The sequence below is a fragment of the Streptomyces sp. NPDC006365 genome (assembly GCF_042870755.1).
In the GTDB taxonomy this organism is placed as follows: Bacteria; Actinomycetota; Actinomycetes; order Streptomycetales; family Streptomycetaceae; genus Streptomyces; species Streptomyces xiangluensis.
Genome location: NZ_JBIAHS010000009.1, coordinates 111,274 through 333,817 on the forward strand (window position 1 = coordinate 111,274; position 222,544 = coordinate 333,817).

The 222,544-nt window shown below is 69.7% G+C and carries 213 protein-coding genes, 1 tRNA gene, 5 pseudogenes and 1 riboswitch (1 of these 220 cut by a window edge); of the genes and pseudogenes, 99 read left to right on the plus strand and 120 right to left on the minus strand.

Annotation, left to right across the window (positions count from 1 at the left end):
• The first annotated feature begins 56 nt into the window (after positions 1-56).
• Positions 57-704: a TetR family transcriptional regulator gene (locus ACFYO0_RS24715; protein WP_344394320.1), complete on the plus strand. Its 648-nt coding sequence runs from the start codon at positions 57-59 to the stop codon at positions 702-704.
• Positions 705-860: 156 nt separating this feature from the next.
• On the opposite strand, the gene ACFYO0_RS24720 is transcribed toward ACFYO0_RS24715, so the two are convergent.
• A complete protein-coding gene (locus ACFYO0_RS24720; protein WP_388679766.1) occupies positions 861-1,376 on the minus strand; it encodes a nitroreductase family deazaflavin-dependent oxidoreductase in 516 nt (171 codons plus the stop codon).
• Positions 1,376-2,566 carry an acyl-CoA dehydrogenase family protein gene (locus ACFYO0_RS24725; protein ID WP_388679769.1) on the minus strand — a complete coding sequence of 397 codons (1,191 nt, stop codon included), beginning with the start codon at positions 2,564-2,566 and terminating at the stop codon, positions 1,376-1,378. Before ACFYO0_RS24725 ends, ACFYO0_RS24720 begins: the two co-directional genes overlap by 1 nt.
• 153 nt (positions 2,567-2,719) lie before the next feature.
• Between ACFYO0_RS24725 and ACFYO0_RS24730 the strand changes: the two genes are divergently transcribed.
• Genes ACFYO0_RS24730 through ACFYO0_RS24740 form a run of 3 tightly spaced genes read left to right on the plus strand, consistent with a single transcriptional unit; the run spans position 2,720 to position 4,648 of the window.
• Positions 2,720-3,898, plus strand: a complete 1,179-nt coding sequence (locus tag ACFYO0_RS24730; RefSeq protein WP_388679771.1) for an acetyl-CoA acetyltransferase — start codon at positions 2,720-2,722, stop codon at positions 3,896-3,898.
• 2 nt (positions 3,899-3,900) lie between these two features.
• Positions 3,901-4,248 (plus strand): helix-turn-helix domain-containing protein, encoded by a 348-nt coding sequence (locus ACFYO0_RS24735; protein ID WP_388679773.1) that lies wholly within the window; start codon positions 3,901-3,903, stop codon positions 4,246-4,248.
• Positions 4,223-4,648, plus strand: a complete 426-nt coding sequence (locus tag ACFYO0_RS24740) for a pyridoxamine 5'-phosphate oxidase family protein (RefSeq protein ID WP_388679776.1) — start codon at positions 4,223-4,225, stop codon at positions 4,646-4,648. The genes ACFYO0_RS24735 and ACFYO0_RS24740 overlap by 26 nt, the downstream gene beginning before the upstream one ends.
• A 15-nt stretch (positions 4,649-4,663) precedes the next feature.
• Here ACFYO0_RS24740 and ACFYO0_RS24745 read toward each other — a convergent pair whose 3' ends face one another.
• Entirely contained in the window at positions 4,664-5,533 is an 870-nt protein-coding gene (locus ACFYO0_RS24745) for a GNAT family N-acetyltransferase (RefSeq protein WP_388679778.1), read from the minus strand.
• A 121-nt stretch (positions 5,534-5,654) separates the two neighbouring features.
• Between ACFYO0_RS24745 and ACFYO0_RS24750 the strand changes: the two genes are divergently transcribed.
• Positions 5,655-6,311: a pyridoxal 5'-phosphate synthase gene (locus ACFYO0_RS24750; protein WP_388679781.1), complete on the plus strand. Its 657-nt coding sequence runs from the start codon at positions 5,655-5,657 to the stop codon at positions 6,309-6,311.
• A gap of 7 nt (positions 6,312-6,318) precedes the next feature.
• Here ACFYO0_RS24750 and ACFYO0_RS24755 read toward each other — a convergent pair whose 3' ends face one another.
• The 8 genes from ACFYO0_RS24755 to ACFYO0_RS24790 form a co-directional block, all read right to left on the minus strand.
• Positions 6,319-6,924 carry a GNAT family N-acetyltransferase gene (locus ACFYO0_RS24755; protein ID WP_388679783.1) on the minus strand — a complete coding sequence of 202 codons (606 nt, stop codon included), beginning with the start codon at positions 6,922-6,924 and terminating at the stop codon, positions 6,319-6,321.
• A 31-nt stretch (positions 6,925-6,955) separates the two neighbouring features.
• A complete protein-coding gene (locus ACFYO0_RS24760) occupies positions 6,956-7,375 on the minus strand; it encodes a Zn-ribbon domain-containing OB-fold protein (protein WP_388679786.1) in 420 nt (139 codons plus the stop codon).
• The gene (locus ACFYO0_RS24765) at positions 7,375-7,824 is read right to left on the minus strand and encodes a DoxX family protein (RefSeq protein WP_344394331.1); all 450 of its coding nucleotides are present in this window, start codon (positions 7,822-7,824) and stop codon (positions 7,375-7,377) included. Before ACFYO0_RS24765 ends, ACFYO0_RS24760 begins: the two co-directional genes overlap by 1 nt.
• Positions 7,825-7,943: 119 nt before the next feature.
• Positions 7,944-9,344 carry an ATP-binding protein gene (locus tag ACFYO0_RS24770; RefSeq protein WP_388680354.1) on the minus strand — a complete coding sequence of 467 codons (1,401 nt, stop codon included), beginning with the start codon at positions 9,342-9,344 and terminating at the stop codon, positions 7,944-7,946.
• 303 nt (positions 9,345-9,647) lie between these two features.
• On the minus strand, positions 9,648-9,989 hold the full coding sequence (locus tag ACFYO0_RS24775) for a hypothetical protein (protein ID WP_388679788.1): 342 nt from the start codon (positions 9,987-9,989) through the stop codon (positions 9,648-9,650).
• Positions 9,990-10,180: 191 nt separating this feature from the next.
• Positions 10,181-10,555, minus strand: coding sequence for a CPCC family cysteine-rich protein (locus ACFYO0_RS24780; protein ID WP_388679791.1), 375 nt, complete (start codon positions 10,553-10,555; stop codon positions 10,181-10,183).
• 70 nt (positions 10,556-10,625) lie between these two features.
• A complete protein-coding gene (locus ACFYO0_RS24785) occupies positions 10,626-10,934 on the minus strand; it encodes a helix-turn-helix domain-containing protein (protein WP_352378408.1) in 309 nt (102 codons plus the stop codon).
• Complete coding sequence (locus tag ACFYO0_RS24790) at positions 10,934-11,260, minus strand: type II toxin-antitoxin system RelE/ParE family toxin (RefSeq protein WP_388680357.1); 327 nt, start codon at positions 11,258-11,260, stop codon at positions 10,934-10,936. Before ACFYO0_RS24790 ends, ACFYO0_RS24785 begins: the two co-directional genes overlap by 1 nt.
• 42 nt (positions 11,261-11,302) lie before the next feature.
• Here ACFYO0_RS24790 and ACFYO0_RS24795 point away from each other — a divergent pair.
• Positions 11,303-11,711: pseudogene (locus tag ACFYO0_RS24795) on the plus strand (tyrosine-type recombinase/integrase); the annotation flags it as partial.
• Positions 11,712-11,805: 94 nt separating this feature from the next.
• On the opposite strand, the gene ACFYO0_RS24800 reads toward ACFYO0_RS24795, so the two are convergent.
• From ACFYO0_RS24800 to ACFYO0_RS24815, 4 genes are all read right to left on the minus strand, one after another.
• A complete protein-coding gene (locus ACFYO0_RS24800) occupies positions 11,806-12,120 on the minus strand; it encodes a hypothetical protein (RefSeq protein WP_388679795.1) in 315 nt (104 codons plus the stop codon).
• A 51-nt stretch (positions 12,121-12,171) separates the two neighbouring features.
• Entirely contained in the window at positions 12,172-16,080 is a 3,909-nt protein-coding gene (locus tag ACFYO0_RS24805) for a polymorphic toxin-type HINT domain-containing protein (RefSeq protein ID WP_388679798.1), read from the minus strand.
• 40 nt (positions 16,081-16,120) lie between these two features.
• Positions 16,121-18,184: a glycerophosphodiester phosphodiesterase family protein gene (locus ACFYO0_RS24810; RefSeq protein ID WP_388679801.1), complete on the minus strand. Its 2,064-nt coding sequence runs from the start codon at positions 18,182-18,184 to the stop codon at positions 16,121-16,123.
• Positions 18,185-18,378: 194 nt separating this feature from the next.
• Positions 18,379-20,790 carry a LamG-like jellyroll fold domain-containing protein gene (locus tag ACFYO0_RS24815; RefSeq protein ID WP_388679805.1) on the minus strand — a complete coding sequence of 804 codons (2,412 nt, stop codon included), beginning with the start codon at positions 20,788-20,790 and terminating at the stop codon, positions 18,379-18,381.
• A gap of 672 nt (positions 20,791-21,462) precedes the next feature.
• Between ACFYO0_RS24815 and ACFYO0_RS24820 the strand changes: the two genes are divergently transcribed.
• The 5 genes from ACFYO0_RS24820 to ACFYO0_RS24840 all read left to right on the plus strand — a co-directional run bounded on the left by ACFYO0_RS24820 (position 21,463) and on the right by ACFYO0_RS24840 (position 27,576).
• Entirely contained in the window at positions 21,463-22,650 is a 1,188-nt protein-coding gene (locus ACFYO0_RS24820) for a flavin-containing monooxygenase (protein ID WP_388679808.1), read from the plus strand.
• Positions 22,651-23,299: 649 nt separating this feature from the next.
• Positions 23,300-25,525, plus strand: a complete 2,226-nt coding sequence (locus ACFYO0_RS24825; protein ID WP_388679811.1) for an acetate--CoA ligase family protein — start codon at positions 23,300-23,302, stop codon at positions 25,523-25,525.
• A 139-nt stretch (positions 25,526-25,664) separates the two neighbouring features.
• On the plus strand, positions 25,665-26,558 hold the full coding sequence (locus ACFYO0_RS24830) for an enoyl-CoA hydratase/isomerase family protein (RefSeq protein WP_388679814.1): 894 nt from the start codon (positions 25,665-25,667) through the stop codon (positions 26,556-26,558).
• Positions 26,559-26,629: 71 nt separating this feature from the next.
• Positions 26,630-27,247: a flavin reductase family protein gene (locus tag ACFYO0_RS24835; RefSeq protein WP_388679817.1), complete on the plus strand. Its 618-nt coding sequence runs from the start codon at positions 26,630-26,632 to the stop codon at positions 27,245-27,247.
• A gap of 128 nt (positions 27,248-27,375) precedes the next feature.
• On the plus strand, positions 27,376-27,576 hold the full coding sequence (locus tag ACFYO0_RS24840) for a type II toxin-antitoxin system RelE/ParE family toxin (RefSeq protein ID WP_388680360.1): 201 nt from the start codon (positions 27,376-27,378) through the stop codon (positions 27,574-27,576).
• A 109-nt stretch (positions 27,577-27,685) separates the two neighbouring features.
• Here ACFYO0_RS24840 and ACFYO0_RS24845 read toward each other — a convergent pair whose 3' ends face one another.
• Positions 27,686-29,002 (minus strand): MFS transporter, encoded by a 1,317-nt coding sequence (locus ACFYO0_RS24845; RefSeq protein WP_388679820.1) that lies wholly within the window; start codon positions 29,000-29,002, stop codon positions 27,686-27,688.
• Between the two features lie 71 nt (positions 29,003-29,073).
• On the opposite strand from ACFYO0_RS24845, the gene ACFYO0_RS24850 reads away from it, so the two are divergent.
• On the plus strand, positions 29,074-30,108 hold the full coding sequence (locus tag ACFYO0_RS24850) for a GlxA family transcriptional regulator (RefSeq protein WP_388679823.1): 1,035 nt from the start codon (positions 29,074-29,076) through the stop codon (positions 30,106-30,108).
• A gap of 127 nt (positions 30,109-30,235) precedes the next feature.
• On the opposite strand, the gene ACFYO0_RS24855 is transcribed toward ACFYO0_RS24850, so the two are convergent.
• From ACFYO0_RS24855 to ACFYO0_RS24865, 3 genes are read right to left on the minus strand one after another with little or no spacing between them, the layout of a single operon-like run.
• Positions 30,236-31,285 carry a Zn-dependent alcohol dehydrogenase gene (locus ACFYO0_RS24855; protein ID WP_388679826.1) on the minus strand — a complete coding sequence of 350 codons (1,050 nt, stop codon included), beginning with the start codon at positions 31,283-31,285 and terminating at the stop codon, positions 30,236-30,238.
• Between the two features lie 9 nt (positions 31,286-31,294).
• Positions 31,295-32,461, minus strand: a complete 1,167-nt coding sequence (locus ACFYO0_RS24860) for an acyl-CoA dehydrogenase family protein (protein ID WP_388679829.1) — start codon at positions 32,459-32,461, stop codon at positions 31,295-31,297.
• 25 nt (positions 32,462-32,486) lie between these two features.
• Positions 32,487-33,401: an SDR family oxidoreductase gene (locus ACFYO0_RS24865; RefSeq protein ID WP_388679832.1), complete on the minus strand. Its 915-nt coding sequence runs from the start codon at positions 33,399-33,401 to the stop codon at positions 32,487-32,489.
• Positions 33,402-33,499: 98 nt separating this feature from the next.
• On the opposite strand from ACFYO0_RS24865, the gene ACFYO0_RS24870 reads away from it, so the two are divergent.
• Complete coding sequence (locus ACFYO0_RS24870) at positions 33,500-34,426, plus strand: cyclase family protein (protein ID WP_388679835.1); 927 nt, start codon at positions 33,500-33,502, stop codon at positions 34,424-34,426.
• A gap of 514 nt (positions 34,427-34,940) precedes the next feature.
• Here ACFYO0_RS24870 and ACFYO0_RS24875 read toward each other — a convergent pair.
• The 4 genes from ACFYO0_RS24875 to ACFYO0_RS24890 all read right to left on the minus strand — a co-directional run bounded on the left by ACFYO0_RS24875 (position 34,941) and on the right by ACFYO0_RS24890 (position 39,272).
• On the minus strand, positions 34,941-35,498 hold the full coding sequence (locus tag ACFYO0_RS24875) for an ATP-binding protein (RefSeq protein ID WP_388679837.1): 558 nt from the start codon (positions 35,496-35,498) through the stop codon (positions 34,941-34,943).
• A gap of 486 nt (positions 35,499-35,984) precedes the next feature.
• Positions 35,985-36,860: an acyl-CoA dehydrogenase family protein gene (locus tag ACFYO0_RS24880; protein ID WP_388679840.1), complete on the minus strand. Its 876-nt coding sequence runs from the start codon at positions 36,858-36,860 to the stop codon at positions 35,985-35,987.
• A gap of 9 nt (positions 36,861-36,869) precedes the next feature.
• Entirely contained in the window at positions 36,870-38,063 is a 1,194-nt protein-coding gene (locus ACFYO0_RS24885) for an acyl-CoA dehydrogenase (RefSeq protein WP_388679842.1), read from the minus strand.
• Between the two features lie 15 nt (positions 38,064-38,078).
• Positions 38,079-39,272, minus strand: a complete 1,194-nt coding sequence (locus ACFYO0_RS24890; protein WP_388679844.1) for an amidohydrolase family protein — start codon at positions 39,270-39,272, stop codon at positions 38,079-38,081.
• A 159-nt stretch (positions 39,273-39,431) separates the two neighbouring features.
• On the opposite strand from ACFYO0_RS24890, the gene ACFYO0_RS24895 reads away from it, so the two are divergent.
• Positions 39,432-40,958: a class I adenylate-forming enzyme family protein gene (locus tag ACFYO0_RS24895; RefSeq protein WP_388679848.1), complete on the plus strand. Its 1,527-nt coding sequence runs from the start codon at positions 39,432-39,434 to the stop codon at positions 40,956-40,958.
• Here ACFYO0_RS24895 and ACFYO0_RS24900 read toward each other — a convergent pair.
• Together ACFYO0_RS24900 and ACFYO0_RS24905 are read right to left on the minus strand one after the other, a co-directional pair.
• Positions 40,942-41,454, minus strand: coding sequence for an EF-hand domain-containing protein (locus tag ACFYO0_RS24900; RefSeq protein WP_388679850.1), 513 nt, complete (start codon positions 41,452-41,454; stop codon positions 40,942-40,944). The two genes, ACFYO0_RS24895 and ACFYO0_RS24900, sit on opposite strands and share 17 nt — an antisense overlap.
• A gap of 241 nt (positions 41,455-41,695) precedes the next feature.
• Positions 41,696-42,070: an STAS domain-containing protein gene (locus ACFYO0_RS24905; RefSeq protein ID WP_344394351.1), complete on the minus strand. Its 375-nt coding sequence runs from the start codon at positions 42,068-42,070 to the stop codon at positions 41,696-41,698.
• Positions 42,071-42,509: 439 nt separating this feature from the next.
• Here ACFYO0_RS24905 and ACFYO0_RS24910 point away from each other — a divergent pair, with 439 nt between their 5' ends.
• The gene (locus ACFYO0_RS24910; protein ID WP_388679852.1) at positions 42,510-43,091 is read left to right on the plus strand and encodes an RNA polymerase sigma factor; all 582 of its coding nucleotides are present in this window, start codon (positions 42,510-42,512) and stop codon (positions 43,089-43,091) included.
• A gap of 122 nt (positions 43,092-43,213) precedes the next feature.
• Positions 43,214-44,503, plus strand: a complete 1,290-nt coding sequence (locus tag ACFYO0_RS24915) for an MDMPI N domain containing protein (protein WP_388680363.1) — start codon at positions 43,214-43,216, stop codon at positions 44,501-44,503.
• Positions 44,504-44,524: 21 nt separating this feature from the next.
• Here the strand turns inward: ACFYO0_RS24915 and purU are convergent, their stop codons facing one another.
• Both purU and ACFYO0_RS24925 read right to left on the minus strand, forming a co-directional pair.
• Positions 44,525-45,409, minus strand: coding sequence for a formyltetrahydrofolate deformylase (gene purU, locus ACFYO0_RS24920; protein WP_388679855.1), 885 nt, complete (start codon positions 45,407-45,409; stop codon positions 44,525-44,527).
• A gap of 105 nt (positions 45,410-45,514) precedes the next feature.
• Entirely contained in the window at positions 45,515-46,015 is a 501-nt protein-coding gene (locus tag ACFYO0_RS24925; protein WP_344394355.1) for a hypothetical protein, read from the minus strand.
• A gap of 118 nt (positions 46,016-46,133) precedes the next feature.
• Between ACFYO0_RS24925 and ACFYO0_RS24930 the strand changes: the two genes are divergently transcribed.
• Complete coding sequence (locus ACFYO0_RS24930; protein WP_388679859.1) at positions 46,134-47,420, plus strand: ABC transporter substrate-binding protein; 1,287 nt, start codon at positions 46,134-46,136, stop codon at positions 47,418-47,420.
• Between the two features lie 205 nt (positions 47,421-47,625).
• Here ACFYO0_RS24930 and ACFYO0_RS24935 read toward each other — a convergent pair whose 3' ends face one another.
• Together ACFYO0_RS24935 and ACFYO0_RS24940 are read right to left on the minus strand one after the other, a co-directional pair.
• Positions 47,626-49,320: a hypothetical protein gene (locus tag ACFYO0_RS24935; protein WP_388680366.1), complete on the minus strand. Its 1,695-nt coding sequence runs from the start codon at positions 49,318-49,320 to the stop codon at positions 47,626-47,628.
• Between the two features lie 677 nt (positions 49,321-49,997).
• Entirely contained in the window at positions 49,998-51,383 is a 1,386-nt protein-coding gene (locus ACFYO0_RS24940) for a transcriptional regulator (RefSeq protein ID WP_388679862.1), read from the minus strand.
• Positions 51,384-51,707: 324 nt separating this feature from the next.
• Here ACFYO0_RS24940 and ACFYO0_RS24945 point away from each other — a divergent pair, with 324 nt between their 5' ends.
• The 3 genes from ACFYO0_RS24945 to ACFYO0_RS24955 all read left to right on the plus strand — a co-directional run bounded on the left by ACFYO0_RS24945 (position 51,708) and on the right by ACFYO0_RS24955 (position 54,887).
• Positions 51,708-52,379, plus strand: a complete 672-nt coding sequence (locus ACFYO0_RS24945) for a bifunctional DNA primase/polymerase (RefSeq protein ID WP_388679865.1) — start codon at positions 51,708-51,710, stop codon at positions 52,377-52,379.
• Positions 52,380-52,491: 112 nt separating this feature from the next.
• On the plus strand, positions 52,492-53,283 hold the full coding sequence (locus ACFYO0_RS24950; protein ID WP_388679868.1) for an ABC transporter ATP-binding protein: 792 nt from the start codon (positions 52,492-52,494) through the stop codon (positions 53,281-53,283).
• Positions 53,280-54,887 (plus strand): transporter, encoded by a 1,608-nt coding sequence (locus ACFYO0_RS24955; protein WP_388679871.1) that lies wholly within the window; start codon positions 53,280-53,282, stop codon positions 54,885-54,887. The genes ACFYO0_RS24950 and ACFYO0_RS24955 overlap by 4 nt, the downstream gene beginning before the upstream one ends.
• A gap of 67 nt (positions 54,888-54,954) precedes the next feature.
• On the opposite strand, the gene ACFYO0_RS24960 is transcribed toward ACFYO0_RS24955, so the two are convergent.
• Together ACFYO0_RS24960 and ACFYO0_RS24965 are read right to left on the minus strand one after the other, a co-directional pair.
• Complete coding sequence (locus ACFYO0_RS24960) at positions 54,955-55,815, minus strand: alpha/beta fold hydrolase (RefSeq protein ID WP_388679874.1); 861 nt, start codon at positions 55,813-55,815, stop codon at positions 54,955-54,957.
• 696 nt (positions 55,816-56,511) lie between these two features.
• Positions 56,512-57,204, minus strand: coding sequence for a metal-dependent transcriptional regulator (locus tag ACFYO0_RS24965; RefSeq protein ID WP_388679876.1), 693 nt, complete (start codon positions 57,202-57,204; stop codon positions 56,512-56,514).
• A gap of 308 nt (positions 57,205-57,512) precedes the next feature.
• Between ACFYO0_RS24965 and ACFYO0_RS24970 the strand changes: the two genes are divergently transcribed.
• On the plus strand, positions 57,513-58,268 hold the full coding sequence (locus ACFYO0_RS24970; protein WP_388680369.1) for an SIS domain-containing protein: 756 nt from the start codon (positions 57,513-57,515) through the stop codon (positions 58,266-58,268).
• 10 nt (positions 58,269-58,278) lie between these two features.
• On the opposite strand, the gene ACFYO0_RS24975 is transcribed toward ACFYO0_RS24970, so the two are convergent.
• The 3 genes from ACFYO0_RS24975 to ACFYO0_RS24985 form a co-directional block, all read right to left on the minus strand.
• Positions 58,279-59,679 (minus strand): PAS domain-containing protein, encoded by a 1,401-nt coding sequence (locus ACFYO0_RS24975; protein WP_388679879.1) that lies wholly within the window; start codon positions 59,677-59,679, stop codon positions 58,279-58,281.
• A 164-nt stretch (positions 59,680-59,843) separates the two neighbouring features.
• The gene (locus ACFYO0_RS24980) at positions 59,844-60,695 is read right to left on the minus strand and encodes an endonuclease/exonuclease/phosphatase family protein (RefSeq protein ID WP_388679881.1); all 852 of its coding nucleotides are present in this window, start codon (positions 60,693-60,695) and stop codon (positions 59,844-59,846) included.
• Positions 60,696-61,025: 330 nt separating this feature from the next.
• Positions 61,026-62,126, minus strand: a complete 1,101-nt coding sequence (locus ACFYO0_RS24985; protein WP_388679884.1) for a citrate synthase 2 — start codon at positions 62,124-62,126, stop codon at positions 61,026-61,028.
• Positions 62,127-62,470: 344 nt separating this feature from the next.
• On the opposite strand from ACFYO0_RS24985, the gene pdxH reads away from it, so the two are divergent.
• Complete coding sequence (gene pdxH / locus ACFYO0_RS24990; protein ID WP_388680372.1) at positions 62,471-63,109, plus strand: pyridoxamine 5'-phosphate oxidase; 639 nt, start codon at positions 62,471-62,473, stop codon at positions 63,107-63,109.
• Here the strand turns inward: pdxH and ACFYO0_RS24995 are convergent.
• From ACFYO0_RS24995 to ACFYO0_RS25040, 10 genes are all read right to left on the minus strand, one after another.
• A complete protein-coding gene (locus tag ACFYO0_RS24995) occupies positions 63,099-63,755 on the minus strand; it encodes a TetR/AcrR family transcriptional regulator (RefSeq protein WP_388679887.1) in 657 nt (218 codons plus the stop codon). The genes pdxH and ACFYO0_RS24995 overlap by 11 nt on opposite strands.
• On the minus strand, positions 63,743-64,513 hold the full coding sequence (locus ACFYO0_RS25000) for an enoyl-CoA hydratase family protein (RefSeq protein WP_388679889.1): 771 nt from the start codon (positions 64,511-64,513) through the stop codon (positions 63,743-63,745). The genes ACFYO0_RS24995 and ACFYO0_RS25000 overlap by 13 nt, the downstream gene beginning before the upstream one ends.
• Positions 64,510-66,093, minus strand: coding sequence for a 4-coumarate--CoA ligase family protein (locus ACFYO0_RS25005; RefSeq protein WP_388679891.1), 1,584 nt, complete (start codon positions 66,091-66,093; stop codon positions 64,510-64,512). Before ACFYO0_RS25005 ends, ACFYO0_RS25000 begins: the two co-directional genes overlap by 4 nt.
• A gap of 37 nt (positions 66,094-66,130) precedes the next feature.
• Positions 66,131-67,264, minus strand: coding sequence for an acyl-CoA dehydrogenase family protein (locus ACFYO0_RS25010; RefSeq protein WP_388679894.1), 1,134 nt, complete (start codon positions 67,262-67,264; stop codon positions 66,131-66,133).
• A gap of 8 nt (positions 67,265-67,272) precedes the next feature.
• Entirely contained in the window at positions 67,273-69,180 is a 1,908-nt protein-coding gene (locus tag ACFYO0_RS25015) for an acetyl/propionyl/methylcrotonyl-CoA carboxylase subunit alpha (protein WP_388679897.1), read from the minus strand.
• An 11-nt stretch (positions 69,181-69,191) separates the two neighbouring features.
• Positions 69,192-70,790 carry an acyl-CoA carboxylase subunit beta gene (locus ACFYO0_RS25020; RefSeq protein ID WP_388679899.1) on the minus strand — a complete coding sequence of 533 codons (1,599 nt, stop codon included), beginning with the start codon at positions 70,788-70,790 and terminating at the stop codon, positions 69,192-69,194.
• Positions 70,787-72,556: an acyclic terpene utilization AtuA family protein gene (locus ACFYO0_RS25025; protein ID WP_388679901.1), complete on the minus strand. Its 1,770-nt coding sequence runs from the start codon at positions 72,554-72,556 to the stop codon at positions 70,787-70,789. Before ACFYO0_RS25025 ends, ACFYO0_RS25020 begins: the two co-directional genes overlap by 4 nt.
• A complete protein-coding gene (locus ACFYO0_RS25030) occupies positions 72,553-73,350 on the minus strand; it encodes a TIGR03084 family metal-binding protein (RefSeq protein ID WP_388679904.1) in 798 nt (265 codons plus the stop codon). The genes ACFYO0_RS25025 and ACFYO0_RS25030 overlap by 4 nt, the downstream gene beginning before the upstream one ends.
• A 294-nt stretch (positions 73,351-73,644) precedes the next feature.
• Positions 73,645-74,619, minus strand: a complete 975-nt coding sequence (locus ACFYO0_RS25035) for a DMT family transporter (RefSeq protein WP_388679907.1) — start codon at positions 74,617-74,619, stop codon at positions 73,645-73,647.
• A gap of 235 nt (positions 74,620-74,854) precedes the next feature.
• On the minus strand, positions 74,855-75,115 hold the full coding sequence (locus ACFYO0_RS25040) for a GntR family transcriptional regulator (RefSeq protein WP_388679910.1): 261 nt from the start codon (positions 75,113-75,115) through the stop codon (positions 74,855-74,857).
• 161 nt (positions 75,116-75,276) lie between these two features.
• Here ACFYO0_RS25040 and ACFYO0_RS25045 point away from each other — a divergent pair, with 161 nt between their 5' ends.
• Positions 75,277-75,582, plus strand: a complete 306-nt coding sequence (locus ACFYO0_RS25045; protein ID WP_388679912.1) for a hypothetical protein — start codon at positions 75,277-75,279, stop codon at positions 75,580-75,582.
• Entirely contained in the window at positions 75,582-75,887 is a 306-nt protein-coding gene (locus ACFYO0_RS25050) for a hypothetical protein (RefSeq protein ID WP_388679914.1), read from the plus strand. Before ACFYO0_RS25045 ends, ACFYO0_RS25050 begins: the two co-directional genes overlap by 1 nt.
• Positions 75,888-75,924: 37 nt before the next feature.
• Here ACFYO0_RS25050 and ACFYO0_RS25055 read toward each other — a convergent pair whose 3' ends face one another.
• The 5 genes from ACFYO0_RS25055 to ACFYO0_RS25075 form a co-directional block, all read right to left on the minus strand.
• Positions 75,925-77,160, minus strand: a complete 1,236-nt coding sequence (locus ACFYO0_RS25055) for a cytochrome P450 (protein ID WP_388679917.1) — start codon at positions 77,158-77,160, stop codon at positions 75,925-75,927.
• 67 nt (positions 77,161-77,227) lie between these two features.
• Complete coding sequence (locus ACFYO0_RS25060) at positions 77,228-78,502, minus strand: cytochrome P450 (RefSeq protein WP_388680375.1); 1,275 nt, start codon at positions 78,500-78,502, stop codon at positions 77,228-77,230.
• Positions 78,503-78,512: 10 nt separating this feature from the next.
• Positions 78,513-78,869, minus strand: a complete 357-nt coding sequence (locus ACFYO0_RS25065; RefSeq protein WP_388679920.1) for a DUF742 domain-containing protein — start codon at positions 78,867-78,869, stop codon at positions 78,513-78,515.
• Positions 78,866-79,282: a roadblock/LC7 domain-containing protein gene (locus tag ACFYO0_RS25070; protein WP_388679923.1), complete on the minus strand. Its 417-nt coding sequence runs from the start codon at positions 79,280-79,282 to the stop codon at positions 78,866-78,868. The genes ACFYO0_RS25065 and ACFYO0_RS25070 overlap by 4 nt, the downstream gene beginning before the upstream one ends.
• Entirely contained in the window at positions 79,279-81,099 is a 1,821-nt protein-coding gene (locus tag ACFYO0_RS25075) for an ATP-binding protein (RefSeq protein WP_388679925.1), read from the minus strand. Before ACFYO0_RS25075 ends, ACFYO0_RS25070 begins: the two co-directional genes overlap by 4 nt.
• A gap of 324 nt (positions 81,100-81,423) precedes the next feature.
• On the opposite strand from ACFYO0_RS25075, the gene serC reads away from it, so the two are divergent.
• Positions 81,424-82,542, plus strand: coding sequence for a phosphoserine transaminase (gene serC, locus ACFYO0_RS25080; RefSeq protein WP_388679928.1), 1,119 nt, complete (start codon positions 81,424-81,426; stop codon positions 82,540-82,542).
• A 113-nt stretch (positions 82,543-82,655) separates the two neighbouring features.
• On the opposite strand, the gene ACFYO0_RS25085 is transcribed toward serC, so the two are convergent.
• The gene (locus ACFYO0_RS25085; RefSeq protein WP_388679930.1) at positions 82,656-83,480 is read right to left on the minus strand and encodes an ABC transporter permease; all 825 of its coding nucleotides are present in this window, start codon (positions 83,478-83,480) and stop codon (positions 82,656-82,658) included.
• Positions 83,477-84,481: an ATP-binding cassette domain-containing protein gene (locus ACFYO0_RS25090; RefSeq protein WP_388679933.1), complete on the minus strand. Its 1,005-nt coding sequence runs from the start codon at positions 84,479-84,481 to the stop codon at positions 83,477-83,479. Before ACFYO0_RS25090 ends, ACFYO0_RS25085 begins: the two co-directional genes overlap by 4 nt.
• Positions 84,482-84,609: 128 nt before the next feature.
• On the opposite strand from ACFYO0_RS25090, the gene ACFYO0_RS25095 reads away from it, so the two are divergent.
• Together ACFYO0_RS25095 and ACFYO0_RS25100 are read left to right on the plus strand one after the other, a co-directional pair.
• Positions 84,610-85,386, plus strand: coding sequence for a TetR/AcrR family transcriptional regulator (locus ACFYO0_RS25095; protein ID WP_388679936.1), 777 nt, complete (start codon positions 84,610-84,612; stop codon positions 85,384-85,386).
• Positions 85,387-85,417: 31 nt separating this feature from the next.
• Complete coding sequence (locus tag ACFYO0_RS25100) at positions 85,418-85,822, plus strand: PPOX class F420-dependent oxidoreductase (protein WP_388679938.1); 405 nt, start codon at positions 85,418-85,420, stop codon at positions 85,820-85,822.
• Positions 85,823-85,860: 38 nt separating this feature from the next.
• On the opposite strand, the gene ACFYO0_RS25105 is transcribed toward ACFYO0_RS25100, so the two are convergent.
• Entirely contained in the window at positions 85,861-86,871 is a 1,011-nt protein-coding gene (locus ACFYO0_RS25105) for a WD40 repeat domain-containing protein (protein ID WP_388679942.1), read from the minus strand.
• Between the two features lie 120 nt (positions 86,872-86,991).
• Between ACFYO0_RS25105 and ACFYO0_RS25110 the strand changes: the two genes are divergently transcribed.
• Positions 86,992-87,675, plus strand: coding sequence for a GDSL-type esterase/lipase family protein (locus tag ACFYO0_RS25110; RefSeq protein ID WP_388680378.1), 684 nt, complete (start codon positions 86,992-86,994; stop codon positions 87,673-87,675).
• A gap of 274 nt (positions 87,676-87,949) precedes the next feature.
• Here ACFYO0_RS25110 and ACFYO0_RS25115 read toward each other — a convergent pair whose 3' ends face one another.
• Positions 87,950-88,945 (minus strand): aldo/keto reductase, encoded by a 996-nt coding sequence (locus tag ACFYO0_RS25115; protein WP_388679945.1) that lies wholly within the window; start codon positions 88,943-88,945, stop codon positions 87,950-87,952.
• A 377-nt stretch (positions 88,946-89,322) separates the two neighbouring features.
• Positions 89,323-89,892: an RNA 2',3'-cyclic phosphodiesterase gene (gene thpR / locus ACFYO0_RS25120; protein ID WP_388679948.1), complete on the minus strand. Its 570-nt coding sequence runs from the start codon at positions 89,890-89,892 to the stop codon at positions 89,323-89,325.
• A 114-nt stretch (positions 89,893-90,006) separates the two neighbouring features.
• Between thpR and ACFYO0_RS25125 the strand changes: the two genes are divergently transcribed.
• Positions 90,007-90,594 carry a Uma2 family endonuclease gene (locus ACFYO0_RS25125; RefSeq protein WP_388679951.1) on the plus strand — a complete coding sequence of 196 codons (588 nt, stop codon included), beginning with the start codon at positions 90,007-90,009 and terminating at the stop codon, positions 90,592-90,594.
• A gap of 36 nt (positions 90,595-90,630) precedes the next feature.
• On the opposite strand, the gene ACFYO0_RS25130 is transcribed toward ACFYO0_RS25125, so the two are convergent.
• Positions 90,631-92,001, minus strand: coding sequence for an MFS transporter (locus tag ACFYO0_RS25130; RefSeq protein WP_388679953.1), 1,371 nt, complete (start codon positions 91,999-92,001; stop codon positions 90,631-90,633).
• 123 nt (positions 92,002-92,124) lie between these two features.
• Complete coding sequence (locus ACFYO0_RS25135) at positions 92,125-92,562, minus strand: MarR family winged helix-turn-helix transcriptional regulator (RefSeq protein WP_388679955.1); 438 nt, start codon at positions 92,560-92,562, stop codon at positions 92,125-92,127.
• 157 nt (positions 92,563-92,719) lie between these two features.
• On the opposite strand from ACFYO0_RS25135, the gene ACFYO0_RS25140 reads away from it, so the two are divergent.
• Entirely contained in the window at positions 92,720-92,902 is a 183-nt protein-coding gene (locus ACFYO0_RS25140; RefSeq protein WP_388679957.1) for a ribbon-helix-helix protein, CopG family, read from the plus strand.
• A gap of 47 nt (positions 92,903-92,949) precedes the next feature.
• Here ACFYO0_RS25140 and ACFYO0_RS25145 read toward each other — a convergent pair whose 3' ends face one another.
• Entirely contained in the window at positions 92,950-93,327 is a 378-nt protein-coding gene (locus tag ACFYO0_RS25145; RefSeq protein WP_388679960.1) for a DUF2530 domain-containing protein, read from the minus strand.
• A 152-nt stretch (positions 93,328-93,479) separates the two neighbouring features.
• Here ACFYO0_RS25145 and ACFYO0_RS25150 point away from each other — a divergent pair, with 152 nt between their 5' ends.
• On the plus strand, positions 93,480-95,876 hold the full coding sequence (locus ACFYO0_RS25150; RefSeq protein WP_388679963.1) for an HAD-IC family P-type ATPase: 2,397 nt from the start codon (positions 93,480-93,482) through the stop codon (positions 95,874-95,876).
• A 177-nt stretch (positions 95,877-96,053) separates the two neighbouring features.
• Here the strand turns inward: ACFYO0_RS25150 and ACFYO0_RS25155 are convergent, their stop codons facing one another.
• Together ACFYO0_RS25155 and ACFYO0_RS25160 are read right to left on the minus strand one after the other, a co-directional pair.
• Positions 96,054-99,197 (minus strand): sacsin N-terminal ATP-binding-like domain-containing protein, encoded by a 3,144-nt coding sequence (locus ACFYO0_RS25155; RefSeq protein ID WP_388679965.1) that lies wholly within the window; start codon positions 99,195-99,197, stop codon positions 96,054-96,056.
• Positions 99,198-99,495: 298 nt separating this feature from the next.
• The gene (locus ACFYO0_RS25160; RefSeq protein WP_388679967.1) at positions 99,496-100,419 is read right to left on the minus strand and encodes a DUF3027 domain-containing protein; all 924 of its coding nucleotides are present in this window, start codon (positions 100,417-100,419) and stop codon (positions 99,496-99,498) included.
• Positions 100,420-100,887: 468 nt separating this feature from the next.
• Between ACFYO0_RS25160 and ACFYO0_RS25165 the strand changes: the two genes are divergently transcribed.
• From ACFYO0_RS25165 to ACFYO0_RS25180, 4 genes are read left to right on the plus strand one after another with little or no spacing between them, the layout of a single operon-like run.
• On the plus strand, positions 100,888-102,252 hold the full coding sequence (locus tag ACFYO0_RS25165; RefSeq protein ID WP_388679970.1) for an MFS transporter: 1,365 nt from the start codon (positions 100,888-100,890) through the stop codon (positions 102,250-102,252).
• Positions 102,253-102,295: 43 nt separating this feature from the next.
• Entirely contained in the window at positions 102,296-102,802 is a 507-nt protein-coding gene (locus ACFYO0_RS25170) for a hypothetical protein (protein ID WP_388679973.1), read from the plus strand.
• 19 nt (positions 102,803-102,821) lie between these two features.
• Complete coding sequence (locus tag ACFYO0_RS25175; RefSeq protein WP_388679975.1) at positions 102,822-103,484, plus strand: futalosine hydrolase; 663 nt, start codon at positions 102,822-102,824, stop codon at positions 103,482-103,484.
• Positions 103,474-104,325: a 1,4-dihydroxy-6-naphthoate synthase gene (locus ACFYO0_RS25180; protein ID WP_388679978.1), complete on the plus strand. Its 852-nt coding sequence runs from the start codon at positions 103,474-103,476 to the stop codon at positions 104,323-104,325. The genes ACFYO0_RS25175 and ACFYO0_RS25180 overlap by 11 nt, the downstream gene beginning before the upstream one ends.
• A gap of 17 nt (positions 104,326-104,342) precedes the next feature.
• Here the strand turns inward: ACFYO0_RS25180 and ACFYO0_RS25185 are convergent, their stop codons facing one another.
• A complete protein-coding gene (locus tag ACFYO0_RS25185) occupies positions 104,343-104,726 on the minus strand; it encodes a cold-shock protein (RefSeq protein WP_099503518.1) in 384 nt (127 codons plus the stop codon).
• A gap of 185 nt (positions 104,727-104,911) precedes the next feature.
• Here ACFYO0_RS25185 and ACFYO0_RS25190 point away from each other — a divergent pair, with 185 nt between their 5' ends.
• Positions 104,912-105,160, plus strand: coding sequence for a hypothetical protein (locus ACFYO0_RS25190; RefSeq protein WP_388679982.1), 249 nt, complete (start codon positions 104,912-104,914; stop codon positions 105,158-105,160).
• Between the two features lie 5 nt (positions 105,161-105,165).
• Here the strand turns inward: ACFYO0_RS25190 and ACFYO0_RS25195 are convergent, their stop codons facing one another.
• The gene (locus ACFYO0_RS25195) at positions 105,166-105,789 is read right to left on the minus strand and encodes an HAD family hydrolase (RefSeq protein WP_388679984.1); all 624 of its coding nucleotides are present in this window, start codon (positions 105,787-105,789) and stop codon (positions 105,166-105,168) included.
• 120 nt (positions 105,790-105,909) lie between these two features.
• Here ACFYO0_RS25195 and ACFYO0_RS25200 point away from each other — a divergent pair, with 120 nt between their 5' ends.
• Positions 105,910-106,902: a FecCD family ABC transporter permease gene (locus ACFYO0_RS25200; RefSeq protein ID WP_388679986.1), complete on the plus strand. Its 993-nt coding sequence runs from the start codon at positions 105,910-105,912 to the stop codon at positions 106,900-106,902.
• A gap of 17 nt (positions 106,903-106,919) precedes the next feature.
• On the plus strand, positions 106,920-107,981 hold the full coding sequence (locus tag ACFYO0_RS25205) for a FecCD family ABC transporter permease (protein WP_388680381.1): 1,062 nt from the start codon (positions 106,920-106,922) through the stop codon (positions 107,979-107,981).
• 21 nt (positions 107,982-108,002) lie between these two features.
• Here the strand turns inward: ACFYO0_RS25205 and ACFYO0_RS25210 are convergent, their stop codons facing one another.
• Positions 108,003-109,043 (minus strand): HAAS signaling domain-containing protein, encoded by a 1,041-nt coding sequence (locus tag ACFYO0_RS25210; RefSeq protein WP_388679989.1) that lies wholly within the window; start codon positions 109,041-109,043, stop codon positions 108,003-108,005.
• 321 nt (positions 109,044-109,364) lie between these two features.
• Here ACFYO0_RS25210 and ACFYO0_RS25215 point away from each other — a divergent pair, with 321 nt between their 5' ends.
• The 3 genes from ACFYO0_RS25215 to ACFYO0_RS25225 all read left to right on the plus strand — a co-directional run bounded on the left by ACFYO0_RS25215 (position 109,365) and on the right by ACFYO0_RS25225 (position 112,528).
• Positions 109,365-111,866 (plus strand): helicase C-terminal domain-containing protein, encoded by a 2,502-nt coding sequence (locus tag ACFYO0_RS25215; protein WP_388679991.1) that lies wholly within the window; start codon positions 109,365-109,367, stop codon positions 111,864-111,866.
• Between the two features lie 226 nt (positions 111,867-112,092).
• Positions 112,093-112,221 carry a hypothetical protein gene (locus ACFYO0_RS25220; protein ID WP_388679993.1) on the plus strand — a complete coding sequence of 43 codons (129 nt, stop codon included), beginning with the start codon at positions 112,093-112,095 and terminating at the stop codon, positions 112,219-112,221.
• Between the two features lie 112 nt (positions 112,222-112,333).
• Positions 112,334-112,528: a hypothetical protein gene (locus ACFYO0_RS25225; RefSeq protein WP_388679995.1), complete on the plus strand. Its 195-nt coding sequence runs from the start codon at positions 112,334-112,336 to the stop codon at positions 112,526-112,528.
• On the opposite strand, the gene istB is transcribed toward ACFYO0_RS25225, so the two are convergent.
• Positions 112,506-113,885, minus strand: a complete 1,380-nt coding sequence (istB, locus tag ACFYO0_RS25230) for an IS21-like element helper ATPase IstB (protein WP_388679997.1) — start codon at positions 113,883-113,885, stop codon at positions 112,506-112,508. The genes ACFYO0_RS25225 and istB overlap by 23 nt on opposite strands.
• Positions 113,886-114,114: 229 nt before the next feature.
• On the opposite strand from istB, the gene ACFYO0_RS25235 reads away from it, so the two are divergent.
• Entirely contained in the window at positions 114,115-115,758 is a 1,644-nt protein-coding gene (locus tag ACFYO0_RS25235) for a DNA repair helicase XPB (RefSeq protein WP_388679999.1), read from the plus strand.
• Between the two features lie 33 nt (positions 115,759-115,791).
• Here the strand turns inward: ACFYO0_RS25235 and ACFYO0_RS25240 are convergent, their stop codons facing one another.
• Entirely contained in the window at positions 115,792-115,992 is a 201-nt protein-coding gene (locus ACFYO0_RS25240) for a hypothetical protein (RefSeq protein WP_344394423.1), read from the minus strand.
• Between the two features lie 375 nt (positions 115,993-116,367).
• Between ACFYO0_RS25240 and ACFYO0_RS25245 the strand changes: the two genes are divergently transcribed.
• A complete protein-coding gene (locus ACFYO0_RS25245; RefSeq protein ID WP_388680004.1) occupies positions 116,368-118,509 on the plus strand; it encodes a HelD family protein in 2,142 nt (713 codons plus the stop codon).
• A 20-nt stretch (positions 118,510-118,529) separates the two neighbouring features.
• Here the strand turns inward: ACFYO0_RS25245 and ACFYO0_RS25250 are convergent, their stop codons facing one another.
• Both ACFYO0_RS25250 and ACFYO0_RS25255 read right to left on the minus strand, forming a co-directional pair.
• Positions 118,530-119,294 (minus strand): hypothetical protein, encoded by a 765-nt coding sequence (locus ACFYO0_RS25250; RefSeq protein ID WP_388680007.1) that lies wholly within the window; start codon positions 119,292-119,294, stop codon positions 118,530-118,532.
• 138 nt (positions 119,295-119,432) lie between these two features.
• Positions 119,433-120,122 (minus strand): copper homeostasis protein CutC, encoded by a 690-nt coding sequence (locus tag ACFYO0_RS25255; protein ID WP_388680009.1) that lies wholly within the window; start codon positions 120,120-120,122, stop codon positions 119,433-119,435.
• Between the two features lie 91 nt (positions 120,123-120,213).
• On the opposite strand from ACFYO0_RS25255, the gene ACFYO0_RS25260 reads away from it, so the two are divergent.
• Positions 120,214-120,855: a hypothetical protein gene (locus tag ACFYO0_RS25260; protein ID WP_388680011.1), complete on the plus strand. Its 642-nt coding sequence runs from the start codon at positions 120,214-120,216 to the stop codon at positions 120,853-120,855.
• A 70-nt stretch (positions 120,856-120,925) separates the two neighbouring features.
• Positions 120,926-122,005 carry a GNAT family N-acetyltransferase gene (locus ACFYO0_RS25265; protein WP_388680013.1) on the plus strand — a complete coding sequence of 360 codons (1,080 nt, stop codon included), beginning with the start codon at positions 120,926-120,928 and terminating at the stop codon, positions 122,003-122,005.
• Here ACFYO0_RS25265 and ACFYO0_RS25270 read toward each other — a convergent pair.
• Both ACFYO0_RS25270 and ACFYO0_RS25275 read right to left on the minus strand, forming a co-directional pair.
• Positions 122,002-122,277 (minus strand): DUF4031 domain-containing protein, encoded by a 276-nt coding sequence (locus tag ACFYO0_RS25270; protein WP_388680015.1) that lies wholly within the window; start codon positions 122,275-122,277, stop codon positions 122,002-122,004. The genes ACFYO0_RS25265 and ACFYO0_RS25270 overlap by 4 nt on opposite strands.
• A complete protein-coding gene (locus ACFYO0_RS25275) occupies positions 122,274-122,693 on the minus strand; it encodes a hypothetical protein (RefSeq protein WP_388680018.1) in 420 nt (139 codons plus the stop codon). Before ACFYO0_RS25275 ends, ACFYO0_RS25270 begins: the two co-directional genes overlap by 4 nt.
• A 141-nt stretch (positions 122,694-122,834) precedes the next feature.
• On the opposite strand from ACFYO0_RS25275, the gene ACFYO0_RS25280 reads away from it, so the two are divergent.
• The 6 genes from ACFYO0_RS25280 to ACFYO0_RS25305 all read left to right on the plus strand — a co-directional run bounded on the left by ACFYO0_RS25280 (position 122,835) and on the right by ACFYO0_RS25305 (position 127,962).
• A complete protein-coding gene (locus ACFYO0_RS25280; protein ID WP_165345075.1) occupies positions 122,835-123,758 on the plus strand; it encodes a MurR/RpiR family transcriptional regulator in 924 nt (307 codons plus the stop codon).
• Between the two features lie 80 nt (positions 123,759-123,838).
• Complete coding sequence (gene murQ, locus ACFYO0_RS25285) at positions 123,839-124,816, plus strand: N-acetylmuramic acid 6-phosphate etherase (protein ID WP_388680021.1); 978 nt, start codon at positions 123,839-123,841, stop codon at positions 124,814-124,816.
• A gap of 104 nt (positions 124,817-124,920) precedes the next feature.
• Entirely contained in the window at positions 124,921-125,508 is a 588-nt protein-coding gene (locus ACFYO0_RS25290; RefSeq protein WP_388680023.1) for a hypothetical protein, read from the plus strand.
• 84 nt (positions 125,509-125,592) lie between these two features.
• Positions 125,593-126,198, plus strand: a complete 606-nt coding sequence (locus tag ACFYO0_RS25295; protein WP_388680026.1) for an RNA polymerase sigma factor — start codon at positions 125,593-125,595, stop codon at positions 126,196-126,198.
• Positions 126,195-126,749 (plus strand): hypothetical protein, encoded by a 555-nt coding sequence (locus tag ACFYO0_RS25300; protein ID WP_388680028.1) that lies wholly within the window; start codon positions 126,195-126,197, stop codon positions 126,747-126,749. Before ACFYO0_RS25295 ends, ACFYO0_RS25300 begins: the two co-directional genes overlap by 4 nt.
• A gap of 16 nt (positions 126,750-126,765) precedes the next feature.
• Positions 126,766-127,962: an acyltransferase family protein gene (locus ACFYO0_RS25305; protein ID WP_388680030.1), complete on the plus strand. Its 1,197-nt coding sequence runs from the start codon at positions 126,766-126,768 to the stop codon at positions 127,960-127,962.
• On the opposite strand, the gene ACFYO0_RS25310 is transcribed toward ACFYO0_RS25305, so the two are convergent.
• Positions 127,873-128,136: a hypothetical protein gene (locus ACFYO0_RS25310; RefSeq protein ID WP_388680033.1), complete on the minus strand. Its 264-nt coding sequence runs from the start codon at positions 128,134-128,136 to the stop codon at positions 127,873-127,875. The genes ACFYO0_RS25305 and ACFYO0_RS25310 overlap by 90 nt on opposite strands.
• Before the next feature lie 88 nt (positions 128,137-128,224).
• Here ACFYO0_RS25310 and ACFYO0_RS25315 point away from each other — a divergent pair, with 88 nt between their 5' ends.
• Together ACFYO0_RS25315 and ACFYO0_RS25320 are read left to right on the plus strand one after the other, a co-directional pair.
• Positions 128,225-128,374 carry a Scr1 family TA system antitoxin-like transcriptional regulator gene (locus ACFYO0_RS25315; RefSeq protein WP_388680036.1) on the plus strand — a complete coding sequence of 50 codons (150 nt, stop codon included), beginning with the start codon at positions 128,225-128,227 and terminating at the stop codon, positions 128,372-128,374.
• Positions 128,355-128,621: a DUF397 domain-containing protein gene (locus ACFYO0_RS25320; protein WP_388680038.1), complete on the plus strand. Its 267-nt coding sequence runs from the start codon at positions 128,355-128,357 to the stop codon at positions 128,619-128,621. Before ACFYO0_RS25315 ends, ACFYO0_RS25320 begins: the two co-directional genes overlap by 20 nt.
• Here the strand turns inward: ACFYO0_RS25320 and ACFYO0_RS25325 are convergent.
• Positions 128,608-129,996 carry a PH domain-containing protein gene (locus ACFYO0_RS25325; protein WP_388680041.1) on the minus strand — a complete coding sequence of 463 codons (1,389 nt, stop codon included), beginning with the start codon at positions 129,994-129,996 and terminating at the stop codon, positions 128,608-128,610. The genes ACFYO0_RS25320 and ACFYO0_RS25325 overlap by 14 nt on opposite strands.
• A gap of 612 nt (positions 129,997-130,608) precedes the next feature.
• On the opposite strand from ACFYO0_RS25325, the gene ACFYO0_RS25330 reads away from it, so the two are divergent.
• Positions 130,609-130,812 (plus strand): hypothetical protein, encoded by a 204-nt coding sequence (locus tag ACFYO0_RS25330; protein ID WP_388680044.1) that lies wholly within the window; start codon positions 130,609-130,611, stop codon positions 130,810-130,812.
• Positions 130,813-130,873: 61 nt separating this feature from the next.
• On the opposite strand, the gene ACFYO0_RS25335 is transcribed toward ACFYO0_RS25330, so the two are convergent.
• From ACFYO0_RS25335 to thrC, 5 genes are all read right to left on the minus strand, one after another.
• Positions 130,874-131,998 (minus strand): NADH:flavin oxidoreductase, encoded by a 1,125-nt coding sequence (locus ACFYO0_RS25335; RefSeq protein WP_388680046.1) that lies wholly within the window; start codon positions 131,996-131,998, stop codon positions 130,874-130,876.
• A 306-nt stretch (positions 131,999-132,304) separates the two neighbouring features.
• The gene (groL, locus tag ACFYO0_RS25340) at positions 132,305-133,933 is read right to left on the minus strand and encodes a chaperonin GroEL (protein ID WP_388680049.1); all 1,629 of its coding nucleotides are present in this window, start codon (positions 133,931-133,933) and stop codon (positions 132,305-132,307) included.
• Positions 133,934-134,234: 301 nt separating this feature from the next.
• The gene (locus tag ACFYO0_RS25345) at positions 134,235-134,438 is read right to left on the minus strand and encodes a cold-shock protein (protein ID WP_003986833.1); all 204 of its coding nucleotides are present in this window, start codon (positions 134,436-134,438) and stop codon (positions 134,235-134,237) included.
• Positions 134,439-134,893: 455 nt separating this feature from the next.
• Positions 134,894-135,169, minus strand: coding sequence for a MoaD/ThiS family protein (locus ACFYO0_RS25350; protein WP_046258800.1), 276 nt, complete (start codon positions 135,167-135,169; stop codon positions 134,894-134,896).
• 166 nt (positions 135,170-135,335) lie between these two features.
• Positions 135,336-136,679 (minus strand): threonine synthase, encoded by a 1,344-nt coding sequence (thrC, locus tag ACFYO0_RS25355; protein WP_388680051.1) that lies wholly within the window; start codon positions 136,677-136,679, stop codon positions 135,336-135,338.
• Between the two features lie 18 nt (positions 136,680-136,697).
• Positions 136,698-136,856: riboswitch (SAM riboswitch) on the minus strand.
• Positions 136,857-137,047: 191 nt separating this feature from the next.
• Between thrC and ACFYO0_RS25360 the strand changes: the two genes are divergently transcribed.
• Complete coding sequence (locus tag ACFYO0_RS25360) at positions 137,048-138,022, plus strand: glucosyl-3-phosphoglycerate synthase (RefSeq protein WP_388680054.1); 975 nt, start codon at positions 137,048-137,050, stop codon at positions 138,020-138,022.
• 202 nt (positions 138,023-138,224) lie between these two features.
• Complete coding sequence (locus ACFYO0_RS25365) at positions 138,225-139,619, plus strand: trehalose-6-phosphate synthase (protein ID WP_388680056.1); 1,395 nt, start codon at positions 138,225-138,227, stop codon at positions 139,617-139,619.
• A gap of 130 nt (positions 139,620-139,749) precedes the next feature.
• Here ACFYO0_RS25365 and ACFYO0_RS25370 read toward each other — a convergent pair whose 3' ends face one another.
• The 3 genes from ACFYO0_RS25370 to ACFYO0_RS25380 all read right to left on the minus strand — a co-directional run bounded on the left by ACFYO0_RS25370 (position 139,750) and on the right by ACFYO0_RS25380 (position 142,890).
• A complete protein-coding gene (locus tag ACFYO0_RS25370) occupies positions 139,750-140,679 on the minus strand; it encodes a 1-phosphofructokinase family hexose kinase (RefSeq protein ID WP_388680059.1) in 930 nt (309 codons plus the stop codon).
• A 115-nt stretch (positions 140,680-140,794) separates the two neighbouring features.
• Entirely contained in the window at positions 140,795-141,940 is a 1,146-nt protein-coding gene (gene nagA / locus ACFYO0_RS25375; protein WP_388680062.1) for an N-acetylglucosamine-6-phosphate deacetylase, read from the minus strand.
• Complete coding sequence (locus ACFYO0_RS25380; RefSeq protein WP_388680065.1) at positions 141,940-142,890, minus strand: ROK family protein; 951 nt, start codon at positions 142,888-142,890, stop codon at positions 141,940-141,942. The genes nagA and ACFYO0_RS25380 overlap by 1 nt, the downstream gene beginning before the upstream one ends.
• 151 nt (positions 142,891-143,041) lie before the next feature.
• Between ACFYO0_RS25380 and ACFYO0_RS25385 the strand changes: the two genes are divergently transcribed.
• The 4 genes from ACFYO0_RS25385 to ACFYO0_RS25400 all read left to right on the plus strand — a co-directional run bounded on the left by ACFYO0_RS25385 (position 143,042) and on the right by ACFYO0_RS25400 (position 146,040).
• Positions 143,042-144,280, plus strand: a complete 1,239-nt coding sequence (locus ACFYO0_RS25385; RefSeq protein ID WP_388680068.1) for an ABC transporter substrate-binding protein — start codon at positions 143,042-143,044, stop codon at positions 144,278-144,280.
• Positions 144,281-144,471: 191 nt separating this feature from the next.
• The gene (locus ACFYO0_RS25390; RefSeq protein ID WP_386354617.1) at positions 144,472-144,702 is read left to right on the plus strand and encodes a DUF3263 domain-containing protein; all 231 of its coding nucleotides are present in this window, start codon (positions 144,472-144,474) and stop codon (positions 144,700-144,702) included.
• Positions 144,703-144,729: 27 nt separating this feature from the next.
• The gene (gene otsB, locus ACFYO0_RS25395; protein ID WP_388680072.1) at positions 144,730-145,593 is read left to right on the plus strand and encodes a trehalose-phosphatase; all 864 of its coding nucleotides are present in this window, start codon (positions 144,730-144,732) and stop codon (positions 145,591-145,593) included.
• A gap of 120 nt (positions 145,594-145,713) precedes the next feature.
• Complete coding sequence (locus tag ACFYO0_RS25400) at positions 145,714-146,040, plus strand: peptidase inhibitor family I36 protein (protein WP_388680075.1); 327 nt, start codon at positions 145,714-145,716, stop codon at positions 146,038-146,040.
• Positions 146,041-146,180: 140 nt separating this feature from the next.
• Here ACFYO0_RS25400 and ACFYO0_RS25405 read toward each other — a convergent pair whose 3' ends face one another.
• The gene (locus ACFYO0_RS25405; RefSeq protein ID WP_388680077.1) at positions 146,181-147,164 is read right to left on the minus strand and encodes a CBM35 domain-containing protein; all 984 of its coding nucleotides are present in this window, start codon (positions 147,162-147,164) and stop codon (positions 146,181-146,183) included.
• Positions 147,165-147,283: 119 nt separating this feature from the next.
• The gene (gene cdgB, locus ACFYO0_RS25410; RefSeq protein WP_388680080.1) at positions 147,284-148,972 is read right to left on the minus strand and encodes a diguanylate cyclase CdgB; all 1,689 of its coding nucleotides are present in this window, start codon (positions 148,970-148,972) and stop codon (positions 147,284-147,286) included.
• A 468-nt stretch (positions 148,973-149,440) separates the two neighbouring features.
• Between cdgB and ACFYO0_RS25415 the strand changes: the two genes are divergently transcribed.
• A complete protein-coding gene (locus tag ACFYO0_RS25415; protein WP_388680083.1) occupies positions 149,441-150,016 on the plus strand; it encodes a flavin reductase family protein in 576 nt (191 codons plus the stop codon).
• Positions 150,017-150,100: 84 nt separating this feature from the next.
• On the opposite strand, the gene arfB is transcribed toward ACFYO0_RS25415, so the two are convergent.
• On the minus strand, positions 150,101-150,532 hold the full coding sequence (gene arfB / locus ACFYO0_RS25420; protein WP_386354598.1) for an alternative ribosome rescue aminoacyl-tRNA hydrolase ArfB: 432 nt from the start codon (positions 150,530-150,532) through the stop codon (positions 150,101-150,103).
• A 204-nt stretch (positions 150,533-150,736) separates the two neighbouring features.
• Between arfB and ACFYO0_RS25425 the strand changes: the two genes are divergently transcribed.
• Entirely contained in the window at positions 150,737-151,312 is a 576-nt protein-coding gene (locus tag ACFYO0_RS25425) for a TerD family protein (protein ID WP_386354595.1), read from the plus strand.
• Positions 151,313-151,373: 61 nt separating this feature from the next.
• On the opposite strand, the gene ACFYO0_RS25430 is transcribed toward ACFYO0_RS25425, so the two are convergent.
• Together ACFYO0_RS25430 and ACFYO0_RS25435 are read right to left on the minus strand one after the other, a co-directional pair.
• Positions 151,374-151,517 carry a hypothetical protein gene (locus tag ACFYO0_RS25430; RefSeq protein WP_388680087.1) on the minus strand — a complete coding sequence of 48 codons (144 nt, stop codon included), beginning with the start codon at positions 151,515-151,517 and terminating at the stop codon, positions 151,374-151,376.
• 61 nt (positions 151,518-151,578) lie between these two features.
• Entirely contained in the window at positions 151,579-152,823 is a 1,245-nt protein-coding gene (locus tag ACFYO0_RS25435) for a PucR family transcriptional regulator (protein WP_388680090.1), read from the minus strand.
• A 356-nt stretch (positions 152,824-153,179) separates the two neighbouring features.
• Between ACFYO0_RS25435 and ACFYO0_RS25440 the strand changes: the two genes are divergently transcribed.
• Complete coding sequence (locus tag ACFYO0_RS25440; RefSeq protein ID WP_388680093.1) at positions 153,180-154,031, plus strand: DUF4394 domain-containing protein; 852 nt, start codon at positions 153,180-153,182, stop codon at positions 154,029-154,031.
• Between the two features lie 325 nt (positions 154,032-154,356).
• On the opposite strand, the gene ACFYO0_RS25445 is transcribed toward ACFYO0_RS25440, so the two are convergent.
• Together ACFYO0_RS25445 and ACFYO0_RS25450 are read right to left on the minus strand one after the other, a co-directional pair.
• Entirely contained in the window at positions 154,357-154,845 is a 489-nt protein-coding gene (locus ACFYO0_RS25445) for a hypothetical protein (RefSeq protein ID WP_388680095.1), read from the minus strand.
• Positions 154,846-155,000: 155 nt separating this feature from the next.
• A pseudogene (locus ACFYO0_RS25450) lies at positions 155,001-155,069 on the minus strand (DinB family protein); the annotation flags it as partial.
• An 80-nt stretch (positions 155,070-155,149) separates the two neighbouring features.
• Here ACFYO0_RS25450 and ACFYO0_RS25455 point away from each other — a divergent pair.
• Positions 155,150-155,608: pseudogene (locus ACFYO0_RS25455) on the plus strand (NUDIX hydrolase); the annotation flags it as partial.
• A 39-nt stretch (positions 155,609-155,647) separates the two neighbouring features.
• On the opposite strand, the gene ACFYO0_RS25460 reads toward ACFYO0_RS25455, so the two are convergent.
• Positions 155,648-157,054: a M1 family metallopeptidase gene (locus tag ACFYO0_RS25460; protein ID WP_388680098.1), complete on the minus strand. Its 1,407-nt coding sequence runs from the start codon at positions 157,052-157,054 to the stop codon at positions 155,648-155,650.
• 113 nt (positions 157,055-157,167) lie between these two features.
• On the opposite strand from ACFYO0_RS25460, the gene ACFYO0_RS25465 reads away from it, so the two are divergent.
• On the plus strand, positions 157,168-157,668 hold the full coding sequence (locus ACFYO0_RS25465; protein WP_388680101.1) for a hypothetical protein: 501 nt from the start codon (positions 157,168-157,170) through the stop codon (positions 157,666-157,668).
• 17 nt (positions 157,669-157,685) lie between these two features.
• Here the strand turns inward: ACFYO0_RS25465 and ACFYO0_RS25470 are convergent, their stop codons facing one another.
• Entirely contained in the window at positions 157,686-158,867 is a 1,182-nt protein-coding gene (locus tag ACFYO0_RS25470; protein WP_388680103.1) for an epoxide hydrolase family protein, read from the minus strand.
• Positions 158,868-159,060: 193 nt separating this feature from the next.
• Between ACFYO0_RS25470 and ACFYO0_RS25475 the strand changes: the two genes are divergently transcribed.
• Positions 159,061-159,627, plus strand: a complete 567-nt coding sequence (locus ACFYO0_RS25475) for a CGNR zinc finger domain-containing protein (protein WP_388680106.1) — start codon at positions 159,061-159,063, stop codon at positions 159,625-159,627.
• 22 nt (positions 159,628-159,649) lie between these two features.
• On the opposite strand, the gene ACFYO0_RS25480 is transcribed toward ACFYO0_RS25475, so the two are convergent.
• On the minus strand, positions 159,650-160,564 hold the full coding sequence (locus ACFYO0_RS25480; protein WP_388680384.1) for an RNA polymerase sigma-70 factor: 915 nt from the start codon (positions 160,562-160,564) through the stop codon (positions 159,650-159,652).
• 196 nt (positions 160,565-160,760) lie between these two features.
• Between ACFYO0_RS25480 and ACFYO0_RS25485 the strand changes: the two genes are divergently transcribed.
• Complete coding sequence (locus ACFYO0_RS25485; RefSeq protein WP_388680109.1) at positions 160,761-161,249, plus strand: carboxymuconolactone decarboxylase family protein; 489 nt, start codon at positions 160,761-160,763, stop codon at positions 161,247-161,249.
• A 109-nt stretch (positions 161,250-161,358) separates the two neighbouring features.
• Here the strand turns inward: ACFYO0_RS25485 and ACFYO0_RS25490 are convergent, their stop codons facing one another.
• Positions 161,359-162,045: a pentapeptide repeat-containing protein gene (locus ACFYO0_RS25490; RefSeq protein ID WP_388680110.1), complete on the minus strand. Its 687-nt coding sequence runs from the start codon at positions 162,043-162,045 to the stop codon at positions 161,359-161,361.
• A gap of 154 nt (positions 162,046-162,199) precedes the next feature.
• On the opposite strand from ACFYO0_RS25490, the gene ACFYO0_RS25495 reads away from it, so the two are divergent.
• The 4 genes from ACFYO0_RS25495 to ACFYO0_RS25510 all read left to right on the plus strand — a co-directional run bounded on the left by ACFYO0_RS25495 (position 162,200) and on the right by ACFYO0_RS25510 (position 166,725).
• Positions 162,200-163,378 carry an NAD(P)-binding protein gene (locus ACFYO0_RS25495; RefSeq protein WP_388680112.1) on the plus strand — a complete coding sequence of 393 codons (1,179 nt, stop codon included), beginning with the start codon at positions 162,200-162,202 and terminating at the stop codon, positions 163,376-163,378.
• A 54-nt stretch (positions 163,379-163,432) separates the two neighbouring features.
• On the plus strand, positions 163,433-164,443 hold the full coding sequence (locus ACFYO0_RS25500) for a zinc-binding dehydrogenase (protein ID WP_388680114.1): 1,011 nt from the start codon (positions 163,433-163,435) through the stop codon (positions 164,441-164,443).
• 66 nt (positions 164,444-164,509) lie between these two features.
• A complete protein-coding gene (locus tag ACFYO0_RS25505) occupies positions 164,510-165,961 on the plus strand; it encodes an NAD(P)/FAD-dependent oxidoreductase (RefSeq protein ID WP_388680116.1) in 1,452 nt (483 codons plus the stop codon).
• 14 nt (positions 165,962-165,975) lie between these two features.
• A complete protein-coding gene (locus ACFYO0_RS25510; protein ID WP_388680118.1) occupies positions 165,976-166,725 on the plus strand; it encodes an alpha/beta hydrolase in 750 nt (249 codons plus the stop codon).
• Positions 166,726-166,774: 49 nt separating this feature from the next.
• Here the strand turns inward: ACFYO0_RS25510 and ACFYO0_RS25515 are convergent, their stop codons facing one another.
• Positions 166,775-168,016 carry a lactonase family protein gene (locus ACFYO0_RS25515; RefSeq protein ID WP_388680120.1) on the minus strand — a complete coding sequence of 414 codons (1,242 nt, stop codon included), beginning with the start codon at positions 168,014-168,016 and terminating at the stop codon, positions 166,775-166,777.
• A 307-nt stretch (positions 168,017-168,323) separates the two neighbouring features.
• Between ACFYO0_RS25515 and ACFYO0_RS25520 the strand changes: the two are divergent.
• A pseudogene (locus ACFYO0_RS25520) lies at positions 168,324-169,524 on the plus strand (MFS transporter); the annotation flags it as partial.
• Between the two features lie 194 nt (positions 169,525-169,718).
• Here the strand turns inward: ACFYO0_RS25520 and ACFYO0_RS25525 are convergent.
• The 4 genes from ACFYO0_RS25525 to ACFYO0_RS25540 all read right to left on the minus strand — a co-directional run bounded on the left by ACFYO0_RS25525 (position 169,719) and on the right by ACFYO0_RS25540 (position 173,807).
• Positions 169,719-169,792: transfer RNA gene (locus ACFYO0_RS25525), tRNA-Thr, on the minus strand.
• A gap of 678 nt (positions 169,793-170,470) precedes the next feature.
• Positions 170,471-171,637 carry an NAD(P)/FAD-dependent oxidoreductase gene (locus tag ACFYO0_RS25530; RefSeq protein ID WP_388680124.1) on the minus strand — a complete coding sequence of 389 codons (1,167 nt, stop codon included), beginning with the start codon at positions 171,635-171,637 and terminating at the stop codon, positions 170,471-170,473.
• Between the two features lie 35 nt (positions 171,638-171,672).
• Positions 171,673-172,386, minus strand: a complete 714-nt coding sequence (locus tag ACFYO0_RS25535) for a GntR family transcriptional regulator (RefSeq protein ID WP_388680127.1) — start codon at positions 172,384-172,386, stop codon at positions 171,673-171,675.
• A 188-nt stretch (positions 172,387-172,574) separates the two neighbouring features.
• A complete protein-coding gene (locus tag ACFYO0_RS25540; protein WP_388680129.1) occupies positions 172,575-173,807 on the minus strand; it encodes a GNAT family N-acetyltransferase in 1,233 nt (410 codons plus the stop codon).
• A gap of 489 nt (positions 173,808-174,296) precedes the next feature.
• On the opposite strand from ACFYO0_RS25540, the gene ACFYO0_RS25545 reads away from it, so the two are divergent.
• From ACFYO0_RS25545 to ACFYO0_RS25555, 3 genes are all read left to right on the plus strand, one after another.
• Complete coding sequence (locus tag ACFYO0_RS25545) at positions 174,297-175,433, plus strand: ABC transporter ATP-binding protein (protein ID WP_388680132.1); 1,137 nt, start codon at positions 174,297-174,299, stop codon at positions 175,431-175,433.
• 222 nt (positions 175,434-175,655) lie between these two features.
• The gene (locus ACFYO0_RS25550) at positions 175,656-176,138 is read left to right on the plus strand and encodes a hypothetical protein (protein WP_388680134.1); all 483 of its coding nucleotides are present in this window, start codon (positions 175,656-175,658) and stop codon (positions 176,136-176,138) included.
• An 81-nt stretch (positions 176,139-176,219) separates the two neighbouring features.
• Positions 176,220-176,951, plus strand: coding sequence for an NDP-sugar synthase (locus ACFYO0_RS25555; RefSeq protein WP_388680137.1), 732 nt, complete (start codon positions 176,220-176,222; stop codon positions 176,949-176,951).
• A 92-nt stretch (positions 176,952-177,043) separates the two neighbouring features.
• Here the strand turns inward: ACFYO0_RS25555 and ACFYO0_RS25560 are convergent, their stop codons facing one another.
• From ACFYO0_RS25560 to ACFYO0_RS25585, 6 genes are all read right to left on the minus strand, one after another.
• A complete protein-coding gene (locus ACFYO0_RS25560; RefSeq protein WP_388680139.1) occupies positions 177,044-178,750 on the minus strand; it encodes a DoxX family membrane protein in 1,707 nt (568 codons plus the stop codon).
• Between the two features lie 199 nt (positions 178,751-178,949).
• The gene (rlmB, locus tag ACFYO0_RS25565; RefSeq protein ID WP_388680144.1) at positions 178,950-179,891 is read right to left on the minus strand and encodes a 23S rRNA (guanosine(2251)-2'-O)-methyltransferase RlmB; all 942 of its coding nucleotides are present in this window, start codon (positions 179,889-179,891) and stop codon (positions 178,950-178,952) included.
• A 118-nt stretch (positions 179,892-180,009) separates the two neighbouring features.
• Complete coding sequence (gene cysS, locus ACFYO0_RS25570) at positions 180,010-181,410, minus strand: cysteine--tRNA ligase (protein WP_388680147.1); 1,401 nt, start codon at positions 181,408-181,410, stop codon at positions 180,010-180,012.
• Between the two features lie 191 nt (positions 181,411-181,601).
• Positions 181,602-182,105, minus strand: coding sequence for a 2-C-methyl-D-erythritol 2,4-cyclodiphosphate synthase (ispF, locus tag ACFYO0_RS25575; protein WP_388680149.1), 504 nt, complete (start codon positions 182,103-182,105; stop codon positions 181,602-181,604).
• The gene (gene ispD / locus ACFYO0_RS25580; protein ID WP_388680150.1) at positions 182,095-182,838 is read right to left on the minus strand and encodes a 2-C-methyl-D-erythritol 4-phosphate cytidylyltransferase; all 744 of its coding nucleotides are present in this window, start codon (positions 182,836-182,838) and stop codon (positions 182,095-182,097) included. Before ispD ends, ispF begins: the two co-directional genes overlap by 11 nt.
• A gap of 439 nt (positions 182,839-183,277) precedes the next feature.
• Positions 183,278-183,760 carry a CarD family transcriptional regulator gene (locus ACFYO0_RS25585; protein ID WP_003953493.1) on the minus strand — a complete coding sequence of 161 codons (483 nt, stop codon included), beginning with the start codon at positions 183,758-183,760 and terminating at the stop codon, positions 183,278-183,280.
• Between the two features lie 608 nt (positions 183,761-184,368).
• Here ACFYO0_RS25585 and ACFYO0_RS25590 point away from each other — a divergent pair.
• Entirely contained in the window at positions 184,369-185,091 is a 723-nt protein-coding gene (locus ACFYO0_RS25590; protein ID WP_388680153.1) for a DUF461 domain-containing protein, read from the plus strand.
• A gap of 92 nt (positions 185,092-185,183) precedes the next feature.
• Here the strand turns inward: ACFYO0_RS25590 and ACFYO0_RS25595 are convergent, their stop codons facing one another.
• Both ACFYO0_RS25595 and ACFYO0_RS25600 read right to left on the minus strand, forming a co-directional pair.
• Complete coding sequence (locus ACFYO0_RS25595) at positions 185,184-185,864, minus strand: response regulator transcription factor (protein ID WP_033322296.1); 681 nt, start codon at positions 185,862-185,864, stop codon at positions 185,184-185,186.
• Entirely contained in the window at positions 185,861-187,201 is a 1,341-nt protein-coding gene (locus ACFYO0_RS25600) for a sensor histidine kinase (protein ID WP_388680155.1), read from the minus strand. Before ACFYO0_RS25600 ends, ACFYO0_RS25595 begins: the two co-directional genes overlap by 4 nt.
• 341 nt (positions 187,202-187,542) lie before the next feature.
• On the opposite strand from ACFYO0_RS25600, the gene phoU reads away from it, so the two are divergent.
• The 5 genes and pseudogenes from phoU to ACFYO0_RS25625 all read left to right on the plus strand — a co-directional run.
• Positions 187,543-188,220 (plus strand): phosphate signaling complex protein PhoU, encoded by a 678-nt coding sequence (phoU, locus tag ACFYO0_RS25605; RefSeq protein WP_388680158.1) that lies wholly within the window; start codon positions 187,543-187,545, stop codon positions 188,218-188,220.
• A gap of 185 nt (positions 188,221-188,405) precedes the next feature.
• Complete coding sequence (locus ACFYO0_RS25610; protein WP_388680161.1) at positions 188,406-188,558, plus strand: hypothetical protein; 153 nt, start codon at positions 188,406-188,408, stop codon at positions 188,556-188,558.
• 179 nt (positions 188,559-188,737) lie between these two features.
• Complete coding sequence (locus ACFYO0_RS25615) at positions 188,738-188,986, plus strand: SCO4226 family nickel-binding protein (RefSeq protein ID WP_388680164.1); 249 nt, start codon at positions 188,738-188,740, stop codon at positions 188,984-188,986.
• Between the two features lie 143 nt (positions 188,987-189,129).
• Positions 189,130-189,336: a hypothetical protein gene (locus tag ACFYO0_RS25620; protein ID WP_388680167.1), complete on the plus strand. Its 207-nt coding sequence runs from the start codon at positions 189,130-189,132 to the stop codon at positions 189,334-189,336.
• Positions 189,337-189,650: 314 nt separating this feature from the next.
• Positions 189,651-190,175: pseudogene (locus tag ACFYO0_RS25625) on the plus strand (non-reducing end alpha-L-arabinofuranosidase family hydrolase); the annotation flags it as partial.
• A gap of 153 nt (positions 190,176-190,328) precedes the next feature.
• Here the strand turns inward: ACFYO0_RS25625 and ACFYO0_RS25630 are convergent.
• The gene (locus ACFYO0_RS25630; protein WP_388680170.1) at positions 190,329-191,090 is read right to left on the minus strand and encodes a phosphoglyceromutase; all 762 of its coding nucleotides are present in this window, start codon (positions 191,088-191,090) and stop codon (positions 190,329-190,331) included.
• 148 nt (positions 191,091-191,238) lie between these two features.
• Here ACFYO0_RS25630 and ACFYO0_RS25635 point away from each other — a divergent pair, with 148 nt between their 5' ends.
• Positions 191,239-192,495 (plus strand): MDR family MFS transporter, encoded by a 1,257-nt coding sequence (locus ACFYO0_RS25635; protein WP_388680173.1) that lies wholly within the window; start codon positions 191,239-191,241, stop codon positions 192,493-192,495.
• 57 nt (positions 192,496-192,552) lie between these two features.
• Here ACFYO0_RS25635 and ACFYO0_RS25640 read toward each other — a convergent pair whose 3' ends face one another.
• From ACFYO0_RS25640 to ACFYO0_RS25650, 3 genes are all read right to left on the minus strand, one after another.
• Complete coding sequence (locus tag ACFYO0_RS25640) at positions 192,553-193,383, minus strand: MBL fold metallo-hydrolase (protein WP_388680176.1); 831 nt, start codon at positions 193,381-193,383, stop codon at positions 192,553-192,555.
• Positions 193,384-193,486: 103 nt separating this feature from the next.
• Positions 193,487-194,278, minus strand: a complete 792-nt coding sequence (locus tag ACFYO0_RS25645; RefSeq protein WP_388680178.1) for an alpha/beta hydrolase — start codon at positions 194,276-194,278, stop codon at positions 193,487-193,489.
• Between the two features lie 198 nt (positions 194,279-194,476).
• The gene (locus ACFYO0_RS25650) at positions 194,477-195,298 is read right to left on the minus strand and encodes an alpha/beta fold hydrolase (RefSeq protein WP_388680181.1); all 822 of its coding nucleotides are present in this window, start codon (positions 195,296-195,298) and stop codon (positions 194,477-194,479) included.
• A 241-nt stretch (positions 195,299-195,539) separates the two neighbouring features.
• On the opposite strand from ACFYO0_RS25650, the gene ACFYO0_RS25655 reads away from it, so the two are divergent.
• Together ACFYO0_RS25655 and ACFYO0_RS25660 are read left to right on the plus strand one after the other, a co-directional pair.
• Complete coding sequence (locus tag ACFYO0_RS25655) at positions 195,540-196,520, plus strand: helix-turn-helix domain-containing protein (RefSeq protein ID WP_388680183.1); 981 nt, start codon at positions 195,540-195,542, stop codon at positions 196,518-196,520.
• Between the two features lie 123 nt (positions 196,521-196,643).
• Positions 196,644-197,042, plus strand: a complete 399-nt coding sequence (locus ACFYO0_RS25660; RefSeq protein ID WP_388680186.1) for a hypothetical protein — start codon at positions 196,644-196,646, stop codon at positions 197,040-197,042.
• 23 nt (positions 197,043-197,065) lie between these two features.
• Here the strand turns inward: ACFYO0_RS25660 and ACFYO0_RS25665 are convergent, their stop codons facing one another.
• A complete protein-coding gene (locus ACFYO0_RS25665) occupies positions 197,066-197,533 on the minus strand; it encodes a DUF2000 family protein (RefSeq protein ID WP_388680189.1) in 468 nt (155 codons plus the stop codon).
• Between ACFYO0_RS25665 and ACFYO0_RS25670 the strand changes: the two genes are divergently transcribed.
• Entirely contained in the window at positions 197,532-198,326 is a 795-nt protein-coding gene (locus tag ACFYO0_RS25670; protein ID WP_388680192.1) for an AraC family transcriptional regulator, read from the plus strand. The genes ACFYO0_RS25665 and ACFYO0_RS25670 overlap by 2 nt on opposite strands.
• A gap of 13 nt (positions 198,327-198,339) precedes the next feature.
• On the opposite strand, the gene ACFYO0_RS25675 is transcribed toward ACFYO0_RS25670, so the two are convergent.
• Positions 198,340-198,840, minus strand: coding sequence for a YbjN domain-containing protein (locus ACFYO0_RS25675; protein ID WP_388680195.1), 501 nt, complete (start codon positions 198,838-198,840; stop codon positions 198,340-198,342).
• The gene (mshA, locus tag ACFYO0_RS25680; RefSeq protein WP_388680198.1) at positions 198,833-200,170 is read right to left on the minus strand and encodes a D-inositol-3-phosphate glycosyltransferase; all 1,338 of its coding nucleotides are present in this window, start codon (positions 200,168-200,170) and stop codon (positions 198,833-198,835) included. Before mshA ends, ACFYO0_RS25675 begins: the two co-directional genes overlap by 8 nt.
• Positions 200,171-200,436: 266 nt before the next feature.
• Here mshA and ACFYO0_RS25685 point away from each other — a divergent pair, with 266 nt between their 5' ends.
• The 3 genes from ACFYO0_RS25685 (at position 200,437) to ACFYO0_RS25695 (ending at position 204,232) form a co-directional block, all read left to right on the plus strand.
• Positions 200,437-201,222: a class I SAM-dependent methyltransferase gene (locus ACFYO0_RS25685; RefSeq protein WP_388680387.1), complete on the plus strand. Its 786-nt coding sequence runs from the start codon at positions 200,437-200,439 to the stop codon at positions 201,220-201,222.
• Positions 201,223-201,487: 265 nt separating this feature from the next.
• The gene (locus ACFYO0_RS25690) at positions 201,488-202,567 is read left to right on the plus strand and encodes a C40 family peptidase (RefSeq protein WP_388680201.1); all 1,080 of its coding nucleotides are present in this window, start codon (positions 201,488-201,490) and stop codon (positions 202,565-202,567) included.
• Between the two features lie 324 nt (positions 202,568-202,891).
• Positions 202,892-204,232 carry a PP2C family protein-serine/threonine phosphatase gene (locus tag ACFYO0_RS25695; RefSeq protein WP_388680204.1) on the plus strand — a complete coding sequence of 447 codons (1,341 nt, stop codon included), beginning with the start codon at positions 202,892-202,894 and terminating at the stop codon, positions 204,230-204,232.
• Positions 204,233-204,248: 16 nt separating this feature from the next.
• On the opposite strand, the gene ACFYO0_RS25700 is transcribed toward ACFYO0_RS25695, so the two are convergent.
• The 3 genes from ACFYO0_RS25700 to ACFYO0_RS25710 all read right to left on the minus strand — a co-directional run bounded on the left by ACFYO0_RS25700 (position 204,249) and on the right by ACFYO0_RS25710 (position 205,873).
• On the minus strand, positions 204,249-204,578 hold the full coding sequence (locus ACFYO0_RS25700) for a DUF2516 family protein (protein WP_388680390.1): 330 nt from the start codon (positions 204,576-204,578) through the stop codon (positions 204,249-204,251).
• Positions 204,579-204,718: 140 nt separating this feature from the next.
• A complete protein-coding gene (locus ACFYO0_RS25705) occupies positions 204,719-205,327 on the minus strand; it encodes a hypothetical protein (protein ID WP_388680207.1) in 609 nt (202 codons plus the stop codon).
• 63 nt (positions 205,328-205,390) lie between these two features.
• Positions 205,391-205,873, minus strand: a complete 483-nt coding sequence (locus tag ACFYO0_RS25710) for a helix-turn-helix domain-containing protein (RefSeq protein WP_388680209.1) — start codon at positions 205,871-205,873, stop codon at positions 205,391-205,393.
• Between the two features lie 315 nt (positions 205,874-206,188).
• Between ACFYO0_RS25710 and ACFYO0_RS25715 the strand changes: the two genes are divergently transcribed.
• The 4 genes from ACFYO0_RS25715 to ACFYO0_RS25730 are packed head-to-tail and all read left to right on the plus strand — an operon-like array spanning position 206,189 to position 207,937.
• Positions 206,189-206,608, plus strand: a complete 420-nt coding sequence (locus ACFYO0_RS25715) for a hypothetical protein (protein ID WP_388680211.1) — start codon at positions 206,189-206,191, stop codon at positions 206,606-206,608.
• Between the two features lie 5 nt (positions 206,609-206,613).
• The gene (locus tag ACFYO0_RS25720; protein WP_388680214.1) at positions 206,614-207,063 is read left to right on the plus strand and encodes a DUF6228 family protein; all 450 of its coding nucleotides are present in this window, start codon (positions 206,614-206,616) and stop codon (positions 207,061-207,063) included.
• Positions 207,060-207,569, plus strand: coding sequence for a hypothetical protein (locus ACFYO0_RS25725; RefSeq protein ID WP_388680218.1), 510 nt, complete (start codon positions 207,060-207,062; stop codon positions 207,567-207,569). The genes ACFYO0_RS25720 and ACFYO0_RS25725 overlap by 4 nt, the downstream gene beginning before the upstream one ends.
• Entirely contained in the window at positions 207,566-207,937 is a 372-nt protein-coding gene (locus tag ACFYO0_RS25730) for a hypothetical protein (RefSeq protein ID WP_388680221.1), read from the plus strand. Before ACFYO0_RS25725 ends, ACFYO0_RS25730 begins: the two co-directional genes overlap by 4 nt.
• Positions 207,938-208,602: 665 nt before the next feature.
• Here the strand turns inward: ACFYO0_RS25730 and ACFYO0_RS25735 are convergent.
• A complete protein-coding gene (locus ACFYO0_RS25735) occupies positions 208,603-209,364 on the minus strand; it encodes a transposase family protein (RefSeq protein WP_388680223.1) in 762 nt (253 codons plus the stop codon).
• A 193-nt stretch (positions 209,365-209,557) separates the two neighbouring features.
• Here ACFYO0_RS25735 and ACFYO0_RS25740 point away from each other — a divergent pair, with 193 nt between their 5' ends.
• Entirely contained in the window at positions 209,558-210,097 is a 540-nt protein-coding gene (locus ACFYO0_RS25740; protein WP_388680226.1) for a hypothetical protein, read from the plus strand.
• 182 nt (positions 210,098-210,279) lie between these two features.
• Here the strand turns inward: ACFYO0_RS25740 and ACFYO0_RS25745 are convergent, their stop codons facing one another.
• From ACFYO0_RS25745 to ACFYO0_RS25765, 5 genes are read right to left on the minus strand one after another with little or no spacing between them, the layout of a single operon-like run.
• Positions 210,280-211,077: an ABC transporter permease gene (locus ACFYO0_RS25745; protein ID WP_388680228.1), complete on the minus strand. Its 798-nt coding sequence runs from the start codon at positions 211,075-211,077 to the stop codon at positions 210,280-210,282.
• Between the two features lie 39 nt (positions 211,078-211,116).
• Positions 211,117-211,926: an ABC transporter permease gene (locus tag ACFYO0_RS25750; RefSeq protein WP_388680231.1), complete on the minus strand. Its 810-nt coding sequence runs from the start codon at positions 211,924-211,926 to the stop codon at positions 211,117-211,119.
• Complete coding sequence (locus tag ACFYO0_RS25755) at positions 211,923-212,906, minus strand: ABC transporter ATP-binding protein (protein ID WP_388680234.1); 984 nt, start codon at positions 212,904-212,906, stop codon at positions 211,923-211,925. The genes ACFYO0_RS25750 and ACFYO0_RS25755 overlap by 4 nt, the downstream gene beginning before the upstream one ends.
• Positions 212,903-213,481: a GNAT family N-acetyltransferase gene (locus ACFYO0_RS25760; RefSeq protein ID WP_388680237.1), complete on the minus strand. Its 579-nt coding sequence runs from the start codon at positions 213,479-213,481 to the stop codon at positions 212,903-212,905. Before ACFYO0_RS25760 ends, ACFYO0_RS25755 begins: the two co-directional genes overlap by 4 nt.
• Before the next feature lie 40 nt (positions 213,482-213,521).
• The gene (locus ACFYO0_RS25765) at positions 213,522-213,842 is read right to left on the minus strand and encodes a hypothetical protein (protein ID WP_388680239.1); all 321 of its coding nucleotides are present in this window, start codon (positions 213,840-213,842) and stop codon (positions 213,522-213,524) included.
• Between the two features lie 1,069 nt (positions 213,843-214,911).
• Here ACFYO0_RS25765 and ACFYO0_RS25770 point away from each other — a divergent pair.
• From ACFYO0_RS25770 to ACFYO0_RS25780, 3 genes are all read left to right on the plus strand, one after another.
• The gene (locus ACFYO0_RS25770; protein WP_388680241.1) at positions 214,912-215,919 is read left to right on the plus strand and encodes a hypothetical protein; all 1,008 of its coding nucleotides are present in this window, start codon (positions 214,912-214,914) and stop codon (positions 215,917-215,919) included.
• Positions 215,920-216,585: 666 nt separating this feature from the next.
• Positions 216,586-216,939, plus strand: a complete 354-nt coding sequence (locus ACFYO0_RS25775) for a hypothetical protein (protein ID WP_388680244.1) — start codon at positions 216,586-216,588, stop codon at positions 216,937-216,939.
• 39 nt (positions 216,940-216,978) lie between these two features.
• On the plus strand, positions 216,979-217,215 hold the full coding sequence (locus ACFYO0_RS25780; RefSeq protein WP_388680247.1) for a hypothetical protein: 237 nt from the start codon (positions 216,979-216,981) through the stop codon (positions 217,213-217,215).
• A 387-nt stretch (positions 217,216-217,602) separates the two neighbouring features.
• On the opposite strand, the gene ACFYO0_RS25785 is transcribed toward ACFYO0_RS25780, so the two are convergent.
• Positions 217,603-218,160 (minus strand): hypothetical protein, encoded by a 558-nt coding sequence (locus ACFYO0_RS25785; RefSeq protein ID WP_388680250.1) that lies wholly within the window; start codon positions 218,158-218,160, stop codon positions 217,603-217,605.
• 192 nt (positions 218,161-218,352) lie between these two features.
• Here ACFYO0_RS25785 and ACFYO0_RS25790 point away from each other — a divergent pair, with 192 nt between their 5' ends.
• A complete protein-coding gene (locus ACFYO0_RS25790) occupies positions 218,353-219,087 on the plus strand; it encodes a GNAT family N-acetyltransferase (protein WP_388680252.1) in 735 nt (244 codons plus the stop codon).
• Here ACFYO0_RS25790 and ACFYO0_RS25795 read toward each other — a convergent pair.
• The gene (locus tag ACFYO0_RS25795; protein WP_388680255.1) at positions 219,080-219,604 is read right to left on the minus strand and encodes a hypothetical protein; all 525 of its coding nucleotides are present in this window, start codon (positions 219,602-219,604) and stop codon (positions 219,080-219,082) included. The two genes, ACFYO0_RS25790 and ACFYO0_RS25795, sit on opposite strands and share 8 nt — an antisense overlap.
• Positions 219,605-219,948: 344 nt before the next feature.
• Between ACFYO0_RS25795 and tpg the strand changes: the two genes are divergently transcribed.
• Positions 219,949-220,290 (plus strand): telomere-protecting terminal protein Tpg, encoded by a 342-nt coding sequence (gene tpg / locus ACFYO0_RS25800; RefSeq protein ID WP_388680393.1) that lies wholly within the window; start codon positions 219,949-219,951, stop codon positions 220,288-220,290.
• 859 nt (positions 220,291-221,149) lie between these two features.
• Positions 221,150-222,544: the 5' portion of an MMPL family transporter gene (locus tag ACFYO0_RS25805; protein ID WP_388680258.1), read on the plus strand. The gene runs 810 nt beyond the window's last position; only the first 1,395 of its 2,205 coding nucleotides appear in the window; it begins with the start codon at positions 221,150-221,152; its stop codon lies beyond the right edge, outside the window.

The window sequence follows — 222,544 nt, forward strand, 5'->3', positions numbered from 1 at the left end:
ACCCCATTTGCAGTCGGCCGAATCGCGCCTCGATCACCCCTCGGTAAGCTGACGGCATGACAGGACAAGTGCGTACCGTCGACGGCCGAGTGGCCGGACGGCGTGGGCAGGCGACTCGGCAGAAGCTGCTCGACTGCCTCAGCGAGATGCTCAGCTCGTCGCCCTACCGGGACGTCAAAGTCATTGACGTCGCGCGGAAGGCGGGCACGTCACCGGCGACCTTCTACCAGTACTTCCCAGATGTCGAGGGTGCTGTCCTGGAGATCGCCGAGCAAATGGCCGCGGAGGGCGCGGGGTTGACCGAACTGCTCGAGGGGCGATCCTGGGTCGGCAAGGCCGGCTGGCAGACCGCTCAGGAACTCGTCGACGGGTTCCTCGACTTCTGGCGCAAAAACGATGCCATCCTGCGCGTCGTCGACCTGGGTGCCGCGGAGGGGGACAAACGGTTCTACAAGATCCGTATGAAGATCCTGAACTCCGTGAACAACTCCCTTACGAACACGGTCAAGGAGCTTCAGGCCAAGGGCAAGGTCGACAAGGACGTGAGCCCGGCGGCGATGGCCGGTTCGCTCGTCGCAATGCTCGCGGCGGTGGCCTCGCACCAGAAGGGCTTCCAGTCCTGGGGCGTCAAACAGGCTGAACTCAAGCCGAATCTCGCCCTGTTGGTGCATATGGGCGTGACCGGCAAGAAACCGACAAGATAGTTCGCCCCGGTAGTTTTCAGTACGGTTTGGTACCCCCCACACTCCCCCACGCTTTCGTAGGCCCAAATCCTGTCAGACAGACGGCAGTTCACTTCGGAGTTTCGCTCCGGTGAGCTGCCGTCTGTCGCGTTGGGGGGCCTGTCGGCATCGCACGAGTCAGCGTCGTACGAGCCGGAAGATCCGTATCTCGCGAGTGACCCGGGCCTGGTACGTCGCGTACGGCGGCCAGAAGTCCAGCAGCGCCTTCCACACCGTGTCCCGTTCCTCCCCGTGCAGAAGCTGGGCGGTGACCGGGATGTCCCTGCCCTTCCAGTTGATCTCCGCGTCGGGGTGGGCGAGGAGGTTGGCCGTCCAGGCGGGGTGGTCCGTACGCCCGAAGTTGGACCCGATGAGAATCCAGGATCCGCTGCCCTCTTCCGGCATGCAGGCGAGCGGCGTACGCCGGGGGAGCCCGCTCCTCGCCCCGCGCGCCGTGAGGATCACGCCGGGCAGCAGCTGGGCGCTGAGCAGGACTTTCCCACGGGTGAGCCGGTGTACTGCGCGGTCCATCGCGGGGACGAGGCGCGGGGCGACCCGGGCGAATGCGCGGGTCGAAGATACGCTCTGTACTGCCTTCTGTACCGCTTTCGGTACGCGCCGGGCGTTCGGCCCGTGCTGTGCTCCGGTGGGCATCAGACCGCCACCTCGCCACCGTCGAAGAGGTGCGCTTCCTCCGCAGCGTATGCCCGCAGCCGGTGCACCGGCCCGAAGAGCAGCTCGTCGCCGGCCGCCCGCTTGAAGTACAGATGCGCCTCGTGTTCCCAGGTGAACCCGATCCCGCCGTGCAACTGCACCCCCTCGGACGCAGTGGCGCGGAAGGCCTCCAAGGCCTGCGCGAGCGCCAGCCCACCCACGCGCTCGTCGCTCGCGGCCGTCGCCCAGGCCGCGTAATAGGCGGCCGAGCGGGCTGCCTGGACCTGTACATACAGGTCGGCGAGCCGGTGCTTGACCGCCTGGAACGACCCGATCGCCCGCCCGAACTGCTCCCGCTGCCTGACGTACTCGACGGTCCGCTCCAGCACGCGATCGGCGGCACCGACGGCTTCGGCGGCGAGCGTGGCGGCGGCGGTGTCTCCGATGGCGGTCAGCGCGCCGGTGACATCGGCGGTCTCCTCGCCGATCAACACCGCCTCCACATCCCGGAGCTGGATACGCGCCTGCGGGCGGGTCTCGTCGAGGGACGTCTGCCGTATGCGTACGAGCCCGTCGCTCCCTGACCGTACGAGGAACAGCAGCGTGCGGGAACGGGAGAACCCACCGGTGTGCGCGGCTACGACCAGCAGCCCCGCACTGTGCCCGTCCAGCACCTGATCGACCTGCCCGTAGAGCCGCCAGGCGCCGCCTTCCGAGCGCTTGGCCTGTACGCCTCCCGCTCGGCCACCGCCCGCCCAGTCACCGCGGTTGTCGCCGGTCAGGCCGAGGGCAGTGGCGAGACACGTGCCGGGTACGGCGAGGGCGGCGGTCAGCTCGCCGGAGGCGAGGCGCGGCAGAAGCTTGCTCCGCTGCTCCTCGGTGCCGAGGGCGACGAGCAGGGGGCCGCTCAGTACGGCGGTGGGCAGGAGGGGCGAGGGAGCCAGGGCGCGCCCCAACTCTTCGCTCGCCAGGGCGAGTTCGATGGTCGAGCAGCCGATACCGCCATACGCCTCGGGAAGCGCGAGACCCGGCAGTCCGAGCTGTCCGGCCAGGGCTTCCCAGAGAGCGGGGTCGTGGCCGTCCGCAGTTCCCACGGCGGCCCTGACCTCCTCCGGGCCGCAGCGTTTGAGGAGCAGCTCGCGCAGGGTTCGGCGGATCTCGTCCTGTTCGGCGGTGAAGCGGGCGTCCATGGGCCCCTCCTCCTCGGGATCTGACGGCGCGTCATGGTAGAGCGGGCGTCGCCAGATGCACAGGGGTGTGCCGCAGGGTGTGCACAGAGGTGCGCTTGCGCAGAGCCGCGGCACCCTGCCGGAGTCGGCATTATCTGATGTACCGTCAGATTCATGACTCAGCCTCAGCGGAAGGCGCGGAAGGTGGCGGTGGTCGGCGTCTCCCTCTCCGACTGCGGCCGGGTGGACGAGGCGACCCCGTACGCCCTGCACGCGCAGGCGGCACGCCGGGCCCTGTCCGACTCGGGCCTGACCCGCGAGGTCGTCGACGGTTTCGCGTCGGCGGGCCTCGGCACGCTCGCGCCCATCGAGGTGGCGGAGTACCTGGGACTGCGGCCGACGTGGGTCGACTCGACCTCGGTGGGCGGCTCGACCTGGGAGGTCATGGCGGCCCACGCGGCGGACGCGATCGCCGCCGGGCACGCGAACGCGGTCCTGCTGGTGTACGGGTCCACGGCCCGCGCGGACATCAAGGCGGGCCGCCGTACCGGGAACCTGTCGTTCGGCGCACGGGGTCCGCTGCAGTTCGAGGTCCCGTACGGGCACACCCTGATCGCCAAGTACGCCATGGCCGCCCGCCGCCACATGATCGAATACGGCACCACCATCGAGCAGCTGGCCTCCGTCGCCGTCCAGGCCCGGGCCAACGCGGCGCTGAACCCGGAGGCCATGTTCCGCGATCCGATCACGGTCGAGGACGTGCTGTCGGGCCCGGTGATCGCGGACCCCTTCACCAAGCTCCACTGCTGCATACGTTCCGACGGCGGCGCGGCGGTCCTGCTGGCGGCCGAGGAGTACGTACGCGACTGCCGTACGCCTCCGGTCTGGATCCTCGGCACCGGCGAGCACGCCTCCCACACCACCATGTCCGAGTGGCCCGACTTCACGGTGTCCCCGGCAGCGGTGAGCGGACGGCTCGCCTTCGAGCGGGCGGGCGTACGGCCGGACGAGATCGACTTCGCCGAGATCTACGACGCCTTCACCTACATGACCCTGGTGACGTTGGAGGACCTCGGCTTCTGCGGAAAGGGCGAGGGCGGGGCGTTCGTGGAGAAGAAGCGGCTGACGCTCACGGGGGACCTGCCGGTCAACACCGACGGAGGTGGACTGTCAGCCCAGCATCCCGGGATGCGAGGGCTGTTCCTGCTGGTGGAGGCGGTACGGCAGCTGCGCGGGGAGGCAGGAGAACGGCAGGTCCGCAGGGGCGGCGGGCGGCTGCCGGAACTGGCTGTCGCCTCGGGTACGGGCGGGTGGTTCTGCTCGTCGGGGACGGTGGTGTTGGGGCGGGAGTGAGGGTGGGGCGCCGTATACCCGAGCAGGACCTGACCCAGCGTTACATCGCTGACTCGATGGGTGTCTCCACGCCTCGGATCTCGGAGATCGAGCACGGTGAGATCGATCGTACGGAGGTCGCCACTCTGCGCGCCTACGTGCGGGCCCTGGGCGGGGAACTCCGGGTGGTGGCGGACTTCGGGAGTTCCGCGTACACGGCTGTCCGGGAGCCGGGGGGCGTTACGCAGCGTACTGATGGCGCAGCTCTGTCGGAATATCGATCGGTACGAGGCACGCTGACTCTGACGAGCACTGTCCGCATCTGGAAGGCTGGAGGACACCGATATGGCCCTGAGTCGCGAAGAGCGTGAGCAGTTCCTGGCCGAGCCCCACGTCGCCGCGTTCGCGGTGGATGCCGGGGAGGGGCGGGGTCCGGTCACTGTGCCGGTCTGGTACCAGTACGAGTCCGACGGCGCCGTATGGATCCTGATCGGGCTCGATTCCCGCAAGAACCAGCTGCTCGGCACGGCGGGCCGGTTCTCCCTGCTGGTCGACCGGGTGGAACCCACCATCCGGTACGTATCGGTCGAGGGCCCGGTCATCGACACGACCCCCGCCACCATCGAGCACCTCCGGGAACTCGCCGCCCGCTATCTCCCGGCCGACAAGGTCGACGGCTATGTCGACTACGCCTGGAAGGAACACGGCGAGCAGGTGATCGTCCGGATGCGCCCCGAGCACTGGCTGTCGTCGGACCTCGGGACGGTCTGAGGCAGGTACGAATTATCACGTACGGAACGTGTGGCGGGCGAAGTCCCGTACCGGCCGATAACCGATCCGCTGATACAGCCCGTTGCTGGTCGGATTGGCGAGGTCGGTGAAGAGCAGCACCTCGTCGGCCCTTGCGGCCCGCGCGGCGTGGCTGACCGCGGCGGTGGCGGCAGCGGCGTAACCGCGGCCCCGCAGGGCGGGAGGTGTGTAGACGGGCGCGACACGGATCTGCCCGGCGACCTTCGGCAGGGCGCCCGCCATCGAGACGGGTGTGCCCTCCGGGGTCTCCCAGAACGTGATGCCGCCGTGGGCGAGCCGGCTCTCTGCCCAGCGGTCCGGGTCGCGCATGGGCCACCCGCCGACCGCCGCGGAGAACTCGGCCTTCCACCGCGCGACCAGGACACGGTCGTCCCCCGTCGCGCCCCTTGCCCTGCCGGCCGGGGCAGGCTCGGGTGGTGTGAGCGTGCCGAGCCTGTAGAGCCGCTGGCGCATCGTGAGCTCGGCGGTGGCCCCGGTACGGCGTTCCCATGCGGCCGCGAAATCCGCGGCCGTGTCCGCCGGGCCGTTGACCCCCGGGAGCGCATGGCCGGCCTCCGCGAGCCGCACGGCGAGGGCGTCGGCGGCCTCGGGGGTGGTGGCGGTGAGATTCAGTTCGTGCGGCGGTGTCCGGAGGGCCGTGGCCCGTACAGCACCGTCCCGGCCCGCAAGCCACGCGAAGTACGGCGCCTCCTCCCCGAACGTGGCCGATCCCCACCTGCCCAGCTCGTCCGTGACCGTCAACTGCACGGTGTGCAGGGCGGGTTCCGACCGCAGGAAACTCCCGGCGCGGTCGAGGAAGACCCCGAGGTCACGGGTGATGTACCAGTCGGGCGAAACGGAATCCATACGCAATGGTCCCGTGGACCGCCCCCACCACGCTCGCGATTTACGCCGGACCCGAACCGCGGATCTCCTCCGCCGCTCCCGATCCCCGGCTCCCGGTCTCTCGTCGGGCGATACTCGCCGTATGGAAACGGATCTTCACGAGCTGCTGCGTTCCCTGCGCGTGTGGGACACCGAGTTGCCCGTCTTCGACCCGGCCGAGGCGCCCGACGAGCCGTTGCCTCTCTTCGCGCGCTGGCTCGCGGAAGCCGTGGTGGCCGGTCAGGCCGAGCCGCACACCATGTCGCTCGCGACGTCGGACGAGGACGGTCTGCCCGACGTCCGCACGGTGATGCTGCACGGCGCCGACGCGAACGGCTGGTCCTTCGCCACCCACGCCACCAGCCGCAAGGGCCGCCACCTGGCCACCCGCCCCTACGCGGCGCTCGGCTTCTACTGGCCCGTGCAGGGCCGCCAAGTACGCGTACGCGGCCCGGTGGCACTCGCCTCCCCGCAGGACTCCCAGGCAGACCTGCACGCCCGATCGACCGGGGCCCTGGCAGCGGCCCTGGTCGGCCACCAGAGCGAAGTGCTCGGCTCGGTCGGGGAGTTGGGGCGAGCATCGGAGACCGCCTGGGAACGGGCACAGCATGAGCCCGACGCCCAGGTCTCCTCCTGGACCCTGTACCGCGTCCAACCGGACGAGGTGGAGTTCTTCCAGGGGGACGCCCAGCGACGTCACGTACGCCTCGACTATCTCCGTACGGACGGGGGTTGGGTCAGACAACTGCTGTGGCCGTGAGGGGGGCTCATCGCGGAGCGCCAGGTTCGGGATCCGTGGCGAGCCGTGCGTGCAGGTGCACGTCCCGGAACGCGCCGCGGTGGCCCGCCTCGAACATCGCGTCGCGCAGGGTGCCCTCGGGAAGGAAGCCGCAGCGGTTCGCGATGTGGCAGGAGGCGTCGTGGCCGAGGGCGTGGCCCAACTCCAGGCGGTGGAGGTCGAGTTCGGTGAGCGCCCAGCGGGAGGCGAGCGCCAGCGCCCGGGTGGCGACCCGGTGCCCGCGGGCCTGGGGCAGGACCCAGTAGCCGACGCGGGCGCAGCGTGTGACGGTGTCGATCTCGTTGACGCCGATGTGGCCGAGCGTGGCCCCGGTGTCCACGTCCGTGACGCGGAAGGAGGCGGCGCTGCCGTCCGCCGCGCTCTCGGCCCGCGAGCGGAGCGCGTCCCGGGCGCCGTCAATGTCGGTGACCTTCTTGAGTGGCGAGTTCCAGCGCTGGAACTCCGGGTCGCTCACGCCGCGCAGCCACGCCTCGACATCACGGTCGGACTCCGGGTCCCAGGAGCTCAACCGCAGTCCGTGGCCGCGCAGTTCGGGGAACGGATTGACGAGGAACCGCGTGCGAAAACGGGCCATCGCTCCATTGAAACCCGTACGTCTCCACGACTCACACCCGGGGTCGGAACACGGGCACGACGACCTCCCCCGCACCCTCTCCCGCCTCCCGAAACGCCACCTCAAGACCCATCCCGGCCCGCAGCGCGCTCTCCCCGCACTCCACCACCTCGGTCATCATCCGCGGCCCTTCGGCGAGATCGACGACGGCAGCGACGTACGGCGTACGACCCCCGAAGGGCGGAAGATCGTTACGGTGGACGACGGACCAGGTGTAGAGCGTGGCGCGTCCGCTCGCCCGCTCCCAGGCCACGTCCTCGCTCCAGCAGTACGGGCAGAACTCGCGCGGGTAGTGATGGGCCCGACCGCACCCCCCGCACCGACGTAGGAGCAACTCCCCCCGGCCGGCCGCCTCCCAGTAGGCACGGGTGAAGGCATCCACCTCCGGCACATCGAACCGCGCCGCGCTCATCAGAAGAGCCCCAGCGCACTGTCCAGCGACCACGTCTGCCACGACATCCCGAACAGGGCCACCAGGGAGATCAGGGCCATCATCGAGTTCTGCCCCTGCTCGGCCCAGTCGTGGATCATGAGAACGAGGTAGAGGAGGTTGAGGAGGAGGCCCCCGACCAGGGCGATCGGGGTCAGGAATCCGGCGATCAGCCCGAGTCCCAGGGCGAGTTCCGCATACACGACGACGTACGCCATGGCCCGCGGACGCGGCGCGACGACGACGTCGAAGCCGCTGCGCACCGCGGTCCAACGATGCTTCGCCGCGACATCCGCCGCCCAGGCGATCCCCGTACCCCGCTCGAACCACCCCTTCTTGTCCTTGTGCCGCCAGCTCTCCAGCCACCACAGTCCGAGCCCGATACGCAGCACGGCGACCCATTCCGCACCGGTGAGCCAGATCGTGTCCATGGCGCCTCCCGAGCTCCGATAATCTGACGGTACGTCAGTTCAGCGCATGGGAGACGACCGCGCAAGACATACGGACGCCAGGCGTCTTCCTGATCACCGCAACGCTCAGTAGCAAATAGCTAGAGCACGAACTCAGTCGGCGCGGCCCGCCCGTAGAGCTCGTCCAGGCCAATCAGCAGGAGGCCGCCCCGTGCGGCTTCCGCCTGCAGCGCTTCGCTGAAGCCCGCGGCGCTGAAGCACGCCAAGGCGCAATGCGTCGTGTCCATTCCACGCCCGGCGAGCAGCTCCTTCGCCCGGCGGAGGCGTTCAAGGTGGCCAGCTCCCATGACCGTCCCCCATTTCGCCTCACCAAGCAGGGCGACCGAAGGCCGACTCCCGCCAGTGCCCGGTTCGACCACGGCCACATCGATCTGAATCTGGCGGCGCTCCTTCGGGTCGGTGACAACACCACTGCCTACCTCACCCAAGGACGTGCTGAGCAGTGACCGCCCGGGCCCGAGCACGTATTCACGGCACACCGACTCGAAGTGCGGACCTGCCACCTGCGCCGCGAAGCGTTCCGCCGCCTGCCCCCACACCTCGGTCGCCTGACCGCTCTCCAGCCGTGTCCAGGCGGGACGCATGACCGCCTCGTAGAAATTGATCAGCGGTTCGGTGATGCGGTACTGCGATTTTCCGGCTCGGAAGACATCGGCCTCTCGCGCCAGAAGATGGCTGTCCTCCAGCACATTGAGCGGATGCGAGATGTCGACGGACTTGCGGCCGATGTAACCCGCAATGCCGCCTCGCGTCGCATTGCCCTGCGCGACGGCTGCCAACACGGAGTGATACAGCGCCGTATCGCGAATGTCCGCCTCCTCGGCCAGGAGGTATCTCGCCTCCCGGAAGAGTGGGCTGAACGGCGAGAGGACCGTACGACAGATCCAGTCGTCGAAATCGCGCAGGCTCTCGGGGACATCGTCCGCCAGGAACTGGCGACGGTACGCAGGAGTGCCGCCGAGCACCGCGTGCAACCGGGCGGCGAGTGCGGGATCGGCGGCGACTCCCCAGAAGTCCGCCGCCGCCCGGTATCCGAAGGGCCGTACGACGAGTTCGAGTTGAGCCCGGCCGCGCAGGGGCGCACTGCTGGCGAGCAGCCCGCCCATGACGGACATCGCCGAACCGCACAGGAGCAGCCGCATACGGCTCTCCTCCACCTGAAAGCGATCGATCTCGCGTTGGATGAGCGAGGGGAGTTCCGGAGCCACCTTCACCAGATACGGAAACTCGTCGATGACCACGAGGAACGGGCCGTCTGCCATCGGCCCATGCGGTGTCCTGTTCCCGGGAGCGGCGAGCGCGAAGAGATAGGAGATCGCGTCGTCCCAGGTGGCGAAGGTGAAGGCCACTGGGGAACCCACGTATTCGGCCAGGGCCGCGCTGAACTGACGAAGGGATTCCGCCTCGGTCCCGGCCGTGGCTCCGAAGTAGAAGCCGCCGCACTGCTCGACGAGCGCCCGCAGCAGATACGTCTTGCCCATGCGCCGCCTGCCACTCACGATGCCGAGCATGGCGTGGGGCAAGGGCCGCCCCGCGAACGCCGCGAGTCCGTCCCACTCGGCGCCACGATCGAAGACATGCGACGGCTTTTCCGGCCTTGCTCGGTGCTGCACGATGGCTTCGGGCTCCTTAGGAATGCACTCCTAAGGAGTGTACTCCTAATCACTTGGGAGCGCCGTCAGGACGGGGCTGACCAGGGACGCCGAGGGTCGCCATCCCGTGCGCCTCACCGGTCCCACCCCCCACGTCCGGACTTGATCGCCCCGACTGCGAGAGACGACCCGTCACTTCTCCTGACGGCCCGAAGCCTCGCGGTCGCCCACAGGTGTGTTTGCGAGCCAGCAACCTCCCGCTGGCTCCCACCCGGCATCGTCGAGAGCTCGCATGATTCTCCGCACGGCACCGTCCGCGTCGTCGGTCCACGCCTCGAAGCCGCTTTCTCCCAGATCGCCCACCGTGACCAGGCCACTGTGCAGCAAGTGCGCGAGGACCTTCTCACTGACGTCGCGATGGTTCACACCACGTCGCTCGGAGAGTTCCCTGGCAAGGCCGACGAGCCGGTCCAACGGAACCCAGTCGTCGAGGCCTTCCTCAAGGATTTCACGGCAGATCTCTTCCTCATGCATCGGGAAGATGCACCTTCATTCCCGTGCCCTGGGGCGGAAAGATGTCGATTGCCTCCCCGCCCGACCTGGATGCGGTTCGCCACTGGATCATCGTTCCGCCCTCAGGTCTGTAGACGTCAGTGATCTTCGCCCCGCGCCCGACAGCTTCCCGGACCCGAGTCCAGAATGCCGCCAGAAGCCAGGATGCGAAGTTACCGCCTCCAGAAGTGCGGCCTCCACCAGTAGAGCCGCGTGCGGTCCTCAGGCCATTCCGCCTCCATCACCCCCATCAGACTCAAGATCATCGATCTCCGGCATGACGTGACGGAATCCAGACTCCAGCGGCCAGGATTCGCCTGGCCTACGAACCTTCGGGCGAACACCGGATCAGCAACTCCGACCTGTCGGTAAAGCTGCTGAGCCTCGATGAGGGGGTAACGGTTGGCACCCTTGGCGCCTGGCCAGCGCAGCTGAACCAGGTCGTCTTCCCAGCCACAAACGGGGCAGACCCGGAAGGAACCGGGCGGATTCTCGTGGACAAGATGCCCGCAGCAGGGGCAGGGATAGGAGTTCATTTTTGGAACCATGTCCCCGTTGCCGGCCGTGCGGAGTTCCGGGGGGCGAGAGTCTCACTCGGCACGCCTGCGAAGCGGCTGCTCAGGCAGCGTGTCCCTCGAAGCGGAACTCGGGACTGGTGCGTGGGTCGATTCGGGCACCCGACTCGAGTGCGGTTGCCAGTTGCTCGAGGAGCTCGAGAGTCGGATCGACCCCGCTCTCCTCGATGGACTCGATGTCCTCTTCGGACATCCCGGCCCGGCGCGCCAGTTCAGCCGTGCTCCAGCCCAACGCCGAGCGCCGGTCGTAGACCGCCTGGGCGAAGTCCATCCGCCGCCCCGCGGCGCGGTATGCCGGGTCTTCGCGGTGCTCGGACGGGACCTTCCACCTGGTGTGGTATCCGCTGCTCATCAGGCCTCCTCGCCCCTACTGTAGACGCCGTGTTCGCCCGCCGGAGGGTGCTCGGCCTCGCAGCGCTTTCGTGCTCTCTGCGCCCGCAGGACTTCGTCGGCCTCTCGCATCCTCGTCTTCCGGAACACAGTGAGCAGAACGGCCCGCCGGCCGGGAGCCAACCAGTACGTCACACGGAATGCGCCGACGCGTAGCTCGCGCAGCCCGTCACCGAGGTGGCTCGCCAACGGAAACGGCAGGGCCGGACCGTCGGTCGCGAGCCGGTCGGCGAAACGCTCGGCGGCCCTGTAATCCGCAGGTGCGAGCACCTCCAGCCACGCCTGCACCTCAGGCTCAAGTTCGATTGTGTACAGGTCTGGCGGTTCTGACGTTTCCAGCCCCTCACGGCGGCCGAGGCACGGCAACTGCTTCAGGCGGCCACAGCGACCGGCTCCACGCCCTGTACGAACTCGCCCTGCGCACCGGACTCCGCAAAGGCGAACTCCTCGGCCTCCACTGGGAAGACCTCGACATCGACGGCGGCACGGCCACGATCCACCGCTCCGCACGCAGGGGCTGACCGTCCTGCACACCTGGACCCTCGCCTCCGAACGCCGCATCGCCCTCCCCACCGAATGCATCAACCCCCTGAAGATCCACCCGGGACGGCAGCGGGAAGGGCGGCAGGCTGCTGCTGTGCGCCCTCACCAACGCCAAGCCATCGATACCCTCGGCAACGCCCTCAGCCCGATGGAGAACGACCCCTACGACCCACCCGCCGCAGCCGACGTCCGCTGACGTTGCCATCAGCGTTGCCATCAAACACATGGGAAGCCCCGCCGGATACTGGCGGGGCTTCCCATTCATGCCCGGAAGCAGATCGGCTTAGATTCTATTGCATGACCATTCGATCCACTTCTGGAAGCGAAGCCGGGGGCTGATCGCCATACCAGGCATATTCCAGGCCGGACAACATGCCCGATTCAGTCCACAAAAGGATTTCGCCAACAAGCTCGCCCTCCTCGTCAATAACCGTGAAAGTTACCGGCGATGCCCCGGTCGGTACAGGAGCACGAGGTGCGTCATCCATGACTCGCAGGTCAACACTCACAGAATTAGATCCCCATAGGGCCACCACCCGAACTTGACCAAGTTGATTACGGAGCTCTGCCGCTCCAGGGAAATCCACTTGCAGAATCCGCTCCACTACCGCCCGCTCCTTAGCGGTCAGCGGGCGCGGTTCGACGGGTACCCGCATTTAATTGCCTCCAGGGAACTTATCGGGATTGAACGCCGTGCCGATTCTCGGAACGCCGTTGACGACAGCTCCTCGAATAGTCACGTTCTCACCATCTATGACTCGACGCACTTCAAATCGCCCCGCTGCCGGAAGGTCGCTTACATCTCCCAGGCTGTCCACGATGCGTCGCATTGCCTGCTCACGGCCGCCAGAACGAGCGACTAGGCCGGCGAAGCCATGCTTCTCCGGGTCGATAACATGCTCCAGCTTTGCTGGCGTGCTCGCCGACTTGTAGGTCTCGTCCAGTATTTTCGGACAGAGTCCACCCGAATTGTGTACGAGGACCGGAGTCCCGCCCGCCAGCACATAGTAGGTGTGGAGATCGGCGACCGTCAGGTTGTAGACGCGCTGGCCGGGTGCCGTCCACGACTTGGTGGAGTTGACCTTTGCGTAGGTGCCCCCGTCCGTCCGCAGCCGGTCGCCGGGCTCGACTGCCGCGGCGTCGAGCCACGCGTTCTTGTCGCCTGCCACCCAGAAGGGGTGCCGGTCGGTGGCGATCAGGGTGCCGGTCGACTCTGCCCCGGGGCTGGCCACGGTGATGTCGACGAGGTTCTTCTGGCCGTCACCGGTGATGGTCGCCTGGACACTCTTCGCCGCGGTCTCGCCGGACTTCGGGTCGGTGGCCACTACCTGGTCGCCGACGCGTATGTCCTCGATTGGCTTGGTCCGCCGATCGGCCATCAGGACACGGGTGCCCGGTACGAAGCTGTTCTTCTGGCACGCCTTCAGCCCCTTGAGCGCCTTGACCTTCAGGGCGCTGAGTGCGAGGCCCTTGAGACACGAGAGGTCTTTCGACTGGAGGCACTCTTCGACCTCGAACGCACCCGTGTACCAGGCGATCAGCCGTTCGAGGTAAGTGCTCTCAGTACACCCACCGATCACCCCGGGGCCGCCGCTCGCGCAGATCAGAACTGTCTCGCCGGGCCGAAGGTCCCCGCTCGTCACGAGGTTCTTCTCGGCCTCGTACAGCCTTTTCCTGATGAGCTTCTCGCGCTCTGCCTCCGTAAGAGGCTTCGCGTCCTCACCGCGCTGCTTTTCGACCTCCGCCTTCAATTCCGCAACCAGCTTGTCGGCCGCAGTCTTCATGGCCTCGGTCGCTGCTTTGGCTGCCGCTGCGGAGTCCTTGCCCGCGGCCTGGGCGGAGAGGCTTGCCTGGTACGCGGCGGTATGGGCCTGCGAGGCATAGTTCGAGGCGAGACTCGCGGACCTCACTGCTTGTTCCGCGGAACGGGTCGCCGCAGTTGCGTCCTTGCGGGCCGCTGCCGCGGCGCTGTTCGCCTTCTTGGACGACTCGGCGGCCTTCGCGGCCGACTTGGCCGCCTGGTCGGCGGACTTGTCGGCCTGCTTCGAGTACGTATCCGCCTGCTTCGCCGAATCCTTGGCCCTGTTCGCCCACTTGACGGCCGCGGCGGCGTCCTTGGCTGCTTCCGCCGCGACACGCTGCGCCTCGGCGGCGTCCTTGTGGGCCAGCGCCGCCGACCGGTCGCCGGCCGCGAGAAGGATGTCGATCTCGGCGACGTGGGCGGCAGTGTTGGCATCCCGCTGCTGCGCCCGGAACAGACCGATCTGCAAGAAATCCCGCAGACCGGAGGACGGCCCCGACAGCACCGCCTGGGCCGCGGCCTTGACCTCGGGACCACCGTTCGCCAGCGCCTGCGCCACCGCGACGTGGTCGTCGTCCTCGCGGGCCTTGTACTGACCGACCTCCAGGAACTGGTGCAGGTCGGCCGCCGTACCGTCCAGGGCCTTGTTGGCGGCCTCTTTCACACCCGGTCCGCCCGCGGCCATGATCTGGGCGACGGTGACGCGGTCGTCGTGTTCCTTGCCCGGATAGGCCTTCGTCCGCAGGAACTCCCGTACCTGCGCGATCGGCTTGTCCAGCACATCCAGTGCGGCCTGCCGCTGCGCGGGCTTGTCCGTGGTGTTGGCGATGTGCGCCACGCTCGCGCGGTCGTCCTGCTCCAAGGCAACCGTCAGAGAGGCACGGACGAACTCCTCCACGTCGGCGTCGGTACCCATCAGCGCGGTCTCGGCGGCGCTACGGGCCCACGTCCCGCCACCGGAGAGCAGGTTGACCGCGACCTGGCGGCCCTTGGCGGCCGTGACCTTCGCATCGGACGCCGCGACGGCCTCGTCCCACAGCTTCTGCGTCTGGGCATTGAGCTGCTGAAGCCGCCCGGCTTCCCACGTGGCGGCGGCGACGCGCGCATCCTCGGCCTTCTTGGCCTCTTCGGCCGCCAGGACGTTCTCTTCCTGCTGCTGGACCAGGCGCTCCTCATCCGTCTTACGCGCCAACTCCGCCACCGTCTTGGCCTGATCGGCAGCTTTCTGCGAGCTGTTGGCCGCCTTGGTCGCGGCATCCGCCGCGGCCTTGGACTCCTTCGCCGCGTCCACCGCCTTGCCCGCCTCGTCGGCGGCCTTGTTCGCCGCCTTGGCCGCCGCCTCCGCGTGATCCGCAGCGTCGTTGGCCGCCGTACGGGACTGCCGCGCGGCCGTGGCGGCCTGCTTGGCGTTGGACTGCGCGGCGCCCGCCGCACGCGTGGCCTGAGCGGCCAGCCGCCTGGCCCTGGCCGCCGCCACCTCGGCCTCGGTGGACTTCGCACCGGCCTCTCCGGCCCAGCGACCGGCCTCGGCCGCCGCCGTCGCAGCCGCCGCGGCGTTGACCCCGGCACTGGCCGCGGCCCCGGCCGCCTTCCCCGCGTTCTCAGCGGCGATTCCGGCCTGTTCGGCAGCCTTGGCCGCTTTCCGCGCCCCCTCGGCGGCGGCGTTCGCGTTCTGCGCGGCGATACGGGCGTCCTTCGCCCGACTCGCATCAGAAGCGGTCGCCGCGGCAGCCGACCTGGCCGTGGACGCCGCACTTCCGGCCCGCCCCGCCGCATACGCCGCCTGCGCAGCCGCCGTAGCGGCAACCCGCGCCGCCTGGTTGGCCGCCGCAGCCGACGACACCGCCGTACGAGCCGCCTGAGCCGCCCGGTCGGCAGCGGAAGCCGCCCGTGACGCTGCCGCCGCCGCTCTGCCCGCCGACGACTTCGCCTCCTGCGCTTCCTTCGCTGCGACCTGCGCCGCCTCCTTGGCCCGCTGGGTCGCCTTGGCCGCCTTGGCCGCCTCTTCCTTGGCCTCCTCGGTCAGCCGGGTGGCCTGCTTCTGTGCCTTGTCGGCGAGCGCGGCCAACTGGGCGACGGTCAGCGTCTCCTGGTCCCGCGCGGCCGCGACCTGCCAGCCCTCGTCGAGGAATTCCTGTACGTCCTCGGGAGTGCCGTCCAGGACCTGGTTGGCGACCTTCTTCACATTCGGGCCGCCCGCCGCCATCAGCTGGGCGACCTGTACCCGGTTGTCCTCCTCCCGCTTCTGGTACTGGCCCTGCTCGATGAACTTGCGCCAGTCATCGGCGGTGCCGTTCAGAGCCTTGTTCGCGGCTTCCTTCACACCGGGTCCGCCGGCGGCCATGATCTGCGCGACCTGGACACGCAGATCATCGTCGTAGGGCTGGACGAAACCCTCGTCCAGGAAGGCCTGAAGTTCCTCGACTCCGCCGTCCAGCGCGGTGTTGGCGGCCTCCCGCACACCCGGACCGCCGATGGCCATGATCTGCGCCACCTGAACCCGCAGGTCCTCCTCCTGGAGGTCCGGCAGATCCTGGTTCATGAACGTGTCTACGTCCTGATCCGGACTGAGCAGGACGGCCTCAGCGGCCCGCCGTACACCCGGACCGCCGTACTCCCATTCCCAAAGAACGTCGGATCTGCCGAACGCGGGCACCTCGTCGTCCGCGGCGGCAGGACTCAGGTCCGCCCCCGCGACCAACGCCAGAGCCATCAGCGTCGCGGCGACGCCACGCCGCCCCGGCGCCCCTCTGAATTTCCTCACCAATTTCCTCTTCCTCAGATCCCTTTTCCTCAAGGGCAGGTCACTTCTCGACACAGTTGCTGTCCCGCCAGGGCACAAACCGCTCAGGCCCATTGGTGATAAGGCCGTCCACGCCCCACGAAGCCGTCGTCTTCCACTGGCTTTCGCTGTCGACCGTCCAGACGAAAACGTCGACGCCGGCCGCCTTCAACTGGTCGACCACGGCGGGGCGGGCGGAAAGGCCGGTGAATTTCACCGCGTAGGTGCTGAGCTTGAATGCCCGTGCCGTGGCCACGGGATCGGCGTCGAGGGTGGAGCGCAGCAGCGCGACTTCGGTCTTGTATGCGGAGGCTGCCGCGTCCCGCACGATGTCCTCGTCGAAGGACTGGAGCAGTGTCCGCTCGGTCATCCCGGCCTCGGCGACGAGCCGGAGGGCGGTGTCGACGGCTGCGGTCGTCTGCGGTCCCTTGATTTCCAGGAGGAGCCGAGCGGGCTTGACCTTCAGGGCGGACAACGCCTGTTCCAGGGTGGGAACGCGACCTCCGCCGTCCACGGTCAGCCCGGAGATCTCCTCGGCGGTGAGTTCGTCGACGCGTCCCGTGCCGTTGGTCGTCCGGTCCACGGTCGCGTCGTGCATGATGACCGGCCGGCCGTCCTTGGTGAACTGCACATCGGTCTCGACCCAGTCCGCACCGGCATCGGCCGCCGCCTCCAGGGAGGCGATCGTGTTCTCCGGAGCGATGTCGGGAGCGCCGCGATGTCCGACTCCGTCGGTGCCGGCGCAGCCGATCACGACGGTCTGGTCCCAGACGCGGACGTTGTCGATGGTTCCGGCGAAGTTCTCCTGGAAACCGCCCTTGTAGGCGAGCCGGCCGATCTGCAGACCGCCCGCGGCACGCCACGGCGTGGTGAAGGCGGCGGCCGTCTGCGGTGTGCGGTTCACGAACAGCTGGACCGTCTGGGCGGACGCGTCGTACACACCGGTGAGCTGCGTCCACACTCCGGCCTTCGCCGCTTTCGAGCTGAGCGATCGTACGATCGCGGTGTCGTCGGCGTCCTTCGTGTGCCGGTTGAAAGCCCACTTGTCGTAGGCCTTGGAGTAGTACAGCTGGAAGCCGCTGGCGCGGTTTCCCGCCTGCGACAGGAACGTGTAGTTCGTGTTCTTGTTGTCCAGCTTCACCCACGCCGACACCGAGAACGACTTCGTCGTGTCCACCACCGGACCGGCAGTCGCCGCGTACGCCGACGTCCCGTTCAGCATCAACCCGGTGCCGACCTTGCCCGCCACACCCAGCTGGGCACCGCCGCCGGCCACCGTCGCGACCAGACCGGCGCCCATGCCGCCGCTGACCCGCGTGCTGCCCGCGGCCTCGTCCAGCGGGAACGACGCCAGCTCCTGCAGATGCGCCGGCAGCGTGCCCCCGCTGATCGACGTGGCATCCGCCTGCGTGATGACGGACTGCACGGTCCGCACATCGTCGACCTGGCCGGCCGTGTACTCGTGGAAGCCGCCCTTGTAGTGGAGGCGGCCGATCTGGAGTCCGCCCGCGGCCCGCCACGGGGTGGTGAAGGCCGCTGCCGTCTGTGCCTTGCCGTTGACGAACAGCTGGACCGTCTTGGCGGACGCGTCGTACACACCGGTGAGATGGGTCCACACACCGGCCTGCGCGGAGTCCGTGCTCAGGGACCGTACGAGCGCGGTGTCGTCGGCGTCCTTCGTGTGCCGGTTGAACACCCACTTGTCGTACGTCTTCGAGTAGTACAGCTGGAAACCGCTCGCCCGCGCACCAGCCTGCGACAGGAACGTGTAGTTCCTGTTCTTGTTGTCCAGCTTCACCCACGCCGACACCGAGAACGACTTCGTCGTGTCCACCACCGGACCGGCAGTCGCCGCGTACGCCGACGTCCCGTTCAACTTCAGTCCGGTGCCGAGTTTGCCCTCCGAACCGAGCTGGGCACCGCCGGCCACACCGGCGGTGAACTCCTGCGCCGCGCCGCCCAGTACCCGCCGCGAACCGGCACCCTCGTCCAGGCCGAAAGCCGCGTTCTCCTCGACGGCGGTTGCTTGACGGGGTGCCGCCTGCGCTTCGACCGACGTCGCGAGTACGGCACTTGATGCCGCCACCGACAAAATCGTCGCCGCTGCCGCAAGACGTGTTAATGACCGCGGAATTCCGCGATGTGCATGCATGTGTGATCCAGGCTTGTCTGATGAGTCAGGGTGCAGGGGAATGCGCGCCCCGTACTGGTGAAAATCGGGGCCCGCTGCGGCAGTTCCTGCGGGAGCGGGCCCCGGTGGTGAAATGAACTCGGCGTCGGTCAGCCGACCTGAATACCGTCGTTGAAGATCTCGTCGACTCCGACGGCCCGGTCCCAGACGCGGATGTTGTCGATGGTTCCGGCGAGGTTCTCCTGGAAGCCGCCCTTGTAGCCGAGCCGGCCGATCTGCAAGCCGCCCGCGGCACGCCACGGCGTGGTGAAGGTGGCCGCCGTCTGCGGCTTGCCGTTCACGAACAGCTGGATCTTCTTCGTCGACGCGTTGTACACGCCGGCCAGGTGCGTCCACACCCCGGGCTGCGCGGTCTCGGAGCTCGTCGACCGCACGATCCCGGTGTCATCGGTGTCCTTGGTGTGCCGGTTGAACACCCACTTGTCCAGGGCCTTGGAGTAGTACAGCTGGAAGCCGCTCGCCCGCGTACCCGCCTGCGACAGGAATGTGTGGTTGGCGTTCTTGTTGTCCAGCTTCACCCACGCCGACACCGAGAACGACTTGGTGGTGTCCACCACCGGGCCTGCGGTCGCCGCATACGCGGTAGTCCCGTTCAGCTTCAGTCCCGTGCCGACCTTGCCCGCGGCACCGAGCTGGGCACCGCCGCCGGCCAGTGTCGCGACCGGACCGGCGCCCATGCCGCCGCTGACCCGGGCGCTGCCCGCGGCCTCGTTCAGCGGGAACGACGCCAGCTCCTGCAGATGCGCCGGCAGCGTGCCCCCGCTGATCGCCGTGGCGTCCGCCTGCGTGATGACGGACTGCACGGTGCGCACGTCGTCGATGGTTCCGGCGGTGTTCTCCTGGAAGCCGCCCTTGTAGCCGAGTCGGCCGATCTGGAGTCCGCCCGCAGCACGCCACGGCGTGGTGAAGGCTGCCGCCGTCTGTGCCTTGCCATTGACGAACAGCTGGATCTTCTGCGTCGACGCGTCGTACGTCCCGGCCAGGTGCGTCCACACCCCAGCCTGCGCGATGTCCGTGCTGAGCGACCGGGCGATCCCGGTGTCGTCGGCGTCCTCGGTGTGCCGGTTGAACACCCACTTGTCGTAGTGCTTGGAGTAGTACAGCTGGAAGCCGCTCGCCCGCGTCCCCGCCTGGGAGAGGAACGTGTGGTTGGCGTTCTTGTTGTCCAGCTTCACCCACGCCGACACCGAGAACGACTTCGTGGTGTCCACCACCGGCCCGGTCGTGGCCGCGTACGCCGACGTCCCGTTCAGCTTCAACCCGGTTCCGGCCTTGCCCTCCGAACCGAGCTGGGCACCGCCGGCCACACCGGCGGTGAACTCCTGCGCCGCGCCGCCCAGTACCCGCCGCGAACCGGCACCCTCGTCGAGACCGAAGGATGCCTTGCCGGTGAAGGCGCTGTCGTCGAGCCACTCGGTGATGTTGTCGGTGCGGGCTGCCGTCGCGCTGTTGCCCTGCCCGGGCTGCCCCAGGCATCCGGTGTGATCGGCTTGGCTCTGCACAGCGATGACGCGTCCGTTCCCGTCGAGGACCGGGCCGCCGGCGTCGCCCTTGCACATCCGGCCGCCAGTCATCTCCACGATGGTGGCGGTGGTGCCACTCTGCGTGGCCTTGCTGTTGTGGGGGCCCGCGGGCACCCACGTGGTGCCGGTACGGCCGTATCCGGCGGCCACCAGCTCGGTCCCGTCGGCGGACACGTTGCCCGCGAGCGTGGCCGGGGCGATACCGGTCACCGGGGTGGCCAGCCGTGCCAGCACCACGTCCCGGTCGCCACGCGGCTCCACATGGTTGATCCTCACCGGGGCCTTCCCCGCGAAGCTCACCGTGGACACGCGGGTCGGCGCACCCGCGGATACCGGCTTGGCCGGATCGTCGGTGAAACAGCTGGCCGCGGTCAGCACCCAGGCCCGGTCGACCAGGGTGCCACTGCAGTTGCGGCCGCCCTCGTGGCCCGGCTCGCCGACCGTGACACGGGCCAGCCACGGGCGGTCCGCGTCACCCGTCGGCAGCGACCGGGCCTTACCCTCACCGACACCCAACTCCACCACCGTGGATTGAAGGTCGGGGTCGAGCCCCTCACCCAGCGACTTCCAAGTGTCGGGCTCGAGGCCGACCTCCTCGACCTTGGTCTCGTTGGTCCTGGTGTTCTCCGTGCGCACCGTGGCCACGACGTCGTCCCTGGTGTCGGACTTCGCCAGGTAGGTGCGCTGGATCTCCAGGGCCAGATAACCCACCGGCCCGGAGACCGCGAAGCAGATGTTGCCGCTGTCACGGCTGTTGATCCGCACCAGCTCACTGCCGCCGGACGCACACTCGGCCAGCGTGATGTTGCCGTCGCCCGCTATGAGCTTCAGGCCCTTCTCGGCCAGCAGCTGGTCCCGGTCCGGGTAAGCGAAGTCCTCCACCAGGGAGTCCAGTACCTCACCGGGCGCCGCCTGCGCGAGGCCGGTCATCGGTCCGGTACTCCAGGCTGTGGCCGCCACCAGCGTTGCCAGGGCCACGATTCCCACCCGCCCGGGCATGCCGCGCCATCCCATGTACGTACTCCCCCTGCATGAACTTCAGTGTTTGGGCATGCCACGTCATCTGAGTCACCTGAGGACTCGGGCATGCAGTGATCGGTGCGGGTCATGACTGGCAACAGCCGACTCTGAGCACCTGGATGACGCGCCTCGGCCTCGTTCAAAGGACAGGCGCGACCACCCAAGGATCTTTACGTGAAGTTCACGATTTTCACAGGAGAATCAAAGCCAAAATCAATCAACGCTGGCTGATTCCGGCACTTTTGCATCACACTTTGGTCAACATGACGTCAGCACGCCCCAGGAACGGGTGCGTCTGGTCCGCACGCACCAGATGGAAGACAGCGCCGGGGAACGACGCCCGGCGGGGCGTCGGAAGGGACTGTTGAAGGCGCGTGATCCGCGCAATTCCCCCTTCCACGGGGCTGGTCCGCGCCGACCCCGACAGCGGCACCGACAGGGGCGCCGACAGGGGCGCCGACCGCCTGCCGTAGCACAACTCCCGCTGTCCACGTCGTGCATCTCCAATTGCCCACGCCTGAGGGCCTACGACACCAGCCACCCACACCTCCCCCACAGCGTGATCGATTCGCAATCAATTCCCGGCTTGACCGAGACCCATCAAGTGACGAGCTGAATACGCTCACGCACATGGCCGACTCGACTACCTCTTCGACGTCCCCCGCCGTGCCGTCACACGAGGACCGTCCCGTGTACGTCATAGGCGGCGGCCCGGGCGGGCTCTCCGCGGCGTACGCGCTGCGCGCCCAGGGCATACGAGCCGTCGTGCTCGAGAAGTCCGAGCATGTCGGCGCGTCCTGGCGGCGGCACTACGACCGGCTGCATCTGCACACGACCAGGCGGCTGTCCTCGCTGCCGGGCCTCGCGATGCCGCGCTCCTTCGGGCGCTGGGTCTCGCGGGACAACGTGGTGCGGTATCTGGAGAAGTACGCGGAGCACCATGAGCTCGAGGTCATAACCGGGGTGGAGGTTTCCCGTGTGGAGCCCGCCGCGGACGGCACCGGCTGGCTGTTGCGGGCCACCGGCGGGCGCGAGCTGACCGGCAGTGCGGTCGTGGTCGCCACCGGCTACAACCACACGCCCCACGTGCCCGACTGGCCGGGCCGCGACGCGTACAGCGGCGAGCTGCTGCATGCCGGCCAGTACCGCAACGCCGCCCCCTACGCCGGCCGCGACGTCCTCGTCGTCGGCATCGGCAACACGGGTGCCGAGATCGCCGTCGACCTCGTCGAGGGCGGGGCCTCGCGCGTACGGCTCTCGGTGCGGACCGCGCCGCACATCCTGCGCCGGTCCACGGCCGGATGGCCCGCCCAGCGCACCGGGATTCTCGTACGCCGGCTGCCGGTCGCCTGGGTGGACCGGCTGGCCGGGCCGGTGGGGAAGATCAGCGTGCCGGATCTGTCGGCCCACGGCCTGCCCCGGCCTGACACCGGGCTCTACTCCCGCGTCAACGAAGGCTCGGTCCCGGTGCAGGACGTCGGCCTGATCGACGCCGTACGCAAGGGGAAGGTCGAGATCGTGGCCGCCGTCGATGGTTTCGAGGACGGCAAGGTCGTCCTCGCGAACGGCGACCGGATCGGCCCTGACGTCGTCATCGCCGCGACCGGCTACCGCCGCGCCCTGGAGGACCTCGTCGGCCACCTCGGCGTCCTGGACGAACGCGGCCGCCCGGTCGTCCACGGCGCCCGCACCCCGGCCAACGCGCCAGGTCTCTACTTCCAGGGCTACACCAACCCGATCAGCGGCATGCTCCGCGAACTCGCCCTGGACGCCCCGAGAATCGCAAAGGCGATTGCGAAGGCGGACGGGCGGGGATAGCGGGTGCGCCGGCGCGGGCGGCAGCCCGCACCAGCGCGCGGCGCGGTGGCCGGCGCCGACACGGTGGTCGATAGCCCGGGCCGGCGGGCGGTCGCGGGCACGCCGGTGCGGCCGACGGCCCTCATGGCGCAGTGACCGGGCACATCTGTCGTGGGCGCGGCGCGGTCAGCGGTCAGCGGTCAGCGGTCAGCGGTCAGCGGTCAGCGGTCAGCGGTCAGCGGTCAGCGGTCAGCGGTCAGCGGTCAGCGGTCAGCGGTCAAGGCGTACGGCAGAAGGCGCGGAGGTGCGGGGCGCAGCCGCAACCGCGAGCTGTCGCGGGCACGGCGAGCGGGCAGCTCGCAAGGCGGCCCGTCGCTCACCGCCCCGCCCTCCGCAAGCCCGCCGACGGCATCCTCCAGTCCTGCACGGAAACCTCCGGCTTCCGGAACGGCTACGCAGACGGCGCCGTCCGCTCCGGAGTGCGTGTGGCCGCGGAGGTCGTCCGGCGCACCCAGATGCCGTCCAGCCACGTTCCCCTGACGACCGTGGCGGGTATCACCCATGTGTCCGCCACAAGTTCTTTGCATGCAGGCCGGTTCCTGACGCAGCGTCAGTTCAGTAATCTGACACTGCGTCAGTTATTGGCAGCCACACAGGAGCGGGCGGACCGATGCTTGGATCAACCCACGGCACCCTCACCACCGACTCCCGCCGGGCCCGGGTCATCGCCTGCGGTGAGCAACCGGCGCCTGCCGTGCACGGCAGGCCCGCCGACACCGACGACCTCGACGTCAGCGGCCGGCCGCTGTACGCCGGCGTACCCGACCTCGACCGCTTCTTCCGCCCCGAGTCCGTGGCCGTCGTCGGCGCCTCGGATGCCGAGGGGCGGCCGAACACCGGCATCACCAGGCAGTTGCTCTCCTGGGCCGAGCGTGTCGGTGCCCGGCTGCACCCGGTGCACCCCACCCGTCAGTCCGTCTTCGGCATATCCTGCGTCCCTTCTGTCACAGACCTGCCCGAACAGGTCGATCTGGCCGTGCTGTTGGTCTCCGACCCCCTCCCTGTGATCGAGGAACTCGGCGAGGCCAAGGTGAAGTTCGCGGTTGCCTTCGCCTCCGGGTTCGCCGAGACCGGAGCGGAGGGCGCCGCCGCGCAGGCCCGCCTCGCCGCCGCCGTGGAGCGCTCCGGGCTGCGGCTGCTCGGGCCGAACACCAATCTCAACGCCTTCGAGAAGTTCCGCGACGACCTGGACGGGCCGGCGATCGCGCTGATCACCCAGTCCGGGCACCAGGGGCGTCCCGTCTTCACGATGCAGGAACTGGGCGTACGGCTCTCACACTGGGCGCCCACCGGCAACGAGGCCGACCTGGAGACCGCCGACTTCATCTCCTACTTCGCCGAGCAGCCGGAGATCGGCGCCATCGCCTGCTACGTCGAGGGGTTGAAGGACGGCCGCGCCTTCATGCTCGCCGCCGACCGGGCCGCCCGGCGCGGTGTCCCCGTCGTCGCGGTCAAGGTCGGCCGCACCGAGACCGGGGCCCGCACGGCCGCCTCACACACCGGAAAGCTGACCGGCGCCGACGCGGTGGTGGACGCGGCGATGCGGCAGTACGGCGTGATCCGCGTCGACGGACTCGACGAACTCCAGGACACCGCGGCCCTGTTGGCCCGCGCCCGGCCCTTGAGTGCCGACGGCGTCGTCGTGTATTCGATCTCGGGCGGCACGGGCGCGCACTTCTCGGACCTGGCGACCGAGGCGGGGCTGCCTCTGCCCCGGCTGTCGGACGCCAAGCAGACCGAGCTGCACCAGTGGATACCGGAGTACCTCGACGTCGCCAATCCCGTCGACAACGGCGGCCACCCCGTGGGCGACTGGCGCGGCCGTAAAATCATCGACGCGATCCTCGACGACCCGGCGGTGGGCGTGCTCATCTGCCCGATCACCGGGCCCTTCCCGCCGATGAGCGACCAGCTGGCGCAGGACCTGGTGGAGGCGGCGGAGCAGACGGACAAGCTGGTGTGCGTGGTGTGGGGATCGCCGGTCGGCACCGAGTCCGCGTACCGCGACACCCTGTTGGGGTCCTCCCGCGTCGCCACCTTCCGCACCTTCGCCAACTGCATCACGGCTGTCCGCGCCCACCTCGACCACGCCCACTTCACCGCTTCGTACCGCTCCCCCTTCGACGAGGCGCCGCGCACGCCCTCGCCCTCCTTCCGCAAGGCCCAGGCGCTGATGCGGCCGGGACAGCAACTGAGCGAGCACGCGGCGAAGCAGCTTCTGCGGGCGTACGGAATCCGCGTACCGCGCGAGCAGTTGGTGACCAGCGCGGCGGCGGCCGTGCGGGCAGCCGGGCTCGTCGGCTACCCCGTCGTGATGAAGGCCTCCGGTGCGCAGCTCGCCCACAAGACCGAACTGGGTCTCGTGAAGATCGGGTTGACCTCCGCAAGTCAGGTCCGCGACACCTACCGGGAGCTGACCGACATCGCCCGCTACGAAGGTGTCCCGCTCGACGGTGTCCTGGTGTGCCAGATGGTCGATCCCGGAGTCGAGATGGTCGTGGGCGTCACGCAGGACGATCTCTTCGGCCCGACCGTGACGGTCGGGCTCGGCGGCGTACTCGTGGAAGTGCTGCGGGACACGGCCGTACGCGTGCCCCCGTTCGGCGAGGAGCAGGCGCGGGCCATGCTGGGCGAACTGCGTGGGCGGGCGCTGCTCGACGGGGTCCGCGGGCGTCCCTCGTCCGACCTCGACGCCCTGATCGAGGTCGTGTTCCGAGTGCAGCGCATGGCGCTCGAACTCGACGGCGAGCTGGCGGAGCTCGACATCAACCCGCTGATGGTGCTGCCCAGGGGGCAAGGGGCCGTCGCGCTGGACGCGATGGCGGTGTGCCGCTGAGGCAAGCGGCCCTCGCCACCGCCACGCCACCGCGCGAACGGCGCCGACCATCCCGCGAGCATGGCCCAAGACCCCGCGAACGGCGCCGACGATTTCGCGTACGGCTCCCTCCACGCCCCGTACGAAACGGAGTACCCGCATGTCTGACTCCCCCCGTGCTTACCGCGAATCCCCTGACTCGTCCCGCTCGTCCCGCTCATCCCGGAGCGCCGGTCCCGACCAGCGCTCCGGCCCCGAAATTTCCCTCGAGTCATTGGTACGGCACGCCACTGACAATCACGTCGCGTGGATCACCCTCAACCGGCCCGAGGCCATGAACGCCATCACCTCTGACCAGCGAGAACACCTGATCCAACTTTTTTCCGAAGCCTCCGCCGACCCGGACGTACGGGCCGTCGTACTCACCGCGACGGGCCGCGGTTTCTGTGCGGGCGCCGACCTGCGCGGCGGGCCGCTCGCCGCGGAACGGGTCGCCGGCGACGTTGCCCGAGTCATCCGTCTCGGCGCCCAGCGCCTCATCGCCGCGGTCCTCGACTGCGAGAAGCCGGTGATCGCCGCGGTGAACGGCACCGCGGCGGGAATCGGCGCGCACCTCGCGTTCGCCTGCGACCTGGTGATCGCCGCCGAGCAGGCCAGGTTCGTGGAGGTGTTCGTACGGCGCGGCCTGGTCCCCGACGGGGGTGGCGCGTATCTCCTTCCCCGGCTGATCGGACCGCAGCGGGCCAAGGAGCTGATGTTCTTCGGCGACGCGCTGAGTGCCGCGGACGCGGAACGCCTCGGGCTCGTCAATCGCGTCGTACCGGACGAGGAGTTGGAGAAGACGGCCCGTGAGTGGGCCGAGCGCCTTGCCGCCGGGCCGACCCGGGCCCTCGCTCTCACCAAGCAGCTCGTGAACGCCTCCCTGGACACCGACCGTGCCACCGCTTTCGCCGCCGAGGCCGCCGCGCAGGAGATCAATATGACGACGGCGGACGCGCAGGAAGGGGTGGCGGCGTTCGTGGAGCGGCGAGGGGCCGAGTTCAGCGGGCGTTGAGGGTTTGGAGGGCTCCCGGAGGGTTGGGAGGGTTCCTATCTGACGGTCCGTCAGGTTCAATGGAGGGCGTGATGGGACACGCAGGGATGGCCGCCGCTGCCGTCCGCTACCTCAGGTCGGCCGGGGTCTCCAACGTGGCAGGGCCCGTGGAGGCCTTGCCACGACCGGATCTGCGGGCTGTCGGAGACGACGAGCGGGCGCCGGTCGATCAGGGCGAATTCCGGCGCGTACTGGGGAACTTCGCGACCGGGGTGACCGTTGTCACCGCGCCCGCCGCCGACGGCGAGGACGGCCCCGCCGGCTTCGCCTGCCAGTCCTTCTCCTCCCTCTCCCTCGATCCGCCGCTGGTCGTGTTCATGGCCGGCCGTACGTCGACGACGTGGCCGCGGATCGCTCGCGCGGGTGTCTTCTGCGTGAACGTCCTGGGGGCACACCAGGGCGAGTTGTGCCGCGGGTTCGCGGTGAGCGGGGCGGACAAGTTCGCCGGGGTCGCCCATGACGCGGCACCGGTGTCCGGGTCGCCCCGACTGGAGGGGGCCCTCGCGTGGATCGACTGCACGATCCACGCCGTGCACACCGGCGGGGACCATCTGATCGTGGTGGGGCGGGTGCAGGCGCTGGGGGCGACCGGGGGCAATGACGCTCCGCTGCTGTTCCATCGGGGGAAGTTCGGGCAGTTCACGCTCTGACACCGAGCATCGTCCGCCACCCGATCGAGTGCACCTCTCGTGATCTTCGAGCACACAGGCCAGCTGTTCATAACGTCGCCCTACTGGCCGATCGCGGACCGCTGCTCGGCGAACCGTAGACGCGGCAGCTGGACGGCAAACTCCGGGAGCTACGTTTCCACTTGAACACGGACTCGGTCCGGATCACCTACTGGATCGCGTCAGGACGCCGGATCATCCTGCTGACCGTGTGCCGCAAGCAGCGAATGCGGGAGCTCGGCGAGGTCGATCGTGCTCGGCGGGCCCTCGCCCGGTGCGTCGACGAGCAGCACAGCACGGACGAGGAGTGAACCCATGCTCGAACGCCTCGCCATGGCGCTCGGCCTTCGCCTGCGCGTCGGTTTCGAGCCGCTCGACCGCGCGAGCTGAATCCTGTCCTCAGGCACCGCCCTCCCGGGCTCAGGCGAGAGCCACCTTGGCCTCCGGCCTCCTCCGAATCACCAACGCCATCAACGCCGCCGCCGCGCACAGCGCCCCCGAGGCGTACCAGACCACGTCGTACGAGCCGAAGGTGTCGCGGGCCGCGCCGCCGAGGAAGGCCACGAGGGCGGCGCCCACCTGGTGGGAGGCCAGGACCCAGCCGAAGACGATCGCGCTGTCGTCGCCGTACTGCTCGCGGCACAGGGCGAGGGTCGGCGGAACGGTGGCCACCCAGTCGAGGCCGTAGAAGACGATGAAGAAGAGCATCGGGAGCTGCACCGAGGGCGCCAGCAGCATCGGCAGGAACAAGAGCGATACGCCGCGCAGGGCGTAGTAGACGGCCAGCAGTCGCCGCGGCTCGAAGCGGTCCGTGAACCAGCCGGAGGCGATCGTGCCGACGACGTCGAAGACTCCGATGACCGCGAGCAGCGAAGCCGCAGCCGTGATCGGCATGCCATGGTCGTGGGCGGCGGGCACGAAGTGCGTCTGGATCAGGCCGTTCGTCGAGGCGCCGCAGATCGCGAACGTACCGGCCAGCAGCCAGAAGGGGCCGGTGCGGGCCGCCGAGAAGAGGACGTTCACCGTGCGGCGGGCGGCGCCGGGCACGGGAGGCGGCTTCTCCACGAACTTCCGTGATCCGTACGGCTTCAGGCCCACGTCCGCCGGATGGTCCCGCAGCAGCAGCCATACGAAGGGGACAACGGCGGCGGCCGCCACCGCCACCGTCACGGCCGCAGGGCGCCAGTTGTGCTCCGAGACGATCCAGGACAGCAGCGGCAGAAAGATCAACTGACCTGACGCCGAGGCCGCCGTGAGGATCCCCGTCACCAGTCCGCGCCGCTCGGTGAACCACCGGTTGGTGACCGTAGCCGCGAACGCCAGCGCCATCGAACCCGACCCCAGCCCGACCAGCAGTCCCCAGCACAGGATCAGCTGCCACGCCGCCGTCATCCACACGGTCGCGCCCGAGCCGATCGCGATCACGAGCAGCGCGAGCGCGACCACCCGGCGGATCCCGAAGCGGTCCATCAGCGCGGCGGCGAACGGCGCGGTGAGCCCGTACAGCGCGAGATTGACGGACACCGCAAGCCCGATCGTGCCGCGCGACCAGTGAAACTCCTGGTGCAGCGGATCGATGAGCAGGCCCGGCAGGGAACGGAAGGCCGCGGCGCCGAGGATCGTCACAAAGGTGACGGCGGCGACGAACCACGCACGGTGCAGGCGCGTGCGGCGCCGCCTTCTCTCGCTCTCGGGGACCTGGTCCTGGACTGCTGAAGCTTCGGGCGTCTGAGTCACGTCAAAGAGCTTCTGTGCTGCGACGACAACGATCGAGTGGCCCGAGGGACAGTGTTCGTTAGGATCGAGCCATGAGTGGTCATCGGGCTCGGCACCGCGTCGTCGTCCTCGCCCTGGACGGGCTCCTCCCCTTCGAACTGGGCATCCCGCAGCGGATCTTCGGCCGTGCCAGGACCGCCGAGGGGCGGCATTTGTACGAGGTGGTCACCTGCTCGATCCGGCCGCCCGGCCGGGTGGAGACGGACGCCGACTTCGCCGTGCTCGTCGAGAACGGTCCCGAGGCGCTGGCCACGGCCGACACAGTCGTGATCCCCGCCTCGTACGAGCTCGGCCCGGTCTTCGAGGAAGGCCGACTCACCGACGAACTGGCCGCCGCCCTCGGCCGCATCCGGCCCGGCTCCCGCCTCGTCTCCATCTGCACCGGGGGTTACGTCCTCGCCGCCGCCGGCTACCTCGACGGCCGCCCGGCGACCACGCACTGGTCCCACGCCGACCACTTCCAGCGGCTCTTCCCGAAGATCAAGGTCGACGCGGACGTGCTCTTCGTCGACGACGGGGACGTCCTCACCTCCGCGGGTGTCGCGTCCGGGATCGACCTGTGCATCCATCTCGTACGCCGCGATCACGGCACCGCCGTCGCCAACGACGTGGCCCGCCGCACCGTCGTCCCGCCCTTCCGTGACGGCGGGCAGGCACAGTACATCCAGCGGCCGGTGCCCGAGCCTCAGGTGGCGACCACGACCGCCGCCCGCGCCTGGGCGCTGGCCCGCCTCCACGAACAGATCCAGCTGCGCGACATGGCGGAGCAGGAGTCCATGTCCGTACGCACCTTCACGCGCCGTTTCCGCGAGGAGGCCGGCATCAGCCCCGGCCAGTGGCTCACCCAGCAGCGCGTCGAACGCGCCCGCCACCTCCTGGAGTCCACCGACCTCTCCATCGACCAGGTGGCCCGCGACGCCGGCTTCGGCACGGCCCAGTCGATGCGGCAGCACCTTCAGGCGGCACTAGGAGTCACTCCGACCGCGTATCGGCGGACGTTCCGCTCCTGGAGCGGCCACGGCCGGACCGTCGGCAGCGGGAACGACCCTGTCGGCAGCGGGAGTTGAGCGTGCGGGGGAGACCGACGCGAGTCTGCGCTCCCCCAGCGCGCAGCCACCCGGGCGCTCGCGGACCAGGAACGGAGTGAGAGGAGGCGCACAGGCGAAGTGCCTCCAGACCGCGCAGCTCCGGCCCTCAGAACGTCAGCACCCCCCGCGCAACCCGCCCCGCCTCCGCGTCCGCCTTCGCCTTCTCGAAGTCCTCGACCGGGTACGTCGCCGTCACCAGCTCGTCCAGCAGCAGGCGGCCTTCGCGGTACAGCTGGGCGTACAGGGCGATGTCCCGCTGCGGGCGTGAGGACCCGTAGCGGCAGCCCAGGATCGACTTGTCCAGGTACATCGAGGAGACGAGGAAGGACGCCTCCGCGGTGGCCGGTGGGACGCCCAGCAGGACGGCCTGGCCGTGGCGGTCGAGCAGGTCGATGGCCTGGCGGATGAGTTCGACTCGGCCCACGCACTCGAAGGCGTGGTCCGCGCCGGTCGGGAGGATGTCCCGCACACCCTCCGTCGACGTCAGGAAGTGCGTCGCGCCGAACTGCCTCGCCACCGCCTCCTTCGCCGGATTCGAGTCCACGGCGACGATCGCGGACGCGCCCGCGATACGGGCCCCCTGGATGACGTTCAGCCCGATCCCGCCCGTACCGATCACCACCACGCTGTCCCCGTGATCCACGCTCGCGCGGTTCAGCACCGCACCCACGCCCGTGAGCACCCCGCAGCCGATCAGTGCGGCGGAGGACAGCGGGATGTCGTCGGGGATGCGGACCGCCTGGACGGCCTTCACCAACGTGCGTTCCGCGAAGGCCGAGTTGGACGCGAACTGGTACACCGGCCGGCCGTCCCGCGAGAACGGCTGACCCGGCCGCCCGATCGCCTTGCGGCACATCGTCGGCCGCCCCCGGTCGCACTCCGCGCAGGCACCGCAGTTCGCGAGCGTGGAGAGCGACACATGGTTGCCGGGCCGAAGATGCGTGACGCCCGCGCCCACCGCCTCGACCACACCCGCGCCCTCATGCCCGAGCACCACGGGAACGGGAAACGGAATAGTCCCGTCCACCACCGAGAGGTCGCTGTGGCACAGCCCCGCCGCCGAGATCGCCACCAGCACCTCGCCCGGCCCCACGTCCCGTATCTCCAGGTCGTCCGCGACCTGGACCTGCTTCCCGTCGAAGATCACGCCCCGCATGTGGCCACCTCAGCCCTTCGGTTCCCTCGGCAGGCCGAGCACCCGCTCGGCGATGATGGTGCGCTGGATCTCGTCCGAGCCGCCGTAGATGGTGTCGGCCCGGCTGAACAGGAACAGGTTTTGCAGGGCGTCCAGTTCGTACGGTGCCGAAGGCGCCCAGTCCACCGGCCCGACCGTCGCCTGAGCGCCCCGTACCTGCGTCGCCAGCTCCCCGAGCCGCTGATGCCAGCGACCCCACAGCAGCTTGGCGACGCTGGGCGCCCCCGCCTCCCCGGCTGCCTCCGGCTCCGAACTGCTCCAACTGCCCAGTGTCCGCAGCGCGTTCCACCGCATCGTCCGCAGTTCGGCCCACTGCCGCACCAGACGATCGCGTACGACGGGATCGTCCGCCGCGCCCGTGGCGACGGCCGTCTCCAGAACCCGCCCCAGCTCCTGCGCGAAGCCCACCTGCTGGGCCAGCGTCGAGACCCCCCGCTCGAAGCCGAGCAGCCCCATCGCGACGCGCCAGCCCTGCCCCTCGCCCCCGACAACGTGCTCCACGCGCGCGTGCGCCCCGTCGAAGAAGACCTCGTTGAACTCACTGGTCCCCGTCATCTGCCGGATCGGCCGCACCTCGATCCGGCCCGGCTGATCCATCGGAACGAGCAGAAAGCTCAGCCCGTGGTGCCGCCGCGACCCCGGCTCGGTACGGGCCAGCACGAAGCACCAGTCCGCCTCATGGGCCAGGGAGGTCCAGATCTTCTGGCCGGTCACACGGTACGAAGTCCCGTCGCGTACGGCCGCGGTACGCACCCCGGCGAGATCGGACCCCGCCCCCGGCTCGCTGTACCCCTGGCACCACAGTTCCTCGCCACGGGCGATCGGCGGCAGGAAGCGGCTCTTCTGTTCCTCGGAACCATGCGCGAGGAGCGTCGGGGCCAGCAGGTTCTCACCGATGTGACCAGACCGGGCGGGGGCGCCGGAGCGGGCGTACTCCTCGGCCCAGACGACCTGTTGGACGAGACTCGCCGTGCGGTTGCCATAGCCGTCGGCACTCCATCCGAGCCCGATCCAGCCGGCCCGCCCGAGCTTCCGCTCCCACTCCCGTCGGGGCGGGCCGCCGTCAAGGTGCGTACGCAGCCAGGCTCGTACCTCACTCCGGAAGGCCTCGTCCTCAGCGCCGAACCCGAACTCCATGCTTCCCTCCCACCCCCGGGCCGTCTTACGCGTTTGGCCGTGTCTTCTCCGAAGCCGCCCGGGCCATCGCCTCCAACTGCTCCAGCATCGGCATCGGATCCACCCCCACCGTCCCCGGCAGGAAGTCCGCGATCCGCTCCGGAGTCCAGCCCGCGCCCTCCGCGTACGCCGCCCGTAGCTCCCTCGGCTGCGCCCACACCGCGATCTTGGGCCCGGCGATCGTGTAGACCTGCCCGGTGATTCCCTCGTCGCGGGCACGGGCCGACAACAGGTAGACGACCAGCGCGGCCACGTCCTCCGGTTCGCCGATCTCCTTCAGCTCCATGGGTACGTTCGCCGACATCCGCGTACGGGCGACGGGTGCCACCGCGTTGGCGGTCACCCCGTACTTGTGCAGGCCGAGCGCGGCGCTCCGTACCAGCGAGATGATCCCGCCCTTCGCGGCGCTGTAGTTGGCCTGGGACACGGACCCCTGGTGATTGCCGCTGGTGAAGCCGATCAGCGCGCCCGAGCCCTGTTTCCGCATCACCGCCGAGGCGGCCCGGAAGACCGTGAACGTGCCCTTCAGGTGGGTGGCGAGGACGGGGTCCCACTCCTCCTCGGACATGTTGAACAGCATGCGTTCGCGCAGGATCCCGGCCACGCACACGACTCCGTCGAGCCGCCCGTACGACGACAGCGCGGTGTCGACGACGCGCTGTCCACCCGCCATCGTCGAGATGTCGTCGGCGACGGCGACCGCTTCACCTCCGGCCGCCAGGATCTCCTTCACGACGGCGTCGGCGACGTCGCTCGTCGGTGAACCGCCGTCCACGGAGACTCCGTAGTCGTTGACCACGACCCGCGCTCCCTCGGCGGCTGCCGCGATCGCGACGGCGCGTCCGATGCCCCGCCCCGCTCCGGTCACGGCGACGACCTTGTCTGCCAAGAAGTTCCCCACACCGGCCCCTTCCCGTCCCGCAGTTTCTGACGGACCGTTAGATTCAGTGAGATTCTACGACCCGTCAGATACCTGGAGACAAGCCCCGGGGAGGCCCGATGTCACTGCCGGCCGAGTTCCATGAGATCGCCAAGCGCGTGAACAACTGGGGCCGTTGGGGCACCGACGACGAGATCGGCACGCTGAACCTGATCACCGACGAGGTCGTACGCGAGGCCGCCGCGACCGTCCGCACCGGCCGTCGTGTCCCGCTCGCGCTCCCGCTCCAGCAGGACGGCGTGCAGACGGGAATGATCCCGGGACGCGTCAATCCCCTGCACGCCATGGTGCAGATCAACCAGGAGATCTTCGGTCCCGGCACGGTCGCCTGCAGCGACGACGCCGTGACGATGGGGCTGCAGGCGGCGACCCACTGGGATGCGCTCACCCACGTCTCGCACTCGGGGATGATCTACAACGGCCGTCCGGCCGACACCGTCACAGCGCACGCCGGCGCGGAGTTCAGCGGCATCGACAAGCCCCGGCACATCGTCTCGCGGGGCGTCCTGCTGGACGTGGCTCGCGCGCGCGGGGCGGATCGCCTGGCAGGCGATCACGCGGTGACGCCGGAGGACCTGGAGGCGGCCGAGGAGTTCGCGGGCATCCGCGTGCGCTCCGGTGACATCGTTCTCGTACGCACCGGACAGATTCAGCTCTATCTGTCGGGCGACAAGCACGCGTACGCGTACCCCTCGCCCGGGCTCTCCGTCCGTACCCCGGAGTGGTTTCACTCGCGCGATGTCGCGGCGGTCGCCAACGACACCCTCACTTTTGAGATGTTTCCGCCGGAAATAGAGGGGTTATGGCTGCCCGTCCACGCCCTCGATCTCGTCGAGATGGGGATGCTCCAGGGCCAGAACTGGAATCTCGAAGAGTTGTCCACAGCCTGTGGACAAGAATCACGCCATACGTTCCTGCTGTCGGCGATGCCCGAACCGTTCGTCGGCGGCACGGGAACCCCCGTGGCGCCGGTCGCCATTCTCTGAGTTCGCACCGATCCGCTGTCGCACTGATCAGTTGGCGGCGCGCTCCGCTGCCCCGAGCACGGCACTGCGCGCCGCCATCCGGCTCCGGCGCACCCGCCCTGCCCCTTGGACGACCCCCGCTCGAGCGAGGAACACCCCGTGGCCCTGTAGGAGCCGACGCCGAATCGCGACCCGCACTCGTCGAGGGCTCCCCGTCACCGAAACCCTCGTCGTCCCCTCACGGCGAATCGCTGACCACAAGCGTGATCAAACGGACACGCCACGTCAACACCTGTTCGGGGATTCATCACTTATCACCGATTTGTGAGCGCACGTACGGAAGCATTGACCGGCGCACTCGGCTGGGCCGTTCCTCCGGATTCCGGATCGCGTGCCCTGCGTGCGCCGAGGCGCTGCGCTGTAGGGGCGTTTCGAAACCGCGGGTCCGTCGCGGCTTGTCGCGCCCCGCGCCAGAGCCGCATATGTCACAGCCCCGCGCCCCTCAGGTCCCGCGGCCCCTCTCGGGGCGCGGCGCTCAAACCGCCTCGTACGCCAAGTCCTCGTACGCCGTCGCGCCACCCCGGTACGCCACTGTGCCGCCCTCGTACGCCGCTGGAGTCGCGTCGGACGCCGCCGTGTTCGCGCCGCGGGCCGAACTGCGGTCCACCTCGCACCAGATGCGCTTGCCCGCACCCTCGGGGCTCCAGCCCCAGCGGTCGGCGAGGCCGTCGACGAGTGCCAGGCCGCGGCCGTTGGTCTCGTCGCCGTCCGCGCAACGGGGGCGTGGCGGGCGGGCGCTGGTGTCGGCCACCTCCAGGCGGACGGTGGCGGCTTCGGCGGCCTCCGCCGAAGTGCAGTCCCCGGCCTCCACGTCGGCAGCCGCACCCGGCAGGGACAGACGCAGTACGGCCGGACTACCGGTGTGCACCACGGCATTGGTGACCAGTTCGGAGACGAGCAGGATCAGCGTCTCGGCCAGCGGCTCATCGACTCCTATCGCCGACCCGGCGATCCGCGAACGGACCCATCTCCGGGCTCGCCCCACCTCTGCGGGGTCGGGCCGGATCTCCAGCTGCACTTGAAGCACCTGCACCGTTCACACCATCCGAACCGGCGGACACATCGCCTCGCGACCGAGGGCCACGATCATGGGCAAAACAGGGATCACGGACCGTGATTCCCTTGCGTGACAGCATGGTTGACGTACAGTCACCCCAACAAGCGCTTCGGGCATATTCCAGCGCGAAGGAGTATGCGTACGGCATACTGTGCGACGCTCGTCACGGGGAGTCGAACGGGCTGGACCGGGGCTTGATCCCGCCCTGCGAGGGCGGCGCATCGCCGGGTCCGGAGCCGCCTCAGGGGCAACACCGGGACGGCTCGGCCTCAGAACCACTCGCATCCCACACAAGGTACCGGAGCGCACCGCCGACTCCAGCCCGTGACGAGTCACACCTCGGACACAACCCCATATCGACGCACGGTAATCCTGGTATGCCACATTCCGCGGCAACAGTCCGTTTCGGGATGCCACGATCGGCGACAAAGGGTTCGTGCGGGGGCCGTTCAAGGGACTCGCCTACCGAGTCGGCGGGGACAGCAGTTCCTCCGCGAGTGCCTCCTCGGCATCCGCCGCGCTGCGGCCCCGACGAGCCCGCACCCAGGCCCGTTTCAGATGAAGGTGCACGTCGGACTCCCATGTGAAGCCCATGCCGCCGTGCACCTGAAGGCAGTCGCGGGCGCCCTGTTCGGCCGCCTCGTCGGCGAGCAGTCCGGCCGCCGCGACATCGAGTGGGTCGGCGGTGACGGCGGCCGCGTACACCGCGACGCGGGCCACCTCCACGCGTACCAGCATCTCCGCGCACAGGTGCTTGACCGCCTGGAAGGCCCCGATCGGCTGCCCGAACTGCTCACGCGTCCGGGCGTGTTGCACGGCCAGCTCACAGGTACGGGCTGCCGAGCCGAGCTGCTCGGCGGCGGTGAGCAGGGCGGCCACGGAGTCGGCGGGGGCGGCCCGCGGCACCCTGTGGAGGGGTGTCAGCGGGTCCGCCGAGCGCATCGCGACCGCTCCCGTCACGTCCCCGCGTACGACGTCGGCCTCGTCCAGCCACTCCACGAGGGCACCGTCCACGGCCGCGACGACACGCTCGCCGGTGGCTGCTCCGGGGACCTCGCCGGCCGCCAGGCACGTGGCCACCAGAGGGCCGGGCAGCAGGGCGCGGCCCGCCTCCTCGAAGGCCAGGGCCGCCTCCGGCAGCCCGAGTCCGACACCGCCGTCCGCTTCGGGGAGCCGCAGTGCGAAGAAGCCCGCCTCGCCCAGTTCGCGCCACAGTTCGCGGTCGAGTCCCGGAGTGTTCAGCGCGGACTGGAGCTGTTCGCGTCCGAAGCGGCGGGTGAGGAGTTCGCGTACGCCCGCTTGCAACGCCCGCTGGTCCTCCGTGAGCTGGAAGCGCATGTCGGGAGTTCACCGCCCCTTCGGAAGGCCCAGGATCCGCTCGGCCACGATGTTCCGCTGGATCTGTGAGGTGCCGGCCGCGATGGTGTACGAGAGGGACGACAGTCGGTCGAGGGTCCACTCGCCGGACAGGTCAAGGGACTCGGGGCCGAGGACGTCGGCGGCGGTGTCGTACAGCGCCTGCCGCGCATGCGAGTACCTCAGTTTGAAAACCGAGCCTCCGATGCCCGGGACGCCACCGGTCCTCCCCCAAGCTCTCGACTTCGCTCCACCAGGGGGGACCCCCATGGCCTCAGCGACGTTCCACTGCGTCAGCCGCCACAAGGCGCGGAACTCGGCGTTCAGCCCGCCCAGCCGGCGTCGCAGCACCGGGTCGTCCCAGCGGCCGTTCTTCCGCGCCTCGCGGGCCAGTTCGCCGAGTACGCGACGGCAGGCCACGACCTCGCCGACGAAGGCGGTGCCGCGTTCGAAGGAGAGGGTCACCATGGTCACGCGCCAGCCGTCGTTCTCGGGGCCGACCCGGTTGGCCACCGGCACCCGCACCTCGTCGAGGAAGACCTCCGCGAACTCGGTGGAGCCTGCGAGCGTACGCAAGGGGCGGACCGTGACCCCCGGGGCGTCCATCGGCATCGCGAGCCAGGAGATGCCGCGGTGTTTGGGCGCCTGGGGATCCGTACGCACCAACAGCTCGCACCAGTCGGCGACTTCCGCGTGGGAGGTCCAGATTTTGGACCCACTCACTACGTAGTCGTCGCCGTCCCGCCACGCGCGGGTGCGCAACGCCGCGAGGTCCGAGCCGGCGTCCGGCTCGCTGAACCCCTGGCACCACACCTCCTCGCCGCGCAGCACGGGCGGCAGCCAGCGCGCCCGCTGCTCCTCGGTGCCCTCGGCGGCGATCGTCGGCCCGGCGTGCAGCAGGCCGACGAAATTGGCCCCTACGTAGGGGGCGCCCGCCTTCTCCGTCTCCTCCAGGAAGATCAGATGCTGCGTGGGAGTCGCCCCGCGCCCGCCCGCGTCGACGGGCCAGTGCAGGCCCGCGTACCCGGCGTCGTAGAGCATGCGCTGCCAGCCGAGGTCGTACGCGCGCCGGGCCGGCCAGTCGTCGGGGGACGGCTTCGGGGACAGGGTGGGGAGCACCTTGCCCAGCCACTCACGCAGCCGCGCGCGGAACTCCTCCTCTTCGGGCGTGTACGCGAGGTCCATGACGCGTCCGCCCGTCTACTTGTCGAAGTCCAGGTCCAGCATGCGGATCGCGTTGCCGCGCATCAGCTTGTAGACCGTCTCGTCGTCGAGGCCCTTCACATGGTCGAGGGCGACCTCCTTGGTGTGCGGGAAGGTCGAGTCGACGTGCGGGTAGTCGGTCTCGAATGTCGCGTTGTCGCGGCCGACCACGTCCAGCGAGGCGACGCCGTGTTTGTCGCGGAAGAAGCAGCAGAAGATCTGCCGGTAGTAGTACGTCGACGGGGGTTCGGGGATCAGGTCCCGGACGCCGCCCCAGGCGCGGTGCTCTTCCCAGACGTCGTCGGCTCGCTCCAGGGCGTACGGAATCCAGCCCATCTGCCCTTCGGAGTAGGCGAGTTTGAGCTGCGGGAACTTCACCAGGACACCGCTGAACAGGAAGTCCATCATCGAAGCCATCGCGTTGTTGAAGCTGAGCGAGGCCTGGACGGCGGGGGGCGCGTCCGGGGAGGCGGCGGGCATCTGGGAGCTGGAGCCGATGTGCATGTTGACGACTGTTCCGGTCTCCTGGCAGATCGCGAAGAACGGGTCCCAGTAGCCGGAGTGGATGGACGGCAGCCCCAGGTAGGTGGGGATCTCGGAGAAGGTCACCGCCTTGACGCCGCGCGCCGCGTTCCGCTTGATCTCGGCGACGGCGAGGCCGATGTCCCACAGGGGGATGATGCACAGCGGGATGAGCCGGCCGCCGCTGTCGCCGCACCACTCCTCGACCATGAAGTCGTTGTACGCGCGCACGCAGGCCAGAGCCACTTCCTTGTCGTGCGCCTCGGCGAAGGTCTGCCCACAGAAGCGCGGGAAGGTGGGGAAGCACAGGCTGGCCTCGACGTGGTTGGCCTCCATGTCCTTGAGGCGCTCGACCGGGTCCCAGCAGCCCGGCCGCATCTCCGCGCGCGTGATGCCCTCCAGCGTCATCTCGTCGCGGTCGAAGCCGACGGCGGCGATATTGCGCTTGTACGGGAACTTGAGGTCCTCGTAGATCCACCAGTCGGTCGGCGGTCCGTCCGGGTCCATCGTGATCTGGTACTTGCCACCCACGTACGCGAGTTCCCCGATGCCCGCCGTCAGCGGCTTCGGCCCGCGGTCCTGGTACTTCTTCGGCAGCCAGGTCTCGAAGAGGTGCGCGGGCTCGATGACGTGGTCGTCGACGCTGATGATCCGAGGCAGTTCGGTCATGGGTTGAGTCCCCTCCGGCGGGCGGGTGCGAGGCCCGCATCTGATGGACCGTCAGAAAATAGGCTAGCTCCGCACCCCTGGACCGACAAGGCGGCGCGGCCTACGCTCCTGCCTACGATCTGACTAGTCGTCAGTTTTAGGCCTCTTGGGGGAGCCGTCGTGACTGATACCGCGCACGCCCTCGGTACCTCGCGCACCTTCTGGGAGCTCGTCGAACGTCGTGCCGCGCTCACGCCCGGCAGTCCCGTCCTCCTCCAGGACGACCGCACCCTCTCTTTCGAGGAGCTGCGATCGGGGGCGGAGCGGGCGGCTGCGGGCCTGTACGGCATGGGTGTGCGTCCCGGCACGGTCGTCGCCTGGCAGTTGCCCACGCGGATCGAGACGGTACTGCTGGCCATGGCCCTGGCGCGGCTCGGGGCCGTGCAGTCTCCGGTCATCCCCTTCTACCGGGACCGAGAAGTCGCCTTCGCGCTGCGGGAGTCCGGGGCCGCCTACTTCGCCGTGCCGGGCGAGTGGCGCGGTTTCGACCACACGGCGATGGCGCACCGCATCGGGGCGCGCGGCGTCTTCGAGGCGTACGACTCCCTGCCCGACGGCGATCCGGGCGTACTGCCCCCGCCGCCCTCCGCGGGCACCGAGGTGCGCTGGATCTACTGGACCTCGGGCACGACCTCCGACCCCAAGGGCGTGCTGCACACGGACCGGTCACTGATCGGGGGCGGGTCGTGTCTCGCGCACGCGCTGCATCTGTCGGCCGAGGACGTCGGCTCGATCGCGTTCCCCTTCGCGCACATCGGCGGCCCGGACTATCTGGTGATGCTGCTGCTGTACGGGTTTCCGGCGGTGCTCTTCGAGAAGTTCGCGCTGCCGGAGTCTCTGGAGGGGTATCGCAAGCACGGGGTGACCGTGGCGGGCGGGTCGACGGCGTTCTACTCGATGTTCCTCGCCGAGCAGCGAAAGCAGCCCGGCACTCCCGTCATCCCGACGCTGCGGCTGCTCGCGGGCGGCGGGGCGCCGAAGCCGCCCGAGGTGCACCACGCCGTCGTACGCGAGTTGGGGGTCCAGCTCACGCACGGGTACGGCATGACCGAGGTGCCGATGGTCACGATGGGGTCGCCGGACGACACTCCCGAGGACCTCGCGACGACCGAGGGGCGGCCTCCGGAGGGCATGGAGATACGGATCGTGGACGGCGAGGTGCGGCTGCGCGGAGAAGCCGTCTGCAAGGGCTATCTGGACGCTGCGCAGACCGCCGAGGCCTTCGACGAGGACGGTTTCCTCATCACCGGGGATCTCGGGCATCTCACGGAGAGCGGCCATCTGGTCCTCACCGGACGCCTGAAGGACGTCATCATCCGCAAGGGCGAGAACATCTCGGCCAAGGAGATCGAGGATCTGCTGCACCGGCATCCGGGCGTCGGCGACGCCGCGGTGATCGGGCTGCCGGACGCCGAGCGCGGGGAGCGGGTCTGTGCCGTGATCGAGGCGGCCGAACAGCCGCCGGGGGCTTCGGCGTTGACACTGGAGACGGTGACTTCGTATCTCCGCGCGGAAGGGCTGTCCGTGCACAAGCTGCCGGAGCAGCTGGAGGTGGTGGACGCCCTTCCGCGCAACGAGACGCTACGGAAGGTCCTCAAGTACAAGCTGAGGGAGCGTTTTTCGGGGTCGACTACTCCGGCACCGTGAAGTAGCGGGCGAAGGCGGTCACGACTTCCGGCTCGGTGATGCGGCCGTCGGCGTCCGTGTCGAGCGTGCCGGCCGCGGTGGTGGCGATGCCCTCGGGGACGCCCAGGACCTTGAGGACGCGCGCGGTCTCGTCGACCGTCACCGCGCCGTCCAGGTCGCTGTCGGCCACGGCGAGTACCGCGTCCAGGAACGGGCGGGCGATATCGGCGAATCGGTCCGGGTTGTCCCGCAGTCGCTTGACAGCGCCGTTCACGAACTCCTCGCGGGTGATCCGCTGGTCACCGTCCCGGTCCGCTATCCCGGCCATGCCCTGCCAGAAGGCCTCCGCTCCGATGTAGAGGGCCTGTCCTCTGTCGGACCGGGCCGTCGTATCGAACTCGGCGAGCAGCGCCTTGGCCGCCGCGCTGAAGTCCTCGCGGTCGATATAGCCGTTGCCGTCCTGGTCGAAGGTGGCGAACCGGGCGGCGATCCGTCGCTCGTACTCGGTGCTGACCATGTCTTTTCAGGCCGCCTTACACATCAGATGGGGTGCGTCTGGCAGGGAGCGTACGACGCCGGGGGCTCCCGAGGAGCGGAAAACGACGCTTGTGCCAAGACCGGGGGAATTCCGCGACAACGGCGTCGCGAAGTCTCAAGGGCGATATTTCGGGGGCGATCGACGTTCGCACGTGACGAAGATCACGCCGACAGAACCCGTCCGCAGGGGCTCGGCCCGGACGGGATCGGCCCGAAGGGCTTCACGCCGACAGTGGGCTCGACTCGTCGTCCACTGCCGCACCGACGTCCGGATAGACGTCGAAGAGGCGGCGAACGCCGAGGGCGCCGAGGACGCGGTTGACGTGCGAGCCGTCCACGGCTCCCTGGGCGGGGAGGATGAGGCGGAGGCGGCCCTGGCAGGAGCGGATCAGCCGGCGGGTGGCTATGAGTACGCCGACGCCGCTGGAGTCACAGAACAGCACTTCGGAGAGGTCGAGTACGAGGCTGCGGCGGCCGTCGGCCACGGCGTCGTGCACCCGCTGGCGCAGTACTGGTGACGTCACCAGATCCATCTCGCCCGTCACCTGGAGCACGGCCCAGCCGCCCTGCTCGCCGTCGGTCACCCTGAGCGTCACGCGCCTGCCTCTCCCTCGACGTGCTGACCTCTAATCGGGCCCGAACCGAGCCGCGAAAGGTCCCTGCAGATCCCGACCGGTCCTAAAAGTCCCGGGAACAGAAGCGGAAGTGATTCCTACACTTCCCTGGGTGCGCGGCTGCCCGGCCTTCGCTCCGTGAAACACCCGGATCCCGAAACGAATTGCGTCCCGGGCGCCCCGTTTCGGTCGTACGCGGTCTACTTCGATCCTGTCTGATCAGAACGAGAAAGGGTAGGCGCATGCACAGCGTAAGGAGAGCACTACCATCCGCGGCCCTCTCGGGAACGCGCATTGCCGTAAAGAGGAGTGCGCCCTCAGGGTCGCCGACTACATTCGGGAAGATGCCGGGGACGGGAAACTGACGAGAAACCGGTGAACAAGGGACAGGTGCCGGGCACGACCGGGGTGAGGGGGCCGCATGGCCGACAGGGACGCGCCGCCCCGCTGGGACCGCAAGATGCATCAGCGGCTCACACGGGGGGAGGCTGCCGCGCTCGGTGAGCTTTACGACCGCTTCTCTTCACTTGTGCACGCACTTGCCCATCGCGTACTCAAAGACGAACACGCCGCCGACAGCATCACCTGCGAGGTGTTCGCCCACGCCTGGGAGAACCCGGACGCGTACGACCCCAGGCAGGGCCCCCTCCGCTCCTGGATCGCCACGCTGACCCACCGTCTCGCCGTGCAGCGTCTGCGGGAGACGGAGACCGCCGCGCTCGCCGGGGGCGGCCCGGGCAGCACGGAGGAGCTGGAGCGCAGGGTGCGCCGCGCCTCGGTGGCCGCCCGCGCCGACTACATCGTCACGGCCATGCCCGCCCCGCTGCGCGCCGCCCTGGACCTGGCGTACGTACAGCGCCGCGACTACCGCCAGGCCGCCGCCGACCTGGACGTCACCGAGGACGAGGCCCGCCGCCGGCTGCGTCTCGGCCTCCAGCTGCTGGCCACCGCCCACGACAGCGGACCGTCCGGGGCACCGCCCGAAGAGGGGGATGGACGGTGACCGACGCGGACCACTTCGGGGCGCACGACGGGAACGAGAAGGACAACGACGCGCGGGCCGCGCACGGGGAGCACGACCCGCACGGGGAGCACCCGAAATCGGAGGAGGAGCACCACGGCCCTGTGAGTGCCCAGGGCGACGGCCCGCCGGGCCGTGACGGCGGTGACGGACCGCAGGGGCCGGGCGGTTCCAAGGGACACCGCAGCGGCCAGGAGCCGGAAGGGCCGCCGCGTATCCCCATGCCGCGTTCCTCCGTGGAGGACACCGGGCTGCCGCTGCCCGATCCGCCGCCGGCGCCGCTTCTGCTCGAACACCGGGTGCTCCAGTCGCTGCTCGGTGCCTGGGCGCTGACCGCGTGCTCGCCTCAGGAGACGGCGGCCGTGGAGGACCACCTCGGCCTCTGCGGAGCCTGCGCGGACGAGGCGCTGCGGCTGCGCGAGGCCGTCGGGCTGCTGCACAAGCCGGAGAGCCTCGACCTGGATCCGCGGCTGCGCACCCGGGTCCTCGACGCCTGCCTCGAGCGGCGCCCGCCCCGTATCCCGGTGCCCGAGTGGGCCGTCCCGTACGACGCGGAGGCCGCCCGGCTCGACGCGCTGCTCCAGGACTTCGGCGACGCCGAGTGGCACGCGCCCGTACGGCTGCACTGGTTCGAGGGCGACAAGCCCACGAGCCGGCGTACGACCGTCGCCAAGGTCATCGCCCACCTGCTGGTTGTCGACGGTCTCGTCGCCCTCGCCCTCGGCCTCGACGACCCGCTCGGCGACATCGGCGCCGACGCGCAGACCCCGGCGGACCGCACCGAGGCCTTCTGGCAGGCGGCGCACTTCCCGCACACCCGATCCGTACGCGGACCGTGGCGCGAGCAGAGCCACAACCTCGTGCGTACGGTGTCGTTCGCGGCCGGAGGCTCCGGGCAACTGTCCGTGCCGTACGGCGACTTCGAGCTGCCGTTGCAGGACGCGATGCTGGACCGGGCCTTCGAGTCCTGGGTGCACGCCGCGGACATCGCGGACGCCGTGGACTATCCGTACGAGCCGCCCGCCCCGCGGCAGCTGCACCGGATCATCGAACTCGGCGCCCGCAAGCTGCCCCACGCGCTGGCCGCCCGCCGCCGGGCGGGCCTGGCCGGGCCCGGCAGCGCGCGGCATCTCGTTCCGGCCGGTACGCCGGGCCGCAGCCTGCGCCTGGAGATCGAGGGCTCCGGCGGCGGCGAGTGGCTCATCCCGCTCGACTCCCCCGGCGCGCTGGCGTCCGCCGACCTCGAAGTGGCCCATGTGGCGCTCGACGGCGTCGAGTTCTGCCGCCTGGCGGCCGGCCATGTCTCACCCCTTGAGGCGGCGGCCGGGCAGAACGGGGACCGGGAGGCGATCAGGGACGTACTGTTCGCGGCGGCTTCGCTGAGCCGGATGTAGTCGGCTCAGGGCGCGTTCGGGTCAGGCGAAAACGACCGTCCGCCGTCCGTTCAGCAGGATCCGACGCTCCGCGTGCCATTTGACCGCCCGTGCCAGCGCCTGGCATTCGACATCGCGGCCCACGGCGACGAGCTGTTCCGGTGTGACCTCGTGGCCCACACGCTCGACCTCCTGCTCGATGATCGGGCCCTCGTCGAGGTCGGCCGTCACATAGTGCGCGGTGGCGCCGATGAGCTTCACGCCCCGCGCGTGCGCCTGATGGTACGGCTTCGCGCCCTTGAAGCTCGGCAGGAAGGAGTGGTGGATGTTGATGATCCGGCCGCTCAGCTGCTTGCACAGATCGTCGGAGAGCACCTGCATATAGCGGGCGAGGACGACCAGTTCGACCTTCTCCGCGCGCACGAGCTCCGCAAACTGCGCCTCGGCCTGCTGCTTCGTTTCCTTGGTGACCGGGATGTGGTGGAAGGGGATGTCGTACGAGGCGACGAGTTCGGCGAAGTCGGTGTGGTTGGACACCACGGCGGCGATCTCGACGGGCAGCGCACCGATCCGGGTGCGGAAGAGCAGATCGTTCAGGCAGTGGCCGAACTTGCTGACCATGAGGACGATGCGCATCTTGTCCTCGGCACGGCCCAGCTGCCAGTCCATCTGGAAGGAGTCACCGATCGCGGCGAAGCTGGCGCGCAGCTTGTCCAGGGTGACCGGCGGTTCCGCGGAGAAGTGGACCCGCATGAAGAACAGTCCCGTGTCGTGGTCGCCGAACTGCTGGCTGTCCTCGATGTTGCACCCGGTCATGAAGAGGTAGCTCGACACGGCGTGCACGATCCCCTTCTTGTCCGGGCAGGAAAGGGTCAGGACGTACTGGTCGGCGGCGGGCTCGGCCCCGCGGACGGACTGCTCGGTCATGCAGGCCAGGGTCCCATATCGGTACGACCCGGTGAGCACAGGTCCGCTTCACGGACGTCGGCTGGACATGCGGACGTACATGCGGACGTGCCGTCGTACGTACGGTCAGGCCGACCGCGTCATGATCCGGAGCACCTCGAGCGTGCGCGGCGGCGCGTCCGGGTCCTCCCCGTCGCTCGCCGCCATCCGCACATGTGCGTCCCGGGCGGCCCGTACGGCCTCCGGCCACGCCTGGTGGTCGAGGTATGCGGAGACGGGCGCGTCCGGGCCCACCTGGTGCATGATCCGCAGCACGCGCAGTACGGCGGTGTCGACGAGCGCCGCCTCCTGCGAGTCCCTGAAGATCGTGCCGACGTATTTCTCGGCGGACCAGTTGTCCAGCCAGGTGTCCTCGACGAGGCGGTACACGGCGTCGGTGACGTCGCCGTACCCGTCCACGCCCGCGAGCCAGACGTTCTGCTGGAAGCCGGGGTCGGAGAGCATGTGCAGCGCGGAGCGCACATTGCTGCGCCAGCGCCACCACGGCATGTCGTTGAGTGGCATGCCGCCCATGGTGGATGAGCGGCGGCCATGACGGGAAGACTTCTCCGAACCTTGCACGGTCACCGATCGTACGTTCCTGCCCCAATCCGTCCTCATGACCCCCCGCTATTCACCTTCGCGTTACCGAATGTTGAGCCAAGATCACGCGGGCATTTGGAATGTGGCGGAATCGTGCGTGTTCATGACCGGCAGGCGCAGCACCCCCACCTTTCTCCGCCCCCGACGCACCAGGGCCACCATGCTGTCCGCGGGCGCATTGGTGGCGAGTGCTTCCCTCGCCGCTGGCTGCGGGGTGGTCTCCGGGGTCACGGGGGGCTCCGGAGACGACACCGTGACCGTCATGACCATGGCGCCGGAGAACACCAAGGCGACGAACAAGCCTGGTATGCCCGCCATGGCGAAGGCCTATGCGCGCTGGGTCAACAAGGGCGGCGGCATCAACGGCCGCCGGCTGAACGTGATCACCTGCAACGAGCGCAACGACTCGGTGAGCGCCACCGAGTGCGCCCGGCGCGCGGTCAAGGAGGACGTCGTCGCGGTCGTGGGCTCGTACAGCCAGTACGGCCGTTCCTTCCTCTCCCCGCTGGAGGCGGCCGGCATCCCGTACATAGGTGGATACGGCCTGACCGACGACGAGTTCACCAGCCCGCTCTCCTATCCCGTCAACGGCGGCCAGCCCGCGCTGCTGGCCGGCCTCGGCCGGGAGCTCGCCAGGAACTGCGGCCCCGTCACCCTCGTACGCCCGGACACGATCGCCGGTGACGAGCTGCCGGTGCTGCTCGACTCCGGGCTCTCCGCAGGAAGGCACACGGAGGCCGGCGATCAGCGGGCCGCCGATGACGCCACGGAGTACTCGCGGCATGCCGAGCGGGCCGTCGAGCGGGCCACGTCCGACCCCACGGGCAAGAAGGGTTGCGTGGTGCCCGCGCTCGGCGACCGCACCAGCACTTTCATGGACTCCTTCCGGCGCATCGCCGACGAGTACCCGTCGGTGCGGACCGCGACCGTGCTCGGCAGCGTCGACCAGTCGGTGATCAACGCCACGGGCCGTACGTACGAGGGGTCGTACGTCACCGGCTGGTACCCCGCGTCGAGCGACGCGCGCTGGGACGCGATGCGCGATGTGATCCAGAAGGAAGCCTTCGGCGACAACCGCATCGACGCCTCGGACGCGGGCGTGCAGACCACGTGGATCGCGTACGAGGTCCTGAGGAAGACCATCGAGTCGCTGGGCGACGGTGAGGTGACCGCGCGCACCGTGCGGCGGGCACTCGACGACGGACTGAAGATCGAGACGGGCGGGCTGACGCCGACGTTGAGCTGGGCCTTCTCGGATCTGATCGCGGCGAGTGGGTTTCCGCGGGTCATCAACTCGAACGTGACCTTCCAGGTGGTGCGGAAGGGTCAGCTGGTGGCGGCTCGGAAGGGGTTCACCAACGTGTCTCGGATTCTGGAGAACGCGAGTTAGCTCCGCTGGTCGTGCGGGTGCGGGTGCGGGAGCGTTGGGGTGCGGGCCTTTGGGGGCGCGGGAAGGCGCAGGCTTTCGCTTTCAGGGGCGCCGGGCTGTGACATAGGCGGCTCCGCCGCGGGGCGCGACCAGCCACGACGGGCCTGCAGTCGCCCACGAACCCAACACCCCACCCCTGTAGGCGCCCCCGTCCAACCGCCGGAGGTCAAAGCTGGGTGGGCTGGCGTTCCGTCAGGCCGTAGGTCTGGGCGATGGAGTTCCAGAGCGGAGCGGCTTTGGCCTTCTGTGTGGTCGCGGTGCCGCTTTCGCGGTTGCCTGCCCGGGTCTGGGGTGTGGTGCGGGCCTTGCCCTTGGGGCAGCCCTTCTTGGCGGCTACCTGGTCGGCCCAGGCCGCGTAGTGGGTGTCCGCCGATGCGGAGGCCTTCCAGGCGCTGTTGAGCGCGGCGGTCAGCTCGGCGTGCTTCGGCAGCTTGTCGACGGAGAGGCCCGCGAGACGGGTGACCAGTCCGTTGCGCTGCTCGGCGGCGTTACGCAGATCGGTGGCGGCCTGGCCGAGATTGGTGCACGCCCGTACGTTGGCCACGGCCTTGATCACCGCGTCACGGCTGTCGTTGCTGTCCGCCAGGAGCTTGTCGAGTGCCACGGCCTGGGCCTTCGCCGGGTCGGCGGAGGCGGACGGGGACTCCTTCTCGGTGGGGGCCGTGGCGGCCGCGGTCTTGTTCTCGTCGCCGCCGTCGTCGCCTCCGCCGCTGAGCATGGCGCCCGCGCCGATGCCGAGCACGGCGATGCCCACGCCTACGGCGGCGATGAGGGGTATGCGGCCGCGGCCGCTGCCCGCCGAGCCGCGCTCACGCCGGGCGGCGCGTCCGCCGGGCGCCGCCTGCGGGTCGAACTGCGGCAGCTGCTGCGTGGCGTCCGGGCCGCCGGACGACTCCCGGAAGAGGTTGTCGAACTCGGCCGGCGGCTGCCGGTCGCCGGGCGCACCCGGCCGTATCCCATACGCCGCGTCTGCCCCTCCGGGCTGCGCGGGAACCGGCGGGATGTACTGCGTGGCCTGGGCGTCCGGGTCGGCGGCGGGCGGCATGGGTCCAACGCCCGCCCCTGCGGCCGTGGCTCCCGCGGCGGGCATCGGCCCGGGGCCGCCCTGTCGAACCCGGCCGAGGAACCGCGTCGCCTCGGCATCGGAGGGTGCCGGGGCCTCCGGCGGCAGAGCACCCGGGCTCACGGGAGGGATGTACTGGGTGGCACCCTCATCGCCGGGCGCCCCCGCTGCCCCGGACGCGACGGGCGGCAGGTACTGGGTGGCGCCTTCGTCCGCATCGGATGCGGGCGGCAGCGGCGCCGAGTGCCTGCCCGGCCCGACGGCCTGCGACTGCGCCGCGTGCTCGGCGGGAGGAAGGGGCGTGGAGCCGGCCCCCTGCGGGGCGGCGTGGCCGCTTCGAGTCTGCGGCCCACCCGGCATCCGCGGTGCCGCGTGCTCGGCGGGCGGCAGTGGCGCCGCCTGGCCATGGGGAGCCTGCGGCGTGCCGTACGCAGGTGGCGTCTGCGAACCCCCATAACCGCCGTCCGCCTGTTGAGCGGTGGGGCCGCCGGGCCCCTGCGGTTCCGGGTGCCGAGCCGAGGGAGGCGGCGCTGCCTGGCCCGACTGGGCCTGTGCGGAGCCGTAGCCACCAGGCGTCTGCGCGGCGGCCGGCTCGGCGGACCCCTGCGGGGCCCCATGCCTGCCGGCGCCCTGCGGTCCCGATTGGCCGGAGAAGTCCGACGAGGGGGCGTATCCGCCCGGCCCCGGTGCCCCGAATCCGTCCGTCCGCTGCGGCGCTCCGTACCCCTCCGTCCCCTGTGACGGCGGGGTCGGGCCCTCCGGAGAGAGCCCTCTCGTGTCAGCCGACGGTTGCGCCAGGTGAGTCGGTGCGTTCGCCTGAGGAGGCTGGTGCCCCCCTCCACTCGGCGCCGGCGGGGCGCCCCACTGGGGCGGGGCGTCGGCGTTCTGCGTCCCGTACTGCGGCGCCGGGGCGGAGCCCTGCGCTCCGTAATGCGACGCCTGGTCGGGGGACTGCGCTCCGTAACCCGCTGCTCCCTGGGCTCCGTATCCCGGCCCCTGGTCGCCGCCCCAGTTCGACGCGGAGTCGGACGGTGCACCCCAGGCTGGAGCCGGTGCACTCCCGTCCTGTGCCGGGCCCGGCCAACCCTGGCCCTCCCCCTCACGCCGGCCCTGGTCCTCCCCGTGGCCCTGGCCCTGGCCCTGGCCCGACGGAGCCTGCGGTGGCCGGCCGGGGCCCCAGGGCCGGTCCCAGGACTGGCCGCCCGCCGGCGTCGTGTGGTCCGGTGGGGTGCCCGGCAGCAGGGGGGCGCCGCCGTCGGACGGCAGCACGATGCCTTCGCGCGCGGGTCGCGGCGAGGGCTCGTCGCCCAGTCCGTTCTGCGTCACCGGGACTCCTACGAATGGGGGATCTACGGAATCGTCGGTTCACGCTACCGGGTCCCCACAATCCGATGCCACGCAGCTCAGGACGTGACCCTCGCCCCACCGCACGCCCTGTAACAGAATCGCCGCGCGGGACGCTGTTATTGACCCCCTCACGCCGCCGCTTGCAGGTCCAGCCGCGCTCCGAACTCCCGTACCACCGGCTCGTCCTGATACGGCTCCAGCCGCTGTTGGAAGTCCTCCAGGTACTCGGCGCCACGGTTGGAACGGAGCGTGTTGAGGAGTTCGACCGCCTTCATGCCCGTATGGCAGGCCTGTTCCACCTCACGCTGCTGCACCTGCGCGGTGGCCAGCAGGACGAACCCGATCGCGCGTCGCCGGGCGCGAGACTCCGGATGCCCGGCGAGGGACTCCTCCGCACACCGCGCGGCCGCCTGAGCCTGCCCGAGGTCCCGATGACAATGCGCCAACTCATCGGCCAGATACGCCTCGTCGAAGTGCGCGATCCACCGCGGGTCGTCCCCGGATGCGTCGTCGGCCGCCTCCATGGCGTTGACGGCCCGCCCTGATGCCACCTGGGCCGACCGTGCGTCACCCATGAGCGCGTGCCCCCGCGCCTCCGCGGCGTGGAACATCGCCTCCGCACGCGGCGTCACACGCCCGCGCGCCCCCTCCTGCGCCGCCCGCGCCAACTGCGCGATCTCCCGCGGATTCCCGAGCTGCGCGGCCAGGTGGCTCATGGACGCGGCCAGTACGTACCCGCCGTACCCGCGGTCGCCCGCCGCCTGCGCCAGCCGCAGCGCCTGGATGTAGTAGCGCTGCGCGAGCCCCGGCTGGCCGGTGTCGACGGCCATATAGCCCGCCAGCTCCGTCAATCGCGCGACCGCCGCGAACAGTTCACGCCCGACGGCTTCCCGGTACGAGCCCGCCAGCAGCCCGGAGACGACGCTGTTCAGGTAGTGCACGACCACCGGGCGCACGTGCCCGCTGCCGTGCTGGTGATCCAGATCCACCAGCGCCTGTGTCATCGCCTTCACGGCCGTCACGTCCGCCGACCCGACCCGCGGTCCCGCCGAGCGCGCCACCTGTGCGTCCGGCGAGGAGATCAGCCAGTCGCGGCTCGGCTCGACGAGCGCGGAGGCGGCGACGGACGAACCGGACAGGAAGTCCCGCCGCCCCACGTCGCTGCGCCACAGCTCGCAGACCTGCTCTATGGCGCCGAGGACGGTCGGTGAGAACTGCAGGCCCACTCCGGAGGCGAGGTTCTTGCCGTTCGCCATCCCGATCTCGTCGATCGTGACCGTGCGGCCCAGCTTGCGGCCCAGCGCCTCGGCGATGATGGCCGGCGCCCGACCGCGTGGCTGCTGTCCGCGCAGCCAGCGCGCCACGGACGTTTTGTCGTAGCGCAGATCGAGACCGTGTTCCGCGCCGCACATATTGACCCGGCGGGCCAGCCCGGCGTTCGAGCAGCCCGCTTCCTGGATGAGCGCCTGCAGTCGTTCGTTCGGCTGCCTTGCGACGAGCGGCCTTGCGGCCATGGCGTACCCCCTGTGGCTACGGTGCCTGCCCACGCACCGAGTAGACGTGTCCTCAGCGGCCGCAACCTCGGGCTTCCGTGAAAGGAGCGGAAAGTTCCGGCCTCGAAGATCAATGCCCCGCCGACATACCGAAGATGCGGGACATATGAGGATTGCCGGGGTAATGGCTGGTGCCGTCCCCCACACGTGGCTACCCAGCCCCCGCTGCCGTTGCCCGTGCGCGCCCCCACCCATGCATCCATGCGCCCCACGTGCGAAAACGGTGCTCCCCCACCGCGCACGTCGGGGCCGTAACGCCAGGTGGGTGCGGGAGTTGAGTTGAGCATGGAAGAGACGATCACGAGCACCGAAACCGCACGGATCCCCAAGCAGCGCGGAGAGACTCTGCAGGACATCGTCGTGCGCTATGCCGAGGAGCGCCACTGGGACGTGTTTCCCGGCACCTGGCTGGAAGCCGTGGACGGGGTGCAGCGCTGCTCGTGCGGCGAGCCCTCCTGCATCGCACCCGGCGCACATCCGGCGCGGGAGGACTGGCCGACGCAGGCGACGGGCAGTGCGACCGTTGCGCGGCGGCTGTGGGCCAAGCAGCCGACTGCTTCGATCCTGCTGCCCACGGGGCGTACGTTCGACGCGATTTCCGTTCCGGAGACCGCGGGGTTTCTTGCGCTGGCCCGGATGAAGCGGATGGAGCTGTCGCTGGGGCCGGTGACCTGTACTCCCGATAGGCGGGTGCAGTTCTTTGTGCTGCCGGGGGCCACGGCGAAAGTGCCTGATCTTGTACGGAAGTTGGGGTGGCCGCTTGCCTCGCTCGATCTGGACGTGCTCGGGGAGGGCACGTATGTGGCCGCGCCGCCTACGCGGTTCGGGGCGCACGGGCGGGTCCAGTGGGCCTGCCGGCCCACGCCGGCCAACCGGTGGTTGCCCGACGCGGAGGAGTTGATCTCGCCTATCGCATACGCGTGTGGGCGGGATGTGCGGCGGTCGCTCCGCGGCTAGGTGGTACGGCGGGAGCCGCAAATCGACAACAGCCCCGCGCCCCTTACGGGGGCACTGCCCCGTCCCTTGCATACCTGCCTGCGAGTCATGGTCGGCCCGTATCGTGCACCCCATGACCGAGGGAGCCAGGGTGGGCGAAGTCGCCGTGCGGGTGCAGGGGTTGTGGAAGCGGTTCGGGGAGCAGGTTGCTGTCGCGGGGGTTGATCTGGAGTTGCCCGCGGGGCGCTTCATCGGGCTGGTCGGACCCAACGGGGCCGGGAAGACCACCACATTGTCGATGGTGACCGGGCTGTTGCGGCCCGACCAGGGGTCCGTCGAGGTGGTCGGGCACGACGTGTGGCGGGATCCGGCTCAGGTCAAGGCCCGTATCGGGGTTCTGCCCGAGGGGCTGCGGCTGTTCGAGCGGCTGTCGGGGCGGGAACTCCTCGCGTACACCGGGCGGTTGCGGGGGCTGCCCGGTGCCGAGGTCGACAAGCGGGCCACTCAGCTCCTGGACGTACTCGACCTGGCCGGTGCCCAGCACAAGCTCGTCGTCGACTACTCGACCGGGATGCGGAAGAAGATAGCCCTCGCCTCCGCACTCCTCCACAACCCCGAAGTCCTCTTCCTGGACGAGCCGTTCGAGGGCGTCGACCCCGTCTCCGCGCAGACCATCCGTGGCGTCCTGGAGCGTTACACCGCCTCCGGCGCCACCGTCGTCTTCTCCTCCCACGTCATGGAGCTGGTCGAGTCGCTGTGCGACTGGGTCGCCGTGATGGCCGCGGGCCGCATCCGCGCCCATGGCACGCTCGCCGAGGTGCGCGGCACGGAGCGCTCCCTCCAGCAGGCGTTCCTCGAACTCGTCGGCGCGAACGGCCGCGACACCGGTTCCGACCTCGACTGGCTGGGCGGCGGCGCCCGATGACCGCGGCCACTTCCGTCGAATCGGTAACCCCCGTCTTCGTACGCCTGAAGCTGTCCCTGCTGCGCAACGGTCTGCGGCAGTCGACCGGACGGCGGGCCGCGTACGTCGCGTCGATCGTCTTCACCCTGCTCTTCGCCGCGCTCCAGCTCATCGGCCTGATCGCGCTGCGCGGCAACACGCACGCGGCGAGCGTCACCGTGCTGCTCACCGCCATCCTGGCGCTCGGCTGGGCCGTGATACCCCTGTTCTTCCCCGGTGGTGACGAGACGCTCGACCCCACCCGCCTGGTGATGCTGCCGCTGCGCCCGCGCCCGCTCGTGCGTGCCCTGCTGGTGGCCTCGCTGGTCGGTATCGGGCCGCTGTTCACGCTGTGCATGTTCGCCGGCTCCGTGATCGCGATGGCGCACGGCGTGGCCGCGTACGTCACCGGGGTCGTCGCGATCGTCCTCGCGCTGCTCATCTGCGTGGCCCTCGCGCGTGCCGTCGCCGCGGCCAACGTCCGGCTGCTGACCAGCCGTAAGGGCCGCGATCTCGCCGTGCTGAGCGGCCTGGTGATCGCCGTGGGGGCACAGCTCGTCAACTTCGGTGCGCAGAAGCTCGGTTCCTCGGGCCTGTCCACACTGGATCCGGCGGCCGAGGTGCTGCGCTGGGTGCCGCCCGCCTCGGCGATCGGCGCGGTGGACTCGGTGAGTGAGGGCTCGTACGCCACTGGAGTCGCCCAAATCGCCCTGAGCACCGGAGCGTTGGTGGGTCTGCTGGCACTCTGGCAGCGGAGTCTGACCCGGCTGATGACCTCGCCGGACGGTTCCACGCTCCAGGCCGCCGAGCCCACGCGGGACACGGCGGGCCGCTCGTCCGGCCTGTCCCGGCTGCTGCCCGCCGGGCGCACGGGCACGGTCATGGAGCGCAGCCTGCGGTATGTGTGGCGCGATCCGAAGACGAAGGCCGCGTGGGTGACCTCGCTCGCGATCGGGCTGATCGTGCCGGTGTTCAACGCGCTGCAGGGCACCGGCTCGATCTACTTCGCCTGCTTCGCGGCCGGGATGCTCGGGATCCTGATGTACAACCAGTTCGGGCAGGACACGTCCGCGTTCTGGATGGTCGCGCTGACCATTTCGTCGACGCGGGACGCGTATGTCGAGCTGCGGGGGCGGGCGTTGGCGCTGCTGCTGATCACGCTCCCGTACGCGACCCTCGTGACGGTCCTGACCACGGCGATGCTCGGCGACTGGCCCGCCCTGCCAGAGGTACTGGGCCTGTCCTTCGCGTTGCTCGGCGCGATGCTGGCCACCGGGGCCTGGTCCTCCGCGCGCTTCCCTTATTCGATCCCGCAGGAGGGCTACAAGAACGTGGCCCCCGGCCAGGCGGGCCTCGCCTGGATCTCCATCTTCGGCGGCATGGTCGCGGCGGCCCTGCTGTGCGCACCGGTCATCGCACTCACGATCTGGCTGAATGCGTCGGCGAGCGGCGAGGACTGGACGTGGCTGCTGCTGCCGCTGGGGACCGCGTACGGGGCGGGGATCACCCTGCTGGGGCTGCGACTGGCCGCACCACGGACGGCAGCGCGGCTGCCGGAGATCCTGGCGGCGGTCAGCAAAGGGTGAGGCGAGGGTGCGATCAGGGATGCGTCAGGAGTGAACCCGAGGGGCTCATCCCTGAGCACTCGTCGCCTCACCCCGTGAGCACCCCGTCCAAAAACGGTTCGATCGCCCCCCGCCAAGCCTCCGGCTGGTCGTAGTGCACGAGGTGGCCGGCGTCGGCGACCTCCGCGTACTGGCCGTGGGGGAGGACTCGGACCATCTCCTGGGACTCGGCGCGGCCGAGTTCGCCGTCGAGGCCGCGTACGACGAGGGCGGGGCAGCGGACCTGGGCCAGTTCCTCCCAGTGCGCGTCGTAGACCCAGGTCTCGCGGGACTTGAGCATCTGTGCGGGCTCGAAGACGGGGCGCCAGCCGTCGTCGGACTCGGCCATGACCTCTGCGTAGAACTCGCCACGGGACGGGTTCGGGCGCTCCACCCAGGGGTCGTCCTCGCCGAACCACTTGCGGACGTCGGCGAGCGTGGCGAAGGGGACGGGCCAGGACTTGAACCATTCCTCCCATTCGCGCTGTGAGGCCACGCCGAGCGCGGAGGCCCGCATATCGCAGATGATCAGGCCGCGGACGAGGTCGGGGCGCTTCGCGGCGAGCTGCCAGGCGGTCAGCGCGCCCATGGAGTGGCCGATCAGGACGGCCGGGGCGAGGCCGAGCTGTTCGAGCGCGGCCTCGGCGTCCTCGACGTACGCGTCACGTGTGTACGGGCCCTCGGGGGGCTTGTCGCTCTGGCCGTGACCGCGCTGGTCGAGTGCGACGGCGCGATGCCGCTCGGAGAGCCAGCGGGCGGTGGACGCCCAGTGCGAGGCACGGCCCATCAGGCCGTGCAGTAACAGCACGCCCGGCGATCGCTCGATCTCCCCGGTCTTGGGAGGATCGGCGAACTCCCAGGCGGCAAGGCGTACGCCGTCCGCTCCGGTCACGTCGATGCGCCGCACCATACGTTGGCACCCCCCTTGATCCACTCGGCCCGCTCGTCCCGCACGAGTGGCCGCTGGGCTCGTACTGACTCGTCGTGCCGCTGCTCCTGTTGGTTGCGCTTGCTGGTTGTGCTTTGTGCCGTGGGCTGTGCCCGTTGCTTGTTCCAGCGTCCCGTGCGGTGGTTCCGTCACCACGCTATCGAATACGCGTTCGGAAACGCGTCCTCTGCACGGTAACACCCCTCGTTCGAGTGACCTCGTTCAGTGATTGATCGCCGCCGCTGAGGGGAGATCTTCAGCGGGAGGCGGGCCGCTCGGGGAAATCGGTCCGCAGGGGATGACCCTGAGAGCTCGGGGCTCCGGGTCAGCACAGGGGAGGACAGGCCCCGGCGCCGCAGGGCGCCGGGGCCCTCGAACATTCCATGGCGCATATGCCTCCCCCTCCTCCCAGAGACAGACTTACACGCAACCCATGAATGCGCTGCGCTTCGGAACAGTCAACTGCCCGCAAAGAAAGGCGAGTTGGCAGTCGTGTCAGGTCGGGTCATCGATGGCTTCGATGCTTGTGGTGCGTCCGGCCACCCCAGTGGCATGGGTGAACCGACCGGGCCCCACCCCCCGCCGATCGGCGCCCGGGGCAACCTCCCCACGCCGGAGTCGCCCCTTCGGCCGACCCTGCGAGGAGGTTGGAACCCTAACCCGTCCGATCACTCGGCGTCAGCGCTTCGCTACGAAAACATGTGAGGCGGTGTCCGCCTCCAGCTCGGCCGCCTCGCCGCCGCTGCCCACCAGGACGCCGCCCGCCGACTCCGTCACGCTGACCACCGAGCCGGGCTGCACCCCGGCCCGCCGCAGCGTGTACATCAACTGGGCGTCCGTCTGGATGGGCTCACCGATGCGGCGTACGACGACCGTCTTGCCATCGGTCCCGGGGTCCAGGTCGGCCAGCGAGACCATGCCCTCGTCCAGGAACGGGTCGGCGCCGTCCTTCTCGCCCAGCTCCTCCAGGCCCGGGATCGGATTCCCGTACGGCGACTCGGTCGGGTGGCGCAGCAGCTCCAGTACGCGGCGCTCGACCGCCTCGCTCATCACGTGCTCCCAGCGGCAGGCCTCGGCGTGCACCTGCTCCCACTCCAGACCGATCACGTCGACGAGCAGGCACTCCGCGAGGCGGTGCTTGCGCATCACGCGCGTGGCCAGCCGACGGCCCTCGTCCGTGAGCTCCAGATGCCGGTCAGTGGCGACCGCCACCAGACCGTCGCGCTCCATCCGCGCCACCGTCTGGCTGACCGTCGGCCCGCTCTGGTCGAGCCGCTCGGCGATCCGGGCGCGCATAGGGACCACACCTTCCTCCTCCAGCTCGAGGATGGTGCGGAGATACATCTCCGTGGTGTCGATCAGTCCGGACATACGTGCCCCTTGATGAGATCTGCCGGAGGCTGAGTGGCTCACCGGCGTGTGCGCTGGCCCTGACGTCAATTCTGACGCATCGGACTGACAACCGTGCCGCGCGGGCGAAAGCAGGGGGTTACGGATTCGCCGTGGCGGGTATGGGACCGTCTCCGTGCCCGGCCTGCTCGCCCGTATTGACAGCGCACTGGTCCAGACCGCAACGTGATCCGCGGCACGATCGGGAAGAACGACTGTGGCGGGGCGGCGGTTCAGTGACTCCCCGACGGACTCAGCGACGCGACTTCGAAGGGGCTTCGCCGGTGACGATCAGTGGGAGCGAGCTGGGCGGGCGATTCTTCGATGCCGCGATCGGCCTCCTGGAGCGGGTGCGGGACGAGGAGGCCGAGGGCATCGCGGCCGCCGGGACGCTGATCGCCGACACGGTCGCCGCCGAGGGGAGGCTGTTCGCCTTCGGCGCCGGACACTCCTCGCTGGCCGCGCAGGAGATCGTCTACCGAGCGGGCGGCCTCGCGCTCATGAACCTGCTCGGCGTACCGGGCGCCGTCGGCGTGGACGTCATGCCGGCCACACTCGGCTCCGCCCTGGAACGCGTCGACGGCCTCGCGGGCGTCGTCCTCGACTCCAGCCCCGCGCGCGCGGGAGACCTCCTCGTGATCATCTCCCTCTCCGGACGCAACCCCCTCCCCGTCGAGATGGCCATGAACGCCCGGGCCAAGGGCCTCAAGGTCATCGGGGTCACGTCGGTCGCGTACGCCTCCGAGACGAAGTCCCGGCATGTTTCGGGTACGTACCTGAAGGACCACTGCGACATCGTCCTCGACTCGAAGATCGCGGTCGGCGACGCGGAACTCACCCTCGACACCGTCCCCGCCCCCTTCGCCCCCACCTCCGGCATCGTCACGTCGGCGCTCCTCCAGGCGGTCATGGCCACGGCGGCCGGCGCTCTCGCGGACCGCGGCATCGAGCCCCCGCTCCTGCGCTCGGGGAACGTGGACGGGGGCCACGAATGGAACGCCCGCGTCTTCGAGGAATACGCGGACCGGATCTTCTACCGGCAGTGAGGTACGCGGCTCAGCCGCGCTCCCGCCGCTCCGCCAAGCGCTCATCCGCCAGGTCCAGCAGCGCGGCGATCCGCACCCCGACATCCTCCGCGTACATCGCGTCGGCCCGCTCGAACTGCGTACGGCTGGCGCCCCGCAGGAACGTCACGACGCCCAGGGTCCGCCCCCGGCTGCGCAGCACCGCACACAGGGCGTGCATGGCGTCGCCCGGCCACTGGCGGGCGACGGCCCACTCGCGGATCTGCTCGGGATCGGACGCGCCGGCACTGGCCCGTACGGAACCGATCCGCTCCACGCACTGGAGGGCGGGATGCCCCTCGGCATACCGCACGGGCAGTCCGGCACGTCCGTCGGCCGGCAGGCTGGGTCCCGGAGCGCCCGAGGGTGTGGCGGCGGCCCGTACCAGGCGTACCGTCTCCTCGCCGTCCCGTACGGAGCCGCCCGCGACCCGGTCGATCAGCGCATGGTCGGCGAAGCCGGCCAGCGAGAAGTCCAGGTGGACGACCGCGGCCTCGGCCGGGTCCTCGCACTCTGCCGCCGCGCGCGCGGCACGGTGCAGCTGGTTGGCCCGGAACCGCAGCTGCGAGGCCTCCTGCTCGCTCTGCTTGCTCTCCGTGACGTCCTGGAAGAGCCAGCCGACACCGAGCGGAACGGGCTCTTCCGCGAGCGGCGAGGACAGCCGCAGGAAGCCGCTCCGCCAGCACCGCCGCTTCTCGCCCTCCGGCGTCCGCACGGTCACCCACATCTCGGCGAGCGCGGGCGGCGCCCCCTCGGCGAGCACATGCGCGAGCGCGCTCTCCAGCTCCTCGACACCCTGCGCGAGCAACTCGCCCAGGGGTCGCCCCAGTACGGCCGTACGCCCTATGCCGAGCGCGCGAGCCGCGTGCGCGTTGACGACGGCGGGCCGCAGATCGGCGTCGACGAGTACGACGCCCCAAGACGCGTCCTCGAGCAACGCCTCGCTCAGGGCGATCGACCGCTCCAGATCTATCTGCGCGTGTACCTCACTGAAGGCGCAGTAGACCCCTGCGGGCTTCCCGTTGGGCCCACGCACGGCCGCGGACTGGGTTCGTACGAGGACCCGTCCGCCCTCCTTGGTGAGCAGCGCGAACTCGTGCACCTGCCGACCGGGGGCGTGCATCGCCGACATCAGCCGGCTCTCGACCTCCTCGGCGTCCGCGGTCCGCACGGCCCACCCGGCGAACCCGTGCCGCCCGACCGCCTCGTCCGCGCTCCACCCGAGTATCCGCTCCGCCTCACGATTCCAATGGGTCACGACACTGTCGGCGTCAAAAGCGCACAACGCCGCGTCCATCCCATCCAGCAAAGCGGCAAGCAGATCGGACCCGTCCCGCTCGGGCTCCTGCGGCCCCAGCTCGTCCGTAGTCCCACTACGCCGGGAAGCACTCACCTGGCACCCCCTGCAGGCCGTGTCGGCGTGTCCTGCGCGGTACGCCCGCGCGCCCGTTCCCTCACTGCGAATCACTCACTAGTAATCATTCAACTCGAACGTGACGCAGCACACACCGGGTTCCCACAAGATTGAAGAAAATCGTTGCACGCCGGAAACGCACCTCACAGGTCCCGTCGGCTCCGTGCCGGCCAGCTGTACGCGGCCGGCGCCAGGTCCGCGACGACCGCCGCGTGGTCGGACGGCCATACGCCGTCGACGGGGCCGTCGCCCGCTCGGTGGATCGAGCGGACGTGGCCGAGGGCGTCCGGGCCCGGCGGTCCGACGTGGATGTAGTCGATGCGGAGGTCGGGATTGCCGGGCGCGACGTAGGGATTGGCCGCGGCCCAAGTGGCCGCCGGGATCCCTGGATCCGCGTACGCCCAGGCGTCGAGGAACACCTGCCCGGGGACGACCGGTGCCGTTTTGCAGCCGCCGAACAGCCGGATTTCGTCCGAGTCGGGCCAGGCGTTGAAATCGCCGGTGATGACCGGCGGAAACGCCGTCCCGCCGCGATGATCCGCGACGAACCCGGCGAGAACGCGGACCTGTTCGACCCTCACTGCCGAAGCGTGAGCGAGGGAGGTCAGGTGCGTCGTGAAGAACGGCACCGGATGGACCGGCGCGTCCAGCCGTGTATACAGCGCCAGCCGCCCGTCGTCCTCCCCGTCAGGCTTCGGCAACCGCACCACCGCCCGGTCCACGACGGGCCACCGGCTGAGCACGGCATTGCCCAGATCGACCGTCGAGTCCCCGAGCCGCCGCTGCCACCCCTCGGGCGCCTCCGAAGCGGCCCACGTCCAGTACAGCCCCAACTCGTCCGCCAGCCACTCCGCCAGGTTCTCCCCACCGCACGCCCACACCTCCTGCAGCCCGACGACATCCGGCCGCAAGTCCCGCAGAACGGCCAGAATCGCCTTCCGCCGCTGCTCCCACGGCCCGAACCGCCACCACAGGTTCCACGTCACCACGCGCATGCGCTGCCCCGCCCTCCCAGAGTCCGCAGATTCGTGGCGTACCCAAAAACCGGTTGAACGAAGTCCGAGCGGTTCCTAAGGTGACTGTTACTTCGGAAAGGAGGTGGTTCGGCAGATGTATCTAAACCGGACAGGAGAGGTGGCTGCGGGCTAGCGGCCCGTCACCACATCCAGTGCGGTGCCGGACCAGCGCGGGTTAGAGACGCGCAGCCGGCCCAATCCAAAGCAGTCACCCGACCCGCGAGCTCGCCGGTAAGTCCGGCCGGCTCCCTCCTCGGAGGGGACCAGAGCTCGCGGGTCGTCTGCGTTCTGTGCTGCCCGCCAACGGGCTCAGTGGGCGATGTCCTCGTAGCCCTCGATTTCGCGCGGGTCGCGCGTGCCAGGGCCCACATAGCGCGCGGACGGCCGTACGAGGCGGCCTGTGCCCTTCTGTTCCAGGATGTGGGCGGACCAGCCTGCCGTGCGGGCGCAGGTGAACATGGATGTGAACATGTGGGCCGGGACTTCGGCGAAGTCGAGGATGATGGCGGCCCAGAACTCGACGTTGGTGGCGAGGACGCGGTCCGGGCGGCGGGCGTGGAGTTCCGCGAGGGCCGCTTTTTCCAGGGCTTCGGCGATTTCGAAGCGGGGGGCGCCGAGTTCGCGGGCGGTGCGGCGGAGGACCCGGGCGCGGGGGTCTTCGGCGCGGTAGACGCGGTGGCCGAAGCCCATGAGGCGTTCGCCCTTGTCGAGGGCCTGGCGCACGTACGCCTCGGCGTTCCCGGTGCGTTCGATCTCCTCGATCATGCCGAGTACGCGGGAGGGGGCGCCGCCGTGGAGGGGGCCGGACATGGCGCCGACCGCGCCGGAGAGTGCTGCCGCCACGTCCGCGCCGGTGGACGCGATGACGCGGGCGGTGAAGGTCGAGGCGTTCATGCCGTGTTCCGCGGCGCTCGTCCAGTACGCGTCGACCGCCGCGACGTGCTTGGGGTCGGGTTCGCCGCGCCAGCGGATCATGAAGCGTTCGACGACGGACTGGGCCTTGTCGATCTCGCGCTGGGGCACCATGGGCAGGCCCTGGCCGCGGGCGGACTGGGCGACGTAGGAGAGGGCCATGACGGCGGCGCGGGCGAGGTCCTCGCGGGCCTGCTGTTCGTCGATGTCCAGCAGGGGTTTCAGGCCCCAGACGGGTGCCAGCATGGCGAGGGCCGACTGGACGTCCACGCGGATGTCGCCGGAGTGGACGGGGATCGGGAAGGGCTCGGCGGGCGGCAGGCCGGGGTTGAATGCGCCGTCGACGAGGAGCCCCCAGACGTTGCCGAAGGAGACGTGGCCGACCAGATCCTCGATGTCGACGCCCCGGTAGCGAAGGGCGCCGCCCTCCTTGTCCGGTTCGGCGATCTCCGTCTCGAAAGCGACGACTCCCTCTAGTCCGGGTACGAAGTCGGACATCAGGCGGCTCCTCATGATGTGGGCGACGGGTTCGTTGTGGGGTTGCGATACAGGGGTTGCATACGTCCGTGCCGGGTGGGTGGCCGACGTGCGGTTCCGCGGTCGCTGCTGGACTCGCGGTCCGTACGTACGTGCGTACTCCGGTGATGCCCGCTGCGGCGGGCGGTCACCCGTCTTTGGCCACAGGACGATATCCCTTGGTGCCACCTTTGGGGAGAGTTCGCGGCACTCAGTGCCACGTGTGACGAAGCACACGCCCGCCTGGCACCACGCGGTGTGCGGCGATCGGGATACGGCAAGATGACCGCGTGACCGACCATGACCCCGTCCTCGACCCGGCCCTGATGCGCAAGCAGTACCGGGCCGAGGGACTCGACGAGACCGAGCTGGCCGACCACCCGATGAGGCAGTTCGCGCACTGGTTCAGGCAGGCGGCGAAGGCCGCGGCGCAGGGCGCGGTGTACGAGCCGAACGCCATGGTCGTGTCCACGGTGGGCGTGGATGGCAGGCCGAGTTCGCGCACGGTGCTGCTGAAGCAGTACGACGAGCGGGGCTTCGTCTTCTACACGAACTACGAGTCCCGCAAGGCGCGCGACCTGGCGGAGAACGCGTACGTCTCGCTGCTGTTCCCCTGGCATGCGCTGGCCCGCCAGGTCGTCGTCAGCGGTGTCGCGCGGCGTACGGGTCGCGACGAGACGGCCGCGTACTTCCGGACCCGCCCGCACGGCTCGCAGCTCGGCGCCTGGGCCAGCGCGCAGTCCACCGTGGTCTCTTCGCGGGCCGAACTCGACGCAGCGTACGCGGAGTTGGCGGCGCGTTACCCGGAGGGCGAGCAGGTTCCGGTGCCGCCGAGCTGGGGTGGTTTCCGTGTCGAGCCGCAGACGGTGGAGTTCTGGCAGGGGCGGGAGAACCGGCTGCATGACCGTCTGCGGTATGTCGCGACCCCCGACGGTGGGTGGCGGGTGGAGCGGCTCAGTCCCTGAGCGGTCGGGGGTCGGTGCGCGGCAAGGGGTCCGCGCGCGGTCGGTCGAGCACCCCGTCCAGGATTCTTCCCCACTGTGCGACGACCCGTTCCCGCCTCGCCCCGTCGTCCGTGAGCAGGTTGGCGAGGCCCAGGCCTCGGGCCATGTCCAGCAGGCCCTGGACGGTTTCGCGGACGCCGGGGCGGGATTCGTCCGCGTCGAGCAGTTCCACGGCGATGTGGTGGGTCTCGCGGCCCACGCGGGCCTCGAGCTCCGTGACGCGGGGGCGTAGTTGGTCCTCGTTGGAGGCGGCGACCCAGAGGTGGAGGGCTGCGCGGAACAGGGGGCCCGTGTAGAGGTCGACGAGGGCGCTGACGACGGCGCGGCGGTCTGCGGGGCCGTCGGGGAAGAGGGCGCGCAGGGCGGTGGAGCGCTGTTCGGCGACGTACTCGACCGCTGCTGTGAAGAGGTCCTCGCGGGTCGGGAAGTGGTGCTGGGCAGCGCCGCGTGAGACCCCGGCGCGTTCGGCGACGACGGAGACCGTGGAGCCCGCCCAGCCGTGTTCGGCGAGGCAGGCCACGGCGGCTTCCAGCAGGCGTTGCCGGGTGGCGCGGCTGCGGTCCTGCTTGGGGACGCGGTCCACGAGCCCGGCGTTCAAAGCACCCATTGGGGATCCCGTCGTTCGAGGAATGCCGTCATGCCCTCGCGAGCGTCGGCGGAGGCGAACAGCCGGGCCGAGAGCCCGGCCAGTTCGTCGGCGTTCTGGTGGAAGGACTCCAGCACCTTAGCCGTGAGCAGCCGCTTCGTCTCCCGCAGTCCTTGGGGGGAGGCACGGCGCAGGCCGTCGAGGACGGGTTCGAGCACCTCGTCGACGTCGCTGCCGACCGCCGTCAGCAGGCCGATGCGCGCCGCTTCGGCCGATCCGAAGTCCTCGCCGGTGAGGTAGTAGCGGCTCAGTGCGCGCGGGTCGGTGCGGGGCAGGAGGGGCAGGGAGATGACGGCGGGCGCGACGCCGATGTGTACCTCGGTGAAGGCGAAGGTGGCTTCGGCGGAGGCGGCCGCGATGTCGCAGGCGCCGAGCAGGCCGAGGCCGCCCGCCCGTACGTGCCCGGTGACCCGGGCCACGACGGGTTTGCGCAGCTCGATGATCTGCCTCAGCAGCCAGACGAACGCCGTCGGCGGATAGGGGTCCCCCCGCTCGAGCGCAGCCGAGAGTGGGGGAGTGTGGCGCAGGTCGGCGCCCGCGCAGAACGTGGTCCCGGTGTGGGTGAGGACGACGGCGCGTACGTCGCTGTCCTTGCCGCACTGCTTCAGCGCGTCCGACAGTTCGACCATGAGGGCGACGGACAGGGCGTTGCGGTTGGCCGGTGAGTCGAGGGTGAGGGTGGTGATGCCGCGCTCGTGCGACCGGCGCACCAGGGTCATGCGCGCTCCCTCAGTTCCCGCAGTTCCCGCAGTTCCCGGCGCAGGATCTTCCCGGAGACGGCCCTGGGCACGCCTTCGATGAAGTCGACATGCCGGATCTTCTTGTACGGGGCGACGCGTTCGGCGACGTACTGCATGACCTCGCCTTCGGTGAGGTCGACCGCCGTCGGCTGGCGCACTGCATAGGCGTGTGGGACTTCGTTGTTGTCGGAGTCGTACACGCCGATGACGGCGGCGTCGGCGATGCCGGGATGCGTCAGCAGGACGGCCTCGAGTTCTGCGGGGGCCACCTGGAAGCCCTTGTACTTGATCAGCTCCTTGACGCGGTCGACGACGAACAGCCAGCCCTCGGCGTCGACGTGACCGACGTCTCCGGTGTGCAGCCAGCCGTCTTCGTCGATCATCGCGGTGGTGACTTCGGGGCGTCCCAGGTAGCCCTTCATGATCTGCGGTCCGCGGATGGCGATCTCGCCGCGCTCCCCCACGCCGACGTCGCTGGAAGGGTCGTCCAGGGAGAGAATGCGCATCTCCGTGCCGGCGATGAGTTTTCCGACGCTTCCAGGGGGCGGGTCAGCAGAGTCCCGGGGGACGACGTGGGTGCCGGGCGAGAGTTCCGTCATGCCGTACGCCTGGCCGACGGGTGGCAGTCCCAGCCTGCGCGAACAGGCCGCCGCCAGCTCGGCGTCCAGGGGTGCCGCGGCGCTGACGATGTACTCCAGGGACGACAGGTCGTAGCCGTCGACGGCGGGGTGCTTGGCAAGGGCGAGCACGATCGGCGGGGCCACGTACAGCCCCGTGATGCGGTGTTTCTCGATGGCGGAGAGGAACGTGTCGAGGTCGAATCGGGGCAGCACGACGACCGTGGCCCCCTGCCTCAGGGGCGCGTTCATGAGAGCCGTCAGCCCGTAGATGTGGAAGAACGGCAGTACGGCGAGGATGCGGTCGCCCGGGCCCATCGGCATGCTGGGCGCGAGCTGCGCGAGGTTGGTGGCGATGGACCGGTGGGTGAGCATCACGCCCTTGGGGACGCCGGTTGTCCCGGAGGAGTACGGGAGGGCCGCGACGTCCTCTGAGGGGTCGATGTCCACCTCGGGCTCGGGGGCCGTGGAGCCGAGCATGTCGAGCAGCGAGCGGTGCCCTTCGGCCTGGTCGCAGACGAAGATCTCCTGTACGCCGCCGGCGAGTTCGGCCGCCCTGCGCGCCGTCTCCAGGAGGGGCGACACGGTGACGATCCAGCGGGTGGCGCTGTCCCGCAGTTGCTTGCCGAACTCCTCGTCCGTGGCGAGGGGATGCACGGTGGTGACCGACGCCCCCGCGCGCGTGGCGGCGTAGAACGCGGCGGGGTAGGCGATGGTGTTCGGGCTGTGCAGGGCCAGTACGTCCCCCTTGCGGACGCCGGCCTCGGCGAGTGCGGCGGCGATCCGCCGGTGGAACGTGTCGAGTTGGGCGTAGGTGAGGGTCGTACCGTCCACGCCGTCGATCAGGGCCGGTGTCTCGCCCCGTTCGACGGCCCTGCCCAGTACCGCCTCGTGGATGGGTTCTTCTACGGCCGGGACGTCTGCGTACTCGCTGCGGAACATGGTTCCTCCTCGCGCGGCTGGCACAGCGGGGTGGTGGTCAGTACGACTTGGGCAGGCCCAGGGTCTGGTGGGAGACGTAGTTGAGAATCATCTCCCGGCTCACCGGCGCGATACGAGCCACGCGCGCGGCCGTTATCAATGAGGCGAGCCCGTACTCGCGGGTGAGTCCGTTGCCGCCGAGGGTGTGCACGGCCTGGTCGACGGCTTTCACACAGGCCTCGCCTGCCGCGTACTTCGCCATGTTGGCGGCCTCCCCGGCGGCGGTGTCGTCGCCCGCGTCGTACAGGGCGGCGGCCTTCTGCATCATCAGGCGGGCGAGTTCCAGGTCGATGTGCGCCTGGGCGAGGGGGTGCGCGATGGCCTGGTGGGCGCCGATGGGTTCCTTCCACACGGTGCGCTCGCGGGCGTATTCGATCGCCCTGGAGAGCGCGTAGCGGCCCATGCCGATCGCGAACGCGGCCGTCATGATGCGCTCCGGGTTGAGCCCCGCGAACAGCTGGAGCAGGCCCGCGTCCTCATCGCCGACGAGGGCGTCCGCGGGCAGTCGTACGTCGTCGAGGGTGAGCTCGAACTGCTTCTCCGTGGTGTGGAGTTCCATGTCGATGCCGCGGTGTTCGAAGCCGGCCGCTTCGCGCGGGACGATGAACAGGCAGGGCTTGAGCCTGCCCGTTCGTGCGTCCTCGGTGCGGCCGACGACGAGGGTGGCGTCGGCCTTGTCCACTCCGGAGATGAATACCTTGCGGCCGGTGAGGAGCCAGTCGGTGCCCTCGCGGCGGGCCGTGGTGGTGAGGCGGTGGCTGTTGGAGCCGGCATCTGGTTCGGTGATGCCGAAAGCCATGAGGCGGGTTCCGTCTGCCAGGCCTGGTAGCCACTCCTGTTTTTGGGTGTCTGTGCCGAAGCGGGCGATTACCGTGCCGCAGATGGCGGGCGACACGATCATCATGAGGAGGGGGCTGCCTGCGGCTCCCAACTCCTCCAGCACTATGGAGAGTTCGGATATGCCGCCGCCTCCGCCTCCGTATTCCTCGGGAAGGTTGACTCCCAGGTAGCCGAGTTTGGCCGTTTCCGACCAGAGTTCGTCGGGGACGTGGTTGCGGCCGTGGCGTTTACCCAGGGCTGCGACCGCTGCACGGAGGGCTGTGTGTTCTTCGGTTTCCACGACGGGGGGCATGGGGCTCCTCAGGGAGAAGGGGGCTCGTTGTCCTGGACCACTGCCAGCAAGGTGCCGACCTCCACCTGCTGGCCTGGAGACGCGTGCAGCACACTCAGCGTCCCTGAGGCGGGTGCGGAGATCTTGTGTTCCATCTTCATCGCCTCCAGCCAGATGAGGGGCTCTCCCGCCCGCACAGGGGATCCCTCGGCCAGGCCTTCGGCGACCCGTACGACCGTGCCCGGCATCGGTGCCAGCAGGGAGCCGGGTTCTTGCTGGGCCATGGGGTCGGGGAATCGGGGCAGGGCCGTGAGTGCGGTGGTGTTCGCGTACACCTCGTCGCCGTAGCGGGCCACCTCGAAGTTCCGTCGTACGCCGTCCACTTCGAGTACGACCAGGTCGGTGGCCGTGTGCAGGACGCGTACCCCGTCCGCGGTCAGGCCCTCCCGCGCGTGCCGGTAGTGGACCTCGTACTCGGTGCCGTCCATCAGGTATCGCTTGGTCTGCGGCTGTGAAGGCAGGTTGCGCCAGCCGCCGAAGCGGGAGCGGCCGTGGGCGTCGGCGAGCGCGGCGGCGAGGGCAACCAGAGGTGGTCGCGCGGCGACTCCGTTGAGGGCGGTGGTGGGAGACGGGTGGGCGTACGGGTCGGGGACGGGCGCCGTCAGCTCCGTCAGGTGCCGGTCGTAGAAGCCCGTGTCCATGCGGGCCGTCGCGAACTCCGGGTGCCTGAGCGAGCGTACGAGGAGGTCCCTGTTCGTGATCGGACCGTGGATCGTCGCCCTCTCCAGGGCGCCCGCCAGCTTGCGCAGGGCCTCCGCGCGCGTGGGAGCGTGCGCGACGGCCTTGGCGAGCATCGGGTCGTAGTGGACGCCGATCCCGTCGCCGTCCGAGTAGCCGGTGTCCAGGCGGACGTCGGGGACGGTGAGGCGGTGCAGGGTGCCGGTCTGCGGGGTCCAGCCGTTCGCCGGGTCCTCTGCGTAGAGGCGGGCCTCGATCGCGTGGCCACGCGCGCGTGGAGGGTCCTTTTCTAGGGGGGCGCCCTCGGCGACACGGATCTGGAGGGCCACCAGGTCGATCCCGAACACCGCCTCCGTGACGGGGTGTTCGACCTGGAGGCGGGTGTTCATCTCCAAGAAGTGCGCCTTGCCGTCGGCGACGAGAAACTCGACAGTGCCCGCGCCCACATAGTCGACCGCACGGGCCGCCCGTACGGCCATCGCGTACAAGGAGTCGGTCGGTTCGGAGGTCAAACCGGGTGCCGGGGCCTCCTCGATCACCTTCTGGTGGCGGCGCTGGAGGGAGCAGTCGCGGGTGCCGAGCGGCCACACCGTGCCGTGCGTGTCGGCCAGGATCTGCACCTCGACATGCCGGCCGCCCTCCACGTAGGGCTCGATGAAGACCTCGCCGTCTCCGAAGGCGCTCAGGGCCTCGGCCCGCGCTGCCGCCAACTCGCCTTCCAGATCGGCGAGTCGGCGTACGACACGCATGCCGCGCCCGCCTCCGCCCGCGGCGGCCTTCACCAGGACGGGCAGATCGCCCTCCTCGACGTCGGCCATCGAAGCGAGCCCCATCAACTCCTTGGCGCGTGTCTTGGAAGCCATCGCCTCGATCGCCTCGGGCGGCGGACCGATCCAGACGAGGCCCGCGTCGAGGACGGCTCGCGCGAAGTCGGCGTTCTCGGAGAGGAAGCCGTAGCCGGGGTGCACGGCGTCCGCGCCCGCGCTCAGCGCCGCCTTCACGATCAGCTCGCCGCGCAGATACGTCTCCGAGGGCGCCGCACCGGGGAGGCGTACCGCCGCGTCGGCCACGCGCGCGTGGAGGGCGTTTTCATCGGCGTCCGAGTACACGGCGACCGTTCGGATTCCCAACTCACGGCAGGTGCGGAAGACTCGGCAGGCGATCTCGCCCCGGTTGGCGACCAGCACACTGGAAATCACGGGATCCCCTCTCACATCCGGAAGACGCCGAAGCCACCGCGTACGCCCTCAAAGGGCGCCGTGTGGATCGCGGACAGGCACAGGCCGAGGACGGTGCGGGTGTCGCGCGGGTCGATGACCCCGTCGTCGTACAGCCGCCCGGACAGGAACTTCGGCAGGGACTCGGCTTCGATCTGCTGCTCCACCATGGCGCGCAGCGCCGCGTCGCCCTCCTCGTCATACGGCTGCCCCTTGGCGGCGGCCGACTGCCGGGCCACGATCGACAGGACCCCCGCCAGCTGCTGAGGCCCCATGACGGCCGACTTGGCGCTGGGCCAGGCGAACAGGAAACGCGGATCGTACGCCCGCCCGCACATCCCGTAGTGACCGGCCCCGTACGAGGCCCCCATGAGCACGGAGAGGTGCGGGACCGTCGAGTTGGACACCGCGTTGATCATCATCGCGCCGTGCTTGATGATGCCGCCCTGCTCGTACTCCATGCCGACCATGTAGCCGGTGGTGTTGTGCAGGAACAGCAGCGGGATGTCGCGCTGGTTGGCGAGCTGGATGAACTGGGCCGCCTTCTGGGACTCCTCGCTGAACAGCACCCCTTGGGCGTTGGCCAGCACGGCCACCGGATAGCCGTGGAGAGTGGCCCACCCGGTGGTGAGGCTCGTCCCGTAGAGCGGCTTGAACTCGTCGAAGTCGGAGCCGTCGACGATGCGGGCGATGACCTCGCGCGGGTCGAAGGGCACCTTCAGGTCGCCGGGGACGATCCCCAGGAGCTCGTCCTCGTCGTATTCGGGAGGCGCGGCGGGCCCTGGATCGTCGTACGCCTTGCGGTGGTTGAGGCGGGCGATCACGCGGCGCGCCTGGCGGAGGGCGTCCGGTTCGTCGACCGCGAAGTGGTCCGCGAGACCCGACACGCGCGCGTGCATCTCGGCGCCGCCCAGGGACTCGTCGTCGCTCTCCTCGCCGGTGGCCATCTTCACCAGGGGTGGCCCGCCGAGGAACACCTTCGCCCCCTCCTTGACCATGATCACGTGGTCGGACATACCGGGGATGTACGCGCCTCCGGCGGTCGAGTTCCCGAAGACGACCGCCACGGTCGGGATCCCGGCGGCGGACAGCCGGGTGAGGTCGCGGAACATCGCTCCCCCAGGGATGAAGATCTCCTTCTGGGAGGGCAGATCGGCGCCACCCGACTCCACCAGGCTGATGCACGGCAGCCGGTTGGCGAGAGCGATGTCATTCGCCCGCAGTGCCTTCTTCAGGCTCCAGGGGTTGCTGGCTCCGCCGCGTACGGTCGGGTCGTTCGCGGTGATCAGGCACTCCACGCCCTCGACGACGCCGATCCCGGTGACGAGCGAGGCGCCGACGGTGTACTCACTCCCCCACGCGGCCAGCGGGCTGAGTTCCAGGAAGGGCGTGTCCGGGTCGAGGAGCAGCTCGATGCGTTCGCGGGCGAGCAGCTTGCCGCGCTCGCGGTGCCGCCTGACGTACTTCTCGCCGCCGCCCGCAAGGGCCTTCGCGTGCTCGGCGTCGAGTTCGGCGAGCCTGGCGAGCATGGCTTCGCGGTTGGCTGTGTAGTCGGGGCCCGCAGTGTCGAGCGCGGTCGCCAGGACGGTCATAGGAGCGCCTCCGGGATGTCCAGGTGACGGGAGCGGAGCCATTCGCCGAGGGCCTTGGCCTGCGGGTCGAAACGGTGCTGCGAGGCGACGCCCTCGCCGAGGAGTCCCTCGACGACGAAGTTCAGGGCGCGGAGGTTGGGCAGTACGTGCCGTACGACGGTCAAGTCGGCGGTTTCCGGGAGGAGTTCGCGGAACCGGTCGACGGTGAGGGTGTGCGCGAGCCAGCGCCAGGCGTCATGCGTGGGGGCCCACACTCCGACGTTCGCGTCGCCGCCCTTGTCACCGCTGCGGGCGCCGGCGACGCGCCCGAGCGGCACCCGCCGCACCCGGCCGTCGGGCAACGGCTCGGGCAGCACCGGCTGTTCGCCGGGATCGGCGAGCGCGCGCGTACGGGCCGGCGGATCGATGCGTACGCGCCTGCCGTCGGACAGCACGGCCGTGTGCGGTGCGGCGCCCTGCTCGACGTAAGCGGCCTCGAACACCCCGTACGGGCTGCCCTTCCCGGGCGGCGCCGTGACATGGAATCCCGGGTAACTGGCCAGCGCCAGCTCGACCGCGGCCCCGCTCAGCGCCCGCCCCACCACCTCCGGATCGGCGTCCCGCACCACGAGCCGGAGCAGCGCGCTCGCGGTCTCCTCGGTCGGGGCGTTGGCCCGGTCGGTGCGGGCCAGCTCCCAACTCATCGCAGCGGGACGGGACTTGGCTTCCGAGAGTGCGGCTTCCATCTGGTCCTGGACCAGGGCCGCCTTCTGCTCGATCTCAAGTCCCGTGAGAACGAAGACGACTTCGTTGCGGAAGCCGCCGAGCCGATTGAGGCCGACTTTGAGGGTGGGCGGCGGGGGCTCGCCGCGTACGCCGTCGATGCGCACCCGGTCAGGGCCCACCTCGGTGAGCCGTACGGAGTCGAGCCGGGCGGTGACGTCGGGTCCCGGGTACCGGGCGGCGCCCGTCTCGTACAGCAGCTGAGCCGTGACCGTGCCGACGTCCACGACGCCGCCGGTGCCGTCGTGCTTGGTGATGACGCTGGAGCCGTCCTCGTGGAGTTCGGCGAGCGGGAAGCCGGGGTGGAGGAAGGTGCTCCGGTGGTGGTCGGTGAAGTGGGCGTAGTTGCCGCCGGTGGCCTGCGTCCCGCATTCCAGGACGTGCCCGGCGACGACGGCCCCCGCGAGCCGGTCGTGGTCGTCCGGCCGCCAGCCGAAGTGGGCGGCGGCGGGCCCGCTGACCAGCGCGGCGTCGGTGACACGGCCGGTGACGACGATGTCGGCGCCCGCGCGCAGACAAGCGGCGATGCCGAAGCCGCCGAGGTAGGCGTGAGCGGCGAGGAGCCCCGGGGTGGGGGTCCCCCCGCTCGAGCGAAGCCGAGAGTGGGGGAGGCGGGTGAGGTCGTCACCTTCGACGTGGGCGACGCGCGACGGAATGCCGAGACGGCCGGCCAACTCCCTTACGGAGTCGGCGAGTCCGGCCGGGTTGAGGCCACCGGCGTTGACGACGATGCGTACGCCTCGCTCGTGCGCGAGCCCGAGGCACTCCTCCAACTGGCGCAGGAAGGTGCGGGCGTACCCGGCGCCGGGGTCTTTTTGCCGATCCCGTCCCAGGATGAGCATGGTGAGTTCGGCGAGGTAGTCGCCGGTGAGGACGTCCAGCGGGCCGCCGGTGAGCATCTCGCGCATCGCGTCGAAACGGTCGCCGTAGAAGCCCGACGCGTTGCCGATGCGGAGGGGAGGGGCCTTTTCCTGGCTCGTTTCCAGTCTCGTTTCCGGGCTCACCCTGTGGCTCCGCTGGGCTCGCGCCCCGCGCCCGGCGGTCCCGCGAAGGCCTGGGCGATGTCCAGCCACCGGTCGGCGTCCGGCCCTTCGGCGTGCACGGCGAGGTCGGCGCGGTGGGCCCGCCGGGTGACCAGCAGGCAGAAGTCGAGCGCGGGTCCGGTGACGCGCTGGGGTGCGTCTTCGGGGCCGTACGCCCATACGTCGTCCCCCGAGGGCGCCACGAGCTCGACGCGGAACTCCTCCTTCGGCGCGCTCAACCCCCGTACGGAGAAGGCGAAGTCGCGGGCCCGGACGCCGATGCGTACGACGTGGCGGAGGCGGTTGGTGGGGTTGCGTACGAGGCCGAGCGCGTCGGCGATGTCCTGCCCGTGGGCCCAGGTTTCCATGATCCGCCCGGTGGCCATGGAGGCGGTGGACATCGGCGGCCCGAACCAGGCGAAGCGCGCGCCGGGCGGTGCCGCTCGCAGCGCGACCTGCAGAAGCGCCCGGCTCCTACGCCACCGCGCGAGCAGCTCGGCGGGCGGGAGTCCGGCACCCTCCTCGGCCCCCTCGTCCACGAAGGTGTCCGAGGAGACGAAGGCCTTCTGCACCTCCCTCGCGAAGCCCTCCGGGTCGGTCACCGCGAGCAGCGCGGCCCGGTCGGTCCAGGCGAGGTGCGCGACCTGGTGGGCGACGCTCCAGCCGGGCGCGGGCGTCGCATGCGCCCACTGCTCCTCGCTCAACTCCCTTACGATCCGGTCGAGTTCGTTGCTCTCCTCGCGCAGGTCGTCGAGTACGGGCGTGGGGTCGGACACGGGGCGCTCCCTGAGGGGACGGCGGTGTGCGGCGCGGTGTGTCCTGGAGCATGGCAGCGGTCGCAAAAACAAGCAAGCGTGCTTGGAAATTTTTTCGGTGTGGTGCCACCGACAGGTCCGGAGACACACGAGGGCCCGCTCGCGTGGGGCGTGCGGGCCCTCGTGCTCTGTGCCGCTCCCGTCCGTCAGACCGGGCGATGCTCGGCGCTGATCTCACCGATGTCGGTGCTCACCGATGCCGGTGCTCAGCGACGCGGTGGCGCGCGTCACCGGCGATGGCGTCACACGATGGCCTCAGGTGACGTTGCGGGCCTTCCCTCGTCCGACCTGCGTCCGCACCGCGCCGATGCTCGCCGCGATGACCAGGCTGATCGCGAGGGACTCCGTCAGGGTGAGGGTCTGGCTGAGGACGAGGAAACCGGCGAGGGCGGCGACGGCCGGTTCGAGGCTCATCATGATCGCGAACGTCGAGGCGGGCAGGCGGCGCAGGGCGAGGAGTTCGAGCGTGTACGGGAGGACGGAGGAGAGCACCGCGACGGCGGCGCCCAGGGCGATCGTGGTCGGGTTCAGGAGCTTCGCTCCCGACTCGACGATGCCCAGCGGGAGGAACAGCACCGCCCCGATCGCCATGGCCAGCGCCAGCCCGTCGGCCCGGGGGAACCGGCGGCCCGTACGCGCGCTGAAGATGATGTACGCCGCCCACATGGCCCCCGCGGACAGGGCGAACGCGACGCCGACCGGATCGAGCGTGCTGAAGCCCCCACCACCGAGAAGGAAGACGCCGGCGAGGGCGAGACCGGCCCAGACGAGGTTGATCGCGCGACGTGAGGCCAGGACGGAGAGTGCGAGGGGCCCGAGCACTTCGAGGGTGACGGCGGCACCGAGCGGAATGCGGGCGGCTGACTGGTAGAAGAGCCCGTTCATGGCGGCCATGGTGATCCCGAAGAGGACGACGGTCCCCCAGTCGGCCCGCGAATGCCCGCGCAGCCGGGGCCGGCAGACGACGAGCAACACGACGGCGGCGACCACAAGCCGCAGGCTCACCACGCCGAGCGCTCCGGCCCGCGGCATCAGACTCACGGCAAGCGCCCCACCGAACTGAACGGACACGCCTCCGGCCAGCACCAGCCCGACGGGGCCCAGGGAGCCCCATCGGCGCCTCCGGCCCGGCGCCCCTCCGGGCACCGCGACAGCCTCCGGCTGCGTGACCGCACCTTCGGCCGCGGTCGCGCCTGCCGACGGGGACCGGTCTGCACGGGGGAGGTTCACGGGGGCCTTCCAAGACGACGTACTGTTCAGCATGCTGCACTGCAACGTACACAGTAATGGACTACGCAAGGAGCGTAAACCCACTTAGCAGCTTACGAACGACGTCAACCGCAGCCTGACGGGACGCCCATAGGGGCGATGCAGCAGTAATAGGTTTGGGACAGCCGCCAGATCCCCTCGGCGCCCCAAACCTTCCAATCCCTTGAGAGGCGGTCTTGTACGCCGACCCAGCGCCCTACTTCCCGGCCCCTTCGGAGGGCTTCGAGGGCGGCTCGGCGACGAAGGAGCCTAGGCCCGGCTCCGTATACGTCAGCCCTTCCTCGCGCAGCGCGCTGAGAACCTTGTGCGCGGTCGCGTTGGCGATCCCGAACTCCGCGGTGAGCTGGACAACGGACGGGACACGCGTGCGCGGCGGATAGGTGCCGTCGGCGATCCGGCCGCGCACCACCTCGGCCACCTGGCGCCAGCGGGGGATGTCGGGAACAAATTCGATCACCGCTCCAGCATGCGCATGCCTAGGCTTCTACGCGATACAGGGAATACGTAGAACACCTAGCATGCCTAGACTGCCTCGAGTACGGTGAGGCCATGAAGAAACCCCCGCGACGGGAGCAAGCCGTCCGGGGCGCGGCCACCAGCTGAATCGGAGCTGACGACATGACCGACCTTATCCGCCGCATCACCGCCTGGGTGAGTCTCCTATTCATTCCACGCGGAGCGCACCGCGTACGCCCGCCCCACCCCGCACCCACCACTGTCCTGCCGCAGCCACAGGCCGTGCAGCTACCGGCCCACCGAAGCCCGTACGGGCTGGACACCCCGCTCGACGCCACCGCGACCAGGCCCGTACGCCCGTACGTGATCGCCCACGAACAGCGATGGCGACGTCGCGAACTCGCCCTGGCCACCCTGGGGTTGGACGCGCCCGGCCCGTACTGGATCCACGGGGTGGAGGTCGCCTGATGGGACAGGAGTCACCGCAGCCACAGCTGGCGCGCGAGGGGCGCCTGCTGCCCTGGGCCGGTGCCGGGGGCAAGCCCTGCTACCTGCTCACCGACGAGTGCGGCGGACCCGTGTCCCGCCTGGCCGACGTCACGGAGTCCATCCAGCTCGGCATGGGCACACAACTCCTTGCCCACGCCCACGCCATGCTCCCGGACACCCCGCCGGGCGACCTCCGATTCCTCGCCGAGCGGCTGACCGAGGCCCTCCGCGACGCACTCCGGGTCGCCGAAAGCCGCGGCCGACGGTTGAACCACTTGAACTGAGCGCGGCGGCAGGGGCGCACCCACTGGGCGAGCCCCCTCAGCCCCCCAACCGCACCGGCAGCTCGAACAAATCGTTCTGCGTCACCACCGGCTTGTTGCGGAGTTCCGTCGCCGGGACCGCCAGGTCGAGCTCCGGGAAGCGTTCGTACAGCGCGGGCAGCGCGATCGCCGCCTCCAGGCGGGACAGCGCCGCGCCGGGGCAGACGTGCGGGCCGTGACCGAAGGAGATGTGGCGGTTCTCCGGGACGCGCGTGATGTCGAAGTCACCGGCCGAAGGCCCGTGGGCCTTCTCGTCGCGGCCGATCGCGGCGTACGAGACGATCAGGGCGTCGCCCGCCGGGAGGACCTTGTCGCCGACCGGGACGTCCTGAGTCGCGAAACGAATCAGGACGTGAGACGTGGGGGTCGACCAGCGCAGCGTCTCCTCGATCACCGACGACCAGTCGGCCAACCCGGCCAGTACCAGGTCGCGCTGCTCGGGATGCGTGGACAGGTTCACAACCGCGTTGACGATGAGCGAGATCGTCGTCTCGTGACCGGCCGCCACCATCAACTGCAGCGTCGAGACGATCTCCTCGTCGGTCAGACGGTCACCGTCCTCGGAGGCGAGGATCAGCGCACTGGTCAGATCGTCGCCGGGAGCGGAGCGCTTCGTCGCGACCGTGGCCGCCATGATCCCCGCCAGCTCGGTCAGCGTGGCGATGACCTCCTCCGGCGGCGTCTGGGTCGAGAAGAACTTCTCGAACAGCTGCTTGAGGCGGGGGAGTTGGGAGTCGTCCATGCCCATGAGATCCGCGATGACATACATGGGAAGCGGGTACGCGAACGCCGCCTTCAGGTCGACGACTTCGGGGGCGCCGGCGCCTTGGGGAAGCGCGTCGAGGAGATCGGTCGTCAGCTTGGTGATCCGCTCCCGCATCCGCTCCACGCGCCGCGGCGTGAGCGCCTGCGCCACGAGCGAACGCATCCGGCGATGCTCCGCACCGTCCACGGTGAGCATCGAACGGCCCGGGTTCGCCAGCCCGATCAGCGGCCAGTCCGGCGGGATCTCGCCGCGCCGCCATGCACCCCAGACATTGATGTCCTTCACCAGCCGTGGATCTGTGAGGAGTTGCCTGGCCTCGGCGTGATGCGTGACCGCCCACACCGGAATGCCCCCCGGCAACTCCACGGCGGCAAGCGGCCCCGCGGCACGTAACCGGGCACTCTCGCCGTCCAGGTCGCTGACGAAGGGATCGAGAGCGATACGGGTCGGGCTCGTCTCGGTGGTCATGGGCAGAGGCCCCCAAGGTCGGTCGTACGGCGGTCGGTTCGTACGGCGCTTGCAGTGGCTGTGACGGTCAGAGCGTGTTGCAGCCCAGTGCGTGCCTCGGCGTGAATCTCACCGGCAGTTCCGTCAGGCCCCGCAGCCACGGCGACGGGCGGCGCGTGAGCGAGTCGGCCGGTACGGCCAGGTCGAGGTCGGGCAGCCGGTCGAGGATCACCTCGATGCCCGTACGCGCGATGACCTCCGCGACCTCCCGGGCCGGGAACGGGCAGCGGTGCTCGCCGTGGCCGAAGGAGAAGTGCGCGCTGTTGCCACCCGTGAGGGCGGAGCCGTCGACGCGTACCTGCGGGTCGCTGTTGGCGGCTTGGAGGCCGAGCAGCAGCAGATCGCCCGCGCTGATGCGGCGACCGCCGAGCTGGGTGTCGCGGGAGGCCCAGCGGCCGGCCACGTTCTGCGTGGGCGTGTCCTCCCACAGCACCTCGTTCATGGCCTCGGCGACACTGTGCCTGCCGCCGAACAGCGAGGCCGCGAAGCGCTCGTCCGTCAGCATCAACCGCAACGAGTTGCCGATCCAGTCCGCCGTCGGCTGATGGCCCGCGGCCATCAGCACCATCAGGTCCTGCGTGATCTCCTCGTACGTGAAGCCCGAGCCGTCGGCCAGCATGCGGCTCACCACGTCGTCCGCGGGCCGTGCTGCCCGGTCCGTGACCAGTCGCGCCATGGACGTGGCGAGATGCCGCTGCCCCGCGAGGGCGTTCTCGCGCCCGTTGATCATGTCGTTGAGGGCGGTGACCAGGCCGGGCCCCTGCTCTTCGGCGAACCCGTACAGGGTCGCCAGTACGCGCACGGGCAGCAGCATCGCGTAGTCCGCGACGATGTCCGTCTCGCCCTTGGCGCAGATCGCGTCGATCAGCTCGTCGGCGAACTTCTCGGCGTGGCCCCGCAGTTGGAAGGCGTCGACGGCTTCGAGCGCGTCGCTGATCATCGCGGCGCGGTCGGGGTGCCGCTCGCCGACGGTGTAGAGGATCGACGGCTGCTTACGGCCGATCATCGGCAGCAGCGGCCAGTCGTCGGGGATGCGCGGCCACTGGCTCCACAGGTCGGAGTCCCGGCTGAACAGCACGGGATCACCGGTGACCTGGTGCAGCTCGCGATAGCCGAGAACGAGCCACGCCGGTACGTCACCGTCGAGCAGCACCGGCGCCACGGCGCCGTGCTCGCGCCGCAACTCCCGGTACAGCGCGGCGGGTTCGGCCTGGAGCCGGTGCCCGCCGAGGGCGACGGGTTCCGTCGCAGAAGTTCCAGAGGCTCCAGAGGTTCCAGACGTTCCGGAGGGACCGGGGGCGATTCGTGAGGTTTCAGAGGTTTCGGAGTCCAACTAGCACCTGCTCCAGTACGTCGGGATCGGGGGCGCCGCCCGCATCACCCCGGCGCGGATGTCGGGCGCGGACGCGGCCCGCGGCGAGGAGGTCGGAGAGCAGGATCCGGGTGATGCTCAGCGGTAGCCGCAGCTCGGCGGCGAGCTCCACGACCGCGGTCGGCCGCTCGCACAGCCGCAGGATCGCCGCGTGCTCGGACTGCATGCCCGGCGCCGGGTCGCACTCGGCGACGATCAGCGTGACCAGGTCGAACGGGGTGTCGAGCGCGGACCGGCTGCGCCCTCCGGTAAGGGTGTAGAGCCGGTCGGGCGCGTCGTCCCTGCCCGGGCGGCTCATGACGTACGTGGCAGCGCGCTCAGGTGTCCGCCGAGCTGTTCCACGAACTCGCTCATGTTGTGCCCGACGACTGCGGCGTCCGCCTCCTCGTCGGTGACCACGGCGAGGTGTACGCCCGAGCCCGCCTCGACGATGAACAGCACCCCGCCGTAGAACTCGGCCATGGCCGACCGGATGCCCCCGCTGCCGTCCCCGAACTCCATGGACGCACCGTGGGTCAGCGACTGGATCCCGGCGGCGATCGCGGCGAGTTGGTCGGCCTGATCCGCGGTGAGCCCTCCCGTACGGCACAGCTTCAGCCCGTCGCGGGAGAGCACGAGCGCGTGCCGGGCGCCCGAAGTGCGTTCCAGCAGGCCCTCGATGAGCCAGCTGAGCTTCTCGTCGGCGGTCACGGTCGCGGTGGTGCCGGTCATGGGGTGGGGTCGCCTTCCAGGTGGGGGGTCGCGTGCGCGGGGGCTTGGGGGGTCGCGGTCGGCTCGGTGACGGGCGTGGTGTCTCGTACGACGTGATCGGCGGCATCGGCTCGTGCGGCCTCGTTCGCCGCCGTGCCCCGTACGGCCTGGCGGAAGGTGCCGAAGCGGGCGGCGCGGATGCGGGCGTTCTCGGCGTGGGTGAGGCGAGGTGAGGGGGTCGCTGCTGCGGGGCGGGCGCGTTCGGCGTCAGCCTCGGCTGCGGCTGCGGCTTCGGCTGCGGCTGCGGCTTCGGCTTCGGCTTGGGCTTGGGCTTCGGCGAGGGTGCGGCCTCGGCGGCGCTTGGGGAGGCCGCTGGTGGTGTCGCTGTTGTTCCTGGTCTCGCTCTCGCCGGTGCGGTCCGGGGACTCGTGGGTGGGGACGGGCTCCGGGTCCAGGTCGGGGAGGGCGCGGGCAGCGGCGTACGACTCCGGGGTGTGGGCCGGGACCGGGACCGGGAGCCCTGGTGTGGTCCGCGGCGAGGCGGGCGCGGATTCCGGGGCGGCGGGTCCGGTGAAGCCGTATGCCTTTGGGGGCCGGGCCTGGGCCTGGATCTGGCCCTCGGGCTTGGTCCGCGGCAGGGCGGGTGCGGGCTCGGCGGCGCCAGGACCCGCGAGGATGTCCTGGGGGATGAGGACGAGGACGCCCGTGCCGCCGCGCGCGGAGGGGCGGAAGGAGATCTTCAGCCCGTACTTGCGGGCGAGGCGGCCGACGACAGCGAGGCCGAGACGGGTGCCGGTGAGACCGCCGAGCCGGGCGTGCTCACCGGCGACGGCGCGTTCGGCGCGGCGCAGCTGTACGTCGCCCATGACCAGGCCCGCGTCCTCGACGGAGACGATGACGCCGGCCGGCACTTCCTCTACGTAGACGTGCACTTCGGCGGTGGGCGGCGAGAAGTTCGCGGCGTTGTCGAGGAGTTCGGCGAGCGCGTGCATCACGCCTTCGGCGGCGTGCCCGGCGACCGCGGCCTCGCTGGCCGAGTGGAGGCGGACGCGCTGGTAGCCGCCGATCCGGCCCATCGCGCCGCGCAGGATCGACTCCATGACGATGGGCCGCGCCCAGCGGCGCCCCGAACGCGCGCCCGCGAGGACGGCGACGGAGTCGGCGAGACGGCCCACCTGGGCGGTGCGGTGGTCGAGGTGGAGGAGGTCGGTGAGTACGTCCTCGTCGGAGTGCTTCTCCTCCATGGCCCGCAGATCGGCGAGCATGCTCGTGGCCAGGGCCTGCATCCGCCCGGCCGCGTTGGCGGCGGCCGAGACCGCGGCGCCGCCCTCGGTCCTGGTCCGGCGCAACTCCTGGGCCAGACGGGCGTTCTCCGCGCCGAGGCGGGCACGCTCCTGGGCGAGTTCGCCACTCAGGCGCGTCTTCTCCTGGGTGAACTGATCGGCCTCGTGTACGCGTTCACGCTCGAACTCCTCGGTGAGCCGGGCCTGTTCGCGGGTGGACTCCTCGGCGATACGCGCCCGTTCCTGAAGCAGCCGCCCCGCGTCGTCGGTGACGGCTTCGAGGCGGCTGCGTAACAGGCGCGCCTTCTGCGTGGCGTGGCTCGCGAAGGCGACGGCCGCGCATAACAGCAGGGCGGCGGCGGCCGCACCGCACGCCAGAGGCACGCGGAACGACTCGGGGGCCGCGACGACCGCTCCGGCGACGGCGAGCGCGGCCGGTACGGCGGTGATCAGCGGCGCGGGCGCGACGGCACGCAGGCTGGGACGTTCGCCTCTGGGGTGCGCGAGGGACGGCCGATCTCGGCTGGGGCGCGCTGGAGGGATGGGCGCGGTCATGAATCGTGTCCTCGGTCGTGTCCTGGGCGGGATGCGACACCTGGTGCTCAACTGGCGGTCACTATATGAGAGTTCGTGATCGTACTGGGAAGGTTCGGGAGTCGCCTTCACAACTCGGGCACGAACGGGAGGGTGGTTCGAGGCCCTCGCTCCCCCGGCCGGGCGACCGGTCGCCGCAACTGTTCCCCACGCGCTACTGACCTTGTCTGCCCCTGTCCGGGCCTTTGTTCAAACCCCGGCGCGTTCGTCTCGCGTCGGGGTTCACCCGTCTCACCCGACGGACGACGTTTCGCCCAGGTTTCCGGGAGCGGATAGGCTCCCCACGTGGCTGAGATCCAGATTCCCGCTGACATCAAGCCCGCCGACGGACGATTCGGCTCGGGCCCCTCCAAGGTGCGGACGGAGGCGCTGGACGCGCTGGCCGCCACCGGTACGTCTCTCATGGGTACGTCCCACCGCCAGGCCCCGGTCAAGAACCTGGTCGGCAAGGTCCGCGAAGGCGTACGCGACCTCTTCTCCCTCCCCGAGGGGTACGAGGTCATCCTCGGCAACGGCGGCTCCACCGCGTTCTGGGACGTCGCGACCCACGGGCTGATCGAGAACAAGTCGCAGCACCTGAGCTTCGGCGAGTTCTCGTCGAAGTTCGCGAAGGCAGCCAAGCTCGCCCCTTGGCTGGCCGAGCCGACCGTCATCGCGAGCGACCCGGGCACGCACCCGGACCCTGAGGCCGAGGCGGGCGTGGACGTCTACGCGTTCACCCACAACGAGACCTCCACCGGCGTCGCGGCCCCCGTCAAGCGGGTCGACGGTGCCGACGAGGGCTCCCTCGTCGTCGTGGACGCGACGAGCGGCGCCGGCGGCCTCCCCGTCGACATCGCGGAGACGGACGTCTACTACTTCGCCCCGCAGAAGTCCTTCGCCGCCGACGGCGGCCTGTGGATCGGCATCTTCTCCCCGGCCGCCATCGAGCGCGCCGAGCGAATTCACGCGTCCGGCCGCCACGTCCCGGAGTTCTTCTCGCTCCCGACGGCGATCGACAACTCCCGCAAGAACCAGACGTACAACACCCCGGCCCTCGCCACCCTCTTCCTCCTCAACGACCAGTTGGAGTGGCTCAACGGCCAGGGCGGCCTGGACTGGTCGGTCCGCCGCACCGCCACCTCCGCCCGCACCCTCTACGGCTGGGCCGAGGACCTCAAGTACGCGAACCCCTTCGTCACCGACCCGGCCAAGCGCTCCCAGGTCATCGGCACGATCGACTTCTCGGACGAGGTCGACGCCGCCGCCGTGGCCAAGGTCTTGCGCGCCAACGGCATCGTCGACACCGAGCCGTACCGCAAGCTCGGCCGCAACCAGCTCCGCGTCGCGATGTTCCCGGCGATCGACCCGGCGGACATCGAGGCCCTCACGAAGTGCGTCGACTACGTCATCGAGCGGCTCTGACCACTCAGATTCGTATCTGGTTCGTACTCGGGTACGCAGATATCGATCTCGTACGCAGATGGGGGCGCCCGGCACTTTCTAGTGCCGGGCGCCCCCATTGCGTACCGCAGAAATCACCTGCTCAGCTTCTGGAACCTGCGTACCGCCAGCGGCAGGAAGATCGCCGTCAGGATCACCGGCCATACCCCCGACATCAGCAGCGCGTGCTGCTCGACCCACGAGTCGCCGCTGCCGACCGGGGTGCCGAACAGCTCGCGCGTGGCCGCGGCCGTCGACGAGATCGGGTTCCAGGCCGCTACGAAGCCCAGCCAGTCCGGCATCAGCTGGGGGGCGACGAAGATGCTGGAGATCATGGTCAGCGGGAAGGCGACCGCGAACAGGCCGCCCGCAGCCTCCGGGTTGGGGACCAGGAGCCCGAGCCATACGCCGAGCCAGATCAGCGAGAGGCGCAGCCACAGCAGGAGTCCGAAGGCGAGCAGGAAGTCGAGACCGCCGTCCGGGCGCCAGCCCATGGCGATCGCGGTGAGCATCAGGATCGTCAGCTCCGCGCAGGCCACGACCAGATCGGTGACACCGCGCCCGGCGACGACCGCGGACGGCGCCATGGGCATGGAGCGGAAACGGTCGATGACGCCGTTGGTGGAGTCGTACACGACGACCGTCGCGGTGTTGATGAAGCCGAAGGCCATCGTCATCACGAACATGCCCGGCATCAGGAAGTCCTTGTAGTCCCCGCCTCCGGGGACCTGCATCGCGCTGCCGAAGACGTACCCGTAGAGGAGGACGGAGAGGATCGGGAAGCCCAACTGCCAGGCGATGTTGATCGGTTGGCGCTGGTAGTGGGTGAGGCCGCGGCGCACGATGTTCCAGCAGTCGGCGAGGGCCCAGTAGGCACGACCGTGGCCGCTCTGTCCGGTCGTCAGGTCGAGCGCGCTCATGCCGCCGCCCTTTCCTTGGAGTCCTTGGAGTCCTTGGGGTCCTTGAGGTTCTGGGAAACGTCCGTGCGGTGTCCCGTCAGGCTCAGGAACACGTCGTCGAGGCTCGGCCTGCGCAGCCCGATGTCCTCCACCGGGACGCCCTCGTCCTGAAGCGTGCGCGCCACCTCGGTGAGGGCGAGCACCCGGTCGGTCACCGGCGCGTGCACCTTCAGCTCGGTCTCGTCCGTCTCCGGTTCGGCGTCGGAGACCTTGGCGATGACCTTCACGGTCCGCGGGATGTCGGCGCGGTCGGCGAGGACGACCTCGATACGGTCGCCGCCCACCGTGTTCTTCAGCCCCTCCGGGGTGTCGTCGGCGATGGCCCGCCCCTGGTCGATCACGGTGATGTGCGAGGCGAGCTTGTCGGCCTCGTCCAGATACTGGGTGGTCAGCAGGACGGTCGTGCCGCCCGCCACCAACGCCCGTACGGAATCCCAGACTTCACCCCGGCCACGAGGATCGAGCCCGGTGGTCGGCTCGTCCAGGAACAGCACGGTCGGGGTGAGGATCATCGAGGCGGCGAGGTCCAGGCGGCGCCGCATGCCGCCGCTGTACTTGCCGACTCCCTTGTCGGCCGCGTCGACCAGGTCGAACTGTTCCAGAAGCTCACCGGCCCGCAGGCGCGCCCCGCGTCCGCCCAGGTGGAACAGCCGGCCGAACATCTCCAGGTTCTGCCGCCCCGACAGCACCTCGTCCACAGCCGCGTACTGGCCGGTGAGGCCGATCCGTGCCCGTACGTCCCGCGGCTGCCGTGCCACGTCCAGCCCGGCCACCTGCGCCTGCCCGCCGTCGAGCCTGATGAGCGTCGACAGGATGCGGACGGCGGTGGTCTTGCCCGCGCCGTTCGGCCCGAGCAGTCCGTGGACGGTTCCCTCCCGCACCGCCAGGTCGAAGCCGTCGAGGGCCCGCTTCTCCCCGTACCTCTTCTCGAGCCCCTCGGCCCGGACCGCGTAACCGCTCATGTGCACCCCTCCCGTGAACCAGAACGCCTGAACCCTGAAATCCCTGCGGCAACCCAAACTGAGTACACCGTACCCTTTTGAGGGTACACCGTACCCAGTTTCTGGTCCAAGGGATTATCCTGATGCACATGGCGAGCACGTCGGGTCCGGAAACCAGTGGCAGCGGAGACATCGTCCGCACCCTCCACCTCCTGTGGGACACGGGCAAACGCCCCAGTCGCGGCCCGAAACCGGGACTGACACTCGACCTGATCGTGGAAGCGGCCATCCGGATCGCGGACGCGGAGGGCCTGGAAGCGGTGTCGATGCGCCGGCTCTCCACGGAGCTCGGCACCGGCACGATGTCCCTGTACCGCTACGTCCCCGGCAAGGGCGAACTGCTCGACCTGATGCTGGACCGCGTTCAGCGCCCGTCCGGGGACGAGGCCGCGCTCGGCGACGACTGGCGCGCGACCCTGGAGACCCTGGGCCGCGAGACCCTCGCCCTCTATCGCCGCCATCCCTGGCTGCTCCAGGTGAACCAGACCCGTCCGGTGCTCGGCCCCGGCGCCCTCGACGGCATGGAGATGGTGCTCGCCCGCATCAAGCCCATGGGCCTGACCGACCCTGAGCTGGTCTCGGCGATCATCATGATCGACGGGTACGTCATCGGGGCCGCCCGCACGCAGCTGTACCAGAAGGAGGCGGAGCGGAAGTCGGGTCTGACGGACACGGAGTTCTGGGAGGCCCAGGCCCCGGCCCTGGAGAAAGCCATGACCAGTGGCCGCTACCCCGTCCTCGCCTCGCTCAGCGAGGACGCCTTCGGCACCGAATTCGACCACTTCGAGTTCGGGCTGCAGCGGCTCCTGGACGGGCTGGAATCGCTCGTCGCCCGGCGCAGCGAAGCCCGGCACAGCAAAGGGTGACAAACAGGGCGGTCGGTGCATCTATGGAGACATGAGCATTCCCGTCACGCGCCCCGAGCTCATCCCCTTCGCCAGGCAGTGGGCCGCCCTGCTGACCACCCACAAGAAGGACGGCACAGGCGTGGGCACTCCCGTGAATCTCGTCGTGGACGGCGACCACGCGTACTTCCGCACGCCCGGCAAGGCGTCGAAGGTCAAGCGGCTGCGCAACAACCAGGAGGTGGAGCTCGCCCCCGCCACCCCGCGCGGCGCCCCCGTCGGGCCACAGATCCACGCCCGGACCCGGCTGCTGGAGCACGGCAGCGAGGAGGACAGGCACGCGGCGCAGCTGCTGCGCCGCAAGCACCCGTTCCTGCAGGGCGTCCTCGTGCCGGTCGCCCACAAGGTGATGCGGACGCCGACGTTGCACTACGAGGTGCGGCCGATGGGGAAGTGAGGCGCGCGCCCGGCTGCCTCGCGGCACCGGTCAGCCGGTCAGGACCCTCGCCTCAGCAGCCGCTTGAGCCCGTAGACGACGACGAGCCCGGCGGCGAGAGCGATGGCGGCCATCTTGAGGTTGTCGTTCGGCCCGTCACCGGCACCCTCCCCGTCGGCGGCCGAACTCCCGTCCTCCGAGGGGGACTTGCCGCCCTCCGCGCCGGGGACGCTGCCGGGCTCGACAGGGCTCTCCTCCCCCTCGGTCCCGTACAGCAGCGTGGACCCGTCCGGGGTGTACGTCACCGACTCGCCCTGCCCCTGGAGCGGCACGCTCAGCCTGCCCTGTCGCTTCGGCTTCCCGTCGTTCCACTCGTACGCGATCCCGCCGAAGTAGCCGCGTACGGCGAGCTGTCGGCCGTCCGGGGAGAAAGCGGCGTCGGTGGTCCACAGGTCGATGGGGGCGATGGGCTTGAAGACGTTCGTGCCGGAGGCGGAGAGCTGCGCCGGACCGTCGTACAGGTGCCCGCCGTCCTCGTGCTTGTCGATGATGTAAACGCGCCCGGTCTTGGGGTGCACGACGAGCGACTCGGCGTCGCGGGGGCCGTCGGAGTACTTCACCACGTACTGCGTGGCCCGGATCGTCTGGTCTTTGAGCTGCTTGGGCTCGGGCAGGCGATAGACCCACACATAGGACCACTCCACACCGTCGTTGTCGCCGATGTCGCCGACGTAGATCTCGTTGTCCGGGCCGATGGAGATGGCCTCGATGTCGCGCGGGGTTCCCACGCCGGTCATGGTGATCGTCGCGACGGTGTCGCCGGTCTTGCTGTCGATGGCGTAGAGGTAGGCGCCCTCGTCCTGGTCGTTGTGGGTCCAGTAGATGCCCTTGTGCCGGTGGGAGGCGGCGAGGCCGCTGGACTCGGTGATCCCCGGGTCCTTGATCGTGAACCCGTCCGAACCGTCGTCGCCGTCGGCGGCGACGGCGGCGACGGCGGCGACGGCGGCGACGGGCGCGCCGAGCACGAGGAAGAGCAGAGCTAAGGCGAGGAACGACAGCGAACGGCGCATGCCCCCAAGCGTGCCATCCCCGCCGCGCGTTCACGCAGGGTGTTCATCTTCACACCGCGGATCGCGCTTTGATCAAAGATCCGGCAGGGATCTCACGCCGTGGTCGAGGATGATGAGCGGATGCTCAGGTTCATGCCCGTAGGCGACTCCCAGACCATCGGCAGCGCGGGCGAACACACATGGCGTTACCGGATGTGGCAGCACCTGCGCGCGACGTACGGCGGCCCGTTCCGCATCGTCGGCCCACGCGAGACGCTCTACGACAAGGCGACGGACACCGCCGACTCGTACGAGTACGCCGACCCGGACTTCCCCCGTGCCCACCTGGCGGGCTGGGGCGAGGGCTGGCGCCACATGACCCCGCTGATCGCCGAGGCGGTACGCACGCAACGGGCGGACGTCCTGCTGGTCTCGCTGGGCCTGATCGACCTGGGCTTCTACACGGACGCGGACCAGACGGCGGCCAACGCACGCCTCTTCATCGCCGAGGCCCGCTCGGCCAACCCCCGTGTGGGAATGGTCTTCCTGCCGGTGATCCCGAATGTGCGGGCGGAGTCGGACGTGGCCTTCGCCACGGAGGTAGCCCACTTCAACACGCTCTTGGCGAAGGCGGTGGCGGACCTGGACGAGCCGGCGTCCCCGCTCCTGCTGGCCTCCGCCCCGGAGTCGTACGGCATCAACCTGGACACGGACGACGGCACGCACCCGAACGCGAGCGGCGAGCACAAGATCGCGGGGGCGTTCGCGGAGGCGATGTACCAGGCGTGGGACTTGGGCGAGCCGTACGAGGCTGAAACCGCCTGACCGCATCACGGCGTGTCCAGTTCACCGTGCCTATCTCGGACGTGCGTATCGACTTCCCGGGGTACCAGACGCCTTCTGCCCCGACGTGGCGAAGCTGCGTGACGGAGACGATGGTCGCCTTCGGCGCAGACGTCGACCTCACCGTCGCGGGCCTCGACCTCCACCTCGCGACGGCCGAGTTCCCCCGCGACTGACGGTCTGCGCATGGGTGGCCACCGCTCTCCGGCCATCGGCCGATGCTGCGGCGGCCACCCCCGGCAGCCGGACTACGGCATCACCACGCGAACGCCTCCGGAGACGGCCCGGGCCCCGGGAAGATCTCGTCGAGGCCGGTCAGCAGTTCCTCGCTCAGCTCCAGCTCGACGGCACGCAGGGCGGAGTCGAGCTGTTCGGCCGTGCGCGGGCCGACGATCGGGCCCGTCACGCCCGGGCGGGTGAGCAACCAGGCGAGGCCGGCCTCTCCCGGTTCGATGCCGTGCTTGTCGAGCAGGTCCTCGTACGCCTGGATCTGCGCGCGCATGGCGGTGTTGGCGAGGGCGTCGGCGGCTCGGCCGCTTGCGCGTCGGCCTCCCTCGACCTCCTTCTTGATGACGCCGCCGAGCAGACCGCCGTGCAGCGGGGACCAGGGGATGACACCCAGGCCGTAGTCCTGCGCGGCGGGGATGACCTCCATCTCGGCGCGGCGCTCGGCGAGGTTGTAGAGGCACTGCTCGCTGACGAGGCCGATCGTGCCGTGGCGGCGGGCGGCGATCTCGTTGGCCTGGGCGATCTTGTAGCCGGGGAAGTTGGAGGACCCTACGTAAAGGATCTTCCCCTGCTGGACGAGGGTGTCGATCGCCTGCCAGATCTCCTCGAAGGGAGTGCGGCGGTCGATGTGATGGAACTGGTAGAGGTCGATGTAATCGGTCTGCAGCCGCTTGAGCGAAGCGTCCACCGCGCGCCGGATGTTGAGCGCGGAGAGCTTGTCGTGGTTGGGCCAGGGGCTGGCGCCGTCCGCGGCCATGTTGCCGTAGACCTTGGTGGCCAGGACCACCTTGTCGCGGCGGTCACCCCCCTTCGCGAACCAGTTCCCGATAATCGTTTCCGTACGGCCCTTGTTCTCGCCCCACCCGTAGACATTGGCCGTGTCGAAGAAGTTCAGACCCGCGTCCAGTGCGGCGTCCATGATGGCGTGACTGTCGGGTTCATCGGTCTGCGGGCCGAAGTTCATGGTGCCGAGAACGAGTCGGCTGACCTTGAGTCCGGTACGTCCGAGCTGCGTGTACTTCATGAGGCAACAGCCAACGCCCTGGAGTCCACTCGAAGCAAGGGCGTCCGTCCCCCGGCCACGTCACCGAACCCGACTGTGCATCGGTGCGCCCCCGCCGCCGCCGACTGTGCACCAACTCCTCGGCTCACCCGGCCGGTTGTGCACGCGTGACGGTCACCCGGCGGACCTGTGCAGCGCGCGGTAGCCCAGACGGCTCGACCGCGCGGTTACCGCCGATGCGGCGGCCGCGCGGCACCGCTCGCTGCCGCTTGCCGAGTCGGCTACCGGCCGCCGAGCGCCGATGCCAGCGCCACCACCACGAACATCAGCACCAGTACGCCGGCCATGATCCGGTTACGTGTCTTCGGGTCCACGTGGTCGAGCGTAACCGGACGGCCTCAGTCGCCCGAGCCGAGGGCCCAGCGGGCGAGCGTCTCGTAGCGGGGGCGTTCGCCCGGTACGCCCGACCTGGGAAGGTTGCTGCGGACCAGGCACAGCTCGGCCACGGTCCACGAGCGCCCGGCGAAGTCGTTCAGCAGGGCGGTGTACGGCGCGAAGTCCGCAGGGCCCCGGCTCCGGGCGACAGTGAGGTGCGGATGGTAGCGGCGGTGCTCCTCCATCGGGACGCCCGCCTTGCGCGCCGCCGCCTCCGAGCGCTCGGCGAGCAGCCGCATCGTACGGACGTCGCCGGTCGCGCCGACCCATAGCGCCCGGCGCCCGAAGTGGCCCCCGGCCCGCAGTTCCAGCGCGAATGGATCCATCCGGTGTGCCGCCCGCTCAAGCCTCGCCGACAGATCCGGTACGAGTGCGTCGTCGACCTCGCCGTAGAACGCGAGCGTGAAGTGCCAGCCGGGGCGGCCCGTCCAGCGCAGGCCTTCGGCACCCGGCAGCTTCCCCAGCTCGTCGACGACCACGGCGAGTTCGGCGGTCACATCCTCCGGCGGCAGCACGGCGGCGAAGAGTCTCATGGAGCCAGTCTCCCCGCTGTGCGCCTTCGCGCCGGAGCGTGACCCGGTCACCGTGCGTATCGTTGTACCGCGCGGCTGCACTCGACCGAGCGGCAGCCGGGGAGGAGCGCCACGATGACCGTCCTTGAAGACAGGATCGCGATGGCTGAAGACAGTGGCGAACTCACGCTCGACGCGATGTTCGAGTGGCTGGAGAAGATGCCCGTCCCCGAGGGATACAAGGTTGAGATCGTCGGGGGGAACATCTTCATGTCGCCGCAGCGCCGCACGCACTGGCGGATCATCTTCAACATCCTCAAGCAGCTGTGGGCCCGGTATCCGGAGGAGTGCCTGATGTCCGACGTCCGCATCGACTTCCCCGGACATCTCAACGGGTTCGCATCTGACGTGGCGGCCCTCGCGGAGGGTTTCGAGCCGGACGACAGGGGCCGCTTGCGGTATCAGGACGTCGAGTTCGTCGCCGAGGTGATCTCCAAGGACACCCGCCGCAACGACTACGAGCCGAAGAAGGCCGCGTACGCCGCCGCCGAGGTGCCGGTGTATCTGATCGTGGACCCGTACACCGGACGGTGGCACCTGCACACGCTGCCGAAGGACGGCGAGTACCGGGTCGAGGCCAGCCTCGACTTCGGCGACGAGATCGACCTGACCGGGACGGCCGTCGGTCTCGTCCTCAAGACCGACGAGTTCCCCCGCGACTGAGGCCGGGCCCCGGCCTGCACAACGCGATCGTCCGGCCTACGCCACCGTCGCCAGCTCCCGCTTCTCCTCCCGCGGCACGAAGCGGATCCGCGGATGACCGTGGTGCCAGCCCACCGACAGCCGCAGGCCGCCGACGCGGGCGAGGACCAAGCCGACCGTCGCCGCCGCGAGCAGCGAGATCAGGCCGCCGAACGCAAAGCCGATGCGGACGCCGAACGTGTCGGTGATCCAGCCGACGATGGGCGCCCCCAGCGGCGTACCGCCGACGAAGACCATCATGAACAGGCTCATGACGCGGCCGCGCATGGCCGGGTCGGTGGCCATCTGGACGCTGGCGTTGGCGGTGGTGTTCACGGTCAGGGCCGCCATGCCGGTGGGAATCATGAGCAGGGCGAAGAGCCAGTACGACGGGGACAGCGCCGCCGCGATCTCCAGTACGCCGAACAGCAGGGCCGCGCCCACCAGGATCCGCAGCCGCACCGAGCCGCGGCGGGCGGTGAGCAGTGCTCCGGCGACCGAACCGACCGCCATGAGTGTGTTGAGGAAGCCGTAGGTACCGGCGCCCGCGTGGTAGACCTCGTCGGCGAACGCGGTGAGCCAGATGGGGAAGTTGAAACCGAAGGTGCCGACGAACCCGATGAGCACGATCGGCCAGATCAGTTCGGGCCGGGAGGCCACATAGTGCAGGCCCTCGCGCAGCTGGCCCTTGCCGCGCGGCATCCGCTCCACCTTGTGCAGCTCGCCCGTGCGCATCAGGAGTAGGCCGGTGATGGGGGCGAGGAAGGCGAGGCCGTTGATCAGGAAGGCCCAGCCGCTGCCGACCGTCGAGATCAGGACGCCCGCGACGGCGGGGCCGATGAGGCGGGCGGAGTGGAAGTTGGCCGAGTTGAGGCTGACGGCGTTGCGTACCTGGTCGGGGCCGACCATCTCGGAGACGAAGGTCTGCCGGGTCGGGTTGTCGACGACGGTGACCATGCCGAGCAGGAACGCGATCAGATACACGTGCCAGACCTGCACCTGGCCGCTGAGCGTGAGCACGGCGAGCGCGAGACCGCACAGGCCCAGCGCGCCCTGGGTGAAGAACAGCATGCGGCGCTTGGGGTAGCGGTCGGCGATGACTCCGCCGTACAGGCCGAAGAGCAGCATCGGCAGGAACTGCAGCGCGGTCGTGATGCCGACCGCGGCCGAGGAGCCGGTCAGGCTCAGCACCAGCCAGTCCTGGGTGATGCGGGACATCCAGGTGCCGGTGTTGGAGACGATGGCTCCACTGGCGAAGAGCCGGTAGTTCCGGATGCGCAGTGAGCTGAAGGTCGACGACTTGGCCGACTGGGCGGTTGCGGTGACGGCGGCGGGGGAATCGGGGGTGTTCGGTCCGGGGGCGGAGGTTGCTCCGGGTCCCGTACTCAACAGGGTTCGCCTCCTTTGACTAGGGGTGCGGCCCGCAGTGCCTCGGTTGAGGGTGGTGGTGGGAGACGGGCGGGCTTTCGACTACAGGGGCTGCGCACGGCTGTGCGGTACGGCCCCGTACGGCTACAGGTGCGCCAGCTTCTCCAGGACGGGAGCGGCCTCGCGGAGCTTGGCCCACTCGTCCTCGTCGAGCCCGTCGACCAGTCCGGCCAGCCACACGTTCCGCTTGCGGCGGCTCTCCTCGAGCATCGCCTCGGCGCGCTCGGTCTGCGTGACGACCTTCTGGCGCCGGTCGTCGGGATGCGGCTCCAGCCTGACCAGTCCCTTGGCTTCGAGCAAGGCGACGATGCGGGTCATCGAGGGCGGCTGCACATGTTCCTTGCGGGCGAGCTCGCCCGGCGTGGCGGTGCCGCATCGGGCCAGGGTGCCGAGTACCGACATCTCGGTCGGGCTCAGCGACTCGTCGACCCGCTGGTGCTTGAGTCGGCGCGACAGACGCATCACGGCGGATCGCAGGGAGTTCACGGCGGCAACGTCGTCGCCATGGGTGAGGTCAGGCATGTTGTTTAGCGTAACTCATTACCCTCGCTAAATACCACCCGGACGGCTGCCCCCTATGCCCGTGACCCCGGACACTGAACCCTGCCGTCACCCATATGAGTGAGCTCGCGCCGAAAAATGACCCGCGGCACGGCCGACGGCGGCAACCCTCGTACGCATGGGGACCAGCGTGCTCAGTCTGCGGATGGACAGGGAGCTGCTCGAACGGCTCCGGGACCGTGCGGCGAAACGGGGAATGAGCGTCCAGGACTATGTCGTCCAGATGCTCGTCCGCGATGACTTCGACGCGCGGTTCCAGACCTCGGTCGAGGAGACGGAGAGGTTCTACGGGGTTACGTGACGGCCCTACGGGGTTACGCAACGGTCCTACGGGGTTACGCAACGGTCCTACGGGGTTACGTGACGGTCCTCCGCCGCGGTGGCGGTGGAATCGGCGCCCGCATCGGCAGCGGCATCCGCCTGGGCTCCCGCGTCGGCAGCGGCATCCGTCCGGGCATCGGCGTCAGTATGGGCCTCGGCCTCGGCCGCCGCGCGCTTGATCGCCGCGTCCCGCCTGCGTACGTACCAGATGCCGATGAACCCGAGTCCCCCGCCGGCCAGGCACGTCCACAGCCACCACAGATACCCGCGGTCGTCGAACCAGCCGTAGAAGGGAAGCTGCGCCAGGAAGAGGACGAACCAGAGGACCGTGCCACCCGTGATGGTGGCGACAACGGGCCCCTCAAGGGGTTCCGGTGCCTCGTGCCTGGGTGTCCACTTCGCCATGGGGACAGCTTACGGGGGTTACGGGGTGATCCCCGGGCCCTGGGCGCCCCGTACAACTACGGCATCATTTCCCCGCGTTCCCGTCCTCCCCTGGTCGGATCTTTGCCGCTCTGGGCGTGTGGCGCCCCAGATCCCCCCGTACCGTCGTCTGCATGACGCACATCGACGCGGGCGCCGAACTCGATCCCGTGCACCCTGTGCCGGCTCCCCTCCCCCGGGCAAGAGGCCTGACCGCCGCCGAGGTCGCCGAGCGGGTGGCCCGGGGCGAGGTCAACGACGTCCCCGTGCGCAGCAGCCGCTCCACGGTCGACATCGTCCGCGCGAACGTCTTCACCCGCTTCAACGCGATCATCGGCGTCCTCTGGGTGATCATGCTGTTCGTCGCACCGATCCAGGACAGCCTGTTCGGCTTTGTGATCCTCGCGAACACGGGCATCGGCATCATCCAGGAGTGGCGCGCGAAGAAGACCCTGGACTCGCTCGCGGTGATCGGCGAGGCACGGCCGACCGTACGCAGGGACGGAGCCGCGGTGGAGGTCAGCACCTCCGCGATCGTGCTCGGGGACCTGATCGAGATCGGGCCCGGCGACAAGATCGTCGTGGACGGCGAGTGCGTCGAGACCGACAGCCTGGAGATCGACGAGTCGCTGCTCACCGGTGAGGCGGACCCGGTCGTCAAGCAGCCCGGCGACCAGGTCATGTCGGGCAGCTTCGTGGTGGCGGGCGGCGGCGCGTTCACCGCCACGAAGGTGGGGCGCGAGGCATACGCGGCGCAGCTCGCCGAGGAGGCGAGCCGGTTCACGCTGGTCCACTCCGAGCTGCGTTCCGGTATCTCCACGATCCTCAAATACGTGACGTGGATGATGGTCCCGACCGCGATCGGCCTCATCATCAGCCAGCTCGTCGTCAAGGACAACGACTTCAAGGACTCGGTCGCGCGGACCGTCGGCGGCATCGTCCCGATGGTCCCCGAGGGCCTTGTGCTGCTGACGTCGGTGGCCTTCGCGATCGGCGTCATCCGGCTCGGCCGCAAGCAGTGCCTCGTGCAGGAACTCCCCGCCATCGAGGGTCTCGCCCGCGTCGACACCGTCTGCCTCGACAAGACGGGCACGCTGACCGAGGGCGGCATGGACGTCCGCGAGCTGCGTGCGCTGGACGGCAACGACGAGACGTACGTACGCACCGTCCTCGGCGCGCTCGGGGACTCCGACCCGCGGCCGAACGCGTCCTTGCAGGCGATCATCGACACCTACCCGAACGGCGCGGACTGGCGCTGCCTTCAGGCGCTGCCGTTTTCCTCGGCACGCAAATACAGCGGGGCGTCCTTCAGCGAGGGCGACGGCGAGTCGAGTACGTGGCTGCTCGGGGCGCCCGACGTACTGCTGCCCGACGGGGACCCGGCGCTCACCGAGACCGAGCGGCTCAACGAGGAGGGGCTGCGGGTGCTGCTGCTGGCCCGGGCCGGGCGCGAGCTGGACGATCCCTCGGTCGCCGAGGGCGCCGAGCCCACCGCCCTGGTCGTCCTGGAGCAGCGGCTGCGGCCTGACGCCGCGGACACGCTGCGGTACTTCGACGAGCAGAACGTACGGGCCAAGGTCATCTCCGGCGACAACGCGGTGTCCGTTGGCGCGGTGGCCGGAAAGCTGGGGCTCACGGGGAACGTCGTGGACGCGCGCCGGCTGCCCGCCCAGCAGGACGAGATGGCCGGGGCGCTGGACTCGGGCACCGTCTTCGGGCGGGTCACCCCGCAGCAGAAGCGGGACATGGTGGGCGCGCTCCAGTCGCGCGGGCACACCGTCGCCATGACCGGCGACGGTGTGAACGACGTGCTCGCCCTCAAGGACGCCGACATCGGCGTCTCCATGGGGTCCGGGTCGGAGGCCACGCGGGCCGTGGCGCAGATCGTGCTGCTCAACAACAGTTTCGCGACGCTTCCGTCCGTGGTCGCGGAGGGGCGGCGGGTGATCGGCAACATCACCCGGGTCGCGACGCTGTTCCTCGTCAAGACGGTGTACTCCGTACTGCTGGCGATCATGGTGGTGATCTCGCAGGTCGAGTATCCGTTCCTGCCCCGGCATCTGACGCTGCTGTCGACCCTGACGATCGGGGTGCCGGCGTTCTTTCTCGCGCTCGCGCCCAACAAGGAGCGGGCTCGGCCGCACTTTGTGCGGCGGGTGATGCGGTATGCGATTCCCGGTGGTGCGGTTGCTGCGTTTGCCACCTTCGCCACGTATCTGGTTGCTCGGGGGTACTACAGCGGGCCCGGCTCGCTGGACGCGGAGACCAGCGCGGCGACGCTCACCCTCTTCCTGATCTCCATGTGGGTGCTGGCGATCATCGCTCGGCCGTATACGTGGTGGCGGGTGGGGTTGGTTGTGGCTATGGGGGCCGGGTTTCTGCTGGTGCTTGTTGTGCCTTGGTTGCAGGACTTCTTTGCGCTGAAGCTGGTGGGGGCGCCCATGCCGTGGACTGCCGTCGGGATCGCGGTGGTTGCGGCGGCCACGCTGGAGTTCTTGTGGAGGTTGGTGGATCGGCGGTTCCCGGCGTAGGGGGTTCTTCCCCAGTCCCGCCCCTCACCGTAACTGGGGGCTGCCGCCCCAAGACCCCCGCCAGGGGTGGGGGTGACACGTCGTGTCGCGGCTGCGGGTGCGTCGTGGCTTGTCGCGCCCCGCGGCGGAGCCGCATCTGTCACAGCCCTCACGCCCCTAGCGGGGCGGCCGCTCCCCCTAGTCGAACCAGCGGTCCCTCGCCAGCTCCTCCGTCCTTGACGGGTCCTCCAGTAGTGCCGCCACCTCGAAGCGGCGGGGCCATTGGCCGGCCGCCCAGGCCAGGCCTGCTGCTACGCCCTCCAGGGTGGACGCGTGGAGGACGCCGTCTCGGGTGCGGCGCCAGTCCAGTTCCGTGTCGGCCACGAAGAGTTCCTCGTGTTCGATGTACGTCGTGGGGGTGGTGGGGCCCAGGAGGACCCGGACCGCGTCCGGGACCTCGCGTTCTACGCCCTCGGACGTCACCTCGCCCGTGACCGACTCGCTCAAGCGGCGGACCTGGAACAGTTCGGCCAGGTCGGCGGCCTGTGACGGGCGTACGGGGAGCAGGGGGACGCCAGCCGTGAACGGGAGCAGGTCCGGGGAGTCCACTACCACCGCGTCGGCCGCGTCCACGACCACGATCTCGCCGTCCCGAACCGCCCGGAGGTCGTCCGGGAGCGTCACCTGCTCGGGGTCCAGATCCGCCAACGCACCGTAGAGCGCGTGCAGTTGGGGCGACGAAACCTCGCGGTCCGGGTCGGCCAGGCGGTCCAGGAGTTCGGCTGCGCCGCCCGGTTCGCCGAGCAGAGCGGCCACCGATGTGCGGACGCCCAGCGCCCGTAGAACCTGCTCGTCCTCGAAGCCGGTTGCGTCGGCGGCGTCGTACAAGCCGTGGAGAAGCGGGTCTCCGCCCGCCGCTCGCAGGCCTGCCGGGCGGCGGCCGCCGAGGACCGGGTGGCCGCGCAGCCACCATGCCGTGTACGGGCGGACGATCTCGTGTGTGCCGTCCGGGAGCAGGACGCGTACCGGCTGGGTGAGGGCGTCGCGCAGGGGCGGGCGGGAGAGCAGGACGAGAGCCTGCGGCCAGCGGTCGTCGTCCACCAGGTCGAGATCCCGTACGGCGGTGATCTCCGTGGCGACCGGGGGCACGGGTGTGTCGGGCAGCCGGTCGAGCACGTCCTCGCACCAGACGTCCACGGCGTCCAGCAGGCCGACGTCGTCGGGTTCGGCGTAGTCGCTCTCGCGGGGTTCGAGTTCGTCGGGGTCGAGGACGACATCGGTGGCGCGTACGAGGGTGAAGTTGGCCAGCACGCCGCAGGCGGCCAGCGGCTGCTCGCCCCAGCGGTCGGCCAACTCGGCGTCCACGGAAGCCAGTTCATCCTCGCGCATCACCTGGGCGAAGGGGCTGCCGGGGAGGACGAGTTCGCCGGCCTGGGCCAGTTCGCCCTCGTCGTCGGGGAGGGCGAGGGCGCCCAGCCAGGGTTCGTCGCCGGGTTCGAGGCCCGCGTCGCGTACGAGGGCGAGGACGGTGTCCGCGAGTTCCTCGGCGTCCGGGGCGTCCTCGTCCCAGCCGGCGTCGTCGTCGAGGGAGGCGGCGACGGCGGCGCGTACCTGCGGGGTGGTGAGGATGGCGCGCGGGGTGGCAGGCAGGGCGCCGAGCTTCTCCAGGAGAGGGTGGGCGGCGTCCTGGTGGGCGACCTTGAGGCCCAGGCGGGCGAGGATCTCGGAGGTGGCCGCCCAGGTGTCGTGGGGGGTGGGGCCGTCGGGGAGGGGCACGAGGATGTGGCGGGGACCGATCGTCGTACGTCCGTCGGCGAGCGGCACGGGCAGTCCCGAGAGCCGGTCCGGGTCGACCCCGGCGAGGCTGTCGTACAGCCGCCGCCACCAGCCCGGTTCCTTCTCCAGGCCCGCGAGCCGGTCGATCGCCTCGGTCAGCGGTACGCGGGCGACGCCCAGCGTCCGCAGCTCCACCCGCCGTTCGAGCCCGGCGGGGAGGAGGCTGGGCAGCACCTCGGCGAGTACGCGTACCGTCTCGGCGCCCGCCGACTCGACGACCTCGGCGTCGCGGGGCCGGAGCGCTTCTGGCAGGTCGGTGTCCTCCGCGGCCGGGGTGACCGCCGGGGGCAGGAAGGCGGTACGGGGCAGCCGGTCCAGGATCGCCTGACGCAGCGCACCGTCCAGCTCGCCCTTGCCGAGCGGACCCGGCACCAGGTCGATGATCCCGGCCGATACCGGCCGCCAGTCGGCGAGTAGTTCGGCGTACGCGTCCGCCGCCCGCTGCACGAGGAAGTCGGTCAGCGGGCCGGGGGCGGCATGGCGGCGGGTCGTGTCGAGGGGGAACGAGGCGATGAGCAGCGCGGGCACACCGAGGGCTTCGTCGCTGGGCGTGGGCGCGTGGACGACGGGGCTGGTGCGGGGGCGGGCCGGGGCGCCGTCCGCGTCGACGGGTACGGCCCAGGTGACCGACCACTGCGGGCGCAGCCGCTCCTCGACGGGTCGGTCGGCGAGCAGGGCCGCTTCGAGAGGGCCGTACGCCGAGACGGTGCGCCAGCGCGTCGTACCGTCCCGCGAGTCCTCGACCGTGACGATGCCGCCTTCGCTGTGCCGCCGCAGCGTCCGTACGCCCTCGTCCCCCTCACCGGTCTCCACGACGACCTCCTCCAGGCCGGGCAGGGCGAGGAGCAGGGCGTCGTCGACCGAGTCGAGGAGGCGTTCGGTGAGGTCCTGGGCTGCCGCGTCGCGCAGCGGGAGGATCACGACGGTGTCGTACGGGTCCGGAGCGGTGCCCTCGGCGGCGAACGGCAGCCTCAGCAGGGGCACATGGCCGTCGCGGCGGCGGATCTCGTCGCCCAGTCCCGGCGTGTGGCGGGCGGTGTCCATGGCGAGTTCGCGAGCCTCGGCGAGGGACCAGCGGGCGCCGCCGTGCCGGCCGACGATGGCGGGCTCGTCGGTCACCGCGAGCACGGCGGCGAAGCCGACGCCGTAGCGGCCGACCGTGCCTTCGTGGTCCTCGCGCTTGGCGGAGGCACGGAGGGTGGACAGTGACTCGACGCCGGCCTCGTCGAGAGGGGCGCCGGTATTGGCGGCGACGAGGACACCGCCGCGGAGGGTGAGCCGGAGGCGGCCCGGTACGCCGGCGCGGGCCGCGGCGTCGGCGGCGTTCTGGGCCAGCTCGACGACGAGTCGGTCGCGGTAGCCGCCGAGGGCCAGGTCCTCCTCGGCGTTCGCGTCCTCCCGGAACCGCGCCGGGCTGGCCGCCCAGGCGTCCAACACCCCACGCCGCAGCCGCCCCGTCCCGAACGGGTCCGCGCCCTCGGCCGCCGGCCGCACGAACTTGGTCACGGTTCAGTCTCCTTCTTCGGGGGGTGCGGCCGGGGGTGGTGCCTTCGGTCGCGGCACCGAAGGTACCGGTTGCCTCCGGCGGTCGAGCGGTTTGGGTTCGTTGTCGGGTGCGGGTTCGTCGTGGCATGACTGACGGCTCCGGGAGCGCCCCTTTCAGGGGCGCGCGGCTGTACCGCGATGGCGCGACCAGCCACGACGGACTGGCAGCCGCGACACGACAGTCACCGTCGCCAGGGGGAGGGGGAGGGGGTGGGGGTGGGGGTGGGGAAAGGAACCCCCCGCCAACAGATCCCGGTGGTCAGGAGTGACCCAGTTCCGCCGACGACTCGTCCGAGGAGACCGGCACGGACCCCGAGTCCGGTGACGGACGAAGGGGGAACGGGTCGACCCGCGTCTCGTCGATCACCGGCGGAGCCGGCCGCGGAGGCGCAGGCATGACCGCCGCCTCCGAGTGCCCCCCACACCCGTACGCCAGAGACACCACACGCCCGTCCGCCGGCGAGAACTCATTGCCGCAGACACCGAACGCCTGCCCGAGCGACCCACCGATGGGATACAGGAAACCGCAGCTCACACACGAGGCCGGCGCCGCCTGAGCCATCGCGGTCTTGGAACCGTGCGTGTCCTCCCAGCGATCGGCCGCGGTGTGCAGGCCGTACCGGGACAGCACACGGGCCCGCCGCAGCCCCAGCTCCTCCGCGACGGCGGCGATCGAACCACGCGAGGGCACGACGGGCAGCGTCGCCGGCGCCCCGGCCGTCACCTCCAGGTCCTCCGCCTCGACGAGCTCGGCCATCTCCTCGGAGACGGGCGAGTTCGGCGCGGGCTCGTCCTCGCCGGTGAAACCGGGCTCAAGACGGAGATCCTCCGCGTCCGTGGGGAGCAGATCCCCCGGCCCCATGTCCCCGGGCCGCAGCCGCTCACTCCACGGCACCCACTCGGGAGCGAGCAGCGCGTCAGGGCCGGGCAGCAGCACCGTCTCGTCGAGCGTGACGAGCTTGGCCCGCGAGGCCCGCGCGACGGTCACCGCCCAGCGCCACCCGCGATAGCCGGGCTCCTTGCACTCGAAGAAGTGCGTAACGACGCGGTCCCCTTCGGAGACGAGCCCGGAGTGCTCCCCGACGACACCGGGCGCGGCGGTCTCCTCGGCGGCAGCCCTGGCGAGGTCGACGGCCTCCGCGCACAGACGGTCGGGGGTGCGGCTTCGCGTTGTCGCGCTCACAGGTATCGCTTCTCTCCTACGCCGTCTCACGAGTGCGCCATCCCTCGCCGGGGGTGCGGACGGAGCGGCTGGGGGCACCTCCCAGACCCTTCAGGCACCGGGGGAGGGCCGCGTCGACGTCCGCGCCCGATCGCACTCGGGCGCACCTACACCATCCATTCTGCGGGATGGCCGTCAGGCGCGCGGCCGAGAACCACCGTCGCGGGGCGCGCTACGCACGCTACCCTCTCGCCGCCGCCGGGCACACACCGAGTCGGCAGCCGTTGCCGGAGCGTGCCGTTGTTCCGCACTCCGCGCCGGCTTCCCGGGCCGGCCCCACCGGGCCACTCGGCCGGTCCACTCGGCCCTCATACGCGCGGTAACGCACTATCACCGCCCAACAAGGGGCACTATGACGGAGTGGCAAGCGCGAAGTCGTCCCAAGGTGCCGCCGGACTCAGTGGAGGCCGTACTGCGGGAAATGGCGGGATGAGCGGAGCGGGCCCGGTGCGCGGGGCTCTCCGTTCCGTCGGGCGTGCCCTCCACCTGCCGTTCACGGGGACGGCTCGGGGCATCCGGAAAGCGACGCACGCGCACGGAGCGGGCGAATCAGGGCTCGGCAAGCTGATCGAGCTGCACGGGGTGAACGGCGCCGGGGACATGATGATCACCGTGGCGCTCGCCTCGACGGTCTTCTTCTCGGTCCCGACGGACGAGGCCCGTGGCCGAGTGGCCCTGTACCTCGCGATCACGATGGCTCCGTTCACGCTGCTCGCCCCGATCATCGGCCCTCTCCTGGACCGCCTCCCGCACGGCCGGCGCGCCGCGATGGCGGGCGCGTTCATGGCGCGCGCGTTCATGGCCCTGCTGCTCTCGGGCGCGGTCGTCACAGGCAGCATCGAGCTGTACCCGGCCGCCCTCGGCGTCCTGGTGGCGTCGAAGGCGTACGGCGTCGTCAGAAGCGCGGTCGTGCCACGGCTGCTGCCGCCCAACTTCTCGCTGGTGAAGGCGAACTCACGGGTCACGCTGGGCGGGCTGCTCGCCACAGGGGTGGCGGCGCCGATCGGGGCGGGGCTTCAGGCGCTGGGGCCGCGCTATCCGCTGTACGGGGCGTTCGTGATCTTCGTGGCGGGTACGTTCCTGTCGTTCTCGCTGCCGTCCAAGGTCGACTCGGCGAAGGGCGAGGACAAGGCGCTGCTGGCGGCGGACGAGCAGCATCTGCACGGGCCGCACCTGAAGCCACCACAGCGCCCGGGGCTGCGTACGGTCGGACCCGCGGTCACCCACGCGCTCGCCGCGAACGCGGCCTTGCGCGGACTCTCCGGGTTCCTGATCTTCTTCCTGGCGTTCCTCCTGCGCGAGCATCCCCTCGGGGGCCAGAGCGCGGCCGTCTCGCTGGGCATCGTGGGCGTCGCGGCGGGAGTGGGCAACGCGCTCGGCACGGCGGTCGGGGCGGCCCTGAGGTCGCGGGCCCCGGAGGTGATCATCGTGACGGTGATCGCGGTCGTGCTCGGGGTGGCCATCACGGCGGCGGTGTTCTTCGGGGCGGTCGTGGTGGCGGTGCTCGGGGCGTTCGCCGGCTTCGCGCAGGCCCTGTCCAAGCTGTCGCTGGACGCCCTGATCCAACGCGACGTGCCCGAACTGGTCCGTACATCGGCCTTCGCACGCTCGGAAACGCTGCTGCAGATGTCCTGGGTGGTCGGCGGCGCGATCGGCATCGCGCTGCCCCTCAACGGCACCCTCGGCATGTCGATGGCCACCGCCATCGTCGCCGCCGGCTGGCTCACCACGGTCCGCGGACTGCTGAGCGCGGCGCGGCACCGCGGGGACCGCCCGCGTGCCCGGGTGGCCTGACCCAGTTGGCGGGGGCACCCCCCACGCCAGATAGCCTGCCCCCATGACCTCCCTGCCCCGCGGCAGTGCCGCTACTGGACACGGCCACGTTCGCCGTCGTCGCGCCGTCACCGCCGTCGGCGCTGTCTGTGCCGGACTTCTCGTCCTGGCCGCCTGTGAAAAGCCGACGCCGATGGCGACCGTCACGGTCGGCAAGACCTCGAAGAGCGCCGAGGCCGAGTGCTACAAGGACGGCGAGACCATCGCCCGTGCCGAGGCCACCAAGTGCACCCAGGAGAAGGCCGGGGACACGCTCCGGGTGCCGCAGGGCGAGACGCTGCGCATCGGCGTGGACCCGGAGATCGCGGACGAGGGCTGGTCCCTGTGGATCAACGGCCAGCAGGTCATCTCGCCCCTCAAGAAGACGTACTACGCCTTCCAGGGCGTCGACCTCTTCGCCGACCAGCAGGGCACGCAGGCGCCCGACGAACTGAACATCAGCGTCGTCCAGCAGTCCGGTGACGACATCCAGGGCGTGTGGAACTTCAAGCTCGAGAACGCGGACGCCTGAGGCGCTCGGCCCACTGCCCATGCGCATCCTCGTAGCCACCGCGGTCCTGGTTGAACGGGACGCGGTGGCTTCGGCGTTTGCACAGCCCGCTCCTTACGACCTGCTCGTCGCAGGCGTGGGCTCGGCGGCAGCCGCCGCGTCGACCGCGACCGCCCTCACCACCGCCGCGCTGGCCGGGACCCCGTACGACCTCGTCGTCTCCGCAGGCATCGGTGGCGGCTTCCAGCCCGAGGCGCCCCTGGGATCCCTGGTCCTCGCCGACGAGATCACCGTCGCGGACCTCGGCGCCGAGACCGCGGACGGGTTCGTCCCGGTCACCGAGCTCGGCTTCGGGTCCGTCAGCCACCGACCGCCGGAATCACTCGTAGGAGAAGTCGCGGCCGTCACGGGAGCCCGTACCGGCACCGTCCTCACCGTCAACACAGTGACCGGAAGCGCCGAGCGGGCCGCCGAGTTGCTGCGCCGTCATCCGGGAGCGCTGGCCGAGGCGATGGAGGGGTTCGGGGTCGCCGAGGCGGCTGCCGCGCACGGTGTGCCCGTGCTGGAGCTGCGCGCCGTGTCCAACCCCGTCGGCCCCCGCGACCGCGCCGCCTGGCGCATCGGCGACGCGCTGGCGGCGCTCACGGAGGCGTTCGGGAAGCTCCCGCCCGTACTGGAGAGTTGGTACCCACATGACCGTTGAGCAGCCTGTGCAGATCGCCTACTCCCCCTGCCCCAACGACACCTTCGTCTTCGACGCCTGGGCCCACGGACGGATCCCCGGAGCACCCGCTCTCGAAGTGACCTTCGCGGACATCGACATCACCAACGGCATGGCCGAGCGCGGCGAGCTGGATGTGCTGAAGGTGTCGTACGCCGTGCTGCCGTACGTCCTCGACGAGTACGCCCTGCTGCCCTGCGGGGGCGCGCTGGGCCGAGGCTGCGGGCCGCTGGTGCTGTCGCGGGAGGCGGGCGTCGACCTGACAGGCCGTACGGTCGCGGTGCCCAGCGAGAGGTCGACGGCCTATCTGCTGTTCCGCCTGTGGGCGGCCGACACTCTCCCGGAGGGCGTCGGCGAGATCGTGGTGATGCCCTTCCACGAGATCATGCCCGCCGTACGGGACGGGAGGGTCGACGCCGGGCTCGTCATCCACGAGGCGCGGTTCACGTACCAGAAGTACGGGCTGCACAAGCTCGCGGACATGGGCGAGCACTGGGAGGACACCACCGGGCTGCCGATCCCACTGGGCGCGATCATCGCCAAGCGGTCGCTGGGCGCGGACGCACTGCGGCTGCTCGCCGACTCGATCCGTACGTCCGTCCGCGCCGCCTGGGACGACCCGGAGGCCTCCCGTCCGTACGTCCTGGAGCACGCCCAGGAGATGGACCCGGCGGTCGCGGACCAGCACATCGGGCTGTACGTCAACGAGTTCACGGCGAGCCTCGGCGAGGACGGCTACGCGGCGGTCCGGGGGCTGCTCACCCGCGCGGCGGCGGAGGGACTGGTTCCACCCCTCGCCGCCGACGCGCTGGCGTTTCCGTAGGAGCCTCGCAGGGGCTTTTACACGTCCAGTTGATCCGCCACCGCCCGCAGCAGGCCTGCGATCTTCTTGCCGGAGGCCTTGTCCGGATAGCGGCCCTTTTCGAGCATGGGCGTGATGTTTTCGAGCAGCGTGGTCAGGTCCTGGACGATCGACGCGAGTTCGTCCGGCTTGCGGCGCTGGGCTGCCGCCACCGAGGGGGTCGGGTCCAGGAGGGTCACCGAGAGTGCCTGGTCGCCGCGCTGGCCTGCCACGACGCCGAACTCCACGCGCTGGCCCGGCTTGAGAGCATCGACTCCGGCGGGCAGGACCGAGGAATGGACGAAGACGTCGCCGCCGTCGTCGCGGGAGAGAAAGCCGAAGCCCTTCTCGCTGTTGAACCACTTGACCTTGCCGGTAGGCACGTCTGTCCTCGTCCTCGTACTCGTCGGATGGTGCTCTGGCTGAATGATGAACGGCTCGGGAAAACTGCTCTGGATAGCATTACAGCGGGTCGTGCCCGACCCGCCGGTACCAAGGCTAATGGTCCGGCGGCGGCTGACAAGACGTCCCCGGATTGTTCCTTCGCGCAGGGAACTACCCTGGTCGAGTGCGTGACAAAACCCAAGCGAATTCCGCCGAACCCGGTGACCGACTGGTCCGTACCGGCGGCATCGTCTTCTTTGTAGGGGCCGTGGCCACTCTGGTCACCGTGGCCCCGCTGCTGCTCGGCAAGTCGCCCTTCCCGGCGTACATGTTCGGCCTGAGCATGCTGATGGGCGTGGGCTTCCTGATCGCGGCAGCGGGTGTGCTCCGAACGATGGCGGCGCAGCGCCGCCGGGCGCGCTCCGTGCAGTAAGGGGCCTAGGAGCGGTACCGGTCCAGCCACTCGGGGAACGCCGTCAGGTCCGCGAGTACGACATCCGCACCGGCCGTGCGCAGTTCCTCCGCGTCACACGGCCCGGTGGCCACCGCGACGGACAGCGCGTCGGCGATCCGCGCACCCCGTACGTCACCGGTGTGGTCGCCGACGTAGACACCCGCCCCGTACTCGCGCAGCGCCTCCGCCTTGCGCTCGGCCCACAGGTCGCCGATGACGGCGTCGGCGGCGATGCCGAGGTGCTTCAGGTGCAGCTTGGCGTTGGGTTCGTACTTGGCGGTCACGACGACCGCGCGCCCGCCCGCGTCCTGCACGGCCGCGATCGCCTCGTGGGCGCCGGCCATCGCGGGCGTCGCGGCTATGGCGTGTGTGGGGTACATCTCACGGTAGACGTCTGCCATGGCCGCGACCTGGTCGCCCGGGAACCAGTTGACCAGCTCCTCCTCCAGCGGCGGACCGAGCCGGGTGATGGCCAGATCGGCGTCGATGTACGTCCCCGTCCGTTCGGAGAGCGCCAGGTAGCAGGCGTGGATGCCGGGGCGGGAGTCGATGAGGGTCATATCGAGGTCGAAGCCGACGGTCAGCACCGGAGAAGTCATATGGGCCATTGTGCCCAGGGGGTCGTACGGCCGGCGCCCGACCGCCTGGCCCTCACAGCCGCCCCATACACTCAGCGAAGCCTTACCAAACTCTTTAACCACCGTTCCCCCTCGCGGAGTCACCGGGCCATGGCAGTCAGACGCGCACTCGCGATGGCCGCCGCCCTCGTGGCTCTGCTGCTCGCGGTGTTGTTCAGCCTGGCCGTGGGCGCCCGTGCGATCGCGCCGACCGCGGTTCTCGACGCGCTGCTGAACGGCGGTCACAGTGACGCGGCCGAGGTCGTACGGGGTCTGAGGGTGCCCCGTACGCTCATCGGCCTGATGGTCGGCGCGGGTCTCGCGCTGGCCGGAGCCGTGCTCCAGGGCATCACCCGCAATCCGATCGCCGACCCCGGCATCCTCGGCATCAGCCAGGGCGCGTCGGTGGGCGTGGTGCTGGCGATCGCGTTCGCGGGCATCCACACGCTCACCGGATATGTGTGGTTCGCCTTCGCGGGGGCGGGGATCGCGTCGGTGGTGGTGTACGCGATCGCGTCGAGCGGGCGGGGCGGGGCGACGCCGGTCAAGCTGGCGCTCGGCGGCGCGGCCGTGAACGCGCTTCTCGTGTCCGTCACGACCGCCGTGCTCACCACCAAGGCCTCCGCGCTGGACGAGTTCCGCTTCTGGCAGGTGGGCGCGCTGGCCGGGCGGGACGCGGAGATCGTCGGGCAGGTGTGGCCGTTCCTGCTCGTCGGGTTCGTACTGGTGCTCTCCGTGGCCCGCGGCCTGGACGCGCTCGCGCTCGGCGAGGATGTGGCGAAGGGGCTCGGGCAGCGGGTCGCGACGGTACGGGTCGTCGGCGGGCTCGGAGCGACGATCCTCACCGGCGTCGGGGTCGCCGCGGCGGGGCCGCTCGCCTTCATCGGGCTCGCGGTGCCGCACGTCGCCCGCGCGATCGTGGGGCCCGCGCACCGCTGGGTGCTGCCTCTCTCCGCTCTCCTCGGGCCGACGATGTTGCTCGTCTCGGACACGGTCGGCCGGATCGTGTTCCCGCCGAGCGAGGTTCCGGCCGGCGTGATGACGGCGCTGATCGGGGTGCCGTTCCTGGTGGGGCTCGTACGCAGGAAGGCGGTGTCGGTGTGACGGCGGCGCCAACGGCGATGACGAAGACGGCAGTTGCGGCAGCCGGATACACGGTGTTCCACGCCCGGCGGTTCACGGTCCTGCTGCACCGGCGGGCGGTCGCGGTGGCCGCGGGTCTGGCCGTGCTGCTGGCCGCGGCCTGTCTCGCGTACCTCTGCGTCGGCGAAGCCTTTGTGGCGCCCGGCGAGGTCCTGAAGGTCCTGGCGGGCCGGCCGTCTTCGAACGAACTCGTCGTCGGGACGCTGCGCGCACCCCGGCTCGTCGTCGGGCTGCTCGTCGGCGCCGCCTTCGGGGTGGCGGGCGGGCTGATCCAGACCGTGGCCCGCAATCCCCTCGCCAGCCCGGACATCATCGGCATCAGCCAGGGCGCGAGCGCGCTGACGGTGGGCGCGATGACGTTCGGCGTGACGTCGTACGCGGTCCTGCCGTATCTGTCGGTCGTCGGCGGCATCCTCGCGGCGGCACTCGTGTACGCCTTCGCCTGGCGCGGCGGTCTGCACGCCACCCGGTTCGTCCTGATCGGCATCGGGTTCGCGATCGCCCTGCGCTCGCTCACGACGCTCTTCATGACGAAGGGCGACTATCTGGTCGCCCAGCAGGCGCAGATCTGGATGACGGGTTCGCTGAACGGCCGCGGCTGGGCGGAGGCGGCGCCCCTCGGCTGGACGCTGCTGATCCTCCTGCCGGCGGTGGGGTGGGCGGCCTGGGCGCAGCGGATGGTCGGGCTGGGCGACGACACGGCGACCGCCCTCGGCGTACGTCTGAACCAGGTACGCCTCGGACTCGTCGTGATCAGCGTCGTACTCGCCTCGGTGGCGACGGGCGCGGCGGGGCCGGTCGACTTCGTGGCGCTGCTGGCACCGCAGATCGCCCGCCGGATGACGCGCACCGCGCAGATTCCGCTCGTCTGCTCGGCACTGCTCGGCGCCGTCATCGTCGTACTCGCGGATCTGCTGGCGCGGCGACTGTTCTCGCCGACGGAGGTACCGGTGGGGGTGCTGACGGCGGCGGTCGGAGCGCCGTATCTGATCTGGCTGCTCGTCCGGAGCCGTGCGGTGCGGTCTGACGTCGGGGCGTGAGTCGGCCGTTCCGACGTACCCCTACGACCGTTGCCGCCGTGACCTCCACACCAGGTAGATCGCCGAGGCGACGGCCGCGCCCTTGAGGACCCAGGGCCAGGTCTCGGCGATCGCGTCGCTCATCTGACCCTTGTCGATGGGGTCGCCCCAGCGCCCGGCCGTCCGCCCCCACAGCCAGGTGATGCCCGCGGCGGCCACCAGACCGGGCACCCCCAGTACCGCGAACTTCGACTCGGCCGGAGTCAGACGCCGCGACAGGTAGGCGATGAGCCAGCCGAGGGCGAGGACGACGAGGTTGCCGATGACGGCACCGGCGACGAGGAGCGCGGCGGCGAGCAGGAGAAGGGGGCTGGTGAGGCCGCCTCCGGTATGGGGGCGGGGGCGGGCCGAGGGGAGGAAACGGTGCCGCTTCTTCGCCGTACCAGCTGGCTCTGCGGGCTCGGCCACCTCGACCGGGACCGGCTGTTTGACCGGCTTCTTGGGCTCGGCAGGCTTCTTGGACGCGGCTTCGTCGGTGTCCGAGGGCGGTGGCTTGAGCAGCTCGGGGATCTCCACGCCGCCCGTGAACCCCGGCACACTGTCCGTCAGCCCGAACGGACTCCGGTCCACCCGCCACCAGTCGGGCTGCCCGGACCCGAGCTCCTCCGTACTCGCGAGGTGCGGCGGAGAAGGGACGTCACCGGAAATCGTCGGTACGTCACCGGCCGCGGCCGGCTCCCCGGAACGGGGCCGTGGGACGAGGCGCCGCAGCCCCTTTGAGCGCTCCTCGGCTTCCTCGGCACGCTGGACGGGGACGACGGCCTCGGGCTTCCGTCCCCCGTCCTCGCTTTCCTCGCTGCCGGTGCCCGCCGCGGCGACGACCTCCTCCGGGGTGCCGAGGCGCGCGAGGATGCGGCGCACGGAAGCCGGGCTGTCGGTCGCCTTGGACCGGCGCCGGTCGATCTCGCCGCGCAACTCGGTCACGAGCCGCATGCGCGTGCCCGACGGCAGCTGTCGGCTCTGGGCCAGGTCGCCGACCCGGCTCAGGTAGTCGAATACGAGCTTGTCGCTCTCGATCCCCACGAAGTCCCTCCGGGGGCGGCAGTGTTGGCGTGGTCCTCAGCCCCTTCTTCCGACCGTATCGTGCGGGGTGCCTACGGGGGGTGGGGCGTTGGGGTGGCGTCTGGCGGTGCGGGTCGAGTGTGGCTGGTCCCACCCGCAGCCGCGACACGACGTGTGCCCCCACCCCCTGGCGGGGGCCTGGGGGCGGCAGCCCCGGTTTCGGGAAGGGGCGGGGCTGGAGAAAGGAACCCTCCGCCAACAGACCCCGCCGATCAGGAGTGACGCCACCCCCACGAACCCAACCCGCCCAACCGCCGGAGGCAACCCGCTACCGTGGGCAGGATGAGCGTCAACCACCGGACCCCCGAGGAGCCCGCGCCCCCCGCGGCAGCGGCAGCGGCACCGCCTCGCTCGCTCGCAGAGCAACTGCGGGCCCGCGACGACGCCTCCCTCGCCGCTCTCCTCCAGGCCCGGCCCGACCTCATCACCCCCGTCCCCACCGACCTCACCCAGCTCGCCACCCGCGCAGGGACCCGCGCGTCCGTGGTCCGCGCCCTGGAGCACCTGGACCGGTTCGCCCTGCAGACGGCGGAGGCCCTGGCCGTGGCCCCGGACCCGGCGGCGTACGACACGCTCCTGGCGCTCCTGGCCGGCGACGAGGGCGACCCGGAGGTCACCGGCGCCCTCCCGCGCGCCCTGGCGACACTTCGCGAGCAGGCGCTGGTGTGGGGCGGGGACGACCGGCTGCGTCTGGTGCGTACGGCTCGCGAACTGCTCGCGCCGTCGCCGCAGCACCCGTCGCCGACGGGGCTCGGCCCCACGGTCGCGGAGGCGACGGCGGGCATGTCACCGGGCCGTATCCAGGAGATCCTGGCGACGGCCGGGCTGGCCACGACGCACGACGCGGTCTCGGCGGTGGCGTCGCTGACCGAGCTGTTCACCGACCGCCCCCGGATGCGGGCCCTGCTCGACGGAGCCCCGGCCGACTCCCTGGAGGTGCTGTCGCGGCTGGTCTGGGGCCCGCCGTACGGGCAGGTCACAGCCGACCCGGCGCCCCGCCTGCGCTGGCTCCTCGACCGCGGACTGCTGCTGCCGACGGCACCCGGCACGGTCGTACTCCCCCGCGAGGTCGCCCTGCATCTGAGGGCGGGCCGCGCACACCAGAAAACGGAGCCGCTCCCTCCGGCCGTGGAGCCCACCGTCACGCATCGTCCACAGGTTGTGGACGCGACGGCGGCAGGCCAGGCGTACACAGCGCTCGCGACCGTCGAGGAACTGCTGAAGGACTGGGACGAGGGCGGCCCGGCCGTCCTGCGTGCGGGCGGCCTGAGCGTACGGGACCTCAAACGCACCGCGGTGGCCCTGGACGTACCGGAGCCGATCGCGGCCTTCTGGGTCGAACTCGCCTACGCGGCGGGCCTGCTGGCCTCGGACGACGAGGCCGACGAGCAGTACGCCGCGACCCCCGCGTACGACGCGTGGCTGGAGCTGCCCGCGGCCGAGCGCTGGACACGGCTGGCCATCGCCTGGCTGACCGCGACCCGCACCCCGGGCCTGGTCGGCGGCCGGGACGCCAAGGACCGTACGCTCTCGGCGCTGGGCCCGGGCCTCGACCGCTCCGCCGCGCCCGAGGTCCGCCACCGCGTCCTGGCCCTGCTCGCCGCCCTCCCCGAGGGCGGCTCGGCCGCCGCCGACTCCCTGATCGCCCGCCTCCACTGGGAACGCCCGCTGCGCAACCCCGAGTCCCAGGCCCGTACGGACGATCTGCGCGCCCGCCTCGCCCGATGGGCCCTGTCCGAGGCGGAGTTGCTCGGGATCACGGGCCGGGGAGCGCTGTCCACACACGGCCGGGCCCTGCTCGCGACACCGCCCGAGGCACCCCTCACGGGAGCCGAACTCGCCGCGGCCGCCTCCCGCGCCGGCCGCGTCCTCGCCCCCCTGCTTCCCGCACCCCTCGGCCACGTCCTGCTCCAGGCCGACCTCACCGCGGTCGCCCCGGGCCCGCTGGAGCGCCCGCTGGCGGACATGCTCGGGGTGCTCGCGGACGTGGAGTCGAAGGGCGGGGCGACGGTGTACCGGTTCACGCCGGGTTCCGTACGGCGGGCCCTTGACGCGGGCCGTTCCGCCTCCGACCTGCACGCTTTCCTCGCCGCGCACTCGAGTACGCCGGTGCCGCAGCCCCTCGCGTACCTGATCGACGACGTCGCCCGCAGGCACGGCCATCTGCGGATCGGCGCCGCGTCGGCGTACGTCCGCTGCGACGACGACGCCCTGCTGAACGAGATCCTCGCCGACAAGCGCTCCGCCGACCTGCGGCTGCGCCGACTCGCCCCCACGGTGCTGGCCGCACAGACCGACCCGGCCACCCTTCTCGAGGGCCTGCGCGCGATGGGCTTCGCGCCCGCCGCCGAGTCGGCGGAGGGCGACGTACTGATCGCGCGCGCCCACGCGCACCGCACCCCGCCGCGCACCGCCCCCGAGCCCGTACCCGAAGGCCCGCCGACCCCCGACGCCACCCTGCTGACCGCCGCGATCCGCGCCATCCGCGCCGGCGACCTGGCTTCCACGGCTCCCCGCAAGGCCGCCGCCCCGGCCGCGAACGGTTCCCTCCCCCGCACCACCTCCGCCGAGACCCTCGCCACCATTCAGGCCGCCGTCCTCACCGGCGAGCCCCTGTGGATCGGCTACGTCAACGCCGAGGGCTCCGCCAGCCAGCGCGTCATCGCCCCGATCCGCGTCGAGGGCGGCTTCGTGACGGCGTACGACCACACGGCGGACGAGGTCCGCACGTATCCGCTGCACCGCATCACAGGTGTGGCGGAGCTGGCCGACGACCCTGCGTAAGCCTTCTCCGGACTTCACCGAGGTGACTTGGCCAGTCATCTCCCGTCACCCCTGCGGGCGTACGCGCTGGATCATGCACGCCATGCCGGGAGCTTCGCTCCCTTGAGGGACATCCGGACACGTCCCGCATCGCGACGCGAGTCGGCGGGCAGCCACAGGGTGTCCTGATCAAGACCGCACCGCCCGGCTGAAGTTCGGGCGACTACAGCAGAAAGGAAGTCCGTCCATGCGCGTTGCGCGTCGCTTCGCCACCGTTCTGACCGCCTCCGTCGTGATGATCGGCGCTTTCGCCACCCAAGCTGCCGCCGTTGGCATCGATGTCGCCGGGTTGGTCATCGAAACTCCGCCGATCTGATCCACCCCCGCACACCCCGCGGGCCGGACTCGGCGCACCGAGTCCGGCCCGTCCCCGCCTGAGTTACCCGACCGGGCTTCCGACCGTGTTTCCGAAAGGCCTCAAAGTAGTCATGCGTTCTCGTGCTGTCGCCACCACCACCCTGCTCGCCGCGGTCGCCCTCGTCGGCGTACTCGCCTCTCAGGCCCAGGCCTCGCCCGCACTGCCGCTGCCTCTGCCGGCCCCCGCGGCCGAGTCCCTCGTCACGGAAGGGCTCACCGTAGAGGGGCCGCTGGTCAACAACGTCAGTCTGCCCACGATGAAATAGCCCGCCGCATGCGGTAGCTGTCCCCGTCGATCCGGACGATCTCCGAGTGGTGCGCGAGACGGTCGACCAGGGCGGGGGCGGCGCCGCCGAAGATCTCCTCCCACCGGCCGAGGGGGCGGTCGCTGGTCACGATCAGCGAAGCCCGCTCATAGCGGTGGGCGACGACTTGGAAGAGCAGATGGGCGGTGGCCGCGTCGAAGGGGGCGTAGCCGACCTCGTCGATGATCAGCAGAGGGTACGCGTCGAGGACGGCAAGTTCCTCGGCGAGCCGCCCGCCGTCCCGTGCCGCGATCAGCCGGTACGCCCACTCCGCGGCGGTCGCGAACAGCACCCCGTGCCCCGCCTGGCAGGCCCGCACGCCGAGCCCGACGGCGAGATGCGTCTTGCCGGTGCCGGGAGGCCCGACGAACACCACGTTCCCGCGGGCGGTGACGAAGTCCAGCTTGCCGAGGCGGGCGACGGTCTCGCGGTCGAAGGACCTCGGGTGACGCTCGTCGAACTCCTCCAGCAGCTTCCGGGAGGGGAAACCGGCGTCCCGGATACGGGTCTCGGTCCCGGGGACGGTCACAGGGCGTTCGTACGACGCGGAGGGCTCGGCGGAGGAGGGAAACGCCGAGTGGACGGTCGGCCGGGCGGCCGACCGGTCAGCCGACTGGGCCGGGATCAAGACGGGTGAAGTCGAGGCGGGTGAAGTCGAGACGGGCGTGGGCATCGGCTCCGGCTGGGGCTTGGTCTTCGGCTCAGGCTCGGGCTCGGGCTCGGGCTCCGGGGAAGCGTGGACCTCGGGCACATCGTGACCCGCGTGGGCAGCAACCGCCCCGGCCGCTCCCGCCCCGGACATGTACCAGAGGATCGCCGCCGAGACGATGAACGCCATGTGGATCACCGTTCCCCACATCAGCGAGTGGCGGGAGGTGTGGTGCACGTCCACGAACATCTGGAGCAGGTGGACGGAGGAGATGCCCACGATGGCGGTGGCGAGCTTCACCTTCAGCACGTTGGCGTTGACGTGCGAGAGCCACTCGGGCTGGTCGCGGTGGCCCTGGAGTCCGATACGCGAGACGAAGGTCTCGTAGCCACCGACGATCACCATGATCAGCAGGTTGGCGATCATCACGACATCGACGAGCTTGAGCACGGCGAGCATGACGTACGTCTCGGTCGCCTGCCCGCCCACGATCTGGAGGATTAAATTCCGCAGCTCGCTGAAGAACTTGTAGACGTACACGGCCTGGGCGGCCACCAGGCCGAAGTACAACGGCGCTTGGAGCCATCTGGTGGCGAACAGGGCGTAGCCGAGCGTCGTGGTGGGAGGGGATGCGGTGGGCCTCAGAGGCCGCCTGCGAGTTACCTGCACGGTCCGCCATTCTTCGGAACCGAAGCCGCAAATCAGAATTCCCACCACTCATTGGAATGAAAAGACATCCAATAGGACAGGAAGTGGGGGATGTAGGGCAGCGGCCTGTTACGTCCGCGGACCGGACGCGACCAGGGAGCGCCGGACGCGGGCGTCCACCCCGTCCACGACCGCAGACGCCGATGATCAGGCACACTGGACGTTTGGCCGACCGGAAAGGGTGCCTCGTGTGAATGGTCCACTTATTGTCCAGAGCGACAAGACTCTGCTGCTCGAGGTCGATCACGAGCAGGCGGACGACTGTCGTCGGGCCATCGCGCCGTTCGCGGAGCTGGAGCGGGCGCCCGAGCACATCCACACGTATCGGGTGACGCCGCTGGGACTGTGGAACGCGCGGGCCGCCGGGCATGACGCCGAGCAGGTCGTGGACGCGTTGGTGCAGTTCAGCCGGTATCCGGTGCCGCATGCGCTGCTGGTCGACATCGCGGAGACGATGGACCGGTACGGGCGGCTGACCCTGTCCAAGCACCCGGCCCACGGGCTGGTGCTGACGACGACCGACCGGCCCGTACTCGAGGAGATCCTTCGCTCGAAGCGGGTCATGCCGCTCGTGGGCGCCCGGATCGACCCGGACACCGTGGCCGTGCACCCCTCCGAGCGCGGGCAGATCAAGCAGACGCTGCTGAAGCTGGGCTGGCCGGCCGAGGACCTCGCCGGATACGTCGACGGCGAGGCCCATCCGATCGAGCTGGCCGAGGACGGCTGGGCGCTGCGGCCGTACCAGAAGCAGGCCGTGGAGAACTTCTGGCACGGCGGCTCGGGGGTTGTCGTACTCCCCTGTGGCGCCGGGAAGACGCTGGTCGGCGCCGGTTCGATGGCTCAGGCGAAGGCCACCACCCTCATCCTCGTCACCAACACCGTCTCCGCGCGTCAGTGGAAGCACGAGCTGGTACGGCGTACGTCGCTGACGGAGGAGGAGATCGGGGAGTACAGCGGTACGAGGAAGGAGATCCGGCCGGTCACCATCGCCACGTACCAGGTGCTGACGACGAAGCGGAAGGGCATCTATCCGCATCTGGAGCTGTTCGACTCCCGTGACTGGGGGCTGATCATCTACGACGAGGTGCACCTGCTGCCGGCTCCCGTCTTCAAATTCACGGCGGATCTGCAGGCGCGCCGTCGGCTCGGCCTGACGGCGACGCTCGTACGGGAGGACGGACGCGAGTCGGACGTGTTCTCGCTCATCGGCCCGAAGCGTTTCGACGCGCCCTGGAAGGAGATCGAGGCGCAGGGCTATATCGCGCCCGCGGACTGCGTCGAGGTCCGGGTGAATCTGACGGACGCCGAGCGGCTGGCGTACGCGACGGCCGAGACCGAGGAGAAGTACCGCTTCTGCGCGACCACCGAGACCAAGCGGAAGGTCACGGAGGCGCTGGTACGTCGCTTCGCGGGGCAGCAGACGCTCGTCATCGGCCAGTACATCGACCAGCTCGACGAGTTGGGCGAGCATCTGGACGCGCCGGTCATCAAGGGCGAGACCAGCAACGCTCAGCGGGAGAAGCTCTTCGAGGCGTTCCGGCAGGGTGAGATCGGCGTGCTGGTCGTGTCGAAGGTCGCGAACTTCTCGATCGACCTGCCGGAGGCGACGGTCGCGATCCAGGTCTCGGGAACGTTCGGCTCCCGACAGGAGGAGGCGCAGCGTCTCGGTCGTGTACTGCGTCCGAAGGCGGACGGACACCAGGCGCACTTCTACTCGGTGGTCGCTCGCGACACGCTTGACCAGGACTTCGCCGCTCATCGGCAGCGGTTTCTGGCGGAGCAGGGGTATGCGTACCGGATCGTGGACGCGGACGAGTTGCTGACGGAGAGCTGAGCCGGGAGGAAGAGGGCTCCGGCGGAACCAGGCTCACCGCCGGCGGCGTACGCCCGCTTCCTCGCCGTACTCCCCGAGCACGATCACACCGAAGGCGGCGGTCGCGAAGACCTTGACGGCGTGCAGGGCGTCGCCGAGGAGATGGCGGTGGTGACGGTCGTCGAGGGCGGTCGCACCGGCCGGCGGACCGTGCCGGGCGGGCCCGGAAGCTGGGGTGAAGGTCGCTGCACTCATGTTTCCATGATGCGATTCGGCCATTCAGGTGACATCGGCCCAAGGGCCCAACCTTCGCGACCTCCGCATACGCCTCTGGGCCTACCCGTCCCCCTAGGGACCCACTAGGGGGAGTACCCGCCAGGGAGTACCGCAGGAGGAGGGGCCGCGCAATAAATCATTGGCCCCGTCATCCGCCCCTGCCCTAAGATCTCCGCTCTTGCCCGCCTCCCCCGTGGATGGCTGCCGTCCGGACGGAAACCGGCCGGTCCCGCCCCGCCGTAAGAAACGCACAGGCACGTACGCACTCGTACGGCGACGAGGCACACCCACGCAGCAGATCGCCACGCAGCCGAACCCCTGCATGGCCCCTGACCACGCCCGGAGGCACCCGCCGTGTCCACCCCGCCCGCCGACCCTCTCGACCCCGTCGACCCCCACGACCCGCTCTCCCGCGAGCGCGCCCACCTCGCCGGTTCCCGTGCCGCCCTCCGCGCCATGCGCGAGGACGTCGAGTCGCTCGACATCCGGGACGTCACCGCGAACTGGGTCAACACGGAAGCCCTCACCCACCAGATCGACGAGCGCATCAGGTCCCTCGCGGACCTCGCCCACACCCCGCTGTTCTTCGGCCGCCTCGACTACCTGCACGAGCCGGGCGCCGAACAGGCGGAGGGAGCGGAAGAGTCAAAGAGCCGCGAAGCGCCTTCCTTGCAAGGGCGGCGGTGGGAGACGGGCGGGCGCTTCTACATCGGGCGCCGCCACGTCCACGACGCCGACGGCGATCCCATGGTCATCGACTGGCGCGCCCCGGTCTCGCAGCCGTTCTACCGGGCCTCCCGGAAGGACCCGATGGACATCGCGCTGCGCCGTCGCTTCGGGTACACGGGCGGCGACCTCACCGCGTACGAGGACGAACACCTCACCGACCCCACCGCAGTGACATTTTCCGGCTCCGCCGGGGGCGCCGTCACCAGCAGGCTCCTCCAGCAGGAGATCGAGCGCCCGCGCGTCGGCCCGATGCGCGACATCGTGGCGACGATCCAGCCCGAGCAGGACGAGATCGTACGCAGCGGACTGGGCGGCACCGTGTGCGTGCAGGGCGGTCCGGGCACCGGAAAGACGGCGGTGGGCCTGCACCGGGTCGCGTATCTCCTCTACGCCCACCGCGAGCGGCTCGCCCGCACCGGCACCCTCGTCATCGGCCCCAACCGTTCCTTCCTCCACTACATCGAGCAAGTACTCCCCGCGCTGGGCGAGTTGGAGGTCAGGCAATCGACGGTCGACGACCTCGTCGCGCACGTCGAGGTACGCGGCACGGACGACGCACCGACCGCCCTCGTCAAGGGCGACGTCCGCATGGCCGAGGTCCTGCGCCGCGCCGTGCGCTCGCACGTCACGATGCCGACCGAGCCGGTCGTCGTCGTACGCGGCTCACGACGCTGGCGCGTCCCGGCGTACGAACTCGAGGAGATCGTCCAGGAGTTGCTCGACCGCGACATCCGCTACGGCGCCGCCCGCGAGGCCCTGCCACAGCGCATCGCCCACGCCGTGCTCGTCCAGATGGAGCGGTCCGGCGAGGCCCCGGACGACCGCGTGCAGGACGCCGTGGCCCGCAACTCCGCCGTGAAGGCGGCGGTGAAGGCGATCTGGCCGCCGGTCGACCCGGCCCGGCTGGTGCTGCGCCTGCTCTCCGACGCCGACTTCCTCGCCGTACACGCGGACGGTGTCCTCACCGAGGACGAACAGAAGGCCATCCTGTGGGCCAGGCCCGCACGGTCGCCGAAGTCCGCCAAGTGGTCCGCCGCGGACGCCGTGCTGATCGACGAGGCCACGGATCTCGTCCAGCGCACGCATTCGCTCGGGCATGTGGTGCTCGACGAGGCGCAGGACCTCTCCCCCATGCAGTACCGGGCGGTGGGCCGGCGCTGCACGACGGGTTCGGCGACCGTGCTCGGCGATCTGGCGCAGGGCACCACGCCCTGGGCGACGCGCAGTTGGGGCGAGGCCCTGGCCCACCTGGGCAAGCAGCAGGCGGTCGTCGAGGAACTGACGGCCGGCTTCCGCGTCCCGACGGACGTCATCACGTACGCGTCCAGGCTCCTCCCGCACATCGCGCCCGGGCTCACTCCGGTGACCTCGGTCCGCGAGAATCCGGGTTTCTTCGAGGTACGTACATCTGCCGGCGACGCCGAAGTGGTGGACGCCTGCGAGGAGTTGCTGCATCAGGAGGGCTCGGTCGGCCTGATCGCGGCCGATGCCCGCATCCCGGCACTGGCCGAGGCGCTGACGGCGATGGGGATCACGTATCTCGGCCCGGGCGAGGAGACGACGTACGAGACCCGTCTCACCCTCGTCCCGGCCTCGCTCGCCAAGGGCCTGGAGTACGACTACGTGGTCCTGGACGAGCCCCGTGCCATCGTCGACGCCGAGCCGGACGAACGCACCGGCCTGCGCCGCCTGTACGTCACCCTGACCCGAGCCGTCTCGGGCCTGATCGTGACGCATTCGGCACCGCTGCCGCCCCAACTGGCCTGATCCACAGGTCGGTTCACGGGTCAGTTCACCGAGGGCAGCCGCCAGTACTGCCGTTTGTCCTTGTCGCGCACGACGACGCCGAGTTTCGACAGCTCCTTGCGCAGCTCCCGCGCGTCCTCGGCGTCGCCCTGCTTCTTGAGCGCCTTCTCGCGGGCCATGAACAGGGCGTTCGCCCCTTCGGGCAGGCCCGGGGTGTCCGGGACCCAGCGCCGGAACTCGGCCAGGTGCGGGTCGGCGTCCGCCCAGGTGTAGCCGTGCTCGGTGAAGGCGTCGGCGAGGCGCCGCTTGTCCAGGCCGCAGTCCTCCCGGGCGAGTTCCTCGCTGTGGTGGCCGAGCAGCACGAGCTGTTTGCCGTCCGGGAAGGCCAGGCGGATCTTGTCCCGCGCGAACTCCTCGGACTCGTCCCGGATGGTGAGCACCACATGGCGGTCGCAGACGCGGACGGACAGCGACTCGTGCAGCAGGACGAAGGACGCGAAGAGGCCCAGCAGTGCGCCGACGGCCACCGCGCCGATGGTCACCCATGGCTCGGGGACCGAGTCCAACAGCTTCGCCGGGCCCTTGAAAGGCGCCCAGCGCAGGGTCACGAGCCACCCGGCGAGCAGCCTGACCAGCTCACCGACCACGGCTCCGGCCACGACGCAGAGGGCCAGGACGCCCCAGGTCGACTCGGCGAGCACGGTGGGCTGGTCGGCCCGGGCGGTCCCGTCGGCCCGGCCTGGCTGGTCGGCCCGGTCCTTCCGGCCTGCCCGTGCGTCCGGCTCCTTCTGCATATCCACGCTCATGCGCCCTCCACCCGTTTTCTGCCGCGCAGCCCTCAGTGTGGTGAGCGACGAAACATCCGTCATCAGCCGATGGTCTACGGCACTGCCACTTTGGTATGCGGCTTCCGGTGAGCGCCTTGAGTCGTCCGCCCGCGACGGCTACTCGTCCATCGCCGCCCGCCACTCGCGTACAGCGGCGGAGGAGACGGGCTGCGCCCACCCGCCGGGCCGCGCCGCCCCGCCGATGTGGAAGGCGTCCACTCCGGCGGCCCGCAGCCGGGGTAGGTGGTCGAGCCGGAGCCCCCCGCCCACCATGAGCCGCTGCTCATAGCCCGGCTCCCCGCGCCGCGCCGCCTCGGCGAGCAGCGTGGCGAGGCCGTCGTCGACACCGGCCGCCGAGCCCGCCGAGAGGTACGTGTCGAGCCCGGGCAGATCCGCGAGCTGCTTGCGCAGGGCGTCGCGGTCCGCCGCCCGGTCGATCGCGCGGTGGAACGTCCAGCGGCAGCCGTCCAGTTCGGCGACGATCCGTTCCACCGCGGACACGTCCACGCCGCCGCCCTCGTCCAGGAACCCGAGCACGAACTCGTCGGCCCCCGCACCCCGCAACTCCCGCGCGGCGCGCACCAGTTCCTCGATGTCACCGGCGGCGAACCCGTCCCCCAGCCGCAGCATCACGCGCAGCGAGATGTCGACGGCGGCCCGGATCTCCGCGAAGGTCCCGACCGACGGGGTGAGCCCGTCGGCCGCCATGTCGGTGACCAGTTCGAGGCGGTCCGCGCCCCCGGCCCGGGCGGCGACCGCGTCCTCGGCGTCGAGGGCGATCACCTCCAGGACTGCACGCTTGCTCATCAGGACCTCTTCCCTTGTGAGGCTCGACGACTAGGACAGCTACAGGTCTAGTCCAATTCAAGGGTACGCGGTGGAGAGGAACAATGGCCCCATGGCCGACTCCGAAGCCCTGCGCACACGCTGGCTCCACACCCTGCAAAGGGCCCGCACCACCAGCACCCCCGACCCCGCCCCGTACGCCGACGACCTCCTGACCCGCTGGTCCGAACCGCAGCGCCGGTACCACACGCTCGATCACCTCACGGCGGTCGTGGACCACATCGACGTACTGGAGCAGTACGCGGACGACCCGGACCTGGTGCGCCTCGCCGCGTGGTTCCACGACGCGGTCTACCTCCCCGACCGCTCCGAGAACGAGGAACGCTCCGCGCGCCTGGCCGAACGCGCCCTGACCGAAGCCGGCCTCCCGCCGGAGAAGACGGCCGAGGTCGCCCGCCTGGTCCGCCTCACGGTCACCCACGACCCGTCGGACGACGACCTCAACGGCCAGGTGCTCTGCGACGCCGACCTGGCGATCCTGGCCGCGCCCCCGAAGACGTACGCCGTCTATACGGCCGCCATCCGCGAGGAGTACGCCTTCGTCCCCTCCGAAGCCTTCCGCGAGGGCCGTGCCGCGGTGCTGCGTCAGCTCCTCGCCCTCCCCCACCTCTTCCGCACGCCGTACGGGGCGGCGGAATGGGAGGCGACGGCGCGCTACAACATCGGCGCCGAGCTGGAGCTGCTGGCCGGTTAGCCACCGTCCGGTTGGCTGCTGCTCGGTTATTCGGTGCCGTTCCGCGAGCCGAGCACCTATCGTCGCCCCCATGCGAGACATGGGCGGGGAGCAGATAGCGGAAGCCGTCGCGGGTTCCGTGGCGGTGTTGCGGGCGGCGGCCGGGGAGCGGGACTGGGGCGTCAAGGCGGGCCGCCTCGACTGGAGTTGCCGCAGGACGGCGGAGCACATCGCGTCGGATCTCATCGCGTACGCGGGGCAGTTGGCGGGCCGCCCCACCGACCGATACGTACCGTTCCGCATCGACTGCACCGAGTGCGAGAGCCCCCACGACGTCCTGGACGTCATCGAGGCGACCGGCGCCCTGCTCGCCGCAGCCGTCCGCACCGCGCCGCGCGAGGCGCGGGCCTTCCACCCGTACCCCTTCCGCAGCGCGAACCGCGAGGGCTTCGCCGCGATGGGCATCGCCGAGGTGCTCCTGCACACGCATGACATCGCCGAGGGGCTGGGGATCGCGTACGAGCCTCCGGCCGACCTCTGCGAGGACGTACTCACCCGGATCTTCCCGCACGTCCAGCCAGGACCCGACCACTGGCGCACCCTCCTGTGGGCGACCGGCCGCGGCGAACTGCCCGGCCGCGCGCCGGTCACCGAGTGGCGCTGGAACAACAACCTCGTCATCCCCGCCGAACGGCTCACCCTGCAAGGGATCACGCCCGCTGCCGCCGCCGATCTGCAGATCGGCGGCACGGGCGGCTTCGAGTGGATCGAGGGCGGCCCCTGCGAGGGCACGGACGTCGCCGCCGGGCTGGTCGTGAAGGCGTACGAGACGGGGACGCATCGCCCGGAGTGGGGCGTGTTCATCCTGGTGCGCACGTCGGACGGCCGCGCCATCGGCGGCATGGGCTTCCACAGCACCCCCGACGACGAGGGCCGCGTCGAGATCGGCTACGACCTGGCCGAACCGGCCCGCGGCAACGGCTACGCCACGGAGGCGCTGCGCGCACTGTCCGCGTGGGCGCTGGCACGCGACGACGTGAAGCTGCTGTTCGCGACGATCGACCGCGCCAACACCCCTTCCCAGGGTGTGGTGTCGCGTGCGGGCTTCACGCGTGTGCGGGAGGACGGGGAGCGGTACGTGTACGAGCTCCGCGCCGGCGATCCGGCCTAAGTACGTGGCTGCGTACCTCTCTTGGGCCTGCGCAGCCCCGCCCCGTAGAGCAGCCGCACCACTTCGCGGCTGCTGACCTCGACCGCTCCGGCGCGCACGACGTCCGCGTACCGATGCGACGGAATGTCGTAGTGGTCCCGCTCGAAGGCCCGGCGCGGGACGCCCAGCTCCGCGGCGAACAGGTGCAGTTCGTCGAACGAGACGTCGCTGATCAGATGCGACCACATGTGACCGTGGCCCGGCCAGTCGGGCGGATCGATGTAGACCGTCACGAGGCGCGCGCCCCGCCGGGACCACCAGGACCACCGGTGGCCGAGCCGAGCGAGCCCACCGCCGAGACCTTCACGCCCGCCTTGTGGCACACCCAGTGCGGATCGGGCCCGAGTTCAGGTTCGACATCGAGGGCGTGCGGGTCGCCGGCGCCGCAGACCGGGCACAGCGGCCACCGCCCGTACCGTTCGAGCAACGAGTCCTGCACGTCCTGGGCAACCAGCCCCGCCACATACTCCACACCCTCCGGCCACTGCTCCACCCACCATCGCCGCTGCACCACAGACGCCTCGACAAGCGAAACGACATCGGCGTCGGCGACATCGCCCGCGACGAGATCGGCGATCACGAGCGCACGAGCGGCATGCAGTGCCTGTTCCATCGGGCTGACGGGGTGTGGGAAGGCGGGCTGTTCCATACGCCCATTGTGCGCCTACGGCACAAGCGACTGCGCGCAGTCAGGGGCGTGATGGGAGCGAGCAGCCACATCGGACCCGCAGACGAAAGCGCCTCCGAGCCACCCCTTGACCCTCCAGTCCACCGAAAATACCTTTCAGAGGTGACCCCGAACGTGAAGGAAATTTTCGCCGGCGAGACGCCACCGGCACCGGCAGCCCTCGCGGCCAAAGTGCGCACGCTCGCCCCGTCGATGACCCGATCCATGCAGCGGGTCGCCGAAACCGTGGCCGGCGACCCCGCAGGCTGCGCGGCCCTCACAGTCACCGGCCTGGCGGAGCGAACCGGCACCAGCGAGGCCACAGTCGTCCGCACCGCCCGCCTCCTCGGCTACCCCGGCTACCGCGACCTGCGCCTGGCCCTCGCCGGCCTCGCCGCCCACCAGCAGTCAGGCCGCGCCCCCGCCGTCACGGCCGACATCGCAGTCGACGACCCGATCGCCGACGTCGTGGCGAAACTGGCGTACGACGAGCAGCAGACCCTCGCCGACACCGCGGCCGGCCTGGACACGGTCCAGCTCGGCGCGGCGGTCTCCGCGCTCGCGGCGGCCGGCCGTATCGACGTCTACGGAGTCGGCGCCTCCGGCCTGGTCGCCCAGGACCTCCACCAGAAGCTCCTGCGGATAGGCCTCATAGCCCACGCGTTCAGCGACCCGCACCTCGCGGTCACCAACGCCGTGCAGCTGCGCGCCAAGGACGTGGCGATCGCGATCACCCACTCCGGTTCGACCGGCGACGTCATCGAGCCGCTACGGGTCGCCTTCGAGCGGGGCGCCACGACGGTCGCGATCACCGGCCGCCCGGACGGCCCGGTCTCGCAGTACGCCGACCACGTCCTCACCACGTCCACGGCCCGTGAGAGCGAGTTGCGACCGGCCGCCATGTCGTCCCGTACGAGCCAACTGCTGGTCGTGGACTGCCTGTTCATAGGAGTGGCCCAGCGGACGTACGAGACGGCGGCGCCCGCGCTGGCCGCCTCCTACGAGGCGCTCGCGCACCGCCACAGCCCGCGCGGCTCCCAGCGCTGAGCCCATGGCTCGCGTACAAGTGCTCGCGTACGAGTAAAGAAAGCCAGCACCGGAACGAACACCGGAAAGAGCCGACCCACATGACCTCCCCCGCCGACGCCTCCTCCGACCGCCAAGCCAACTCCACCTCCGACTTCCGTGACGTACGGGATGAGTTGGAGACCCTGACCACCGAGGCGTTCCGTCCCGAGCTTGCCCGGATCGATCAGTTGCCCACCCTTGAGATCGCGAAGATCATGAACGGCGAGGACACGACCGTACCGACCGCCGTCGCCGCGCAGCTCCCGCGTATCGCCGCCGCGATCGACGCCATCGCGGACCGTATGGCGCGCGGCGGACGCCTGGTCTACGCGGGCGCGGGCACCGCGGGCCGCCTCGGCGTCCTCGACGCGTCCGAGTGCCCGCCCACCTTCAACACGGACCCCTCCGAGGTCGTCGGCCTGATCGCGGGCGGCCCGAGCGCCACGGTCAACTCCATCGAAGGCGCCGAGGACTCCAAGGAGCTGGCGGCCGAGGACCTGGCCGCGTTGGGCATCACCGCCGACGACGCGGTGGTCGGTGTCTCGGCCTCCGGCCGGACCCCGTACGCGATCGGCGCGGTGGAACACGCGCGGGCACTCGGCGCCCTGACCATCGGCCTGTCCTGCAACGCGGACAGCGCGCTCGCGGCGGCGGCCGAGCACGGCATCGAGGTGGTCGTGGGTCCCGAGTTGCTGACCGGCTCGACGCGCCTGAAGGCGGGTACGGCCCAGAAGCTGGTCCTCAACCTGCTGTCGACGATCACGATGATCCGCCTCGGCAAGACGTACGGGAACCTGATGGTCGACGTGCGAGCCTCGAACGACAAGCTCCGAGCCCGTTCACGCCGTATCGTCGCGCTGGCCACGGGTGCGCCGGACGACCAGATCGAGGCGGCCCTGAGCGCGGTCGACGGCGAGACGAAGAACGCGATCCTCGTCCTCCTCGCCGACGTCGACGCCGCGACCGCCGCCCGCCTGCTCACCGAGGCGAACGGCCACCTCCGGGCGGCTCTTCAGGCGGCCCTCGCAAGCGACTGAGCTCCGCCTGATCCGCCTGCCCCCGGGCTCCTGGGGTGTTTGTCAGTGGCGCATGTGATTCTTGGGGGCGTCGGCAGCACGGCTCCCGGGAGGGGACGACCACCATGAACCACGCACAGCTGAACGCTCTGGGCCGCGCCCTGCGGCTTCTCGGCGAGCACGGCGAGGCACTGGGCTCGGACACACCCGACGCGAAGCTGCACGAGGTCAAGGCGGACCTGAAGCGCGCGCTGGACCTCCTGGAGGAAACGGTCACCACGGCGGCCCCCACCACGCGCTGCGCCGAGCACCCCACAGGCCCGGTCGACGAGGACGCCCCCGACCTGTGCCTGCTCTGCGAGACCCGCCGCCGCATCGCACGCCGCTCGAAGGTCAACGACTCGTTCTCCCAGGGCCGTCCGACCACCCCGGACGAGACGCTCGAGCGCACGAAGTCCCGCTACGGCGTACGGGGCGACCGCCCCCAGCCCCAGCAGCGCTGGCTCCCCGAGATGTGGACCGGCCAGGTCTGGCAGCTCTGCGGCACACCCCGCCGCGACAAGCAGGAGGCGGAGCAGTACCTTGCCGCCCAGCGCCGCAGCCCCCACCCCGGCATGGCCTACCGCCTGGTCCACGAGTTCACGGACTACGAGGTTCTACGCATCTGGGGCGAACCGCGCAAGGTCGACATCGAGCCCATGGGCAACCTCTAGGAGCGCCGCACTCCCGCTTGTAACGCTTTTCGTGCCTCGGCCCAAGAACAGGTGAAGCCAGGGTCCGACGAGAGGGAGTGGCCAGTGGATGGCGCGGAACGGTTACGGGGTGGGCCCGCTGCGGCGGTACGTGATCCGCAGCTCTTCGAGGAGTTCTACCGGCGCCACGTGGACGCGGTGATGCGTTTCGTGGCCCGGCGAGTCGACGACCCGCACACCGCGGCCGACCTCACGGCGGAGATCTTCCTCGCCGTCCTCGACTCGGCCCACACCTACCGGCCGGGCCTCGGCAGCGAGACGGCCTGGCTGTACGGCATCGCGCGCAACGTCGTGTCGTCGGAGCGCCGCCGGGTGGCCCGGGAGACCGCACGCGATCTGCGCTTGTCCGGGCGGCGGCTGCTGGAGGCCGACGACATCGCCCGCATCGAGGACCGGCTCGACGCGGAGAGCCCGGGGCGACGCGCCCTGTCCGCACTCGCGAGGCTTCCCGAGGGCGAGCGGGCCGTCATGGAGCTGATCGCGGTCGACCAGCTCACGGTCACAGAGGCGGCGGCCGCGCTGGGCATCCGCCAGGTCACGGCGCGGGTCCGACTCCACAGGGCGCGCAAGGCGCTGCGTGCGGAGGCGGACTCCACGACCGCGCAGGCGCCGGACGCCTCACTGGTGTACGTCGTAGGGGGAGAGGCATGAGCACGAGGCCGACGTTCGAGGACCGACTGCTGGACGAGCTGAAGAGGGAGATCGAACTCCGCGAGCCCGAGCCGAACCCTTCCGCGCGCCGTCTGTTCACGCCTCGCCGGATCGCCCTCGCCGCGGCTGCCTGTGCGCTGGCCGGGCTCGCCGTCGTGTTCGTGCCCGGTTCGGCGGCCGACTCGAAGGCGTACGCGGTGGAGCGCAACGGCGACGGAAGTGTCACGCTCACCGTCAAGGACCACCGGGGCATCGACATCGACGCTCAGCAGGAACTCGCAGGGGAACTGCGGCCGTGGGGCGTCAAGGTGGCCGTGGCCCTGGAGAATGTCGATCGCGGTGACACCTGCACGTCGTGGGGTGACGATGCCGTCCTCGAGCTTCGGGCGGTCACCAAGCAGGGCATCCCTGTCCCCGTCCGTAGCTCGTCAGTCACCCTGCACCGGGGCAGCACGCTGGTCCTCGCGAACAAGGCGTTGACCAAGGACGAGGTCAAGTCCCACATGGTCAAGTCCTGCGTCCCGGTGAAGCCCACCCCTTCGGACGACTGACCGCTCGATCCCAGGGATGGAATCCTCATCGTCACGGCTGGGCCGGCTGGACGCCCTGCGCGGCATCGCCGCCCTCGTCGTGGTCTTCGACCACGCGTCGTACACCTTCATGCCGGAGTTCCGCCGGGAGTTGATGCCGGAGTTCAACACCAGCCGCTACGGCATCATGGTGTTCTTCCTCGTCAGCGGCTACATCATCCCCGCGTCGCTCGAACGCCGGGGCTGCGTCCGGACGTTCTGGATCGGACGGGTCTTCCGCATCTACCCGCTGGCGGCGGCTGTCGTCACCACGATCCTCGTCCTCAACCTGACGGGCATCGCGGAGATGCGCGACTTCGCCGGACAGAGCGCTGCCACAGCGGCCGTTGCCCACGTCACCCTGTTCCAAGAGCTGCTGGGGACGCCCAATCTCCTCCTCGTCCTGTGGACGCTCTCGTACGAGATGGCCTTCTACCTGCTGGTCGTCGCGCTCTTCACGGTCCGTCGGCACCAGCGGTCGGCAGCGGTCGCCATCACCCTGGCCGTGCTCGCCGCCGTAAGCGTGACGGCAGGAGCGGCGCTGCCGGTCTCCGCCCTCTCCGGCGCGATCGGCACCGGCCGGCTGATCGCACTCGCCTCGATCGCCATGGTGGTCGCCATTGGCTGTGCGAGCGCCGGGTCACGGGTGCTTCGCGTGTTCGGGGGTGTGCTGGGCGGAGTACTGGCGCTCGTCCTGGTTTCTTTCAACGGCACGGTCCCCATGTGGGAGGGCCTGGTGATCCTCGCCGTGATGTTCCTCGGCACCGCCGTCCACAGAGCCGAGCGCGGTCAAATCACGTGGCGGTACGCGGCCTGCACGATTGCCGTGGTGCTGACCTGCGCCGTGGGGAGTGCGTACAGGCACGGCGACGGACCCCATTCCACACGACGCGGCTGGATCGTGGCCTTCCTGCTGGCCGTACTCACCTTCGGCGTCGGACTGGCGTTGCGCCACCGCCGAATACCGCGCTGGCTGACCGGACTGGGAACGATCAGCTACTCCGTCTACCTGGTACATCCGGTGCTGCTGACGGTGATCGACGGCACGCTCGGCCGGTGGCGGCGGGACAACCCAGTCCTCTCGGTGGCGTTCTTCGCAGTACTGCTACCGCTGTGCGTGCTGACCCACCGTTACATCGAAGCGCCGAGCCAGAGATGGGGCAGGAAGCTGGCCCGCCGCGTGGAGCCACCGTAACGAGAGCCCACGCAGCACCCAGCCGACCGCTATCAGCGCTTCTGGCGGGCAGTCCCACTCGCGCCCGCCGCCCACGGGCCGCAGCTGTACGTAACCGCCCTCGCGCCCCATGACCTCACCGACCCGCCCGCCCCGCACATCAACGGCGTACGACCGGCGGGTCCCGCCACTCACGGCTGACCGCCCGCCCCGCGCAGCACGGCGGCGAGCCGCTCCGCCGTACGCACATTGCAGCGCCCCAGCCTTCGTGGAAGCACCGGACATGGGCAAACTGCTGGACGACCCCGCCACGGTCGCCCGCCACACGCTGATGTTCAACCTCCTCCAAGCTGCGGCGCTTTCTCCACACGACTCCCTGGCCTTGATCGAATCGGTGGCGCAGGATTACGAGCATGGACACGAGCATCCGTGAGTACGACCTGAGCACTGCCACCTGGTACAAGTCCAGCTACAGCGGCGGCGAGGGCGGCAACTGCCTGGAAGTCGCCCGCTGGCGCAAGTCGACGTACAGCGGCGGCCAGGGCGGCGACTGCCTGGAGGTCGCCGACGGCCACCCCGCTGTCGTCCCCGTCCGCGACTCCAAGAACCCCCACGGCCCGAAGCTCGCGTTCCGGGCCGAGGCGTGGTCGGCGTTCGTCGAGGACCTCAAGCGCGGCTGAGTGCCCTCAGCTCGCGGATGATGCGGTTCAGGTCGGCCGGAGCCGCCGCAAGGCGGACCGGTCTGCCCGCGTCGTCGAGTTCGGCGACGTGCCAGCTTCTGGAAATCATGTCGCCGTCCTCGCCCCGGGCGCGCCGCACGTTCTTGACGGTGAGCCGCTCCACCGGGATCGGTTTCGCCGAGAACCTGCCCGGGCCGGAGTGGGGCGTCACCGCGGGCGGGCCGCCGCCGAGGACGATGTGAGTGCCGAAGTCGTGCGGGTTGTAGTCCGTGTGATCCAGAAAGCGGGCGGACAAGAACACATCCTTTTCCATCCCCGTCCCCTTCGCGGCGGACTCCTCGCTCGTTCCGGCCTCCCCTGGCGTACGGACGCGGGTGGCGCGCCAGGCCCAGATGAAGAGGCCCAGCGTGGCCAGTGAGCCCGCAGCCGCCCACTTGATCGCCACGGGCGAGGTGAGCAGGGTCGTGGGGTAGAGGTAGCAGAGCGGCAGCAGCCACAGGGCGGTGCCGACGAGCACGCCCACGAACGGAAGTGCCGACGGCAGGACCTCGTCGTCGGGCAGCCGGCGCCCGCGCAGGCGCACCAGCAGCCGGGCGCCGGGGTAGCCCGCACCGAGGGCGCACAGGGCCGCGATGACGGCCACCTCCCCAGGCGGGTTGATGTGCTCGCGCCACACGTAACGCTCTCCGGCGACCTCCCTCACCTGGCCACGCCAGACGGTCAGTTCGACGCTGTCGCCGGGCTGGAACGCCTCGGCTGCCTCTTCAGCGACCGAGAGACGCTCCAGCGGCCGGTTGTCGGCGAAGTACAGCCAACTGCTCTGCCTCGGCCCGCCGGCCTCGGTCTTCGCGATCACGGCCGACAGGGTGCTCAGGCACTCACGGCGCTCCGTGGCAGGCGTCTCGGCGGTGCACGGAGTAGCCGACTTCCACGCCTGCTGCACCGAAGCGGCGTGCGGCACGAACGCCGCGGCCACGACCGCGCCCGCGAGCAGCAGCAGCGCGCACAGACTCAGCACCCAGGCCCGGCCGTACCCGGCGCTGCGGCGCGAGATGACGGGGACATGGCTCGACTGCGGGGTTCCGTAACGGCGGTGGAGCGCGCGGAGCGCGTCCAGCTTCGCTTCGAAGTCCGGCTCGAAGTCGGCCGAGCCGCTGTACGGCAGGGGCAGTGTCCATTTGCGCCCGTCGCGCAGTGCCACGTTGACCCTACGGAACTCACCGTTCCGGTGGACTTGCAGGAGTACGCGCAGGTCGGCGACATCGGACCACGGCACGTCCCGGTGGCGCAGCAGCGTCCGGGAGTGCAGGCCATACGCGTCGGCGCGCACCCGGACGGCGACCGCACGGAAGATCACTGCCCCGACATCCGTCATATGCGGAACCCTGCCATCGCCCGCACCGCAAAAGCTTGTGCAGTGTCCGGCAGTTTCCTGCCCACCAACGTTGCCGAAGCTCAAGCCCTCAGCTCCGAGCCCTCTTTGCAAGGAATGGGTAGAGGGCCTCAACCCGCCCTATCACCGGCGTGTTGACTGGACGCATTCGGCTTGCCACGCAAAGTCACGAGAGGCTAGCGTGCCCGCATAACGAACAACCCCCGCCAGGTGCGGTAACACCTGCGGGGGTTTGACCTACGAGGTCGGACTCATCGATCCCATGGCTGACGCCAAGCCTAGTGCTGCCTTCCTCCCCGCGCACGCACTCCCCCACTCGATGGCAAACCCGGGTTACGGAAAACGCGAGGCACCCGACCAACTCCCCCGCACCGCCCACGACTTCGCCCACCACCCACCTCGCGAAGCCGCCATCGCCGCGTACATCGACCGACTCCCGGGCGGGCGCCGACATCTCCGTAAAGACGCTGGCCAAGCAGCTGCCGTACGGCCAGTGCGCCCTCCGCGCGCCGAGGCCGCCGACCCGCTCGGCAGAGCGTTTCTTTCACGGGCATGCCAAATACCTCTGTGCTTGCGGCGACTCGTGGACGAGTCATGGACGTCTTCGGGAATGGTCGGCGCTCAGCACCGCGGAGCAGTCCGGAGCGCGATCGGACGTCGTGTCGCCTGAACTTCCGGTTCCAGCCCCCGCTGCGGTGGCTCGCCGAACCGTTGCTGCGTCGCCCGTTCACCGCCGAAGCCGAGGAGGAGATGCGGCTGGCCAAGGAGTACATCCGGCGGCAGAAGGAGACGTCCTGAGGGCAGGGGAAGGGGAGTTCCGAACCGACCAGCCAACCGGCTCGGCTCGGCTCGGCTCGGCTCAGCTCAGCGATCCCAGCGACGCCACGTCGTACGGCGCCAGCTCACCGAAGCGGCCCTCAAGCACCTTCGCCGCCCACTGAGGGTCCTGGAGCAGGGCGCGCCCGACGGCGACGAGGTCGAACTCCTCGGCCTCCAGACGGTCCAGCAGATCGTCGAGGCCCCTGACCGTCGAGCCCTCACCGGCGAACGCCCGGACGAAGTCGCCGTCGAGGCCGACCGAGCCGACGGTGATGGCGGGCTTGCCGGTGAGCCTCTTCGTCCAGCCCGCCAGGTTCAGGTCCGAGCCGTCGAACTCCGGCAGCCAGTAGCGGCGCGTGGAGGCGTGGAAGGCGTCCACGCCTGCCTCGGCCAGCGGGGTCAGGAGGGCCTGAAGTTCCGACGGGGAGTGAGCGAGACGGGCGTCGAACGCCCCCGACTTCCACTGCGAGTAGCGGAAGATCACCGGGAAGGTGGGCGACACCGCCGCGCGTACCGCCGCCACGATCTCCGCTGCGAACCTCGTACGGGCCACCAGGTCGCCGCCGTACTCGTCGGCACGGCGGTTGGTGTCGGACCACAGGAACTGGTCGATCAAGTAGCCGTGCGCGCCGTGCAGTTCGACTCCGTCGAAGCCGATCCGCTCGGCGGCGGCAGCGGCTTCGGCGAAGGCCGCGATGACGTCGTCCAGGTCGGCCGGGGTCATGGACTTGCCCATGCCCTCGGTGCCGTCGAGGCGGATGCCGGACGGGCCGATGGCCGGGGCGTCCGCGAACGGGGGTTCACCGGCGGACCGCACCATGCCGATGTGCCACAGCTGCGGCACGATCGTCCCGCCCGCCGCGTGCACGGCCTCGGCGACCTTCGCCCACCCGGCCAGCTGCTCGTCGCCGTGAAAGCGCGGGACGGTGTCGCTCCGCCCGGCCGACTCATGACCGACGTACGTCCCCTCGGTGACGATCAGACCGACACCGGCGGCGGCCCGGCGCGCGTAGTACGAGGCCACGTCCTCGCCCGGGATACCGCCCGGCGAGAACTCCCGGGTCATGGGCGCCATCGCGATCCGGTTCGGGACGGTGAGGCCGTTCAGGGAAACGGGCCGGGACAGAATCTGGGCCGCGCGGGAGGCGGAGGCGGTCGCAGTCACGTGTGGGACTCCTCGGAGGGGTCGGGCAGACATCGAGCAGGCACGGCATTCCGAACGGTATGTGCATACGCATCTACCGCACGTACGCGTCAACTACCCACCCACCACCGGCATTCCGCCGTGCCACTCCATCCCCTGTGATCCCGGCCACGTCCACGACACACGCACCCCAGGACACCCCCGGATACGCCCGAGGGCGGCACCCCTGCGAACAGGGATGCCGCCCTCGGTACTGGACTGGGGGTCCCCCCTGCTCGAGCGAAGCCGAGAGCTTGGGGGAGGGTCCGCCCCGGCGAAAGAACCGGATCAGAAGTCCATGTCACCGCCCGGCATGCCGCCGCCGGCGCCGGCGCCGGCCGCGGCCTTCTCCGGCTTGTCGGCGATGACGGCCTCGGTGGTGAGGAACAGCGCGGCGATGGACGCGGCGTTCTGCAGCGCGGAACGCGTGACCTTCGCCGGGTCGATGATGCCCTCGGCGATCATGTCGACGTACTCGCCGGTCGCGGCGTTCAGACCGTGGCCGACCTGAAGGTTGCGGACCTTCTCCACGACGACGCCGCCTTCGAGACCACCGTTGACGGCGATCTGCTTGAGCGGGGCCTCCAGGGCGAGCTTCACGGCGTTGGCGCCGGTCGCCTCGTCACCCTCGAGCTCCAGCTTCTCGAAGACCGTGGTGGCCTGGAGCAGGGCCACGCCACCACCGGCGACGATGCCCTCCTCGACGGCAGCCTTCGCGTTGCGAACGGCGTCCTCGATGCGGTGCTTGCGCTCCTTGAGCTCGACCTCGGTGGCGGCACCGGCCTTGATGACGGCCACGCCGCCGGCCAGCTTCGCCAGGCGCTCCTGGAGCTTCTCGCGGTCGTAGTCCGAGTCGGAGTTCTCGATCTCGGCGCGGATCTGGTTGACCCGGCCGCCGACCTGCTCGGTGTCGCCGGCACCGTCGACGATCGTGGTCTCGTCCTTGGTGATGACGACCTTGCGGGCGCGGCCCAGGAGGTCCAGGGTCGCGTTCTCCAGCTTGAGGCCGACCTCCTCGGAGATGACTTCGCCGCCCGTGAGGATGGCGATGTCGCCGAGCATGGCCTTACGGCGGTCACCGAAGCCCGGAGCCTTGACGGCGACGGACTTGAAGGTGCCGCGGATCTTGTTGACGACCAGGGTCGACAGGGCCTCGCCCTCGACGTCCTCGGCGATGATCAGCAGCGGCTTGCCGGACTGCATGACCTTCTCGAGGAGCGGCAGCAGGTCCTTGACGGCGCTGATCTTCGAGTTGGCGATCAGGATGTACGGGTCGTCGAGGACGGCCTCCATACGCTCCATGTCGGTGGCGAAGTACGCCGAGATGTAGCCCTTGTCGAAGCGCATACCCTCGGTGAGCTCCAGCTCCAGACCGAAGGTCTGGGACTCCTCGACGGTGATGACGCCTTCCTTGCCGACCTTGTCCATGGCCTCGGCGATGAGCTCGCCGATCTGGGTGTCGGCGGCGGAGATGGAGGCGGTCGAAGCGATCTGCTCCTTGGTCTCCACGTCCTTGGCCTGGTCGAGCAGGGCACCGGAGACCGCCTCGACGGCCTTCTCGATACCGCGCTTCAGAGCCATGGGGTTGGCACCGGCGGCGACGTTGCGGAGGCCTTCCTTGACCAGCGCCTGGGCCAGGACGGTCGCGGTCGTCGTGCCGTCACCGGCTACGTCGTCCGTCTTCTTCGCGACTTCCTTGACCAGCTCGGCGCCGATCTTCTCGTACGGGTCCTCGAGTTCGATCTCCTTGGCGATGGAAACACCATCGTTGGTGATCGTGGGGGCGCCCCACTTCTTCTCGAGGACGACGTTACGGCCCTTGGGGCCGAGGGTGACCTTGACGGCGTCGGCGAGCTGGTTCATCCCGCGCTCGAGGCCGCGCCGCGCCTCCTCGTCGAACGCGATGATCTTGGCCATGTGAAGTGGTCCTCCCGGACTGGGGTGGATTGCTCCGGACCGCGCTGGCGCCCGCGACGGACGGCCTGCCTGCCCCGTGGTTCCTTGCCCCACTTGGCCTGCGGGCCTCACCGACCCGGTCCTCGTTGTCACTCTCACCTTCAGAGTGCTAACGCCAATGATTAGCACTCGGGGTGGTCGAGTGCAAGCGGCTGCCACAGTGCGGGCGGGGTGCCGACAGACATGCCGAAGGGCCCGTACCCCTTGAGGTACGAGCCCTTCGGAAGAAGAACGTGTCGCTGCAGATCAGTCGGCGCGTGCTTCAGCCGGCCACGCGGACCATGTCCGCCTGCGGCCCCTTCTGGCCCTGCGAGATCTCGAACTCAACTCGCTGACCCTCTTCCAGGGTGCGGTAGCCGTCCATCTGAATCGCGCTGTAGTGGACGAATACATCCGCACCACCGTCGACCGCGATGAAGCCGTACCCCTTCTCCGCGTTGAACCACTTGACGGTGCCCTGAGCCATGCCTAACTCCCCTATTACTGGCCCTTGCACAGATCCACACTTCGCGGATCCGGGTCAGACCTCACCCCCCAACGGTTGGGGGTGTGCGCCGGAACGCGTCGACCGCGGCTGAATGTATCTGCCCAACTGCCGTCTGCAACAGGTCAATCGGACGAGAAATCTGGGCATGGCCGATCCGGAATGTACGGAGAATTCACCCTAGAGGGGGGCAAGTCGGGCTCCATAAAAGGAGCAAAAGACGCAAAAGACCCACACACTTTGGCTACTTCTTATCGGGCATCCGACAGGAATGCACATGCATTCGGCCCGGGGGAGCACCAAGTTCCCCAACTGTACCGCGCTCAACCATACAGAATTGCCCCCTCCGTTTAACTCACGGAGGGGGCAATTCGATGAACTCTCAGTGACCTGCATTACCGACGGTAACGATCAGCCTCCGGCACTGTACCGGATGGTCAGCCTCCGGCGACGGCCGGAATGATCGAGACGCCGGCCCCTTCGGGCGTCGCCGTCTCCAGCCCCTGCTCGAACCGCACATCGTCATCGTTCACGTACACGTTGACGAACCGACGCAGCTTGCCCTGATCGTCCAGGACACGCGCAGCGATACCGGTGTGGTTCTTCTCCAGGTCGGCGATGACCTCGGCGAGGGTCGCCCCTTCAGCGGCGACCTCGGCCTGACCGCCGGTGTAGGTGCGAAGGATGGTGGGGATGCGAACGTTGACGCTCATCGGGTTATGACCTCCGGTCAGATTTGGAGCGCCCCGCCAGGGGCGCGGGGGGAGTGACATTTGCGGCTCCGCCGCGATGGGGGTCCCCCGCTCGAGCGAAGTCGAGAGTGGGGGAGCGACCAGCCCCACCGGCCTGCAGCCTGAATACAGCCCTTCCCGCGAAGCGCTACGCGAGGCCGGCCTCTCGGAACGACTCCAGGCTGGGTCGGATCGTGGCGGTGAGCCCGGTCCCGGCCACCGCATCCAACGTCTTGAGACCGTCGCCCGTGTTCAGGACGACAGTCGTGAGGCTCGGATCCAGCACACCGTTCTCGATCAGCTTGCGCGCAACCCCCACCGTCACACCACCGGCGGTCTCCGCAAAGATGCCCTCGGTCCGCGCCAGCAACTTGATCGCGTCCACGATCTGCTCATCGTTGACGTCCTCGACCGCGCCACCCGTACGCCGCGCGATGTCCAGCACGTACGGACCATCGGCGGGGTTACCGATCGCGAGCGACTTCGCGATCGTGTTCGGCTTCTGCGGCCGTACGACGTCATGGCCCGCCTTGTAGGCGACGGACACCGGCGAGCACCCCTCGGCCTGGGCGCCGAAGATCTTGTACGGCTTGTCCTCCACGAGCCCGAGCTTGATGAGCTCCTGCAGACCCTTGTCGATCTTCGTGAGCTGCGAGCCGGAGGCGATGGGCACCACCAGCTGGTCGGGGAGCTGCCAGCCGAGCTGCTCGCAGATCTCGTACGCGAGGGTCTTGGAGCCCTCGGCGTAGTACGGGCGCAGGTTGACGTTGACGAAGCCCCAGCCCTCGCCGGCCGGGTCGCCGATCAGCTCGGAGCAGAAGCGGTTCACGTCGTCGTAGTTGCCCTCGATGCCGACGAGCTCTCCGCCGTACACCGCGGCCATGACGACCTTGCCCTGCTCCAGGTCGTGCGGGATGAACACGCAGGAACGGAAGCCGGCGCGGGCGGCGGCGGCGCCGACGGCACCGGCGAGGTTGCCCGTCGAGGAGCAGGAGAGGGTCGTGAAGCCGAAGACGCGGGCGGCCTCCAGAGCCTGGGCGACGACGCGGTCCTTGAAGGAGTGCGTCGGGTTGCCGGAGTCGTCCTTCACGAAGAGCTTGCCGGTGTCGACGCCCAACTCGCGTGCGAGGTTGTCGGCCTTGACGAGCTGCGTCCAGCCGGGGTTGATGTTCGGCTTGGTGGCCACGTCCGCGGGGACGGGCAGGAGAGGCGCGTACCGCCAGATGTTCGCGGGGCCCGCCTCGATGCGCTTACGGAGTTCCTCGGTGTCATCCACCGAGTTGACTGAGAAGTCGTACGCGATCTCCAGCGGGCCGAAACACTCCTCGCAGGCGAAGACGGGGCCGAGCGGGACGCGGTGCCCGCATTCGCGGCAGGAGAGCGCGGCGGCGGGGCCTAGGTCTACGGAGGGGGTGTCCACGGAGTTCGTGGGGGCCGCCGAGTCGGCGGAGGTTTCAGCGTTCGTGGTGCTTGCAACTGTCTGCGCAGCCATGTGAGGCGAGGCCCTTTCTCCTCATCTTCCTCACGACGCATCTCGCCGTGAGACGGATTTGGCACCTTCACTAGCCGGGAGCCTCGCGGAATCGATCATCTTCGATCGGTACGAGAACCGGCTGGAGGGTTGCCGGGGCTTCAACGGGCCGTATCCCTCTGCCCCTCTGGATGAGCGCTATTCGGTTGTGTGTATGTGGTTGTCGGCTCAACGACCCGCGACATGCGATGGTCATCAGCGTTGTTCAAGACTGTAACCGAAGGCCTGGATCGTGGTGAGACCAGTCCGAACCGCGAGATGACAGTCACACGAGCTGCTGCCCCAGCGGGCACTCGCGAACCCGGTCCAATGTCAAGGGAGAGCCGCACGTGCTGGAAGACGTCGAGCGCTGGCTGAACACGCGCTCCTGGTCCGTTGGCGACCGCCCGCTGAAGAAGCTCATCGCCGCGAAGCGCGCGGCCAACTCCACGGTGAGCGTCGTACTGCCCGCGCTCAACGAGGAGGAGACCGTCGGCGAGATCGTCGCCGTGATCCGCCGTGAGCTGATGACCAAGAAGGTCCCCCTCGTCGACGAGATCGTCGTGATCGACTCGGGCTCGACCGACCGTACCTCCGAGGTCGCCGCCGACGCGGGGGCCCGGGTCGTGCACAGGGACGAGATACTCCCGCGCATGCCGGCCGTCCCCGGCAAGGGCGAGGTCCTGTGGCGCTCGCTGCTGGTCACGAGCGGCGACATCATCGCCTTCGTCGACGCGGACCTGAAGGAGTTCTCCGCGGACTTCGTCTCGGGGATCGTCGGTCCGCTGCTCACCGAACCGGGCGTGGACCTCGTCAAGGCGATGTACGACCGCCCGCTGAACCTGCCGGGCGACCCCACCTCCGGCAGGACCGCCGCAGGTCAGGGCGGCCGCGTGACGGAACTGATGGCCCGCCCGATCCTGAACATGCACTGGCCGCAACTGGCCGGCTTCGTGCAGCCGCTCGGCGGGGAGTACGCGGCCCGCCGCTCCCTCCTGGAACAGCTGCCCTTCCCCGTCGGATACGGCGTCGAGCTGGGCATGCTGGTCGACGCCCTGCACCTGGTGGGCCTGGACGCCCTCGCCCAGGTGGACGTAGGCGTCCGCAAGCACCGCCACCAGGACGGTCAGGCGCTGGGCCGCATGGCCGCCGCGATCTACCGCACGGCCCAGCTGCGACTGGCCCGCGGGCATCTGGTCCGGCCTCGGATCACGCAGTTCGAACGCGTCGAGCGCGGCTTCGCACCGCGTACGCACTCCGTGGACACGGAGGAACGACCGCCGATGGCGGAGATCGAGGAGTACGCGACTCGAAAGGCCGCCTGACGACAGCGCCCCTGAAAGGGGGCCGCAGGCCCCCTTTCAGGGGCGCGGGGCTGTGCCATGAGCGGCTCCGCCGGGGGCGCGACCAGCCACAACGCCCGCAGCCGCCGAACGACACCCCGTCCCGGGCTCTCAGGCGCTCTCACGCTTGTATACGGCTGAGGCGCACGTTTGAGCGAGACGACGCTGGGCTAAGTTGAGCCGTATGGCATCAACGCAGGCCCAGATCCTCGTCGCCTCCAACAGAGGCCCGATCTCGTACGCCCTGGACGAGGCCGGAACACTCACCGCCAAGCGAGGCGGAGGCGGACTGGTCTCCGGCCTCTCCGCGATCGGGCCGGAGGCGGACGCGCTCTGGGTCTGCTCGGCCCTCGGCGACGGCGACCGGGAGGCGGTACGGCGCGGAGTCGGCGAGTCCGGCGTACGGATGCTGGACATCGACGCCGACGTGCACGAAGACGCGTACAACGGCGTAGCCAACTCCGTGCTGTGGTTCGTGAGCCACATGCTGTACCAGACGCCCCTGGAGCCGGCCTTCGACGCGGAGTTCCGCAGGCAGTGGGCATCCTTCGAGGCGTACAACCGGGCCTTCGCCGAGGCCCTGGCCGAGGAGGCGGCACAGGGCGCCGCCGTGCTCGTGCAGGACTACCACCTGACGCTGGCGCCCCGCATGCTGCGCGAACTGCGCCCCGACCTGCGGATCGGTCACTTCTCGCACACACCGTGGGCTCCGCCGGAGTACTTCCGGCTGCTGCCCGACGACATCGCCGCGCAGTTGCTCGGCGGGATCCTGGGCGCCGACCGGGCCGCGTTCCTGACCCAGCGGTGGGCGGACGCGTTCACCGACTGCTGTCATGCCGTGCTGGGGCCCGGCATTCCGTCGGGAACTCGGATCGGTGTGCACGGGCTCGGTGCGGACGGGGACTTCCTCCGGAAGCGGTCCCATGAGGCCGACGTGGACGAACGCATGGTTTCGCTGCGCGAGCAGATCGGCGAGGGCCGCAAGGCGATCGTGCGGGTGGACCGGACGGAGCTGTCGAAGAACATCGTGCGGGGGCTGCTTGCGTTCCGGCAGTTCCTTGAGGACCAGCCGTCGTGGCGTGAGCGCGTCGTGCACGTGGCCCTCGCGTATCCCTCGCGGCAGGACCTGGCCGTGTACCGCGACTACATGACCGAGGTGCAACGGCTCGCGGACGAGATCAACTCCCAGTACGGGACGCCTGGCTGGACCCCGGTCGTGCTCCACCTGAAGGACGACTTCGCCCGCTCGCTCGCCGCATACCGGCTGGCCGACGTGGCCCTCGTCAACCCCATCCGCGACGGGATGAACCTCGTCGCCAAGGAGGTGCCGGTCGTCTCCGACGCGGGGTGCGCGCTGGTGCTCTCGCGGGAGGCGGGGGCGTACGAGGAGCTGGGCGAGGACGCGATTGTGGTGAACCCGTACGACGTTTCGGACACCGCCCGCGCCCTGCATGAGGCGTTGTCGATGCCGCTGGACGAGCGGGCGGAGCGCACCAAGCGGCTGGCCGCCGCGGCTACCGCGCTTCCACCGGCCCAGTGGTTCTTGGACCAACTGGACGCGCTGCGCGCTGCGAGTTAGCTCCACTGGTGAGGCGGGTTGAACGCCGCGGGTTCGTCGTGGCTGGTCGCGCCCCGCGGCGAAGCCGCATATGTCACAGCCCCGCGCCCCTATAGGGGCGCCGCATGCCGACCGTGCGTGGACAGTGCTGTCAAGCCGCGCCTGCCTCGGCTGTGACCGTTACCTGCCCCAGCAGGTCCTCGTACGCCCGACGGTCGAACTCGCCCGCCGCAGGCGCCAGTACGGTCGCCGTCGACAACGCGACCGCGCGGGCCAGCTGTGCCGTCCACGGCAACTTCTCCACCAGGCCCGACAGCAGGCCCGCGACCGCCGAGTCGCCCGCGCCCGTCGGGTTGCCGTCGACCGGGGCCGACGGGGTCGCTCGCCAGTGGCCCTCCGCGTTCAGGGCCAGGAGGCCCTTCGGGCCCAGGGAGGCGATTACCGTGTGGGCGCCTCGGCGGCGGGCGTCCCGCGTGGCCTGGAGGGGCTCGTGGGAGCCGGTGAGTTCGGCCAGTTCGTCGGTGTTCGGTTTGACGAGGTCGGGGCGGGCGGCGACGCCTCGGCGCAGGGGTTCGCCGCTGGTGTCGAGGAGGACCGGGACCGACATGGACCGAGCCGCGCGGACCAGTTGGGCGTACGCGCCTACCGGGACGCCGGGCGGGAGGCTGCCGCACAGGGCTACCGCGGAGGCGGCGGGCAGCACGTCCTCGTACGCGTCTTGGAACGCGCGCCACTCCGCGGGGGAGACGAGCGGGCCCGGCTCGTTGAGTTGAGTCGTGTCACCGGTCGTCGTGTCGACCACCGCGATCGTGCGGCGGGTCGGGCCCGCCACCGGGACCAGCGCGTCCACGACCCCCGGTGTGGACGTGAGCTGGTCCTTCAGGGCCCGCCCGGTCTCCCCGCCCACGAAACCCGTCGCGGTCACCTCGTGGCCGAGTGCCGCCAGCACCCGGGCCACGTTCAGGCCCTTGCCGCCGGGGCGTTCGGTCACCTCGGTGACGCGGTGCGAGGTGTGCGGGCGCAGGGACGGTACGTGGTAGGTGATGTCGAGAGCGGTGTTCAGCGTGACCGTGAGGATCACCTGGGCCGACCTCCCCCGAGTGCGTGCTTCCCTTGTCCGGATGACCGATCATGCCAGGGTGACGGCGGTCGGCCCAGTTCCGCAGGCCAGCCGCCCGACTCAACAAACGGCAGAATCAGCCCAGTTGGGGCTCAACCACCCATTCCCCCCGGCGCATCACACCCTTGATGGCGAAGTCCGCGTCCAGGATCACCAGGTCCGCGTCCTTTCCCGGTTCCAGCGAGCCCACCCGGTCGTGCAGGCCGAGCAGCCTGGCCGGGGTGGCGGAGATGGCGGCGACCACGTCCTCGACGGGCAGCCGGTCCACGGTGACGGCCCGCTTGAAGGCACGGTCGAGGGTCAGGGTCGAGCCCGCGATCGAGCCGCCCTCCACCAGTCGCGCCACACCCTCGCTCACCTCGACCTCCAGTGGGCCGAGCAGATAACGGCCGTCGCCGAAACCGGCCGCGTCCATCGCGTCCGTGATGAACGCCACCCGGCCCGCGCCCGCGTGATGGAACGCCAGCTGGAGGGACGCCGGATGCAGATGCGTACCGTCATTGATCAGCTCGACCGTGATCCGCTCGTCCTCCAGGAGCGCGGCGATCGGGCCCGGAGTGCGGTGACCGAGGACGGGCATCGCGTTGTAGAGGTGCGTCGCCACGGTGGCGCCCGCCTCGATGGCCTCCACCGTCTGCTCGTACGTCGCGTCCGTGTGCCCGATCGCCGCGATCACCCCGTGCTCCGCGAGGAGGCGTACGGAGTCGACGCCGCCCGGCAGTTCCGTGGCGAGCGTCACCATCTTGGCCTGACCCCGGGCCGCGTCGATCAGCTTGCGCACCTCCGCCGGGTCCGGGTGGCGCAGCAGCTCCTCGGAGTGCGCGCCCTTGCGGCACGGAGAGATGAACGGTCCCTCGAAGTGGATGCCCGCGATGTCGCCCTGCTCGGCCAGCTCGGAGAGCAGCCCGGCGCGTTGGGCTAGTGCGTCCATGTCGCCGGTGACGGTCGACGCGACGGTCGTCGTGGTGCCGTGCAGGCGGTGCGTGTGGACGCCTTTGAGGATGTCGTCGACCGTCCCGGAGGTGAAGGACGCGCCTCCGCCGCCGTGGTTGTGGATGTCGACGAAACCCGGCACCAGCCAGTGGCCGGTCAGGTCGAGTACGTCGGCGTCCGAGGGAACGCTCCCGGCGATACGCGTACCGTCGACGATCACGCGTCCGCCGTCCACGATCCCGGTGGGCAGTACCACCTGGGCACCGGCGAGCACTTTGCTAGTGGCCATCAGGTGGTTACCTCCGAGGGGGCAGTAGGTGTGGTGGCCAGCAGGTCCCAGGCCAGCAGCCCGGCGCCCAGGCAGCCGGCCGTGTCCCCGAGCGCCGCCGGGACGATCGCGGGCAGCTTCTGGAAGGTCACCCGGCGCTCGACCGCCGCCCGTAGCGGTGTGAACAAGGTTTCCCTCGACTCGGCCAGGCCGCCACCGATGATCAGTGTGCGCGGGTCCAGCAGGGTGAGCGCGGTGACGAGGCCGTCCGCGAGCGCGTCCACCGCTTCCTGCCAGACCGCGAGCGCCCGGGGGTCCCCGGACTCCACGGCCTTCGCGCAGTCGGCCGCGTCCGCCTGGGCATCACCGGACGTCTCGGCCCAGGCCGCGCTCACCGCCGACGCGGAAGCGAACCGCTCCAGGCAGCCGCGCTGCCCGCAGGGACACAGGGTGCCCCCGGGCCGTACGACGATGTGGCCGATCTCGCCCGCGAAGCCGTGCGCGCCCGCCTCCACCCGGCCGTCGATACCGATCGCGCCCGCGATCCCGGTTCCGAGCGGCACGAACAGGAACCGGTCGGCTCCCCGCCCCGCCCCGAGCCGCCCCTCGGCGAGGCCGCCGGTGCGCACATCGTGGCCGAGGGCGACCGGGACGCCGTACAGCCGCTCGCCGAGCAGATCCCGCAGGGGTACGTCACGCCAGCCGAGGTTGGCCGCGTACACCGCGAGACCCCGCTCGGCGTCCACGATGCCGGGGACGGCGATGCCGGCGGCGGACGCGGGCTCGCCGAAGTGACGCTCGCCGTGCGCGCGTAGATCGGCCGCGAAGCCGAGGATCGACTCCACGACGGCGTCGGGGCCGCGCTCCCGGCCCGTTGCGCGGCGGGCCTGGTGCAGCAGTGCGCCGTCCGCCCCCACGAGGGCGGCCTTCATCCCGGTGCCGCCCACATCGAGGGCGATGACGTGTCTCACGGAATACAGTCTCGCCCCTTACCCCACGAGAGGTCTAGTCCACTCGGGTATTGTAGACCTTGGCATTCCGGTTATCCGGCTTCAACTTCCGCGACGAGTACGACAGATGGGGAAAACAGCGGTGCGGCGACGAGTGACAGGTTTCATTTCGATGGTGTCCGCAATGGGCATGACGGCGGCACTCGGCGGCTGCTCCGGCGACACCGCGGCCACCCCGAACACCACGCTCAAGCTGGTGGCCGCCGACTACGGCGACTCCGAGGCGAACAGCTCCCAGAAGTACTGGGACAAGCTGGTCAAGGAATACGAGAAAAAGAACCCCGGCATAGAAGTCGACGTCAGCGTCTACTCCTGGAACGAGGTCGACGCCAAGGTCAAACAGATGGTCGCCGACGGGGAGGCGCCCGATATGGCGCAGATCGGCGCGTACGCCGACTACGCCGCGAAGGGGCAGCTGTACGAGGTCAACGAACTGCTCTCGATACCCGTCCAGGCCGACTTCGTCTCGAGACTCGCCGAGGCGGGCGAGGTGGGCCGGGTGCAGTACGGCATGCCGTTCGCCTCCTCGACGCGGCTGCTGTTCTACAACAAGGAGCTCTTCGACGAGGCCGGCCTCACCCCGCCGCAGAGCTGGAGTGAACTGGCCGCCGCTGCCAGCGCTCTGAAGTCCCGCGGTGTCGAGACGCCGTACGCGCTGCCCCTCGGACCCGAGGAGGCCCAGGCCGAGACCCTGATGTGGCTGCTGAGCGGCGGCGACGGGTACACCGGCACCGTGGGCTCGTACGGCCTCGACTCCGACGAGAACATCTCGACCTTCAACTGGCTCAAGAACGACCTGGTGGGCAAGGGCCTCACCGGGCCGACGCCGCCCGGCAAGCTCAACCGTGCCGACGCCTTCGAGGCGTTCACGCGCGGCGAGGTCGGGATGCTGAACGGTCACCCCTCGCTGATGCAGGCCGCCGAGAAGAAGGGCGTGGACTACGGCATGGTGCCGATGCCCGGCATCAACGGCAGGGCCAAGGCCACGATGGGTGTCGCCGACTGGATGATGGCGTTCAAGGAGAACGGCAACGGCGAGGAGATCGGTGAGTTCCTCGACTTCGTCTACAGCGAGAAGAACGTGCTCGAGTTCTCCCACGAGTACAACCTGCTGCCCGTGACCACGTCCGCCTCCGAGTCGATGGCCGAGGACAAGAACGACAAGGATCTCGACCCGTTCCTGTCCGAGCTTGAGAACGCCGAGCTGTATCCCGTCGCCAAGACGTCCTGGGCGCAGGTCAGCGCCGACATCAAGCAGCAGATCGGCAAGGCGGTGGGGCCGAATGCGCGGCCTGCTGCGGTTCTCGAGTCGCTGCAGCGGTCGGCCTCGGCGGCCGACGGCGCGGAGTAGCTCCGCTGGTTTTGCGCGGTGCCCAATGGCTTGGTGCTCGGTGCTCGGTGCTCGATGTCGTTTGGCGGGTGCGGGGTTTGTTGTGGCCGGTCACACAGTTCCCCGCGCCCCTAGGAGGCCTGCCGCCTCCATAGGAGCTGCGGCCCCTCGGGGCGGGGCAGGCTGACTGAGCCGGGTATACCGTGCGAGGCATGGCAGAAGAGCTCACCCCGCTGGAGCGTGACGTACTCGCACTGGAGCGGCGTGGCTGGGCTTCGCCCGGGGCCAAGGAGCGGGCCATACGGGAGGAGTTGGGAATGGGGCCGGTTCGGTACTACCAGTTGCTGAATGCCCTGCTCGATGCGCCGCGCGCTCTGGCCCATGACCCGGTGACCGTGAACCGGCTGCGTCGAATACGGGACGCTCGCCGGGCCGAGCGCTGACAGATCGCTGACGGATAGGGTCGCCGTATGGGCAGCCAAGCGGACCCCTCAAAGACCCCGACGCCATTGCCGACTCCTGCGACGCCGGCCGGACGTGACGGCCTCGACGCCATCCTCGCGCGACCAGAACGGACCGTACTCGCCTTCGACTTCGACGGCACCCTCGCCCCGATCGTCCCCGACCCCGAGCAGGCCCGCGCCCACCCCGACGCGGTGCCGGCGCTCGCCGGCCTCGCCCCGAAGGTCGCCTCCGTCGCCGTCGTCACCGGCCGCCCGGCCGATGTCGCGGTCCGCCACGGCGGCTTCGCGGACGTACCCGGCCTTGAACACCTGGTCGTCCTCGGCCACTACGGCGCCGAACGCTGGGACGCGGTCACCGGCACCGTCACGGCGCCCCCGCCCCACCCCGGCGTCGCCGCCGTCCGCGCCGAACTGCCCGGCGTCCTCGACCGTTCCGGCGCCTGGCAGGGCACCTGGATCGAGGAGAAGGGCCGCGCCGTCGCCGTCCACACCCGCCGCGCCTCGGACCCACAGACCGCCTTCGACGCCCTGCGCGAACCCCTCACCGACCTTGCCACCCGCCACGGCCTGGTCGTCGAACCGGGCCGTCTGGTCCTGGAGCTGCGCCCGCCGGGCATGGACAAGGGCGTAGCGCTCCGCGAGTACGTACGAGAGATCGACGCCGGGGCGGTGGCATATGCCGGCGACGACTTGGGCGACCTCCCCGCGTTCGCCGCGGTCGAGGAACTCCGCTCGAACGGCGTTCCCGGCCTGCTGGTGTGCAGCGGCAGCAACGAGGTGACGGAGCTGGAGAAGCGGGCGGACCTGGTGGTGGACGGCCCGGCGGGTGTCGTACGCCTGATGAGGGCGCTGACGGCATCGCTCGGCTGACCCCGCTCAGCCACTCGTTGTTGGTCCTGGTGGCTCGGCCACAATCCGGTTGTCCTTCCGCCTCAAGATCGGGAAGATGACGGACGACCGATCACGATCAACAAGGGGGAGCAACTCACCATGAGATTGCGCCTGTTCGCACTGGCCGGCGTCGCGCTTGCCGCCACGCTGCCGCTCACCACCGCCCAGTCGGCAACCGCCGCGACGAGGTGCGCGAGCGGATACGTCTGCACATGGACGAAGACCAACTTCGGCGGAGTGAAGCACTCGTACAACAAGTCGAACGGGTGTTACCCGCGCAGCGGCCGCTCGGTGTCCAACCAGACCGGCAAGCTCATCACGGTCTACAAGGACGCGTCCTGCTACGGCGCCCACTTCGACATCAAGACGGGTCACTACTCGGACAACACTCCCTGGCCGGTGAAGAGCATGGCCGTCTGGGGATGACGGTGACGCGCCCCGGGCCGTGACGCGGGGCGGGGAACCACAACAAACCGGGGTTCAAGACAGTTGGGGGGCCGCCGCTACCGGCGGCCCCCAACTGTGTCCGTTCCAGGAGGCTGTAGTGCTGACTCTTGAGCTCGCTACTACTTGAGCTCGCTCAGCGACAGCTGGTCGAGCACCGCGTCGCACTGGTTGCCCTCGGCGCAGGCGATCTCGATGACATTGGAGCCCTTGGTCAGGTTGACCGGGGCCCAGGTGGTCTGCCAGCCCTTCTCCCAGTCACCCTTCGGGGCCTGCTTCTCACCGATGAAGTTCTTCATGTTCAGCGGCGAGGTGTTCGCCTTGCCGTTGACCACGACGGTCGCGTTGGCGTCGACACCGGGGATGCCGTAGCGCACGTCCAGCCGGTAGGAGCCGGCCTTCTCGATGTCCTTGACGGTCCACACGACCTTGGCGCCGACCTTGTTGAAGCCCGTCACATAGACACCGCCGCCCGCCTTGGCGCCGTCGAACTGGGTGTCGATGGTCGTGCCGCCCTCCAGACGCAGGGCCTTCGCGTCGATCTTCGGCAGCTTCACATCCTCGTCCTGAGCAGGCTTCGAAGCCGACGCGCTCGGCTCGGTGCTCTGCCCCGCCGTCGGGGCCGGACCCGCCTCGTTGTCGCCGGAGTCCTCGTCGCCGTTGCCGCTGAGCATCGCGACGCCGATGCCGATCACGACGGCCGCGACCACGGCGATCGCACCGATCAGGAGACCCTTGGTGTTCGGACCACGGCCACGGCCGCCACCGCTACCGGCACCGCCGCTGCCCGGCAGGGGCGTACGGGTCGTGGACGCGCCGCCGGGGAACGTCTCCGGGGCCTGGTAGTGGGACTGACCGTACGTGCCCTGACCTTGCTGTGCCGGAGCCTGCGCGTACTGCGCGGTCGGGGCTGTCTGGGAAGCCTGGTGGGCCTGCTGGCCGTACTTGCGCTCGCCGACCGCCCGCACCCGGTTGACCGAACCGGGGTAGCCATAGCCGCCGCCTCCGTCGGGCGGCGTGGCTCCGGCGGCCTGACCGTCGGCGTACAGATAGCCGAACGGGTCGTCGTCCTCGGGCGTGCTCGCGCCGTTGTTGCCGGGCGTCATCCCTTGGTGCTCCTAGCGGGTGCGGGTCCAGATGCGATAGGTGAGTAGAAGGGCGAGCCTACCCGCTCCACAGGGCCCAAACGGGTGAATCAGCTCGCACACACCCACTGACCTGCGGCTCAGCCCGCACGCCGATGTGCTTTGGGACGAGACCGTTTCTCTACGTACATCCGCTCGTCAGCGGACTTCAACACTTCGTCCGCAGTCATCCCGCAATGTGCCCATCCGATGCCGAAGCTCGCACCGACCCGCATCGCGCGGCCGTCGACCCGGATCGGCTGGATGATCTCGTTGCGCAGCCGGACCGCGAGGTCCTGCGCGTCGGCTCGGCCGAGCCCGTCGGCGAGGACCACGAACTCGTCGCCGCCGAGCCGCGCGACCGTGTCCCCGTCCCGTACACCGCTGCCCAGCCGCCGCGCCACCTCGATCAGCACGGCGTCGCCGGCGTTGTGTCCGAAGCGGTCGTTGATCGACTTGAAGCCGTCGAGGTCGCAGAAGAGCACCGCGAGCCCCTTCGTGCCGTCGTCCGTCTCGCCCTGCGGGGCGACGGTGTGCACGTGATGGTCGTACGCGTCGAAGGCCTCGGGACCCGGCCGGAAGTCGAAACCGTGCCCGTCCGCGTCGTACGCGGGCACCAAGTCGCGCTCCCCGTACTCACCGTGCTGCGCATAGGCCGCGTCCAGCGTGTCCACCGGGCTGGGGGCCACGGACGCGGGGCGGCTGCACAGCCGGGCGGAGAGCCGGGCACGCAGTTCGGCGGAGTTCGGCAGTCCGGTGAGCGAGTCGTGCGAGGCGCGGTGGGCGAGCTGGAGCTCGCGGCGCTTGCGCTCCTCGATGTCCTCGACGTGGGTGAGCAGGAAGCGCGGCCCGTCGGTGGCGTCCGCGACCACGCTGTTGCGCAGGGACACCCAGACGTACGTCCCGTCGCGGCGCCCGAGCCGCAGTTCGGCGCGCCCGCCCTCCGCGGACGTGCGCAGCAGGGTGCCGATGTCCTCCGGGTGGACGAGGTCGGAGAAGGAGTAGCGGCGCATCGCGGATGCGGGGCGGCCGAGGAGGCGGCACAGCGCGTCGTTGGTCCGCAGGATGCGCCCGTGCTGGTCGCCGCCCATTTCGGCGATGGCCATGCCGGAGGGGGCGTACTCGAAGGCCTGGCGGAAGCTCTCCTCGCTGGCACGCAAGGCCTGCTGCTCCCGCTCCAAGCGGACGAGGGCGCGCTGCATGTTGGCCCTGAGCCGGGCGTTGCTGATCGCGATGGCGGCCTGGAACGCGTACATCTGCAGGGCCTCGCGCCCCCAGGCGCCGGGAAGCCGTCCGTTGCGCGGGCGGTCGACGGAGAGCACGCCGATCAGCTCACCGCAGGCGCCACCGGGCACGCCCGGCGTGTACATGGGCGCGAAGAGGCGGTCGGAGGGGTGCCACTCGTCCTCGAAGCGGGGCGCGGGGCCGTCGGTGTACCACTGGGGAACGTCGTCGTCGTCGAGGACCCAGCCCTCGGTGTGGGGTATGAAACGCAGGTCGCCCCAGGCCTCGCCCATGCTCAGCCGGCGCTCCCAGGAGGCACGGGAGCCGACGCGGCCGGTGATGAGCGCCTCGGCGGCGGAGTTGCCCGCGAAGGCGGCGACGACGAGGTCCCCGTCGGGGCGTACGAGATTGACGGCGGCGATTTCGTAACCCAGGCCCGTCACGACTCCGTCGGCGACGGTCTGCAGCGTGTCGGCCAGGCTGCGTGCCGTGTTCATGTCGGCCATGACCTGATGCAGCTGCCGCAGGGTCGCAAGACGGACGTACGGCTCCGACTCGGTCTCCATGCTCGCTCTCCCCGAGACCTCGACAGCAACTCCAGAGTTGTCCGGGCTTCTCGCCTGTCTTCTCGTCTGTACTGATCGACTACCGACTGTTGACTGGTCGCTTCCTGATCGCCTGGCCGATCCCTGGATCGCCTATCGATTACAGCGTCCCCGCCACTGAATCACAGCGCGCTGCCCACTCGGTACACAGGGTCAACAAAATATGGCCCTTGTGAGTCAAGTCACAGCCAAAGATGAGCAGTTGAGTAAAGTTTCTGCTTTTTCACCGTGCGTTTACCGAACGCGAATAAGTGGAGCCTGTGAGGTTACCGCACCAGGGACGATCGCCGGCCGGACGTCGGGGGCCGGACATAGGTCGGACTTCGGTGGCCGGACATCGGTCGGACATCGGTCGGACGGCGGTCCTAGGACCCGGCTCGGGCGCTGGTCCGATGCACGGACCGGAGGGAGGAGATTAGCGTCTTGTGCGTGCTGACGACTCCTCCTGCCCCACGCGCGCCCCTGACCCCCACCGCCGCCGGGCATGCTGATGGGGTGAGTGACGAAGAGTTCCGCGCCGCCATGTCCCGGCTGGCCGCGGGCGTGGTGCTGGTGACCGCGCACGAGCCCGCGCTGGATCCCGAAGGGCCGGGCGGTGAGGACGTCGGGATGACGGCTACCGCCTTCATGTCCGTGTCCCTGGACCCGCCCCTGGTCCTGGTCAGCCTGCGCGACGGCTCACGCATGGACGACCTGCTCGCCGAGCAGCCCCTGTGGGCGGTCTCGGTCCTCTCCGAGAGCCAACGCCATATCGCGGGCCGCTTCGCCATGAAGGGCCGTATCTCCGACCGCCTCCTCTTCGAGGACATTCCGTACGTACGCGGAGAGGCCTCCGGGGCGCTCCTCGTGGGCGGCGCCCTGGCGACCCTGGAGTGCAGGACCGAGCAGCGGGTGCCCGCGGGCGATCACACGCTGGTGATCGGGCGGGTGCTGACGGCGTCGGTGCCGAGTGCGGACGGGGGGCCGTTGGCGTACTTCAAGGGGCGGTACCGGCAGTTGGGGTGACTGAACCGGAGAAATCCGATCGCTCACGGTCCCGCCAGATCGCATGCGGTCCCGCCAGATCGCATGCGGTCCCGCGAGAGTCGCTTACGGTCCCCAATCGCGCCCGGAGCGACCGCGCTTGGTGTCGGACCGCTGCTTCTTCTGCCGCAGCCGGCGTTCGTTGATGCCACGGGGGATGCGGGTGGGCCGGCGGGGCTTGGGCGGCGGGGCGGTGGCTTCCGCGAGCAGGGCGGCGAGGCGGACGGCGGCTGTCTCGCGGTTGCGCCACTGGGAACGGTGTTCGGAGGCTCGTACGCTGATGACTCCGTCGACGAGCTTCGGGGCGAGCCGTTCGAGGGCGCGGGCCTTCCACACCTCGGGCAGGGCCTCCGTCTTCGCGAGGTCGAACCGCAGCTCCACCTGCGAGTCGCTCGTGTTGACATGCTGGCCACCGGGCCCCGAGGAGCGCGAGAAACGCCACGCCAGCTCGGCCTCGGGGAGCGAGACGGAGCCGCGGATGACGTAGGGACCAGGCATGGCTCCATGGTCGCGCGTGTGTCCGGTCCACGTCACGCGCTTTTTCCAGGGCCCTGGGCCTCTCGGGTAAAGAAAGTAAAGTGGGCGGAACCTGGGGGACCCCCCGCGACGTTCATAGAAGTGACGGTAGCTTCGTCCCCGTACGAAGCACTGAGTTCAACGCACCGCACTTGTCGTACGTCAACGAGGGAAGGACTCCCAACAATGGCTGTAAGCCTGTCCAAGGGTGGCAACGTCTCGCTCACCAAGGAGGCTCCGGGCCTGACCGCTGTCACCGTGGGCCTCGGCTGGGACGTCCGCACCACCACCGGTACCGACTTCGACCTGGACGCCTCCGCCATCGCGGTCAACCCCGAGGGCAAGGTCTACTCCGACGGTCACTTCGTCTTCTTCAACAACAAGCAGACCCCGGACCAGACCATCGTCCACACCGGCGACAACCGCACCGGCGAGGGCGCGGGCGACGACGAGGCGATCAACGTCAACCTAGCGGGCCTCCCCGCCGATGTCGACAAGATCGTCTTCCCGGTCTCCATCTACGACGCCGAGACCCGCTCCCAGAACTTCGGCCAGGTCCGCAACGCCTACATCCGCATCATCAACCAGGCCGGCGGCACGGAGATCGCCCGCTACGACCTCTCGGAAGACGCCGCCACGGAGACCGCCATGGTCTTCGGCGAGCTCTACCGCAACGGCGCCGAGTGGAAGTTCCGCGCGGTGGGCCAGGGCTACGCCTCGGGCCTCGTGGGGATCGCCCAGGACTTCGGCGTGAGCGTCTGAGGTTCGCCTGCCTGCTGACAGAGCCCCTGGCCGTGCGAGTACGGCTGGGGGCTCTGGCGCCTCAACTGGCTTTCCCTGTCCAGCCCGAGCCGAGCAGCAGCGCCAGCAGCACACGGCCCGCGAGGGCTTCGGGCCACGCCCGGTCGAGGTAGAAGCCCAGCGATACATCGCCACCCCAACTCGGCTGGTCCGCAGCAGAGTTCACGAGTAGCGCGAGACGCGCGGTATCACACTCGGCGGCCACCGGTCCGACGCGTCCGACGCCTTCAGTGCCACGCTCCCGACAGGTGCCGGGTGACGACGGCACTGAGCGCGCGCACGCCCCGTGTCGAGCCAGGGTTGATACCCGTGAGCTCGCGGACCCGGCGCAGGCGGTAGTCCAGGGTGCGGGTGTGGACGTTGAGCGCGGTCGCCGTGGCACCGCGGTGCATGTCGTGGCGGTAGTACGCGTCGAGGGTGGCGAGGAGGTCGGGGCCGGTCTCCAGACGACGGGTCATCGTGCGGAGCCAGTCGTCGACGAACGGCACGTCCGCGACGGCGAGTTCGACGAACACATCTGCCAGGGTGTACGGCCGCAGGCGGGCGGACGCCCGGCACAGCGGGGCTGCTCGACTGATCCGCCGGGAGCGGTCCAGAGCGTCGGCCAGTTCCGGCAGCGGTGCGGTGGCCGTGCCGACGGCGCAGGGGCGGCCGAGGGCGCGGGCGAAGTCCCGTACGAGATCCGGCAGGTGGTCGGGAGTGAGGTCCGGCAAGAGGTCGGGAACAACGTGCGGCGGTGCATCTTCCGCTGCCGCGGCGCCGGAGGACAGAGGAAACAGGGCGATCAGCTCACCGCTCCCGTCGCCGCCCTCCGGTCCCCACATGACCGGCGCCCGGTGGCTCTTCACCAGCATCCCGATCTCGTTTTCCAGAAAAGGATCGATGGTGGGCCGATCCGGAAGCCGGAACACCGTCACCGCGCAGTGATCCGGCAGTTCCATGTCGACGGCCTCGGCGAGTTCTGCCGAAATCGGATCTGCGTTCAGCAATGACCGGGCCAGCAGGGCGACCTGCTCGGTATAAGGAATTCGGCGGCGCAGTACGCGCACGAATCCCTGGCGGTAGGCACCGATGCCGCGTTCGCCCTGCGGGGCGAACCAGGTCATCATGCGCATGAGTTCGTCGACACTGCCGCCGCGCTGGGCCTCGCTCGCCTCGTTGATCTCACGCAGCATGAGCTCGGTGTGCACGCGCAGCACCCGCTGGCGCGCGTCGAGCGACATCCCGGCACCTGCCCGCAGCTCGCCCATCGACGCGATGTAGCCGAGATCGTCTCCGCTCAACTCACTGTTGTCCGGCGACAGTTCGACGGTACGACGCCGGAGCCACATCGAGTGTTCCAGCGTCTCGGCCCATGCCCGGGGGTCCCTGTCCAGGAACCCGAACTCCGGGATCTCACGTGTGTATGTCTCGACCTCACGGCGGGCGTTGGTCGACGCCTGCCGGGCCAGCTCGGCGAAGAGGTTCCCCATGAACGCGAGCATGTCATTCAGGACGAACGGCCGACAGACGAGATCCGGACGGCGTTCATCACTCCGCACAAAACGGCGGCAAGTATACCGACAGGGCTTTTGTCACAGTGCGCAAAATTCCCGGATCGGGGCGTTCTCGTCAACACTTCCGCTTGTGGAGGAGGTGTGAAGCGTCCTTAATGAGAACCGCGTACACGCCCGTAGGGGGAACGCCGACGGAATCATTTCGGCGACTCCGGCATGACTGCGGTAATCAGTACGGGCGGGAGCAGGGGAATTCTCAGCCAGGCGCCTCACATGGCGCTCGCCCATACGGGAGGGAAACTTCGATGAAAACAGGCACGAGAAAGAGAATCATGGCGGCAGTCGCGGTCGTGGTCACGTCGACGGCGCTCATGCTGGGCACACCGGGCACCGGCTCGGCCGCCGCCACCGCCGCCACGCCCAGCCTGCGCGCGTTCGGGATCACCGGCGACGGCACCCTGATGGCCACGTTCACCACCGACCGGCCGCAGGTGCTCGACTGGGTCAGGGCCGTCACCGGCCTCAGCGGCGACACCGGTCTGATCGGGATCGACTTCCGGGTGCAGGACGGCCTGATGTACGGCGTCGGCAACAAGGGCGGCATCTACACGATCAAACTCCCGTCGGGCACCATGGACGTCGTGGTCACCAAGGTGTCCCAGCTCCAGTACGCGCTGAACGGCGCGAACTTCGGCGTGGACTTCAACCCGGCGGCCGACCGCCTGCGCGTGATCAGCGACAACGGCCAGAACCTGCGGCACAACCTCAACGACCACAGCACCATCCAGGACCTGAACCTCACCACCCCGCCGATCGAGGGCACGACCAAGGGTGTCTCGGCCGCCGCCTACACGAACAACGACCTCAACGCGTCCACCGCGACCACACTGGTCGACATCAACACGACCAGCGACCAGGTCGTCCTCCAGTCCCCGGCGAACAACGGCACGCTCGCCCCGACCGGCAGCCTCGGCATCAACGCCGGAATCAACGCCGGCATGGACATCTACAGCACCCTGTCCGGCGGGAAGACGGTCGACAACGCCGCCTTCGCCTCCCTCGCCCCGTCCGGCGCCGGCACCCCCTCGCTGTACAGCATCAACGTCTTCACCGGCCAGGCCACATCCATCGGCCAGTTCCCGCTGAACATCACGGACCTCGCCATCTCCCTCACCGGATCCTGATCCCCGGCCGTATCCGGCCCTCGCCGCGGCCCGGCCACCGCCGGACCGCGGCGAACCGCGCCACCGTCGACGGCTGGTTTCACGCATGAGACCGACGCAGAACTAAAGCGGACTTTGCGTTTTCTGCGCCTCAGGCCGTGGCTGCGCCCAGCGGCGCGACTCGGACGCGGCGAGATGGCTGGAGACGTGACCGCCCCACCAAGCCGGCGTGGACACGAACAGTAGGGCCCCGGGCGTGCGCCCGGGGCCGTCGCGGTCTCTCCGTACCGGATCTCGTACTCGTCCTTGCCTGGCCGCGGTGCGACCGGGTCCCCCTTCTTCGGGCTCACTCGCCGGGAACCTCCGGGGGCTCAACGGGGCCGAGATCCTCGCCGGCCGGAGTGGTGAGCTCGCGGTGCAGATGCTTGTCGGCATGGATGAGTGCGGTCGACTTCCATGCGGCGATGACCGGGGCGAGCAGGCTGATGTTGTCGAGGTCGACAGCTGCGCGCGCGGTTTCTACGAAGTCGACAAGGAACTCACGGACGGCTGCTTCGGGCAGGAACCTCACCCAGGGGAAAGCCTCCGGGAAGACGCGCGTGAGGATCTTCACCGCCTGCGGGTCGCTCTTCATCATGGCAACGAAGATGCGGGTGGTGGAGTCGACGACGTGCACAGCGTCTTCGGCCTGAGCCGCGGTGGTGAGGTAGAGGTCTTCGTCGTCTCGGCGGTGCAGGCGTATACCTCTGCTCGTGCTCCCCTGCATGCGGGCGACGGTGTCCTTGGGCTTCTGGATCAACTCCGAGAAGTTCGCTTCAACCGGCGTGGTGGTCATGACTTCAAAGGTACTTCAGAAGTCTGGCCAACGCCAGACAGTGTGCCGAGGCCGGTGTGGCACGGCGAAGGGCCCCAAGCGCAGTTCGCCGGACGTGCAGGCCGTGCCGGAACGGCGGACACGTCTGGTTCAGATTCGGCCCGGCATGACGCGCCCTCGGGCTCCAGCCACTCCAGGTGGTACTCGAAGAGCGACCAGGTCAGCTCGAACTGCCGGCGCAGCAGCTCACATCGGGATACGTTCTCGGTCGCACCCGGCCACGATCGACCAGGACAGGTTCTAACCTGCGGGCATGTCCCTCGAACCGCGCACCCCACGTCCGGCCGCCCGTATCGCCGTACTCGACCCGGAGGCCTCCGTCTTCCTCTTCCGGTACGACAACGATGAGGTCGGCATCCACTGGGCCATGCCCGGCGGCGGTCTCGAACCCGGCGAGAGCCCACGCGAGGGCGCCCTGCGGGAACTCCGCGAGGAGACCGGCTGGACCGACATCACCCCCGGGCCCCTGCTGTGCACCTGGGAGCACGACTTCACGCGCATGGATGTCCCCGTCCGTCAGCACGAGCACATCTACGTGGCGTACGGGCCGCGCCGCGAGCCGGACGGCGGCGACCACTTCCGCGCCTTGCGCAGCGAGGAGGGCATGCTGGGCTGGAAGTGGTGGACCCGGAAGGAGTTGGCCGACGCAGCGGAGTCCGTGTGGCCGCCTGAACTACCGTGGCTGCTCGCGGAGTTGGACGGGCTGGACGGGCGTGAGGCGTGACGAACGGGGTCGCAGGGGCGGAGCCCTGACGCGGTGCGCTCAGGCCTGGTCCGGCTTTCCTTTCCCGTACAGCCAGTCGTCCCAGATCGCGCTGAAGTCCTTGTCCGGTGCCTGCTGTTCCACGTACGCCGTGAAGTCGGATGTGTTCGCGTTGCCGTGGCGGTGGGTGGTCGGCCAGCCCCGGAGGATGTCGTGGAAGGTGGCGTCGCCGGTCGTTTCGCGGATCTTGTGGAGGACCATGGCGCCGCGCTGGTAGACGGGGTCGTCGGAGATGTGCGCGGCGCTCGTCGGGCTCGCGGGCGGGAAGGACCACAGGTCCTCGTAGGTGTCCTCGCCGTGGTCGTACAGCGCGTCGAAGGTTTCCTGTGCCGTGTCGCCGCCGTGGTCCTCCTGCCAGAGCCACTCCGCGTACGTCGCGAAGCCCTCGTTGAGCCACATGTCGCGCCAGGTCGCGGGGGTGACGGAGTTGCCGTACCACTGGTGGGCCAGTTCGTGGACGAGGAGGGCGGTGTCGGGGACGCCGGGGAAGACGGGGCGGGTCTGGGTCTCCAGGGCGTAGCCCGCGTCGTTCGCGCGGTCGACGATCGCGCCGGTGGAGGAGAAGGGGTACGGGCCGAAGTTCCGCTCCGTCCACCGCATGATCTCGGGGATACGGGCGAGGACCTTGGCGCTCGCCTTCGACTGGTCGGGGTCGACGGCCACGTACACCGGCAGGCCGTTCGCGGTCTTCGAGCGGCGCGTGTCGTACTCGCCGATCGCGACCGTCGTCACATACGACGCCATCGGCTCCCCGACGTGCCAGGCGAACACCGAACGGCCCTGCTTCGTCTCCTCGCGCCTCAACTCGCCGTTGGACACCGCCTTCAGGCCCTCGGGAACGGTGACCGTGATGTCGTACGTGGCCTTGTCGCTCGGGTGGTGGTTGCCGGGGAACCAGGCCATCGAGCCGGTGGGCTCGCCGAGTGCGAGGGCGCCGTCCGCCGTTCTCAGCCAGCCCTCCCGTGAACCGTCCGGGTCGGTGATCGTGTCGGGGGTGCCGGAGTAGTGGACGGTGGTGCGGAAGGTTTTCTTCCTGTCGAGGTCGTCGGGCGGGTGGATGGTCAGCTCGTGGTCGCCACTGTGGTGGAAGCGGGCGGGCGCGTCGTCCACTTCGGCCGCGGAGACCTTCATGCCCTTGAGGTCGAGGTTGAACTCGCTGAGGTTCTGCTTCGCCCGCGCGTCGATCTCCGCGGTTCCCGTCAGGCGGCGCGAGGTGGGGTCGTATGCGAGGGTCAGGGCGTAGTGGGTGACGTCGTAGCCGCCGTTGCCCGCCTTCGGGAAGTACGGGTCCCTTACGCCGGGGGCGCCGGTCGTGTCCCGCGCGTTGCCGGCGTCGCACGCGGTCAGGGTGAGCGCGAGGGCCAGGGTGGACGCGACGGCCGGTACGAATCGGGCAGGGCGGGGCACATTCGCGATCCTAGAGGGATCGGGGCGGAGGGGCAGGGCCGAGACCGGGGCTGGGATCGGGGCTGGGATCGGGGCACGTCAGGGCCCCACGCGAGCGTGACACCATCACATACGTGCTCGACATCGGCTACGCCCTCTCCTCCCGTTTCCCGGATCCTCCACAGACCGACTACCGCCGCGCGGACGTCCGCGCCCTGCGGCACGATCTGTTCTGCGGCGACGTCTATCTCGCCGACACCAAGGCGGACCGGGAACTGTCCACAGCCTGGGGATGGGTGCCGGTGCTCGACTTCGCGTGGGCGCTGTGCGACATCGTGGAGCGGATCGACCGGGATCCGGCGGGCTCGCGGGCCTCGCGCCCGCAGCGGGCCGAGCTGGACTTCACCGAGTCGACCGACCGGATGCTCTTCGAGCGGCGCTTCGGGTGGGTGGACATCGAAGCCGACTGGATGCCGGTGGAGGAGCCTGCGCTGACTTTTTCGCATGCCGAACTCCGGCGCGAGGCGCGGGACTTCTTGCACGACCTGATCGCCGACCTGTGCGATATGCATGACGAGCTCGCGGAGAACCCGGCGATCTGGACCCTCCAAGCCCGTTTCCCGAGGGTGCGCTGAACGGGGTGGGGTGCGCGTCATGACCAACTGCCGCTGGTGGCCAGCACTGCCGCGAGGCCCTCTTGCAGATCCTTGACGAAATACTCGGGAACCTCCAGCGACGGGAAATGTCCCCCGGTTTCGGGCGACCTCCATCGGACGATCTGTCGGTACCGCTCCTGTGCCCAGGCGCGCGGACACTTCTCGATGTCGCGGGGATACATACTGATTGCTGACGGGACGTCGACCCGAAGTTCGGGGTCGAGCGAGTTGTGGCTTTCGTAGTAGATGCGGGCTGACGATGCGCCGGTCCTGGTCAGCCAATACAGGGTGACGTTGTCAAGGACGCTGTCTCTGGAGATCGTCTCGAACGGGCTGTCTTCGGTATCCGTCCACTCAGCGAACTTGTCAAGGATCCAGGCGAGAAGACCGACTGGTGAGTCGACGAGCGAGTAGCCGATGGTCTGCGGTCGGGTCGCCTGCTGCTTCGCGTACGCCGCGTGGTGGCGCCAGAAATCGCGGGTTTCCTCGGTCCATTTGCGCTCGGCCGCCGTCAGCCCGTCCGTTGTCAACCCGGGCGGTGCCTGCGCGAGCGTTGTGTGGATGCCGAGAACGTGCTCCGGGAACCTGCCGCCGAGGATCGCGGTGATCACACCTCCCCAGTCGCCGCCGTGGGCTGCGAACTTGCTGTAGCCGAGCCTTCCCATCAGTTTCACCCAGGCGGCCGCGATCTTTTCGGTTCCCCACCCGGTGGTGGCCGGCTTGTCGCTGTAACCAAAACCTGGCAGCGACGGGACTACGACGTGGAACGCTGGTGCGTCTGCGTTTTTCGGATCTGCCAGTTCGTCTATTACATGGGTGAACTCGGCAATGCTGCCTGGCCAGCCGTGCGTCAAGATCAGAGGAGTGGCGTCTGCGCGGGTGGATCGGCGGTGCAGGAAGTGGATTCCCAGATCGTCAATGGTCGTGCGGAACTGGCCGATCTGGTTGAGGCGCGTTTCGAACGACCGCCAGTTGTACCCGGTGCGCCAGTAGTTCACGACGTCCACGAGGTCGGTGAGAGGAACGCCCTGATCCCATCGGCGCGGGTCGGGCGCGGCGCGATGGACCGTCTCAGCTTCCGGCAGCCGTGCTGCGGCCAGTCGCGCGCGCAGGTCGTCGAGGTCAGTGTCGGTTGCGTGGGCTTCGAATGCTTGCACGTCGCTGGTTTGACGGCTCATGAGATGCCCCCGCCGGGGTGAGCTGACGTGGTGACAACGCCACGATCAATGGCGGCCGCAGCGTCGGTGACGCACCAGGGTGTGGACATGAGACCTCCTGGTCATCGGTGGAACCGGCTCGGGATCTGTCGGAACCGGCTAAGACGGTTCTAGCAGGCCTCGATGTCGGCGTGCAACCAGCTAAGGTGGTTCCATGAGTGCTCGGTTCCCTGACTTCCGTCTCGGCAAGGTGCTGGCGACCAGCTTCACGGGAACCCTGTCGGAGCGTCAGGGCGACCCAGTGGAGCGCATCCCCACGCCGAACCGACTCGTCGACTGGCTGGCGGTGAGTGGCCTCGCCGTGGAGTCCTGCACCACCGCCCAGCTCGAACGCGCTTGGGAGCTGAGGGAATCAATCCACGCCGCCGCGACAGCGGCCGCGCGCCGAGACCCTCTCCCTGTGTCTGCTGTCCAGGTCATCAATGAATGCAGCACTCAGGGCCGGGCCGCGGCTATCTTGACGCCCGAGGGCAATCGGCAATGGCGACTCGGCTCGGCTTCCTCCGTGGAGGATGCCCTAGGCGTTATCGCCGCCGACGCGATCAGCATCCTCGCGGGCGAACGAGACGGAAAATTGGCCTTGTGCGCATCGCCAACCTGCCAAGCCGCCTTCTTCGACACCAGCCAAAGTCGCACCCGCAAATGGTGCGAGATGAACACGTGCGGGAATCGCCAGAAGAAGGCGCGCTTCAATGCCTCCAAGCACGAAAACGCGGGGTAGAGATCAGAACCGAGAACACGTCCTAGCGGCGCAAGGTGGTCTCCCGCTCCAGATGCGACAGCTTCTCGGGATTGCGCACGGCGTAGAGCCCGGTGATGAGGCCGTCGTCGATGCGCATCGCCATGACGGTGTCGATCTCGCCGCCCAGCCGGACGATCAGCGCCGGGTCGCCGTTGACCTGTGTCGGCTGCAGCGACATCGCGGCGGCGATCCTGCCCAGCACGTGGGCCACCTGGTCGGCCCCCACGACGGGCGCCAGTGCGGCCTGCACGACTCCGCCGCCGTCGGTCAGCAGGACGACGTCCGGCGCGAGGATGTCGAGCAGGCGTTGCAGGTCGCCCGTTTCGACCGCCCGCTGGAACGCCTCGACGGTGCGGCGAGTCTCGGCAGCGGACGTGACCCCTCGCGGTCGGCGCGCGGCGACATGGGCCCGTGCCCGGTGGGCGATCTGACGGACCGCGGCCGGGCTCTTGTCGATGGCCTCGGCGATCTCGTCGTACCCGAGGTCGAACACGTCGCGCAGTACGAACACCGCCCGTTCGGTCGGGGTGAGGGTCTCCAGGACCAGCAGCATCGCCATCGAGACGCTGTCGGCCAACTCGACGTCCTCGGCCACGTCGGGCGCGGTCAGCAGCGGCTCGGGCAGCCAGGGGCCGACGTAGGACTCCTTGCGCCGGCCGAGCGTACGCAGATGGCTGAGCGCCTGCCGGGTGGTGATCCGGACCAGGTACGCACGCTGGTCCCGCACGGTGTCGAGCTCGACGCCCACCCACCGCAACCAGGTCTCCTGCAGGACGTCCTCGGCGTCCGCGGCCGAACCGAGCATCTCGTAGGCGACGGTGAACAACAGGTTGCGGTGGGCGACGAACGTCTGGGTGCTGTCCATGCGGTCGCCACGAGCGACCGGCTCGGATGTGTCCCTTGTCCGGTCGCTCATAGTTCGGTCGTCCATGGCCGGCTCCTGCCCGTTCGCTCTCGACTGCGCCGTACACCAGACGCCGGCCCTCACTGCTTTGTGACAGCCACCATCGGTGACGCACGCCACATCACCGTGCCGTCACAAGGATCGGGCCGTCGGCATCTTGTGCTCGTCCAGTGCAGGAGCACGCAACTCCACGAGTGAGGACGACGTCATGGAACCCCGTTTCAACCTGTTCGACAGCCCGACCGCCGCGAAGGTCGCCAAGCGGTTCTACAACACATCGTTGGCCCTGGAGGGGTCGACGCTGCCGAAGGCCCTGCGGGAACTGGTGGAGCTGCGGGTCAGCCAGATCAACGGCTGCGGTTTCTGCGTCGACGTGCACACGAAGGAGGCCGTGGCCGCCGGTGAGACCGCGCTGCGGCTCAACCTGGTCGCCGCCTGGCGGCACAGCACGGTGTTCACCGAGGCCGAGCGGGCCGCACTGGCGCTCGCCGAGGAAGGCACCCGGCTCAGCGACCACGGCGTGTCCGACGAGACCTGGGCCGAGGTGCGCAAGCACTTCGACGATGACCAGGTCGGTGCGCTGGTCTGCCTGGTCTCCCTGATCAACGCTGCCACCCGGATGAACGTGATCGTGCACAACCCGGGGGGCTCGTACGAGCCCGGCATGTTCGCCAGTACGTCGAGTACGTCGAGCTGACCGGCAGGCGAAACGCGGCCCGTCCCAGGATCGTTCGATCCGGGCCGGGCCCGCGCATGCCACGGACGACACGGCTTCGCACACCCACCCACGAACCGAACGCAGCCGCTCAACCCTCGGCGACCACCCGAACCCCCATCTCCGCCGCCAACACCGGCGCCAGATCCAGCAGTTGCGCCGGACTGATCACCGCCCCCGCCAAGCGGTCGACCCCTCGCGCGATGTCCACCTCGGCCGCCCCCCGAAGGTCCACGTCCGTCAGCGTCGCCGCGCTGAAGTCCACCCTCTTCAGTGCGCAGTCGACGAACTCCACCCGTTCGAGCTGTGCGCCCCCGAAGTCCGGCTCCACCAGCACGCAGCCCTCGAAGACGACGTCCCGGAGCCGGCCCTTGCGCAGGTTCAGGTAGTCGATCTTGCCGCCGCGGATCAGTACCCGTTCCATTACGGCACCGTGCAGTTGGACGCCGCCCAGTCGCGCGTCCACCAGCTCCACATCACGGAGGGTGACCTCGGCCAGATCGGTGCCGACGCCCCGTATCCCCGTGAGGACGGAGTCCATCACGCGGGCGTGGCGCAGCCGGGTCTCGTCCAGTGCGCACCCTGTCAGCGCGCAGTCCATGAAGCGGGCGCCCGCGCCGTCCTGCCCGGCGAAGTCCGCCTCCCGGAACTCCAGGCCGTCATAGTCCCCGTCGGGCTCCAGCTCGCCGCCTCCGTACGGCACAAGCGGCGGTAGCCGCACCTCGGGACGCCGTGCCCTCTTGACCGCCGTCTTCTCATCCGTCGCCCGCCTCACCATGCGCCCCATCCTGCACCCCACCACTGACAAACCCCTTGACCTGCGTAAACGCCCGCGATGTCACACATCGGGCCCCTCAACGAGTCATACCTACGAGCTACGCACCCGCGCGCACCCACACGCACGCACCGGACCAGTAGGGAGACCCCCAGCCATGCACCGCATCACCGTCGTCGGCGGCGGCTTCGCCGGCCTGACCGCGGCCATCACCGCCGCCGAGGCGGGCGCCAAGGTCACCGTTCACGAGGCCCACCACACCCTCGGCGGCCGCGCCCGCACCGCGGAGGGGCCGTACAAGACGAACGAAGGCCCGCACGCCCTCTACAAGGGAGGCCCCCACTGGACCTGGCTCAAACAACGCGGCCTGATCGGCGAACTCGCCCCGCTCCCACCCCTGGAAGCGGCCCGACTGCGCCTCCGCCACAAGGGCACCCTCCGCCGCACCCCGCCCTTCTCGATGCTCAAGCTGCTCCGCCGTACGGCCCAACAGGCGCCCGTAGACGTCGACTTCAGGACGTGGGCCACCGGCATCGCCGGAGAAGAGGGTGCGAACGCAGCCGCGTACTACTCCGCCGTCGCCCTCTTCCACCACGACCCGGGCGCCCTCTCCGCCGCCTTCGTGCAGGAACGGCTACGGCGCGCCACGAAGCTGCCCCCGGAGGCGCACTACCCGCGCGGCGGCTGGGCCGGCGTCATCGACCGCATGGCGGCCCGCGCCTGGAACCTGGGCGTGCGCATGGAGACCCTCTCCCGCGTCGACAGCCTCGACGAGCACGGCAGGCACGGGCCCGTCATCGTCGCCACCTCCCTCGACGCCGCCCGCCGTCTCCTCCGCGACGAGTCGCTGAGCTGGACGAGCGGTCGTACGGCGCTGATCGATCTGGCCGTACGGACCCGCCGGGGCGACGCGTTCGCCGTGTCCGACCTGGACGCGGCGGGCTGGATCGAGCGGTTCACCGCCCAGGACCGTACGCTCGCCCCGGCCGGCGAACAGCTCATCCAGGGGCAGATCCCGATCGCGCCCCACGAGCCGCGGGCCGTCGGCATCGCCCGCGCCGAGGAACTTCTCGACCTCGCCTTCCCGGGCTGGCGCGAGCGCGTGACCTGGCGCAGCGAGACCATCGCCAAAGGACGTACCGGCGCCGTGGACTTCCCCGGCACCAGCTGGCGCGACCGTCCCGCCGTCGACCGCGGCGACGGCGTCTACCTCGCGGGCGACCAGGTCGCGGCGCCCGGCGTGCTCTCCGAAGTGTCCTTCAACAGCGCCCTGACGGCCGTGTCCCTCGCCTTCGACATCCCGCGCAGGGCAGGGCTTGACCTCAAGCAAGCTTGAGGTCCGAGGGTGGAGGGCACGAGCACCACAGCTCACGAACCCGAGGAGCCCTTCATGCACGCCATCCGCCTGCACACCTTCGGCCCGGCCGAGAACCTCACGTATGAGCCGGTCGAGGACCCTGCACCGGGCCCCGGCCAGGTCCGTATCGCCGTCGCCGCGGCAGGCGTCCACCTCCTCGACACCGCGATCCGCGAGGGCATGCAGGGGCCACTGCCTGAGCTGCCCGCCCTGCCCACCATCCCCGGTCGCGAAGTCGCCGGCACCGTCGAATCCCTCGGCGAGGGCGTCGCGGGGCTCTGGCTGGGCAAGCGGGTCGTGGTGCATCTGGGCTTCGCCCTGGGGGTCCCCCCAGGCTCTTCAAGCACTGGGGGAGGATACGCCGAACTGGCGGTCGCCGACACCGACCGCCTCCATGAGATCCCGGAGAACCTGGACTTCGCGCAGGCCGTCGCCATGATCGGCACGGGGCGTACGACGATGGGGATCCTCCGGTTCGCAGAGCTCGGCCCCTCCTCCGTGGCCGTGATCCCGGCCGCCGCGGGCGGCATCGGCACCCTCCTCGTGCAGTACGCCAAGCACGCCGGCGCCACCGTGATCGGCCTCGCCGGCGGCCCGGAGAAGGTGGCCCGCGTCGAGAAGAACGGCGCCGATCTCGCGGTCGACTACAAGGACCCGGAGTGGCCCGACCAGGTCAAGTACTTCCTCTGGGGCCGCAAAGCCACGGTGGTCTTCGACGGCGTAGGAGGCGAGGTGGCCCGTACCGCCGTCGGCTTCCTCGGCCCCGGCGGCAAGCACATCGTCTTCGGCTGGTCCGGCGAGGGCCTGCACGACGGCAGCCCGCTCGTCGTCGAGGGCGTGTCCGAGCAGGTCCTCGGCCCGGTGATGATGCAGAAGGCGGGCGGCCCCAACCCCGTACGCACCCTGGAGCTCCGCGCCCTCGCCGAGGCCGCCGCCGGCCGCCTCACCCCGGCCGTCCAGCGCTTCCCCCTCGCCGAGGCGGCAGCCGCCCACCGCGCGCTGGAGAACCGGGGGACGATCGGCAAGGTGGTCCTGGAGCCGTGAAGTAACCGATCCCACTTCGGACTCCGGAGGAGACACCCACGGCCCTCAGAAGCTAACGTCCCGCGCATGAGCAGCACGGAGAGCGTGGGCGGCACGGAGCACACGGGCAGCACGGCCGGACACGGCGCCCGCACCGTCATCAACGGCGGCATATCGTTCTGGTACGCACAACAGGGCCTCCCCGCGCCCCGCGAACCCCTCCCCTCGGACGCCGCCGCGGACGTCGTCATCGTCGGCGGCGGCCTCACCGGCCTGTGGACCGCGTACTACCTGAAGAAGGCCGCCCCCTTCCTCCGTATCACCGTCCTTGAACAGAAGTTCTGCGGCTACGGCGCCTCCGGTCGCAACGGCGGCTGGCTCTACAACGGCGTCGCAGGACGCGACCGCCACGCGCGCGTGCACGGCCACGAGGCCGCCGTACGCCTCCAGAAGGCGATGAACGAGACGGTGGCGGAGGTCGTCCGGGTCGCCGAGGTGGAGGGCGTCGACGCGGACATCCACCAGGGAGGCGTACTCGAAGTCGCCTGCACCCCGGCCCAGTTGGCCCGCCTCAAGGCCTTCCACGAGGCAGAGCTCTCGTTCGGCGAGAAGGACCGCGAGCTGTACGGCGCCCGCGAGACCGCCGAGCGCGTTCGCGTCGCCGACGCCGTCGGCTCCACCTGGACGCCGCACGGCGCCCGGCTGAACCCCGTCAAACTCGTCCAGGGACTCGCGAAGGCCGTCGAAGCGCTCGGCGTCACCATTCACGAGTCGACCCCGGTCACCGAGATCCGGCCGAAGCACGCGGTCACTCCGTACGGCACCGTCCGCGCGCCCTACGTCCTGCGCTGCACCGAAGGCTTCACCGCCTCGTTGAAGGGCCACAGACGCACCTGGCTCCCCATGAACTCGTCGATGATCGCCACCGAACCGCTCACCGCCGAGCAGTGGGAGTCGGTGGGCTGGGAGGGCCGCGAAACCCTCGGCGACATGGCCCACGCGTACATGTACGCCCAGCGCACCGCCGACGGCCGTATCGCGCTCGGAGGCCGCGGCGTCCCGTACCGCTTCGGCTCCCGCACGGACAACGACGGCCGCACGCAGCCGGCGACCATCGAGGCGCTACGGGCGCTCCTCCTTCGCCTCTTCCCGCAGCTCACCGGCGTCGAGGTCGCACACGCCTGGTCCGGCGTCCTCGGCGTGCCCCGCGACTGGTGCGCCACCGTCACCCTCGACCGTTCCACCGGGCTCGGCTGGGCCGGCGGCTATGTCGGCTCCGGAGTCGCCACCACCAACCTCGCGGCCCGTACCCTGTGCGACCTGATCCAGCAGGACTCCGGGCAGTCCGGCGCGACCGAGCTGACAGCCCTGCCCTGGGTCGGTCACAAGGTCCGCAAGTGGGAACCCGAGCCATTGCGCTGGATCGGGGTACACGGCATGTACGCGACGTATCGAGCCGCCGACCGTCGCGAACGTGGCACGCAGGCCGCGCAGTCGTCCCGGCTGGCACGTATCGCCGACCGGGTCGCGGGCCGCTGAGGCAAGGGGCACACATGGACACCACCGTCATCGACACCGTCCGCTACACCGCCGACGGCCAGCTCCTCGACATCCACCACGGCGCCGATCCCGACGCGCCCACCGTGCTTCTCTGGCACGGCCGCGGTCCCGCCGAACGCGACGTCCTCGGCGCCCTCGCCTCCACCGTCGCCCGCCTCGGCCCCACCGTGATCGTCCCCGACTGGCGGCCCGACGCCCCCGACGGCGGACGGCCTCAACTGGCGGCCTCTCTTCGCTACACCTGGGATTACGTACCGGACCCGGCCCGTGTCGTCCTCGTCGGCTGGTCCCTCGGCGGCCGGGCCGCCATGGCCACCGCGCTCCAGCCCCACCCCCCGGAGGACTGGCGCCCGGCAGCGGTCGTCGGCATCGCCGCCCGCTACAACCAGCCCGAACCCCTCCTCGGCCTCCCCTCCCCCATGGCCGTCTGCGCCACCGCGCCGCCCCTGCCGATCCACCTGGTCCACGGCACGGCCGACAGGGTCTGCGACTTCAACAACGCCCTCGAGTTCCAGTCGGTCCTCGCCGACTGCGGCCGTCCGGCTCCGCTCACCGAACTCACCACCGACCATGCGGGCGCGGTCATGGCCGAGTACGCCCCGGAACTGGGCCGCTGCCGCCCCGTCCACGGCGGCACTCCGTACGAGGAAGGCCTCCGCACCGCCCGCGTCATCGCGTCGGCGGCGGGGCTGAAGGTGCCCGAGCTCGCCAGCCCCGACAGAAGGGCCCAGGTCAACGGCTGACGGTGACCTGGGCCAACGGCCCATCGTCGGATGGCGTCACGTCACTGAGTCACTTCGCGGCGATGCCCTCCATGCCGGCCTCCTCGAAGACCGGCAGGTCCTCGGCGGTCGTTACCTTCGTGAGCGCGCCGTTCTTCTCGACACGGAAGCCGTCGACGGTGCCGGAGACCGCGTTCTGCACGTAGACGAACTTCTCGTCCTCGGTCACGGCGAGGTCGATCACGCCCTGCGAGTTGGCGGAGGGCGGGGTGGCGATGCCCACGTCGTTGGTCAGGGCCAGCTCGCCGTTCTTGGCCATGCGGTAGCCGCTGACCGTGGAGTTCCCGGTGTTGCCGCCGTAGAAGTAGTTACCGGCGCGCACGAGCCAGCACAGCGTCTCCTGACCGTTGGTGAGCGGCTCCTGCAGGACCTTCAGCTTGCCGTTGCGCTTCACCTTGTACGCGGTGACCGTCGACTTCTCCGCCTCCGCGACCAGCATCCGCTTCCCCGACTTGTCGAAGCTGATCGCGAACGGGACACCGCCCGCGGACTTGTTGACGACAGGCTCGTCGACGGCCGGCAGCCCGTTCTTCTTCATCGGGAACACCTCGAGGGTGTTGGCGGCCTTGGTGGTGACCACCAGGTTGCGGCCGTCCGGAGTGAATTCGACCTCACCGGGCGAGGTGTCGAACCGCGGCACATCCTCGTTGTCCAGCCCCAGCGAACGGTGCGAACCCTTCAGCGGCTTGAGCCCCTTCTTGGTGATCTTGAAGCCCTGGATGCTGCCATGACCGCCCGCGTTCATCACGTAGGCGACCTTCCCGCGCACCGCGATGCTCGCCGGGAACTCCCCGCCCGAGTCCACCTGCTTCGGACTCTTCAACTCCGTCCCCTCGACCCGGAACGACGTCACCGTGCCACTGCCCGCATTGACGGCAAGGAGCATCCCCGACGCGTCGTCGTAGACGAGCGAGCCCTGCGAGGCGAGCGAATCGGTGGGCGCGTCGACCTGGTCACCGCCCTTGCCGCCGGTCGCGAACTCCCCCGCCGGCGACAACTTGCCGTCATCACCCCGGGCGAACACATGAATCGTGTTCCCGGCCAGCTCGTTGCCCTGCACGAACACGGCCTGATCGGCTCCGGCGGACGTGGTGCGGGCGTACTGCCCCGCATTGGCGACGGACACCGCCGCCGTCACCGCCCCCACCGAGGCGAGCACCCCGGCCCCGATCACGACCCGCCGCGACTTGGACTTCGCCCTGTGCCCGCTCTGGTGCCCACTGCGACGGCCATTCCTGTCGTACGTGCTCACGCCCGGCTCCTCGGTCTCTCGTCCCCCACGTCCGCGCCCTGCGAACAGCACCAGAGTGACCAGTGGGGACAGCGAGACGGCCCGGAATGGGGCCTGCGTCAGGGTCTCGTAAGCGGTGCGCAAGGATCTCGTAAGAAGTCCCGAGAAGTCCCGTAAGAAAGAGAAACCCGGCTCGGAGACGCACGGAGCCGGGTTCCGGTCGAGCCCGGCGGGGCCCGAAACGCGTCAGCACTTCCAGGTCGCCCAGTACCACTGCCCCTTCATCGTGCCGTCCGACAGGGTCACCGGCGTCTTGATGTGGACGGGCGGCTTCGCCGGCGCTTCCGCCCTCGGTGGCGCCGCGACCAGCTTCGAGATGCTCATCTTCGCGCGGGCGGGGCAGGGCGTGTTCGGTGCGCTGCTCGCCCCGGCCGCCCTGGCCCTGCTGACCACGACGTTCACGGACGCCAAGGAACGGGCCAAGGCCTTCGGCGTCTACGGTGCCATCGCCGGCGCCGGCGGCGCCATCGGCCTGCTCCTCGGCGGCCTGCTCACCGAGTACTTCGACTGGCGCTGGACCCTCTACGTCAACCTCGTCGTCGCCGTCGTCGCCTTCATCGGTGGCGCCTTCCTGCTCAAGCGCACCATCCGCGACAAGACCGCCACCCTCGACATCCCCGGCGCCCTCCTCGTCGGCGGCGGCCTGTTCAGTCTGGTCTACGGCTTCTCCAACGCCGAGAGCCACGACCGGAGCCCCCCGCAAACCTGGGGCTGGCTGGTCGCCGGAGCCGTGCTGCTCGCCGCGTTCACCTGGTGGCAGACCCGCTCCACCCACCCCCTGCTCCCCCTGCGGGTCCTGCTCGACCGCAACCGCGGCGCCTCCTTCGTCTCCGTACTGATCAGCGGCGCCGGTATGTTCGGTGTCTTCCTCTTCCTCACGTACTACCTGCAGCAGAGCCTGGGCTACACCCCGTCGAGACCGGCCTCGCCTTCCTGCCCATGACCGCAACGCTCATGGTTGGCGCCACCCTCGCCACCAGCGTGCTGATCCCCCGCCTCGGCCCCAAGCCGGTCGTCCCGCTCGGCATGGGCCTTGCCGCCGCCGGCATGGTCTGGCTGACCGGCCTCGACCTCAGCAGCAGCTACACCACCGGCGTCCTGCCGCCGCTGCTGGTGGCGGGCATCGGCCTCGGCCTGGTGATAGCCCCGGCCATGAGCCTGGCCGTCGCCGGCGTGGACGTGGAGCACTCCGGTGTCGCCTCCGCCACCGTCAATGCGATGCAGCAGGTCGGCGGCTCGATCGGCACGGCCCTGCTCAACACCCTCGCCACCAGCGCCGCGACCGACCACCTCGTCGCAAAGACCCCAGGGACCCTGCCGTCCAGGCCCAGGCCGGCCTGGAGGCCTACTCCACCGCCCACTGGTGGTCGGCAGTCTTCTTCGCCGTCGGCCTGGTCATCAGCGTGATCCTCTACCGACGCGGTGTACCCGCCACCGACCCCGACGCGGCGCCCGTCGTTCACATGTGATCCGCAGCAGCTGTCTCGGCCGTGCCAGCTGGGTACATGGAGCGCTTGGTGCTACCGGCACTGTCGATGCCGCTGTTCAGTAGATGTCGGCGCCACCGGTGAGGGCTGGGGCAGCCAAGGCCCCGGCTATGTGACGCGTCACGCCCGAGCATGCGAAAGGCCAGGTCAATGAGTGTCTGACCTGGCCCTTTCGGAGCCCCCTGTCGGAGTCGAACCGACGACCTCGAGATTACAAGTCACGCGCTCTAGCCATCTGAGCTAAGGGGGCACCACGCACTACAACGCCGTACGCGAAGGCGGGTCCACTGTACACAGAGCCCGTTTCCCCAAGCCACGAAGTTACCCGTTCCACGCGATCCAAGAACGGCGCGCAACCATCCGTGCACCCGTTCGTCGCTCGGTCTGACGTGCTGTTCGGCGGCCATCGATGCGTCTGCCAACACGCAGCACCCGCCACACGGTTGGCCCACCACCCACGCGTACGCACCCTCCCGGCCACCCGAGCGGGACAGCTGCGGAACCGGCCATGGCATGGTCGGGCGGCTCGCCGGCCGGGGCCCTCTCCAAGGGCACCGGCCGCGTGCTGATGCGCGGTCTGGAGCCTGAAGGCGATCGCGTCGATCACCTCCCGGGGCTCTCGCCGGCGACTACCCGCTGCGGCGTCCGGTCCGGGAGCAGCGGCTCGATTCGCGCCCACTGCTCAGCTGCCAAGCTCAACCGGGCCAACGACCGGCGGGCCAGAACGAACCCACCCAGGAGATGGTCACGGGTTCCAGAAGACGCTGGTGAACGCGCGGTCGAAGCGCCGCTCGGCCAGGTCCTCACGCTGTATCACCCAGTGGACGAACATCCGGCGCGAACAGCCCCTCCGGTCACGGAAGTACCGGCGTACGCGGAGTCGGACGATGCCCCGGCAAGAGTCCCGATGATCAAGGCGGCCTCCTTCCTACTGCTCACCCAGAGCGGTGGCGCGTTGGTCCACCTCCACTTCCGAGCGCCCTACGCCGATGAATCGTGTGGGCCGGAAGGCCCGGAGGAGGTCCTGCTCCTGGTCGGTTGTGATCTCGGTCGCGGCCAGGCGTCCCAGAATCGGCGCCAGGGTGATCCCGCTGTGCGAGACGAGGCAGTAGACGCGCGATTGCGCGGAGGCGTAGCCGGCGACGGTGTGGCCGTCCGCGGGCAGTGACCGGAAGCCGACACGCAGGTCGATCTCCAGTGCCTGGCTCGGGTCGGCCAGCAGTGCGGAGAACCGCCGAGCGAGGATCGTTGCAAGGTGCCCGTCCGCGGACGGAGGGTCTGCCGGATCGACGTGGGCGTTCAGGTCAAGAGCCTGCAGGACGGTATGCCCGCCGACGGCAGGGCGGAGGTTGAGGCCGGGACTGTGGATCACACAGCGCAGGTCGAGGTGCGGGGACCTGGCATACCCGAGCAGTCCGACGGTCTGCGATCCGCGACCGGTATCCGTCACCATGGGAACGTCGATCCCGGCCCGTGCGGCGAGCCGTTCCGTCCAGCGGCCCGCCGCCAGGACGACTCGATCGCCCGTGAAGACTTCGCCTCCGGCCAGGGTGACGGACACGCCGTCCGGCCGATCATCGATGGCCACGACCTCGCCGGACACGCACTTGGCTCGGTGCTGCTCGGCGTCCGCCAAAAGGCTGTTCACGAGGAGATCCGGCAGGACGTATCCCTCGCTGGGGAAGTGCGCGATGGACGTGGTGGTCGCCGGTATCCGGAGGCCGCCCGCGATCCTCGTTGCTTCCTCAGGCATGACCCAGTGAGCGGGGTAGCCGAGGGACTGCAGCCGTTCCACGTTGTCGGCGAGTAATTGTTGGCTGGAGGAGTCCGCCCACTGCAGCGCTCCGCTGAGGAAGTACGACGGCGCTCCCCGCAGTTGCTCGGCGAGCCTGGCGTGCTCCTCCATCCCCGCGAGGTTCAGTCGGTGGTAGGCCGGGTCGTGCTTCCGGCTCGAGTTGGTCCAGGCGAAGGTGGTCGACGTCGTACCGGTGCCGGCTCCCCACTGATCCAGCAGGAGAACGTCTCCGCCGGCGACGGCAAGGTGCCTCGCGACGCTGACTCCCAGCACGCCGGCACCGATGATGATGACCTTCATCGTTGGCACATTCCTTTCTGGCGGAGACAGGCTTCTCACATGGCGGAGACGGGAAGCTCCAGGAAGAACTCGGCGGTTCCCGGCCGAACGAGGGTCGTGACCACCTCGACGGTGCTTCCGTCGTCGACCCGCAACTCCCTGCGCCTCATCAGCGCAGGCGTTCCGATCTCGCTGTGCAGCAACGTGGCGTCGTGCTCGTCGAGGGTCACCGGGTCGAGGTAGAGCCGGATCGAGTCGATCGGCACTCCCCTGCGCTGCAGATACGGCAGGGTCACGAGGTCTTCGAGGTTCTCGTTCAGCAAGTCGGGGGCAACGGCGAAGAGAACGACGTGCCGCTCGACAGACTGTGGCACCTCGCGCACGTCCAGCTTGCGGCGGACCAGCTCCACCACGGCCGTGTCGGTTGAGGCGCCGGGGAGGGTCAGGATGGCGTCGGTGGCCCTGACGATCCGCGCGGAGACAACTTCATGTCTGCCGGGTACGCCCTTTGTGGCTGCCGCAGGCGTGACGAAGTTGAGCAGATTGATCTGCCGCGTCACGTCCGCGACAAACGTTCCGTGACGCCGCCGGCGGATCGCCAGTCCGGCCTCGGCCAGGTCGTTGAGGACCCGCTGGGCTGTGGCCCGACTGACGCCGTACTGGGCAGAGAGGTCCATCTCCGTCGGCAGTCGTGCGCCAGGCGGCAGGTCCCCGGCCTGGATCCTCGCCTCGATCTCTCGCCTGATCTGTACGTAAAGTGGCACAGTCACAATTAGACCGTACTTTCAGTCAATTGACCGGTCAATAGCGCGGGCGCGACTCCACTCACCACCGTGGTGTTGACCGCTGCATACATCCCGAAGTCATCGCGGTCGGCGATCACCAACCGCGACATGGCCGCCGCATCCGAGATGCGATTAGCCGACGAACGACACTTGTGCAGGGTCTGCGAGCGCGGTCAGAACCAGTGCAGGCAGTGCGGGGAGCGCTCGGCGCGGAAGAGTGCGTCAGCGAGGGTGGCTGCGCCTGGGCGGTGGGCCCGGATGTGTCCGGCACGCACGAGCGTGCTCGGGGCAGTGCCGCCGAGGTAGACGGAGCCCAGGTCGCTGATGTCCAGGGACAGGTCGGGCTTCCGGTCCGTCGGGACGCAGTCGGCCTTGCCGTCCCGGATGGTCAGCAGGTAGCGGTCGTGTTCGCCGAGGAACGGGTCGTCGATGTCGAGGACGAGCTCGCCGTCCATGAACCAGCCGCGCGCGGTCAGCGCACGTGGGACGTCCAGCAGCCGCACCCAGAGCCAGTCCATGTCGCCGCTCACCTCGCCGGCGCGGAAGTCCGCGAGCTGCCAGCGCAGCGGGTGCTGGGGCGGGACGTGATTGAACACGACCTGAGAGACCAGGTCGTGACCGAGCACGAACCGGGCCAGGGCTGTGAAGACGGCGTCGTCGGCGGCGATGGTCTCGTCGACCGTCAAGGTGGCGGGCTCGCCGATCGAGTAGCTGGCGTACCCGTCCGGGACGCCGTCGGCGTCCCGGTGGACGGCGACGTAGCGCGGCGCCGGCGAGATCGGGGGCTGCCCCGCGCGCAAGGCCCACCAGCGGTGCGGCCGGGACAGCGCGCCGGGCTGGGCGCGGCGATACCGGTCGTAGACCTCTTCCAGGATCTCGCCACACTCGGCACGACGCAGAACCTCGACCGAGCCGTTGTCCGGGCCGGACGCTGGCGTGTTGGCCGTTCCGTGCGCCCGGGGGAGGGCGAGGGCGCCCCGGTGGCGCTGCACCGTCAGCCGCTGCGTGTAGGTCGCCGGTCCGTAGCCGAACCTGCCGTAGATCGGGGCCTCAGAGGCCAGCAGCACGGAAAGGAACTCCCCGCGGGCCCGCAGCTCGGCGAGCTGATGCCGCATCATCGCGGTGAGCACGCCCTGGCGCCGGTGCGAGGGCAGGACGCCGACGGCGGTCACCCCGGGAGCCGGGACGAGGGTTTCACCGGGCAGGGTGAGCTCGAAGGAGTGCGTGGCGGCGGTGCCGACGGGCCGCCCGTCCGCCGTCAGGGCGAGCATGCAGCGGTCCATTTCGAGCGCCGACCACCAGAGCCCGCCGCCCTCGATCGGGGTTTCCGGGAAGCGCCCGAACGCGGCATGGACTGTGTCGACGAAGACGTCGAGATCCTTGTCGGTCGTGGGACGGATCTCCATTACTGCTGCTGCCTCCTCGGGATACCGCCACCACGACTCGTGGTGTCCGGCCACAGTGCAGCGTTGCCCCCGTGGCAAGGGCAAGCGAATTACGGCCCCGGACATCCTCGATGAACCACCACCGACGTCGCACCGTACGGGCCGTCGGGCGGAAGGCATGTGGAGCCCACGTGGGACCTGGCGCCGCACAGCTCACCAGGGCTGTGTGCGGTCGGCAGCGGGCGACGAAGCAGGGAGCCCAGAGCAAGGCCAAAAGGCCGTGGCTCTGGCCTTGATCGAGACATGGCCCGAAGGGGAATGCTCCGCACCTCGAAAATTTCCGCGAAGTTCACAGCTCCCCGACTACTGACAGAACAGGCAAACGCCGGGTACCGTCCTGAGCCAGTCCGCCTTGCGTGGACTACACCACAACGGAATCACCCGTAGTGGCACCACCTTCCACAACGGATCGTCCGGCACGTTCCTGCCGGTAGAAGGGGGCCCATCACCATGGCCACTGTCTCGTTCGACAAGGCGACCCGGATTTACCCGGGTTCCGAGAAGCCCGCCGTCGACGGTCTCGAAATCGAGATCGAAGACGGCGAATTCCTTGTTCTGGTCGGTCCGTCCGGCTGCGGCAAGTCCACCTCGCTCCGGATGCTCGCGGGGCTCGAGGACGTGAACGCCGGCTCCATCCGTATCGGTGACCGCGACGTCACGCACCTGCCGCCCAAGGACCGGGACATCGCCATGGTGTTCCAGAACTACGCGCTGTACCCGCACATGACGGTCGCCGACAACATGGGCTTCGCGCTCAAGATCGCGGGCGTCAACAAGGCCGAGATCCGCCAGAAGGTGGAGGACGCGGCGAAGATCCTGGACCTCACCGACTACCTGGCCCGCAAGCCGAAGGCGCTCTCTGGTGGTCAGCGGCAGCGTGTCGCGATGGGCCGTGCCATCGTGCGTGAGCCGCAGGTGTTCCTCATGGACGAGCCGCTGTCGAACCTCGACGCCAAGCTGCGTGTGTCCACCCGTACGCAGATCGCGAGCCTCCAGCGCCGCCTCGGCATCACCACCGTGTACGTCACCCACGACCAGGTCGAGGCCATGACGATGGGTGACCGGGTGGCCGTGCTGAAGGACGGTCTGCTCCAGCAGGTCGACTCGCCGCGCAACATGTACGACCGCCCGGCGAACCTGTTCGTCGCCGGGTTCATCGGCTCGCCGGCCATGAACCTCGTCGAGGTCCCGATCACGGACGGCGGCGTGAAGTTCGGCAACAGCGTGGTGCCGGTCAACCGGGAGGCCCTGTCGGCCGCCTCCGACCGTGGCGACCGCACCGTCACGGTCGGCGTCCGCCCGGAGCACTTCGACATCGTCGAGCAGAACGGCGGCGCCGCGAAGGCCCTGACCAAGGAGACCGAGGACGCCCCGGCGGGCCTCGCCGTCTCGGTGAACGTGGTCGAGGAGCTGGGCGCCGACGGTTACGTCTACGGCAGCGCCAAGGTCGGCGACGAGCTCAAGGACCTGGTCGTCCGCGTCAGCGGCCGCGCGGTCCCGGAGAAGGGCGCCACGCTGCACGTCGTGCCGCGGCCGGGCGAGACCCACGTGTTCTCGACGTCCACGGGTGAGCGTCTCTCCGACTGAGGCACGCGCACTGAAGACACCCGTACCGGGTGAATTCACCCACGTTGACGGAAGGGGCCCCGCAGCTTGCTGCGGGGCCCTTTTTCTTGTCGACAAATACCCCGGCAGACCGGTCATTTCGACCCGCCTACGTCAACCTCGCACCCGAATGTGAGCACCGGCCGTCGCTCGAACTGATTACCAAATGTCGCCAAATCATTACCCCGCGCTACCCTCACTCGCGTGAAGCACTCCACTAACCCCTCGACGCGACACGGCCGTCGCCCCGCCGACCGCCCGACGCGGCACGGCCGCGGTCCGGCCCGCCGGATCGGCCGTACTCTCGCCCTCGTTCTGCCCGTCGTCCTGGTGCTCTCCGGGACTCTCGCGGTCGCCCGGGTCCCCTGGTCGGGGAGCGACTCCTCGGCCTCGGTGCTCGCCGCCTCCGCCGAGAACACGTCCTCGCGCCCCGCCTCCCGCGCCCCGCAGGACGTGCTGCGCGACAAGCTCCTGCTCGAACTCCAGGAGAAGGACGCGGGGGTGGCGCTCACCCATCTCCAGGAGGCGGTGAACGGCCGCCCGTCGCTCGCCAGGCACTGCGCCTCCATCGCCCGCGCGCTGGGCCGTGCCGCCGTCGTCAAGTACGGCGCGTCCCGCGCCCAGTCGTTCTCCCGCCCCGTCTGCGACACGTCCTTCGCCACGGGCGTCGCCGGCGGGCACGGCTGACGGGCGGCCGGCTGACGGGCCGGGTGACACGGTCCGACGCCGACACAAGCCCCGGGCGGGGCGCGACGTACAGTGCGGTTCATGAAGCATCCGAACGCCGCGTCGCGCCCCGTTCAAGCCGTTGTCCTGGCCGGTGGCCAGGGCTCCCGGCTGCGTCCCTACACCGACGACCGGCCCAAGCCGATGGTCGAGATCCCCGGCACCGGGACTCCGATCATCGGCCATCAGCTGGCCTGGCTCGCCGAGGAGGGCGTGACGGACGTGGTCGTCTCGTGCGGCCATCTCGCCGAGGTCCTCCAGCAGTGGCTGGAGTCGGCCGAACTCCCCGTCCGCGTCACCACCGTGGTCGAGAAGGAGCCCCTGGGCCGCGGCGGCGGCCTCAAGTTCGCCGCCCGGCACCTGCCCCACCCCGATCAGCCCTGGTACGCGACGAACGGTGACATCTGGACCCGTTTCTCGCTGCGCGACATGGCTGACTTCCACACCGAGCGCGACGCGGTGGCAACCCTCGCGCTGGCCCGCCCCCGCATCCCGTGGGGCGCCGTCGAGACCGACAACTTCGGTCGCATCACGGACTTCATCGAGTCCCCGCCGACGTCGTACGAGATCAACGCGGGCGTCTACGTCTTCTCCCCCGAGTTCACCGACATGCTGCCCGACCTCGGCGACCACGAGCGCACCACGTTCCCGCGACTGGCCCGCGAGCGCCGCCTGTTCGGCTGCCCGATCCCGCAGGGCGCGTACTGGCGCGCCATCGACACCGCGAAGGACCTCACGGAGGCGGCGAAGGAACTGGCGGCACTGGGGCGTTGAGCCTCGCGGCTGTACGTACGTCATCGGGGCCCCGCACTGTGAAAGTGCGGGGCCCCGACCGGGTACCGGCGAAAAGGCCGTTACTCGAACTGCTACCCGAGCAGACCGCCCACGAGGCTGCCCTCGTCCGAGCCGCCGCCACCACCACCGGAACCACCGGAACCGCCACCCGAGCCGTTGCCCGAGTCGCTGCCGCCGCCGGTGCCTCCGGGGGAGCCCGTCCCTCCCGTGGCGGCGCCGCCCGAGGAGGACGGGCCCGCACTGGTGCTGGGCGCCTCGGCGGGTGGTGCCGTCTGCTGGGCGGGCGGGACCTGGCCCGTGCCCTGGGTTTCGCTGGGCCGGTCGGCGCCCGCGGTGGCCGACTCGCGGGAGGCGCCCGGCGTGTTGGTGGCGTCCTTCTCGGAGGGGCTGGCCGAAGTCGTGCCCTGGGTGGGCGAGTCGGCGGCCGAGGGGCTCTCCGAGCGGCGGTCGTTGCCGGACTCCTCGGGGAGCGGGGAGCCGGGAAGTTCGTTCCGCGGGGCCTCGCCGGGGCCGGGGACGACCACGCGGTCGGCGTCGCGGACGGCGCCGCCGAGCATGGAGCCGACGAGCAGGGTGAGCCCGACGACGAGGGTGCTGACGAGGGCGCCGCGGCGCAGGACGTAGCGGCGCAGGTCCCAGATGTCGGCGCGCGGCCCGAGCCTGCGCCAGGCGCCGCCCGCGAGGCGGCCGTCGACGGAGTAGACGGGGGCGCCCGCGACGATCAGCGGGGTCCAGGCGGCGAGGTAGATGATGTCGGTCACGTCGTAGGCGGGGACGCTCTTCCAGCTGACGGTGATCAGAAGCGCGGCCGACATCAGCGCGCCGACGGCGGCGGCGGCCCGCTGCCACAGGCCGAGGACGGTGAGGACGCCGACGATGACCTGGAAGAAGGCGATGAGGAGTCCGGAGCCGACGGGGTGTTCGAGGGCGAACTGCCGTAGCGGCTCGGCGGCTTCCCAGGGTTGGAGGGTGTTGAGCCACTTGACCATGGAGCCGCGCTTGCCGCCGTCGAAGTAGTGCGGGTCGCAGAGCTTGCCCATGCCGGCGTAGATGGAGATGAAGCCGAGAATGAGGCGCAGCGGGAGCAGGACGACGCCGAGGTTCATCCGGCGGCCGGGGTAGTACGCGTGCCGTACCGGGTCGGCGTGGCGCCCGCGCCGACCGTCCTCGTCGATCTCGTAGTCGTACTCGTCGGCCTCGAACTCGCCCTCCTCGTACGGGTGCTCGCCGTACTCCTCGTCCGCGCTGCCCGAGGTGCGCATCTGCGGAAGGATGGGGGCCTGGCGCGTCTGGGGGATACGAGGGCCGCCGATGGTGGGGGTCGCGACGGTGGCGTCGGGGTCGGTGTCGTATCCGCCATGGCCGCCGTATCCGGAGCCGCTGTAGCCGCTGTCGTCGAGGCGCGGGATGACCTGAGTCGCCCCGGCCTCGCCCGTCGGGTCCTCGGCGCCGTGGTGCACGGTGGTGCTCCGCGCGGCCTGCAGCAGCCGGGTGGCGCCGGTGTCGTCGGGTGCGGACCTCCCGCTCCAGACGACAGGGGCGCGGCGGCGGGTGCCGGCGACGGGCCTGCGCGAAGGGTCGGCGGAACTCAAGTGGCGTGCGACGCGCGGGGACTGCGTACGGGAGCCGGTGCCCAGCTGCACGCGGAAGCTCGCATGATTGACGATGACCTGCGCCGGATCGCTCGGCACCTTCACCATGCTCAGCGCGGGAGCATCGTCGAAGCCCGACGTGCGGTCCCCCGTGGGTGTGCGGGGTGTTCTGGTGTCCACACTCATCTAACCGAGTGACGTGTCGTTAGGACACTGCCTTGACCGTCCCGATCTGTCCGGACTCCGTCAAGATCACCCCGCCCACCGTCAGGCCCGGCGCCGAGCCGCCTCGGCCCCTCCTGATTGCCGCCCTCGCACGCTACGCGGCTTCGGACGGCTGCGCCGGACTCCGTCCGTCGGGCTCCGCCTGCCTCTCCTGCTGCCGTCAGGCTCGCCGTCGAGCCGCCTCGTACAGCACGACGCCCGCCGCCACACCCGCGTTCAGCGACTCGGCGCCGCCCGGCATCGGGATCCGTACGCGGAAGTCGCAGGTCTCGCCGACCAGCCGTGACAGGCCCTTGCCCTCACTGCCGACGACGATGACGACGGGTCCTTCGAGCGCCGCCAGCTCCCCGATCTCGCCGTCGCCGTCGGCGGCCAGGCCGACGACGATGATGCCCGCCTTCTTGTACGCCTCCAGGGTGCGCGTCAGGTTGGTGGCGCGGGCGACGGGCGTACGGGCGGCGGTGCCGGCGGAGGTCTTCCAGGCGCCGGCGGTCATGCCGGCGGCGCGGCGCTCGGGGACGACGACGCCGTGGCCGCCGAAGGCTGAGACGGAGCGGACGACGGCGCCGAGGTTGCGCGGGTCGGTCACGCCGTCGAGCGCGACGATCAGCGGGTCCTCGCCCGCGTCGTACGCGGCGGCGGCGAGGTCCTCGGGGTGCGCGTACTCGTACGGCGGGATCTGCAGGACGAGGCCCTGGTGGTTGAGGCCGTTGGTCATGCGGTCGAGTTCGGGGCGGGGAGCCTCCATGAGGTGGATGCCGCCGCGCTCGCCGACGAGCTGGAGCGCCTCGCGCACCCGCTCGTCGTTGTCGATGAACTGCTGGACGTACAGCGTGTTCGCGGGCACGCCCTCGCGCAGCGCCTCGACGACGGGGTTGCGGCCGACGACGAGTTCGGAGGTGGACTTGGCGCCGCGGCCCTTGGGGCCGGGGCGGCGTGCGGTCTGCTTCGCCTTGACGGTGGCGACGCGGTTCTTCTTGTGCCCCTTGCGCATCTCGGCGGGCGGGGTGGGGCCCTTGCCTTCCAGGCCCCTGCGTCGCTGGCCGCCACTGCCGACCTGCGCGCCCTTCTTGCCGGACATGCGGCGGTTGTTTGCGGCCATGACCTACCTGTCTGTGGGAAAGCGTGCGTGTGTACGTCTCTGAATGCGTTGTGCGTCTATGAAGTGTGCCGCCCGGAAGGCCGGGCGGCACAATCGATCAAGGAAGCCGCCGAAGGGATCAGCGCGGGCCGAGTGTCCAGCGGGGCCCCTGGGGACCGTCCTCGATGACGAGGCCGGACTGGTTGAGCTGGTCACGGATGGCATCGGCGGTGGTCCAGTCCTTGCGGGCGCGGGCCGCCTGGCGCTGGTCGAGGACCATGCGTACGAGACTGTCGACGACCCCGCGCAGATCCTCGCCCTGGTCGCTCTCGCCGGCCCACTGCGCGTCGAGCGGGTCGAGGCCGAGGACGCCGAGCATGGCGCGCACCTCGGCGAGCCGGGCGACGGCCGCGTCCTTGTCGTCTGCTGCGAGTGCGCTGTTGCCCTGCCGGACCGTGGTGTGCACGACGGCGAGGGCCTGTGGCACTCCCAGGTCGTCGTCCATGGCCTCGGCGAAGGCGGGCGGCACGTCGGCCGCGGGCTCGACCGGCTTCCCCGCCAGCTCCATGACCCGCTGGATGAAGCCCTCGATGCGGGCGAACGCCGACTCGGCCTCGCGCAGGGCCTCTTCGCTGTACTCGATGGTGGAGCGGTAGTGCGGGGTGCCCAGGTAGTAGCGCAGCACGATGGGCCGCCAGTGCTTGACCATCTCGCCGACCAGCACGGAGTTGCCGAGCGACTTGGACATCTTCTCGCCGCTCATGGTGACCCAGGCGTTGTGCACCCAGTACTTGGCGAACTCGTCGCCGTAGGCCTTGGCCTGGGCGATCTCGTTCTCGTGGTGCGGGAAGATCAGGTCCAGGCCGCCGCCGTGGATGTCGAAGGCCGAGCCCAGGTACCTGTGAGCCATCGCCGAGCACTCCAGGTGCCAGCCGGGGCGGCCGCGGCCCCACGGCGTCTCCCAGTCCGGCTCGCCGGGCTTGGTGGCCTTCCACATGGCGAAGTCGCGCGGATCCCGCTTGCCCGTGATGCCCTCTTCGGCGGGCTGTCGCATCTCGTCCAGGTCCTGCTTGGACAGCTCCAGGTACGAGGGCCAGGAGCGGACGTCGAAATAGACGCTGCCGTCGGCCTCGTACGCGTGCCCGCGTTCGATGAGCGTGCGCATCATCTCGACCATCTCGGTCACGTGGCCGGTGGCACGCGGCTCGTACGTCGGCGGTAGGCACCCGAGGGCGGTGTAGGCGTCGTCGAACGCCCGCTCGTTCTCGTAGCCGATGGACCACCATGGGCGGTTCTGCTCGGCCGCCTTCCAGATGATCTTGTCGTCGATGTCGGTGACGTTCCGGATGAACGTGACGTCGTAGCCGCGGAATTCGAACCAGCGGCGCATGATGTCGAAGTTCAGCCCCGACCTGATGTGCCCGATGTGCGGGGCGGCCTGCACGGTGGCACCACACAGGTAGATCGAGACACAGCCCGCTGAGAGCGGGACGAAGTCACGGATCTGCCGGGCGCTGGTGTCGTACAGGCGAATAGTCACGGGTCCAAGGGTAGTGGGTGTCCATCCGGGGGTTTATGCGGATGCCTCCGGCGGTTGGACGGATTGGGTTCGTGGTTCGGTGCGGGTTCGTTGTGGCTGGTGAGCATGGTGGCTGACGGCTCCGGGAGCGCCCCTTCAGGGGATCAGCCCCGTTTCGGAAGGGACGGGGCTGGGGAAGGAACACGCCCGGCTCAGCCAGTGCTCACGACCAGCGCCGTAGCGACCGCCAGCAACCCCTCGTCGCGCCCCGGGAACCCAAGTCCGTCCGTCGTGGCGCCCGAGACCGAAACGGGCGCCCCCACCGCATCGGAGAGCAACTTCTGCGCCTCATCGCGGCGTTTGCCGATCTTGGGCCGAGGCCCGACGACCTGAACGGCAACGTTGCCGATGTGGAAGCCGGCGTCGCGGACGATACGCGCCGCCTCTGTGAGCAGAGTGATCCCGGACGCCCCGGACCACTCAGGCCGCCCGGTCCCGAAGTGAGCCCCGAGATCACCGAGTCCGGCGGCGGAGAAGAGTGCGTTGCAGGCGGCATGCGCGACGACATCCGCGTCGGAGTGCCCGGCAAGGCCGGGGCCCTCCCCCTCCCACTTCAGCCCGGCGCACCACAGCTCCCGCCCCTCCTCGAAGGCGTGAACGTCGGTACCGATCCCGACCTGCGGCAACAAGAAGGGCGGGGACGCCTCAGAAGCCATCGTTCGCCCTCCGCCGCGCCAGTACCGCCTCGGCCAGCACCAGATCGAGCGGCCTGGTGACCTTGAACGCCTCCTCGTGCCCCGGCACGACCACGACGGGCTCGCCCAGCTGCTCGACCATGCTCGCGTCGTCGGTGACCCCGTTCCTGACGGTTTCGTGGGCACGCAGGAGGGTGTCCCGGTCAAAGCCCTGCGGAGTCTGTACGGCCCGTAGCCGCCCCCGCTCGGGAGTGGCGACGACCGGCTCGGGCGAGCCGCCGGTACGCGGCTCGACTTCCTTGACGGTGTCCGCAAGAGGCAGCGCCGGTACGACGGCGGGGGCCCCGTCCCGTACCGCCTCGATGACCGCGTCGACGGTGTCTACGGGCACCAGCGGCCGGGCAGCGTCGTGCACGAGCACGATGTCGATGCCGGGCGGCAGCACATCGAGGCCCAGCTTCACGGACTCCTGCCGGGTGTCACCACCGGGCACGACGAGGAAGTCGGTGCGCTCGGGCAGAGAATGCGTGTCCAGGAGCGACTTGACCTCGGCGGCACCGTCGGGCGGCGCCACGACGACGACCAGCGAGACGGCACGCGACGCGGCCATCGCGCGTACCGCGTGAATGAGCATGGGAGTGCCGTTCAGCGCGCGCAGCGCTTTGGGGGCGCCCGGCCCGAGGCGCACGCCTCGGCCCGCGGCCGGAATCACGGCCGCGGTACCGGCCCCGGAACGGCGTGAATCGTCAGACATCGGTTCCTGTCGGGTGTGTGTGCGTGCGGGTGTGTACGGGTTGTACGACCAGGTCCTGTCGTCGATCCGGCGTCCACCGGACGTCAATCCATTGCGCACCGGACGCCGTTCGGCGCGTCCGGGTTGACCCGCCGGTTGACGTCGGTTTGACGACCGGGCCCGTATGGGTATGGCCTCAGCGTGCCGGGCGCGACGCCTTGACCGGGGACCCTTCCGTGACATCTGGTCGAGCCAGCTGCCCGGGCCCGGCACGCCAAGTATCGGTGGCCGGAAATTCATTACCCAGCCGCTGACGTACGGTCGTACGGTGTTCTGGGTACGAGCATGCCGCAGCGCCCGGCGACAGAACTTACGTCATCGGGCACCGCGGCATTTCAATTGCGTACGCCGGACCGCTCGTTTCGCCTCTGGTCGGGAAGCGATCAGAGAGTGACGTGCGTCAGGACGCGAGGACCTCGTCGAGCAGGGCCTCGGCCTTGTCCTCGTTCGTGTTCTCCGCGAGGGCGAGCTCGCTCACCAGGATCTGCCGAGCCTTGGCGAGCATGCGCTTCTCGCCGGCGGAGAGTCCACGCTCGCGCTCACGACGCCACAGGTCACGGACGACTTCCGCGACCTTGATGACATCACCGGAGGCGAGCTTCTCGAGATTTGCCTTGTAACGGCGCGACCAGTTCGTGGGCTCCTCGGCATACGGCGCGCGCAGCACTTCGAAGACCCGGTCCAGCCCATCCTGACCGACCACATCACGTACGCCGACGAACTCCGCATTGTCCGCTGGCACACGCACCGTCAGGTCGCCCTGGGCGACCTTCAGCACCAAGTAGGTCTTGTCCACGCCTTTGATCTGGCGAGTTTCGATGGCCTCGATCAGCGCGGCCCCGTGATGGGGATAGACCACGGTGTCGCCAACCTTGAACGTCATGTGACAGGTACCCCTTCCGTGGCTATCCAGAGTAACACGAGAACCGCATCTTCTGAATGGCGTTTTCGCAGGTCAGGGCACATCTCGGGGCTTGACAACAACGACAGGAACGTGCTGCGAGGGGGCGAGACCAGGGGGTATTCGCAGGTCGGAGCGGTTCCTCGGGGGAGGTGAAACCCGCCCGTTACAAGCCTTCGAAGGCCTACTCGCGTGGCCGAACGTCCAGATTTGTCGGGTTCGGATGACGAGGCTTGCGCTACTCCGTTCGGTGACCGGGGGCGGGTACGAGACGAATCCGGAATTGATCACGCCAGGCCGAAGATCAATTCTCTTGCGCACTCCCGATCGCATTCCTTATGGGAAATGTTGTCAATGTGGCTTGCGTTACCAGGCCGTACTCACGTGCTCTTTGTGTGCAGAGTGATGTCGCACGACTTGAGGGGCGCGCCGCTCGGCGCGATGGTCACAGCGACGCCAGGAGAACCGTAGAGGCGGGTCGGGTGCGGGGGCTCGGTGGTGGATCGGTAACCTGAGCCGCTGACAGACCTTAGGGCGGCTTTACAAGTACGCCGCCCTGCTCCGCCCACGTTCAAGGAGTTGCCGCCGCCGTGAGCAGCAGCCTTCGACGCGGCGCCCTCGCCGCCGCCGCCATCGCGTTCTCGATCGCCTCGCTCGCCGCGTGCGGCGCCGGAAGCAACGCCCAGTCGCTGGAGATCAAGCCGGACAACGCGGCGACCAGCGTCGGCGACATCCAGATCCAGAACGCCGTGGTGATCACCCAGCCCGACCCCGAGTCGACGGGTCCGACCGCGATCTCCGCGACCCTGTTCAACAACGGCAACAGCGACGAGACGCTGGAGTCGATCCGCCTGGCCGGCATCGAGGACCCGGTCACGCTCAGGCCCGCCGAGGGTTCCGGCCCGATCACGGTGCCGGCCGACGGCTCGGTGATCCTCGGTGGCAAGAACAACGCCTCCGCCGTACTGAACGGCAGCCGCGAGGCCCTGGAGGACGGTGACGCGCAGCAGGTCACCTTCACCTTCAGCGAGACGGGCCAGGTGAAGCTGCGGGCGTTCGTCGTCCCGGCCGAGGGCTACTACGCCGAGTGGGGCCCGTCCGAGACTCCCCAGGCGCCTGGTTCCGAGGGCTCCGGGAGCCCCAGTCCCACCGGGGCTCCGGCCTCTCCGTCACAGTCGGCCTCAGGCACGCCGACCGAGCCGGGTTCCGGTGAGGGCGGCGCCGACGGGGCCGGGCAGGGCCCCACGGACGCGGCCTCGCAGAGCGCGCCCACGGGTTCCGAGGCCGGCGAGGACGCGGCCGCGGAGGACTGAGCGGCGTACAGCTGCGGAATTCTCGTACGTACGAAGGGCGGGACCCCCTCCTGGGATCCCGCCCTTCGTCGTGAATGCGCGAGAGGTTCGGTTTACGGCTCGAACTTGTACCCGAGGCCTCTGACCGTCACCAGGTACCGGGGCGCGCCGGGGTCCGGTTCGATCTTGGCGCGGAGTCGCTTGACGTGGACGTCGAGGGTCTTGGTGTCGCCCACGTAGTCGGCGCCCCAGACTCGGTCGATGAGCTGCATACGGGTCAGGACGCGGCCCGCGTTGCGCAGCAGCATCTCCAGGAGGTCGAACTCCTTGAGGGGGAGGTCGACCTTGGAGCCGGAGACGGTGACCACGTGGCGGTCGACGTCCATGCGGACCGGGCCGGCCTCCAGTGCGGCGGGGGTGACCTCCTCGGGCTCCCCGCGGCGGCGGAGTACGGCGCGGATGCGGGCGACGAGCTCGCGCGAGGAGAAGGGCTTGGTCACATAGTCGTCGGCTCCTATTTCCAGGCCGACGACCTTGTCGATCTCGCTGTCCTTGGCGGTGACCATGATCACCGGGACGTTCGAGCGGCTGCGCAGCTGGCGGCACACCTCGGTGCCGGGCAATCCGGGCAGCATCAGATCGAGCAGGACGAGATCGGCGCCGTTGCGCTCGAACTCGTCGAGGCCATCGGGCCCGGTGGTCGCGATGGCGACCTCGAAGCCCTCCTTGCGGAGCATGTAGGACAGGGCGTCGCTGAAGGACTCCTCGTCCTCGACGACGAGCACTCGGGTCACGGAAGGACCTCCGGGGCAGAAAGCGATTCGTACGGGGATGTTGTGGGGGATGTGACGGTGGTCGTTCCGTCGGGCGGCCCGGCGTCGACGTCGTCGGCGAGTCCGGATTTGTGGTCGGTCGCGCGGTCGCGGGCCACGCCCGCCTCCGGCAGCCGGAGGGTGAAGGTGGAGCCCTGACCCTCGGAGCTCCACACCGTGACCTCCCCGCCGTGCGAGGCGGCCACGTGCTTGACGATCGCCAGGCCCAGCCCCGTACCCCCGGTGTGGCGGGAGCGGGCCGGGTCGACGCGGTAGAAGCGCTCGAAGACGCGCTCGCGGTCCTTCTCGGAGATGCCGATGCCCTGGTCGGTGACGGCGACCTCGATGAGGTCTCCGCCCGGTGCGGGGACCCGGCGCGCGGCGATTCCCACGCGCGTACGGGCGGGCGAGTAGTTCACGGCGTTCTCGACGAGGTTGCCGAGGGCGGCGGCCAGCTGGCCGCGGTTGCCCCAGATCTGCAGGTCGGCGGTTCCGTCCGCCCGTCGCCCACCACCCTCATCCGAGGTACCTACGGGCCCGCCCCCCACATTGGCGGCCATGGTGATCTGCTTGGTGCCGGCCTGGTGGCGGCAGCGGTCGATGGCCTCGGCGACGAGTTCGTCCACGCGTACGGGCTCGGCGTCCTCGAGGGGATCGTCGTTCTGGACCCGGGAGAGGTCGATGAGTTCCTGGACGAGGTTGGTGAGGCGGGTGGCCTCGATCTGCATGCGTCCGGCGAAGCGTTCCACGGCCTCCGGGTCGTCGGAGGCGCCCATGACCGCCTCGGAGAGGAGGCTGAGCGCGCCGACGGGGGTCTTGAGTTCGTGGCTGACGTTGGCGACGAAGTCGCGCCGTACGGCCTCGATGCGGCGGGCCTCGGTGAGGTCCTCGACGAGGAGGAGTACGAGGCGGGAGCCCAGCGGGGCGACGCGGGCGGACACGGCGAGGGCTTCCCCACGGCCGGTGCCGCGGCGTGGCAGGTCCAGCTCGACCTGCCGTATCTCGCCGTCGCGCCGGGTGTCGCGGGCCATCTGCAGCATGGGCTCGACGGCGAGTTTGCCGCCGCGTACGAGACCGAGGGCGTATGCGGCGGAGCTTGCCTTGACCACGGCGTCGGCCTCGTCGAGCACGACGGCGGAGGAGCGAAGTACGGACAGGACCGTGTCGACTCCCGGCGGAAGCACCGGGTCCGTGTGCAACGAGGTGCGCGTCGGCCGCTTCTGCTCCCGCTCGCTCCAGCGGAACGCCAGCATGGCGATGACGCCGGTGAGCACACCGGCGATCGCTGCCGCTGCGGCGACCGCCGCGTTCACGTCCATGGCTCCAGGTTAGGCATGACGTACGCCCCCCTTACAGCGCCCAGAGTGCCAGCTCGAACACTCGTCGCCCAGAGTTCACCGTGGGGACCGTGCTGGTTCACTTGCCCCGAGCGACTTCAGAGGAAGGCATACCGGCAGGGAGGGGCCATGTCGCCCACAGTTCACCTGGGTGATAGGGATGGTTCATTTGAGGTGGCGGAAACGGACGCGTTCAGGCCGGACCGTGGGAGCGTGGGGTACGCGAGCCCCTCGGACATCCCGCAGGGGAATCGTGCATGGGGAACCGTGTACGGGGATCCGTGTACGGGAGCCGGAAGCAGACGTAAGAGAGGGACATCCTGATGCGCGACGCGTACCACGAGGAACTTGACTCGATCGGCGAGGGCCTGGTCGAGATGGCCCGGCTCGTCGGGTCGGCGATCGGGCGCGCCACGACGGCGATCCTCGACTCCGATCTGAAGCTGGCGGAGACCGTGATCGCGGGCGACCAGAAGGTCGACGATCTCCAGCACGAGCTCGAGGCACGGGCGATAGCCCTGCTGGCACGGCAGCAGCCGGTGGCGACGGACCTGCGGATCGTGGTCACGTCGCTGAGGATGAGCGCGGACCTCGAACGCTCCGGTGACCTCGCCCAGCATGTCGCGAAGCTCGCCCGCCTCCGCTTCCCGGAGCGCGCGGTCCCGCACGACCTGCACGCCACGATCCTGGAGATGGGCCAGCTCGCACAGCGCCTGATGGCGAAGGCGGCGGAGGTCATCGTCACGAAGGACGTCGACCTCGCGCTCCAGCTGGAGCAGGACGACGACGCGATGGACACGTTGCACCGCGCCCTCTTCCAGCACCTCATGGACGACCGCTGGAAGCACGGCATCGAGACGGCCGTCGACGTCACTCTGCTGGGCCGCTACTACGAGCGCTTCGCGGACCATGCGGTGTCGGTGGCGAACCGGGTGGTGTACCTGGTGACGGGGGAGCACGCGGACGAGATTCAGTCTGCGACGGGGGTTGAGGGGGCGTAAGCGCTCCGCTGCGGGGCGTACGGGTCGGGTTGCGAGGGCGTGCAGATCCGCTGCAAGGGCGTGCGGGGCTGTTGCACGGGCGTGCGGGCTTCGTGGCCGGTGCCCGGGAGCCTCCGTGCGCCGTTGCCGCGCCGGACGGTGGGGGCCTGCAATGGGCGTAGGCACCAAGCCTTCGAGGAGGGACCATGGCCGAATCCCCCACCACCCCCGACCCCACCCGGGATCGCGAGACCGAGCAGCCCGCCGAGATCGTCAGCCTCCCGCTCGTCGCCGCCTGCGGCTGCGGGGCGGGCTGCAAGTGCGGCTGCCAGTCGGGCAGTCCTTGCCAGTGCGGTTGAGTTCGTAGGGCTTGTAGGTCCTGCTAGGGCTTGTAGGGCTTGTGCGACGGCTCGGGGCCCGAGTCGTCGCACACCCCGCGTCGTATGAGCCGCTGTGAGCGGTCGCCCGCGCGGCCATACGGGCGCAGCATGGAGGAGAGGGGGCCGGCGAACTCGTAGACGCAAGGAGGTGCGAGGCCATGGCTCACTTCATGGACGTCCACCGCGGAATGCAGGGCATCACGGCTGAACAACTGAGGCAGGCCCACCAGGCGGACCTGGCCATAGAGCAGGAAGAGAACGTGCACTTCGAGAAGGCGTGGGCAGACCCCGAGTCCGGCACGGTCTACTGCCTGTCCGAGGCCCCCACTGCCGAAGCCGTCCAACGCATCCACGAACGCACCGGCCACAAGGCCGACGAGGTCCATCCGGTGCCGCTGGAGGTGTGAGGGGGGAGAACGGCCCTCCCGGGGTGCTGCTACCTGCACCCTCGATCCGGCAGAGCACTCCATGGTTCCGGCAAGCGGGCGACGGCATGGTTGAACCCATCGAATCCAAGAGGTTCACAGCTCCCCAGCCGGAAGGAACTCCCATGAACTCGCTGCTGTCCACAAAGACAAGCACCGCTCAGGACGCCCTGCCCGAGACCCCCCGCGAGAGCGACCTCACCGCGCTGCTCGCAGCCTGGGAACTGGCCCACCCCACGGCCACCGACCCCGAGTGGCGGCACCTCCTGGAGGAGATGGCCCACCCCCACACAACCCAGGCGTTCCACCGCCTGGCCACGACCGCAGCTTGAGTCCATACGTCCGGCGGGGCACCGCCCAGGCCGACATCAAGTGTTGCTGTGGCTCGAACGCAAGAGGCCCCGGAGCAGTCCAGGGGCCTCTCAGCTGAACGAGGCTGTACGAGGTCCAAACGCCTGCGAGCCGGTTTCCGGTGTGCTGAGGTTCCATGCCGTCACCTCCGCTGGAGAATCCAGCAAGTTACTAACATTGATGTTGGTAACATCGTTGTTAGTAACTCTGAATCTCCTTGAGTGTGGCGACGTATGGAGGACACCGCCGTGGGCGATTTCGTGGGCAGGACGCGCGAACTCATCCCGCCGGCGAGGGTGGCGTCCCGATCGACCCGACCCTGATCGCCGACAACCAGAACATGTACCTGTTCTTCGCCGGTGACAACGGCAAGATCTACCGGGCGAGCATGCCGATCGGGAACTTCCCCAGCAGCTTCGGCTCGTCGTACACGACGATCATGAGCGACACGGAGAAGAACCTGTTCGAGGCGCCGGAGGTCTACAAGGTCCAGGGCCAGAACCAGTACCTCATGATCGTTGAGGCTCGGGGTGCGACTGAGCAGCGCTTCTTCCGCTCGTTCACGGCCTCCAGCCTGAACGGTTCGTGGACCCCGCAGGCCGCCACCGAAAGCAACCCCTTCGCGGGCAAGGCCAACAGCGGTGCCACCTGGACCAACGACATCAGCGGTGACCTGGTCCGCAACAACCCCGACCAGACCATGACCATCGACCCCTGCAACCTGCAGTTCCTCTACCAGGGCCACTCCCCCAACACAGCGCCGGGCACCCCCTACCTGCAACTGCCGTACCGGCCGGGCCTCCTCACCCTGCAGCGCTGACCCGCCCCCTCCACGGTGATCGCGATGTGGTGCGGTCCGCCGACGCGTAGACGAGCGGTTTACGGCGTGGGCAGCTCCACCTGCTGACCGATACTCACCGCCTTGAGGAACCCCAGCCGCGCGTCGGCTGGGGTTCCTCTCGTTCAGCTCTTCTTACTTCTTCTTGCCCTGGTTCTTGACCGCCTCGATCGCCGCCGCGGCGGCCTCCGGGTCGAGGTACGTGCCGCCCGGGTTCACCGGCTTGAAGTCGGCGTCGAGTTCGTACGCGAGCGGGATGCCCGTCGGGATGTTCAGGCCCGCGATGTCCGCGTCCGAGATGCCGTCGAGGTGCTTGACGAGGGCGCGGAGGGAGTTGCCGTGGGCCGCCACCAGGACCGTGCGGCCGGTGAGGAGGTCGGGGACGATGCCGTCGAACCAGTACGGGAGCATGCGGACGACGACGTCCTTGAGGCACTCCGTCTGCGGGCGCAGCTCCGGCGGGAGCGTGGCGTAGCGCGGGTCGGAGAACTGGGAGTACTCGGCGTCGCGGTCCAGCGGCGGCGGGGGCGTGTCGTAAGAGCGACGCCACAGCATGAACTGGTCCTCGCCGAACTCGGCGAGCGTCTGTGCCTTGTCCTTGCCCTGGAGCGCGCCGTAGTGGCGCTCGTTCAGGCGCCAGGTGCGGTGGACAGGGATCCACAGGCGGTCTGCGGCCTCCAGCGCGAGCTGCGCGGTGCGGATGGCGCGCTTCTGGAGGGAGGTGTGTACGACGTCGGGCAGCAGGCCGGCGTCCTTGAGCAGCTCACCGCCACGGACTGCCTCCTTCTCACCCTTCTCGTTGAGGTTGACGTCCACCCAGCCGGTGAACAGGTTCTTCGCGTTCCATTCGCTCTCGCCGTGGCGGAGGAGGATCAGCTTGTACGGTGCGTCGGCCATGCCCCGAGCGTAATAGACGCCCTGAAGCCGTCGTGTGGCTGCCCGGCAGGCGGACAGTCGACTGCGTTCGCCAATTCGGTGGCCGGGCGGAGCGGCGCACTCGTAAGGTACATAAAGAGCCTAAGCCGCTTACATCCGGGGGATTCCGATGTCACGCGCCGCCATGAAACGCGCCGTCCGCGAATCCGTCTCCGGATTACCCCGCGCGTTCTGGTGGCTGTGGCTCAGCACGCTCGTCAATCGGCTCGGGGCCTTCGTCGCCACCTTCATGGCTCTGTATCTCACCCTCGACCGCGGCTACTCCGCCTCGTACGCCGGTCTCGTCGTCGCTCTCCACGGACTCGGCGGGGTCGTCTCCTCCATCGGCGCGGGGGTGATGACCGACCGGCTCGGGCGGCGGCCCACCCTTCTCGTCGCCCAGTCGTCGACGGCCGCGAGCGTCGCGCTGCTCGGCTTTGTGCATCACCCGGTCGCGATGGCCGCCGTCGCCTTCCTGGTCGGCGCGACCAGTAGCGCCTCCCGGCCCGCCGTGCAGGCGATGGTGGCCGACATCGTCCCGCCCGAGGACCGGGTGCGGGCCCTGTCCTTGAACTACTGGGCGATCAACCTCGGGTTCGCGATCTCGTCGATGGCCGCCGGGTTCGTCGCCGAGTACAGCTATCTCGCCGGGTTCCTGATCGAGGCCGGGATGACGCTCGTCTGCGCGATCGTCGTCTTCGCCAAGTTGCCCGAGTCCAGACCCGTACGTACGGAGAAGGAGAAGGCGGCTGGGGACGTGAGCCTCGGGACCGTTCTGCGCGACGGCCGGTTCATGGGCATGGTCGGGCTGTTCTTCCTGGTCGCGCTGATCTTCCAGCAGGGCATGGTGGGGCTGCCGGTGGCGATGGGCCAAGCGGGGTTCGCGCCCGCCGACTACGGCATGGCGATCGCCATCAACGGTGTACTGATCGTCGTCCTCCAGATCCCCGTCACCCGCTTCCTCGAACAACGGGATGCGGGGCGGCTGCTCGTCATCTCGTCCCTCCTCGCGGGGTACGGCTTCGGCCTCACCGCCTTCGCCGGGTCCGTCGGCGCCATCGCGCTCACCGTGTGCGTCTGGTCTCTCGCCGAGATCGTCATCGCCCCCGTCCAGATGGGCCTCGTCGTCCGCCTCTCCCCGCTGCACGGCCGGGGCCGCTACCAGGGCGTCTACGCATCGGCCTGGCCGGTGGCCAGCCTCGTCGCGCCGTTGATGGCGGGCGGAATCATCGACGGGTTCGGGACGGAGTGGCTGTGGGGGACGTGCGCGGTGGTGGGGACGGTGGCGGGTCTCGGGTACTGGGTGCTGATGCGCCGGTTGCCGGAGGAGGAGCCGGCGACGGGGTCCGCCGCCTCGCCCGCGAAGCCGGGGGTCAGTGCGGCGTGAGGCGCTGAGAGCGTACGACCATGGGGCGCCCGTACGTCGGCAGGGTCACCCCGCGGGTCAGACCACGGTCAAGTGTGCTGTGCCGTGGGGCAGCCAGGTGAAAGCCTTGCCACGCTCGGCGGAAGCGGCGGACCCCAGCTTCGCGGTGAGGGCTTCGGGGCCCTCCCGGAAGTGCTGCCAGCCTTCGTAGTGGACCGGATGGACGGTGTGGGGGCGGATGGTGTCACACAGGGCCAAGGCGTCGGCGGCGGTCATGGTGTAGCGGGCGGGGCCGGTGAGGGGGAAGCGGACGCCGCCCAGGTGCAGCAGCACGGTTCCGGGGCGCAGGGCTGCGGCTGCCTTGCGGACGGCGGGGTACAGGACCGTATCGCCGGTGATCCACACCGACCCGTGGTGCTGTCCGGGCCAGGTAAGGGCGAATCCGACGACGGCTCCGGCGACGGGGCGGCTGAAGGGCGGGCCGTGACGGCAGGGAGTGGCGGTGACATCGATGGGCGGGTGGTCCGGCGCCTCCAGCCGGGTGGTGTGTCCGGCCCTCAGTCCCCGTACGGCCCCCGGTCCTTGTCCGGCTCTCATCCCCCGTACGGCGCCGCTCAGCCTGCGTGCTCCCGCCCGGGTGGTCACCACGGTGCCCGCACCGGCGATCATGGCTCGTCCGGCGTCGTCGAGGTTGTCGGCGTGGTGGTCGTGGGTGAGCAGTACCGCGTCGACCGGTCCGACGTCGTCGGGAAGCAGGGCGGGGCCGGTGAGTTTGCGGGAGGACGTGCCCCAGCCGAACGCGTACGTGCGGCCGGGTGGATCGAACGTCGGGTCGGTCAGCAGCCGCCAGCCGGCGAACTCGATGAGGACGGTGGGACCGCCGATGTGAGTGAACCGGACTTCCGTCATGGGCTCCGCCTCCTGTGGCTTGAGCGCTCTGGGCCCCTCCCGCCGCCGACTCCGGGCGGACCGGCCGGCCCCGAGTGGCCCGTCCGGAGTCGGCCGGTGTGTGTCAGGAGTGATCGAGGGCCCAGCTCAGGGCATGGTCGGCGATCTCCTCCCAGCCCTTCTGGGCGGGCATCAGGTGGGATCGGCCGGCGTACTCGACGACCTCGGTGACGGCGTTCGACTTGTAGTGCTTGGCATTTGACCGCTGGACCTTCGGCGGCATCAGATGGTCGTTCTCACCCGCGATGAACAGCAGCGGCGCCCGGCTGTCGTTGTGGTAGTTCACATACGTGTCGTCGTGGCCGGGGTGGATGTTGGCCAGCACGCTGCCCCAGAAGACGTGCCCGGACGCGGGGATGTGGTAGCGCTCGTACAGCGCACGGGCCTCGTCCTCGGGGAACGTGTTCGTGAAGGCGTACCGCCACTGGTCGAAGGTGAGCCCGACCGCCTTGTGCCGGTTGGCGGGGTTCTTCAGCACGGGGAACGTCGCCTTCAGCTGGGACAGCGGGACCGTGGTCACGCCTTCGGTGGGCGCGGAGTTCATGGCCACGCCCGCGCTGCCGTATCCGTGGTCCAGCAGGATCTGGGTGAACACCCCGCCGGCGGAGTGACCCATGATGATCGGCTTGGTGTCGAGGCCGTCGATCAGCTTCTCCAGGGACGCGACGACCGCCGGGACGGAGAGTTCCTCGATGGGGGTGGGGTCGGCGTTGAGGGCCTCAACCTCCACCTCGAATCCGGGGTAGGCGGGGGCCAGCACCCTGAAGCCCTGGGACTGGTAGCGGGTGATCCAGTGCTCCCAACTGCGCGGGGTCACCCAGAAACCGTGGATCAGGACGATGGTGTCGGGTTTCATGAGCCTTCGCTCCTTCAACGGGTCAGCGGGTCAGCGCTTCGCCGGGTCAACGGGTCGCGGCGTAGGCCGCGTTGATGATGCGGGCGGCGGCCTCCGGGTGGGACGTCATGACCACGTGCGAGGACCGGATCTCGGTCACCTTGCTGCCGGCGCGCTTGGCCATGAACCGCTGGGCGGCGGGCGGGATGACCTTGGGGATCAGGAGGCCAGGAAGGCGAGCAGGTCGGCGTTGAACTCGTCCTTGAACTCGCCCACCAGTCCGTGCGGTGCGCCCGGATAGACCTTCAGCCTCGCGTCCTTGACGATCTTGGCCGACTCCAGGCCGCCGGCCACGATCGGGACGATCTGGTCGTCGTCGCCGTGCGCGATCAGCGTGGGTACGTCGAAGCGCTTGAGGTCCTCGGTGAAGTCGGTCTCGGAGAACGCACGGATGCAGTCCAGGGCGCCCTTGAGCCCGACCTGCATGCTCCACATCCAGAACGAGTCGCGCAGGCCCTGCGAGACCACCGCCCCGGGCCGGTTGAAACCGAAGAAGGGCAGGCTGAGTTCGGCGTAGAACTGCGATCGGTCGGCTGTCACTCCCGCGCGGATTTCGTCGAACGCCTCGATCGGCAGCCCCTGGGGATTGGCGTCCGTCTTGAGCATGAGGGGCGGGACCGCGCCCAGCAGGACGGCTTTGGCGACCCGGGCGGTGCCGTGCCGGCCGATGTAGCGGGTCACCTCACCGCCGCCGGTCGAGTGTCCGACCAGTACGACGTCGTGCAGGTCGAGGGTCTCGATCAGCTGGGCGAGATCGTCGGCGTACGTGTCCATGTCGTTGCCGTGCCACGGCTGCGCCGACCGGCCATGGCCGCGCCGGTCGTGGGCGATCGCGCGGTAGCCGTGGGAGGCGACCAGGTGCAGCTGGTCGTCCCAGGTGTCGGCGTTGAGCGGCCAGCCGTGACTGAACACGACCGGCTGCCCGCTTCCCCAGTCCTTGTAGAAGATCTCCGTGCCGTCGTTCGTGGAGACGAAGCCCATGGCAAATGCTCCCAACTTCGGGGGATCTGTGACTGGGGCGATCCTGTCAGCGCCGCGGGCGCGGGTGTTTGCCGTGCACGCCGCGTTCTGTTCCCTGCCTGCCACGCCATGTCTGCCACCCCACATGGGGCTGACGGATTCGAGGATCCGCACATTCCGCCCACAAGCAGGGGAGAGATGTGGAGAATTCGAGGAGACGGCCCGGCAGCGCAGATGTCGCTGCGGCTGACCTGGGGGGATCATGCTGGTCCTGGACACGACGCAGTTACCGGCCGCCGACCGGATCGACGCCTTTCACGCCGTCGCCGTCGGGGAGAGCGGCAGTTGCTCGGTCGAGCACGAGCATCCCGAGGCCGGCGTCTGGAAGAAACTGGAGGTCTGGGCTTTCGGCCCGTTGACCCTGTTCGCCACGCGCGGGTCGGGAATGCGAATCTGGCGCACCCCCCGGCACGCCCGGTTCGACTCCCTGAACACCGTCTCGATCATCACCCAGAGCCAGGGCACGGGCGCCTTCACCTGGAACGGCCACCAGCAGCGCGTCGGCCGCGACGCCCTGGCGCTGGCCCACAAGACCGCCGGTTATGAGTACGAGTGGTCCGGCAGCGGGCTGTCCGTCGCGTTCATGGTCGACGCCGACCGCCTCGGCCTGCCCGAACGACTGGTCCGCGCCGCGATCCCCCTCCTGCCCCACAGCCGGATCGGACCGTTGCTCCTCCAGCACATCCGCGGCCTGCACCACGACGCCGACCGGCTGAGCACCGAACCCGGAGCCGAGGCCCTCGCTTCCGCCACCCTTGAACTCACCCGCGCTGTCATCGCGTCGGTGGCCGCCGACGAACGCACCCGCCGTTCAGTCGCGGAGGACACCCTCCTCACCCGCGTCCTCGCCTACATCCGCGCCCATCTGACCGATCCCGGCCTCACCCCTCAGCGCATCGCCGGTGCCCACAACATCTCCGTACGGACCCTCTACCGGCTGTGCGAGGACGGCGGCCTCAGCCTGGAGAAATGGATCATCCGCCGTCGTCTCGAAGGCACGCGCCGAGACCTGGCCTCGCCCGAGCACGCCCACCGCACGATCGGCGCCATCGCCCGCTCCTGGGGCTTCACCAACCCGTCCTACTTCTCGCGCCGCTTCCACCAGACCTACGGCGCCACGCCCCGCGAATGGCGGCAACTCGCTCCCCATAGGCCCGCTCCCCCAGCCCCCGACGAGCCCTAGAGCAGCCCTGGCCGCCCGGTGCCCGGGACCCGTCACCGCCCCAACCCCCCATATTCAGGGGCTGCTGGACACCGGGTTGCGCCGGCTCGTCGGCGCACGGGACGAGGGGAAGGACCAGGGCTCATGGTCACTGAAGCGCCGGCGCGTATGCCGTTGAAGGTCAAGATCGCCGTGGTGACGGTGTGGATTCAGGCTGTCCTCAATGGCCTCGGCGGGTTCTTCATCCTGGTCGAGGTGAACGACCGGCTCGACCACAACCAGGAAGTCGACGGTCTGATGCGGCCGTTGGCATACGCCTCCATCATCCTGGCGCTCGTACTGTTCACCTGCGCCGTGCTGGCGCGGAAGCGGTACGGCTGGGTGCGTAACACCGTGCTCGTCATCGAGGCGTTCGCGGTGCTCAGCGGACTGATCGGGCTGGCCGCCTCGGGCGGCGCCCCCTCCTTCGCCGCCGGCATTGCCTTCGCCATCGCGATCGCGTCCGGGTTCACCGGCGAGGGAGGGAAGTGGTTCGACCGCTGAGGGCCAGGATCGTCGCCAGGACCTCAGGGATGCATCCGCGCCCCCTTCACCACCTTGTCCACCCCGTTGCGCGGCCCGTACACCGCGAGGCCCACCAGGTCCAACTCCCCCGCGGCGACGGCCCGTACGGCCGCGCGGTTGTCCCGGTCATTGCCCGTGGTGAACAGGTCGGACGTGAAGACCGAACGGGGCAGGGCGCGGGCGAGGGCGCGGCTGTGGGCTGCGGTCAGCGTCTCCTTGGAGGCTTCGAAGATCATCACGGGCTGGCGGATCATCGGGAGGTACGGGGTTCCGTCGGCGTCCTCGTACGGCTCCCCGATCACCTCGGGCAGCTCTGTTCCCAGGCCGCTGACCAGGAAGGCGGTCACATTCAGCCGCTGCCAGGACTCCAGGTCGTCCCTCAGCAGTACGGCGATCTTGGTCTCAAAGCGGTTGTCCATGGGACGAGACTGACGGCTGTCGTACGCCACGGTCTTGTACGTTTCTTGCATGGTGCCCCGGCAGGAAGTGTCCGCCTGGCGCCCGCATGTCCCGGGTGTCGTGGAGGTCTTCCACGCCCACTTCACCGAGTACGCGTACCCCATGCACGTACACGACGCGTGGACCCTGCTGATCGTCGACGACGGCGCCGTACGCTACGACCTCGACCGGCACGAGCACGGCACCCCGCACGACACGGTCACCCTGCTCCCGCCGCATGTGCCGCACAACGGCTCCCCCGCGACCCCGCACGGCTTCCGCAAGCGCGTCATCTACCTGGACGCGACCCAGCTCGACGAGAGCTTCATCGGCCCGGCGGTGGACGGCCCGGACCTGGCGGACCCCGTACTGCGCACCCGAGTCGGCCAACTGCACTCGGCCCTCCGGCATCCCGGTGACGAACTGGAGGCCGCGAGCCGGCTCGCGCTCATCGGCGAGCGGCTGCGCGGGCACTTGCGGCCCAGGCTGACCGGGGAACGGCCGCCGCCGGACCACGGCGTCGCGCACACCTTGCGCGAACTCCTCGACGCCCGCCTTGTTCCGGGCATAGCCCTGGACGAGGCCGCGCGGCTCGTGCATGCCCATCCAGCTCATCTGGTACGGGCGTTCAGCGCGGCCTTCGGTATCGCCCCGCACCAGTACCTGATGTCCCGCCGGGTCGACCGCGCACGCCGGCTGCTCCTCGTCGGTCACCCTCCGAGCGAGGTGGCGACCGCGACCGGCTTCTACGACCAGTCCCATCTGACGCGGCATTTCAAGCGGTTGGTGGGTGTGACCCCGGGCCGGTACGCGCGTACTGCCTGATGTGGACCAGGCGTCAGTCGCCGCGCGGCTTCGTGAGATGCGCGAACGCGTCCAGGTTGCGCGTCGATTCGCCGCGCGACACCCGCCAGGCGTACTCCTTGCGGATCGCGGACGCGAAACCGAGCTCCAGGAGTGTGTTGAAACTGCCGTCGGCGGCCTCCAGGACCGAGCCGAGCAGCCGGTCGATCTCCTCGGATGTGACGGCGGCCAGCGAGAGTTTGCCGGTCACGTAGACGTCGCCGAGCGGGTCGACGGCGTAACTGACGCCATAGAGCTTGAGGTTGCGCTCCAGGAGCCAGCGGTGGACGCCGGACTCGTTCTCGTCGGGGTGCCGGATGACGAAGGCGTTGAGGGAGAGGGAGTGTCTGCCGACGATCAGTGAGACCGTCGTGGACAGCTTGCGGGTGCCGGGGAGCTTCACCACGTAATTGCCGGGTTCGGGGCTCTCCCACTCAAGTTCGGCGTCCTTGAGGACGCCCTCGACGACCTGTGCGGCCTGCCGTACGTCAGCCATGGTGGGAGCGTACGCGACGGCGATGGTCGTGGACCGCCGCCGTGTAGACGTCCGCCGTGGCCGAGGCCGCGGTGTTCCAGCCGAAGGACTTGGCGTGCCAGGCGGCGGCCTCGCCCATCCGCTCCGGGAGCGCGGGGTTGTCGGCGAAATCGCGCAGCACGCGCGCGTAGTCGACGGGATCGTGGCCGGGGACCAAAAAGCCCGTCTCCTTGTTGCGCACGGCGACGGGGAGTCCGCCCACCGCGGCCGCGAGCACCGGAGTGCCGGTCGCCTGCGCCTCTATGGCGACGAGCCCGAACGACTCACTGTAGGAGGGCATCACCAGAACGGACGCGGCCCGGAACCAGTCCGCGAGCTTGTCCTGGCCGACGGGCGGGCGGAACCAGACGACGTCGGCTATGCCCAGGCGGGCGGCGAGTTTCTGCAGGCCCTCGGGCTTGGCGAGGCCGCTGCCGCTCGGACCGCCCACTACAGGCACGACGAGTTTCGAGCGGAGCTCTGGGCGTTCCTCAAGGAGTACGGCTACCGCGCGCAGCAGTACGTCAGGGGCCTTCAGGGGCTGGATGCGGCCCGCGAAAAGGGGGATCAGGGCGTCCTGCGGGAGGCCGAGGCGGGCGCGCGCGGCGGCGCGGCCGTCGGCGGGGCGGAAGCGGTCGAGGTTCACGCCGGGGTGGACGACCGCGACCTTGCCGGGGTCGGCGTCGTAGTGGTGTACGAGCTCGACGGCCTCTTCGGAGGTGTTGGCGATGAGGCGGTCGGCTGCGCGGACGATCTGGGTCTCGCCGATGACACGACCGGTTGGCTCGGGGGTGTCGCCCTCGGCCAGGGCGGCGTTCTTGACCTTCGCCATGGTGTGCATCGCGTGCACCAGGGGGGCGCCCCAGCGTTCGGCCGCCAGCCAGCCGACGTGACCGGAGAGCCAGTAGTGCGAGTGCACCAGGTCGTAGTAGCCGGGGCGGTGGCCGGCCCAGGCCTGCATCACGCCATGCGTGAAGGCGCACAGCTGGGCAGGCAGGTCCTCTTTGGCGAGGCCTTCGTAGGGGCCGGCGTCGACGTGGCGCACGAGGACGCCGGGCGCGAGTTCCACCGTGGGCGGCAGGCCTCCGGTGGTCGCGCGCGTGAAGATCTCGACCTCGATGTTGATCGCGGCGAGGCGCTGGGCCAGCTCCACGATGTAGACGTTCATGCCGCCGGCGTCGCCCGTGCCGGGCTGGTGCAGTGGCGAGGTGTGCACGGAGAGCATCGCGACGCGGCGTGGCCTGCGGTGCAGCCTGAGCCTCGAGGGTGCCGCCGGGGAGCGGCGCCCGAGCCTGCTCACGTACTGGCTCACGTGGCGTTCCTCCTTGCTGCGGGCATGCCGGACCGGAGGACCTGGAGTGCCCTCCAATGCCGGAACACCGGAGCGCCCTGCTCCATTTCCTCTTTACCGAATCATTGCCGAATCTCGCTCAACCGTTCGAGGCTGCTGTGCGTAGAGGGGACAGCAGCTGCACCAGGGGCTCGCTGTCGGAGCCGCCCCCTACCCTCGAACGCATGACATCCCGCGCAGCGGCCCTCCCCCACTCTCGGCTTCGCTCGAGCGGGAGGACCCCCATCCTGGGAACAGTGACGCGCGGGACCACCAACCCCAACCGGCTGCGGCGCATGGACCGCTGGATCGCCGCGGTGCACGGCGCCGAACTGCGCCGGGCCGGCGACGCGGTGGCGGTCGATCTCGGTTACGGAGCCGCACCCTGGACCCCGGTGGAGCTCCTCCAGCGGCTGCGCACCGTTGCTCCACGCGTGCGCGTGGTCGGGGTCGAGATCGATCCGGCTCGCGTGGCGGCGGCACGGCCGTACGAGCGCGAGGGGCTCGCCTTCCGGCACGGCGGCTTCGAGATCCCGCTCCCGGAGCGGCCCTCGCTGATCCGCGCGGCGAATGTGTTGCGCCAGTACGAGGAGGCGGAGGTGGCCGAGGTCTGGGCACGGCTGTGCGCCCGCCTCGCGCCGGCGTGCGCCAACTCTCGCGGGGGGCTCCTCGTCGAGGGCACCTGCGACGAGATCGGCCGACGGCACGTCTGGGTCGCGCTCGGCGCCGAGGGCCCGCGCACCGTCACGTTCGCCACCCGCCTCGGTTCCCTGGACCGCCCCTCCGACCTCGCCGAACGCCTCCCCAAGGCGCTCATCCACCGCAACGTCCCCGGCGAACCGGTGCACGCCTTCCTGCGCGACTTCGACCGCGCCTGGGCGGCAGCGGCGCCCTACGCCTCGTACGGCGTCCGGCAGCGCTGGATACGCGCCGTACGCGACCTGACGGCCGACTGGCCGGTCACGGACGGGGTGACGCGCTGGCGGCAGGGAGAAGTGACCGTGCGGTGGGGGGCGTTGGCGCCACGCGGGTAACCGCCGCTGCCATCCCGCGCCCGTGCCCGTGCCGTGATCGGCATGCGGCGATGCGGCGATGGAACGATCTCCGTGAGTTGTTCGTCACATGGGCGGGGAGATCATCGTCGAGTGGGCAGTGACCCGAGGGGAGTTGCAGAGCGCGCAGTGCCCTGAGGGGAGTTGGGGGAGTTCGCGACTGCCTCTGTCGGATTGCGGGACGCCGTGGCACCATCCCCCGAGGCATCCGTAAGTTACTGACGGTAAATCAGTTTGGGAGCGGAGTATGGGAGCGGGCAAGCGGAGCCTGACCACGGTGACCATGGCCCTGGCCTGCGCGGCGGCCATCCTGGCCGCGCCCGGGGTGGCGTACGCGAATCCGACACCGAGCCCGACGCCAACACCGACGCCGTCCTCAAATCCCGCGAGCACCAAGGACCTTGAGGCGATCCGCAAGAAGCTGGACAAGCTCTACCACGACGCGGCGGTCGCCACGGACGCGTACAACGCGGCGGAGGAGAAGACCGAGAAGCAGTCCGCCCAGATCGTGGAGCTGGCCCGCGCGATCGTCGAGGGGCAGGAGAAGCTGGACAGGCTGAAGGACCGGGCGGGTGCGGCGGCCCGCGCCCAGTACCGCAGCGGCGGGCTGCCGCCCGAGGCACAGCTGATGCTCAGCGACGACCCGCAGGACTATCTGGACGGCGCGGGCCGGGCACGCCAGGGCGAGCAGGCGACCAAGGGCATGCTCGCCGAAATGGCCCGTACGCAGAAGGACTTGAAGCAGTACGCGAAGGACGCCTCCGCCCAGTGGAAGAAGCTGGAGGCCAACCGCAAGGCCAAGGCCGAGGCCAAGAAGCAGGTCACCAAGCAGATCGCCGCCGCCGAGAAACTCGAGTCAGAACTGGAGAAGGAAGAGAAGGAGAAGCTGGCCGAGCTGGAGCGGGAGGCCGCGGCCAAGGCGCAGACGGCTTGGCTGGACTCCGGTGTGCTCGAGGACGCCAAGGGCGAGGCGACAGCCGCGGGCAACAAGGCCGTGGAGTACGCGACGGAGCAGCTGGGCAAACCGTACGAATGGGGCGCCGAAGGGCCGAAGACGTACGACTGCTCCGGGCTGACCTCGCAGGCGTGGGCGTCGGCAGGCCAGGCCATCCCGCGCACCTCACAGGAGCAGTGGAAGCAGCTCGACCGCGTCGACATCAAGGACATGCGCCCGGGCGACCTCATCATCTACAACCCCGACGCCAGCCATGTCGCCGTGTACATAGGCGACGGCGCGATCATCCACGCCCCCCGGCCGGGGCGGACAGTGACGATCGCCGGCGCGGGCTCGATGCCGATCCTGGGGGTCGTACGTCCGACTGCCTGAGGGACATAGGGGATATGACGGAAGTGAGGATGCGGACGCCAACCCGCCGCACCCACACTCCCCAACTCCTCACGTGACGCACTCCACGTGACGTGCAGCACGTTCGGCGGCCCCAATCAACCCCGGCAACGTGACGTTCGTCATTACCGGGAGAGCCAATCGATGTCCAATTCCGTTAGGGGTTGCGGCATATGACGGGGGCCGTTTTGCGCACCGAGTGTTTTAGGCCATTCCGTTGTGGCGGCAGCGGACGCTATGGTCCCCGTCGGTGGGCGAGACCCCTTGTCGCACCGTGCCCTCGGGGGGAGGGAAGGAACCAAGACGATGCCCGTACCCGTACCGCGGCAGAGAGCGATCCCGGCCGTGGAAGGTGGTCAGGCTCGCGCCGCCTCCAAAGTCGGCGCAACGGCCGACACCGCGGCCGCACCAGGCGCCCCGGTCGGCCAGGTGCCACCCTCGGCAATGAGAGGCGTCGGCGACTTGGCCGGCAGCACCTCGCTCACGCTGCTCGTGATCGAGGACGACCCGGCCGGTTCGCTGAGCGTGCCGGAGCTGCTCGACTCGGCAGGCAAGCCGATCCGGGTCCGTGCCGCCCGCAATCTCACCGAGGCCGAGCGGCTGCTCACCGACGACGTCCACTGCATCCTGCTCGACCTCGCGCTGCCGGCGCCCGGTCGGGCCGGCGCGGGCGACGACGAGCTGGCCACGCTCAAGCACGTACTGCGGCTCGCGCCCCGGCACGCCGTCCTCGCGCTCACCGCGTCCGGGGACGCCGAGCGCGGCGCGGAGGCGGTGCGCGTCGGCGCCCAGGACTACCTCTTCCGCGATGAGCTGGACGGCCGGCTGCTCAGCCGCGCGATCCGGTACGCGGTGGAACGCAAACGGTCGGACACCGCCGAGCGGCGGCTCGCCGAGGGCCGGGTTCGCGCCCAGGAGAACCGCCGCCTGCACCGCGGCCTGCTGCCCACGCCCCTCCTGGAGGGCTCCTCGCTGCGGTTCGCCGCGCGCTACCGGCCCGGCCGCTCGCGGGCACTGCTCGGCGGCGACTTCTACGACACCGTGCGCACCCCGGACGGCACCGTGCACGCCATGATCGGCGACGTCTGCGGGCACGGCCCCGACGAGGCGGCGCTCGGCGTGGAGCTGCGCATCGCCTGGCGCGCGCTCACGCTGGCCGGTCTGTGCGGCGACGAACTGCTCGGCACGCTTCAGCAGGTCCTGGAGCATGAGCGCGACAGCGACGAGATCTTCGCGACGCTCTGCACGGTGGACATCGCACCGGACGGCCGCCGCGCCGGCCTGTGCCTGGCCGGACACCCCACCCCACTGATCGCCCGCGCCGGCCACGTCGCCGAAATGCTCCCGTACGAGAGCGGCGGCCCGGCCCTCGGCCTGCTGCCGAACGCCCGCTGGCCGCGCCGACAGGTGGAACTGGGTGGTGCGTGGAGCCTGATGCTCTACACGGACGGCCTGATAGAGGGACGGATCGGCGCGGGCAAGGAGCGGCTGGGCCAGGAGGGGATGGTCGACATGGTCCGCCGCCAGCTGGCACAGGGCCTGAGCGGCGAGGAACTCCTGAGAGCGGCCGTGAACGAGGTCCGGCACCTCAACGGCGGCGAGCTGACGGACGACGTGGCGGTACTGCTGCTGGAGCGCCTGCCGTAAACCCCGTACGCGTGCGTCAGCGTCCGCCGTTGTACGGCCCGTACGGACCGTCGCTGCTGCTGCCACCGCGACGGCCGCCGCCGCCCGAGACCTGCTTGAGCGCGGGGCGGACGTCCACGAAGAAGACGATCGTGGCGATGAGCCCGGCGATCTGCAGGAACAGGATCGGCACCAGCAGGTTCACGGCGACCGTGACGCCGAGAATGATCAGCCAGAACATCTTGTTCTTCTTGTCCGCGGCGACGTACGCGTCGTCGCGGGCCATCGCCGCCATCACCAGCGCCACCACGGCGAGCACCAGCATGCCGAGGAAGAGCAGCGACATGAAGCCGCCGAATGCCGTCATCAACACTGCGCCCACCACCCGAATCGAGTCGTCTCTACGCCGTCACCGTACCCGGAGAACGGGTCGGGGACTCCGATAGTGCCCGGAGTCCCCGACGGTTCTTGCTCTGGTGAATCTCTGTTTACGCCCTCCACGCCTGCTTACTTGGTGGGCGGCGTGGGCTTCTTGGCCGGAGCCTTGCGGGCGGCCGGGGCCTTCTTGGCCGGGGCCGTCTTCTTCGCCGCGGCGGGCTCGGACTTGGCCTCGGCGGGCTTCTCGTCCTTGGCCTCGGAAACCACAGCAGGCTCCGGCTTCGACTTCGGCTCGACGGCGACCGCCAGCTCCTCGATCTCCTCGGCGGCCTCGCCGCGCCAGGTCTTCACGGTCTGCTCGCCGTGCTCGGCGACCTTCTCGTAGGTCTCGCGCGCCTTCACGGCGTACTCGGCGGCCACGCCGACGCTGCGCAGGGCGAAGTCCTGAGCGGTCTCACCGATCTTCTTCAGGTCGGTGTCGAGCGTGCTGATGAACTCCGTGACCTTGCCCTGAAGGGTCTCCTGCGCCTCCTTGGCGCGGGTGGCGGCCTTCTCCTGGACGGCGTTCGGGTCGATGTGCCGGACGGACTCGATACGGGACGGGGCCTCGGTGCGGATCTGCTCCACGATGCTGGGCACCTTCTTGGCCTGCTGGAGGGCCAGGTCGGCGGTGCCGGCGGCGAAGTAGAGCGGGGTGGGGTCGCTGAAGGTCTTGCGCAGGTCGTCGGTGATGGCCATGGCTATGGTCCTCCGGAAAGCTGTGTGGGTGAGGGTTTTAGGCAGGTCTACGGGTCTGAGGGTCTACGTGTCGTTCTGCTCGGCCCCGCTGCCGTCGGCCGTGCGGGCCCTGTCAACGGCTGTGACCCGACCATCCGTTACGCCCTGAGGGTCCAGATCATCCTGAACGCCCTGGTTTTCCTCGACATCCTTGATCTCGAAGCCGTTCTCCTTGCGGAACGACTCGTAGATCTGGAGCAGCACCTGCTTCTGCCGCTCGCTGAGCGTCGGGTCGGCGATGATGACGGCTCGCGTCTCCACCTCGTCCCGGTCCCGCTCGGCGTCGAGGATCCCGGCGCGCACGTACAGCGTCTCCGCGGAGATCCGCAGGGCCTTGGCGACCTGCTGCAACACCTCCGCGCTCGGCTTGCGCAGCCCGCGCTCGATCTGGCTCAGATACGGATTGGACACCCCGGCGGCCTCGGCAAGCTGCCGCAGGCTCAACTGCGCATTGCGCCGCTGTTCCCGCAGGTACTCACCAAGATTGCCGACGTTGAGCGTTGCCATGCCCCCACTCTGCCCCAGCGGCGCTAACTATTGCAAGCGCCTGCTTGCAATAGTGCGCTACGCCACTGTGCGCCGCTTGTGTGACTCGCAGCGATAGTTGCCACTTCGCAGCGCTACTTGGCATCAGCCGGTCGAGGGTCTGGCTTGCTGACGCGTCTCGCTGAAGATGAGCCAGTCTCGGTCTATCTGAGTCATCGGGTCTTGCGTCCCAGTCGACCTGGGCCATCTACCGATCTGTCTCGCTCCTTGTGAGCCACTGCCGTGCCCGGCTTTCTATGGTCGTCGTACGTGGTCGGCGCCAGGCGGGGGTGGCCGGTGGAGACTGAGGGCTTCTCGCTGGAGTACGTCGATGGTCGTGGTGAGCTGTACAGCGGGCTGTTTGAGGCGATGTGGTCGACGCGTTTCGAGGCTGCCAGGCAGGTGCGGACGTTCCCGTCGTACCGGGGGCAGCGCAACTTTCCCGGCTGGTCCTGGGCTGCTACCAGTGGCGAGTTGGTGGGCTTCGAGTTGTGGGTGGAGCTCGGTCATCTGATGCGGCTGGACTCCGAGCCGGACGTGGGAGCCGTCGCGTCACAGCCGTGCCGAATTCATCCGGCGACTTCCCAGCGCGAGTTCCCTCCGCACCACCGCCAGCCGTGGTTCATCCATCAACTCCGCATGATCGCGGACACCATCGAGGCAGCGGCAGCCCCCAGGAATCGTGGTGACGGCAGTCTTGGCCTTGGCCTAGCTTGACCCGCATGACCTACCTGGACGGCGCCGAAGAAAGCGGCGTGACTCTCCGCTGCCTGGACAACCGCGCTGTCGGAATCCAGTTCAGCGATCGGTCTCTCGTTGATGCCGACTGCGCACACTACGCCGTCGAGCTCTGGGCGCCCGGCCTGAGCTCGCGCGTCGACGGGGTCGTGGCCTGGATCCGGGACGCCGACCTCGCGTCATTCCTGGACCGCCTCGCCGCGGACTTCCATGGTTGGGACGGTGCACGGACCTGGCACACCATCGACGAGGACCTGGCCCTATCGGCCGTGTTCCGCTCAGGCGGGCACGTCGGACTGACCTGGACGCTCCGTCCTTGGCGCACCTTTCCCGGGAGTTGGACCGCGTCGGTCACCATCTGGCTCGAGGCTGGCGAACAGCTCGCTGCCGCGGCATCGGACATCCGACACTTCCTGGAAGGGAATCCGTCGTGACGAGCGGCCTGCGCCTTGCCTGGCGCCTCGACGGACACGGCTGGGCTGACTGCACGGTCACAGACCGCCAGGCGGTCATCGTGCTCACCGCCTCCTACATCACGAGCGCGCCGGAAGAATTCCTGACCGCGCTGGCCCGGCTGATCGCCGGCGAGACGGAAACGCGAGCGCAGTTCGAGGCCGAGCCGACCGCCTATCGATGGATCTTCCATCGGGAAGACGAGCGCGTCTGGGTCCGGATCCTGGAGCTCCGGCATGGAAGCGACCATGACAACAAGGGCGCCGAAATCTGGTCGAGCCAATACGCCATCGACGAGCTGGCCCGCGCCGCAATCCGCTGCTTCGACGACGTCGCGCGCACCTACGGCCAGAGCGGCTACCGCGGCAAATGGGGCGAGCACTTTCCCCGCACCGAACTCGAAGCCCTCAGACATCTCTGGAACGACCATCAGCATCCGCACGGTGCATCGCAGGATCCGCGCCAGACCTGCGAAGGAGACCGATGAGACAGATCAAGGAAATGAGCGAGCGCGAGTACTTCGCCTGCGTCGGCCAGCGTCCCGGCATGTTCGTCGGCACAGCCTCGTCGTTCCACCAGCTGACCGCCTTCCTCACCGGATACGACCAGCACGCGATGCGCCACGGCGGACAGCGGCTCACAGGCTGGCACGAGTGGCTCATCGCCCGCCGCGGCCACAGCTGCAACCACGCCTGGCCCGGACAGGTCCTGCATATCGCGCTCCCAGAGGGCTGGAACAACATCGCCGACCTGCCGCCCGAGGACGAGAAGCACGCGATCAAGGTCCTGTTCCAGCTTCTCGACGAGTTCGCCGCCGAACGCGAGGCAAGTCCTGGCGCTCACAACTCAGATTGAGCGGGACGCCGGCCGCGCGTCCGTCTCGCTCAATCAGAACCACCGCTGGTCACGGCCCCGACATGGTTCACCTTCAGCGAGACGGGTCACTTGCCAGAGGAGGTAGTGCTCGGTGGCGTCTTCGCGTCGACGCCGCCGTCCGCCCCAAACGCAGAGGAGGGCATCCACCCTCGGCGGGCTGGAGTGGTCTGCGCAACTCCGGTCGGGGGTTCTTGCGTCCAGCGATGGCGTCAGCCTGATACGGATCTCAGGGGTTGAGGTGCGGAGGGACGATGCACTCGTCGAGCACGACGAGCACGCTCGCTACTGTCGGGCGGCGCAGGCTCAGGCGAGGGCAGCACCGAGCCGATAGCCCCGCAGGCTGTCGCACATCCATTCCGGATGCGGAATGACGTATGCCATCCGCAGCGTAGGTGTACTTTTCCGTAATGCGCAAACGGGCCAAAGAGGCCCTCTGTGTTGCCTGCAGGGAGACGTCAGAGGGCATCCGCAGAGGGCTGTGTAGTCGCTGCTACCAGAAGTACACACGTAAGGGGATCCCACTCCCGATGCCCAGCAATTCCGGCAATCAGAATTCACCCTTAAGCCTTTCAGTGATCGCTGATCACACACGACAACGGGATAGCGGGTGTCTCATCTGGCAAGGATCTTTGAATGAGGTGTTTTCATCCTGACGCGGCAGCGAGATGAAGGGCGAGGACAGCCTTGACGATCGCGGTGATGTGGTTGGTGCTGCAGCGCAGCTTGCGCAGGAGACGCCAGCCCTTGAGCGTGGCCATTGCCTGTTCGCCGACGCACCTGATCTTGGCGTGGGTGGTGTTGTGACGCCGTTGCCACCGCTTGAGGCGGCGCCCCTTGAACGGAACTCGGACGTTGCGGGCCGCGCCCTGATACGCCTTATCTGCGTAAGCCTTGAGGCCGACTTCGGCGAGGGCGTCGATGATGCCGTGCTCGCGGGCCGCCGTCAGGTCGTGTGTCGCGCCGGGTAGAGCGGGCGAGGCCCACAGCAGCCGGCCGAACGGATCGGTCAGCACCTGCACGTTCATGCCGTGGTGCCGCTTCTTGCCGGAGTAGTAGGGCCGGTCGGCGGCGATCCGGTCGATTGGCAGCACGGTGCCGTCCAGGATCACGTACGCCTTCGAACGGGCCGTCGCCATTGCCTCGTTGAGCATGGGCGCGAGCGCGGCCAGGACGTCGATCGCCTCGCGTATGTAGCGGTACACGGTGGCGATCCCGATACCGAACCCGGCCGCGAGCTGTGCGTAGGTGTCGCCGCACCGCAGGTGGGCCAGGGCGAGCAGGGCTTGACGACCGACCGTCAGCCGCCGCCACCGAGTGCCTATCTCCCGACGTCGTGCCGCCAGCTCCCGGCTCAGGTGACGCAGCTGCGCGGTGGACAGGTCGATGGCCGACGGGTAGACAAGCACACGGAGCTCCTGGAACGACGGTTGATCTTGGTCGACAACTCGTCTACCAGGAGCTTCGCCATTCCGCAGGCCCGTCCAACACCCAGTCGCCCTCGGGAGGTTGGAAGGGGCTCACTGCCTTGCTGAACTCCGCGCCTTCGAAGGCATCCCCCTACTGCAACTACACCGCGGTGCCGCAATCCGGCTGATCCAGATGCTCGATGACATCCCACACGCCCAGGCAGCAGCCTTCCTCGGCATCCCCTACCACCGCGGTCTGGTGAACGGAGCAGCCATCACAGCCTGGCTCCGGCGCACCGACAAAGCCCCGGAGTACTTCCAAGCCCTCTCCCGGATCGCCGACCGCCTCACGGCCTCTCTGCGCGTCGACTACCACCTTCGCCGGAATCGCCTGCGTGACTGGGCCATCCCCGAAGCCGACTGGATCCGCATCGTCGCCGAGGTCACCCGACAGCAAAGACCACAGCACCGGAAGCTCACCACCTGGCCCACCGTCACGACTGCCGCCGGCACCATCTACGTCTGGAGCCAGGTCACCAGAAGCGAGCGGGTCCTCCACCCACGACTACCGTCAGGAATTCGGCCGGCCACGGACAAGCCGCCCTCACCGGTTCGCATCGCCCGGATCATCAGCAACCCCGGCGCCCTTCGGAGCCCCTCGCCCAAGTTCGAGAACCTCAAGTCTGTACTCGACAGCTACTGCACCGACGTCATCGCCAAACTGGAAGCCTAGCCAGACGATCACCGCCACAGGCCCTCTCGCCCTGAGCGGCAGTTCAACCTCCCACCAGTCCAGGTACCTGACAACCTGCGACAGTTCGGGTTGACCATCGCGGATCACAGCAACTTGTTCACGAGCGACGCGTGCTGGCTGCCGGGATCGCCGGTGTGTACCCGGTCGACCAGCGATCCTGTTCAGGCGAGCAGGGAACCGCCGCGACGGGCGCGGCTGAATAGCAGCCGATAGGCCGCCAAGCCCAGCGCGAGCCAGCACAGCCCGGCGAGCACGGCATGGCCGGCCGCCCAGGCCGTCGGACCGAGCCCCGCGTCCGCGTCCAGCAGGAGCAGAGCGGACAGCCCGTGGGTCGCCGGGAGGGCCTGCGCGACGGCCTGGACCGGGCCCGGCCAGAAGTGCACTGGGGTAATCGCGCCGCAGAGCACGGTGGTGGCCATGTTGCCGAGTGAACTCAGCAGGTTGTTGGCCGTGGGCACGATGAGGGCGAGTGCACCGAGGACCATCGCCATGCAGTACGTGGCGAGCGTCGTCAGCAGTACGAGGAGCACGACCAGCGGCACCTGTAGAAGGGTCCAAGATGCCCCGAAGAACGGCGACATCGTGAGCAGCACGATCGAGCTGCTGGCCACCCCGGACAGTGGCCAGCACAGGCTGCGCCCCAGAAGGAAGCAGCCGGGCTCGGCCGGGGACGCGGCGAGCAGCGGCAGCGTGCCCAGCAGGATGTCGCGCACCATCGTGGAGGCGCCCTGCATCGCCTGGAGGACGCCGACCATCAGCGAGGCGCCCACCACCACGTGCACCACGTATGCGGAATCGCCGACGAGCGTGGCCAATTGGCTGAAGAACAGCACCTGGCACAGCAGCCGCACCAGCCAGCCGCCGAGCCACGTGCGCCAGGTGTAGTAGGCCCGGAAGTCCTCGACGGTCACCACGGTGCCCTGACGGACCGCGCCCGCGGCCGCGACGAGACGCCCCATCCCTCTTCCTTCTCTCTCCCGCTCTGTCCCCAGTCCCGGTCAGCCGTCGCCTGACAGCACGCCCAACTCCCGCGCCCTGCACAGGAACCGGGCCAGTGCCACCGCACCGGCAGCCAGCAGGAGAGCGCCGAGCAGAAGCACCATGCCCAGCCGTGGCACGGCGTGCGCCACCGGCGCCGGGTCCGTGGCGTCGCGCAGCAGCTCGGCCGCCCACGCCAGATAACTCAGCCGGCTCACCGCCTCCAGGGGGCCGGGCAGTTCGGAGGTGGGGACCACGACCCCGCTCAGCAGGAACACCGGGTAGACCATCGTGCTCCCCAGGACGTAGTCGCCCGGCCGGGTCACGAACAGTGCCGAGAGGGCCGTGGTGGCCGCCGCCGTGCCCGCCGCTGTCAGGATCAGGGCCGCCGCGAACACCAGCGGATGCGGCACCGGCATCCAGTAGCCGAAGACTCCGCCGGCCACCAGCACCGCCAGTGCGAACGCCGGAAGGGCCAGCAGCATCGCGCCGCATAGCCGGCCGAAGACCAGGAACGGGAAGGAGGCGGGGGTGGCGACCATGGTCTCCATCCGGCTGTCCTCCTTGTCCTCGGCGATGAGGTCGGTGGAGAAGATCAGCGCGCTGGTCCACATGGTCATCAGCGTGGGCGCGACGACGGCGTACGCGCTCAGGTCGTAGCGGCCGGTGAACTCCATCACCGACATCATCACCAGCGTCTGGAACGGCACGAGCATCAGCGACTGGTAAGTGTCCATCTCTCGCCGCATGGCCACCAGTTGGAAGTGCAGACCGGCCGCGAAGCCGGATGCCACCGCGCCGCGGCGAGCGGCCTGCACGGTCGCCGTCACCGGCCGACCGCCATGCCGCGACGGCCGATGAGGTGGAGATAGGCCTCCTCCAACGACGGCCGGGTACGCGCGATGTCCGTGACTCCCTCCTGGACAAGCAGCAGCATCGCGGCGCGCGTCGCGTCGGGGGTCACGGTCTCGATCCGGGTGAGGCCGGCGGTGTCGGTGGTGTCCCCCTCGACCACTGTCACCGCTGTCACGGCGGCCACACCAGGCAGCACCGCGACACGCTCCCGCAGCACGGCGGGCAGACCGCGGACGTCGAGGCGCTCGTGCGAGGAGACGAGTTCGCCGACCGCCTCCGGGCTCGCCGTCAGGGTCAGCTTCCCGTTGTCGAGGAACGAGACCCGGTCGCTGAGCGCGGCGGCCTCGGCCATGTCGTGCGTCGTCATCAGGACGGTGTGCCCGCCCGCCCGCAACTCCCGTACCAGCGCGCGGAAGTCGTGGGCGGCGACCGGGTCCATGCCCACGGTCGGCTCGTCCAGGATCAGCACGCCGGGCTCGCAGACCAGACCGCGCGCCAGGTGCAGGCGCTGCTTCATGCCGCGCGAGTACGTCTGCACCCGCTCGTCGCAGCGGTCGGACAGGCCCACCCGCTCCAGGAGTTCCGCGACCCGCGATCGGCGGGCGGTGCGGCGCAGCCCGTAGAGCTGGGCCCACAGTTCCAGGTTCTGCCGCCCGGTGAGCCGGGGGTACAGGCCGCGGTCCCCGCCGAAGACGATCCCGAGCAGCCGCTTGACCTCCGCTGCCTGACGTACGACGTCCCGCCCCTGGACGGCGACGCTGCCGGACGACGGCAGCAGCACCGTGGACAGAATCCGGCACAAGGTCGTCTTGCCCGCGCCGTTCGGGCCGAGCAGCCCGTGCACCTCGCCCTGCGGCACAGCCAGGCTCACCCGGTCAAGGGCACACAGATCCGGCCGGTCCTTGCGCGGATACCGCCGGGTCAACTCCCGGACCTCGATGGCGTTCCCGGTCACCGGCCCGCCCCGTGCGCGGCGAGGGGCAGGGTCAGCAGCATGACGTGGGACACGGGCCCATCCCCCGCCGGCCGCCACTGGCCGACCTGGCGGTAACCCCACGCGGCGTAGGCAGCGTGTGCCGGTGCCGCTTCCGGCTCGGGCCGCATCGCCAACGTGACGCGCTCGATGCCAAGGCCCTCCTGGAGGTGGGCGTGCAGCCGGGCCGCCACCCCCTGCCGCCGCCATGTGGCACGCACCGCGAGTTCGACGATGGCCAGGGTGCGCTCACCAGTCTCGGCCGCGAACTCCGCCGTCGTCTCCTCGTCCATCGCCTTCCACCAGCCGGTGTCCGGCGGCAGGGGGTAACCGAAGGCGTACCCGACGGGCAGGTCGCCGCAACGGGCCACGACGAGACGGGCCCGGGGAAGCCTGACCTCCTGCGCAAAGCGGTCCACGAAGTCGGCGATCTCCTTCGTGCCTTCGCAGTACGGCGGTTCGACCCAGATCTCCTTGTACATCGGCAGCACGACATCGAGCTGCACGGCGCACTCAAGACCCTCCCACCGCTCCACCGTGACCGGCGGGTTCCCCATCCGTTCCCTCCCGTCTGCCACCAGCCCAAGCCAGCGTTGGCTAGACCCTGTGCGGACCAACAGGGATGGACCTGCGGGACCGTTCGCCCACGCTGACGCCACCCTTCGAGGTGACGAGGCGACGGACCGACGTGCGCTCAGCGCCGCTCGGGCTGCCCTTTGCGGTGGCGGGGTGGCGCACGGGCCTGCGCTTCTCCGCGGTACCCCCACCGCCGACCTTCGCGGTGGCGGGGTGGCGCACGGGCCTGCGCTTCTCCGCGGTACCCCCACCGCCGACCTTCGCAGTGGCAGGGCGGAGAGCGGCGGTGCCCAGGGGGACGGGGGCCTTGGCACCCACCTCAGGGTCCATAAGAGCGATCATGTGTTCGATCCTTTCGACGTCGAGGCGAGTTCCGGTCCTGATGCGCGCGGGCAGCGAAGGGCCAGCCTCCCCGGACCTGATGGACGATAACGCGCCTCGGGCGATCGTTTGTCTCGTTCCGTGCGTCGCGCCTTTCGGCGACGGGGCACTCATCGTCCGGTGCTGGCACGCGGCCGAGAACCTCAAAAGTTATAGGGTGCCGGGCGTTGACAGGCTGCACGCCGAGGGTTACGAGGGCGTCGCTCGGCTGCCCTGCTCGTTGGCGAAGGTGATCGTCCTGTGCCTCGTCATTACTGGGGTCGGCTGCCTGGGATTCTCGGGCGAAGGTGATGTAGAGCGCCGTGATGGTGGCCAGGGGGATTCAGGTGTCGTGGTTGTCGAGGAAGTAGCGCCATATCTCGGTGGAGTCTGGCCCTTTGAGTAGTGGGTCTTGATCCGCCGGTGGTTGTCCTCGGTCATGAAGGCCGGAGCTGAGGGCTGCAGGCTGTTCTTGTTCCAGCGGGCGCTCTGTTTGATCATCCCGGTCATGTCGAAGACGTCGTCCCTCAGGGCGACGCGGCGCCGAAGTCGGAGGTCGACCTTCGTAGAGACAAGGATTGGCGCCGGTTCGGCGAAGAGACCTGGCGAGAACTCGTACCGTGGCTCCCGCCGGTCCCCTGCCCGCAGAGGCCGGAACTCGGAGACCGAAAACGCCAGATCGCATCCATCTACGTCTGGACGCGCATCACCGAGGGCGAGCACCTCTTCGCTCCCCGCCCCATCGAAGCCGCCCAGGCACCGGACATCCAGGGAGCCTGGCGACTTCGCCGGAACACGATCTGGCACCTGATGCAGAGGAGCCGTCCCCGCCCGAACTACACCGCCCTCAAAGCCGAACTTGACCCGCTGGCGGTCCACCTCGCCCGAATGATCGATACCGGCCAATACGCAGCCGCCGGTGTCAACCAGCTCGACCAAGTGTCATCTATCTAGAAAAGCCGCACCTCGGTTCCTTCGCCGCGCGGGGCCGCACCCCTCGCATATTCGAATTCTAGTTCGATAGTGTGGGGGAGAAGGAGGTGGGTGCGCCATGGGACGAGGACGGACGGCGGGCCGGGCGTCGACGGTGATGCACGTTCGCTGCGCCGCGACGGTGCCGGAGGAGGTCTACCGGCAGGTGCTGGAGGAGCTCGCCGCGCTGTCTGCGGTGGTGCAGGCGTTGCCACCGTCCGCGGCTCTGGTGGAGCTGAAGGGCGCGGTGCCGTACTACGGCGTGGACGCCCGCCGGCTGGGGGAGGTGCTGCGGGTCCGCACGGTCTCCCGCCTCGGCACCGACGTCCGGGTCGGCATCGGCCCCTCGATCACGGTCGCGGCCACCGCCTCCGCCCAGATCACCGGAAGGGGCGGCGTCCTCGCCGTCGCCCCCGAACACGTCACCGACTGGCTCGGACCGCTGCCCGTGGAGGCCCTGCACGGCATCGGCCCGCGCCAGGCGAAGGACCTGCGCGACTATGGCATCCACTGTGTCGGCCTGCTCGCCTCCGTCCCGCCCGCCACCGTGGAGCGCCTGCTCGGTGGGCGCGCGGGCCGGCTCGCCGCTGACCGGGCCCGCGGTATCGACCCCCGCCCGGTCACCCCGCGTGCTCAGCCCGCTTCCGCCACGGTCCGCTGCTCCTTCCCCCGGCATACCCTGGACGGCGCCGCCGTACGAGCCTCGCTACTGGATCTGGTCGTCCAGCTCGGGCACCTGCTGCGCCGGCGCGGGCAGGCAGCCCGCGCGCTGACGTTGAGCCTGCGCTTCGCCGGCGGGACTTCGTGGGACACCACCCGCCGACTGCCGGAGCCGTCCGCGCACGACGACGACCTGCGCACGCTCGCCTACCAGCTCATGGACGCCGCCAGCCTCCAGCGCGCCCGCCTGACCGGCCTCGTCCTCAAGGGCGAGGACCTCATCGGCGCCCGCCAAGTCGCCCAGCAGATCAGCCTGGACGGCGCCCGCGAGGACCGCCTGGTCGCCGAAGCGGCCATCGACCGTATCCGCGCCAAGTTCGGCCCCGGCGCGATCGGCCCCGCCGCCACCTTCCGCCGCGCCTCGTGACCCGCTGGTTGAAATCATCATCAAACCTTCAAAAGGCGTCTTAAAGGTCATCCGGGTAGCCTGGAAGAGAGGTTGGCAGCTACCCCATTCTTTAAAATCCCTGACCAGGTGATCAATATGGGCAACCCCAAAAATGTGGACGCCATGACCACGCGTGCTCGAAGCGCGGCGCAACGGGCACGCGCGGCGGCAGCAATCGAGAGACCTCCTGACGGACCAGTCGCTCAAGCGGCCCGGCGGGCTGCTCAGGCTGCAGCGGAAGCTGCTGCGGCCACCGATGCCGTCAATGCTCGGGTACGTGCTGGTGAGCTACCCGGCGGCGGACCGTGGGTCCATATTGCCGAGGATGCGGCTGCCGCAGCCGACGCAGCCGAAGAAGCCACGCGAATCGTTTGCGAAGCGAAGGGGAACCCCCCTCCATACATAGAGGCAACCAAAGTCGCAGAAGCAGCAGCCTCTTACGCGCACTACCTCGCCGGAACTGGGAGCGAGGGCTGGGCGAAGAAGGCGGAAGAATACGAGAAGCGCGCAAGCGAAACTTCCCGCGCTGCATTCGGGGAAGCCATCTTCCTGCTCTAGAGAATCCCCCGCGTGGTTTAAGTCCCGCAGTTGCGATCTGGACGTGGAAATCGAAAGCGCCTACAGGCTTCAAGGCTGGAGCAAGTCGTGTCTAGTGACGAGCCGCTCGCCATCGTCACTTTGGTGGCGTATAGGTCTGCACCGCCCGGGGCTCACATTGCGCAGAGCCAGGGTGAGGACTGCGTGTTGACGGCGAGAGAACTGATCGTACCCGGTGCGAGATATGAGCGCGTTCCCCTGTCCGATATCGGGGCGGTGCACCATGAGCACGATGTGTCAATCTTCATTGATGCCGTGAGTTACGGTTTTGGACTGGAATGCGAGTCGCAAGAAGTTCGCGATCAACTTGCCTTCTGCATCGCCTATGCAGCCAGGTGCAATCTATACGATACTGACGGACTTGTGGACATGAAGCAGCTTGAGAAGCGCTACCTCCGGTGACGGAAATCAGTGCAGAGGGCCATCAAGGAGTGACTGTTAATGAGCAGCGACGACTATGGATCCCTCTCGTGTGAAGAGCTCCGCAAGATATTGATCTTGGCGGATCATGAGCAAGATGCGGGAACTGTTCAGATAATCCTCAGAATATTGGCCAATCGTCACCAGCCGGTCAAGGAGGCGCTCGTAGACTGGGCGCAACAGGATCCGGCCACCAGCAAGTCCATAGCGGTCGTGGTAAATGAAGCGCTGAAAGGGCCGGTGAACTGTCATGAATGAGGATCTTGCCCCCAGCCCCACGCCCAGTCGAATCTGGTCCCGAGGCCAGAGCCCCTCGAAGACATGTGCCTGACCTCAGCCTGTTCCAGCGTTGGGAAAGCCCCGCCACGGGCAGAGGTCAGTACGACTGACACTCCTGTCGGCGGTGGCGATCACTCAAACCAGCGATGGCGCCACAGGTGTTGCACAAGATAGTGTCACCTACGCCCGTGCCGAGCTGCACAGACTCTTCTCGCGATGCCTCGCGCAACGCTTCGCCCCTCTGAGAAGCCGGGAAAGCCGTACGTTGTCGTCACGGCCCCAACAGTAGTTCGAACCGGCGGCCGCGCTGCCCTGTACGACGCCGGGGCGCTCGCCGCCGATCAGAGAACCCGGTCGCCCTGATCGTCACGATGACGGTTCATCCTCGTCCACGGCCTGGCCGGGCGTTCCGAGTAGTTGATCGATCCGGTACGCAAGGCCACGCCCAATGGCTTTCGAAACAGGAACGCCAATGTTCAGTAGGAGGGTCATCCCGCCCACGGCACACATGAATGTGATGGACGGGGGAGCTCCCAGGGACTCACTGATGGCTGCTGCTCCCGGAACCGCTGTTGCCTGCAGGAACTGCCCGAGCGCAGTCCATTGCGTTGGTGAGCTGCCGAAGGTCGGCACCGGCAACTGAACGACCGATGCGTAGGCCGCGTCAGCCAGATGCGCGTATTGCTTGTACCCGGCACGCCTGAACACCTCAGCCAGGCATTCCGACAAGACCTGGTCGAACGCCTTGCTCTTCCGTGAGTCGTAGTTGAAGAGCGGACTTCGGTCGACCTCTTGCCAGAAGAACTCCGCGGTATCGATCACGGCGAGTCGGGCGAGGACGGGAGGTAGCGGATCGGGATCGTGTTCTTCTACCTCCAAGACCACCTCGGTGGTGATCAGCCAGCTGCCGTCCTTCGTACGCATCGCGACCTCCCTTGCAGCACTCAGCATCCGAGATCACTCCAGCGTGTCTCCGAAGGCGCACGGGGCTCTCTCACATTGGCTCCATTCGCCGTATGGCATCGGCTCGGGCGACCGTTGGGACATCATCAGCGCTCCGCGGAACGGATACACCGGTCCTGTGCTGGCCGGTGTGGCGGCGGGTAGCTCTCAGGGATGGCGAAGAAGACGAAGAAGAGGCCGGGCTCGTCCACCGGGCTGGCGCGGGTGACGAAGCAGAAGGTGATCGATGGCTTACCCGGGCCGGGCGGTGTGCGGATCCGGTACGCGGTGCAGGAGGAGGCCGAGGTGGTCACCGCGTTGCTGAAGACGGCCGCCGACGACCTTGAGACCGGCCATCTCGAGGCGCTCGCCGAAGGGCGGTGCGGGACGTGGCTGCTGGATGGCCTCGCGGGGGCCCGTCTGGTCGAACCGCTCGTTCGTGCGGCAACGGCTGGCGACCTGCAGTCGGCGGCGGCCGCGATGTCGCTGCCGCTGGTCGCCCAGGACCGCGACGGGCACGTCGTCGGAGCTCTGCTGGGCGTCCCGTCCGGCACGGTCATCTCCACGGTTACCCAGCTGCCGGGCCACGACCAGCACGCCCTGCTGTCGATGCTCAAGTACGCGAAGATCAAAGCGGTTGCGGTGCGCGAGGACGCCCGCGGGCGCGGGATCGGGGCGGCGCTGCTCAAGCGGTGCGTACAGGTGTACTGGCAGCTGGATTTCATGCTGTTGTTCGGGGGGTTCGAGACGCCGCGCGATCTCGGTCCGTACTACACGCGGCAGGGCTTCACCGTGCTGCGGCCCGGGCAGACGATCGACGTCGGCACTTTGCTGGCCGGCGTGCCGATCCAGCTGGGTGCGGGGCCGGGCGAGACGCTGTTCTACCGGTGGCGCGGCCGCGTCAGGTGACTGTTGTGGCTCCTTCGTCGCGCAGCAGGTCGGGGCGGGCATCGGCCAGGGCGAAGGCCCGTCGAAGCCCGGCCACGAGCGCGGCCTCGATGCGGTAGCGCCGTGCCCGTTCGTCCCGCTGGAGCAGGGGATGCGCGCCGTCTGGGCCGACGCGGCGCTGCACCGCCTTGAAGCTGGTCAGCGTGCCGCCGATCTTTGACGGTGGGATCGGGTGCGTCGGGTGATCGGCGAAGTGCTGCTGGACATCCTCGTAGGAGGCGGCGCCGCCCAGCTCGGTGAGCCGGCGCAGGACCGCCCGGGCCCCAGGCACCAACGATGCGATCACGCCGAACAGCAGCCGGTCCGTCCAGCCGTCCCCGAGGTCGTCATCGGCGAGATCCTGCGGGCCGGGCCGGGGGTCCGCGGCCGGTGCGTCCGACCACGCGTCCGGAACGGCCGGCCGCAGCCTGTAGGCCGCCTGGACGGCGGCTATCGCCTGCTCGTAGGTGTCCGTCTCGGTGTCGATCGTCAGCCGCACGATGCCCCTTCCTGTGATCGCTGCCCCCATCCTTCCCGTCTCCCGGCGTCCTCTGTCCACAGGGGAACAGGCATTGCCTGGACAGATGATCGACAGCGACGACACGCAGCCGCCAGCCCGGCCCCGGCCCACGGTCAGGATCCTCGACGCACTGAAGCGCGCGGAGCGCGCCATCTTCACCCGTCCCGCGCCGAAATCCCCGCGAGCCCAGATGAAATTCCTTCGCACGCGCGCCAAAGGCTCCACGAAGGCCCTGGCCGCCGACCTGGGCGTCTCCCGCAGCACCGTGGAGCGCGCTCCTCTCCGGCGCCTCCAAGAGGCCGCAGAAGCGCCTCCAGGCGGCCCTGACGGAGGCCACCGAGGAACAGTGGCAACCCCAGGTCAAGGCCCAGGCGTGGCAACGTGCAGGCACCTCTGGAGGGCTCGTCATATCGTGCCGGGCGTACTGCGGGTTCACGGCGAACGGGTCCTCGGACGAGGGTCGAGTGAAGGACATCATCACCGCCGTATCGCCCTCCCACGCCGCCCAGATCCTTCAGCTGAAGGAGGCAGGAGCGACGGACGAGGATCTGCAACCACTGCTCGCGGAGGCCATCACGTGGTCCTATTTCCAGGAGGGCGGCACCACGCGGAAGGGCCTGCGCGCTGATTTCACGGACGTGGAATGGCTCGATATCTCGTTTTAGCAGCGTGGAATTCAGGACTGCTATAAACCTGTGTCAATGAGCCGAAGCACGGTAGTTGTCACATAGGCAGACTTGTTGTCACTGAGTCTGGACGCCGACGGCTCCGCGACAGCGGCACTGGTGTCCTGTCGCACTGAAGCTGTCCGATTCTCATTCGTTCTCGCTCGTACTGTCGGATACTCATCGCGTCGCGCGCCGAGTGGGAAGCCCGATCGAACACCAGGTCGGTTGAGAGCGGCGAGGGTCAACGTTCTCAACCGACTGGCAGCCCAGCAGGTCAGTAGCCCGCTGCCTGCCAAATGCACTGCGACAGGACGCTCCTGTTCCGCATCTGCACAGCCACCACCCGCCTCGCCCTGCCGGAGACGCCACTGGGCCTGATCCCCGACGCCGCCGGAACGCAGCGACTGACCGCGACTGCCAGTGCGTCCAGCGCACGCGGGGTCTCCCGGCCGAGTTGAGTGCCAAGGGCCCGTGTCAACGCAGGGACCTGTCGCTGCTGATGGGGAGGTACGAGCCCAGTCAAAGCCGGTCGAACTATCACTGTCGATGATGTGAATTACCGCCCGAGCGGGTGAGGCAGCGGCCAATCCTCGTACCGCAGGAGGGGGTGCTCGATACGAAGATCGCCAATTTGTATGTGATCTTCGAGGGGGAACCCGCTCGTGTGTCTGCCCCGCGCCGTTGGCGCTACCGCCGCCATTTTGATCGCTCCGGGTGCCGGGCATCCAGCCCTCAGCGACGCAGGGGGACTCTCGTGACTATCGGTTCTGCGCGCGATGGCCGTGATGCTTGCAAACCACGGGACGGTCGTGCACCGAGTCGCAGTGATGCGGTGCCGGGCCGATCGGAGGCGGGCGTGGGTGTCGGCAGAAGCGGGTTGCTGTGCTGGCTGGCCTATCGCAGTGTCAGGGCTCCGATGCGCACCGTGTGGGCGGCGGTGCTGTGCGCTGCGGTTGTGGTGTGTGTGGCGGCGCTTGGCACGACGGCTGCCCTGTCGACGGGGGGATTCAACTCCGTGGGAACGGAGTCCGCGCATGCTGATGCGATGTTGCGGAAGTTCAGGGGGGCTGATCCGGGGCTGGTACTGCGGGTCCGGTCGGAGGGATCGGTCGACTCGGCTCAGGCGCGTTCGGACGGGGTGGCGCTGGCACGGCGGGTTGCTGCTCAACCTGGGGTGGCCGCGGTGGAGGCGTATTGGACGTCGCGTTCGCCCGCGCTGCGAGCGCACGATGGACGGTCGGCGCTGATCGGTGTCGCGCTGAAGGGTGATGAGGCGGCGCAGGCGCGTGCCGCGTCGCGGCTCGTGCCCCGGGTGACGGGTCGGCAGGGGATGCTGCGGGTGTCGCCGGGCGGACGGGTCTGGGGCGGGATCCAGGCGGCAGGGCTGGGTGAGCGGGACCTGGTGCGGGCGGAATTGGTGATCGCGCCGGTCGTCTTCGTGTGCCTGGTCTTCGCTTTCGGGTCGTGGCTTGCGGCGCTTTTTCCGCTGCTGGTGGGGGCCTTGGCGGTGGCGGGGGCGTGGGCGTTCCTGCGCCTGTTGGGTGGTGTGATGGAGGTGTCGGCGATCTCGCTGAACATCGCGACTGCTCTGGGCTTCGGGCTGGCCGTGGACTATGCGTTGCTGGTGGTGACTCGCTTCCGTGAGGAAGGTGCGCGGGGGCTGGCGGTGTCGGATGCCGCGGTTGAGGCGGCCCGGACTGCGGGTCGCAGCGTGCTCGTGTCTGCCGGTGTCGTGGCACTGGCGTTCTTGGCGCTGTGGGTGTTCCCGTTCCCGTGGCTGCGGTCGATGGCCGTGGCGGGGATCGCGGTGGTGCTGCTGGCGGCGACGGCGAGTGTCGTCCTGCTGCCGGCGCTGCTGGCGATGCTGGGTTCCCGGATCGGGCACCGCCAAGCGGCGTCGAGTCCGGTCTGGCGGCGGCTCGCCCGGTGGGTGACCCGGGTGCCGTGGCCGTGGGCGGCTTGCTGCGCGGTGCTGATGGCCGCGCTGGTGTGGCCGTTCGGTGAGGCCCAGTGGGGGTTCGCCGACGAACGTGCGCTGCCCGCCGGTTCACAAGCCCGGGAGTTCACCGAACGGCTCCGCACCGATTTCCCTGTCCAGCCCGACCGCGATCTCATCTTCGTGCTGGTCCCGGTGCCCGATGACCGCGAGGTGGACGACTACGCGCGGCGCATCAGTGCGGTGCCCGGCGTCGTCGAGGTCACCGCCCCGACGGGCCGCTACCAGGACCGTCATCGCGCCGCATTCGTCAAG

Excerpts from the sequence above, each read along its gene's own strand:
- ACFYO0_RS24715 (WP_344394320.1), top strand. The coding sequence starts at position 57 with ATGACAGGACAAGTGCGTACCGTCGACGGCCGAGTGGCCGGACGGCGT.
- ACFYO0_RS24720 (WP_388679766.1), bottom strand. The coding sequence starts at position 1,376 with ATGCCCACCGGAGCACAGCACGGGCCGAACGCCCGGCGCGTACCGAAA.
- ACFYO0_RS24725 (WP_388679769.1), bottom strand. The coding sequence starts at position 2,566 with ATGGACGCCCGCTTCACCGCCGAACAGGACGAGATCCGCCGAACCCTG.
- ACFYO0_RS24730 (WP_388679771.1), top strand. The coding sequence starts at position 2,720 with ATGACTCAGCCTCAGCGGAAGGCGCGGAAGGTGGCGGTGGTCGGCGTC.
- ACFYO0_RS24740 (WP_388679776.1), top strand. The coding sequence starts at position 4,223 with ATGGCCCTGAGTCGCGAAGAGCGTGAGCAGTTCCTGGCCGAGCCCCAC.
- ACFYO0_RS24745 (WP_388679778.1), bottom strand. The coding sequence starts at position 5,533 with ATGGATTCCGTTTCGCCCGACTGGTACATCACCCGTGACCTCGGGGTC.
- ACFYO0_RS24750 (WP_388679781.1), top strand. The coding sequence starts at position 5,655 with ATGGAAACGGATCTTCACGAGCTGCTGCGTTCCCTGCGCGTGTGGGAC.
- ACFYO0_RS24755 (WP_388679783.1), bottom strand. The coding sequence starts at position 6,924 with ATGGCCCGTTTTCGCACGCGGTTCCTCGTCAATCCGTTCCCCGAACTG.
- ACFYO0_RS24760 (WP_388679786.1), bottom strand. The coding sequence starts at position 7,375 with ATGAGCGCGGCGCGGTTCGATGTGCCGGAGGTGGATGCCTTCACCCGT.
- ACFYO0_RS24765 (WP_344394331.1), bottom strand. The coding sequence starts at position 7,824 with ATGGACACGATCTGGCTCACCGGTGCGGAATGGGTCGCCGTGCTGCGT.
- ACFYO0_RS24770 (WP_388680354.1), bottom strand. The coding sequence starts at position 9,344 with ATGGGCAAGACGTATCTGCTGCGGGCGCTCGTCGAGCAGTGCGGCGGC.
- ACFYO0_RS24775 (WP_388679788.1), bottom strand. The coding sequence starts at position 9,989 with ATGCATGAGGAAGAGATCTGCCGTGAAATCCTTGAGGAAGGCCTCGAC.
- ACFYO0_RS24780 (WP_388679791.1), bottom strand. The coding sequence starts at position 10,555 with ATGGTTCCAAAAATGAACTCCTATCCCTGCCCCTGCTGCGGGCATCTT.
- ACFYO0_RS24785 (WP_352378408.1), bottom strand. The coding sequence starts at position 10,934 with ATGAGCAGCGGATACCACACCAGGTGGAAGGTCCCGTCCGAGCACCGC.
- ACFYO0_RS24820 (WP_388679808.1), top strand. The coding sequence starts at position 21,463 with ATGGCCGACTCGACTACCTCTTCGACGTCCCCCGCCGTGCCGTCACAC.
- ACFYO0_RS24825 (WP_388679811.1), top strand. The coding sequence starts at position 23,300 with ATGCTTGGATCAACCCACGGCACCCTCACCACCGACTCCCGCCGGGCC.
- ACFYO0_RS24830 (WP_388679814.1), top strand. The coding sequence starts at position 25,665 with ATGTCTGACTCCCCCCGTGCTTACCGCGAATCCCCTGACTCGTCCCGC.
- ACFYO0_RS24835 (WP_388679817.1), top strand. The coding sequence starts at position 26,630 with ATGGGACACGCAGGGATGGCCGCCGCTGCCGTCCGCTACCTCAGGTCG.
- ACFYO0_RS24850 (WP_388679823.1), top strand. The coding sequence starts at position 29,074 with ATGAGTGGTCATCGGGCTCGGCACCGCGTCGTCGTCCTCGCCCTGGAC.
- ACFYO0_RS24855 (WP_388679826.1), bottom strand. The coding sequence starts at position 31,285 with ATGCGGGGCGTGATCTTCGACGGGAAGCAGGTCCAGGTCGCGGACGAC.
- ACFYO0_RS24860 (WP_388679829.1), bottom strand. The coding sequence starts at position 32,461 with ATGGAGTTCGGGTTCGGCGCTGAGGACGAGGCCTTCCGGAGTGAGGTA.
- ACFYO0_RS24870 (WP_388679835.1), top strand. The coding sequence starts at position 33,500 with ATGTCACTGCCGGCCGAGTTCCATGAGATCGCCAAGCGCGTGAACAAC.
- ACFYO0_RS24880 (WP_388679840.1), bottom strand. The coding sequence starts at position 36,860 with ATGCGCTTCCAGCTCACGGAGGACCAGCGGGCGTTGCAAGCGGGCGTA.
- ACFYO0_RS24885 (WP_388679842.1), bottom strand. The coding sequence starts at position 38,063 with ATGGACCTCGCGTACACGCCCGAAGAGGAGGAGTTCCGCGCGCGGCTG.
- ACFYO0_RS24890 (WP_388679844.1), bottom strand. The coding sequence starts at position 39,272 with ATGACCGAACTGCCTCGGATCATCAGCGTCGACGACCACGTCATCGAG.
- ACFYO0_RS24900 (WP_388679850.1), bottom strand. The coding sequence starts at position 41,454 with ATGGTCAGCACCGAGTACGAGCGACGGATCGCCGCCCGGTTCGCCACC.
- ACFYO0_RS24910 (WP_388679852.1), top strand. The coding sequence starts at position 42,510 with ATGGCCGACAGGGACGCGCCGCCCCGCTGGGACCGCAAGATGCATCAG.
- purU (WP_388679855.1), bottom strand. The coding sequence starts at position 45,409 with ATGACCGAGCAGTCCGTCCGCGGGGCCGAGCCCGCCGCCGACCAGTAC.
- ACFYO0_RS24930 (WP_388679859.1), top strand. The coding sequence starts at position 46,134 with ATGACCGGCAGGCGCAGCACCCCCACCTTTCTCCGCCCCCGACGCACC.
- ACFYO0_RS24940 (WP_388679862.1), bottom strand. The coding sequence starts at position 51,383 with ATGGCCGCAAGGCCGCTCGTCGCAAGGCAGCCGAACGAACGACTGCAG.
- ACFYO0_RS24945 (WP_388679865.1), top strand. The coding sequence starts at position 51,708 with ATGGAAGAGACGATCACGAGCACCGAAACCGCACGGATCCCCAAGCAG.
- ACFYO0_RS24950 (WP_388679868.1), top strand. The coding sequence starts at position 52,492 with ATGACCGAGGGAGCCAGGGTGGGCGAAGTCGCCGTGCGGGTGCAGGGG.
- ACFYO0_RS24955 (WP_388679871.1), top strand. The coding sequence starts at position 53,280 with ATGACCGCGGCCACTTCCGTCGAATCGGTAACCCCCGTCTTCGTACGC.
- ACFYO0_RS24960 (WP_388679874.1), bottom strand. The coding sequence starts at position 55,815 with ATGGTGCGGCGCATCGACGTGACCGGAGCGGACGGCGTACGCCTTGCC.
- ACFYO0_RS24965 (WP_388679876.1), bottom strand. The coding sequence starts at position 57,204 with ATGTCCGGACTGATCGACACCACGGAGATGTATCTCCGCACCATCCTC.
- ACFYO0_RS24980 (WP_388679881.1), bottom strand. The coding sequence starts at position 60,695 with ATGCGCGTGGTGACGTGGAACCTGTGGTGGCGGTTCGGGCCGTGGGAG.
- ACFYO0_RS24985 (WP_388679884.1), bottom strand. The coding sequence starts at position 62,126 with ATGTCCGACTTCGTACCCGGACTAGAGGGAGTCGTCGCTTTCGAGACG.
- pdxH (WP_388680372.1), top strand. The coding sequence starts at position 62,471 with ATGCGCAAGCAGTACCGGGCCGAGGGACTCGACGAGACCGAGCTGGCC.
- ACFYO0_RS24995 (WP_388679887.1), bottom strand. The coding sequence starts at position 63,755 with ATGGGTGCTTTGAACGCCGGGCTCGTGGACCGCGTCCCCAAGCAGGAC.
- ACFYO0_RS25000 (WP_388679889.1), bottom strand. The coding sequence starts at position 64,513 with ATGACCCTGGTGCGCCGGTCGCACGAGCGCGGCATCACCACCCTCACC.
- ACFYO0_RS25005 (WP_388679891.1), bottom strand. The coding sequence starts at position 66,093 with ATGTTCCGCAGCGAGTACGCAGACGTCCCGGCCGTAGAAGAACCCATC.
- ACFYO0_RS25010 (WP_388679894.1), bottom strand. The coding sequence starts at position 67,264 with ATGCCCCCCGTCGTGGAAACCGAAGAACACACAGCCCTCCGTGCAGCG.
- ACFYO0_RS25020 (WP_388679899.1), bottom strand. The coding sequence starts at position 70,790 with ATGACCGTCCTGGCGACCGCGCTCGACACTGCGGGCCCCGACTACACA.
- ACFYO0_RS25045 (WP_388679912.1), top strand. The coding sequence starts at position 75,277 with ATGACCGACCTTATCCGCCGCATCACCGCCTGGGTGAGTCTCCTATTC.
- ACFYO0_RS25050 (WP_388679914.1), top strand. The coding sequence starts at position 75,582 with ATGGGACAGGAGTCACCGCAGCCACAGCTGGCGCGCGAGGGGCGCCTG.
- ACFYO0_RS25055 (WP_388679917.1), bottom strand. The coding sequence starts at position 77,160 with ATGACCACCGAGACGAGCCCGACCCGTATCGCTCTCGATCCCTTCGTC.
- ACFYO0_RS25065 (WP_388679920.1), bottom strand. The coding sequence starts at position 78,869 with ATGAGCCGCCCGGGCAGGGACGACGCGCCCGACCGGCTCTACACCCTT.
- ACFYO0_RS25070 (WP_388679923.1), bottom strand. The coding sequence starts at position 79,282 with ATGACCGGCACCACCGCGACCGTGACCGCCGACGAGAAGCTCAGCTGG.
- ACFYO0_RS25075 (WP_388679925.1), bottom strand. The coding sequence starts at position 81,099 with ATGACCGCGCCCATCCCTCCAGCGCGCCCCAGCCGAGATCGGCCGTCC.
- ACFYO0_RS25085 (WP_388679930.1), bottom strand. The coding sequence starts at position 83,480 with ATGAGCGCGCTCGACCTGACGACCGGACAGAGCGGCCACGGTCGTGCC.
- ACFYO0_RS25090 (WP_388679933.1), bottom strand. The coding sequence starts at position 84,481 with ATGAGCGGTTACGCGGTCCGGGCCGAGGGGCTCGAGAAGAGGTACGGG.
- ACFYO0_RS25095 (WP_388679936.1), top strand. The coding sequence starts at position 84,610 with ATGGCGAGCACGTCGGGTCCGGAAACCAGTGGCAGCGGAGACATCGTC.
- ACFYO0_RS25100 (WP_388679938.1), top strand. The coding sequence starts at position 85,418 with ATGAGCATTCCCGTCACGCGCCCCGAGCTCATCCCCTTCGCCAGGCAG.
- ACFYO0_RS25105 (WP_388679942.1), bottom strand. The coding sequence starts at position 86,871 with ATGCGCCGTTCGCTGTCGTTCCTCGCCTTAGCTCTGCTCTTCCTCGTG.
- ACFYO0_RS25110 (WP_388680378.1), top strand. The coding sequence starts at position 86,992 with ATGCTCAGGTTCATGCCCGTAGGCGACTCCCAGACCATCGGCAGCGCG.
- ACFYO0_RS25115 (WP_388679945.1), bottom strand. The coding sequence starts at position 88,945 with ATGAAGTACACGCAGCTCGGACGTACCGGACTCAAGGTCAGCCGACTC.
- thpR (WP_388679948.1), bottom strand. The coding sequence starts at position 89,892 with ATGAGACTCTTCGCCGCCGTGCTGCCGCCGGAGGATGTGACCGCCGAA.
- ACFYO0_RS25125 (WP_388679951.1), top strand. The coding sequence starts at position 90,007 with ATGACCGTCCTTGAAGACAGGATCGCGATGGCTGAAGACAGTGGCGAA.
- ACFYO0_RS25135 (WP_388679955.1), bottom strand. The coding sequence starts at position 92,562 with ATGCCTGACCTCACCCATGGCGACGACGTTGCCGCCGTGAACTCCCTG.
- ACFYO0_RS25140 (WP_388679957.1), top strand. The coding sequence starts at position 92,720 with ATGGGGACCAGCGTGCTCAGTCTGCGGATGGACAGGGAGCTGCTCGAA.
- ACFYO0_RS25145 (WP_388679960.1), bottom strand. The coding sequence starts at position 93,327 with ATGGCGAAGTGGACACCCAGGCACGAGGCACCGGAACCCCTTGAGGGG.
- ACFYO0_RS25150 (WP_388679963.1), top strand. The coding sequence starts at position 93,480 with ATGACGCACATCGACGCGGGCGCCGAACTCGATCCCGTGCACCCTGTG.
- ACFYO0_RS25165 (WP_388679970.1), top strand. The coding sequence starts at position 100,888 with ATGAGCGGAGCGGGCCCGGTGCGCGGGGCTCTCCGTTCCGTCGGGCGT.
- ACFYO0_RS25170 (WP_388679973.1), top strand. The coding sequence starts at position 102,296 with ATGACCTCCCTGCCCCGCGGCAGTGCCGCTACTGGACACGGCCACGTT.
- ACFYO0_RS25175 (WP_388679975.1), top strand. The coding sequence starts at position 102,822 with ATGCGCATCCTCGTAGCCACCGCGGTCCTGGTTGAACGGGACGCGGTG.
- ACFYO0_RS25180 (WP_388679978.1), top strand. The coding sequence starts at position 103,474 with ATGACCGTTGAGCAGCCTGTGCAGATCGCCTACTCCCCCTGCCCCAAC.
- ACFYO0_RS25195 (WP_388679984.1), bottom strand. The coding sequence starts at position 105,789 with ATGGCCCATATGACTTCTCCGGTGCTGACCGTCGGCTTCGACCTCGAT.
- ACFYO0_RS25200 (WP_388679986.1), top strand. The coding sequence starts at position 105,910 with ATGGCAGTCAGACGCGCACTCGCGATGGCCGCCGCCCTCGTGGCTCTG.
- ACFYO0_RS25205 (WP_388680381.1), top strand. The coding sequence starts at position 106,920 with ATGACGAAGACGGCAGTTGCGGCAGCCGGATACACGGTGTTCCACGCC.
- ACFYO0_RS25215 (WP_388679991.1), top strand. The coding sequence starts at position 109,365 with ATGAGCGTCAACCACCGGACCCCCGAGGAGCCCGCGCCCCCCGCGGCA.
- ACFYO0_RS25220 (WP_388679993.1), top strand. The coding sequence starts at position 112,093 with ATGCGCGTTGCGCGTCGCTTCGCCACCGTTCTGACCGCCTCCGTCGTG.
- ACFYO0_RS25225 (WP_388679995.1), top strand. The coding sequence starts at position 112,334 with ATGCGTTCTCGTGCTGTCGCCACCACCACCCTGCTCGCCGCGGTCGCC.
- ACFYO0_RS25240 (WP_344394423.1), bottom strand. The coding sequence starts at position 115,992 with ATGAGTGCAGCGACCTTCACCCCAGCTTCCGGGCCCGCCCGGCACGGT.
- ACFYO0_RS25250 (WP_388680007.1), bottom strand. The coding sequence starts at position 119,294 with ATGAGCGTGGATATGCAGAAGGAGCCGGACGCACGGGCAGGCCGGAAG.
- ACFYO0_RS25255 (WP_388680009.1), bottom strand. The coding sequence starts at position 120,122 with ATGAGCAAGCGTGCAGTCCTGGAGGTGATCGCCCTCGACGCCGAGGAC.
- ACFYO0_RS25260 (WP_388680011.1), top strand. The coding sequence starts at position 120,214 with ATGGCCGACTCCGAAGCCCTGCGCACACGCTGGCTCCACACCCTGCAA.
- ACFYO0_RS25265 (WP_388680013.1), top strand. The coding sequence starts at position 120,926 with ATGCGAGACATGGGCGGGGAGCAGATAGCGGAAGCCGTCGCGGGTTCC.
- ACFYO0_RS25275 (WP_388680018.1), bottom strand. The coding sequence starts at position 122,693 with ATGGAACAGCCCGCCTTCCCACACCCCGTCAGCCCGATGGAACAGGCA.
- murQ (WP_388680021.1), top strand. The coding sequence starts at position 123,839 with ATGACCTCCCCCGCCGACGCCTCCTCCGACCGCCAAGCCAACTCCACC.
- ACFYO0_RS25290 (WP_388680023.1), top strand. The coding sequence starts at position 124,921 with ATGAACCACGCACAGCTGAACGCTCTGGGCCGCGCCCTGCGGCTTCTC.
- ACFYO0_RS25300 (WP_388680028.1), top strand. The coding sequence starts at position 126,195 with ATGAGCACGAGGCCGACGTTCGAGGACCGACTGCTGGACGAGCTGAAG.
- ACFYO0_RS25305 (WP_388680030.1), top strand. The coding sequence starts at position 126,766 with ATGGAATCCTCATCGTCACGGCTGGGCCGGCTGGACGCCCTGCGCGGC.
- ACFYO0_RS25315 (WP_388680036.1), top strand. The coding sequence starts at position 128,225 with ATGGGCAAACTGCTGGACGACCCCGCCACGGTCGCCCGCCACACGCTG.
- ACFYO0_RS25320 (WP_388680038.1), top strand. The coding sequence starts at position 128,355 with ATGGACACGAGCATCCGTGAGTACGACCTGAGCACTGCCACCTGGTAC.
- ACFYO0_RS25325 (WP_388680041.1), bottom strand. The coding sequence starts at position 129,996 with ATGACGGATGTCGGGGCAGTGATCTTCCGTGCGGTCGCCGTCCGGGTG.
- ACFYO0_RS25330 (WP_388680044.1), top strand. The coding sequence starts at position 130,609 with ATGGACGTCTTCGGGAATGGTCGGCGCTCAGCACCGCGGAGCAGTCCG.
- groL (WP_388680049.1), bottom strand. The coding sequence starts at position 133,933 with ATGGCCAAGATCATCGCGTTCGACGAGGAGGCGCGGCGCGGCCTCGAG.
- ACFYO0_RS25345 (WP_003986833.1), bottom strand. The coding sequence starts at position 134,438 with ATGGCTCAGGGCACCGTCAAGTGGTTCAACGCGGAGAAGGGGTACGGC.
- ACFYO0_RS25350 (WP_046258800.1), bottom strand. The coding sequence starts at position 135,169 with ATGAGCGTCAACGTTCGCATCCCCACCATCCTTCGCACCTACACCGGC.
- thrC (WP_388680051.1), bottom strand. The coding sequence starts at position 136,679 with ATGGCTGCGCAGACAGTTGCAAGCACCACGAACGCTGAAACCTCCGCC.
- ACFYO0_RS25365 (WP_388680056.1), top strand. The coding sequence starts at position 138,225 with ATGGCATCAACGCAGGCCCAGATCCTCGTCGCCTCCAACAGAGGCCCG.
- nagA (WP_388680062.1), bottom strand. The coding sequence starts at position 141,940 with ATGGCCACTAGCAAAGTGCTCGCCGGTGCCCAGGTGGTACTGCCCACC.
- ACFYO0_RS25385 (WP_388680068.1), top strand. The coding sequence starts at position 143,042 with ATGGTGTCCGCAATGGGCATGACGGCGGCACTCGGCGGCTGCTCCGGC.
- ACFYO0_RS25390 (WP_386354617.1), top strand. The coding sequence starts at position 144,472 with ATGGCAGAAGAGCTCACCCCGCTGGAGCGTGACGTACTCGCACTGGAG.
- otsB (WP_388680072.1), top strand. The coding sequence starts at position 144,730 with ATGGGCAGCCAAGCGGACCCCTCAAAGACCCCGACGCCATTGCCGACT.
- ACFYO0_RS25400 (WP_388680075.1), top strand. The coding sequence starts at position 145,714 with ATGAGATTGCGCCTGTTCGCACTGGCCGGCGTCGCGCTTGCCGCCACG.
- ACFYO0_RS25405 (WP_388680077.1), bottom strand. The coding sequence starts at position 147,164 with ATGACGCCCGGCAACAACGGCGCGAGCACGCCCGAGGACGACGACCCG.
- cdgB (WP_388680080.1), bottom strand. The coding sequence starts at position 148,972 with ATGGAGACCGAGTCGGAGCCGTACGTCCGTCTTGCGACCCTGCGGCAG.
- arfB (WP_386354598.1), bottom strand. The coding sequence starts at position 150,532 with ATGCCTGGTCCCTACGTCATCCGCGGCTCCGTCTCGCTCCCCGAGGCC.
- ACFYO0_RS25425 (WP_386354595.1), top strand. The coding sequence starts at position 150,737 with ATGGCTGTAAGCCTGTCCAAGGGTGGCAACGTCTCGCTCACCAAGGAG.
- ACFYO0_RS25435 (WP_388680090.1), bottom strand. The coding sequence starts at position 152,823 with ATGGGGAACCTCTTCGCCGAGCTGGCCCGGCAGGCGTCGACCAACGCC.
- ACFYO0_RS25440 (WP_388680093.1), top strand. The coding sequence starts at position 153,180 with ATGGCGGCAGTCGCGGTCGTGGTCACGTCGACGGCGCTCATGCTGGGC.
- ACFYO0_RS25445 (WP_388680095.1), bottom strand. The coding sequence starts at position 154,845 with ATGACCACCACGCCGGTTGAAGCGAACTTCTCGGAGTTGATCCAGAAG.
- ACFYO0_RS25470 (WP_388680103.1), bottom strand. The coding sequence starts at position 158,867 with ATGAGCCGTCAAACCAGCGACGTGCAAGCATTCGAAGCCCACGCAACC.
- ACFYO0_RS25475 (WP_388680106.1), top strand. The coding sequence starts at position 159,061 with ATGAGTGCTCGGTTCCCTGACTTCCGTCTCGGCAAGGTGCTGGCGACC.
- ACFYO0_RS25480 (WP_388680384.1), bottom strand. The coding sequence starts at position 160,564 with ATGAGCGACCGGACAAGGGACACATCCGAGCCGGTCGCTCGTGGCGAC.
- ACFYO0_RS25485 (WP_388680109.1), top strand. The coding sequence starts at position 160,761 with ATGGAACCCCGTTTCAACCTGTTCGACAGCCCGACCGCCGCGAAGGTC.
- ACFYO0_RS25490 (WP_388680110.1), bottom strand. The coding sequence starts at position 162,045 with ATGGTGAGGCGGGCGACGGATGAGAAGACGGCGGTCAAGAGGGCACGG.
- ACFYO0_RS25495 (WP_388680112.1), top strand. The coding sequence starts at position 162,200 with ATGCACCGCATCACCGTCGTCGGCGGCGGCTTCGCCGGCCTGACCGCG.
- ACFYO0_RS25500 (WP_388680114.1), top strand. The coding sequence starts at position 163,433 with ATGCACGCCATCCGCCTGCACACCTTCGGCCCGGCCGAGAACCTCACG.
- ACFYO0_RS25505 (WP_388680116.1), top strand. The coding sequence starts at position 164,510 with ATGAGCAGCACGGAGAGCGTGGGCGGCACGGAGCACACGGGCAGCACG.
- ACFYO0_RS25510 (WP_388680118.1), top strand. The coding sequence starts at position 165,976 with ATGGACACCACCGTCATCGACACCGTCCGCTACACCGCCGACGGCCAG.
- ACFYO0_RS25530 (WP_388680124.1), bottom strand. The coding sequence starts at position 171,637 with ATGAAGGTCATCATCATCGGTGCCGGCGTGCTGGGAGTCAGCGTCGCG.
- ACFYO0_RS25540 (WP_388680129.1), bottom strand. The coding sequence starts at position 173,807 with ATGGAGATCCGTCCCACGACCGACAAGGATCTCGACGTCTTCGTCGAC.
- ACFYO0_RS25545 (WP_388680132.1), top strand. The coding sequence starts at position 174,297 with ATGGCCACTGTCTCGTTCGACAAGGCGACCCGGATTTACCCGGGTTCC.
- ACFYO0_RS25555 (WP_388680137.1), top strand. The coding sequence starts at position 176,220 with ATGAAGCATCCGAACGCCGCGTCGCGCCCCGTTCAAGCCGTTGTCCTG.
- ACFYO0_RS25560 (WP_388680139.1), bottom strand. The coding sequence starts at position 178,750 with ATGAGTGTGGACACCAGAACACCCCGCACACCCACGGGGGACCGCACG.
- rlmB (WP_388680144.1), bottom strand. The coding sequence starts at position 179,891 with ATGGCCGCAAACAACCGCCGCATGTCCGGCAAGAAGGGCGCGCAGGTC.
- ispF (WP_388680149.1), bottom strand. The coding sequence starts at position 182,105 with ATGGCTTCTGAGGCGTCCCCGCCCTTCTTGTTGCCGCAGGTCGGGATC.
- ispD (WP_388680150.1), bottom strand. The coding sequence starts at position 182,838 with ATGTCTGACGATTCACGCCGTTCCGGGGCCGGTACCGCGGCCGTGATT.
- ACFYO0_RS25585 (WP_003953493.1), bottom strand. The coding sequence starts at position 183,760 with ATGACGTTCAAGGTTGGCGACACCGTGGTCTATCCCCATCACGGGGCC.
- ACFYO0_RS25600 (WP_388680155.1), bottom strand. The coding sequence starts at position 187,201 with ATGGACGTGAACGCGGCGGTCGCCGCAGCGGCAGCGATCGCCGGTGTG.
- phoU (WP_388680158.1), top strand. The coding sequence starts at position 187,543 with ATGCGCGACGCGTACCACGAGGAACTTGACTCGATCGGCGAGGGCCTG.
- ACFYO0_RS25610 (WP_388680161.1), top strand. The coding sequence starts at position 188,406 with ATGGCCGAATCCCCCACCACCCCCGACCCCACCCGGGATCGCGAGACC.
- ACFYO0_RS25615 (WP_388680164.1), top strand. The coding sequence starts at position 188,738 with ATGGCTCACTTCATGGACGTCCACCGCGGAATGCAGGGCATCACGGCT.
- ACFYO0_RS25620 (WP_388680167.1), top strand. The coding sequence starts at position 189,130 with ATGAACTCGCTGCTGTCCACAAAGACAAGCACCGCTCAGGACGCCCTG.
- ACFYO0_RS25630 (WP_388680170.1), bottom strand. The coding sequence starts at position 191,090 with ATGGCCGACGCACCGTACAAGCTGATCCTCCTCCGCCACGGCGAGAGC.
- ACFYO0_RS25635 (WP_388680173.1), top strand. The coding sequence starts at position 191,239 with ATGTCACGCGCCGCCATGAAACGCGCCGTCCGCGAATCCGTCTCCGGA.
- ACFYO0_RS25640 (WP_388680176.1), bottom strand. The coding sequence starts at position 193,383 with ATGACGGAAGTCCGGTTCACTCACATCGGCGGTCCCACCGTCCTCATC.
- ACFYO0_RS25645 (WP_388680178.1), bottom strand. The coding sequence starts at position 194,278 with ATGAAACCCGACACCATCGTCCTGATCCACGGTTTCTGGGTGACCCCG.
- ACFYO0_RS25650 (WP_388680181.1), bottom strand. The coding sequence starts at position 195,298 with ATGGGCTTCGTCTCCACGAACGACGGCACGGAGATCTTCTACAAGGAC.
- ACFYO0_RS25655 (WP_388680183.1), top strand. The coding sequence starts at position 195,540 with ATGCTGGTCCTGGACACGACGCAGTTACCGGCCGCCGACCGGATCGAC.
- ACFYO0_RS25660 (WP_388680186.1), top strand. The coding sequence starts at position 196,644 with ATGGTCACTGAAGCGCCGGCGCGTATGCCGTTGAAGGTCAAGATCGCC.
- ACFYO0_RS25670 (WP_388680192.1), top strand. The coding sequence starts at position 197,532 with ATGGTGCCCCGGCAGGAAGTGTCCGCCTGGCGCCCGCATGTCCCGGGT.
- ACFYO0_RS25665 (WP_388680189.1), bottom strand. The coding sequence starts at position 197,533 with ATGCAAGAAACGTACAAGACCGTGGCGTACGACAGCCGTCAGTCTCGT.
- ACFYO0_RS25675 (WP_388680195.1), bottom strand. The coding sequence starts at position 198,840 with ATGGCTGACGTACGGCAGGCCGCACAGGTCGTCGAGGGCGTCCTCAAG.
- ACFYO0_RS25690 (WP_388680201.1), top strand. The coding sequence starts at position 201,488 with ATGGGAGCGGGCAAGCGGAGCCTGACCACGGTGACCATGGCCCTGGCC.
- ACFYO0_RS25695 (WP_388680204.1), top strand. The coding sequence starts at position 202,892 with ATGCCCGTACCCGTACCGCGGCAGAGAGCGATCCCGGCCGTGGAAGGT.
- ACFYO0_RS25700 (WP_388680390.1), bottom strand. The coding sequence starts at position 204,578 with ATGACGGCATTCGGCGGCTTCATGTCGCTGCTCTTCCTCGGCATGCTG.
- ACFYO0_RS25705 (WP_388680207.1), bottom strand. The coding sequence starts at position 205,327 with ATGGCCATCACCGACGACCTGCGCAAGACCTTCAGCGACCCCACCCCG.
- ACFYO0_RS25710 (WP_388680209.1), bottom strand. The coding sequence starts at position 205,873 with ATGGCAACGCTCAACGTCGGCAATCTTGGTGAGTACCTGCGGGAACAG.
- ACFYO0_RS25720 (WP_388680214.1), top strand. The coding sequence starts at position 206,614 with ATGACCTACCTGGACGGCGCCGAAGAAAGCGGCGTGACTCTCCGCTGC.
- ACFYO0_RS25730 (WP_388680221.1), top strand. The coding sequence starts at position 207,566 with ATGAGACAGATCAAGGAAATGAGCGAGCGCGAGTACTTCGCCTGCGTC.
- ACFYO0_RS25740 (WP_388680226.1), top strand. The coding sequence starts at position 209,558 with ATGCTCGATGACATCCCACACGCCCAGGCAGCAGCCTTCCTCGGCATC.
- ACFYO0_RS25745 (WP_388680228.1), bottom strand. The coding sequence starts at position 211,077 with ATGGGGCGTCTCGTCGCGGCCGCGGGCGCGGTCCGTCAGGGCACCGTG.
- ACFYO0_RS25760 (WP_388680237.1), bottom strand. The coding sequence starts at position 213,481 with ATGGGGAACCCGCCGGTCACGGTGGAGCGGTGGGAGGGTCTTGAGTGC.
- ACFYO0_RS25765 (WP_388680239.1), bottom strand. The coding sequence starts at position 213,842 with ATGATCGCTCTTATGGACCCTGAGGTGGGTGCCAAGGCCCCCGTCCCC.
- ACFYO0_RS25770 (WP_388680241.1), top strand. The coding sequence starts at position 214,912 with ATGGGACGAGGACGGACGGCGGGCCGGGCGTCGACGGTGATGCACGTT.
- ACFYO0_RS25780 (WP_388680247.1), top strand. The coding sequence starts at position 216,979 with ATGAGCAGCGACGACTATGGATCCCTCTCGTGTGAAGAGCTCCGCAAG.
- ACFYO0_RS25785 (WP_388680250.1), bottom strand. The coding sequence starts at position 218,160 with ATGCGTACGAAGGACGGCAGCTGGCTGATCACCACCGAGGTGGTCTTG.
- ACFYO0_RS25790 (WP_388680252.1), top strand. The coding sequence starts at position 218,353 with ATGGCGAAGAAGACGAAGAAGAGGCCGGGCTCGTCCACCGGGCTGGCG.